This is a genomic window from Aquipseudomonas ullengensis (assembly GCF_014174475.1).
In the GTDB taxonomy this organism is placed as follows: Bacteria; Pseudomonadota; Gammaproteobacteria; order Pseudomonadales; family Pseudomonadaceae; genus Aquipseudomonas; species Aquipseudomonas ullengensis.
The window spans coordinates 57,385-288,070 of sequence record NZ_JACJUD010000006.1; the positions used below are offsets into that span (position 1 = coordinate 57,385).

Annotated in this window: 196 protein-coding genes and 2 tRNA genes (2 of these 198 running past the window's edge); 95 read left to right on the forward strand and 103 right to left on the reverse strand. The window is 63.5% G+C overall.

Annotation, left to right across the window (positions count from 1 at the left end):
- From H3H51_RS17125 to H3H51_RS17135, 3 genes are all read left to right on the forward strand, one after another.
- Positions 1–855: the 3' portion of a LysR family transcriptional regulator gene (locus tag H3H51_RS17125; RefSeq protein WP_183090288.1), read on the forward strand. 99 nt of this gene lie to the left of the window's left edge; only the last 855 of its 954 coding nucleotides appear in the window; its start codon lies off the left edge, out of view; it ends in the stop codon at positions 853–855.
- 75 nt (positions 856–930) lie between these two features.
- Positions 931–2,127: an MFS transporter gene (locus H3H51_RS17130; RefSeq protein ID WP_183090289.1), complete on the forward strand. Its 1,197-nt coding sequence runs from the start codon at positions 931–933 to the stop codon at positions 2,125–2,127.
- Positions 2,128–2,317: 190 nt separating this feature from the next.
- The gene (locus tag H3H51_RS17135; protein ID WP_183090290.1) at positions 2,318–3,328 is read left to right on the forward strand and encodes a hypothetical protein; all 1,011 of its coding nucleotides are present in this window, start codon (positions 2,318–2,320) and stop codon (positions 3,326–3,328) included.
- 124 nt (positions 3,329–3,452) lie between these two features.
- Here H3H51_RS17135 and H3H51_RS17140 read toward each other — a convergent pair whose 3' ends face one another.
- Positions 3,453–4,814, reverse strand: a complete 1,362-nt coding sequence (locus tag H3H51_RS17140; protein WP_183090291.1) for a putative bifunctional diguanylate cyclase/phosphodiesterase — start codon at positions 4,812–4,814, stop codon at positions 3,453–3,455.
- A gap of 299 nt (positions 4,815–5,113) precedes the next feature.
- Here H3H51_RS17140 and H3H51_RS21320 point away from each other — a divergent pair, with 299 nt between their 5' ends.
- Entirely contained in the window at positions 5,114–7,756 is a 2,643-nt protein-coding gene (locus tag H3H51_RS21320) for a beta strand repeat-containing protein (protein ID WP_183090292.1), read from the forward strand.
- A gap of 61 nt (positions 7,757–7,817) precedes the next feature.
- Here the strand turns inward: H3H51_RS21320 and H3H51_RS17150 are convergent, their stop codons facing one another.
- Genes H3H51_RS17150 through H3H51_RS17160 form a run of 3 tightly spaced genes read right to left on the reverse strand, consistent with a single transcriptional unit; the run spans position 7,818 to position 11,604 of the window.
- Positions 7,818–8,051, reverse strand: coding sequence for a DUF1145 domain-containing protein (locus H3H51_RS17150; protein WP_183090293.1), 234 nt, complete (start codon positions 8,049–8,051; stop codon positions 7,818–7,820).
- Positions 8,052–8,063: 12 nt separating this feature from the next.
- Positions 8,064–9,779, reverse strand: a complete 1,716-nt coding sequence (locus H3H51_RS17155) for a sulfatase-like hydrolase/transferase (RefSeq protein ID WP_183090294.1) — start codon at positions 9,777–9,779, stop codon at positions 8,064–8,066.
- Positions 9,780–9,816: 37 nt separating this feature from the next.
- Positions 9,817–11,604, reverse strand: a complete 1,788-nt coding sequence (locus H3H51_RS17160; protein WP_183090295.1) for an alkyl/aryl-sulfatase — start codon at positions 11,602–11,604, stop codon at positions 9,817–9,819.
- Positions 11,605–11,702: 98 nt separating this feature from the next.
- On the opposite strand from H3H51_RS17160, the gene H3H51_RS17165 reads away from it, so the two are divergent.
- Positions 11,703–12,629, forward strand: a complete 927-nt coding sequence (locus tag H3H51_RS17165; RefSeq protein ID WP_183090296.1) for a LysR family transcriptional regulator — start codon at positions 11,703–11,705, stop codon at positions 12,627–12,629.
- Between the two features lie 132 nt (positions 12,630–12,761).
- Here H3H51_RS17165 and speB read toward each other — a convergent pair whose 3' ends face one another.
- Complete coding sequence (gene speB / locus H3H51_RS17170; RefSeq protein ID WP_183090297.1) at positions 12,762–13,715, reverse strand: agmatinase; 954 nt, start codon at positions 13,713–13,715, stop codon at positions 12,762–12,764.
- A 10-nt stretch (positions 13,716–13,725) separates the two neighbouring features.
- Positions 13,726–14,799, reverse strand: a complete 1,074-nt coding sequence (locus H3H51_RS17175; protein ID WP_183090298.1) for a polyamine ABC transporter substrate-binding protein — start codon at positions 14,797–14,799, stop codon at positions 13,726–13,728.
- 143 nt (positions 14,800–14,942) lie between these two features.
- Between H3H51_RS17175 and H3H51_RS17180 the strand changes: the two genes are divergently transcribed.
- On the forward strand, positions 14,943–15,842 hold the full coding sequence (locus H3H51_RS17180; protein ID WP_183090299.1) for a LysR family transcriptional regulator: 900 nt from the start codon (positions 14,943–14,945) through the stop codon (positions 15,840–15,842).
- Here the strand turns inward: H3H51_RS17180 and H3H51_RS17185 are convergent.
- On the reverse strand, positions 15,839–16,006 hold the full coding sequence (locus H3H51_RS17185) for a hypothetical protein (protein ID WP_183090300.1): 168 nt from the start codon (positions 16,004–16,006) through the stop codon (positions 15,839–15,841). The two genes, H3H51_RS17180 and H3H51_RS17185, sit on opposite strands and share 4 nt — an antisense overlap.
- Positions 16,007–16,299: 293 nt before the next feature.
- Between H3H51_RS17185 and H3H51_RS17190 the strand changes: the two genes are divergently transcribed.
- Positions 16,300–16,860, forward strand: coding sequence for an NADPH-dependent FMN reductase (locus H3H51_RS17190; RefSeq protein ID WP_183090301.1), 561 nt, complete (start codon positions 16,300–16,302; stop codon positions 16,858–16,860).
- 140 nt (positions 16,861–17,000) lie between these two features.
- Here H3H51_RS17190 and H3H51_RS17195 read toward each other — a convergent pair whose 3' ends face one another.
- The 17 genes from H3H51_RS17195 to H3H51_RS17275 form a co-directional block, all read right to left on the reverse strand.
- Entirely contained in the window at positions 17,001–18,488 is a 1,488-nt protein-coding gene (locus H3H51_RS17195; RefSeq protein WP_183090302.1) for a flagellin N-terminal helical domain-containing protein, read from the reverse strand.
- Positions 18,489–18,622: 134 nt separating this feature from the next.
- Positions 18,623–19,054 carry a type IV pilin protein gene (locus H3H51_RS17200; protein WP_183090303.1) on the reverse strand — a complete coding sequence of 144 codons (432 nt, stop codon included), beginning with the start codon at positions 19,052–19,054 and terminating at the stop codon, positions 18,623–18,625.
- Positions 19,054–22,983, reverse strand: coding sequence for a pilus assembly protein (locus H3H51_RS17205; RefSeq protein ID WP_183090304.1), 3,930 nt, complete (start codon positions 22,981–22,983; stop codon positions 19,054–19,056). Before H3H51_RS17205 ends, H3H51_RS17200 begins: the two co-directional genes overlap by 1 nt.
- A gap of 12 nt (positions 22,984–22,995) precedes the next feature.
- A complete protein-coding gene (locus H3H51_RS17210) occupies positions 22,996–23,562 on the reverse strand; it encodes a pilus assembly PilX family protein (protein WP_183090305.1) in 567 nt (188 codons plus the stop codon).
- A gap of 8 nt (positions 23,563–23,570) precedes the next feature.
- On the reverse strand, positions 23,571–24,284 hold the full coding sequence (locus H3H51_RS17215) for a PilW family protein (protein ID WP_183090306.1): 714 nt from the start codon (positions 24,282–24,284) through the stop codon (positions 23,571–23,573).
- Positions 24,285–24,292: 8 nt separating this feature from the next.
- Positions 24,293–24,850 carry a type IV pilus modification protein PilV gene (gene pilV / locus H3H51_RS17220; RefSeq protein ID WP_235981408.1) on the reverse strand — a complete coding sequence of 186 codons (558 nt, stop codon included), beginning with the start codon at positions 24,848–24,850 and terminating at the stop codon, positions 24,293–24,295.
- The gene (locus tag H3H51_RS17225) at positions 24,841–25,332 is read right to left on the reverse strand and encodes a GspH/FimT family pseudopilin (RefSeq protein ID WP_183090307.1); all 492 of its coding nucleotides are present in this window, start codon (positions 25,330–25,332) and stop codon (positions 24,841–24,843) included. Before H3H51_RS17225 ends, pilV begins: the two co-directional genes overlap by 10 nt.
- Before the next feature lie 239 nt (positions 25,333–25,571).
- Positions 25,572–27,479, reverse strand: coding sequence for a M48 family metallopeptidase (locus H3H51_RS17230; RefSeq protein WP_183090308.1), 1,908 nt, complete (start codon positions 27,477–27,479; stop codon positions 25,572–25,574).
- Positions 27,480–27,503: 24 nt separating this feature from the next.
- The gene (locus tag H3H51_RS17235) at positions 27,504–28,100 is read right to left on the reverse strand and encodes a LemA family protein (protein WP_183090309.1); all 597 of its coding nucleotides are present in this window, start codon (positions 28,098–28,100) and stop codon (positions 27,504–27,506) included.
- Positions 28,101–28,282: 182 nt separating this feature from the next.
- Complete coding sequence (locus tag H3H51_RS17240) at positions 28,283–28,465, reverse strand: hypothetical protein (RefSeq protein WP_183090310.1); 183 nt, start codon at positions 28,463–28,465, stop codon at positions 28,283–28,285.
- A gap of 144 nt (positions 28,466–28,609) precedes the next feature.
- On the reverse strand, positions 28,610–29,023 hold the full coding sequence (locus H3H51_RS17245; RefSeq protein WP_183090311.1) for a group II truncated hemoglobin: 414 nt from the start codon (positions 29,021–29,023) through the stop codon (positions 28,610–28,612).
- A gap of 103 nt (positions 29,024–29,126) precedes the next feature.
- Positions 29,127–31,082, reverse strand: coding sequence for a PhoX family protein (locus H3H51_RS17250; RefSeq protein ID WP_183090312.1), 1,956 nt, complete (start codon positions 31,080–31,082; stop codon positions 29,127–29,129).
- A 120-nt stretch (positions 31,083–31,202) separates the two neighbouring features.
- Complete coding sequence (locus H3H51_RS17255; protein WP_407926515.1) at positions 31,203–31,994, reverse strand: energy transducer TonB; 792 nt, start codon at positions 31,992–31,994, stop codon at positions 31,203–31,205.
- The gene (gene tolR / locus H3H51_RS17260; RefSeq protein WP_183090314.1) at positions 31,991–32,434 is read right to left on the reverse strand and encodes a protein TolR; all 444 of its coding nucleotides are present in this window, start codon (positions 32,432–32,434) and stop codon (positions 31,991–31,993) included. Before tolR ends, H3H51_RS17255 begins: the two co-directional genes overlap by 4 nt.
- A gap of 10 nt (positions 32,435–32,444) precedes the next feature.
- Positions 32,445–33,152 (reverse strand): protein TolQ, encoded by a 708-nt coding sequence (gene tolQ / locus H3H51_RS17265; protein WP_183090315.1) that lies wholly within the window; start codon positions 33,150–33,152, stop codon positions 32,445–32,447.
- A 204-nt stretch (positions 33,153–33,356) separates the two neighbouring features.
- Complete coding sequence (locus H3H51_RS17270; protein ID WP_183090316.1) at positions 33,357–35,276, reverse strand: phytase; 1,920 nt, start codon at positions 35,274–35,276, stop codon at positions 33,357–33,359.
- 124 nt (positions 35,277–35,400) lie between these two features.
- A complete protein-coding gene (locus tag H3H51_RS17275) occupies positions 35,401–37,926 on the reverse strand; it encodes a TonB-dependent receptor (protein WP_183090317.1) in 2,526 nt (841 codons plus the stop codon).
- Between the two features lie 354 nt (positions 37,927–38,280).
- Between H3H51_RS17275 and H3H51_RS17280 the strand changes: the two genes are divergently transcribed.
- The 3 genes from H3H51_RS17280 to H3H51_RS17290 all read left to right on the forward strand — a co-directional run bounded on the left by H3H51_RS17280 (position 38,281) and on the right by H3H51_RS17290 (position 41,104).
- Complete coding sequence (locus H3H51_RS17280) at positions 38,281–39,198, forward strand: GGDEF domain-containing protein (protein ID WP_183090318.1); 918 nt, start codon at positions 38,281–38,283, stop codon at positions 39,196–39,198.
- Between the two features lie 6 nt (positions 39,199–39,204).
- Entirely contained in the window at positions 39,205–40,242 is a 1,038-nt protein-coding gene (locus H3H51_RS17285) for an AraC family transcriptional regulator (protein WP_183090319.1), read from the forward strand.
- Positions 40,243–40,702: 460 nt separating this feature from the next.
- Positions 40,703–41,104, forward strand: a complete 402-nt coding sequence (locus H3H51_RS17290; RefSeq protein ID WP_183090320.1) for a YkgJ family cysteine cluster protein — start codon at positions 40,703–40,705, stop codon at positions 41,102–41,104.
- Positions 41,105–41,146: 42 nt separating this feature from the next.
- On the opposite strand, the gene H3H51_RS17295 is transcribed toward H3H51_RS17290, so the two are convergent.
- The 4 genes from H3H51_RS17295 to thiI form a co-directional block, all read right to left on the reverse strand.
- Positions 41,147–43,081: an autotransporter domain-containing SGNH/GDSL hydrolase family protein gene (locus tag H3H51_RS17295; protein WP_183090321.1), complete on the reverse strand. Its 1,935-nt coding sequence runs from the start codon at positions 43,079–43,081 to the stop codon at positions 41,147–41,149.
- Between the two features lie 164 nt (positions 43,082–43,245).
- Complete coding sequence (locus H3H51_RS17300) at positions 43,246–45,009, reverse strand: phosphoethanolamine transferase CptA (RefSeq protein WP_183090322.1); 1,764 nt, start codon at positions 45,007–45,009, stop codon at positions 43,246–43,248.
- Positions 45,010–45,217: 208 nt separating this feature from the next.
- Positions 45,218–47,029, reverse strand: a complete 1,812-nt coding sequence (gene typA / locus H3H51_RS17305; protein ID WP_183090323.1) for a translational GTPase TypA — start codon at positions 47,027–47,029, stop codon at positions 45,218–45,220.
- Positions 47,030–47,159: 130 nt separating this feature from the next.
- Positions 47,160–48,617: a tRNA uracil 4-sulfurtransferase ThiI gene (gene thiI / locus H3H51_RS17310; protein WP_183090324.1), complete on the reverse strand. Its 1,458-nt coding sequence runs from the start codon at positions 48,615–48,617 to the stop codon at positions 47,160–47,162.
- A gap of 330 nt (positions 48,618–48,947) precedes the next feature.
- Here thiI and glnA point away from each other — a divergent pair, with 330 nt between their 5' ends.
- The 5 genes from glnA to ntrC all read left to right on the forward strand — a co-directional run bounded on the left by glnA (position 48,948) and on the right by ntrC (position 54,412).
- Complete coding sequence (glnA, locus tag H3H51_RS17315; protein ID WP_183090325.1) at positions 48,948–50,354, forward strand: glutamate--ammonia ligase; 1,407 nt, start codon at positions 48,948–48,950, stop codon at positions 50,352–50,354.
- A gap of 134 nt (positions 50,355–50,488) precedes the next feature.
- Positions 50,489–51,055, forward strand: a complete 567-nt coding sequence (locus tag H3H51_RS17320; protein ID WP_183090326.1) for a DUF4124 domain-containing protein — start codon at positions 50,489–50,491, stop codon at positions 51,053–51,055.
- A gap of 19 nt (positions 51,056–51,074) precedes the next feature.
- Complete coding sequence (locus tag H3H51_RS17325; protein WP_183090327.1) at positions 51,075–51,701, forward strand: DUF4124 domain-containing protein; 627 nt, start codon at positions 51,075–51,077, stop codon at positions 51,699–51,701.
- A gap of 198 nt (positions 51,702–51,899) precedes the next feature.
- Positions 51,900–52,976, forward strand: a complete 1,077-nt coding sequence (gene glnL / locus H3H51_RS17330) for a nitrogen regulation protein NR(II) (RefSeq protein ID WP_183090328.1) — start codon at positions 51,900–51,902, stop codon at positions 52,974–52,976.
- 2 nt (positions 52,977–52,978) lie between these two features.
- Entirely contained in the window at positions 52,979–54,412 is a 1,434-nt protein-coding gene (ntrC, locus tag H3H51_RS17335; protein ID WP_183090329.1) for a nitrogen regulation protein NR(I), read from the forward strand.
- A gap of 488 nt (positions 54,413–54,900) precedes the next feature.
- Here the strand turns inward: ntrC and H3H51_RS17340 are convergent, their stop codons facing one another.
- From H3H51_RS17340 to H3H51_RS17420, 17 genes are all read right to left on the reverse strand, one after another.
- Positions 54,901–58,761, reverse strand: a complete 3,861-nt coding sequence (locus H3H51_RS17340; protein ID WP_183090330.1) for a DUF6701 domain-containing protein — start codon at positions 58,759–58,761, stop codon at positions 54,901–54,903.
- Between the two features lie 122 nt (positions 58,762–58,883).
- Positions 58,884–59,330 carry a pilus assembly protein MshP gene (locus H3H51_RS17345; protein WP_183090331.1) on the reverse strand — a complete coding sequence of 149 codons (447 nt, stop codon included), beginning with the start codon at positions 59,328–59,330 and terminating at the stop codon, positions 58,884–58,886.
- Positions 59,311–60,129 carry a prepilin-type N-terminal cleavage/methylation domain-containing protein gene (locus tag H3H51_RS17350; protein ID WP_183090332.1) on the reverse strand — a complete coding sequence of 273 codons (819 nt, stop codon included), beginning with the start codon at positions 60,127–60,129 and terminating at the stop codon, positions 59,311–59,313. The genes H3H51_RS17345 and H3H51_RS17350 overlap by 20 nt, the downstream gene beginning before the upstream one ends.
- Positions 60,130–60,167: 38 nt before the next feature.
- Positions 60,168–60,674, reverse strand: coding sequence for a prepilin-type N-terminal cleavage/methylation domain-containing protein (locus tag H3H51_RS17355; protein ID WP_235981409.1), 507 nt, complete (start codon positions 60,672–60,674; stop codon positions 60,168–60,170).
- A complete protein-coding gene (locus H3H51_RS17360; RefSeq protein WP_183090333.1) occupies positions 60,671–61,126 on the reverse strand; it encodes a prepilin-type N-terminal cleavage/methylation domain-containing protein in 456 nt (151 codons plus the stop codon). Before H3H51_RS17360 ends, H3H51_RS17355 begins: the two co-directional genes overlap by 4 nt.
- Positions 61,127–61,132: 6 nt before the next feature.
- The gene (locus tag H3H51_RS21325; protein WP_183090334.1) at positions 61,133–61,618 is read right to left on the reverse strand and encodes a type II secretion system protein; all 486 of its coding nucleotides are present in this window, start codon (positions 61,616–61,618) and stop codon (positions 61,133–61,135) included.
- Between the two features lie 19 nt (positions 61,619–61,637).
- Positions 61,638–62,177, reverse strand: coding sequence for a prepilin-type N-terminal cleavage/methylation domain-containing protein (locus tag H3H51_RS21330; protein ID WP_183090335.1), 540 nt, complete (start codon positions 62,175–62,177; stop codon positions 61,638–61,640).
- 8 nt (positions 62,178–62,185) lie between these two features.
- Entirely contained in the window at positions 62,186–62,713 is a 528-nt protein-coding gene (locus H3H51_RS17375; protein WP_183090336.1) for a hypothetical protein, read from the reverse strand.
- Positions 62,710–63,945 carry a type II secretion system F family protein gene (locus tag H3H51_RS17380; RefSeq protein WP_183090337.1) on the reverse strand — a complete coding sequence of 412 codons (1,236 nt, stop codon included), beginning with the start codon at positions 63,943–63,945 and terminating at the stop codon, positions 62,710–62,712. Before H3H51_RS17380 ends, H3H51_RS17375 begins: the two co-directional genes overlap by 4 nt.
- Complete coding sequence (locus H3H51_RS17385; protein WP_183090338.1) at positions 63,945–65,669, reverse strand: GspE/PulE family protein; 1,725 nt, start codon at positions 65,667–65,669, stop codon at positions 63,945–63,947. The genes H3H51_RS17380 and H3H51_RS17385 overlap by 1 nt, the downstream gene beginning before the upstream one ends.
- On the reverse strand, positions 65,666–67,024 hold the full coding sequence (locus H3H51_RS17390) for a tetratricopeptide repeat protein (RefSeq protein WP_183090339.1): 1,359 nt from the start codon (positions 67,022–67,024) through the stop codon (positions 65,666–65,668). Before H3H51_RS17390 ends, H3H51_RS17385 begins: the two co-directional genes overlap by 4 nt.
- Positions 67,021–67,953, reverse strand: a complete 933-nt coding sequence (locus tag H3H51_RS17395; protein WP_183090340.1) for an ExeA family protein — start codon at positions 67,951–67,953, stop codon at positions 67,021–67,023. The genes H3H51_RS17390 and H3H51_RS17395 overlap by 4 nt, the downstream gene beginning before the upstream one ends.
- 4 nt (positions 67,954–67,957) lie before the next feature.
- Positions 67,958–69,556: a pilus (MSHA type) biogenesis protein MshL gene (locus tag H3H51_RS17400; protein ID WP_235981411.1), complete on the reverse strand. Its 1,599-nt coding sequence runs from the start codon at positions 69,554–69,556 to the stop codon at positions 67,958–67,960.
- 5 nt (positions 69,557–69,561) lie between these two features.
- A complete protein-coding gene (locus H3H51_RS17405) occupies positions 69,562–69,879 on the reverse strand; it encodes a type II secretion system protein N (protein WP_328803677.1) in 318 nt (105 codons plus the stop codon).
- Entirely contained in the window at positions 69,872–70,576 is a 705-nt protein-coding gene (gene gspM, locus H3H51_RS17410) for a type II secretion system protein GspM (protein WP_183090342.1), read from the reverse strand. The genes H3H51_RS17405 and gspM overlap by 8 nt, the downstream gene beginning before the upstream one ends.
- A complete protein-coding gene (locus tag H3H51_RS17415) occupies positions 70,573–71,178 on the reverse strand; it encodes a PilN domain-containing protein (protein WP_183090343.1) in 606 nt (201 codons plus the stop codon). Before H3H51_RS17415 ends, gspM begins: the two co-directional genes overlap by 4 nt.
- Positions 71,178–72,095, reverse strand: a complete 918-nt coding sequence (locus H3H51_RS17420; protein WP_235981412.1) for a type IV pilus biogenesis protein PilM — start codon at positions 72,093–72,095, stop codon at positions 71,178–71,180. Before H3H51_RS17420 ends, H3H51_RS17415 begins: the two co-directional genes overlap by 1 nt.
- Before the next feature lie 94 nt (positions 72,096–72,189).
- Here H3H51_RS17420 and trmL point away from each other — a divergent pair, with 94 nt between their 5' ends.
- A complete protein-coding gene (gene trmL / locus H3H51_RS17425; protein ID WP_183090344.1) occupies positions 72,190–72,651 on the forward strand; it encodes a tRNA (uridine(34)/cytosine(34)/5-carboxymethylaminomethyluridine(34)-2'-O)-methyltransferase TrmL in 462 nt (153 codons plus the stop codon).
- A gap of 98 nt (positions 72,652–72,749) precedes the next feature.
- Here trmL and secB read toward each other — a convergent pair whose 3' ends face one another.
- The 3 genes from secB to H3H51_RS17440 are packed head-to-tail and all read right to left on the reverse strand — an operon-like array spanning position 72,750 to position 73,925.
- Complete coding sequence (gene secB / locus H3H51_RS17430) at positions 72,750–73,220, reverse strand: protein-export chaperone SecB (RefSeq protein ID WP_183090345.1); 471 nt, start codon at positions 73,218–73,220, stop codon at positions 72,750–72,752.
- A gap of 35 nt (positions 73,221–73,255) precedes the next feature.
- The gene (gene grxC, locus H3H51_RS17435) at positions 73,256–73,510 is read right to left on the reverse strand and encodes a glutaredoxin 3 (protein WP_183090346.1); all 255 of its coding nucleotides are present in this window, start codon (positions 73,508–73,510) and stop codon (positions 73,256–73,258) included.
- Between the two features lies 1 nt (position 73,511).
- Positions 73,512–73,925: a rhodanese-like domain-containing protein gene (locus H3H51_RS17440; RefSeq protein ID WP_183090347.1), complete on the reverse strand. Its 414-nt coding sequence runs from the start codon at positions 73,923–73,925 to the stop codon at positions 73,512–73,514.
- Between the two features lie 143 nt (positions 73,926–74,068).
- On the opposite strand from H3H51_RS17440, the gene gpmI reads away from it, so the two are divergent.
- From gpmI to H3H51_RS17455, 3 genes are all read left to right on the forward strand, one after another.
- Positions 74,069–75,604, forward strand: coding sequence for a 2,3-bisphosphoglycerate-independent phosphoglycerate mutase (gene gpmI, locus H3H51_RS17445; protein WP_183090348.1), 1,536 nt, complete (start codon positions 74,069–74,071; stop codon positions 75,602–75,604).
- Positions 75,605–75,711: 107 nt separating this feature from the next.
- Positions 75,712–76,965, forward strand: a complete 1,254-nt coding sequence (locus tag H3H51_RS17450; RefSeq protein ID WP_183090349.1) for a murein hydrolase activator EnvC family protein — start codon at positions 75,712–75,714, stop codon at positions 76,963–76,965.
- Between the two features lie 31 nt (positions 76,966–76,996).
- Positions 76,997–78,322, forward strand: a complete 1,326-nt coding sequence (locus H3H51_RS17455) for a S41 family peptidase (RefSeq protein ID WP_183090350.1) — start codon at positions 76,997–76,999, stop codon at positions 78,320–78,322.
- Positions 78,323–78,381: 59 nt separating this feature from the next.
- Here H3H51_RS17455 and H3H51_RS17460 read toward each other — a convergent pair whose 3' ends face one another.
- On the reverse strand, positions 78,382–79,140 hold the full coding sequence (locus H3H51_RS17460) for a substrate-binding periplasmic protein (RefSeq protein ID WP_183090526.1): 759 nt from the start codon (positions 79,138–79,140) through the stop codon (positions 78,382–78,384).
- 291 nt (positions 79,141–79,431) lie between these two features.
- Here H3H51_RS17460 and H3H51_RS17465 point away from each other — a divergent pair, with 291 nt between their 5' ends.
- From H3H51_RS17465 to H3H51_RS17475, 3 genes are read left to right on the forward strand one after another with little or no spacing between them, the layout of a single operon-like run.
- Entirely contained in the window at positions 79,432–81,156 is a 1,725-nt protein-coding gene (locus H3H51_RS17465) for a type I secretion system permease/ATPase (protein ID WP_183090351.1), read from the forward strand.
- A gap of 3 nt (positions 81,157–81,159) precedes the next feature.
- Positions 81,160–82,497: an HlyD family type I secretion periplasmic adaptor subunit gene (locus H3H51_RS17470; RefSeq protein ID WP_183090352.1), complete on the forward strand. Its 1,338-nt coding sequence runs from the start codon at positions 81,160–81,162 to the stop codon at positions 82,495–82,497.
- A 2-nt stretch (positions 82,498–82,499) separates the two neighbouring features.
- Positions 82,500–83,825 (forward strand): TolC family outer membrane protein, encoded by a 1,326-nt coding sequence (locus H3H51_RS17475; RefSeq protein WP_235981413.1) that lies wholly within the window; start codon positions 82,500–82,502, stop codon positions 83,823–83,825.
- Positions 83,826–83,891: 66 nt separating this feature from the next.
- Here the strand turns inward: H3H51_RS17475 and H3H51_RS17480 are convergent, their stop codons facing one another.
- The 8 genes from H3H51_RS17480 to hisB all read right to left on the reverse strand — a co-directional run bounded on the left by H3H51_RS17480 (position 83,892) and on the right by hisB (position 105,651).
- Complete coding sequence (locus H3H51_RS17480) at positions 83,892–84,719, reverse strand: hypothetical protein (RefSeq protein WP_183090354.1); 828 nt, start codon at positions 84,717–84,719, stop codon at positions 83,892–83,894.
- Between the two features lie 37 nt (positions 84,720–84,756).
- Entirely contained in the window at positions 84,757–86,598 is a 1,842-nt protein-coding gene (locus H3H51_RS17485; RefSeq protein WP_183090355.1) for an O-linked N-acetylglucosamine transferase, SPINDLY family protein, read from the reverse strand.
- A gap of 86 nt (positions 86,599–86,684) precedes the next feature.
- A complete protein-coding gene (locus tag H3H51_RS17490) occupies positions 86,685–102,248 on the reverse strand; it encodes a hypothetical protein (protein WP_183090356.1) in 15,564 nt (5,187 codons plus the stop codon).
- A gap of 356 nt (positions 102,249–102,604) precedes the next feature.
- Positions 102,605–103,375, reverse strand: coding sequence for an imidazole glycerol phosphate synthase subunit HisF (gene hisF, locus H3H51_RS17495; RefSeq protein ID WP_173211434.1), 771 nt, complete (start codon positions 103,373–103,375; stop codon positions 102,605–102,607).
- A 10-nt stretch (positions 103,376–103,385) separates the two neighbouring features.
- Positions 103,386–104,123 (reverse strand): 1-(5-phosphoribosyl)-5-[(5-phosphoribosylamino)methylideneamino]imidazole-4-carboxamide isomerase, encoded by a 738-nt coding sequence (gene hisA / locus H3H51_RS17500; RefSeq protein WP_183090357.1) that lies wholly within the window; start codon positions 104,121–104,123, stop codon positions 103,386–103,388.
- A gap of 37 nt (positions 104,124–104,160) precedes the next feature.
- Positions 104,161–104,418: a DUF2164 domain-containing protein gene (locus H3H51_RS17505; RefSeq protein ID WP_183090358.1), complete on the reverse strand. Its 258-nt coding sequence runs from the start codon at positions 104,416–104,418 to the stop codon at positions 104,161–104,163.
- Positions 104,419–105,057: an imidazole glycerol phosphate synthase subunit HisH gene (gene hisH, locus H3H51_RS17510; protein WP_183090359.1), complete on the reverse strand. Its 639-nt coding sequence runs from the start codon at positions 105,055–105,057 to the stop codon at positions 104,419–104,421.
- The gene (hisB, locus tag H3H51_RS17515) at positions 105,058–105,651 is read right to left on the reverse strand and encodes an imidazoleglycerol-phosphate dehydratase HisB (RefSeq protein WP_173211426.1); all 594 of its coding nucleotides are present in this window, start codon (positions 105,649–105,651) and stop codon (positions 105,058–105,060) included.
- Positions 105,652–105,973: 322 nt separating this feature from the next.
- Here hisB and H3H51_RS17520 point away from each other — a divergent pair, with 322 nt between their 5' ends.
- The 13 genes from H3H51_RS17520 (at position 105,974) to H3H51_RS17580 (ending at position 121,823) form a co-directional block, all read left to right on the forward strand.
- The gene (locus H3H51_RS17520) at positions 105,974–106,372 is read left to right on the forward strand and encodes an acetyl-CoA sensor PanZ family protein (RefSeq protein ID WP_183090360.1); all 399 of its coding nucleotides are present in this window, start codon (positions 105,974–105,976) and stop codon (positions 106,370–106,372) included.
- A gap of 149 nt (positions 106,373–106,521) precedes the next feature.
- On the forward strand, positions 106,522–108,747 hold the full coding sequence (locus H3H51_RS17525; protein ID WP_183090361.1) for an AsmA family protein: 2,226 nt from the start codon (positions 106,522–106,524) through the stop codon (positions 108,745–108,747).
- On the forward strand, positions 108,744–109,823 hold the full coding sequence (mutY, locus tag H3H51_RS17530) for an A/G-specific adenine glycosylase (protein ID WP_183090362.1): 1,080 nt from the start codon (positions 108,744–108,746) through the stop codon (positions 109,821–109,823). Before H3H51_RS17525 ends, mutY begins: the two co-directional genes overlap by 4 nt.
- Positions 109,820–110,092 carry an oxidative damage protection protein gene (locus H3H51_RS17535; protein WP_183090363.1) on the forward strand — a complete coding sequence of 91 codons (273 nt, stop codon included), beginning with the start codon at positions 109,820–109,822 and terminating at the stop codon, positions 110,090–110,092. The genes mutY and H3H51_RS17535 overlap by 4 nt, the downstream gene beginning before the upstream one ends.
- 127 nt (positions 110,093–110,219) lie before the next feature.
- A tRNA-Phe gene (locus H3H51_RS17540) sits at positions 110,220–110,295 on the forward strand.
- A 178-nt stretch (positions 110,296–110,473) separates the two neighbouring features.
- A complete protein-coding gene (locus tag H3H51_RS17545) occupies positions 110,474–111,685 on the forward strand; it encodes a tyrosine-type recombinase/integrase (protein WP_183090364.1) in 1,212 nt (403 codons plus the stop codon).
- A gap of 6 nt (positions 111,686–111,691) precedes the next feature.
- Positions 111,692–112,312, forward strand: coding sequence for a DUF3631 domain-containing protein (locus H3H51_RS17550; RefSeq protein WP_183090365.1), 621 nt, complete (start codon positions 111,692–111,694; stop codon positions 112,310–112,312).
- Positions 112,313–112,474: 162 nt separating this feature from the next.
- Entirely contained in the window at positions 112,475–112,717 is a 243-nt protein-coding gene (locus tag H3H51_RS17555; protein ID WP_183090366.1) for a helix-turn-helix transcriptional regulator, read from the forward strand.
- Positions 112,718–112,788: 71 nt separating this feature from the next.
- Complete coding sequence (locus H3H51_RS17560; RefSeq protein ID WP_235981414.1) at positions 112,789–114,366, forward strand: AAA family ATPase; 1,578 nt, start codon at positions 112,789–112,791, stop codon at positions 114,364–114,366.
- Positions 114,366–114,704, forward strand: a complete 339-nt coding sequence (locus H3H51_RS17565; RefSeq protein WP_183090367.1) for a hypothetical protein — start codon at positions 114,366–114,368, stop codon at positions 114,702–114,704. The genes H3H51_RS17560 and H3H51_RS17565 overlap by 1 nt, the downstream gene beginning before the upstream one ends.
- 429 nt (positions 114,705–115,133) lie before the next feature.
- Positions 115,134–117,434: a type I restriction-modification system subunit M gene (locus tag H3H51_RS17570; protein ID WP_328803679.1), complete on the forward strand. Its 2,301-nt coding sequence runs from the start codon at positions 115,134–115,136 to the stop codon at positions 117,432–117,434.
- A gap of 1 nt (position 117,435) precedes the next feature.
- Positions 117,436–118,671, forward strand: a complete 1,236-nt coding sequence (locus tag H3H51_RS21120; protein ID WP_220791064.1) for a restriction endonuclease subunit S domain-containing protein — start codon at positions 117,436–117,438, stop codon at positions 118,669–118,671.
- A 17-nt stretch (positions 118,672–118,688) separates the two neighbouring features.
- Positions 118,689–121,823, forward strand: coding sequence for a type I restriction endonuclease subunit R (locus H3H51_RS17580; RefSeq protein ID WP_183090369.1), 3,135 nt, complete (start codon positions 118,689–118,691; stop codon positions 121,821–121,823).
- 244 nt (positions 121,824–122,067) lie between these two features.
- Here H3H51_RS17580 and H3H51_RS17585 read toward each other — a convergent pair whose 3' ends face one another.
- The gene (locus H3H51_RS17585; protein ID WP_183090370.1) at positions 122,068–122,544 is read right to left on the reverse strand and encodes a hypothetical protein; all 477 of its coding nucleotides are present in this window, start codon (positions 122,542–122,544) and stop codon (positions 122,068–122,070) included.
- Between the two features lie 459 nt (positions 122,545–123,003).
- On the opposite strand from H3H51_RS17585, the gene H3H51_RS17590 reads away from it, so the two are divergent.
- From H3H51_RS17590 to H3H51_RS17685, 20 genes are all read left to right on the forward strand, one after another.
- Positions 123,004–124,023 carry a WD40 repeat domain-containing protein gene (locus H3H51_RS17590; protein ID WP_183090371.1) on the forward strand — a complete coding sequence of 340 codons (1,020 nt, stop codon included), beginning with the start codon at positions 123,004–123,006 and terminating at the stop codon, positions 124,021–124,023.
- A 276-nt stretch (positions 124,024–124,299) separates the two neighbouring features.
- Complete coding sequence (locus tag H3H51_RS17595) at positions 124,300–125,073, forward strand: ABC transporter ATP-binding protein (protein WP_183090372.1); 774 nt, start codon at positions 124,300–124,302, stop codon at positions 125,071–125,073.
- A gap of 14 nt (positions 125,074–125,087) precedes the next feature.
- Positions 125,088–125,840 carry an ABC transporter substrate-binding protein gene (locus tag H3H51_RS17600; RefSeq protein WP_183090373.1) on the forward strand — a complete coding sequence of 251 codons (753 nt, stop codon included), beginning with the start codon at positions 125,088–125,090 and terminating at the stop codon, positions 125,838–125,840.
- Between the two features lie 55 nt (positions 125,841–125,895).
- Complete coding sequence (locus H3H51_RS17605; protein WP_183090374.1) at positions 125,896–126,591, forward strand: ABC transporter permease; 696 nt, start codon at positions 125,896–125,898, stop codon at positions 126,589–126,591.
- Entirely contained in the window at positions 126,588–127,343 is a 756-nt protein-coding gene (locus H3H51_RS17610; protein ID WP_183090375.1) for an ABC transporter permease, read from the forward strand. The genes H3H51_RS17605 and H3H51_RS17610 overlap by 4 nt, the downstream gene beginning before the upstream one ends.
- A gap of 48 nt (positions 127,344–127,391) precedes the next feature.
- Positions 127,392–128,597, forward strand: a complete 1,206-nt coding sequence (locus tag H3H51_RS17615) for a methyltransferase (protein WP_183090376.1) — start codon at positions 127,392–127,394, stop codon at positions 128,595–128,597.
- Between the two features lie 292 nt (positions 128,598–128,889).
- A tRNA-Thr gene (locus H3H51_RS17620) sits at positions 128,890–128,965 on the forward strand.
- A gap of 218 nt (positions 128,966–129,183) precedes the next feature.
- Positions 129,184–130,614, forward strand: a complete 1,431-nt coding sequence (locus H3H51_RS17625) for a mannose-1-phosphate guanylyltransferase/mannose-6-phosphate isomerase (protein WP_183090377.1) — start codon at positions 129,184–129,186, stop codon at positions 130,612–130,614.
- An 85-nt stretch (positions 130,615–130,699) separates the two neighbouring features.
- Positions 130,700–131,851 carry a glycosyltransferase family 4 protein gene (locus tag H3H51_RS17630; protein WP_183090378.1) on the forward strand — a complete coding sequence of 384 codons (1,152 nt, stop codon included), beginning with the start codon at positions 130,700–130,702 and terminating at the stop codon, positions 131,849–131,851.
- A 72-nt stretch (positions 131,852–131,923) separates the two neighbouring features.
- Positions 131,924–133,045, forward strand: coding sequence for a GDP-mannose 4,6-dehydratase (gmd, locus tag H3H51_RS17635; RefSeq protein WP_183090379.1), 1,122 nt, complete (start codon positions 131,924–131,926; stop codon positions 133,043–133,045).
- Positions 133,046–133,060: 15 nt separating this feature from the next.
- The gene (fcl, locus tag H3H51_RS17640) at positions 133,061–134,044 is read left to right on the forward strand and encodes a GDP-L-fucose synthase (protein ID WP_183090380.1); all 984 of its coding nucleotides are present in this window, start codon (positions 133,061–133,063) and stop codon (positions 134,042–134,044) included.
- 9 nt (positions 134,045–134,053) lie between these two features.
- Positions 134,054–134,851 carry an ABC transporter permease gene (locus H3H51_RS17645; RefSeq protein ID WP_183090381.1) on the forward strand — a complete coding sequence of 266 codons (798 nt, stop codon included), beginning with the start codon at positions 134,054–134,056 and terminating at the stop codon, positions 134,849–134,851.
- Entirely contained in the window at positions 134,851–136,200 is a 1,350-nt protein-coding gene (locus tag H3H51_RS17650; RefSeq protein WP_183090382.1) for an ABC transporter ATP-binding protein, read from the forward strand. Before H3H51_RS17645 ends, H3H51_RS17650 begins: the two co-directional genes overlap by 1 nt.
- On the forward strand, positions 136,197–137,588 hold the full coding sequence (locus H3H51_RS17655) for a sulfotransferase (RefSeq protein WP_183090383.1): 1,392 nt from the start codon (positions 136,197–136,199) through the stop codon (positions 137,586–137,588). Before H3H51_RS17650 ends, H3H51_RS17655 begins: the two co-directional genes overlap by 4 nt.
- 57 nt (positions 137,589–137,645) lie before the next feature.
- Positions 137,646–138,455, forward strand: coding sequence for a hypothetical protein (locus H3H51_RS17660; protein WP_183090384.1), 810 nt, complete (start codon positions 137,646–137,648; stop codon positions 138,453–138,455).
- A gap of 91 nt (positions 138,456–138,546) precedes the next feature.
- Positions 138,547–140,739, forward strand: a complete 2,193-nt coding sequence (locus tag H3H51_RS17665) for a glycosyltransferase family protein (RefSeq protein ID WP_183090385.1) — start codon at positions 138,547–138,549, stop codon at positions 140,737–140,739.
- A 25-nt stretch (positions 140,740–140,764) separates the two neighbouring features.
- Entirely contained in the window at positions 140,765–142,369 is a 1,605-nt protein-coding gene (locus H3H51_RS17670) for an aldolase catalytic domain-containing protein (RefSeq protein ID WP_183090386.1), read from the forward strand.
- The gene (locus H3H51_RS17675; protein WP_183090387.1) at positions 142,366–143,058 is read left to right on the forward strand and encodes an acylneuraminate cytidylyltransferase family protein; all 693 of its coding nucleotides are present in this window, start codon (positions 142,366–142,368) and stop codon (positions 143,056–143,058) included. The genes H3H51_RS17670 and H3H51_RS17675 overlap by 4 nt, the downstream gene beginning before the upstream one ends.
- On the forward strand, positions 143,055–143,732 hold the full coding sequence (locus H3H51_RS17680; RefSeq protein ID WP_183090388.1) for an HAD family hydrolase: 678 nt from the start codon (positions 143,055–143,057) through the stop codon (positions 143,730–143,732). The genes H3H51_RS17675 and H3H51_RS17680 overlap by 4 nt, the downstream gene beginning before the upstream one ends.
- 45 nt (positions 143,733–143,777) lie before the next feature.
- Entirely contained in the window at positions 143,778–144,560 is a 783-nt protein-coding gene (locus H3H51_RS17685; RefSeq protein ID WP_183090389.1) for a glycosyltransferase family 2 protein, read from the forward strand.
- 135 nt (positions 144,561–144,695) lie between these two features.
- On the opposite strand, the gene H3H51_RS17690 is transcribed toward H3H51_RS17685, so the two are convergent.
- Complete coding sequence (locus H3H51_RS17690; protein ID WP_183090390.1) at positions 144,696–146,051, reverse strand: glycosyltransferase; 1,356 nt, start codon at positions 146,049–146,051, stop codon at positions 144,696–144,698.
- Between the two features lie 683 nt (positions 146,052–146,734).
- Between H3H51_RS17690 and H3H51_RS17695 the strand changes: the two genes are divergently transcribed.
- Positions 146,735–147,418 (forward strand): sulfatase-like hydrolase/transferase, encoded by a 684-nt coding sequence (locus tag H3H51_RS17695; RefSeq protein ID WP_183090391.1) that lies wholly within the window; start codon positions 146,735–146,737, stop codon positions 147,416–147,418.
- A gap of 391 nt (positions 147,419–147,809) precedes the next feature.
- On the opposite strand, the gene H3H51_RS17705 is transcribed toward H3H51_RS17695, so the two are convergent.
- Positions 147,810–148,424, reverse strand: coding sequence for a sulfotransferase family 2 domain-containing protein (locus H3H51_RS17705; protein WP_328803681.1), 615 nt, complete (start codon positions 148,422–148,424; stop codon positions 147,810–147,812).
- A gap of 146 nt (positions 148,425–148,570) precedes the next feature.
- The gene (locus tag H3H51_RS17710; RefSeq protein WP_183090394.1) at positions 148,571–149,662 is read right to left on the reverse strand and encodes a glycosyltransferase family 4 protein; all 1,092 of its coding nucleotides are present in this window, start codon (positions 149,660–149,662) and stop codon (positions 148,571–148,573) included.
- Between the two features lie 120 nt (positions 149,663–149,782).
- On the opposite strand from H3H51_RS17710, the gene rfbB reads away from it, so the two are divergent.
- The 6 genes from rfbB to H3H51_RS17740 are packed head-to-tail and all read left to right on the forward strand — an operon-like array spanning position 149,783 to position 156,342.
- Positions 149,783–150,847 (forward strand): dTDP-glucose 4,6-dehydratase, encoded by a 1,065-nt coding sequence (gene rfbB / locus H3H51_RS17715; RefSeq protein WP_183090395.1) that lies wholly within the window; start codon positions 149,783–149,785, stop codon positions 150,845–150,847.
- Complete coding sequence (rfbA, locus tag H3H51_RS17720; protein ID WP_183090396.1) at positions 150,844–151,716, forward strand: glucose-1-phosphate thymidylyltransferase RfbA; 873 nt, start codon at positions 150,844–150,846, stop codon at positions 151,714–151,716. The genes rfbB and rfbA overlap by 4 nt, the downstream gene beginning before the upstream one ends.
- Positions 151,713–152,258, forward strand: a complete 546-nt coding sequence (rfbC, locus tag H3H51_RS17725) for a dTDP-4-dehydrorhamnose 3,5-epimerase (RefSeq protein ID WP_183090397.1) — start codon at positions 151,713–151,715, stop codon at positions 152,256–152,258. The genes rfbA and rfbC overlap by 4 nt, the downstream gene beginning before the upstream one ends.
- A complete protein-coding gene (gene rfbD / locus H3H51_RS17730) occupies positions 152,255–153,121 on the forward strand; it encodes a dTDP-4-dehydrorhamnose reductase (protein WP_183090398.1) in 867 nt (288 codons plus the stop codon). Before rfbC ends, rfbD begins: the two co-directional genes overlap by 4 nt.
- Before the next feature lie 45 nt (positions 153,122–153,166).
- Positions 153,167–154,975, forward strand: a complete 1,809-nt coding sequence (locus H3H51_RS17735) for a sensor histidine kinase (protein ID WP_183090399.1) — start codon at positions 153,167–153,169, stop codon at positions 154,973–154,975.
- Complete coding sequence (locus tag H3H51_RS17740) at positions 154,972–156,342, forward strand: sigma-54-dependent transcriptional regulator (protein WP_183090400.1); 1,371 nt, start codon at positions 154,972–154,974, stop codon at positions 156,340–156,342. Before H3H51_RS17735 ends, H3H51_RS17740 begins: the two co-directional genes overlap by 4 nt.
- A gap of 9 nt (positions 156,343–156,351) precedes the next feature.
- On the opposite strand, the gene H3H51_RS17745 is transcribed toward H3H51_RS17740, so the two are convergent.
- Positions 156,352–156,729, reverse strand: a complete 378-nt coding sequence (locus tag H3H51_RS17745; RefSeq protein ID WP_183090401.1) for a DUF5064 family protein — start codon at positions 156,727–156,729, stop codon at positions 156,352–156,354.
- A 356-nt stretch (positions 156,730–157,085) separates the two neighbouring features.
- On the opposite strand from H3H51_RS17745, the gene arcD reads away from it, so the two are divergent.
- From arcD to H3H51_RS17770, 5 genes are all read left to right on the forward strand, one after another.
- Positions 157,086–158,513 carry an arginine-ornithine antiporter gene (arcD, locus tag H3H51_RS17750; RefSeq protein WP_183090402.1) on the forward strand — a complete coding sequence of 476 codons (1,428 nt, stop codon included), beginning with the start codon at positions 157,086–157,088 and terminating at the stop codon, positions 158,511–158,513.
- Positions 158,514–158,530: 17 nt separating this feature from the next.
- Positions 158,531–159,781, forward strand: a complete 1,251-nt coding sequence (gene arcA / locus H3H51_RS17755) for an arginine deiminase (RefSeq protein WP_183090403.1) — start codon at positions 158,531–158,533, stop codon at positions 159,779–159,781.
- A 65-nt stretch (positions 159,782–159,846) separates the two neighbouring features.
- Positions 159,847–160,857, forward strand: coding sequence for an ornithine carbamoyltransferase (locus H3H51_RS17760; RefSeq protein WP_183090404.1), 1,011 nt, complete (start codon positions 159,847–159,849; stop codon positions 160,855–160,857).
- Between the two features lie 75 nt (positions 160,858–160,932).
- On the forward strand, positions 160,933–161,859 hold the full coding sequence (arcC, locus tag H3H51_RS17765) for a carbamate kinase (RefSeq protein WP_183090405.1): 927 nt from the start codon (positions 160,933–160,935) through the stop codon (positions 161,857–161,859).
- 258 nt (positions 161,860–162,117) lie between these two features.
- Complete coding sequence (locus H3H51_RS17770) at positions 162,118–164,001, forward strand: beta-ketoacyl synthase (protein ID WP_183090406.1); 1,884 nt, start codon at positions 162,118–162,120, stop codon at positions 163,999–164,001.
- Positions 164,002–164,038: 37 nt separating this feature from the next.
- Here the strand turns inward: H3H51_RS17770 and cysQ are convergent, their stop codons facing one another.
- Together cysQ and nudE are read right to left on the reverse strand one after the other, a co-directional pair.
- On the reverse strand, positions 164,039–164,860 hold the full coding sequence (gene cysQ / locus H3H51_RS17775; RefSeq protein ID WP_407926516.1) for a 3'(2'),5'-bisphosphate nucleotidase CysQ: 822 nt from the start codon (positions 164,858–164,860) through the stop codon (positions 164,039–164,041).
- On the reverse strand, positions 164,857–165,423 hold the full coding sequence (nudE, locus tag H3H51_RS17780; protein WP_183090407.1) for an ADP compounds hydrolase NudE: 567 nt from the start codon (positions 165,421–165,423) through the stop codon (positions 164,857–164,859). The genes cysQ and nudE overlap by 4 nt, the downstream gene beginning before the upstream one ends.
- 82 nt (positions 165,424–165,505) lie before the next feature.
- Between nudE and yrfG the strand changes: the two genes are divergently transcribed.
- The 3 genes from yrfG (at position 165,506) to H3H51_RS17795 (ending at position 167,346) form a co-directional block, all read left to right on the forward strand.
- On the forward strand, positions 165,506–166,195 hold the full coding sequence (yrfG, locus tag H3H51_RS17785; RefSeq protein ID WP_183090408.1) for a GMP/IMP nucleotidase: 690 nt from the start codon (positions 165,506–165,508) through the stop codon (positions 166,193–166,195).
- A gap of 151 nt (positions 166,196–166,346) precedes the next feature.
- Positions 166,347–166,823 (forward strand): hypothetical protein, encoded by a 477-nt coding sequence (locus H3H51_RS17790; RefSeq protein WP_183090409.1) that lies wholly within the window; start codon positions 166,347–166,349, stop codon positions 166,821–166,823.
- Between the two features lie 97 nt (positions 166,824–166,920).
- Positions 166,921–167,346: a glycine zipper domain-containing protein gene (locus H3H51_RS17795; RefSeq protein ID WP_183090410.1), complete on the forward strand. Its 426-nt coding sequence runs from the start codon at positions 166,921–166,923 to the stop codon at positions 167,344–167,346.
- 66 nt (positions 167,347–167,412) lie between these two features.
- On the opposite strand, the gene H3H51_RS17800 is transcribed toward H3H51_RS17795, so the two are convergent.
- The 5 genes from H3H51_RS17800 to H3H51_RS17820 form a co-directional block, all read right to left on the reverse strand.
- Positions 167,413–168,732, reverse strand: coding sequence for a DUF1329 domain-containing protein (locus tag H3H51_RS17800; RefSeq protein ID WP_220791074.1), 1,320 nt, complete (start codon positions 168,730–168,732; stop codon positions 167,413–167,415).
- A 172-nt stretch (positions 168,733–168,904) separates the two neighbouring features.
- On the reverse strand, positions 168,905–169,624 hold the full coding sequence (trmB, locus tag H3H51_RS17805) for a tRNA (guanosine(46)-N7)-methyltransferase TrmB (RefSeq protein WP_183090412.1): 720 nt from the start codon (positions 169,622–169,624) through the stop codon (positions 168,905–168,907).
- A 26-nt stretch (positions 169,625–169,650) separates the two neighbouring features.
- Positions 169,651–170,442 carry a thiazole synthase gene (locus tag H3H51_RS17810; protein WP_183090413.1) on the reverse strand — a complete coding sequence of 264 codons (792 nt, stop codon included), beginning with the start codon at positions 170,440–170,442 and terminating at the stop codon, positions 169,651–169,653.
- Positions 170,443–170,461: 19 nt separating this feature from the next.
- Positions 170,462–170,662 carry a sulfur carrier protein ThiS gene (gene thiS / locus H3H51_RS17815; protein ID WP_183090414.1) on the reverse strand — a complete coding sequence of 67 codons (201 nt, stop codon included), beginning with the start codon at positions 170,660–170,662 and terminating at the stop codon, positions 170,462–170,464.
- A 108-nt stretch (positions 170,663–170,770) separates the two neighbouring features.
- Positions 170,771–171,142: a DUF423 domain-containing protein gene (locus H3H51_RS17820; RefSeq protein WP_183090415.1), complete on the reverse strand. Its 372-nt coding sequence runs from the start codon at positions 171,140–171,142 to the stop codon at positions 170,771–170,773.
- A 69-nt stretch (positions 171,143–171,211) separates the two neighbouring features.
- Here H3H51_RS17820 and mtgA point away from each other — a divergent pair, with 69 nt between their 5' ends.
- Positions 171,212–171,943 (forward strand): monofunctional biosynthetic peptidoglycan transglycosylase, encoded by a 732-nt coding sequence (gene mtgA, locus H3H51_RS17825; protein WP_183090530.1) that lies wholly within the window; start codon positions 171,212–171,214, stop codon positions 171,941–171,943.
- Here mtgA and H3H51_RS17830 read toward each other — a convergent pair.
- The 5 genes from H3H51_RS17830 to ftsY all read right to left on the reverse strand — a co-directional run bounded on the left by H3H51_RS17830 (position 171,940) and on the right by ftsY (position 176,734).
- Complete coding sequence (locus H3H51_RS17830; RefSeq protein WP_183090416.1) at positions 171,940–172,557, reverse strand: hypothetical protein; 618 nt, start codon at positions 172,555–172,557, stop codon at positions 171,940–171,942. The genes mtgA and H3H51_RS17830 overlap by 4 nt on opposite strands.
- Positions 172,558–172,617: 60 nt before the next feature.
- Positions 172,618–173,472, reverse strand: a complete 855-nt coding sequence (rpoH, locus tag H3H51_RS17835; RefSeq protein WP_183090417.1) for an RNA polymerase sigma factor RpoH — start codon at positions 173,470–173,472, stop codon at positions 172,618–172,620.
- Between the two features lie 159 nt (positions 173,473–173,631).
- Positions 173,632–174,642: a permease-like cell division protein FtsX gene (gene ftsX, locus H3H51_RS17840; protein WP_183090418.1), complete on the reverse strand. Its 1,011-nt coding sequence runs from the start codon at positions 174,640–174,642 to the stop codon at positions 173,632–173,634.
- Complete coding sequence (gene ftsE / locus H3H51_RS17845) at positions 174,642–175,310, reverse strand: cell division ATP-binding protein FtsE (RefSeq protein ID WP_183090419.1); 669 nt, start codon at positions 175,308–175,310, stop codon at positions 174,642–174,644. The genes ftsX and ftsE overlap by 1 nt, the downstream gene beginning before the upstream one ends.
- Positions 175,307–176,734, reverse strand: a complete 1,428-nt coding sequence (ftsY, locus tag H3H51_RS17850) for a signal recognition particle-docking protein FtsY (protein ID WP_183090420.1) — start codon at positions 176,732–176,734, stop codon at positions 175,307–175,309. Before ftsY ends, ftsE begins: the two co-directional genes overlap by 4 nt.
- A gap of 139 nt (positions 176,735–176,873) precedes the next feature.
- On the opposite strand from ftsY, the gene H3H51_RS17855 reads away from it, so the two are divergent.
- The 4 genes from H3H51_RS17855 (at position 176,874) to H3H51_RS17870 (ending at position 181,560) form a co-directional block, all read left to right on the forward strand.
- Positions 176,874–178,241, forward strand: coding sequence for a M16 family metallopeptidase (locus H3H51_RS17855; protein WP_183090421.1), 1,368 nt, complete (start codon positions 176,874–176,876; stop codon positions 178,239–178,241).
- A complete protein-coding gene (locus H3H51_RS17860; RefSeq protein ID WP_183090422.1) occupies positions 178,238–179,716 on the forward strand; it encodes a M16 family metallopeptidase in 1,479 nt (492 codons plus the stop codon). The genes H3H51_RS17855 and H3H51_RS17860 overlap by 4 nt, the downstream gene beginning before the upstream one ends.
- Positions 179,716–180,318 carry a 16S rRNA (guanine(966)-N(2))-methyltransferase RsmD gene (rsmD, locus tag H3H51_RS17865; protein ID WP_183090423.1) on the forward strand — a complete coding sequence of 201 codons (603 nt, stop codon included), beginning with the start codon at positions 179,716–179,718 and terminating at the stop codon, positions 180,316–180,318. Before H3H51_RS17860 ends, rsmD begins: the two co-directional genes overlap by 1 nt.
- 261 nt (positions 180,319–180,579) lie before the next feature.
- Positions 180,580–181,560 carry a hydrolase gene (locus H3H51_RS17870; protein ID WP_183090424.1) on the forward strand — a complete coding sequence of 327 codons (981 nt, stop codon included), beginning with the start codon at positions 180,580–180,582 and terminating at the stop codon, positions 181,558–181,560.
- Positions 181,561–181,648: 88 nt separating this feature from the next.
- Here H3H51_RS17870 and H3H51_RS17875 read toward each other — a convergent pair whose 3' ends face one another.
- On the reverse strand, positions 181,649–182,314 hold the full coding sequence (locus tag H3H51_RS17875; RefSeq protein WP_183090425.1) for a TetR/AcrR family transcriptional regulator: 666 nt from the start codon (positions 182,312–182,314) through the stop codon (positions 181,649–181,651).
- Positions 182,315–182,455: 141 nt separating this feature from the next.
- On the opposite strand from H3H51_RS17875, the gene H3H51_RS17880 reads away from it, so the two are divergent.
- The 6 genes from H3H51_RS17880 (at position 182,456) to ggt (ending at position 188,961) form a co-directional block, all read left to right on the forward strand.
- Positions 182,456–183,886 (forward strand): coniferyl aldehyde dehydrogenase, encoded by a 1,431-nt coding sequence (locus tag H3H51_RS17880; RefSeq protein WP_183090426.1) that lies wholly within the window; start codon positions 182,456–182,458, stop codon positions 183,884–183,886.
- 164 nt (positions 183,887–184,050) lie between these two features.
- Positions 184,051–184,602: a twin-arginine translocation pathway signal protein gene (locus H3H51_RS17885; protein WP_183090427.1), complete on the forward strand. Its 552-nt coding sequence runs from the start codon at positions 184,051–184,053 to the stop codon at positions 184,600–184,602.
- A 13-nt stretch (positions 184,603–184,615) separates the two neighbouring features.
- Positions 184,616–186,208: a GMC family oxidoreductase gene (locus H3H51_RS17890; RefSeq protein WP_183090428.1), complete on the forward strand. Its 1,593-nt coding sequence runs from the start codon at positions 184,616–184,618 to the stop codon at positions 186,206–186,208.
- A gap of 134 nt (positions 186,209–186,342) precedes the next feature.
- Positions 186,343–186,822 (forward strand): pantetheine-phosphate adenylyltransferase, encoded by a 480-nt coding sequence (gene coaD, locus H3H51_RS17895; protein ID WP_183090429.1) that lies wholly within the window; start codon positions 186,343–186,345, stop codon positions 186,820–186,822.
- Between the two features lie 119 nt (positions 186,823–186,941).
- Positions 186,942–187,193: a YfhL family 4Fe-4S dicluster ferredoxin gene (locus H3H51_RS17900; protein ID WP_183090430.1), complete on the forward strand. Its 252-nt coding sequence runs from the start codon at positions 186,942–186,944 to the stop codon at positions 187,191–187,193.
- A 94-nt stretch (positions 187,194–187,287) separates the two neighbouring features.
- A complete protein-coding gene (ggt, locus tag H3H51_RS17905) occupies positions 187,288–188,961 on the forward strand; it encodes a gamma-glutamyltransferase (RefSeq protein ID WP_183090431.1) in 1,674 nt (557 codons plus the stop codon).
- 61 nt (positions 188,962–189,022) lie between these two features.
- On the opposite strand, the gene H3H51_RS17910 is transcribed toward ggt, so the two are convergent.
- The 4 genes from H3H51_RS17910 to H3H51_RS17925 form a co-directional block, all read right to left on the reverse strand.
- Positions 189,023–189,361: a multidrug transporter gene (locus H3H51_RS17910; protein ID WP_183090432.1), complete on the reverse strand. Its 339-nt coding sequence runs from the start codon at positions 189,359–189,361 to the stop codon at positions 189,023–189,025.
- An 83-nt stretch (positions 189,362–189,444) separates the two neighbouring features.
- Positions 189,445–190,023, reverse strand: coding sequence for a lysophospholipid acyltransferase family protein (locus H3H51_RS17915; protein WP_183090433.1), 579 nt, complete (start codon positions 190,021–190,023; stop codon positions 189,445–189,447).
- 64 nt (positions 190,024–190,087) lie between these two features.
- Entirely contained in the window at positions 190,088–190,900 is an 813-nt protein-coding gene (gene mutM / locus H3H51_RS17920; RefSeq protein ID WP_183090434.1) for a bifunctional DNA-formamidopyrimidine glycosylase/DNA-(apurinic or apyrimidinic site) lyase, read from the reverse strand.
- Between the two features lie 89 nt (positions 190,901–190,989).
- Positions 190,990–191,856, reverse strand: coding sequence for an HDOD domain-containing protein (locus tag H3H51_RS17925; protein ID WP_183090435.1), 867 nt, complete (start codon positions 191,854–191,856; stop codon positions 190,990–190,992).
- A 265-nt stretch (positions 191,857–192,121) separates the two neighbouring features.
- Between H3H51_RS17925 and H3H51_RS17930 the strand changes: the two genes are divergently transcribed.
- Positions 192,122–193,318 carry a class I SAM-dependent rRNA methyltransferase gene (locus tag H3H51_RS17930; protein ID WP_183090436.1) on the forward strand — a complete coding sequence of 399 codons (1,197 nt, stop codon included), beginning with the start codon at positions 192,122–192,124 and terminating at the stop codon, positions 193,316–193,318.
- Positions 193,319–193,369: 51 nt separating this feature from the next.
- Here the strand turns inward: H3H51_RS17930 and H3H51_RS17935 are convergent, their stop codons facing one another.
- Complete coding sequence (locus H3H51_RS17935; protein ID WP_183090437.1) at positions 193,370–194,209, reverse strand: poly(ethylene terephthalate) hydrolase family protein; 840 nt, start codon at positions 194,207–194,209, stop codon at positions 193,370–193,372.
- A gap of 452 nt (positions 194,210–194,661) precedes the next feature.
- On the opposite strand from H3H51_RS17935, the gene ilvD reads away from it, so the two are divergent.
- Positions 194,662–196,509: a dihydroxy-acid dehydratase gene (gene ilvD / locus H3H51_RS17940; protein WP_183090438.1), complete on the forward strand. Its 1,848-nt coding sequence runs from the start codon at positions 194,662–194,664 to the stop codon at positions 196,507–196,509.
- Positions 196,510–196,668: 159 nt separating this feature from the next.
- A complete protein-coding gene (locus H3H51_RS17945) occupies positions 196,669–197,124 on the forward strand; it encodes a metallophosphoesterase family protein (RefSeq protein ID WP_183090439.1) in 456 nt (151 codons plus the stop codon).
- Here H3H51_RS17945 and H3H51_RS17950 read toward each other — a convergent pair whose 3' ends face one another.
- From H3H51_RS17950 to H3H51_RS17960, 3 genes are all read right to left on the reverse strand, one after another.
- The gene (locus H3H51_RS17950) at positions 197,125–197,772 is read right to left on the reverse strand and encodes a YitT family protein (protein WP_183090440.1); all 648 of its coding nucleotides are present in this window, start codon (positions 197,770–197,772) and stop codon (positions 197,125–197,127) included.
- A gap of 96 nt (positions 197,773–197,868) precedes the next feature.
- On the reverse strand, positions 197,869–198,381 hold the full coding sequence (locus H3H51_RS17955) for a dihydrofolate reductase (protein ID WP_183090441.1): 513 nt from the start codon (positions 198,379–198,381) through the stop codon (positions 197,869–197,871).
- Between the two features lie 45 nt (positions 198,382–198,426).
- Positions 198,427–199,611 carry a GGDEF domain-containing protein gene (locus H3H51_RS17960; protein WP_183090442.1) on the reverse strand — a complete coding sequence of 395 codons (1,185 nt, stop codon included), beginning with the start codon at positions 199,609–199,611 and terminating at the stop codon, positions 198,427–198,429.
- A gap of 142 nt (positions 199,612–199,753) precedes the next feature.
- Here H3H51_RS17960 and H3H51_RS17965 point away from each other — a divergent pair, with 142 nt between their 5' ends.
- Positions 199,754–201,133 carry a DUF2868 domain-containing protein gene (locus tag H3H51_RS17965; RefSeq protein WP_183090531.1) on the forward strand — a complete coding sequence of 460 codons (1,380 nt, stop codon included), beginning with the start codon at positions 199,754–199,756 and terminating at the stop codon, positions 201,131–201,133.
- Complete coding sequence (locus H3H51_RS17970; protein WP_183090443.1) at positions 201,126–202,499, forward strand: DUF3482 domain-containing protein; 1,374 nt, start codon at positions 201,126–201,128, stop codon at positions 202,497–202,499. The genes H3H51_RS17965 and H3H51_RS17970 overlap by 8 nt, the downstream gene beginning before the upstream one ends.
- A gap of 42 nt (positions 202,500–202,541) precedes the next feature.
- On the opposite strand, the gene H3H51_RS17975 is transcribed toward H3H51_RS17970, so the two are convergent.
- Positions 202,542–203,423 (reverse strand): DMT family transporter, encoded by an 882-nt coding sequence (locus H3H51_RS17975; RefSeq protein WP_183090444.1) that lies wholly within the window; start codon positions 203,421–203,423, stop codon positions 202,542–202,544.
- 94 nt (positions 203,424–203,517) lie between these two features.
- Between H3H51_RS17975 and H3H51_RS17980 the strand changes: the two genes are divergently transcribed.
- A complete protein-coding gene (locus H3H51_RS17980) occupies positions 203,518–204,429 on the forward strand; it encodes a LysR family transcriptional regulator (protein WP_183090445.1) in 912 nt (303 codons plus the stop codon).
- Here the strand turns inward: H3H51_RS17980 and H3H51_RS17985 are convergent.
- From H3H51_RS17985 to H3H51_RS18030, 10 genes are all read right to left on the reverse strand, one after another.
- The gene (locus H3H51_RS17985; protein WP_183090532.1) at positions 204,426–204,995 is read right to left on the reverse strand and encodes an HD domain-containing protein; all 570 of its coding nucleotides are present in this window, start codon (positions 204,993–204,995) and stop codon (positions 204,426–204,428) included. The genes H3H51_RS17980 and H3H51_RS17985 overlap by 4 nt on opposite strands.
- Positions 204,992–206,152, reverse strand: coding sequence for a TIGR03364 family FAD-dependent oxidoreductase (locus H3H51_RS17990; RefSeq protein WP_183090446.1), 1,161 nt, complete (start codon positions 206,150–206,152; stop codon positions 204,992–204,994). Before H3H51_RS17990 ends, H3H51_RS17985 begins: the two co-directional genes overlap by 4 nt.
- Before the next feature lie 139 nt (positions 206,153–206,291).
- Positions 206,292–207,311, reverse strand: coding sequence for a putative 2-aminoethylphosphonate ABC transporter substrate-binding protein (locus H3H51_RS17995; RefSeq protein WP_183090447.1), 1,020 nt, complete (start codon positions 207,309–207,311; stop codon positions 206,292–206,294).
- A 73-nt stretch (positions 207,312–207,384) separates the two neighbouring features.
- A complete protein-coding gene (phnX, locus tag H3H51_RS18000) occupies positions 207,385–208,212 on the reverse strand; it encodes a phosphonoacetaldehyde hydrolase (protein WP_183090448.1) in 828 nt (275 codons plus the stop codon).
- Between the two features lie 18 nt (positions 208,213–208,230).
- On the reverse strand, positions 208,231–209,943 hold the full coding sequence (locus H3H51_RS18005) for a putative 2-aminoethylphosphonate ABC transporter permease subunit (RefSeq protein ID WP_183090449.1): 1,713 nt from the start codon (positions 209,941–209,943) through the stop codon (positions 208,231–208,233).
- A 1-nt stretch (position 209,944) separates the two neighbouring features.
- Positions 209,945–210,997, reverse strand: coding sequence for a putative 2-aminoethylphosphonate ABC transporter ATP-binding protein (locus H3H51_RS18010; RefSeq protein ID WP_235981415.1), 1,053 nt, complete (start codon positions 210,995–210,997; stop codon positions 209,945–209,947).
- A 231-nt stretch (positions 210,998–211,228) separates the two neighbouring features.
- Positions 211,229–212,086: a LysR family transcriptional regulator gene (locus H3H51_RS18015; protein ID WP_183090450.1), complete on the reverse strand. Its 858-nt coding sequence runs from the start codon at positions 212,084–212,086 to the stop codon at positions 211,229–211,231.
- A 4-nt stretch (positions 212,087–212,090) separates the two neighbouring features.
- Complete coding sequence (locus H3H51_RS18020; RefSeq protein WP_183090451.1) at positions 212,091–212,885, reverse strand: thymidylate synthase; 795 nt, start codon at positions 212,883–212,885, stop codon at positions 212,091–212,093.
- The gene (gene lgt / locus H3H51_RS18025; protein WP_183090452.1) at positions 212,882–213,682 is read right to left on the reverse strand and encodes a prolipoprotein diacylglyceryl transferase; all 801 of its coding nucleotides are present in this window, start codon (positions 213,680–213,682) and stop codon (positions 212,882–212,884) included. Before lgt ends, H3H51_RS18020 begins: the two co-directional genes overlap by 4 nt.
- 9 nt (positions 213,683–213,691) lie before the next feature.
- Positions 213,692–214,474 (reverse strand): sulfite exporter TauE/SafE family protein, encoded by a 783-nt coding sequence (locus tag H3H51_RS18030; protein WP_183090453.1) that lies wholly within the window; start codon positions 214,472–214,474, stop codon positions 213,692–213,694.
- Between the two features lie 107 nt (positions 214,475–214,581).
- Here H3H51_RS18030 and H3H51_RS18035 point away from each other — a divergent pair, with 107 nt between their 5' ends.
- Positions 214,582–215,340: an NRDE family protein gene (locus H3H51_RS18035; protein ID WP_183090454.1), complete on the forward strand. Its 759-nt coding sequence runs from the start codon at positions 214,582–214,584 to the stop codon at positions 215,338–215,340.
- Here H3H51_RS18035 and H3H51_RS18040 read toward each other — a convergent pair.
- Positions 215,330–216,829, reverse strand: a complete 1,500-nt coding sequence (locus tag H3H51_RS18040) for a methyl-accepting chemotaxis protein (RefSeq protein WP_183090455.1) — start codon at positions 216,827–216,829, stop codon at positions 215,330–215,332. The two genes, H3H51_RS18035 and H3H51_RS18040, sit on opposite strands and share 11 nt — an antisense overlap.
- Positions 216,830–216,946: 117 nt before the next feature.
- On the reverse strand, positions 216,947–217,555 hold the full coding sequence (locus H3H51_RS18045; protein WP_183090456.1) for a DUF6436 domain-containing protein: 609 nt from the start codon (positions 217,553–217,555) through the stop codon (positions 216,947–216,949).
- A gap of 75 nt (positions 217,556–217,630) precedes the next feature.
- On the opposite strand from H3H51_RS18045, the gene H3H51_RS18050 reads away from it, so the two are divergent.
- A complete protein-coding gene (locus H3H51_RS18050) occupies positions 217,631–218,575 on the forward strand; it encodes a phospholipase BipL (RefSeq protein ID WP_183090534.1) in 945 nt (314 codons plus the stop codon).
- A gap of 93 nt (positions 218,576–218,668) precedes the next feature.
- Here H3H51_RS18050 and H3H51_RS18055 read toward each other — a convergent pair whose 3' ends face one another.
- The gene (locus tag H3H51_RS18055; protein WP_183090457.1) at positions 218,669–219,400 is read right to left on the reverse strand and encodes a hypothetical protein; all 732 of its coding nucleotides are present in this window, start codon (positions 219,398–219,400) and stop codon (positions 218,669–218,671) included.
- Positions 219,401–219,470: 70 nt separating this feature from the next.
- On the opposite strand from H3H51_RS18055, the gene H3H51_RS18060 reads away from it, so the two are divergent.
- The 3 genes from H3H51_RS18060 (at position 219,471) to H3H51_RS18070 (ending at position 221,170) form a co-directional block, all read left to right on the forward strand.
- A complete protein-coding gene (locus H3H51_RS18060) occupies positions 219,471–220,088 on the forward strand; it encodes a 2OG-Fe(II) oxygenase (RefSeq protein ID WP_407926518.1) in 618 nt (205 codons plus the stop codon).
- A gap of 86 nt (positions 220,089–220,174) precedes the next feature.
- On the forward strand, positions 220,175–220,669 hold the full coding sequence (locus H3H51_RS18065) for a DUF523 domain-containing protein (protein WP_183090459.1): 495 nt from the start codon (positions 220,175–220,177) through the stop codon (positions 220,667–220,669).
- A 138-nt stretch (positions 220,670–220,807) separates the two neighbouring features.
- Positions 220,808–221,170, forward strand: a complete 363-nt coding sequence (locus tag H3H51_RS18070; RefSeq protein WP_235981425.1) for a DUF4399 domain-containing protein — start codon at positions 220,808–220,810, stop codon at positions 221,168–221,170.
- Positions 221,171–221,392: 222 nt separating this feature from the next.
- Here H3H51_RS18070 and serA read toward each other — a convergent pair whose 3' ends face one another.
- The gene (serA, locus tag H3H51_RS18075) at positions 221,393–222,622 is read right to left on the reverse strand and encodes a phosphoglycerate dehydrogenase (RefSeq protein ID WP_183090461.1); all 1,230 of its coding nucleotides are present in this window, start codon (positions 222,620–222,622) and stop codon (positions 221,393–221,395) included.
- Between the two features lie 187 nt (positions 222,623–222,809).
- Between serA and H3H51_RS18080 the strand changes: the two genes are divergently transcribed.
- From H3H51_RS18080 to H3H51_RS18090, 3 genes are all read left to right on the forward strand, one after another.
- Positions 222,810–224,204, forward strand: a complete 1,395-nt coding sequence (locus H3H51_RS18080) for an FAD-binding oxidoreductase (protein WP_183090462.1) — start codon at positions 222,810–222,812, stop codon at positions 224,202–224,204.
- A gap of 318 nt (positions 224,205–224,522) precedes the next feature.
- Entirely contained in the window at positions 224,523–225,188 is a 666-nt protein-coding gene (locus H3H51_RS18085; RefSeq protein WP_183090463.1) for a fumarylacetoacetate hydrolase family protein, read from the forward strand.
- A gap of 119 nt (positions 225,189–225,307) precedes the next feature.
- Positions 225,308–226,243: an SdiA-regulated domain-containing protein gene (locus tag H3H51_RS18090; protein WP_183090464.1), complete on the forward strand. Its 936-nt coding sequence runs from the start codon at positions 225,308–225,310 to the stop codon at positions 226,241–226,243.
- 186 nt (positions 226,244–226,429) lie between these two features.
- Here the strand turns inward: H3H51_RS18090 and H3H51_RS18095 are convergent, their stop codons facing one another.
- The 5 genes from H3H51_RS18095 to H3H51_RS18115 form a co-directional block, all read right to left on the reverse strand.
- Positions 226,430–227,467: a histone deacetylase family protein gene (locus tag H3H51_RS18095; RefSeq protein ID WP_183090465.1), complete on the reverse strand. Its 1,038-nt coding sequence runs from the start codon at positions 227,465–227,467 to the stop codon at positions 226,430–226,432.
- Between the two features lie 84 nt (positions 227,468–227,551).
- A complete protein-coding gene (locus H3H51_RS18100; protein ID WP_183090466.1) occupies positions 227,552–228,595 on the reverse strand; it encodes an ABC transporter substrate-binding protein in 1,044 nt (347 codons plus the stop codon).
- A gap of 29 nt (positions 228,596–228,624) precedes the next feature.
- Positions 228,625–229,413, reverse strand: a complete 789-nt coding sequence (locus H3H51_RS18105) for an ABC transporter permease (protein WP_183090467.1) — start codon at positions 229,411–229,413, stop codon at positions 228,625–228,627.
- Entirely contained in the window at positions 229,410–230,321 is a 912-nt protein-coding gene (locus H3H51_RS18110) for an ABC transporter permease (protein ID WP_183090468.1), read from the reverse strand. The genes H3H51_RS18105 and H3H51_RS18110 overlap by 4 nt, the downstream gene beginning before the upstream one ends.
- Positions 230,318–230,686 carry the end of an ABC transporter ATP-binding protein gene (locus tag H3H51_RS18115; protein WP_183090469.1) on the reverse strand. It continues 681 nt past the right edge of the window, so only the last 369 of its 1,050 coding nucleotides appear in the window; its start codon lies off the right edge, out of view; it ends in the stop codon at positions 230,318–230,320. The genes H3H51_RS18110 and H3H51_RS18115 overlap by 4 nt, the downstream gene beginning before the upstream one ends.

Consider the following 230,686-nt stretch of genomic DNA (forward strand, 5'->3'; position numbering starts at 1 on the left):
TCAGCGGTGAGCAAAGGCATCGCGAGGCTGGAAGCACGCCTGGGCATACGCCTCTTTGAACGCACTACGCGCAGGCTGGCGTTGACGGATGCGGGCACGGCTTTCTACCGAACCTGCACGCGGGTGCTCACCGATCTGGAGGAGTCGGAGCTGGCGCTGCATGCAGAGTTCTTCGAGCCTCGCGGGCGGATTCGTATCGACCTGCCGGCCTCCTACGGGCGCATGCACGTGTTGCCGGTGATTCTGCAACTGGCCAAACAACATCCGCTGCTCATGCCGCATATCTCCTTTACCGATAGCTTTGTCGACCCGGCCGACCAGGGCATCGACATCCTTGTGCGCATCGGCGGCTCGGATATCTGGCCGGCTACCCTGGGCCACCGTTACCTGGGCGCCGAACGGCTGATCTACTGCGCCGCTCCCGAGTACCTGTCCAGGCGCGGTACGCCGGCAAGCGAAGCCGCGCTTGAGCAGCACGACTGCGTGCTCTACGGCCATAGCGACGGCCAGGTCAGCCCCTGGTATCGCGAAGGCCCTGAGGCTGGCGACAAGAAGCGGCGAATCATGCCGGCACGGATCGCGGTCGGCGATGGCGAGGGGGAAGTGCTGGCCGTCCTGGCGGGTTACGGCATTGCACAACTACCCACCTGGCTGGTGCAGGGCCATCTGGATAGCGGGGCACTGGTCGAAGTCCTGCCGCAGCTGGCTACCGATGGGCTGCCGATGAACCTGGTCTGGTTGAAGAAACGCGAGGCGTTGCCCAAGGTCAGCACCTTGCTGGAAGCGCTAGCGGCCTGCCTGATTCCTGCCGGCCACAGATTGCCTGAGCGCAAACAAGTGAATTCAGATCAGTAATAGCCAGAAAAAACGCCATCAATAGGAATTTATAGAACCAATACCATAGCGCCCTCCTTACTGAAGAGCGGCGTCATGAGTGCTATCGAATCCCCCCGTCCACTGGTTTGTACTGCGACCGGCTCGGCGTTGAGCATCACCATCCTAGCCATTTCGGCCTTTCTGATCGTGACCACGGAATTCCTGATTATCGGTCTGCTGCCGGCCGTGGCCCGCGACCTTGGCATTTCGATTGCCGCAGCCGGTCAGTTGGTCACGCTGTTCGCCTTCACCGTCATGCTCTTTGGCCCACCCTTGACCGCCGCCCTCGCCCACCTGGACAGGAAGCAGCTGTTTATCGCGATCCTGCTGGTCTTCGCCTTCGCCAACGGCCTGGCGGCACTCTCGTCGAACCTCTGGGTTCTGGCCATCGCGCGCTTTATCCCCGCGCTGATGCTGCCGGTTTTCTGGGGCACCGCCAGTGAAACGGCAGCGCAACTGGCCGGCCCGGCAAAATCAGGCCAAGCCATTGCCAGGGTCTACCTGGGTATCACCGCCGCGCTCCTGCTGGGTATTCCCCTTGGCACACTGGCTGCCAACGGCATCGGCTGGCGGGGAGCCTTCTGGTTGCTGGCGGGTCTGTCACTGGTGATGGCGATGGCCATGGCGCTGTACATGCCGAAAGTCGCGCGCAGCGCACGGGTCGACTTCCTCAAGCAAGCACGCATCTTCAAAGAGCCGCTGTTCCTGGCCAACGTCGCGCTGTCGATCATCATCTTCAGCGCCATGTTCGTGGCCTACACCTACCTGGCAGATATGCTGGAACGAGTGGCCAGCGTGCCCCCAGCGCAGGTGGGCTGGTGGATGATGGGCTTCGGCGCCATCGGCCTGATTGGCAACTGGATCGGCGGCAAAGCCGTGGATCGCTCGCCCCTCAAGGCCACGGCCTTGTTCCTGGTGCTGCTGGCGCTGGGTGTGGCGACCGTCACGCCGCTGGCGAGCGCCGGCCTGTTCGTCTGCATCGCACTGGCGCTCTGGGGGATCGCCAACACGGCGCTGTATCCGATCTGCCAGGTACGGGTCATGAACTCGGTGAGCCATTCCCAGGCCCTGGCGGGAACGACCAACGTATCTGCCGCTAACGCCGGGATAGGTATCGGGGCAATTGTCGGCGGCTTGACTATCCAGACGGCGGGCATCGCCAGCGTCGGTTATGTAGCAGCGGCCGTGGCAGGACTTGCGCTGCTGATGATTCCGCTGGTTAACCGTCTGGCAGCTATAGGCCGAGAATAAAGCGCTAAGAGCCTGAGGGCCGAAACTGGCACATGCGAATAATGGGGCACGGCTCCGAATAGCCCTTGGCGCGAGACAACTCATGCGCCCGGCAGGTACTAGCTCCGATGCTCACGCTACCCTAGACTCCAGTCGAACCTGGCCTTGTAGCCAGACGCAAGGATGCCTCAGGCACTCACAAGGAATGGGTATGCAAGCACTCAGCAAAACCGCCGCGTTACTGTTCACTCTTGTCTCGCCATTCTGTGTGCAGGCCGCCAGTACGGTTAAGTCGTGCAGCGCCGTGAACAAGCCCGGCTACGTCATTACCAAGGTCATCAGCAGCTCCAGTGCCTGCAGCGGCAACAGCCAATACACCTTTACCTTGCTCGCCGGCGAGAGCCGGCTGGATACCTGCGTGTTAGCCACCCCTGCTGGATGGGTCAACAACAAGCAGAGCAGCTATAACGGAACAGGCAACTGCGGTACGTCTAGCGGTACGCCCAAGCAGATCTGGCAGATCACCAACACACGCGACCAGATCAAGCTGAACTCCTGCACCCGCACGCTCCCAACCGGCTGGGTTGTGACCCGGGTGACCAACTACTCAGGGAATGGCGACTGCGGGCAAGCCAGCGGCGCTCCGCGGCAGATTTTCGAAGCGCAGAGCACGGCCGGCCAGAAGCAGATGAATGCGTGTGTCGGCTCGGTGCTACCCGCTGGCTGGCAAGTCGGCTCCACGTCCAGCAACTCCATCTGCGGCAGTAGCTCAGGCAGCCTGTGGAAGATACTCAACACAAACTCGCTGACCAAGACCGCGCTACACCGCTATTACAGCCAGAAGACCGGCGACAACCTGTACACCGTCAAGCGCGATGACACCAGCCTGGCCAAATACGGCTACAGCTATGACGCGATCATCGCCTACGTGCCCAGTACCAACCTGTTTGGCACCAGCGCCTTCCATCGCTACTTCAAGGCTGCGACCTCGGACAGCCTCTACACCACTACCCGTGACGATGCAGCCAACACCGCATCCGGTTATGCCTACAGCAGCATCGCCGCCTACCTGTACACCGCCAAGGTGACCGGCTCGGTACCGCTGCATCGCTACTGGAACCCGACCAACAAGCACCACCTGTATACGACCCAGTACTTCACCAACGGGGCCTATGGCTTCCAGTACGAGAAGATCGAAGGCTATCTCTACAGCAAGCCCTGATACCTCCGATCAGCCCCACAGTGCTGGCGGGCCTTGGCCGGCTACGCCAGCACTGGCGCAACAGACGCGCTCCTCTTCTCCAGGCAGCTAGCGCACCCGCCTTGCGGGCACACCCCGTTGCCACTCAGCCATGCTGGCGCGCCACAAATGCCGCGAACTCTTGCAGCGGCAGGGGCTTGCTAAACAGATACCCCTGGAATTGCACACAGCCGTTACTGGCGAGGAAGCGCTGCTGCGCCTCGGTCTCCACGCCCTCGGCAATCACCGTCATGCCCATGCTTTGCCCCAGCCCGATGACGGTACGCACGATGGTTTCACTGCTGGCATCGGTCAGGACGTCGCTGATGAACGAGCGATCGATTTTCAGCGTGTTCAAGGGCAGGCGCTTGAGGTGGCTCAGGGAGGAAAACCCCGTGCCGAAGTCATCGAGGGAAAAGCGCACACCGTGATCGGCCAGCGCCACCATCTTGCGCACCAGGTCTTCCATGTCCTGCACGATCAGGGTTTCGGTCAGCTCCAGTTCGAGCCGATGCGCTTCGATGCCATGTACCGCGATAAGGTCCAGCATGTCCGGCACGAAGGCGGCCTGGCGAAACTGGTTCTGACTGATGTTCACGGCAAGGCCGATGTCGCGGTACAGCGGGTCATCTTTCCAGATGCGCAACTGCGTACAGGCCTGCTCCAGCACCCATTTGCCGATCGGAATGATCAGCCCGGTCTTCTCGGCATGGCCGATGAACTCGATGGGAGGCACCAGCCCCCGTTGCGGATGCTGCCAGCGGATCAACACCTCGGCGCCGATCACTCTCCCGGCGCTGTTCAGCTGGGGCTGGTAATGCAGGACGAACTGTTCGTCGCGCAGCGCCGCCAGCAGGTCGCGATCGAGCACCGAGCGCTCGGCGGCGTCGCTCTGCAGGATGTGCAGCAGCATGAACAGCAGCAACATTGCAGCCCCACCCTGCACCCAGGAGCCAACCACCCGCACCTCATCCGGCAAGCCGTAACCGCTGACCGGGCTCCACGCTGAAGCGGCCAGGCCGGTAAACAGCGCGAAGCAGAGCAGGGAAACGCCGTAGCGCAGCCACAGGGGCTCGTCACGGAACGCCATCAAGGCCGCCACGGCAAGCGGCAACAGGTACAGGTGAGTGGCCCGTGGCGCCGCCGCCGTGTGCGGGTCCAGCAACAGGGTCATGCCGACAACCACCACGATCATCACGCCAAACAGCAGCAGATTGGCGCGCCGCACCTGGTTGCGCCGGGTCAGGACAAACACACCGAGCCCGCACAGGATCAGTACGACGTCCGACAGGACGATGCCCCAGGCGCCGCGCAGCATGAAGAAACAGCCCCAGATCGTACCCAGGAGCACCAGCACCAGGCTGGCTAGCAAGCGCATACGGCGCTCGCGACGCTGGCCGATCAGTGCAAGGTCGGGCGCATGCCAGAGTTTTAGAACTTGTTTGTAGAAGGCTGAAGGGGTGTTCATTAAAAGTCCCTGAGTGGCCTGTTCATTTGCAAATAACGATCATTGGATGCGGCTGACAGCATCTTTTTCTGTTGCCATTCAGTGCTAGCAAGGCATTCCAGTTCGGCGGCTATTGCCCGTCACCGACACCCAATCAGCGAGCCCAGCCCTGTACACAACCTAGTGCCTCATCAGCGAAATGCATGGTTCCGACGTGAAAACCCAGCAGCATGATACATAGTGGCACTTTGACGCCAAAAAAATATCCCTGTAGATTCCTGTCCCGCTCATCAGAATTTTTGCCACATAAGGAATGTGCTATGGCTGCTGTCATCTACGGCGAAACCCGCATCAACACCACCACTACGGGCTACCAGAACGAACCCTCGATCACGGCCCTGGCGGACGGTGGCTATCTTGCGGTCTGGAGCGACCAGAGTAGCGACAGCACCGACTACATCTTCACGCAGCGCTACAACGCCAGCGGCGTCAAAGTCGGCGGAGAAACCCAAGTCAACGCCAGCACTACCGGCGAGCAGGAAGACCCCGTGGTCACCGCGCTGACCGGGGGCGGTTACGTCATCGCCTGGAAAGTGGAAAGCGGCGAGGGCAACACAGACATTCGCGCTCAGCGCTTCGATGCCAATGGCACCAAGGCTGGCAGTGAATATCGGGTCAACACCTACACCACTGGCGAGCAAGACAGCCCGGAACTCACAGCCCTGAAAGACGGTGGCTACGTGGTTTCATGGGCGTCTTACGGCCAGGATGGCAGCGACTGGGGCGCCTATCTGCAGCGCTACGATGCCAGCGGCGTCAAGGTCGGCAGCGAAACCCGCATCAACACCACGACGACCGGGGAACAGGACGGGCCGACGGTCACCGGCCTTGCCGACGGCGGCTACCTGGCCACCTGGGAAGGCAGTGGTACAGGTGACAGCTACGGCATCTTTGCCCAGCGCTTCAACGCCGCCGGGGCCAAGGTTGGCGGCGAGGTACGCATCAATACCACTACGACCGGAGCGCAACAGGATCCGGTGGTAACCACGCTGACCAGTGGCGGCTATGTCGTGGCCTGGCAATCCTCCACCGAAGAATTGTCGGATGATGAGGACACTGAAAGCCCCAGCGAAATCTACGCCCAACTCTATAACGCCAGCGGCGTGAAGGTCGGCAGCCAGACACTGGTCAACACCACCACGGCAGGCTCCCAGGAAGAACCACGGGTCGTCGCGCTGGCAGATGGCGGCTACCTGGTGGCGTGGGATGGCAACGGCAGCGGCGATGCCAGTGGTGTTTTCATTCAGCGCTACAGTGCCAGCGGCGCCAAGGTCGGCAGTGAAACCCGCATCAACACCACCACCGCAAGCAACCAGGAATTCGCCAGCATCACCGCCCTGGCGGACGGTGGCTACGTGATCACCTGGGAGTCCTACAGCGCCAACGGCCTGGATAGCGACGTTTACCTGCAGCGCTTCGATGCCAAAGGCAACAAGGTGTCCGGTCTCAACGGCGATGCAGCAGACAACACACTTGCCTGGACCGGCAGTGGCAGCGTGATCATCAATGCCGGCGCCGGTAACGATGTACTCACCGGCGCCGCAGCCAACGATCACCTCAACGGTGCGGCCGGCAATGACACGCTCAACGGTGGCGCCGGCGCAGACCGGATGATCGGCGGCGATGGCTCCGACACCTACTACGTCGACAACAGCGGCGACAAAGTCAGCGAGACCAATGCCACCGCCGCTACCGGCGGCACCGACCTGGTCAACAGCTACCTGGCGGCCTACACCCTCGGCAGCAACCTGGAAAACCTGCGCCTGATGGCTGCGGGCAACGCCAACGGCACGGGCAACACCCTCAACAACGTGCTCTACGCCGGAGCCGGCAACAACATTCTGAACGGTGCAGCCGGTAGCGACACCGTCTCCTATGCCTTCGCCACCAGCGCCATCAAGGCCAGCCTGGCCATCACGGCCGCACAGGCCACTGGCGGATCAGGTAGCGACACCCTGCTCAATTTCGAGCACCTGACCGGCAGCAAATACAACGACACGCTGACAGGCAACACCGCAGCCAACACCCTGAGCGGCGGCGCCGGCAATGACACGCTCAATGGTGGCGCGGGTGCCGACAAGCTGATCGGCGGCGACGGCTCCGACATTTACTACATCGACAACAGCGGCGATGTCGTCAGCGAAACCAACGCCACCGTCGCGACCGGTGGTACAGACACCGTCTACAGCTCTCTCAGCGCCCACACCCTGGGCGCCAATATCGAAAACCTGCGTGTCCTGTCCACCGGCACGGCGAGCGCAACCGGCAACAGCCTCAACAACGTGCTGTATGCCGGCACAGGCAACAACGTCCTCAACGGCGCGACCGGTAGCGATACCGCTTCCTACGCCTTCGCCACCAGCGCGGTAAAAGTCAGCCTGGCCAGCACAGTGGCCCAGGCTACTGGCGGATCAGGCAGCGACACCCTGCTCAATTTCGAGCACCTGACCGGTAGCCAATACAACGACACGCTGACAGGCAACACCGCAGCCAACACCCTGAGCGGCGGGGCCGGCAATGACACCCTGAACGGCGGGGCTGGTAACGACCTGCTGATCGGTGGCGCCGGGGTCGACAAGATGTACGGCGGCACAGGTGCCGACCGTTTCGACTTCAACGCCTTGAGCGAAATGGGCGTTGGAGCCTTGCGTGATGTACTGGCCGACTTCAAGTCCAGCGAGAGCGACAAGATTGACCTCTCGACCCTGGATGCTAATGCACTCACCAGCACCAACGATGCATTCAGCTTCATCGGCACCAAGGCCTTCAGCGGTGACGCGACCGGGCAACTGCGCTTCTCCAACGGCGTTCTGTACGGCAGCACGGATGCCGACGTCACCGCCGAATTCGAAATCTCGCTGCTCGGCGTAGCCTCTCTCAGCAGCACCAACTTCATCGTCTAACCCGCAATGGGCACATGAAAAAGCCGCGCATCAGCGCGGCTTTTTCGTTTCCGGGTTCAGCTCACTTGGCCATGCCGCGCACGTGCAACACACCGAACAGCAGCACCTGCAGACGGTCCTTCCAGGGCTCGGCCTGGCGTTGCAGGCGGCCGTGCAGCAGGGCGATCTCCAGCACATGGACGGCCAGGATCAGCAGTGCGCCCCAGGTCAGGTAGGGGCCGGCAAAGGGCTGCAGCAGGTTGACCAGGGCCAGCAGCCAGAACAGCAGCATGGCGCCTTTGGCGATTTTCAGCATGGGTAACTCCAGTCAGTGATAAAGAAACGCCGGCCCCGAATGCTCGCGGCCGTCATCGATGCCGATCTCCTGGGCCACCAGGTTGCTCAGGCGGCTGTTCAGGCCTTCGATCAGGGCACGCTGGCTCTGTGGGTCGGCGGCCAGGTTGTGCAACTCATCCGGATCGCTCTGCGTGTCATACAGCTCCAGGTCGTTGCGCGCCAGTAGCATGTCGAAACCCGTCGGCGTGTGGTGGTCGGCCGGGGCGAAATAACGAGCGAACTTGTAGCGGCCATCGTGGATGCCACGGAACAGCGCACGGTTGTCCAGCGAGGGGCCGAGCTGCCCGCGCGCCATCGACTCCTGAATGATCGCCCATGGCGTGACGGTGTCGTGGTCACGGATCACCGCCTCGGTGAATTCCGGATCGAGGTACATCATCACGCCGTAGTCGAACAGGTGCCCGCGCTCGTCCCGCGCCGAACGCTTGGCGGCGCCGCCAAGGCTGGCGACCAGGCTCACGCCGGCCAGCTGCGGATAGCGCTCGGCCTGCGCGGTGCTGTCCAGCCCGGCCAGCTCCAGCAGCGTCGGCACGATGTCGACGGTGGAGCCGAGCGCCTCACTGCTGAAGCCCTGCTGGATGTCCGGATGGCGGACGATGAAGTTGACCCGGGTGTTCTCCTTGTACATGTGCGGGCCTTTTTGCCGCAGCGTGTGGGCGCCGGCCATCTCGCCGTGGTCGGCGGTGAGGACGACGATGGTGTCGTCGGCCAGGCCGCTGCTTTCCAGCGCCAGCAGCACCTGCTCGATGGACTGGTCGACGTCGCGCACACAGTTCAGGTAGTAGCTCTGCAGCCCCTTCCAGGCTTGCTCGTCCGTGGGGTCGAGGTGGCCGTAGACGCGGTTGCACAGCTCCACATCGGCACGTTGGGCCCAGGGCTTCTTCGTCAGGTCTTCGGCATAGAAGCTGTGCGGCAGCGGCAGGTCCCAGTGCTTTTCGTACAGGCCGGTGCTCGGCCCCGGCGAGATCGGCCCAAGGTAGTTGCGCCGCAGCCGCGACTGCTCCTGCTTGACCCCAGAGCTGTAGAACATGATGTCGTGCGGGTTGACGAAATTGACCGCGAGCAACCACGGCGTCTCGTCGCTGTGGTGTTGCTGCAGCCAGGCCACGCTGTCGCTGGCGGTGACCTTGTCGTAGATGAAACCGGTCATCAGCGAGCCGTGCGGGTCGCCATTGAGGTTGTAGTCGGCAAAGCCGTAGGGCAGCAACGCGTCGCTGGTCGGCTCGACCAGGCCGTAGGTGAGGTTGCTCGACTGCTCGATATGCGACAGGTGCCACTTGCCCTTGTAGGCCGTGTGATAGCCCTGCTCGCGCAGCATGCTGCCGAGCGTGGGCAGCGCCGGCGACAGCTCGCGAAACGGCGGCAGGCCGAGGTTGGCGGTCATCAGGGTTTGCTGCGTGTGCTGGCCGGTGAACAGCACCGAGCGCGACGGCGAGCAGGGCGTGGTGTTGACGTGGAAGTTGCCCAGGCTGGCCGCACGCTGCAGCAGGCGCTCATGCCCGGGTAGCGGTACGGCGCTGGGCAGGTCGCGGTAGGCGCGCTGCTGGTCGGTGACGATCAGCAGGATGTTCGGCTTGCGCCCGGCCGGGCGTACCGGCGCAGGAGCGGCCTGCGTAGCAAGGAGCGGAGCGGCGACACCGGCGGCGCCCAGCGCCGCGGCTTTCTTCAGCAAGTCACGGCGTTGCATGGGCGGTTCTCCAGGCGTTCGTGGGCGAGGCCGGTGCTCAGCGTACGGTCAGGGCAATCGGCGCATCTTCGAAATCGAAGCAGCCGAGGAAGGTCTTGATGTCCAGCAGGCTGCCGTCGACTTTCACATCGCCCAGCAACGCGCCCTTGAGCAGGCTGTTCTCGCCGCTGATGACGGTGTCCAGGTAGATCTTGTCGAAGGTCAGCTTGAGCGAGGTGCCGGCCGGGATGCCCTGGTGCAACTGGACCACGCCGCGGCGCACTTCCAGGGCCCACTCCTCGCCGATGTCAGGGAAGACGAAGCCGAGGGTCAGGTTCACATCGGCGCTCTTCTCGGGGTCGATGCGGGTCACCCAGTTCTGCAGGAATACCTTCACCGGCAGGTTTTTCAACATGTCCGGCGAGAGGAAGGCCTCACGTATGCCCTTGGTCATTTGCAGGGCGGCATCGCCATCGAGCTTGCCTTCCAGCTCCATGGCGCTCATCAGGTACCAGTTGCGCCAGTTGATGTTCATGCTGGCGTAGCCGAGCTTGCGGAAGCTGCGCGCTTTGATCTCGCGGGCCAGCTTGTCATCGTTGTCCAGGCTGATGGCGTAACTGGCCAGTTCGGCAGCCCACTGGTAATCGCCCTTGAGGTAAGCCTCGCCAGCGGCCAGCAGGACCTTGTCGTGGCCGCCCATCATCTCGATCAGGCGCTTGGCTTTTTCCTGCGGCGCAATCGGGTCGAGCGCCACCGGGTCACCCTGGAACCAGCCCAGGTAGCCCTGGTAGATCTGCCGCACGCTGTGTTTCACCGTGCCGTAGTACTCGCGCAGATAGGGGGTGTAACCGGCCAGGTGCGGTGGCAACTTGACCTTCTCCACCAGTTCGTCGGGCGTCAGGCCCTTGTTCATCCAGCGCACAGTCTGGTCGTGGATATAGGCGATGCCGTCGCGGGTCATGCGCAGCACTTCTTCGACCTTGTCCTTGCCGCTCACCGGCTGGCCGTGCAGCGGCACCATGTGGTCGGCCTGGAAGGCGCGCAGCTTGTCGAGGCTGTTGACCCACAGTACCGGGTCACGGAACTTGGTGCCGCGCAGGGTATGGATGTTCGGCAGGGTCGGCCCCTGATCCACCTCGGCGCTGATCAGCACGCGGTTGTTCGGCAAGAACAGGACGATCTCGTCCGGCGCCTCGCTGGGCGCGTGGAGGAACTGCACCGGCAAACCCGCGATGGTGGTGTCGAGCTTGTCCTTGAAGGTGATGGTCGGTGCGATGAAGGTGGAGCCCTCGACCTTGGCCAGCGGACCGATGCCGCCGTTCATGCCCTCGTTATCGCTCGCCGGCAGGGCCGCGCCGAAGGTGTAGGCCGAGCGCAGGCCGAGGATCGGGCCGACCAGGGCACCCTGGGTCACCACGTTGTCCAGCAGGGTTTCCTGAGCGTAAATCTGCACCTCACCGCGCTTCACCTGCTCCTCGCTGACGAAGGCCTTGACCCCATTGATATGGTCCGGATGGAAGTGGGTGTAGACGATGGCCTTGACCGGCTTGTCGGAGATCTTGCGGAACTCCGCCATGATCTTGCGCGACTCGCTGACCGACTCGCCGGTGTCGACGATGATCAGCCCCTCGGGGGCCTCGATCATCGCCACGTTGCCCAACTGCCAGCCCACGGCGGAATAGACGTTGTCGGCCACCTTGTACAGCTTCTGCGTGAAGTGCTTGGTGTGTTCGGCCAGCTCGGCGTTGATGCTGGGCTCGATGCGCTCTTCCGGCAGTTCGGCCAGGGCGCCGAACGGCAGGGAGGCGGCCAACAGCAGGCCGCTGAATCGACTGAATCGGGACATGGGGACTTGGCTCATTGTGGTTGTTCTGCTTGGCAGACTGGCAAAGGTCAGCCAATAATTCCAATGCATTCCAAACCTTAAAGTGATGCAGGATACGCATGAACGATCTGCGCCAGCTCCGCCACTTCGTCGCCCTCGCCGAGCATAGTCATTTCGCCCGCGCCGCCGAGGCGGTACACCTCAGCCAGCCAGCCCTGAGCCGCAGCATCCAGGCCCTGGAGAGCAGCCTCGGCTGCAACCTGGTCGATCGCCATAGCCGCGGTTTCAGCCTCACCGCACACGGCCAACTGGTGCTGGAGCATGCCCGCCGCCTGCTTGCCGGCAGCCGGGCGCTGAGCAACGCGGTAAGCCAACTGGGCAACCTGGCCAGCGGCGAGCTGCATCTGGGCGCCGGCCCCTACCCCGCCGCACGCCTGGTGCCGCAGGCCATGGGCCGCTTCGCCGAACGCTTCCCGCGGGTGCGCATGCAGTTGCTGATCGACAACTGGCAGCAACTCCGCACACGCCTGCTGGATGACGAGATAGAGCTGTTCGTCGCCGATACTCGCGAACTGGCCGCCGACCCGCGGCTGCGGGTCGAACCCTTGCAGGAGCACCCCGGCGTGCTGTTCTGCCACCCGCTACATCCGCTGCTGCAACGCAGTGCCTTGAGCATGCAGGACCTGCTGGAATACCCGCTGGCCGGCACCCAGCTGCCGGATGCGGTGGCCGACGCCCTGCGCCAGACGGCCGGCGTGAACGAGTTTCTGAGCATCCAGTGCGACAACTTCATGGTGCTCAAGGAGCTGGTCTCCAGCAGCCGGGTGCTGAGCATGGCGCCTTGGGACGTGATCGCCCATGACGTGCAGGCCGGGCGCCTGGCTCTGCTGCGACTGAGCGGGCTGCCGGGCATGGCCACCTCGGCCTACGGCATTGTCAGCCGCGCCGGGCACAGCCTGTCGCCGGCGGCCGAACAATGGCAGCAGATCGTCCGCCAGCAGGACCGCGACAGCGTGATCCCGACGCTCACCTTGCCGCGTGGATAACAACCCGGGGATCGCGGGCGTCACCCGCCCTGCCACGCGTGTAGGAGCGAGCTCTGCTCGCGAACCCACCAGCGCAAACGCTTCGCGAGCAGAGCTCGCTCCTACATCGCGCGCCGGTCACCGCGCTAGGCCTTACAGCTTGTGCCGCGCCGCATACAAACAAACCATCTCCATCGCCAGGGTGGCGCCTGCCAGGGCGGTGACTTCGGCGTTGTCGTAGGGCGGCGCCACTTCCACCACGTCCATGCCAACCAGGTTGATGCCACGCAGGCCGCGCAGAATTTCCAACGCCTGGTGGCTACTGAGGCCGCCGCACACCGGGGTACCGGTGCCGGGGGCAAACGCCGGGTCGAGGCAATCGATGTCGAAGGTCAGGTACACCGGGTTATCACCGACGCGGGCGCGGATGCGCTCGGCGATCTGCTCCGGTGTATGCCGGTGCACTTCGCGTGCATCCAGCACCTGGAAGCCCATCACGTCATCGTTGGTGGTGCGCAGGCCGACCTGCACCGAACGAGCCGGGTCGACCAGGCCGTCCTTGGCCGCGTGGTAGAACATGGTGCCGTGGTCGATGCGCGCACCCTCCTCGTCCGGCCAGGTGTCGCTGTGGGCGTCGAAGTGGATCAACGACAGCGGGCCATGTTTCTTCGCATGAGCCTTGAGCAGCGGGTAACTGATGAAGTGGTCGCCACCCAGGGTGAGCATCGCGCAACCGGCGGCGAGGATCTTGTCGGCATGGGCCTCGATCATCGCCGGCGTGTCCTGCGGCGTGCCGTGGTCGAAATAGCAGTCGCCATAGTCGATGCAGGCCAGCAGATCGAACGGATCGAACTCCCAGGGGAAGTGCCGGGCCCAGGCGGACTGGATCGAGGCGGCACGGATCGCCCGCGGGCCGAAGCGGCTGCCCGGCCGGTTGGTGGTGGCGGTGTCGAACGGTACGCCGCTGATCACCAGGTCCACGCCACGCAGGTCACGGGTATAACGGCGGCGCATGAAGCTGGTGATGCCGGCGTAGGTCGGTTCGGCGGCGGTGCCGTACAGGCTGGCACGGGTGATGGCCTGGTCGTTGTCGAAGGCTTGGTCCATGGTCCTTTCCTCAGTATTGGGTGCGGAAGCTGGTCCACAGGCGGGTGCGCTGGCGCTGGGTGGCGAGCGGCAGGATCTGCTCGGTAAACAGCTTGGCGCGCACGGCCTGCGGCGGGTAGATATCCGGATCACCGCTCACCGCGGCGTCGAGCAACGGGGTGGCGGCGCGGTTGGCGTTGGCGAAGAACAGGCTGTTGGTCAGCTCGGCAATCGCCTGCGGCTGAAGCATGTAGTCGATGAACTCGCGTGCCTGCACCGGGTGCGGGGCATCGACGGGAATGGCCAGGGTGTCGAACCACAGCAGCGTGCCTTCCCTGGGAATCCGATAGACCACCTCGAACGCCTGCTTGGTCTCGGCGGCCCTTGCGGCAGCCATGCCGGCGTCTCCGGTGTAGGTCAGCGCCAGGCAGATCTCACCCTTGGCCAGGTCGTCGATCTGCCGGCTCTGGCCGATGTAGCGCAGGTTGGGTTGCAGCTGGTCGAGCAGCGTCTTCACCGCCGCCAGGTCATCCGGGTTGCTGCCGTAAGGCGCCTTGCCCAGGTAGTTGAGGGCAACGGCCAGCACCTCTTGCGGCGAGTCGAGCACGGCGATGCCACAGTCCTTCAGCTTGCTCGCGTACTCGGGCTTGAACAGCAGATCGAGGCTGTCCAGTGGCACACCCGGCAGGCGCTTTTCCACTGCCTGGCGGTTGATGCCCAGGCCGACCGTGCCCCAGGTGTACGGCACGCCGTACTGGTTGCCCGGGTCGACGCTGGCCAGCTTGGCCAGCAGCTCGGGGTCGAGGTTGCCGGCGTTGGCCAGCGTCCCGACCGGCTGCAATGCCTTGGCCTGTACCGCACGGGCCAGCACGCTGGACGAGGGGAACACCACGTCGTAACCGCTGCCGCCGGTGAGCAGCTTGCTCTCCAGTACCTCGGCACTGTCGAAGGTGTCGTACTTGATCTTGATACCGCTCTCGGCCTGGAACTTCTGCAGGGCCTGCGGCGCCACATAGTCGGCCCAGTTGTAGAGGTTCAGCACGTTCTCCTGCGCCTGCAGCGGCAAGGTGAAGGCGAGCAAAAACAGGCTTGCGACAAGACGCATGGTGGAGCTCCTCCGGCAGTCATCGGTTGGCCGTCCCTCTCTGCTGGAGGTTCTGGATAACGGCATCCTGCGCCGGGCATTGCTTCGGATAAATACGAAGTGATCTACTCTGGCATCTACAAGAATCAATGTATGGAGCCCACATGCTCAGCCAGGTCCGCGACCTCGATCTGCAACTGCTGCGCCTCTTCGTGGTGGTCGTGGAAAGTGGCGGTTTCAGCGCCGCCCAGGGTGAACTGGGGATCGGCCAGTCGACCATCAGCACGCAGATGGCCAAGCTGGAAACCCGCCTGGGGTTTCGCCTGTGCGAGCGCGGCAAGGCCGGCTTCCGCCTGACGCCCAAGGGCGAGCAGGTACTGGCGGCCACACGCAAGCTGTTTGGCGCCATCGAGCTGTTCAAGGGCGAAGCCCAAGGCATGGCCGACAAGCTGCTCGGCGAGCTCAGCATCGGCCTCTCCGAGGCGCTCGATGCCAGCGTGTTGCAACGCGTTGCCACGGCCATCGGGCGTTTTCGTCAGCGCAACCAGGCGGTGCAGATCGAACTGATCAGCGCCACCCCCGCCGAGCTGGAGCGGCGCCTGCTGCAGGATCAACTGCACCTGGCGATCGGCTATTTCTCCGGCAGCCAGAGCGCACTGGATTACCAGCCGCTGTTCAGCGAAGAGCAGCGGCTGTACTGCGCCCTGGGCCACCCGCTGTTCGCCAAGCCGCAGATCAGCAGCGCCGATCTCGACAGCTGCGACCGCGTGCTGCACCCCTACCGCTTCATCACCGCCGACGAGCCCTGGCAGGCCGGCACCAGCAGTGCGCGTTGCGAGCAGGTCGAGGGCAGCCTGGCGTTCATCCTCTCTGGCGCGCACATCGGCTACCTGCCCGAACACATCGCCGCGCCCTGGGAAGCAGGCGGCCAATTGCGTGCCCTGCTACCGAACGAGCAGAACTTCAGCGTGCAGTTTCGTTTGAGCAACCACCGTGGCCGCCAACCCAGCGAAGCCCAGCAGGCCCTGCGCGAGGACCTGCTGGCAGCCTTCGCCGATAGCTAGCCCGGCGTTCGCTGGCGCAGCTGGTCAGACAGGCCATCGAGGCGTTGCAGGGTGAGCAGGATTTCCTCGTGGATCAGCTGGCGCTCGGGTAGCGCGCTGGCACTCAGCGGCTCCTCGGCTTCCAGCTGATAACGCGGGTCGAAGAACAGATCGAACGTATCCATGGCGATTTCCTCACAGTTAACGGGGCGGCATACGGCCGCTGGCGCGTTGGGGCAGTGATGGCACAGCACAGGAGTTGTTCTTGTTGCGTCAGCCTGACGTGCGCAGGTGACGTTTTGTTGAAGCGTCGGCCTTGCACCGACGCCTGGTCAATTTCTGCGCAATAGCGCCCGGGGTCAAGCACCAGCGCCGCCACCTGACGCCCGGCAAGCAGCCCGATGGCTGCCGTCTATAGTGTCTATTCCGCTCTTTCCAGCCATCCGGCAGTCCATACACTTCAGTTTGAGGAGTCATCATGAGCAAGGTTCACACCGTTGCCGTACTCGTCGGCAGCCTGCGCAAGGCGTCGATCAACCGCAAACTCGCCCTGGCCCTGGCCGAACTCGCGCCGCCCTCGCTGAAACTGCAGATCGTCGAGATCGGCGAGCTGCCGCTGTACAACGAAGACATCGACGTCAGCCCGGCGCCCGCGCCTTATGTGACCTTCCGTGAGCAGGTGAAAGCCGCCGATGCGCTGCTGTTCGTTACCCCGGAATACAACCGCTCGGTACCGGCACCGCTGAAGAACGCCATCGATGTGGGCTCGCGGCCCTACGGCCAGAGCGCCTTCAGCGGCAAACCCGGTGCCGTACTCAGCGCATCGCCCGGCGCGGTTGGCGGCTTCGGCGCCAACCACCACCTGCGCCAGTCGCTGGTGTTCCTCGATGTGCCGGTACTGCAGCAGCCGGAGGCCTACCTGGGCGGCGCCGGCAGCTTCTTCGACGACAACGGCAAGCTGAACGATGGCGTACGCGGTTTTCTGCAGAAATTCATCGACGCCTATGCCGCCTGGGTCGAACTGAACGCCAAGGGTTAAGAACCTATTTACGGTCTTTTGAGCTAGAGCCAGGCAAGGCGAGATTTGGCGAGGGCGCGGAGTTTACGAGCTGTAAATGAGCAGCCCGAGCCAAATCTCAACGCCGCATGGCCGACGATCAAGAGGTCGTAGATAGGTTCTCAGATCGACTGCAGCAGGGTCAGGATCAGCTGCGGCTGCTGATTGGCCTGCGCCAGCATGGCGGTCTGCGCCTGCTGCAGGATCTGGTTCCTGACCAGCTCGGACATCTCGCTCGCGTAGTCCGTATCGCGGATACGGCTGCGCGCCGCCGAGAGGTTTTCCGACATGTTCATCAGGTTGGCGATGGTGAAATCCAGGCGGTTCTGCACCGCGCCCATCTCCGCCCGGGCACTGTCGATCATCTCCAGGGCGCCATCGATCACGCCGAGGGCGGTCTGCGCGCCGATATCACTGCGCAGGTCGACCTCGCTGATGCGCTGCAGACTGCTGAAGTTATTGCTCACGCTGCCATCGATGGTCGCCGCGCTGGCCTGAACGCTGAACGACTCGCCGCTGCTCAAACGAACCACGCCAATCGCACGCAAGGCCGAGGTATCGGTCAGCGTCGCCACGGCGGCGGTCAGCGCCTCTTCGCCGGTGTAGTCGAGGCTCTGCGCCTGGGCAGTGCCGGCCTGCTCGGACTGGAAGGCGTCCAGGACGATATCGTCGCCGGCCTCGCTGGTCAGCAGCAACTGGCCGTCCTTGATGCTCGCGGTGATACCGGTGGTGATGCTCTGATCGTTGATCGCCTCGACCAGCGAGCCAAGGTCACCATCCTCGATGCTGGCGTGGATCTGCACCGCCTTGCTGTTGGCCCCGTAGAGGTCGAAGGTATAGGTATCGTCCTCGCTGAAGCTCAGTTGCAGCAACGTCCTGGCATCGGCCGTTACCCCCGTCGTGTCCTGGCGCAAATTGATCGCGCGGGCCACCGACTTGGCTGAACCTTCAACGGCAAAGGTCGAGGCCTTGCGACCGCTCACGGTGAGGTCGCCACTGACCAGGTTGGCCGGAATCGCGCCGGTCTGTTGCAACAGCCCGCCCAGTTGATCGTTCGATGCACTGCCAGCCGTGCCGCTGACCAGGTCGCGGGTATTGCTGCCCAAGGCCGCCGAGCCGTAGTTGCCCAATCCGATACCAATGGCCTCGAAGGCATTGGCGCCCACCTGGAAGGCACTGGAGCCGAAACTGCCATTGAGCAACTTGCGCCCGCCAAAGGTGGTGGTTTCGGCAATCCGGCTCAGCTCCTGCTGCAACTGCGCCACTTCCTCGTTGATCGCGCTGCGCTCGCTCGCGCCATTCGAACCGTTGGCCGACTGCAGGGCCAGCTCACGCATGCGTTGGAGAATACTGGTCGACTGCTGCAGCGCGCCTTCGGCGGTTTGCGCCAGGGAGATGCCGTCGTTGGCGTTGCGGATGGCCACGCCGAAACCGCTGATCTGGCTACTCAGGCGATTGGATATCTGCAGCCCGGCGGCATCGTCCTTGGCACTGTTGATGCGGAAGCCGGTGGACAGCCGCTGCATGGAAACCGCCAGCGCACGCGACGTCTCATTCATGGCGCGCTGAATGCTCATGGAGGAAACGTTGGTGTTGAGGGTAAGCGCCATGCCGACAGTCCTGTTGGCGACCCCGGCTACCTTGCTGGAGTCGGACAGACGAGTTTTCGGCTGTCAGCAGGTCATCGGCAGCGACTGGCACTCCTTTAACAACACAGTATCGAGCCTGACCGGCGGCGCACGCTTTACCAGCAGGTGTTCGCCGACTCGCTGCCCGTCACGCCGCGCTCACCGGCGCCGTTGAGGGTGAAGTCGAGGCATTCGCTGTCGGCGGCCTGCGTGCCCTGAACGGTTGCCGTCAGCACATAGCCGGCATCCTCGTCACCACCTTCAGCCAGGGACAGCTGGTAGTAGGCGTTATCACTGGCGCCATTGTTGCGCAGGCCGAGATTGCTCATCTCGCCATCCGACGTCACATAGCTGTTGTTCTGCGCGTAGTAGCGCTCTTCACGCGCCGCCGTTTCGTTCAGCAGGGCAATGGCATCGGCGCGGTGGGCCTTGAGCACGTACTTCTGGTAGCTGGGCAGCGCAATCGACACGAGGATGCCAAGGATGATCACGGTGACCATCATCTCGATCAGGGTAAACGCTGCCTGTTGTCTGTTACGCACCGCCATCACTCCTTGGTCTGAATCGCGCGCCAGCTCTGCCGGCCTGATGAGCTGGCACTGCCGGAAAGGGTTTCGCAGGTGTCCGAACCGCACACCACGATGTTGCCGTCGGCGTCGCGGGTCACCGTGAAGCCGCCGGTCAGGCCGTCCATCTCGGTGCCGGATACCGTGGCATCGCTGTAGCTGTCTTCTTCGTCGATGACGCCGTCGTTGTTCAGGTCCAGCGTCTCGAAACTGGTGCCACCGCCGGTATAGGGGTCGAGAGTCAGCAGCCAGGTGGTAACACCGTCGGCGCAAGGGTCTTCGTTGGGCGTCAGGGTGCTGACGATCAGCAGGTCGTCGGACACATAGGGGTTGTTGACCACCATCTCGCCGGCCAGGGTGCTGCCGACCTTGAGGTCGAGGTACCAGCCGTATGTGTTGATGCTGCCGTCGTCGTTCAGCCAGTCGACTTCGTTGTCCGTCATGGTGCGGATGTTGGCGGTGACCGCGGTGCCACTGTTGTCGAAGGTGGCGGCGGTTTCCTCGGCCACGCTCTGCCCCACCAGCTTGCTACGGCTCAGTGTCGGCGTGCTGCTGGCGGTGCTGGCGGCCGTCGCGGCGCTGTCCCAGATGCCGTAGACACTCATGGCCACGGCGGTATTGGGGTCGGCGTCGGCGCTTTCCAGGTATTTACCGGTACCGAAGATGACGATGTAGCCGCTGCCGGTCGGGTGCTTGGCCAGGTAGGGGCGCGAGGTGATCGGCTGCGTCGTGCCGCTGGAACTGACCGCCGAGTACAGCGGCTTGCCGCCGAAGGAAACCGCATAGGCCGACGAACTCGCACCGAGCAGGTCGAAGCGCCAGAGGTTGCCGTGCAGGTCGCCGGCGTACACGTAGTCACCGATCTGGTCACTGTCCACATCTGCGACATAGGGGCTGGCCAGGCCGTTGACCGCGACCGAGCTGTCGCTGGTAGTGAAGGCCTTGATCAGGCTGCCATCGGCCACGTCGATCAGGTACAGCACCGCCTTGTCGTTGTCGCTGTTGTAGCCGTTGCCGGCCACCACCGCCCAGTCACCATTGCTCAGGCGGGTTACCGCCGGCTTGGCGTAGGTGTAACCCAGCTCGCTATAGGCCGAGTCGTCGGAGCTGATTTCCCAGAGCAGGGAAATATTGTCCGGGTCGGTGACGTCCAGGGCGAACAGACTGCGGCCGCCGCCACGCAGGCTGCCGATCAGCACGCTGTGCCAGGCGCCGCCGAAGTACACATCGGCCTCGGTCGGTGAGCCATCGACGTAGTACTGGTGCGCGCTGCCGGTGTAATCCTCGTCGCTGAGCTTGTACAGGTTGCCGATCACTTCGCTGGGGATGAAGGCGAACTGCTCTGTGCCGTCTTCATCGAAGGCATGCAGCATGCCGTCGTTGGCGCCGACATAGATGCGCGTATCACGGCCGGCATGGGCGCTCTTGAAGTGGGTGTAGGAGTTGGAGTCACTGGCGCTCTGCCCTTCCGCGGCGTTCATCCGCGAGGCAAGGCGGCTGGGTTTGCGCACGATGGCCGGGGTCGAGTCGATGATGTCGCCGAGCACATGGGCGCGGCTGCGCAGCAGCGTGCCTTCGTTGCTGCGATCGCCCCGGATGAAGTCCACCCGCTGGCTGCCCAGGCTGTCGGTGACGGCCGCCAGGGTCTTGTTCAGCGTGGCCTTCTGCGCGGTACTGAGGTTGCTCCAGGTGAAATCTTGCAGCGTGCCGGTGCTGCTGGCCATCTTCACCACCCGCGAGCTGTAGGCGCTGTTGCCGCTGGCGTAGAGCGTGTCGAGGATGTCCTGGGCGCTCCAGACTTCCGCCTTGGTGCCGGCCACGGTGTTCTGCTGGTACTTCAGCAGGTCGCCGCTCCAGTCCTCGCTGGAGAACTTCGGGGTGTAGGTGTAGGTGTTGTAGGTGTTGCTGCCATCGCTATCGAGCAGCGGCGAGGTCACCGCCGGGCTGGCGGCGGCGCTGGTCTGCTCGGAGATGCGGCTGACGATCTGCTTCAACGCCTCCACCAGGTCACCCGGCGAATCCACGCTGAAGAACTCGCCACGTGCGTTGATCGCCGCGTGCCACATGTCATAGACGTTGTTGTCGCTGTTCGCCGCCGCGGCCGGCCAGCTCTTGGTGCCGGCCGCCAGGGCGGCATAATCACCGGAATAGGTGTCGCCGCCCCAGGCTGGATCGGTCAGCGCCGTACTCAGGCCCAGGCCGACCAGGTAGCTGACCATGTGCTGCCAGGTGGCCGGGTCGTTCTTCGGGTTCCAGTACTGGGTGGTGGCGTTGGTGCTGGTCTCTTCGGTGTAGGTCGGCACCTCGTCGTCCACGCTCTTCTGCGCATCGGTTGCCCAGTATTTGAACGTCAGGTCAGCCAGGGTATTGCCGGTGCTGTCCTTGTAGGGCGCAAGCGGGCTGTAGCCCTGCCCATCGGGCAGGGTCTGGATGGCATTGTCGTATTCACCGTGGGTGCCGGCGGTAGTCCAGATACCGTCGGTGAGGGTGATGCTGTAGCTGGCGCGGCAGGAATAGATCGGTTTCTCGGTGCTGCCTGGCGAGTAGGCATACGGGCCGTTCGCGCCCGTCAGGCTGAGCGTGGCGCCAACCCGGTCGACGGCCTCGATCAGTGGCGTGCCCTGGTTGAAGTAGATATCCCCCAGCCACTGGAAGAACGAGGCGCGGTGGGCACCGGAGAAGTTGCGCAGGCGGTTGTCGTAGTAGCCGCTGCTGCTGTTGACCAGGCCGCGGCAGTAGAAGCTGGTGAGGTAGGAGCCGCTGCTGATGCAGGTATCGCTGGTACCCAGGGCCTGCCAGCTGAGGCGGGTACTGTCCGACAGCGTCGAGAAGGCCAGGTTGGCCGCCGACTGGGTGGCCAGCTGGCGGTTGCGGTAGAAGCTGTACCAGTTGGCGAAGTTCTGCCGCTCGTCCGCGCCATTGGTGCCCGAGCTGGCGGACACGGTGACCAGCTTGTAGCAGTCATCATCGTCGACCGTGCCATCGCAGCCCGTGAGCTTGCTGTTATAGACGTAGTAGTAGGCCGGCACCGCACTGGTGGTCTTGTCGGTGGTGGTGACGGTCGTGGTGGTGGTCGGCGTGACGGTGGTGGTGACCTTGACGGTGTATTTGTTGCCGCTCTTGGTGCAGGCGATGCTCGAGTAGCTCGTCACCGTGGTGACATAGCTGCTGGTGGTGATGGTCGAGCCAGTGCTGGCGCTGGTGCTGGTCGTGGTGGTGGTCGAACCTTTCGAGCTGGTGCTGCTGATCGACGACGGGCAACTGCTGGCGCTGGAGCTATAGGTCACGCCCGTGGTGCTGGTACTCGACCCGGTACTGCTGGTGGTACTGGAAGTCGCTGCAAAATCCGCCGTGGGGTTGGCCGCCAGGTAGTAGACCTTGCCGGTGGTGCCGTAGGTGGTCGAGGTGGTGTAGCTGGTCATCGCCGTTGAGGCGTAGCTGGTGTCGTAGTTCCAGCTCACGCGGTAGGCCGAGCTGAGGTCGAAGCTGCCCTTGCTGGTGATGAAGCCGTTGACATAGGCCGAGGTAAAACTGGTGGTCAGCGGCGTGTAGCTGGTCTTGCCGCTGCTGTAGGTGACGTTGTACGGCGCCTCGTAGGTGACCGCCGGGTTGTAGTACAGCGGGTTGAACGCCGAGGACTTGACGCGGCGGCTGATACGCACCTGATCGGCCGTATAGCCGTGGTAGGTGGCCGGCGACAGCGGGCTCATCGAGTCGGGGGCGAAGGCCCAGCGCATGCTCTGCGAGTTGTCTATGGTCACCAGGATGTTTGGCGCCACGCCTTCGGTGAGGAACAGCGGCAGCTGGCTCAACGACAGGCTCGCCCCCTCCGCCTGCCCGGCCGCCGCGAACAGGCAGCAGCCGGCCAACACGCCCGCCAGGCTCTTGCTGAAGAATTCAGTACTGCTCATCTCACCTGCTCCTCAGAAGCGCCGAATGGTCACGCTTTGCAACACCGGGGTCATGCGCTCGCCGCCGGCCTTTCCGGCACTGGTCGCCACGTAATAGTGCGGGCCCACGCCGTAGGCCGACTCCTCGACATTGGTCACCTCGTTGCCCGGGTCGAAGCCGTAGTACGCCAGGTTCCAGCGCGGCGCCGCCGCAAAGCTGGAGCTCTCGTCGGTACCGCTGTAGTCGATGGCGTAGCTGGCGCTGTCCCACCACTGGCCGAGGGCGCCGCTGGCATAGGCGAAGAAGCTGGCGCCCAGTTCCTGATTGAGGATGCACAGGCTGCCGTGCACGGCGACGCTGGCGCTGCAGGTGGCGGCGCCTTCGTCCAGTTCGCTGTAGGCGGCCAGGCGCCGCTCGGCTTCGCGCAAGCCGGACTCGGCCGCATTGCTGGCCAGTTTCTGTTCCGCCACGCTGCCGCTGATGCGCGCCTGCAGGGTGGCACCGCGCATGCTGGTGGTGGCCAGGAGCGTCAGCACCAGCAGCATGACCAGAGCGATGATCAGGACGACGCCACGTTGGCGATGGGCAGGAGCAGGCATGGGCGTTCTCATTGCATCAGGTTGCGCAGCGTCACGCTGCCTTGGGAGATCTGGAAGGTCTGGGTGCTATCGGTCGCCAGGTCCTGCCCGCTGAGGCTGTTCCAGCGCTCCAGCACGTCGCTGGCCACCCCGCCGCGCGGGCTTTTGCCATTGCTCAGCAGCAGGGCGAAGCGCACCGACTGGCTCTCGTCTGCACTACCGGGAATAGCGCTGATGGCAAAGCCGGCAACATCGTCGACCAGCACCGCCGAGGTGCTGCCAATCGCGCAACTCAGTTGCTCGCTGTCGCTGTCGTAACCCAAGTTCAACAGCACATCGGCGCTGCTACTCACTTCACCGCCCTGGCAGTCCAGTTCGTTGCCCGCGGCGTCTGCCCCGGTCTGGTAGCGGATGCACACACCGCTGCCCGCCGAGTTGGCCTTGATCGTCTCGCCCGCGGCAAAGGCCGGGCAACCGTCGCTCCCGCCGATAGCGGGAAAACTGTTGGCCAGGCTGACCCAGGGTTCGGCGCGATAGCCGGTACGGGCCAGCAACTGCTCGAGGATCAGCGAAGCGAAGCGGCTCTTGTCCAGGTTGCTGGCCTGCCCCTGCTGGAACAGGTAAACGCCCGAGTTATCCAGGTAGCACTGGGTAATCCCGATGATGAGGAAACAGCTGATGGTCAGCGCCACCATCATCTCGATCAACGACAAACCGGCCTGGGCCACGGCGGATCTGAACATGGCAGGCCTCACAGTTCGCTACGCAGGCGGTAGATGCAGACATTGTCAGGGCACTCGCCGGCCTTGTCGGACCAGGCAATCTGGATCATCACCACCGAGCTGCTGGCGGTGGTGCAGTGTTCCGGCAGGCTGCTGGGGCAGACGGTGAAGCTGGCCTTGAGCAGGGTGTCGCTGACCGGCAACAGGTTGCGCACATCCTGCTGCCAGCAATCCATGTCGGCGCTGGCCACCGCACTGCCACCGGTACTGCGGCTGCGCGACAGGCACGCAGAGAGCGTGCTGGAACCAGTCGCGAAGGAGGCTCCCGGGGCCTTGTAGTACGTGGACGCGACGCTGAACAGATTGTCGGTCAGCGCCCCCTCCGGGTTGCTGCGCATCAGCTCAAGCAGGTTGTCGGCCAGCAGGATGGCCTGGTTGTGGTTCACCGCACTCTGCGTGTACTGGATGCTGCGCCCCTGCAGGGCGAACATGCCCAGCACCCCGACACAGGTCACCAGCAGACTGACCATCACCTCGACCAGGCTGAAACCCAAAGCGCCACGCGGCATGGCTGCGTTCATTCGCATGAGACACGCTCCGGCGCAGAAATCTGCCCGCTGCGGGCAACGCTGATGACCTTGCCCGATACCGTCGTATCGCCGTCGTAGCACAGGGTGATGGTGGTGGCGCTGCTGCTGGAGCCGTTGGCGTAGAAATCCAGCGCACTGATGGCGGCACCGACGGCGCTGGCCGTGATCTCGGGCTTATCGAGGCTCTCGTAATGGCGCAGGGTGGTTGCGCTGCCGTCACGGTTCGCCTGTACATCCAGAGTCCCGGTCCAGGCCGTGCTGCCGGTCGCGGTGATGGATACGCGCTGACCACGCGTGACTGCTTCGCCACGGGCGTACTGCAGCAGGCCGTAGAGCTCATCGCTGGCAGTGGTGACGCTCTGGTTGCGGATCATGCTGGTAACGCTTGGAATGGCGATGCTGATGGCGATCACCAACAGGACCAGCACGACCATCATCTCGATCAGGGTAAAACCGCGAACGCCTCTGTATCCCGTCACACCGCACCTTCAACCGCCACCGCAAAAGTTGGCGATTTATATACGCAGCTATACGGGGCTCTCCAGCACTATCGGGTAAGCGCCCGGACACAGCTCTCGGGGCTATTTTTCACAATCAATACAAAGCTCAGGTATTGATTCGAGGCGCATACAAAAGCCCTGGAATATGTCCGCAAGCCGCACACGCGGGCCTCTCTCGTCGGGTTTATCGCCGCTGGTCGCCGACCAGTGGCCGCCATTCAATCCGGCGAATTTGCCAACAGCGGCGGCATCGGGCAGTCCAGGGTCTCGGCAACGGCGCGCAGCAGTTCGGCTTCGGCCGGGTGGATGCTCCCGTCGTGGGTGATGCAGCGGGCCATGGCCTTGAGCAGGCGGGGTTTCTGCAGCGGCTGTAGCTGGTTGAGGCGATCCAGCGCGGCGCTCAGGGTCTTGAGATCGGCCTGCGCGGGACTGCGCAGAGTCAGTTGATCGAACGGCAGCTCGGCGGTGGCGGCAGCAAAGGCCTCGGCGGCCTGCTGGGACTCCACATGGCCGGCATGGGCCAGGGCGGAGAGCAGCACGGCCGCCTCGTCAGCGAGTTCCAGCAGGTGCTGTTTGCCACCTGGCAGACGCGGCCCTTCGACGTGCCGTTCGACGATGCGCAGCAGGGTCCACTCCAGCAACTCGACGCGGTTGTCGGCCTTGATCAGGCGGATCAGCAGGCCCTTCATGCTGGCGAACTCGGCCTTGCCCAGTTGCTTGAGCGCCGGCAGCGCCAGCTCCAGCAGCGGCAGGCGCTGGCCGGGATCGAGGCTGAGCAGCTCAGCGCGCAACCCAGTGATCACGCCCAGCAGTGCCGGGTCCAGCTCCGGGCGCAACAGGCCGAGCTGGCGCGCCTGTAGCTCGGCGTCGTGGCCCAGCAGCAGGCCATAAACCAGCGCCTGGGCACCGATACTGGTGTGCGCGGCGCTCTTCAGCGCTGCTGGCAGGCTGCGCAAGGTGTCACGCGCCTGGCGCAGGTGCGCCATTTGCGGATCGCCGACGGCAGCAATCGCCTGCTCGGCGTCGCCCAGAGCGAAGTGTGCGGCAGCGCCTGCCTCCGGTGTACTGCGGCCACTCGGCTCCTGGCTGTCGAACAGTGCGGCGACGCTGACCTGCGGATAAAGCCCGTCCCAACCGGGCTCGATACGGCGAATGCGTTCTTCCAGCGGCGGGTGCGTGGCCATCATCCCGGCCACGGCGCGGCTGACTCCGGGGCCAAAGTACAGATGGCTGAATTCGGCCGCGTGGCTGGCCTGCAATTGCGAGCCCAGGCTGTGCCCGCCGATCTTCTTCAACGCACCGGCGATGCTGTCCGGGTTGCGGGTGAACTGCACCGCAGAGGCATCGGCGAGAAACTCTCGCTGGCGGCTCACCGCCGCCTTGATCAGCCCACCGAAGAAGGTGCCGGCATAGCCCACCACCAGCAACACCAGGCCGATCAGGATGGTCACGCTGACGCTGCCACCATCGCGGCTCGAGCGCGAACTGCTGCGCCCGCTGCCGCTATTGCGCAGTAGCACTTCGCCGATCAGGCCAAGCAGCAAAATGCCGTGGAGCACCGAAACCAGGCGAATGTTGAGGCGCATGTCGCCGTTGAAGATGTGGCTGAACTCGTGGGCGATCACGCCCTGCAACTCGTCGCGCGACAGGGTGGCGATGGCCCCGCGGGCGATACCGATCACCGCGTCCTGCGGCGTCAGCCCGGCGGCGAAAGCGTTAATCGACAGGTCGTCGAGCAGATACACCGGCGGCACGGGCGTACCCGAGGCGATGGCCATTTCCTCGACCACGTTGAGCAGGCGCCGCTCCTCCAGGCCCTGTGCATCGAGGTTGATCAGCCGCCCGCCAAGGCGCTCGGCCACTACCTTGCCGCCCCGGCTGAGCTGCGCACTCTTGAACAGACCGCCCAGGATCACCACGCCCACCACCGCCAGCGCCACATAGAGCACCAGTCGTCCCTGCGTGTAGCGGGGGTCGACAAGGGTGTGCACCACGCCGGAGTAGTTGAGCACCACAATCAGCGCCACACAGGTGATGGTGATCAGGCTGGCCACGGCCAGCGCCAGGAGCAGCACCAGGCGCCCGGTGTTGCGCTGGGCGCGGTCCTGTTGTTCGAAGAAATTCATCGCGCGATCCGTGCGTGCCGGCGGTTAGAACGAAACCTTGGGCGCGGCCTGTATCTGCGCACTGTCCTCGAACTCCAGCAGGCTGGCGTCCTGGGCATGGCCGAAGGTGTTGGCCAGCACCACCGGCGGGAAGCTCTGCTTGTAGGTGTTGTAGGCCATCGCCGCGTCGTTGAAGGCCTGACGGGCAAAGGCCACCTTGTTCTCGGTGCTGGAAAGCTCCTCGCTGAGCTGTTGCATGTTCTGCGAGGCCTTGAGGTCCGGGTAGGCTTCCATGGTCACGTTGAGGCGCCCCATGGCCGAGGCCAGCACGCCTTCGGCACCGGCCAGCTGGGCCATGCTCTGCGCATCGCCCGGCTGCGCGGCGGCGGCCTTGAGGCCGGCAGCGGCACCATTGCGCGCGGCAATTACCGCTTCCAGGGTGTCACGCTCGTGGGCCATGTAGGCCTTGGCGGTTTCCACCAGGTTGGGGATCAGGTCATAGCGGCGCTTGAGCTGCACTTCGATCTGCGCGAAGGCGTTCTGGAAGCGATTACGCAGCGCCACCAGCTTGTTGTAGATGCCGATGACGTAGAAAACCGCGAGCGCCAGGACGGCGAGAATGACCAGGGTGGAAATTGCCATGACGATGTCCTTGTCCATGTGGTGTGGGAGCTCGATGGTAGCGGAAATTCCGCCCGCCGGCGCCGCTCCGCAGGCAAAGAAAAGCCCGCCAAAGGGCGGGCAAAAGGAGCAACACACACTGGGAATAAACGGGCAGCCTGGGCTGCCAAATGCGCCCATGGGGGCGCGGAGCATAGGGTGAGTCAGCGTCTGCCGAACTGCCGTTGCCGCACGGTCTTGTGGGCGACGGCGCTGGCGCGCGAGGTGAACGGACCGGCACAGGGCTCGCCGTCTGCCAGCACATACCAGCAGGCCAGATGACCACTGGCGCGCAACGGCGCGGGAACTGCACTTCCAACCAGGGACATGATGTCGATCTGCGGCATACGGCACCTCCTGAACTCGTGTGACCACTCTATGCCCGCGCGTGTTCCAGCAAAAATCAGTCGGCTCGATAGTGCCTATGCCGCGAGGCGATAGCGCGCAGCACGGGTCACCCTGGGCCGGCGACCGCAGAGACAGGGCGCGACTCAGCCGTGCCGCGCGGCGCTGGCCTGGACGATGCGCAGGGCCGGCACGCGCAGCTGGGCCAACAGGTAGTCGGCAAATGCGGGCGGGTAATCCTGCCGGGCGATGGCCTGGGCCATGCAGGCCAGCCAGGCTTCGGCCTGGGCCTCGCCGATCGGCCACTGGGCATGGAAGCTGGGAATAGCGATGGAGCCGTATTTCTCGCTGAACAGCCGGGGCCCGCCAAGCCAACCGCTGAGGAAGCAGGCCAGCTTGTCGCGGGCGGCGTCCAGGCTTTGCGGGTGCATGGCGCGCACATCGCTGGCCTGGGGCAGCTCGTCCATCAAGCGATAGAAGTCGTCGACCAGACGGCGCAGGCCGTCGATGCCGCCGGCCGCCTGGTACGAGGCATCACCGACGCCGTACTGCTCGTTCATGCTCAGCCCCTCGTGGAAAGACCGGCATTCTAACGCCGCGCGCAGGGCTAGGCGCAGCCCGTAGGCCGGTGTAACCCGCGCGACCGACCTACTCAGTACCCTCTTAGCTGCCGATCACCCCGCCATCCAACTTGGTGATCAGCACCGTGGTCGAGCGCGGGCGACTCTTGCCGTCGCTGCCCGGGAAGCTGATGCCGGGGTGCTGGATATTCGCCCACATCGCCTTGCCGTCCGGGCTCCAGGCCAGGCCGGTGATCTCGCAGCCACGCGGGCCGACCATGAAGCGGCGTACCTCACGCGTACGCGGGTCGGCGCAGAGCAGCTGGTTGCAGCCCATGCTCTGCATCGCCGGCTCTATGTCGTCGTAGTCGGTCTGGATCCACAGGCGGCCGTGGGCGTCGAAGGCCAAGCCGTCCGGCGAGGAGAACAGGTCGCCGTTGATGGTGCCGGTGAGGTTGACCGCTACCGCCTTGCCGTCCTGGCCCTTGGCGCCCTGCGGCTCACCGGCGAGGAGGAACAACTCCCAGGTGAAGGTGGTGGCGGTCGGGTCGGCATTCTTCTCGTTAAAGCGCAGGATCTGCCCATGCAGGTTCTGCGGGCGCGGGTTGGCCTTGTCCAGCGGCTGCTTGGCGCCGCGCCCGTCGTTGTTGGTCAGGGTCACGTAGACCTCGCGGGTGCTCGGGTGCACGGCGGCCCACTCGGGACGGTCCATCGGCGTGGCACCGACGCGGTCGGCAGCGGCGCGGGCATTGAGCAGCACCTCTTCCTGGCTGGCGAAACCGCTGGCCACATCCAGGCCGTTTTGCCCGTGCACCAGGGCCAGCCACTGGCCGGAACCGTCGGCGTCGAAGCGCGCCACGTACAGCGTGCCGCTGTCGAGCAGGTCGCGGCTGGCCTTGGGGTTGCCGGCGTCGAAGCGCCCTGCCGGGACGAACTTGTAAACGTACTCGCCCTTGGCATCGTCGCCGGAGTAGAAGGCCATGCGCCCGTCCGTGCCCAGGCTGAGCGCTGCGCACTCGCGGCTGAAGCGACCGAAGGCGGTGCGCTTGATCGGCTGCGCCTGTGGGTCGAACGGGTCGATCTCGACTACCCAGCCGAAACGATGTGGCTCCTGCACATGGCCGCCGTGGAGCTGGTCGGCATAGGGCGTGGCGTCGAAGCGCGGGTCGGCGGTTTCCCACGCGTAGTTCTTGCTGGTGCCTTCCTGCGCCAGGCCGTAGCGCTTGTGCGAGATCCGCGCCGCGAAGTCGGCCTTGTCGCGGTTGATGAAATAGTTGGGCCAGTTCTCCTCACAGGTGAGGAAGGTGCCCCAGGGCGTAACGCCGGTGGCGCAGTTATTGAGGGTGCCGAACACCTCCAGGCCCGAGGGGTCGCTGGCGGTCTTCATCAGCTCGTGGCCGGCCAAGGGCCCGGCGATGCGCATGCCGGTGAGCATGCTGATGCGGCGGTTGTAGGGCGAATCCATCACGCGCTGCCACTGGCCATCGGCGCCCTGTTTCACCTCGATCACCGATACGCCGTGGGCGGCCTGCTCCTTGCGCACCTCGGCCAGCGGGCGCGGCTTGGTCTGGTCGATCTTGCCGGACGGGTGCAGCGGCGGGTTGATGTACTCGTGGTTCATCACCAGCAGGCCGCGGTCGCTCTCGCCGGGGAAGGCGAAGAAATCCATGCCGTCATGGTTGTCGCCGGCCTGCTTGAGCTGCGCCTGCCAATCGTCGCTGGCGTCCGGGTTCCAGGCCGGCGCACCGGCTTCCACCGGGTCGCCCCAGGAGAAGAACGGCACGGCGCGGTAGCCCTCGGCGACCAGCACGCGGTCGAATTGCGGGTCGATCTGCACCGGCACGCCCTTGAAGTTAAGCAAGGGGCTGGCGCTGGCCTTGCTGCAAGCGCTGACGCCGCCGGCGAAGAAGCCGAGCGCGGCGAGGGTCAGGCCGCCCTTGAGCACGTTGCGCCGGGCCGGGTTGACCAGGGTGTCCAGGGCCGGGTTGGCGCTAGGGTTGATGGCGATGTCGTCGTGGGCTTCCAGGCTGTCGTGGAAGCGGCTGTGGTCGTGGCTCATCACGGGGTCTCGCTAAGTGTTTAAGTCTGCGCTGCTCTTGTAGGAGCCAGCTTGCTGGCGATCACGGGCCTAGTGACGCGGATCGCCAGCAAGCTGGCTCCTACAGGGAACGGGGCGGGGTTATTCGATGCGGTAGTGGAAGGTGTTCTTCACCCCGTCCACGGCCACGGCCTGGCCATCGACCACTCGCGGCTGGTAGCGGAAGGTCTTGGCGGCGGCCAGCGACGGACGGACGAACAGCGGGTGGCAGTCGCCGACCACCTGCGGGCTCTCCACCCGGCCTTGCGGGTTGACCCGATAGCTCACCGTGCAGTCGCCTTCGATGCCCTTGTCGAGGGCGCGCTCGGGGTAGTCCGGTGCGTCCTTGGCGATAGGCAGGTACTGGCGGCTGGCGGCGGCTGCAGCCTCGGCCTGGCGTGCGCGCTCGGCGGCCTGGGCTTGCGCCTGCTGTTCGGCCAGGCGTTGTTGCTGGACGGCCTCGGCCTCGCGGCGTTGCTGATCCAGGCGCTGTTGTTCGAGGCGTTGCTGCTCCTGGCGCTGCTGCTCGCGCTGGTCTTCCTCGACGCGTTTGCGCGCCAGCGCCGCCTGTTCCAGCTTCTGCTGCTGAATACGCGGATCGGGCTTGGGCGCTTCCTGCTGCTTCACTGTCTCGACTGGCGGCGCCGGCGGCACGATCACCTCGGGCTGCGGCGGCGCAGGCGGGGCCGGTGGCGCCAGGGTGATCAGCCGTGTGGTCAGGGTCAGCACCTGCGGCGCTGGCGGCTCGCGGGTTTGCCAGTGGGTCAGCAGCAGCGCCAGCACCAGGGCGTGCAGGCCCACCGCCAGGCCGGCGGCAGCGAAGTTGCGCAGGCGCTCGGCAGAGGGCAGTGACAGGGCGAATGGAACAGGACTGTGCATCAGCGCGCTGCTCACTGCGGCGCCTCGGTGATCAACCCGAGGTTGCTCACCCCGCCCTGCTGCAGCGCGGCCATGCCGGCGACCACGGTGGCGTAGTCGGCGTCACGGTCGGCACGGATATACACCTGGGTGTCGCCACGGGCGGCGATCACCGCGCCGACCTTGGCGCTCATCTCGTCCAGGTTCAGCGCGCTGTCGGTCTGCTGCTCGGTGTTCAGCTCGCCACCGAGGTTCCAGTAGTAGCTGCCATCGGCCTTCACCGAGAGGGTGAGAATCTGCTGCTGGGTATCAGTGGGCAGCGCCTCGGCGGCGACCTTGGGCAGTTCGATCTTCACCCCCTGGGTGAGCATCGGCGCGGTGACCATGAAGATCACCAGCAGCACCAGCATCACGTCGATATAGGGCACCACGTTCATCTCGGCCTTGGGGCCGTGCTTGCATTGCGGCTTGCGCATGGGGCTCTCCTCAGGCGGCCTGAGCGAGGCTCGACGGCGCTTGCAGCTTGCGGTGCAGGCGGGTCTGCAGCTCGTTGCCGAAGGCGTAGAAGCGCGTGCTGAGGCTGGCCACGCGGGCGGCGAAGCGGTTGTAGGCGATCACCGCGGGAATCGCCGCGAACAGGCCGATGGCGGTGGCGATCAGCGCTTCGGCGATGCCCGGAGCGACGGTGGACAGGGTCGCCTGCTGCACCTGGGACAGGCCGATGAAGGAATTCATGATCCCCCACACGGTGCCGAACAGGCCGATATAGGGGCTGACCGAACCGACCGTGGCGAGGAACGGCAGGCCTTTCTCCAGACGTTCTTCCTGCTCGGAGATGGCCACCAGCAGGCTGCGCTCGACACCGTCGATCACCGCCTCGGGCGCCACGCCATGCTGGCGGTGCAGATGGGCGAACTCCTGATAGCCGGCGCGGAAGATCTGTTCCAGGGCAGCATCCGCATCGGCCTGCTCGGCGCCTTCGCGGTACAGCTGGGCGAGGTCGCCCTGCTGGCGGAAGCGCTTCTGGAAGTCCTTGAGCAAGCGTTCGCTGCGCCCCAGCAGCAGGCTGCGCTGGACGATCAGGTACCAGCTGGCGAGCGAGGCGCCGAGCAGGATCAGCATGACCAGCTTGACCAGCAGGCTGGCGTCGCTGACCAGGCTCCAGACGGTCATCTGTTCGAGGGTGGCGTGCATGGTGGAACTCCTGTGTTTCGTACCGCCCGCGAAGGAGCGGCTGGGTTGGTGCTATTCGATTACGTCGCGGTTACCGGCTGATGACAGCGGGATGCTTGCTACCAACTGCGCTCACCGTTACCCCCGTCATTCCCGCGAAAGCGGGAATCCAGGAGGCACCCCACTGGGTTCCCGCCTGCGCGGGAACGACAGCAGGGCTGTGCATCAGTCCAATTTCAGCGCCTGGGCCACTTCGCTCCAGGGCACGAACTTGAAGTTCTGCGTGCTCTCGGGCATGCGCTTGCGGCCGTCCTGGACCACCAGCATGCCGGCACTCCAGGGCCCGCCGAGGTTGGCCGAGGTGACTTCGAGACCGTCGGTTTCCGAGCTGCCGTCGATGCCCAGGGCGCCGTTGAGGCCGACGCGGAAGGCGCCCTTGAGCGCGTAGGGCGGCTCGGCATCGAGCACCACGTAGCTGTCGTTGCCCTGGCTGGAAATCACCAGGTAGTCGCGCTCGCCGGACTGGTAGAAACCCAAGCCCTCGACATCGGCCTTGAGCACCTCACCGACTCTGAGCACGCTGTGCAGCTCGGTCGGGCCGTCGGCGCGGGCGTCCACCGCCCACACGCCGACATCCTCCTCGCCGAGGAACAGGCGCTGGCGCTGGTCGTCGGCAACGCAGCCTTCCGGCTGGCTGGGCACCTGGAAGCGCCGTACCAGTTCACCCTCGATCTGACCGGTCGAAGCGTTCAGGCGGTACTGCAGGAAGCTGCCGTCCTTGCCGTTGGCGAAGGCATACAACTCGCCGGACGGCGCCTGGAACAGGCAGATGCCGTAGATTTCCTTGAGCGGCGTGCGCACCTCGCCGGCCTCGCGCACCTCACCGCTGGCGCGGTCGATGGCGAACAGACTGATGCTGTTGTGATCGCGGTTGCTGGCCACGGCCAGGTCGACGCGCTCATCCCCCAGGGCGAAGTTGGCGCGCAGGTCGACGTTGTTCAGGCGGCCGACCGGCAGGTCCTGCAGCAACTTGCCGTCCAGGTCATAGATCAGCAGGCCCTGTTTCTTGTTGGTGCCGAGCACCCGTGACAGCGCCGGCTGCGCCGGGTTGACCCAGATCGCCGGGTCGTCGGCGGCATCGCCCTGGCGGCCGACCGGCTCGCTCTGGCGCAGCGGCGCGATATTCGCCAGCACCGGCGGCAAGGCCTGCGGCTGGGCCTGCCAGTTCAGCGCGCCCTGGTAGAAACGCCCGGCGCCGTCGTCCTGCACCAGCACATCGAGGCCGCTACCATTGCTGCGCACAGCCAGGCGCTCGGGTTCCTCCAGCCCTTCCAGCGGCAGGCTGGCCACGGTTTTCCAGGCATCGCCCTGTTGCTGGTAGAGGTGCAGTTCGCCAGCCGCATGATCCAGCGCCAGCAGGCCGCCCGGCACGCTGGCCATCGCGCCGGCAGCGCGCTTGAGGCCGCCGTAGGGCTGCACGATGTCCACCGGGCGGCGCGCCGCGTCGGCTTCCGGGTGCGCCGGGTAGGCCCACAGACCGACGCTTTCCTCGTTGACGAACAGCAGCCCGGCGCCGTCGTCGGCCTGGCAGTACTCGGCCTCAGGCGGCAGCGGCAGGCCGCGCACGCGACGGGCTTCGGCATTCAACTGCGCGCCGGCACCGACCAGCCACTGCTCGCCGTGGCCGTCCTCGCCGATCAGGAACAGGTAGAGGTTGGCCGCTTCGTCGCGATACAGGCACAGCCCGGCCTGGGCGTAGTCGCGCACCGGCAGTTGCAGCGGGCGGCTCCACTGGCGCGTGGTCGGGTCGAGGCTGACCAGCACCGCTTGTTGGGTGGCGTTGTCGAGACTGGCAACCAGCAGGTTGCCCGCGCCCACGCGGCTGTCCAGGCCGCTGAAAGAGCCCGGCAGGCGCGCCAGCTCCTGGCCTTCAGCATCGAGCAGCAGCAGGCCGCGGCGCTCGCTGGCGGCGATGCGCAGATCGGCATCGCCACTCAGCGCAGCCGGGACAAAACGCAGGTCCTCGGCCTTGATCTTGGCCGAGGCGCCCCAGGGGCTCAGCGCCAGCTTCGGCGCGGCGGGTTCCTGGCAGCCGGCCAACAGCAGGGCGGCGAGCAGCAGGGAACGGGAAAACAATGGATTCATTGCAGAGGTAATCCTTGTCGAACGCCCGGCGAGTAGCACGCACACGGGCTGGAAACGGTTGGCGGGGGCGGAGCCAAGCCCCCTCACCCCGGCCCTCTCCCCAGAGGGGAGAGGGCGGTAGAGGTCAGAAGTGGGTGAAGGTCAGACCGAGCTTGTAGGTCGGGCCGTACTCTTCGTACTGAGCGTTGTACGAGCGGTTGCCGGCGTAGACGTAGTAGCTCTCGTCGGTGAGGTTCTGCGCCTCGAACTTGAGCTGCAGTTCCTTGGTCAGGAAGTAGCCGGCGCTGAAATCGACGAACACCTGGTCGTCGACATGCAGGTCGTGCTGCTTGTCGTCGATGCTCGCCACTTCGTAGAGGTAGTCGGACTTGTAGTTGGCCGACAGGCGCAGGCTGAGCTTGTCGTTCTCCCAGCCGAGCATCAGGTTGCCGACGGTGTCGGACTGGAACGGCAGGTCGATGTCGCGCTCGAGGGTGCTGCCGCTGTCGGCGTCATAGCCACTGATGCTGGCGTCGGAGCGGCTGAAGGTGGCGTTGGCGCCCAGCAGCAGGCCGTTCCACGGTGCCGCCAGCCAGTCGAACTTCTGCGAGTAGGCCAGTTCCAGGCCCCACAGCTTGGCGTTGTCGCCGTTGGCGAAGGTGTTGGCTTCGGAGAAGTCGATCCAGTCGCCAGTGCCGGCCAGGTCGGCGTTGTAGACGAAGTTCTCGATGTCCTTGTAGAACACGAAGGCGGAGACCACGCCGGCGCGGCCCAGGTAGTGCTCGATGCCGAGGTCGAAGTTGCGCGACTCCAGCGGGTCGAGCGTCGGGTTGCCGAAGCTGGCTTCGTCGCCGTCGATGACGAAGCCCGGCGCCAGCTGGCCGAAGGTCGGGCGCACCACGCTGTTGGTGATGGCGGCGCGCAGCTGGGTGTTCTTGTCCAGCTGGTAGCGGGCATGCAGGCCGGGCAGCCAGTGGTGGTAGTCGCTCTTCGCCTCGATGGCTTCGTAGTCGCCATCGCGGATGCCGGTGCCCTTGGCCTCGAACTCGGTGCCCTCGTAGCGCATGCCGGCGATGATGCGCAGGTCGTCGATGTCGAGGGTGTGCATCAGGTAGGCGGCGTTGATGTCTTCGCTCATGTCGAAGTCATTCACCCGCGACTCTTCCTCGTTGTAGAACTCGCTGCGGTCGAGGCCGCCAATCAGGCCCTCGATGCTGCTCGCCGACAGGCCGGGGCCGAAGCGATCCAGGCTGTAGTCGACCTGGCCCTTGGTGAACTGGTCCATGCTCAGCTGTTCGTCGGTCAGGCCATAGTCGCCGAGGTCTTCGTAGGTCCAGATGTCGGTGTCGTTATCCTTGTCGCGGCGGCTCAGCTTGCCGCCGAACTTGACCTGCGCGGCGTGGCCGGCCAGGTCGTAGTCGCGGGCCAGGTCGAGCTTGATGTTCTTCTCGGTGTCGGTGGTGTCTTCCTCGGCCCACTCCACCTCGTCGAGGCTGAAGTTGCTCGGGTTGTAGAAGTCGTCACCGATGTTCAGGCGCGGCTTCTTGGTATCGCCGAAACCGGCGTCGGCGAAGTCGTCGTTGCCTTCGAAGGTGGCCCCGGCGATATGCCCGGGCGTGTCCTGGCTGGATTCGCTGTAGCCGGCCTGGGCATTAAGGGTCCACTGGCCCATCAGGCGCTCGCCACCAAGGACGTAGGACTGCACTTCCTGGGTTTCCTCGCGGTCCTTCAGCTCGCGCCAGCCCTCGGCATCGCCGCTCTCGCCGGGCTGCTGCGCATCGGCGAACTCGACGCCGGCGGCGTTGCGCGTCTCGGTGTCCTTGAAGCGGCTGTAGAGGGTGCGTAGGTAGTAGCTGCTGTAGTCGTCGGCCTGGTAGTCGAAGTTCAGGCCCAGGCCGCTGCGCTCGCGGGTGATGTCGTAGTCGCGCTGTTCCAGTCTTTCCAGCCGGGCACCGTCCTCGAAATCCCAGGCGCCGCCGGTTTCCGCGTTGTCCGAGCCGAAGTCGCGTTCCTGCCAGCTCATGGCCGCAGCCACGCCAAAGTTGTCGGTGCCGTCACCGAGGCTGAAGCGGTCGCTCACCGCGCCGGAGAATTTCGGGCTGGTCTGCTCGGTGTTGTCGTCGTAGCTGGCCTCGGTGCTGCCGGTATAGAACAGGCCCTTGTGGTCGAAGGCCGACAGGCTTTCCACCTCGATGGTGCCGCCGAGGGAGTTGGCGTCCATGTCCGGGGTCAGGGTCTTGACCACGGTCAGCGACTGCACCAGCTCGGCCGGCAGCACGTCGAGGGCCACCGCGCGGCGATCACTCTCCGGCGAAGGCACCAGGGTGCCGTTGATGGTCACGGCGTTGAGGTCCGGGCCGAGGCCGCGCACGCTGACGAAGCGGCCTTCGCCCTGGTCGCGCTCGACCGATACGCCCGGCAGGCGCTGCAGTGCCTCGGCGGCGTTCTGGTCCGGCAGTTGAGCCACGCCGTCGGCATGCACCACGCTTTCCACGCTGTCGGAGCGACGCTGTTCTTTCAGCGCCTGATCCAGGCTGGCGGCCTGGCCGACCACGCTGACGTGCTCGGTGGCATTCTCTTCGGCGGCCCACAGCGGCGTGATGGCAATGGCCAGCGCCAGGGCGCTGATATGAAAGCCCGCACGGCGGGCGGTGAGGTGGCGTTTGTGCATGCTGATCTCCCCAAGACAAGCGATCTGGCCGGACCAGTGCCCGGCGACTTGGGGCGCAAGCTAGGAGTGCGGCATGACGGTTACATGACAGGCGCCGCGCCCAGGCCCGATTTGCCGGGCTTTCGCGGGGATATGGGCTGGCTTTGGGCTGAATTGACCCAGCCAAGGAATCGATCTGTAGGGCGGGTGTAACCCGCGATCCACGCCCAACGCGGGTTTCACCCGCCCTGCCCATGGCCAACGCAAAATAATCAGCAAACGGCATGAGCCGATTCGACCTCCCCCACTGCAACCATTCCGTCATATCCCTCTGTTCTGCTGGCCCGGTTCACTGTTCGCGGAGCCTCCACGGCCATGCCCTCGCTGCTCAAGCTGCACCGCCTGAAACTCGCCGCCCTGCTGCTGGCGGCCAACCTCGGCCTGCTCCTGCACCTCGCCGCCGGCGACCTCAAGCCACTGGCCGACTGGGTCTGGCTGGACATCCTCGGCGAAGGCGGCTCGGCCCTGCTGTGCCTGCTCTGGCTCGGCCTGGTGCTGAAAAGCCGACCCGCCGGGCGGGTGACCAACCTGCTGGCCCTGGGCCTGGGCTGCGTGTTCTTTTCCTGGTGGGTGGACTGGCTCGACGAGTTCATCAAGCTGCCGGATGCCATCGGCTGGGATCACTGGCTGGAGTCCGGGCCGATGCCGGTCGGTTTGATCCTGCTGACCCTCGGCATCTACCACTGGCACCGCGAGCAACTGGCGATCAGCGCGCAGATGGAAAAGCGCGAGCGGCTGTTCCGCGAGCACCGCCTGTTCGACCAGGTCACGCCGCTGAACACCGCCGGCTACCTGCGCCTGCAACTGGAGCAAAGCCTGGCCGAGGCACGCGATGAGCAGCAGGCGCTGTCGCTGGTGATCCTCGACCTCGACGACTTCAGCAGCCTCAACCGCCTGCACGGCCATGCCGAAGGCGACCGCGTGCTGCAGGCGTTGACCCAGCTGCTGCTGCTCAACCTGCGCCGCCAGGACCTGCTCTGCCGCCTGGCCGGCGACCGTTTCGTGGTGCTGCTGCCGAACACCGGCGAACGCCAGGCCCGGCAACTGGCCGAGGAACTGCGCCTGGCCGTGAGCCACCTGGCCCACAAGGCCCAGGCCCACGGCGAGCGCCTGCAACTGCAGGCCAGCGTGGCCAGCGTGATGGCCCTCGGCGAGGATGCCGACAGCCTGTTGCGCCGCCTCAACCTGGCCCTGGCGCGGGCCAAGCAACCGCCCTACGCGCACAGCGCCTGAGCCGCCATGACGGTGAAGAACGCCTGGTACGAGAACGACAGCCGCTTCATTCCCGGCCACTGGCAGCCGGCGGTGCTGCTCGACCTGGCGTTGTCGCGCGGGCTCGACAGCCATCGCCTGCTGCGCGGCAGCGGGTTGTTCCACGAAGACATCCTGGCCGGCCAGGCGAAGCTCAGCCCGCAGCAATTCCTCTGCCTGATCGACAACAGCCAGCGCCTGCTGGCGGCCGATGACAGCAGCTTCCTGTTCGGCCAGCGCCTGCTGCCCGGCCACTACGGCGCCGCCAGCCATGCCCTGCAACAGGCCGGCAACCTGCAGCAGGCGCTGGATATCCTGCGCCAGCAGCGCGCTCTGCTCAGCCCATTGCTCAGCCCACGGGTGCTGCTCGACGAGCAGCAGGTGCATATCTACTGGCTGGACAGTTGTGGCGCTTGTGAACAGCAGCGCTTCCTGCTGGAAGCGGGGATGACCGCCCTGGTCGGCATGAGCCGCTGGCTCTCCGGCGAGCGCCTGCCGTGGCGCTGCAGCTTCAGCCACGCGCAGCCGCGCTATGTCGAACAATATTGGGTACACTTGGGCGAGAACGTGCAGTTCGGTGCGCCGCTGGACGTCATCAGCCTGCCGCGCGAATACCTGCACAAGCCCTGGCCCGGCGCCTCTCTGACCGCCGGCAAGGTGGTGCAGCAACACAGCCGCGCCCAGCTCGACGAACTGGGCTTCGACGCCAGTCTGCTCGACCGCCTGTACAGCCACCTGCTCGGCAACATCCGCCAGGCACCGCAGTTGGACAGCGTGGCCGCCGCCTTCGGCATGAGCGCCTCGACCCTCAAGCGCAAACTGCAGAAACACGGCACGCACTTTCAGGAACAGCTCGACCTGGCGCGCAAACACGTGGCGATTTATCTGTATCAGGTACAGGGCTACAGCAATGACGAGGTGGCGGCGTATCTGCAATTCCACGACGCCACCAACTTCCGTCGCTCGTTCAAGCGTTGGACCGGGCTGGCGCCCAGTGCGTTGCGGCGTCTGTGGCAAGCAAGCTAGCAGGCCGTTGAAAAACTACCTGCGTTGCCGATGCGTCGTTAAAAACAGGCTCAGAAAGCTCATTTACAACTCGTAAACTCCGCTTCTTCGCCTGCTTTTGCCTAGCCTCGGCTGCCTCGCCAACATTTTTCAACGCCCTGCTAACCGCGCAAAAACAAACCCCGGAAAAGAAAAAACCCCGCTAGTGCGGGGTCTTGCAGACTGGTTCCTGACGTCCTTGGTCGGCTCGCCGTCCTGGCGGGCAATCCTCCGCGTCCTTGTTGTTTGCTGTGCGCTTCCTGCGCTTCGTCCATGGGGTGGCAGATTAAACAGCTGTTCGACATGCCGATAGCCGCCAACGGCTGGACAACATGTAAGCCATTGCTTACATCGCCGCCGAGCAGGAAAAGCTTCAAAAAATCGCCTACACCGTTATCATCGCGCGCCGAACCCCCGCGCCCTGGCGCACCGAGTAAAGACGATGAAACCCCAACTGATCGCCGCCGCGGAAATCGACCGCATCGAAACCTGGAGCAAGTACAACAGGGACAATTGCACCAGCTGCATGTCCACCTGCTGCACCATGCCGGTGGAAGTGCGCATAGTCGATCTGATCCGCATCGGCCTGGTCGACGAGTTCGAGCGCGGCGAGCCGCCGAAGAACATCGCCAAGCGCCTGCAGAAGGACGGGATGATCGAGCGCTTCAACGCCAAGTCGGGGATCTTCACCCTGACCCGCATGAGCAACAACGATTGCATGTACCTGGATCGCAAGACGCGCCTGTGCACCATCTACGAAAAACGCCCGGACACCTGCCGCAACCACCCGCGCATCGGCCCGCGTCCCGGCTACTGTGCCTGGCGGCCAAAAGCCAAGGCCTGAGTTAGTGCGGGCGCTCAGCCCGCACCTCCCCTGACGCAGCCCTTACCAGTCCATCACCACGCTGACGCCCAGGCTGTTCTGACGATCATCCGCTGCGCGTCGGTGATCGTAGCCAAGCTGCAGCGCCAACCCCGGCGCCAGGCGTTGGCGCAGCCCCAGGCTGGCACGCGTCTGGTAGCGCTCCGGCTCGACGCTGTTGAGCTCGAAGTCGACCCCGGACACGCTGTTCAACGCCATGCCCAGCTCGGCCTGGTCATCCTCGAACTCACGCTCGCGGGCAATCTCGCCAAACAGCTCGGCGTCGTCCGCCAACTGGTAGCGAGCCTGCAGGCCAAGCCCCAAACGCTGCGACTCGCGGCGCTGATCGTCGTAGGACAATGCGGTGGAACTGGCCCCGTCCTCTCGATAACCGTCCACATCGATGCGCGCGTAGTCGGCACTGACGAAGGGCGAAAGACGCAGGCGCGGGTCGCCGACTGCCAGCTCCACCCCCAGGCGCCCATCGACGGCCAGCAGCCAGCCATCGGTCTCGCCCTGTTCAGTGCGCGTGGTCTGCCCCAGGGCAAAGCGCCGCTGCAGATCGTGGTAGTCCAGGTAACCCAGACGAGCACTCAGATCGCCCCACAGCAGGCCGTCGTGGTACTGGGCGAAGACACCGCCCAAGTAGCTGCGCAGGTCGTAGTCGGAATCGCGTGCGCCCAACTCCAGCTCCTGTTGCTGCAGGTCCAGGGTCATGCCGATGCGCCAGTCCTGCGCAGCCCGGTAGCTCGCCCCCAGACTCAGGCCCTGGCCACTGCCATCGCCGCTGGCAGGGCTTTGCGCGCCATCGTAGTCACTCTGCCGCCCCGCGCCGGTGACGAAGCTGCGCCACTGCTCGAGCGGCTGCCAGGCGCCCCAGTCGGCACGCAGTTGCTGGCGCAAGCCGTCACGGGCGCCGTCCAGCGCCGATTCGGCGGCCTGCGGCAGCAACCCGATCTCCCAGGGTGCGCCCAGGATCGACAGGCCCTGGTCGGCCAGGATCTGCTGCATGGTGGTGGACGGGTGGACGATATCGGCATACAGCAGGCGCGTCGGATCGGGCGTGCTGCCGGTGATGCCGTACACCGAATCGATAGACGCGCAGCCGGAGAAGCAGCTGCCCAGCAGGTTGCGCGTCGGGTCGAAGCCGAACGCGGCCGGGTCGGCCAGCACCTCGCGGTACAGCAGCGGCACGTTGAGCGGGATGACCTCTGCATGGATGTTGCCCAGGCGTGTCACCAGCTCGGCATTGAACGCATCGGCCAGCTCCTGCTGCGCCGGGTTGAACACCCCGCCATACACCGGGCTGGGCACATCCACCAGCAACGGCACCATGAAGTAGCGGCCACCGGCGGCCTGCAGCACTTCGACACTGGCGGCCAAGCGCCCCGCTGCCGCTTGCGCGCCGGCGGCATCGGGCACCAGGCCCTGGAGGAAGTCGTTGCCGCCACCATTGACGTAGAACAGCGTGTCCCGGTCGATACCCAGGCCGTTCTCGCGCAGGTACACCAGATAGCCGTCACGCTGGCGCATCAGCGGCGCGGCATAGGTCAGCCCCGCGCGCACCTGCGAACCACCGGTGCCGGTGAGCGGGTCGTACACATTGGTGATGGAGTCGTAGACCTGTTCGGTGCGATAGCCGCCAACCGCCCAGTTGTTGCCGTCGGGCAAGCCATTGGCCGCGCGCGCAAGGTTGGTCGAGGCCACCTGCGGCGCCAGGCCGAGACCCTGGTTGATCAGCATCGGCGAGGTGTAGCCGTAGGCTTCACCAACCCCGTAGGTCGGCCCGACACGGTTGGTATGGCGCACCGGATTGTTCGGCGCGCCCGCCTCGGGGCGCTGGCCGGCATCGCTCAGGCTGTCGCCGAATACCACCATGCCGCTGTAGGCAATGGCGTCGGTGGAAGCGGTGCCAGCCAATAGGCAGGCAAGCGCCAGCGGAGTCAGTACTCGCTTCATGGTCCTAGGGTCCCTTGTTCTTGTTGTGATGGGCGGCGAGGGACTTTAGGGATCATCAAGGCGGAGCGCACGATCGCTCCCTGCAAATTACCTATTTGGATTGAATGGCGGGCGAAGGATTAATCCGCCAGATTACAGCTCGCTCCTCGGTACGAGAGCGAGGCTCAAAGCGACAACGTGCTGCGCTGGCGTGGTGCCTGCTGGGCAATCTCGCTGCCCGCCGGCTTGGGCTTGATCAGGCTGAAGTCGATCAGGCTCTTGGGCTGCTGCGGGTTGCCGATCAGCAGCGGACGCGCCTTGAACGCGGCACTGACCAGGCTCTTGCTCGGGTCGAGCTCGTCGAAGCTCAGCCCGGCCAGGTCCGCCCAGGTGTGGATCAGGTTGGAGCTGCTGTAGGGCCGCCCCAACTGCGCGTCGAAGCTGCGCGGCTGTGCGGCCTGCCACTTCGGCGAGTTCCACACGATGAATGGGATGGTGTACATCGGGCTGGTCGGCGCGCCCTCGTTGCGCCCCAGCACCTGCGGCCTGGGCGCGTCGAACACCGCCTCGCCGTGGTCCGACAGGTACAGCAGGAAACCATTGGGGTCGGTGGCGGCGAAGCGCTTGATCAGGCTCGACACCACGAAGTCGTTGTACAGCACCGCATTGTCGTAGCTGTTGTAGGTCGGCAACTGGTCGTCGGTGACCGAGGCCGGCGCGCCCTGGTGATCGGTGAAACGCTCGAACTCTTGCGGGTAGCGGTACTGGTAGCTCATGTGGGTGCCGAGCAAGTGCACCACGATGAACTTGCGCGGCGCGTCATCGGCCAACACCTTGGCGAACGGGTCGAGCACGTCGCCGTCGTACTGGCGGGCGTTCTGCGCGCGGTTGTTGTTCAGGTAGAACTGTTCGTCCGCCTGCTGGGAGAAGGTCGCCAGCATGGTGTTGCGCTTGGTCATGGTCTGCTGGTTGGTGATCCAGTAGGTCTTGTAGCCGGCCTGCTTCATCACGTTGAGCAGCGATGGCGTGGTCAGGTAGGCGTCCGGGTGCTCCTGGTCGGCGAAGGTCAGCACCTGCTGCAGCGCCTCGATGGTGTAGGGCCGCGGCGTGACCACGTTGTCGAACACCTGCAGCTGGTCGCGCAGCTGGTCCAGCTCGGGCGTGGTCTGCCGCGGGTAGCCATACAGGCTCATGCGCTGGCGGTTGGTCGACTCGCCGATGACCAGTACCAGCGTCGCCGGTTGCTCGCCATGGGCATCCTTGAGATTGCGCAGCGGCGGGATCTTCGCGTTGCCCGCCAGCAGCGCCTGCATGCTGTCCAGCTGCTGGCGGTACTGGCGATAACCCACCACCAGCTGCCAGGGCGTGGCCGGCTCGAGGCGCTGTTCGAAGCCCTCCAGGCCGGCCTGGAAGGTGTCGTTCTTGCTGAACTGGCGCACTGCCGGGTAACCGATTGTGCACGCCAGCAGCAACAGGCTGGCGAACACCGCAACCGGGCGCGGCAGGTACACCGGACGCACCTGGCGCCACAGCAGCCAGGCGCCCAGGCCGTAGGCAAAGAACGCAGGCAGCATCCACCAGGCGAAATACTGCGCGAGGTACTCGCTGCCTTCCGCCACGTTCGACTCGAACAGGATGAAGATGACGCTCTGCGAGAACTCCTGCCCGTAGATCAGGAAGTAGCCGAAGCTCGACAGCGAACACAGCCACAGCAGCCCGCCAAGCACCGCCGCCAGGCGCCGTGTGTACGCCGGCAACAGCAGCAGCGGAATCAGCCACACGCCGCTGAGGATGAAGGCCTGACGAAAACCGCTGAACCCCGCCGTGCCCGTCAGCTGGATCAGCAGCTGGGTCACCCCGGAGAAGTACCAGAAGAACAGAAACATCCAGCCGAGCCCGGCCCAGTCGATGCCCTTGCGCGTTGGCGCTACATTTTTCGCGATGCCCATGGCGACCCCGATACCCCTGAAAAAAGCCGGGGCACGCCCCGAGACGCCAGGAACTATGAGCGCGGGCCGGTGAAAAGTTTGTCAACGGAGTCAGCTTCTTCTCGCCGCTGGTCGGCACCTGCGGCCACTCCGAAAGCGCCAAAGGCAGAAACGAAAACGCCCCCGCAGGCTAGGCCGGCGGGGGCGTTGGATGCAGCTCAGCTAGAAGTTACTTCTTGCTGTGGCGCTTGCGGTCGGTTTCGCTGAGGAACTTCTTGCGCAGGCGGATCGACTTCGGCGTGACTTCAACCAGCTCGTCGTCATCGATGAATTCCAGAGCCTGCTCAAGGGTGAACTTGATCGGCGGAACCAGTGCGATGGTTTCGTCTTTACCGGAAGCACGCATGTTGTCGAGCTTCTTGCCCTTGGTGGGGTTGATCACCAGGTCGTTGTCACGGCTGTTGATGCCGGCCAGCTGGCCTTCGTAGACTTCCTGGCCCGGCTCGAGGAACAGCTTGCCGCGGTCCTGCAGGGTTTCCAGCGAGTAGGTCAGCGCCTTGCCGGTCGCCATGGAAACCAGCACGCCGTTCTGGCGGTGGCCGACTTCACCGGACTTGATCGGGCCATAGTGGCTGAAGGTCGAAGTCAGGATGCCGCTACCCGAGGTCATGGTCAGGAAGGCGTTACGGAAGCCGATCAGGCCACGTGCCGGGATGGTGTATTCCAGGCGGATACGACCCTTGCCATCCGGAACCATGTTGGTCAGATCGCCTTTACGCAGGCCCATCTGCTCCATCAGGGCGCCCTGGTGGATTTCCTCGATGTCGACGATGACGTTTTCGTACGGCTCTTGCTTCTCGCCGTTAACTTCCTTGATCACCACTTCCGGACGGCCAACAGCCATCTCGAAGCCTTCGCGGCGCATGGTTTCGATCAGTACCGAGAGGTGCAGCTCACCACGGCCGGAGACCTTGAACTTGTCGGCGCTGTCGCCTTCCTGCACGCGCAGGGCAACGTTGTGCAGCAGCTCTTTTTCCAGACGCTCTTTGATGTTGCGGCTGGTAACGAACTTGCCTTCTTTACCGCAGAACGGCGAGTCGTTGACCTGGAAGGTCATGGAAACGGTCGGCTCGTCCACGGACAGCGGCGGCAGGGCTTCGACGTTGTTCATGTCGCACAGGGTGTCGGAGATGTACAGCTCGTCCATGCCGCTGACGCAAACGATGTCGCCAGCCTGGGCTTCGGCGACTTCGACGCGGTGCAGGCCGGAGTGCCCCATGATCTTCAGGATACGGCCCTGACGCTTCTTGCCGTCGGCGCCGATGGCCACTACCGGGGTGTTGGTCTTGACCTTGCCGCGAGCGATACGGCCGATGCCGATTACGCCGAGGAAGCTGTTGTAGTCCAGCTGCGAGATTTGCATCTGGAACGGGCCGTCGACGTCGACTTTCGGCGCCGGAACGTGGTCAACCACGGCCTGGAACAGAGCGTCCATGTGGTCGTCCATGTTCTCGTGGTCCAGACCGGCAATCCCGTTCAGGGCGCTGGCGTAGACGATCGGGAAGTCCAGTTGCTCTTCGGTGGCGCCGAGGTTGTCGAACAGGTCGAAGATCTGGTCGATAACCCAATCCGGACGCGCGCCCGGACGGTCAATCTTGTTCACCACCACGATCGGACGCAGGCCGGCCTTGAACGCCTTCTGGGTCACGAAACGGGTTTGCGGCATCGGGCCGTCTTGGGCGTCGACCACCAGCAGAACGGAGTCAACCATCGACATCACGCGCTCTACTTCACCGCCGAAGTCGGCGTGACCGGGGGTGTCAACGATGTTGATGTCGTAGCCGTTCCATTTCAGGGCGGTGTTTTTCGCCAGAATGGTAATGCCGCGCTCTTTTTCCTGGTCGTTGGAGTCCATTACACGCTCGGATTCCAGCTCTTTGCGGTCGAGGGTGCCGGACAGGCGCAGCAGTTTGTCTACCAGGGTGGTTTTGCCATGGTCGACGTGGGCGATGATGGCGATGTTGCGTAGATTTTCGATCACGGAGGTCGTCTCGATTGATGATTCAGAAGTCGTTGGCGGCGCAGTTTACGCAGCCTGGATGAATAGCGGGTGAATACAGTGCTGGTCGGGAGGGCGATGACGGATGCTGCCGCCCAGCAGGCCCGCGCGTTTAATGCGGGCGATAGACGCGAACATTGGCATGCCCCTCGCTCAGTAGATGGTGGGCATGCAGGCGACTCATCACGCCCTTGTCGCAATACAGCAGGTACTGGCGCGTTTCATCCAGGCCCTTGAAGCGATTGTTCAGCGCATAGAACGGCAGAGTCTGGACCTCGACGCCCGGCAGTGCCAGCGGCTCGTCTTCAGCGGCATCCGGGTGACGGATATCGAGGACGATCTGCCCAGGCAGCGCTTCGCGCACTTCCTCGACTTGCAGATCCTGACCCAGCTCGTCGATCACCCGATCGACGGTAATCCGCGTGGCGCGCTCCAGGGCGCGCTCGAGGATGGCCATGTCGAAGTGGGTTTCTTCGTGCTCGATGCGTCCCGGCTTGGCTCGAGTGGTCGGGTTGACCGAGATCACGCCGCAGTACTCGGGCATGTTCTTGGCGTACTCGGCGGTGCCGATGGCCGTGGCCGTGTCGATGATGTCCTGCTTGTGCGCGGCGATCAGCGGGCGCAGCACCAGCATGTCGGTCGCCGAGTCGATCACCGAAAGGTTCGGCAGGGTCTGGCTCGACACCTGGGAAATCGCTTCGCCAGTGACCAGTGCATCGATGCGCAAGTCCTCGGCGATGCGGCTCGCGGCGCGCAGCATCATGCGCTTGAGCACCACGCCCATCTGGCTGTTGTCGACCTTGCCGAGGATTTCGCCGAGCACTTCCTCGAACGGCACGCTGATAAACAGTACGCGGTGCGAGCTGCCGAACTTCTGCCACAGGTGGTGCGCCACTTCCATCACGCCCAACTCATGGGCACGGCCGCCGAGGTTGAAGAAGCAGAAGTGGGTGAGCAGGCCGCGACGCATCATCTGGTAGGCCGCGACGGTGGAGTCGAAGCCGCCGCTCATCAGCACCAGGGTCTGCTCGATCGAGCCCAGCGGATAGCCGCCAAGGCCTTCGTGCTGGGCGTGGATGATCAGCAGGCGCTCGTAGCGCACCTCGAAGCGGACTTCGGCCTCGGGTTGCTTGAGGTCGATGCCGGCGGCGCCGCACTCGATACGCAGGCGGCTGCCGACGTGGCTGGCCAGCTCCATCGAGGAGAAGTCATGGGTGTTGCCCGCGCGCTTGCAGCGCACGGCGAAAATCTTGCCGGGCAGTTGGGCGCCGAAATGCGCGCGGCATTTCTCGAAAGTGTCATCGAAATCGACATAGGGATATTCGTGCACTTCGAGAAAGTGGGCGATGCCCGGGATGCTGCGCAGGCGCTCGAACATCTGCGCCTGGACCTTCGGCTCGCGCACCTGGCTGATCAGGTCGAGGTTGTCCCACTCGCCCTGCACCACCAGCTCGGGGTCCAGGTCACGCAGCACCGTGCGGATGTTCTTCGCCAGCTGGCGGATGAACTGCTTGCGCACCGGCCGGCTCTTGATGGTGATTTCCGCGAAGGGTTTGACGATGAGTTTCATGGGACAGCGCGTACGCCAGGCAGCCGAAAAAGAAGGGCGCGGATTATAGCGGAAATTGCTCAGGAATTAACCAAAAACAATAATGCATCCCCGCAAAGACCCAAAACGGTGCGTAACGATAATTTAAAGATCCAAAATGGTGCGTGCCACTGATCAAATAATCGCCACAGCCCGCGCAAAGCCTGACTTTCCGGCTTTGCTCCCATCCTGGGGCACTGGCACGCAATTTGCTCCCTTGTGAGGCAGGTTGCCCTGACGGACTATCCGGCCGGGCTTCACCGACTATTTTAAGGGCTCAACATTCCGAGCCTTATCCACCTGGAGGACAGCATGTCGAAGTCGATTCAACTGATCAAAGAACACGACGTGAAGTGGGTAGACCTGCGCTTCACTGACACCAAGGGTAAGCAACACCACGTGACCATGCCGGCCCGTGACGCCCTGGACGACGAATTCTTCGAAGTCGGCAAAATGTTCGACGGCTCCTCGATCCATGGCTGGAAAGGCATCGAAGCCTCCGACATGATCCTGCTGCCGGTCGACGACACCGCCGTTCTGGACCCGTTCACCGAAGAGCCGACCCTGATTCTGGTCTGCGACATCATCGAGCCGAGCACCATGCAAGGCTACGATCGCGACCCGCGCTCCATCGCCAAGCGCGCCGAGGAATACCTGAAGACCACCGGTATCGGTGACACCGTATTCGTAGGCCCGGAGCCTGAGTTCTTCATCTTCGACGAAGTGAAGTTCAAGTCTGACATCTCCGGCTCCATGTTCAAGATCTACTCCGAACAAGGCTCCTGGAACACCGACGCCGACATCGAAGGCGGCAACAAGGGCCACCGTCCAGCCGTCAAAGGTGGCTACTTCCCGGTTCCGCCGTGCGACCACGACCACGAAATCCGTACTGCCATGTGTAATGCCATGGAAGAAATGGGCCTGGTCATCGAAGTTCACCACCACGAAGTGGCGACTGCCGGCCAGAACGAAATCGGTGTGAAGTTCAACACCCTGGTCAACAAGGCTGACGAAGTTCAGACCCTGAAGTACTGCGTGCACAACGTGGCTGACGCCTACGGCAAAACCGCTACCTTCATGCCGAAGCCGCTGTACGGCGACAACGGTTCGGGTATGCATGTGCACCTGTCGATCGGCAAAGATGGCAAGAACACCTTCGCTGGCGAAGGCTATGCCGGCCTGTCCGACACCGCCCTGTTCTTCATCGGCGGCATCATCAAACACGGTAAGGCCCTGAACGGCTTCACCAACCCGTCGACCAACTCCTACAAGCGTCTGGTCCCGGGCTTCGAAGCGCCGGTCATGCTGGCCTACTCGGCTCGCAACCGTTCCGCCTCGATCCGTATCCCGTACGTTTCCAGCCCGAAAGCCCGCCGCATCGAAGCGCGCTTCCCGGATCCGGCTGCCAACCCGTACCTGGCCTTCGCAGCTCTGCTGATGGCTGGTCTGGACGGTATCCAGAACAAGATCCACCCCGGCGACGCTGCCGACAAGAACCTGTACGACCTGCCGCCGGAAGAAGCTGCCAACATCCCGCAAGTGTGCGGCAGCCTGAAAGAAGCGCTGGAAGAACTGGATAAAGGTCGCGCGTTCCTGACCAAGGGCGGCGTTTTCTCCGACGACTTCATCGATGCCTACATCGAGCTGAAATCCGAAGAAGAAATCAAAGTTCGCACCTTCGTACACCCGCTGGAATACGACCTGTACTACAGCGTCTAAGTCCGTCGCGTGATGAAAGAGGCCTCCTTCGGGAGGCCTTTTTTTTTGCGCCGGCACACGTCGCAACAGCCGCGCCCTTGCCAGTAGCAGCGGCAGATGCAAGGCTTAGCCAGGATCACACAGGAGTCCCACGGATGCGCCTGATTACCGCCTGCCTGCTATGCACCCTGGCCCTGCCGGCCGCCGCGCAGATCTACAAATACACCGACGCCAACGGCAACACGGTGTTCACCAACCAGGCACCGGAAGGCCAGGACGCCGAAACCGTAAACCTGCCGCCAACCAATACCGTGGAAGCCCAACAGCCCACACGCCCGGTCGAAACCAGCAAGCCCGCGCAAGCGCAAAGCGCCTACACCGTGCTGCAACTGACCGACCTCCCCAGCGATGAAGCCCTGCGCGCTAACAACGGCACTTTCAGCGTCGGCGTCAAACTCGAGCCCAAGCTCAAGCCTGGCCACCTCCTGCGTCTGATCCTCGACGGCCAACCCTACGGCCAGCCGAGCAACGTGCCGCGCCTGCAACTGGTAAACATCGATCGTGGCGAGCACAGCCTGGCGGTGGAAGTCCTCAGCGGCCAGCAGCAGATTCAGCAAAGCGCTAGCGTCACCTTCACCGTACAGCGCATCAGCACCAACAGCCCGGCACGCCCAAAACCTACCCCTGCGCCAACTCCGCGCCCAAAACCTACGCCCAATTAAGCTCCCTGACAGGAACCCCATGCGCCAACTGTTCTTCTGCCTGCTTATCTGCCTGCTGCCCCTGCACGCCCATGCCGGCGTCTACACCTACATCGACGCCGACGGCAACCGCGTGTACACCGACCAACCGCGCTCCGATGACGCCGAGCAGATCCAACTCGCGCCCTCCAACAACATGAGCGGTGGCACGCAGATTCAGCCGCCCACCGTGCCGCTGACCATGGAAGAACCCAAGCCGCCGGCCTACCAGTTGCTGCGCATCCTGATCCCCGAGCCGGATGTCACCATCCGCGAGATCACCGGCAACATGATCGTCACCCTCACCAGCGAGCCCAGCCTGCTGCCGGGACACAGCTATCGCCTGCTACTGGACGGCCAGATCGTCGGCACGCCCGGCCGCAGCCCGGTGTTCCCTCTGGAGAACATCGACCGCGGCACCCACCAACTTTCGGCAGAGATCATCGACGCAAGCGGACGCATCCTCGAACGCACACCCAGCCAGCCGTTTCACATGAAGCGCATCTCGCTGGCCGAGAAACGCCGCGCCCATCCCTGCAAGAAAGCCGACTACGGCGTACGCCCAGAATGCCCAATCGAAGACAAACCGAAAGAGCCGAGAGACATCCCGCTGATCCCCTTCATCTGATCGCCACAGACACGCGCACCAATATGACGCACTGATCTGCACCGATTTCTATACTCTCCCTGTTTTGGTTCACTCGAAAACCCGCCAGCTGCGCTGAAACGCAGCCTGAATCACAGCGGCGGCACCGCGCACGCGTCTTTTCGGGGCTTTGGTTTGCTTCTTGCATTTTCCAGCCCATTGCCGGGACTCGTAACAGCCATGATCAATGACGCGCTGCACCGCTTACTGCTCGACAACCTGACCACCGCAACCATCCTGCTGAATGCAGAGTTGCGTCTGGAGTACATGAACCCCGCCGCAGAAATGCTCCTGGCCGTCAGCGGCCAGCGCAGCCACGGCCAGTTCATCAGCGAGCTGTTCACCGAATCGCCGGAAGCGCTCAGCTCCCTGCGCCAGGCGGTCGACCACGCGCACCCGTTCACCAAGCGCGAGGCCATGCTCACCTCGCTATCCGGCCAGACCCTCACCGTGGACTATGCGGTAACGCCGATCCTCAGCCGTGGCCAGACCCTGCTGCTGCTGGAAGTGCACCCGCGTGACCGCCTGCTGCGCATCACCAAGGAAGAGGCGCAGCTGTCCAAGCAGGAAACCACCAAACTGCTGGTGCGCGGCCTGGCCCACGAGATCAAGAACCCGCTCGGCGGCATTCGCGGTGCCGCCCAGTTGCTGGCCCGCGAGCTGCCGGAAGAAAGCCTCAAGGATTACACCAACGTGATCATCGAGGAGGCCGACCGCCTGCGTAACCTGGTCGACCGCATGCTCGGCTCCAACAAGCTGCCATCGCTGGCCATGACCAACGTGCATGAAGTACTGGAACGGGTCAGCAGCCTGATCGAGGCCGAATGCCAGGGCAGCATCACCCTGGTGCGCGACTACGACCCGAGCATCCCCGATGTGCTGATCGATCGCGAACAGATGATCCAGGCCGTGCTCAATATCGTGCGCAACGCCATGCAGGCCCTCGCCGGGCAGAGTGACCTGCGCCTGGGCCGCATCAGCCTGCGCACCCGCACCCTGCGCCAGTTCACCATCGGCCACGTGCGCCACCGCCTGGTGGTGAAAGTGGAAATCATCGACAACGGCCCGGGCATTCCCCCCGAGCTGCAGGAAACCATCTTCTACCCCATGGTCAGTGGCCGTCCCGATGGCACCGGCCTGGGCCTGGCCATTACCCAGAACATCATCAGTCAGCACCAGGGCCTGATCGAGTGCGAGAGCCACCCCGGCCATACCGTGTTCTCGATCTTCCTGCCCCTGGAACAAGGAGCTTCTTAGTCATGAGCCGCAGTGAAACCGTCTGGATTGTCGACGACGACCGCTCGATCCGCTGGGTCCTGGAAAAAGCCCTGCAACAGGAAGGCATGACCACCCAGAGCTTCGACAGCGCCGATGGCGTGCTGACCCGGCTGACCCGCCAGCAGCCCGACGTGATCATTTCCGACATCCGCATGCCCGGCTCCAGCGGCCTCGAACTGCTGGCGCGCATCCGCGACCTGCACCCGCGCCTGCCGGTGATCATCATGACCGCGCATTCCGACCTGGACAGCGCCGTGGCCTCGTATCAGGGCGGCGCCTTCGAGTACCTGCCCAAGCCGTTCGATGTCGACGAAGCCGTGTCCCTGGTCAAGCGCGCCAACCAGCACGCCCAGGAGCAGCAAGGCCTGGCCGTACCGGTCGAGCAGGCACGCACCCCGGAAATCATCGGCGAAGCGCCGGCCATGCAGGAAGTCTTCCGCGCCATCGGCCGCCTCTCGCACTCCAACATCACCGTGCTGATCAACGGCGAGTCGGGCACCGGTAAAGAACTGGTGGCCCACGCCCTGCACCGCCACAGCCCACGCGCGGCATCGCCGTTCATCGCGCTGAACATGGCGGCGATCCCCAAGGACCTGATGGAATCCGAGCTGTTCGGCCACGAAAAAGGCGCCTTCACCGGCGCGGCCAACCAGCGGCGCGGGCGCTTCGAACAGGCCGACGGCGGCACCCTGTTCCTCGACGAGATCGGCGACATGCCGGCCGACACCCAGACGCGCCTGCTGCGCGTGCTGGCCGACGGCGAGTTCTACCGCGTGGGCGGCCACACCCCGGTGAAAGTAGACGTGCGCATCATCGCCGCGACCCACCAGAACCTGGAAAGCCTGGTGCAGGCCGGTAAGTTCCGCGAAGACCTGTTCCACCGCCTCAACGTGATCCGCATCCACATCCCGCGCATGTCCGATCGCCGCGAGGATATTCCGACCCTGGCCCGCCACTTCCTCGCACGCGCCGCGCAAGAGCTGGCCGTCGAGCCCAAGCTGCTGAAAAGCGAGACCGAGGATTACCTCAAGCACCTGCCATGGCCGGGCAACGTGCGCCAGCTGGAGAACACCTGCCGCTGGATCACGGTGATGGCCTCCGGGCGCGAAGTGCATGTCGACGACCTGCCGCCGGAGCTGCTCACCCAGCCCCAGGAAAGCCAGCCGGCGACCAACTGGGAACAGGCCCTGCGCCAATGGGCCGACCAGTCCCTGGCACGCGGCCAGTCCAGCCTGCTGGATACCGCCGTGCCGGCGTTCGAGCGCATCATGATCGAGACCGCCCTCAAGCACACCGCCGGCCGCCGCCGCGATGCCGCCGTGCTGCTGGGCTGGGGTCGCAACACCCTGACCCGCAAGATCAAGGAACTCGGTATGAAGATCGACGGTGCCGATGACGACGACGGCGACGAATAAGCCGCAGCGCCACGCACCATGAGAACGGGCCCGACAGGGCCCGTTTTCGTTTGCGGCATACGGCTGCGTAGGGCGGGTGAAACCCGCGTTGGGCTTTGATCGTGCTCCGCGCATACGCAGGCGCTCTGCGCCTGCAGGGCGCGGAGCGTCCCAGCCGGGGTTACCACGCGGAGCGTGGGAACCATCTAGCGTCCTGCACTCGCCTCGCGGGTTTCACCCGCCCTACCATGCTCCAGCGCAATGCACCCGCATCGTGCCGGTGCACAGCAGCGGTTCAGCCATCGCCCACGCCGGTAGCCAAAAGCGCTGCAGGCAATCGCTGAAACCCAGCATTCACAAGGCCTGCAGCCACCGTAATAAAACTGGCACACAGTCTGCATAGACTAAAGCAATCCCAGTTTTGGGGACCTTGGTACAGGCAGGCCGGGGAATCCCCTCTTTTACAAGCCCAACAAAAAGGCCACCTTCTCAGGTGGCCTTTTTGCTTTCTAGCGGTACACCTCGCGGCGGTAGATCAGCGGTGTGGCGCCGCGATAGATACCGAAGCTGGCCAACCCCCGCGCCTCGCTGCGGGTAATGCCATCCCAGGCGAAATACAGCCAGCTTGGCATCAGCGAATAGCGGGCCTGCACCGAGCCATCGTTGCCACTGCCGGGGGAGCTGAGTAGCAGACTGCCTATACCCACCGAGGGAGCTGTCGAGGTCGGCGTGGTTTCGCCAACTGCCAGATTGCCGGTATAGCCATCGAGCGCCGGAACGCCCAGGACTGCCGAGGTGGTGCAGGTATCCAGCCCCTCGGCCTGGAAGCTGCCACCTGCGATGTTCTGCCAGCTCTCCAGGCTTACAGGCAGAGCCAGGCTCTGTAGCTCCGAACCGTGGGCATTGCCGATGCGCAGGCGGCCCAGGCGGACTTCGCTGCCCAGGTTGTTGGCCGCATCGACCGTGAAGTCGTAGCTGAAATCCTGGCAACCGCCCCCCGTGCCATAACAGACCTCCTGGAGCTGATCCACTTCGCGCAGGCTGGCGGCGAGAAAGGTCTGGCGAACCTGGGCCGCGAACGGATAGTCGTCGCTGCTGGGCAGTAGCGCTGGCTGGTAGAGCAGTTGCTCGCCCGTCCAACGGTAGGTACGAGTGCCATCGCCATTATCCGCCCCGACGACTTGCCGAAGCGCTTCCACACCCGCCTGCTCAAGTTGCGTGGCCAGGCGCGCATCGCGGGCGGGGCTACCGGTATTCGAGCTGTAGGTGCCCACGCCCGGGGCGGCGAGTTTCCAGAAGGCGCCCCGGTCGTAGTTCTTGGTGACACCGTCGGAACGGTTCTTGGCCGTGACCGTCAGGGTCGGCTGGCGATCATTGGCATAGCCCATCGGCTGGCCCTGGTAGCTGAAGGCGCTGCCACAGCTGGGCGTCAGGCTGGCATTGCCCTCGACGCTCAGATAGGCGGGGATGAAGCGGCCGACCAGATCGCTGCTGCCGCCGCTGACCGTCTCTCCATCCAGATAGCCCTGACTGGGCGGGGTGGCTGTGACGGTGAACACACCAACCTCGGAAACCGAGGGGGTCGAGAGCGTCGTATTGCCGAGTGCGTGGTTGTAGTTGAGCGGCGTCACCACACCATTGTCGCCACCGCTCGGCACTACCACCGCACTGGTCAGGCTGATGCCATCGTGGCGGAAGTTGGGCGTGGTGATATTGCCGCTGCACAGCTGCGCCGCGGTCAGCGCCTCGCCATCGGCCTGCCAGCCCACCGCACGGATGCTCAGCGGGAAGCTGTCGCCGGCACGTATGCCACCGGGGAACACGGCGCAGCTGGCGTCATTGCAGTTGCTGAGATCCCCCGTAATGGCGGCAGGCCTCTGCAGGCACAGGCCATAGGGCTTGCTGACGAACAGGTCATCGGTATCGCTGTTGTCCAGCACCAGCCCCTCGTCACCACTGCCCGCGCCGCCCACATAGCGGGCGCTCAGCTTCATCTCCCCGGCATCGTCGTAGCGCACGGTCAGCGGCGCGGTGCCGGTGGCGTCGAAGTTGAGGTTCAGACTCACAGGTGTGCCGCGCACATTGCTGCCGTTGACCACCACCGGCTGGGTGCCGCTACTCGGATTGCTATAGGCCGAGGTGAAGCTGACGCTGCGCGTGACATTGGCGAAGGCCGGCACGCACTGCAGAGCGTTGTCTGCCTTGCGCACCGCGCTGAGTGTGGCCGCCGTCGGCTTGGCCGCCAGCATGTTCGGCACCTGCAGCAACAGGCCGCTGTTGGCGTAGCTGATCTGGCAGCCGCTGGTGGAGCACACCGGCACGCTCAGCGGCTTGGTCGCCGGCACCGAGGACTGTACCCCCAGGCTGACCGTGCCGGCCGTGGGTCTACCCAGGCGGGCCTGGGCCGTACCACCGCTGAAGGTGATGGTGCTGCCGCTGACACTGGCCGGGGCAATAGCAGACCAATAGCTCGAAGGATTCAGCGTGACGCTTACCGGGTCGGTATACAGGCTGCTGCAACTGCTGTTGAGGCAAGCGCGGATAGTGACCGGCTGCGGGTTGCAGGTCAGCGCCGTGCCCGAATAGCTGAACTCGAAATGGTCGATCTGCGCGCCAATCGGGTTGATCCGCGTGGCACACACCTGCAGGTCGTCCAGCTCGTGGATATTGTTGGAGCCCCCTGTCGAGCCCGTCAGAGACAGGAAGAAGTCGCTGGGCAAGCTTGCCTGGCCGGTGATGGTACGAATATCGAAGGAAGGGACCAGCGTGGCGAAACCCGAGCCGCTGTTGCGCTCGACCATGACCATGGTTCTGCCACTGACCCGGCTGTCCAGGGTGATCCGGTAGGTATGCCCGGGACCGGCCGTGCTGCCGGAAATATCGATGCCGGGGTTCAGGTTGGCTGCCGTTCCGGCGGCGTAGCGATAGCCTGTGGTGCCGCTGCCGGAGCCACGCACCGATACCGAGTCCTGGCGCAGCCCGGGCCCGCCGACGCGGGTTTCGGTGGGGTTGGCGAAGTTGCCGTATTCATCCAGGGCGATGCCCGCCCAGCCACCGGAAAAGCCACTGGTGCCGTTGAGCTGCGCATAGCCCAGCGAGCCGCCATAGCCGCCGGGCTGCGGCGTGACCGAGGCATCGGAGAAGATCACCGCCACGCCATCGGCGCCATTGCCGTTGTAGGCGTAGTACTTGAACTGCACCTGCACGAAGTTACCGGTCGCCGGCAGCAATCGCTGCAGCGTCGCGCCGGTCGCCACGTTGCCGGTGTTGTCGGTCAGGCGCAGGCGGTTGCCGACCGTTCTCGGCACACCGAAACTGCCATTACGGCTGGTCACCGCCCAGTTGTCGGAGCCCAGGCTGGTGCGATCGAAGTTGTCGGTGAAACAGGCGGTGACGGGCGTGTTGTCGCACAGGGTGGTCGGGCTGGTCACGCTAGGCGTACAGGTGCCGTAGACCTTGCTGCTGCCGGTACCGGTGATGGTGCTCCAACTCGCCGCCGTGACATTGCCGTAGACGGTGCTGCTGCTGAAGGTGATGTTGTTGTTATTGCTGATGGTACCGGTGATCGTGCTGTTGTTGATCTCCAGCTCGTTGGTCGAGCTGATATTGCCGGTGACATAGGCGCCGCTGATGGTGATCTTGCAGCAATTGCCGCTGATATCAGCATTGATGGTGCCGCCGGTGAAGGACGATGTGCCATTGGTGGCCGTGATGGTGCCGCTGAAATTGCTGTTGCTGGCCGTAATGCCGTTGGTCGCGGTGACCGCACCGATCACATTGGTATTGGTGAAAGACGCATTGCCATTGGTACTGGCCGTGCCGGACAGGGTGCCACCCGTGACGCTCAGGCCGTTGGTGAAACTCACATTGCCGCCGACATTGGTACTGGTCAGGCTGCCGGTGCCGGTGCCCGTGACGTTGCCCGACACGCTGGAGCTGGTCAGCGTGACGCTGCCGCTGGCCGTTTCGAGCGAGCCGTTGATGGTGACGTTGGTCAGGGTAATCGCCGCGCTGCCATTTTTGACCGAGCCGTTGATGGTGGTCGCGGCATGCGGCGCGATGGTCGCGATCGGGTTATAGGCGGCCTGCAGGATGATCGGGTTGCTGGCCGTGCCGATGGTGTTGCCGCGCAGGGCGAAGCCGCCGTTGGCGGTCAGGGTCAGCGCGCTGCTGCTGGTCAAGGTGTCGCCGCTGGCGAAGCTGATCTGACCGCTGCAGGTATTGGTCGCCTGGTTCCAGTTGCCCGCCCCTCCCAGGCAAGGCGCAAAGGATGCGCTCGGTAGCGTATAGGCGGCGCCTTGCGCCTGAATTGCCAGAAGCAGCAACGCACAGGCCACTAGGAACCGTTGGAGCACGGTATTCAGGGTCATGGTCGACGCTCCACCACCGTAATCAGTTGCCGGTAGGCATAGTCGGGGCGCGTTGCTGGCACACCGCTCCGGACTGTCGAGTTAATGGGTAAACGGCTCATGACCTTCATTTCTCTCATTCACTACTGCTTGCAGCTAACTTCAGCGACTGCTTCAAGTTTGCGGTGGGCGTAGTCGAGGTCGCCCACGTTGCCACTCTGCGCCGTGGCGCTAATTGTGTAGAAGTAGTGCGTAACAGTGTCTTCCTCTTCAATCAGCTGGCTGGCAGACGGCTTCAGCTCGGGAATGGCCACCGTGAAACCATCAAGCACAAAGCTGGTGACAACAGCAGTTGTTGGCGCGGCCTCGCCACATGTGAAGGGGCGCGTGATAGTGAATAGACCCCACTCCAGCCCAGCGCTTGCCGCCTGATAGGCCCGCGCCTGCTGGATCGCCAGACTGTTGGTGCTGTTCTGGGTGACGGCCAAACGCGCCATGGCGGCGATCACCGCCGCGATGATGATGATCACGAACATCGCCGCGACCAGACCAAAGCCGCGCTGCCTCGATTCAGGGTGCATTGTCGACATGGACCTGTTGCAGCAGGGTGATGGGTTCATCGTTCTGGCTCAGAGTCAGACGCAACGTGACCAAGCCGCTACGAGTGTTGGTACCTGGGGCGTAGGTGAAAGTACAGCCGCTAACAGAGTCAACCACCAGAGACTCGACTGGGCTGGACCCATCGAGATTTGCCGATATGCCACGCCAGAGTTTGCCGGTGCCATTGCCCTCCGCATCCATACCAGCGCCGGCGCAACGGTAGCCCACTACGTCACTGGCCAGATAGAAACGGTGCTGGGGTGAGGCGTATTTGAAGCGGAAGCCCTGCAGACTGGCGCTGAGCGAACCCGCCGCCCAGGTAAAGACTTTCGGCGAGATCACCGACGGCGCGGCAGCCGCGTTCAGTTCGCTGATATCCGTGTTGTAGATGATCAGCCAGTGGGCAGTGTTGGAGGATGCCGGAGTGATCGGGCTGAGGATTTCAATGCTGCAGTCACCCACAGACTGGGTGCATTGCGGTGGGTCCAGGCGCGGGCCCACGCCGTCCGGCTGGTTGGCGCGATAACGCCCCGCCGCGGCAATCGACAGCATCTGTATTTGGCTAGAGCCAACCGTCAACGAGTTGGGCACCGCCAGGTGCACATCGCGCGCCATGCGGTTGAGTGCCACGCTGGCTTTATCCACCAGCTCGGCACGCCGGCTCTGATCGACAAAACTTTGCAAGGGGTTCGACATCACGGCACTGACCATCACCGCGACCAGCCCGGCCAAGGCAATTACCATCACCAGCTCAACTAGGGTGAAACCCGCCTGGCGGAGTTCGTGCATAACTGCCGATTCAGTACTGGCTGAACGGGCGCAGGTCATCAATAGCTCGTCCGATAGCCGGTAAGCACCAGGAGTTGCCCGGCCGGATCAGTCACGCTGACAAGAATCCGCATCGCCGCCACGCCATTCAGCGTCTGCGAGCTGACACCGACCAGAACCTGATAGGCCTCCAGGCCTGCCAATGCCGTACTTGAGATGGCACTGCGCGGGGCAAAGGGCTGGGTGCCGTCATAATAAAGTCCGTTGTAGTCGCACACATCATCAAAATTGCCACGCCCACTACCGTTATTGTCGGTAGCACAAGGTGTATTGAGCGGGAATGCCTGCAGGCTGATCTCTTCCATATAGGCCTCTGCAATGGCCAGACTCTGCTGGCGCAGCATCGGGTCGGCCGAGCGCCCACTGATGGCGGCCATGGCCGAGAACATGGCGGCCGCGGCGATGCCGATGATGACGATGGTGATAACCAGCTCGACCAGGGTCATGCCGCGTTGGGCGAAGCCAGCGTCAGGGCGGCCCCGCGAAATTGTGCTCACCGGACTCATGGCGTGGCCTCGATGAAACCGGTGCCAAGGTGCACGGTGAAGGAAAAGGCGTTACCGGCAAAACTGACGGTATTGGCACCTGTTGCGGTACCCAGCCAATCGAAGATGACGTTCAAGCCAGGATTGCCGACGTCGACTTCCTGCAGATTGCCCTGCGCGAAATCGCCACCCGATGGGTTGGCGACGGGGCTATCTTGGGCCATTCCGCCGCAGGGCGCTGCATAGCTCAGGGAGTAACCTGCGTCATTGACTATGGCCCGAATCGGGCAGCCGCTGGCCACCGCCAGCTTCTGCCCATAGCGCACAGCCGCCAGACTTTCTTCGTAGAACAGACGCTCGTCGAACACCTTTCTATCAAAGAAACGCGGCCCCACCACGGCGGCGAGGATGCCGATGATCATCATCACCATCACCAGCTCGACCAGGGTGAAGCCGCGCCCAGCTCGCCTCATACGTGATCAGCAACCGCTGTTGGTAATTGTGACAACCGGCGCTGCGGTGATAGGGGCAGTATTGTCGGCAGCCGCAGTAGCTGCCCTATAGGTCACCTGGCAGGTCGCGCTAAGTTTGCCTGTCAGTTGGTAGGTAACAGTGCTACCACCTGCCGCTGCACCGCCGGTTGCGGTGTAGTCACTAGTATCAACAATGCCCACAGCTGCGCTTATCCCGCCAGTTGCGAGAGCCTGCGGATAGCCGTTAACCATAACCACGTTAGCTCCATCTAAGTTCACCGCAGTGCCCAGCGTGACCCCTGCAGCCAGTTGTGACGAACGCGCAATGGCTGACGCAGACTTCAAGGAACCAGCCAAACCACTCAGAGAAGCCTTTTTGGCATCACTGCTCAGATCAGCAAACTTCGGCAACGCAAACGCCGCCAAAATACCGAGGATCACAATAACCATGATCAGCTCGATCAAGGTGAAACCGCTTTGTTGCTTTTTCATCGCTTTACTCCAGACGGACTCAAATGAAGGTGTAATTCACGTCGCCAGTATTGGCGTCGTAGATGATCGTGTCGTTCCTACCATCTAGTTGGTAGGTGAAGGTACAAACTGTTCCGCTGGCCGTGGTGACATAGTCGGTGCCCGCTGCACCAACGCCCACGGACGGTGCCGAACCTTGCAGGATGCTACTGAATACCTGATTGCAGGTCGCGGGGGTCATGGCCACGGTGGCAGCTGGTGCGCCAGCGAGGCCGGTACCGATGGGCCAGCCATTGGCGTTCACGTCGACAGTGCCATCACCGAAACCTCCTACGTCGATCTGGCAGGTATTGCTGGAGACGCAGTTATTGCTATTGGTGCCGCCATTGCGGTTCAACTCATATTGCGACCGCACCAGCACGACGGCCGCAGCCAAGCCACCCGTAACGCCGTTGACCGCGGCTTCGTGGGCATCCTTGGCCGAGTTGATGAAACGCGGCAGCGCCACCGCGGCCAGAATGCCGAGGATGACGATCACCACCACCAGTTCGATCAGGGTAAAGCCTTTGCTGTTCTTCATTGTGTCCCTCAGTGACTTAACAGCCCCGACGCAGACAGCTCCGCCAGGGGTACCACAGCAAGTTCCAGAGCAAACGCGGCGTCTGCTGATTGTGACGCAGTCGACATTCCATCAGGAACCGCCAACAACCGCCAGGCCCGCATTTGCTCCTCTTCCCTCGCCCATCCAGCGGCAAACCGCGCCCGGTACACCACCCAGTTCCGCGCGGGCAGCCAGTACCAGCAGCCGGATTGCGGCTCATCGCCTGCGGCCAGTTCGCCGCAGTAGCTGTCCTGCTGCCAGCGCAGCAGGACAAACGGATTCTTCTTGCGCCAGGTGGCGTCCAGCACCTGGTCCTGCGCCAACTGTTCCGCCGCCAGGCTGCTCAGGCTGGTGGCCAGGTGTTCACGAGTGGCCTCCATCGCCCGCCGCTCGCTGACCGCCAGCATCTTCCAGCCCAGCGCCAGGACGATGCCCAGCCCCATCAACACCGTCATAACCCAACCCAGCCAGCGCGCCTGGCGCACGGTGCGGTCGATCTGGTAATCCGGCGTCACGCGCCGCCCTTGGCCACCGAGGCCAGGTCCCACATGGGCAGGAACACGCCCAGCGCGAGCACCAGCACCATGATGCCCATGGCCACGATCAGGATCGGCTCGATGGCATCGGCCAACTGCTTGAGGTCGTAGTCGACTTCCTGTTCATAGAAATCGGCCACTTCGATAAACAGGTCATCCAGCGCGCCGGTCTCCTCGCCCACCGCCATCATCTGCAGCACCAGCGGGGTGAACAGGCCGCTGGACGAGGCCGTGCTGGTCAGCGCTTCGCCGCGCTCCACGCCTTCGCGCATGCCGAGGATGGCCTGGCCGATATACAGGTTGCCAACGCTGGCGCTGTTGATCGACAGGGTCTGCAGCAGCGGCACGCCGGCCTTGTACATCATGGCGAAGGTACGGGTGAAACGGGCCAGGGCGATACGCTCGAACACGCCGCCGACAATGGGCAGGCGCAGCTTGATCTCATCCCACTTCAACGCGCCGGCAGCGGTCTGCTGCCAGCGGATGAAGGCATAGATGCCGCCGGCCACCAGCAACGCCATCAGCCACCAGTAGTCCTGGAAGAACTGCGAGGTGCCGATGAGGATGCGCGTCGGCAACGGCAGCTGCGCATGGAACTGCTCGAAGACCTTGGAGAACGCGGGAATGACCAGCATGTTGATCACCACCAGCGCGACCGCCATGGCCAGCATGACGAACATCGGATAGCGGGTGGCCTGCTTGATCCGCTTGCGCGTCTCGCGCTCCATTTCCAGGTAGCCGGAGAGCTGGCGGAACGCCTGGTCGAGCTGGCCGGTGTTCTCGCCGACGCTGATCATGCTGATGAACAGGGTGCCGAACACCTTGGGATGCGCGTGCAGGGCCACGGCCATGCTCATGCCGCCTTCGAGGTCGCTGCGCACCGCCTGTAGCACTTCGCGGAAATATTCGTTGCGGTGCGACTCACCGAGGCCGCCGATGGCGCGGATGATCGGCACGCCGGCCTTGCTCAGGCTGTACATCTGCCGGCAGAAGATGATCAGTTCTTCGAGGTCGACACGCTTGCGCTTCAGCCGCTCGCTGAGGGCGGCGAGCACATCATCGCCCGCCTGCTCGGTCTGCTCCTCGATGGTCAACGGGGTGATGCGCTGGCTCAGCAGCTCGCTGGCGACGTTGTCGCTGCTGGTGCCCTGCACGACCCCGGCAACCTTGGCGCCCTGGGCGTCACGGCCGGTGTAGCGGAATTGCGACATCAGACCAACGCCTCATCGGTGAGGGTGGCGCAGACCTTCAGCACCTCCTCGACACTGGTCACCCCGCTCAGGGCGTAGTCCAGCGCACAAGCTGCCAGCGGGCGGTAGCTCGGGTTGGCCTTGGCGGCTTCGGCGAAGCCTTGCGGGTCGCTGCGGCGCAGGGCGGCGATCATCGACTCGTCCATTTCCAGCAGTTCGTAAACGCCCAGGCGCCCCGAATAGCCGCTGTTGTGGCACTGGTGGCAGCCGGTGCCGCGCTTGAACTGGCGGCCGGTCAGCGGCGCGCCGTGGAGGTTTTCCAGCCAGGCCAGCTGCTGCGGCTCGGGCGAGTGCTCTTCCATGCAGTTCTCGCACACCCGGCGCACCAGGCGCTGGGCCAGCACGGCGTTGAGCGAGGTGGCGACCAGGAACGGCTCGGCGCCCATGTCGATCAGGCGCATGGCCGAGGTCAGGGCGTCGTTGGTGTGCAGGGTCGACAGCACCAGGTGACCGGTGAGCGCCGCGCGCAAGCCGATCTCGGCGGTTTCCTGGTCGCGCATCTCGCCGATCAGCACGATGTCCGGGTCCTGGCGCAGGGCGGCGCGCAGCACGCGGGCGAAGCTCAGGTCGATCTTGGCGTTGACCTGCACCTGATTGACCCGTGGCAGGCGGTATTCCACCGGGTCTTCCACGGTGATGATCTTCTTCTCCGGGCTGTTCAGCTCGCTGAGGCCAGCGTACAGGGTGGTGGTCTTGCCCGAACCGGTGGGACCGGTGACCAGCACCAGGCCGAACGGACGTTGCAGCAGGCGGCGGAAACGCACCAGCATGTCCGCCGGCATGCCACTGGCATCGAGGCTGGACACCCCGCCGGTCTGGTCGAGCAGACGCATCACCACCGACTCGCCGAACTGCACCGGCATGGTCGAGACGCGCACGTCGATGTTGCGGTTCTTCACCCGGATGTTGAAACGGCCGTCCTGCGGCAAACGCTTCTCCGAGATATCCAGGCCGGACATGATCTTCAGGCGCATGACCAGCGCCGAGGCGATGCGCTGTTCCTTCATCACCTGTTCGTTGAGCACGCCGTCGATACGCTGGCGGATGCGCACCACGCCCTCGTCGGGCTCGATGTGGATGTCCGAGGCCTTCATCTGCACCGCGTCCTCGAACAGCGTCTGCAGCAGGCGCACCACCGGTGCGTCGGTGTTGTTGTCGGCACCGAGCTTGGACAGGTCGAAGTCGCTGTCCTGCAACTCGCCTTCCAGCTCGCCGGCGATCGAGGCGATCTCGCTGGTGCGCCGGTAAACCAGGTCGAGGGTGGCCAGCAGCTCGGCCTCGCGCACCACCGAGGGCAGCACGCGGGTCTTGAGGATGCGCTCCATCTCGTCGAGGGCGAACAGGTCGAGCGGGTCGGACATGCCGACGCGGATGCCACCGGCCTCGCGCGACAGGACCATGGCACGGAAGCGCCGGGCCATGGCCTCGGGCAGCAGTTGCACCACTTGCTGGTCGAACTTGAAGTGCTTGAGTTCGAGGAACGGAATCTTCAGCTGCTCGGACAGCGCCGTGAGCAGCTTCACCTCGCCAACGAAGCCGAGGTCGACCACCGTGCGGCCGAGCTTGGAGCCGGTGCGCTTCTGCTCCTGCAGCGCCAGTTGCAGCTGCGCCTCGCTGATCAGCCCTGCCTGGATCAGCAGGTCACCGAGGCGCACCTTGCGCTGGCGTACGTCGTCCTGGGTCATCCGCGACCTCCCAGCGCCGAGGCGCGTTCACTGGCAAAGCGTCGGGCGCTTTCGTCCAGCCCCAGCCCTTGCAGGGCCAGGCGATAATGACGGCCGGCCTCGGCCGGTTGATCGAGCTGTTCCAGGGCGATGGCCAGGCCCAGCTGCCAGGTCGCCTGGCTGGGGCGCAGGGCGATCAGCTGCCGGTACAGGGCGGCGCTTTCCTGCCATTGCCCGGTCTGCTGGTAGCTGGCCGCCAGCAGGGCATGGTAAGTCGGCTCCTGCAGCAGGCTCGGGGCGTTCTGTTCGAGGGTGGCGACGGCGCCCTTGGTGTCGCCGGCCTGCAACTGGGTGCGGGCCAGCAGCAGGCGCAGTTCGCTGTCGTGCGGCATTTGCGCCAGCTGCGCCGGCAACCAGCCGAGCAAGCGCTGCTGCTGGCCGCCGGCCAGGTAGGCGCGCGCCAGCCAGCGCAGCACCTCGGGGTCACGCCCGCGGGTCTTGTGCAAGGTTTCCAGTTCACGGATGGCGCGTGGGTAGTCGCCATCCTGCAGCGCCTGGCGAGCCACGCTCAGGGCATCGGGCTGATAGGGCGCGATCTTCACTTCGGGCGGCCCGCTGGGGCGAGCCGGCGGCTGCGGCGCCACGACCTTGGCCGGGGCGCTGGCCGGCGCGAGCGGCGCACTGGCCCAGCTCGGCAACGGGGCTTCGGCCTCGGGCTCGATGGCGGGTGTAGCGGACGGCAACTGCTCCAGTTCCACCGGCGCTTCGGCAACCGGGGTGGGCGCCAGCGGCACTTCGATCCACAGCAACCAGCGATCACCCGCCGGCTCCAGGCGATCACGCACCTCCAGGTTGTCGCCCATGCCGACCAGCAACACCTGGACATCGCTGCCCTGCGCGTCGACTCGCCACGACAGGCTGCTGCCAGGATGCTGTACCCGCCCGGACTGCGCCTGCCCCGCCAGTTGCACGCCCGGCAGACGCAGGCTCACCGCGCCGCTTTCCTCGATGCGCTGGTAGGGCACCGAGCGGTCGAGGAGCAGTTGCAGCACCAGGCTGTGGCCGTTGTTCTGCGGCAACACTTCCAGCAGGCGCGGCGCAACAACCGCCGGCACCACGGCCGCCTCCTCGCGTTTGGGGAAGTTGCCGCCCCAGGGAATCTGGCCGTTGACCACGCGCCCGATCATCAACCCCACCAGAAAGCCGAGCAGCACCACGGCGCCCAGCCAGACCAGGCCACGGCGCAGGCGTTCGCTGCGTTCGCGACGGGCCGCGCCGGCTTCGTCCACCGGCTGCAGGCCTTCCAGGGCGAGCCGTTCGGCCGGGGCCGCGCGGCGCTCTTCGAGGTCGCGCAGCATGTCGTTGACCAGGCTCATGGCAGCAACTCCCGCCAGTTCGCCAGCCACGGCCACGCGCCGACTACCGCCACCAGCGACAGGCTGACCGCGGCCAGGCTCCAGCCGAGCCAGGCCTGGCTGCGGCGCAGGAACGGCTGGGCGCCTTCGGTATCCAGCTGCGCCCGGCGCACCTGGCGGGCCGTGACCTGCCGGGTGCCTTCGCCATAGGCGACCATCAGCGCCTTGTGCGCGAGGATGTTGATCAGCCGTGGAATGCCGCCACTGCCACGCACCAGGCCGCGCACGGCAGCGCCGCCGAACAGTGGCTCGCCCCGGTAGCCGGCCACGGCCAGGCGCTCACTGAGGTAGCGGGTGGTGTCTTTCACATCCAGCGGGCGCAGACGGTAGGAAAAGGTGATGCGCTGGCGCAACTGGCGGAACTCGGTGCGCTCCAGGGTCGCGTCCAGCTCCGGCTGGCCGAACAGCACCACCTGCAGCAGCTTGGCCTGCTCGGTTTCCAGGTTGGTCAGCAGACGCAGCGCCTCGAGGGTGGCGGTCGGCAGGGCCTGGGCCTCGTCGATCAGCACCACGGTGCTTTTGCCGGCAGCGGCCAGCTCGATCAGGCGCCGGTGCAGTACATCCAGCAGGGCCTGGGAATCCAGCTCATCGATGGCCTCGATGTGCAGCTCACGGGCCAACGCCTGGCGCAGACCGATCGGGCTCATGCCCGGGTTGGGCAGGTAGGCCAGCTGGTAGCGCTGGTCATCCAGCTGATTGAGCAGGGCGCGGCACAGCAGGGTCTTGCCGGTGCCCACTTCGCCGGTGACCTTGATGAAGCCCTCGCCCTCCCCCAGCGCCACGCGCAGCAGGTTGAGGCACGCCTGATAGGGCGCCAGCTGCACCAGGAAGCCGGTATTGGGGGTCAGCGCGAACGGCTTCTCGCGCAGGCCGAAGAAGGCTTCGTACATCGCCTTATCTCAGTTCCTTGAAGGTGTCTGCGCTCTTGCGCAGCTCATCCAGCCAGACGTCGTCGTTGACCACCTGCGGACGCATGAGGATCACCAGTTCGCTCTTTTTCAGGCTCTTGCGCTGCTGTTTGAACAGCGCGCCCACGAACGGCAGGCTGCTGGCCCATGGCACTTCGGCGTCGGTGTTGTCGCTGTCGTTCTGCAGCAGACCGCCGATCACCACCACCTGGCCGCTGCGGGCGCGCACGATGGAGTCGGACTGGCGCGACGTGGACAGCGCCAGGGGCAGGTTGAACACGTTGTCCTCGCCCAGCACGATGGTCTTGTTCTGATCGACAACGCGGCTGACGGTCGGCCGCACGTGCAGGGTGACCACATCGTTCTGGTCGATCTGCGGGGTGACGTCGAGCGAGATGCCGGAGAAGAACGGCGTCAGGGTCAGGTCCTGGGTCGGCTGGGTCACACCGGCCACCGTGCTGGTGCTGCTGTTGGACGACACTTCGGTGACGAAGAACTCATCGGTGCCGACCTTGATCACCGCCTTCTGGTTGTTCAGCGTGGAAATCCGCGGGCTGGACAGCACGCGGACTTCGCCCTGGGTCTGCAGCAACTGGATCAGCCCAGTGAAATCGCCCAGGCTCAGCGCGGTGCTGAACACCCCGCCGATGTCGGTCGGGCCGCTCAGGGTATCGCCATTGATGCCCGCCGAGACATCGTCGCCCAGCTGGCTCCAGGTGATACCCGCCTGGAACTCGTCACTCAGTTGCACTTCGAGAATCTTGGTTTCCAGGATCACCTGGCGCTGCAGGTTGCGCTGCGCCTGTTCGAGGAAGCGCGCGACGTTCTCCTGGTCGGCACTGTTGGCGCGCACCACCAGCAGGCTGGCCTGCGGGTTGACCACCACGCTGTTGCCCTGCTCGCCGCCGACGATGATTTTCACCACGCCTTCCACTTCCTTCCAGAAGTCGACATTGCTGGAGGTCACCACCTTGCTCGCATTGAGCGTGGTCACGGTGCTGTCGTTGCTGCTGTTACTGCTGCCGTTGCTGCTACTGCTATCGCTATTGCTGCTGGTGCTTTCCACCTGGCCCGAGCTGACCCGGGTGTCGGACTCGCCGACCCGCTGCAGGTTGAGGTAGTTGAGGTCGTAGCTGCGGGTAATCACCTTGTTCGGCAGGATCTGGTAGCCGTAGCTGGTGCGCCGGTAGTCATAGCCATAGCTGTCGCGCACCGCGGCCAGCACTTCTTCCAGGGTGACCCGGCGCAGGCTGAAGGTGATGTTGCCGGTGACTTCCGGGTGCACCACCAGGTTCTGCCCGGCGCCATCCATCAGGCTGAGGAAGAAATCGCGGGCCGGCATGTCGTTGGCCGATACGTCGAAGCGCGGGCCACCGCTGTAGCTGGCCGAGGTCGACAGGGGCGGAATCAACGCGGCCTGCACCGAAGGCGGCGGCACGACCTTGGCCTGGGCCTGCTGGATGCTTTCATCGAGCAACTTGCCGCTCTGTTCGTAGAGCTGCTTGTCGCCGTCGATGAAGGTCTGGCAGGCGCTCAGCAGGCAGGCCAGGCTCAGCAGGCCGAGGCTCGGTAGGCGTTTGGTCATGGGCATCATCGACTCGGTTTCATTACGGGTTCGGCCAGGCGCAACAGCTCACGCTGGCCCTGGCGCTCAATCAGAACGGAGCTCGGGTAGATCGCCACCAGGCGCGCGCCGGCAATCTCCTCGCCGGTACGCAGGCGCTGGCCGCTGATCACCGCACGGCTGCCATAGGCGCCGTGGAAGATCGCCTGCAACTGCAACGCAGCTGGCGCATCGGCCGTGGTCGCCGGGCGCAGGTTGACGGGCGGCTGGGTCGGATCGATCGGCTGCGCCAGCACACCGGCGCTGCCCAGCAGCAGGCCGAGAACAACAGTGACTCTAAACACCCACCCACCCCGCCTTGCTGCTCAAGGTATACAGCTTCAGGCTGATCTGCGCGCGCGCCGGACCAGCCTTGCCAACCTGGTAGTCGAGGCTTTCCCAGTTCAGTTTCCAGCCGCCACCTTCCGGCCCGACCGGGGCCTGCTGAACCTTCTGCACGGTTTGCAGGTAGCCCAGCAGGTCGAAAAAACCACCTTCCAGCGTGAGCACCAGGCCATGCCGATAGAGGCTGACCGGTACGACCGCGAGCTTGTCGGCTGGCGCCTTGTCCGCAGCACTGGCCGACTCCAGCTGCACAGGCTCGCTGAAGCTTTGCAGCCCCACCAGGTGCAGGTTCGGCTGGCTCTGCAACAGCGTCTGCAGGACGTCTTTCATCTTCTCCGGAGTGACCATCTCGGCGGTTTCCCGCTCGATCTGCTGCACCAACTCGTCGCGACTGGCCGAAGCGGCCAGCAGGGCGCTGCGATAGGACAGATTGGGGTCGGCAGCCAGCTTGCCTTGCAGATCGGCCAGCCCCGCCTCAGCCTCCAGGCGCCGGCCTTCCGCCAGTTTAATCGCCGCGCTCTGGCTAGCCAGGCGGGTGCTCAGCGGGTCGCCCACCAGCAACAGATAAAGGGCACCCAACAGCGCCAGGCCGACGCCGAAGGTCAGCCACTGCTCGCGAGGAACCATGCCCTGCCAACGTTGCAGCAATTTGTTCATGGGGTTTTCTCCTTGTCGTCGGCACGCGAGGACAGGTCGAAGTGCAGCAGCTGGTCGTCGCCACGCTGCACGTCGAAACGGGCAAATTCACGGCCCTTGAACACCGGGCTCCGGCCAAGGCGTTCGAGGTAGCGGGGCAGGTCTTCCTGCTGCTGGCTGAAACCCTGCAGGCGCATCTGGCTACCACCTTCGCTCAGCGCGATGCCGCTCAGCCACAGGCCGCCTTGCGGGTGCTGCTCGGCCAGCGCCAGCAACGGGGCCACGAAGCCACTGCGCTGCTGGCCGGCGAGCACGCCGAGGTAGTTGATCAAGCGTTGCAGCTCGCGGTTCTGCGCCTCACGCCCTGCCAGCTCACCGGGTAAGCGGGCATCCAGGGTCGGCTCGACGTAGCTGGCCTGGACGGCCGCGAGGCGGGTTTCCTGTTCCTGGGCACCCAGCTCGGCCTGTTGCAGACGCTGGTTGGCGCCGCGCAGCTGCCAGCCCTGCCAGGCGCCGTGCAGCAGGCAAGCCAGCAGCAGTACCGCGAGCAAGCCAAGCATCTGCGTGCGCTGCGGGCCGCTGCGGCTGGGCCGGACGACTTGATAGAGGTTGAGGTTCTGCATCAGCGAACCTCCTGACGCAGGGCGGCGCCGACTGCAGCCATGCAGTAGGCCTGCTCCTGCTCATCCAGCTCGGCGGCGGCCTGGCCGGGGAACAGCTCGCGCAAGTCGAGCGCCTGCAGCTTCACCGCCAGGCCTGCGGACAACGCCTGCATGGTTGCAGCGCCATTGCGCTTGGCCGGCAGCAGCAACAGGCGATTGATGTAGCCCTTGCCCAATTGGCTCTCGAAGTAATCGAGCGAGCGCTGGATCTCCAGGGTCACGGTGGCGAAGTCGTCGCCGGCGTGCTCCAAGCCCTGTTCGATTCGGCGCGCCATGTACAGGTCTGCTCCGTTCTGCACACAGATCAGGCCCTCGCTGGAGCGCAGGCGCAGCACGGCGATGTTCATGCCTTCGGCACCGGCTTGCAGGCCGAGGTTGCGGAAGGCCATTTCGGTGACATCGATGCTCTGCGGCTTCAGCCCCGCATGGGTGAGCATGTCCAGCCAGCCCTGCATGTGCCCCTTGCCCAGCACGGCGCAGTAGGCCATGCGCGAGCGGCCACGGTAGGCGTCTTCGGGAAGGGTGAAGGCATCGACCACGACCTGATCGATCGGCTCGGGAATCAGGTCCTTGACCCGCCAGCGCAGCGCGTCGCGCAGCTCTTCGGCGGGCACGTCGGGGCTGTCGAGCAGGAGCATCTGATAAGTAGCGGGGTGCAATACCAGGTTGACCGGTACACCGGCCAGGCCCAGTTCAGCGACCAGGCGCTTGAGCAGGGCTGGCTGTTCGGCGGGCGCCGCCTGGCGGAACAGGCAGTCGAGCAGCCGCGGAGCTTCCCCGGGGTTGCGCTGCACACGCGCCAGGGCGATGCCTTCAGGGCCTGTCTCGATACCCAGCAGGCCGTCCGCTCTAGTTGTTTTTTTTGCGAACCACAGCAACTGCACATCCCCTCTGGTGTTCAGCACCCACAACAAACGCCGAGTGGCAGCACGCTGTAGAATGCTACCACCTGCCCTGCTCCGAGCCTGATCAATGTTCCATGTCGTTCTGTTCCAGCCCGAGATTCCCCCGAACACCGGCAACATCATCCGCCTGTGTGCCAATACCGGTTGTCAGCTGCATCTGATCGAGCCACTGGGCTTCGATCTGGACGACAAACGCCTACGCCGTGCGGGGCTGGATTACCACGAATACGCGACATTAAAACGCCACCATTCACTGGCGGACTGTATCACGGAAACCGCTTGCGACAGGATATTGGCATTTACCACAAAAGCTAGCCACAGCTATGCGCAGATGGAATTCAAGCGCGGCGACTTGTTGTTGTTCGGCCCCGAAAGCCGCGGCCTGCCCGCCGATATTCTGGCGCAGATTCCCGACCCGCATCGCCTACGCATGCCCATGCGCCCGGAGTGTCGCAGCCTGAACCTGTCCAACGCCGTGGCGGTGGTGGTCTACGAGGCGTGGCGCCAGAACGGCTTTGCCATGGAGTAGCCACGGCGCTGCTCGCATTCGCGAGCAGAGCTCGCTCCTACAGAAAACCAGGCAGAAAAAAAGCGCCCCGCGGGGCGCTTTTTTCATGGCTGCAAGCATCAGGCTTCGGCGGGCGCCTGCTGACGCTGCAGTTCCTGGGCGTACAGCGCGTCGAAGTTCACCGGAGCCAGCATCAGCGCCGGGAACGAGCCACGGGTGACCAGGTTGTCCAGCGCCTCACGGGCGTACGGGAACAGGATGTTCGGGCAGAAGGCGCCCAGGGTGTGGCTCATGGACGCGGCGTCCAGGCCCTTGATCAGGAAGATACCGGCCTGCTGCACTTCGGCGATGAAGGCGATTTCTTCGCCATTCTTCACGGTCACCGAGAGGGTCAGCACCACTTCGCTGAAGTCACCTTCCAGCGCGCGCTGGCGGGTGTTGAGGTCCAGGGCGACGCTCGGCGCCCACTCCTGGCGGAAGATTTCCGGGCTTTTCGGCGCTTCGAAGGACAGGTCCTTGACGTAGATGCGTTGCAGGGAGAACTGCGGGCCCTGATCGTTCTGGCCGGCGGTGTTGGCTTGTTCAGTCATGACAGAGTCTTCTTATTGACGGGTTACGAAAGGGTTCAGGCGCGCAGCAAGGCATCGAGCTTGCCGGCGCGCTCCAGGGCATACAGGTCGTCGCAGCCACCGACATGGGTGCTGCCGATCCAGATCTGCGGCACCGAGGTGCGCCCGGCCTTGCGGGTCATCTCGGCACGCGCGGCCGGCTGGCCGTCCACACTGATCTCGGTAAAGGCCACGCCCTTGCCGCTCAGCAGTTGCTTGGCGCGCACGCAGTACGGGCACCAGGCGCTGGAATACACGACGACCTCAGGCATGTCACTTGACCACGGGCAGGTTGTCACCACGCCAGGTGGCGATGCCGCCGCCCAGTTTGGCGGCGGTGAAGCCGGCCTTTTTCAGTTCGCTGGCAGCGCTGCCGGCGTGCTGGCCGATGGCGTCGACCACGATGATGGTCTTGGCCTTGTGCTTCTCCAGCTCAGCCATGCGGCCGGCCAGTTTCTCGTAAGGAATGTTCAGCGCATCGACGATATGGCCGGTGGCGAAGTCCTTGTTGTTACGCACATCCAGGACGACGCCCTGGTCGCTGTTGACCAGCGCCGTCAGCTCGCGAGTGGACAGGCTCTTGCCACCCTTGCGCAGCTCGGTCACCAGCAGCAACGCCAGAAGCAGGGCGAAGCATCCGGTCAATACATAGTGGTTAGTGGCAAATTCAATCAGGTGGGCCAACATCGCGGGGTTCCAGAGCGGTAAAATGCCGGCCAGTATACACAGCCCCACAGGTCGGCCAAGCCCCGCCCGGCGGTGACGCCGCAGGCTGTTGGCCTTACCATATGCGACCTTTTTCGACCCTCCTGTACAGCGAGCCAGCCTTTATGAGCGCCACGCCCAAACCCCTGGTCCTGATCATCCTCGACGGCTTCGGTCATAGCGACAGCCCCGAGTACAACGCCATCTATGCCGCCAACACCCCGGTTTACGATCACCTGCGCGCCACCCAGCCGCACGGTTTGATCTCCGGCAGCGGCATGGACGTAGGCCTGCCGGACGGGCAGATGGGCAACTCCGAAGTCGGCCACATGAACCTTGGCGCCGGCCGCGTGGTGTACCAGGACTTCACCCGGGTGACCAAGGCGATCCGCGACGGCGAGTTCTTCGACAATGCCGTCATCAACCAGGCTGTCGATAAGGCCGTCGGCGCCGGCAAGGCCGTGCACATCCTCGGCCTGCTCTCCGATGGCGGCGTGCACAGCCACCAGGACCACCTGGCCGCCATGGCCGAACTGGCCGCCCAGCGCGGCGCCGAGAAGATCTACCTGCACGCCTTCCTTGATGGCCGTGACACCCCGCCGAAAAGCGCGCAGTCGTCGATCGAACTGCTCGACGCCACCTTCGCCAAGCTCGGCAAGGGCCGCATCGCCAGCCTGGTCGGCCGCTACTTCGCCATGGACCGCGACAACCGCTGGGACCGTGTCGAACAGGCCTACAACCTGATCGTCGACGGCAACGGCCAGTTCAACGCCGCCAGCGCCGTCGAAGGCCTGGCCGCTGCCTACGAGCGCGGCGAGAGCGACGAGTTCGTCAAGGCCACTACCATCGGCGAAGCGGTACGCGTCGAAGACGGCGACGCCGTGGTGTTCATGAACTTCCGCGCCGACCGCGCCCGCGAGCTGACCCGCGCCTTCGTCGAGGCCGAGTTCAAGGACTTCGCCCGCAGCCGCGCCCCGCAACTGGCCGGCTTCGTCATGCTGACCCAGTACGCAGCGAGCATCCCGGCGCCCAGCGCGTTCAAGCCGGCACCGCTGACCAACGTGCTCGGCGAATACCTGGCCAACAACGGCAAGACCCAGCTGCGCATCGCCGAAACCGAGAAATACGCCCACGTCACCTTCTTCTTCTCTGGCGGCCGCGAAGAGCCGTTCGCCGGCGAGGAGCGCATCCTCATCCCGTCGCCCAACGTCGCCACCTACGACCTGCAGCCACAGATGAGCGCGCCGGAAGTCACCGACAAGATCGTCGATGCCATCGAGAACCAGCGCTACGACGTGATCGTCGTCAACTACGCCAACGGCGACATGGTCGGCCACACCGGCGTGTTCTCCGCCGCCGTGGCCGCTGTGGAATGCCTGGACACCTGCGTCGGGCGTATCGTCGCGGCGCTGGACAAGGTCGGTGGCGAAGCCCTGATCACCGCCGACCACGGCAACGTCGAGCAGATGGAAGACGAGTGCACCGGCCAGGCGCACACCGCGCACACCTGCGAGCCCGTGCCGTTCATCTATGTTGGCAAACGCGCTGTCAGCCTGCGTGATGGTGGCGTGCTGGCCGACGTGGCGCCGACCCTGCTGACCCTGATGGGCCTGCCGCAGCCGGAAGAAATGACCGGCACCAGCATCATCAGCCTGCAATAAGCAGCGCTGCAGCACGAAACGCCTGCCGGCTCTCGTCGGCGGGCGTTTTTTTTGCGCGGCGCCACGGGCATACTAGGGCCACCCTCCGTACAGGTGCTGTACAGCCCATGCTTCGTGCCCTCGCCCTCATTCTTCTGACCGCCCTGTTCGCTCCCGCTTATGCCGACGAAAAGGCTGACGCCCAGCAGCAGCTGGACGCCGCGCGCGCCGACATCGGCGAACTGAAGAAGCTGCTCGAACAGCTGCAGAAAGAAAAATCCGGCGTGCAGAAAGACCTCAAGCGTACCGAAACCGAGATGGGCAGCCTGGAAAAACAGGTCAAAGGCCTGCAGCAGGAGATGAAGCAGAGCGAGCAGGAGCTGCAGCGGCTCGATCAGGAGAAAAAAAAACTCCAGCAATCGCGCCTTGAACAGCAGCGACTGATCGGCATCCAGGCCCGCGCGGCCTACCAGGGCGGGCAACAAGAGCCGCTGCGCCTGCTGCTCAACCAGCAGCAGCCGGAAAAATTCTCGCGCACCCTCACCTACTACGACTACCTGGGCAAGGCACGCCTGGAACAGCTGGCGACCTTCAACGAAACCCTGCGCCAGCTGGCCAACGTCGAGAACGACATCACCACCCAGCAGAACCAGCTGCAGGAACAGAAAAGCGCCCTCGACGGCCGCCGCGAACAGCTCGCCAGCGTGCGCAAGGAGCGCCAACTGGCCCTGGCCAAGCTGAACAAGGAATTCACCGCCCGCGACCAGAAGCTCAAGGCCCGCCAGCAGGAACAGGCCGAGCTGACCCAGGTGCTCAAGACCATCGAGGAAACCCTCGCCCGCCAGGCCCGCGAAGCCGCAGAAGCCCGCCGCTTGGCCGCCCTGCAGCAGCAACAGCAGCCGATCCGCAACCCGAATGGCAGCAAACCATTGCCGCTTGGCCCTTCAGTCTCCAGCGATGGCGCTACCTACGGCGGGCCTTTCGCCCAGGCCAAGGGCAAGCTGCCGTGGCCAGTGAACGGTCGCTTGGTGGCCCGCTACGGCTCCCCGCGCAGCGGCGATGACCGCGCCAAGTGGGACGGCGTACTGATCGGCGCCAGCGCTGGCAGCCAGGTGCATGCCGTACATGGCGGGCGCGTGGTGTTTGCCGACTGGTTGCGCGGGGCCGGGCTTCTGGTCATTCTCGACCACGGCAATGGTTACCTGAGCCTCTACGGCCACAACCAGAGCCTGCTGAAAGACGCGGGTGACATCGTCAAAGCCGGCGAAGCGATCGCTACAGTCGGCACCAGCGGCGGGCAAGACACCCCGGCGCTGTATTTCGCCATCCGCCAGCAGGGCCGCGCGAGCGACCCTGCCCAGTGGTGCCGCGCGCAAGGATAAGCGCGAATTTCTCAATTCCGGGAGCCTGTACATGCCGTATTTCCGCCGCCTCACCCCCCTCGCCCTGGCCCTTGGCCTGCTGACGGGCAGCCCTGCCCTGCTGGCTGCCGAGCAGGCGGCCACGCCCGCTGCGGCGCCGGCGGAAACCGGCAAGGCGCCGCTACCGCTGGACGAGCTGCGCACCTTCGCCGAGGTGATGGACCGCATCAAGGCGGCCTACGTCGAGCCGGTGGATGACAAGACCCTGCTGGAAAATGCCATCAAGGGCATGCTCAGCAACCTCGATCCGCACTCGGCCTACCTGGAGCCCGAGGCGTTCGCCGAGCTGCAGGAAAGCACCAGCGGCGAGTTCGGCGGCCTGGGTATCGAAGTGGGCATGGAAGACGGCTTCCTCAAGGTGGTGTCGCCAATCGACGACACCCCTGCCTCGCGCGCCGGCATCCAGCCCGGTGACCTGATCATCAAGCTCGACGGCCAGCCAACCAAGGGCCTGTCGCTGATGGAAGCCGTGGACAAGATGCGCGGCAAGACCGGCAGCAAGCTGCAACTGACCCTGATCCGCGAAGGCGGCAAGCCATTCGACGTGGAACTGACCCGCGCGGTGATCAAGGTCAAGAGCGTCAAGGCGCAGGTGCTCGAAGACGGCTACGGCCTGGTGCGCATCACCCAGTTCCAGGTCAACACCGGCGAGGAAGTCGGCAAGGCCCTGGCCAAGCTGAAGAAGGACAATGGCGGCAAGAAACTGCGCGGCCTGGTGCTCGACCTGCGCAACAACCCCGGCGGCGTGCTGCAGGCGGCGGTGGAAGTGACTGACCATTTCCTCACCAAAGGCCTGATCGTCTACACCGAAGGGCGCATCGCCAACTCCGAACTGCGCTTCAACGCCGACCCGGCCGACGCCAGCGAAGGCGTGCCGCTGGTGGTGCTGATCAACGGCGGCAGTGCCTCGGCCTCGGAAATCGTCGCCGGCGCCCTGCAGGACCACAAGCGTGGCGTGCTGATGGGCACCGACAGCTTCGGCAAAGGCTCGGTGCAGACCGTGCTGCCGCTGAACAACGACCGCGCCCTGAAACTCACCACGGCCCTGTACTTCACCCCCAAGGGCCGCTCGATCCAGGCCCAGGGCATCGTCCCGGACATCGAAGTAGCCCGCGCCAAGGTCACCCGCGAACAGGACGGCGACGTGCTGCTCAAGGAAGCCGACCTGGCCGGTCACCTGGGCAATGGCAACGGCGGCGCCGACCGTCCGAGCAAGGGCCAGAAAGCCAAGAGCGAGCCGCGCCCGCAGGACGACGACTTCCAGCTGAGCCAGGCACTGAGCCTGCTGAAGGGCCTGAGCGTGACCCGCGGCGACTGAGGGTTTTATCAGGCGCACAAAAAACCCGGGCTAGCCCGGGTTTTTTATTGCCACCGCGCTTATTGCACGTAGGCGTTCAGCACTTTGTCGATGTAACCCTCGGCGCGCATCTTGTCCAACGCGTCCTGCAGGCGGGTTACCACCTCATCCGGGGTTTCCGGGTTGAGGGCGAGGAACAGCTGGGCCGTGTCGAAACGCAGCACGGTCTTCAGGCCAGTGATGCCTTCCTGCTTGGCCAGGTAGCGGCCAGCCGGGTCGCCGGTAGCCCACAGGTCGATCTGGCCGTTCTGCAGCTTGCTGGCGTTCTCCTGGTCGCGGAATACCGCGTCCGGCTCCAGGCCCTGTTTGGCCAGGTGCTCGGCAATCGCATCGCCCTTGTAGGCACCAACGCGATACTGCTTGGCCTCTTCCAGGCTGTTGAGGGTGATCGAGCTGTCGGCCTTGGCCAGCATGACCCAGTCATCTGGACCGATCGGCCCAACCCATTTGAACAGCTTCTCGCGCTCCGGCAGGCGGGCGGTGACGAACACGCCGTAGTTCGGGTTATCCAGCGCCAGCTTGTAGATGCGCTCCCAGGGGAAACGCAGGGTCATGTTGTACTTGATGCCGGCGCGCTTGAACATTTCGCCCACGACCTCGACGGCGATCCCGTTGAGGTTCTCCTCGCGAGCGTAGTTCTTGCCGTTGGTCGCCATGTTGTACGGCGGGAAGTTCTCGGTCATCAGCACGACCGTGTAATCCTCGGACACCTGCGCCCGAGCCAGGCCGCTGCACAGCAGCCCGATACTCAACAACAGCAACATCACACGCTTCGACAACATATCCATTTCCTTGCTCGCCAGAAGGTCGAAAGTATAGCGTAACCGGGTCCACGCCCAGCCAGGCGCCAGCGCCCGGGATTGCGACGTGAATCACTCTGGGCAGAGGCTTCTCGCGCCTGTTATAGGTTGCCACAGCGTGGCCGATAACAGGAGCAAAGCAGCCCCCGAAACTGCGCCGCCTGCAGGCCGACCGCCGGTCCGCAGGCGCACGATGGACTGCGACAATCATGCCAAGCCGAGCCGATAGTGGCATCATGCCGCGACTCGCAGAGAGACCAGCATTTACCCATGCGCCTACGCCTTGACCCCACACGCGACATCGACGCGGCCCTGCTGCGCTACCGCAGCCTGTTCTGGGTGATCGCCCTGTTCAGCGGCGTGATCAACCTGCTGACCATCGTGCCCGCGATCTACATGATGCAGGTGTTCGACCGGGTCATGGCCAGCCGCAACGAAACCACCCTGCTGCTGCTGACCCTGCTGGCCCTCGGCCTGTTTCTGCTCAGCTCGCTGGTGGAGTGGATTCGCGGCCAGGTGATGATCAAGATGAGCGTCGGCATCGACCTCGACCTCGGCGAGCGCCTGTTCGGCGTGGCCTTCCAGAAGAGCCTCAAGGAGCACAACGCCAACCCGGCGCAGGTGCTCGGCGATCTCAACGTGCTGCGCCAGTTCCTCACCGGCTCCTCGCTGATTTCCCTGCTCGACCTGCCGTGGATGCCGATCTTCCTCATCGTCACCGGCATGCTGCACCCCTGGCTGGGCCTGTTCACCCTGCTCGGCGCGCTGATCCTGTTCGGCCTGGCGATGTGGAACGAGCACGCCACCCGCAAGGGCCTGGACGAGGCCAACCAGATTTCCGTGATGTCGGCCAAGTACGTCAACAGCACCCTGCAGAACGCCGAAGTGATCCAGGCCATGGGCATGCTCGGCAACCTGCAACGGCGCTGGGCCGCCATGCAGCAGCGGCTGATCGGCGCGCAGACCTCGGCCAGCGACAAGGCCGCGCGGATTTCCACCATCACCCGCCTGGTGCGCACCGCCTGGCAATCGCTGGCGATGGGTCTGGCAATGCTGCTGATCCTCGATGGCAAGATCTCCGGCGGGGTGATGATGGCGGCAGGCTTCCTGATCAGCAAAGCCATGCTCCCGGCCGAACAGGCGATCAGTTCGTGGAAGCAGCTCGACAGCGCCAAGGCCAGCTACAAGCGCCTGTGCCAACTGCTCGACGAGTTCCCCAAGCAGGTCCAGCGCATGAGCCTGCCGGCGCCGACCGGGGCGATTCGCATCGAGCGCCTGGTGGTCAACCCGCCGGGCAGCAAGCGGCCGTCGGTGAACGGCATCGACTTCGCCCTGAATAAAGGTGACGTGCTGGCGATAATCGGCCCCAGCGCGTCTGGCAAGTCTTCCCTGGCCCGCGCCATGGTCGGGGTCTGGGTGCCCAGCTACGGCTCGGTACGCCTGGATGGCGCCGAGGTCGGCCAGTGGTCCAGCGAAGACCTGGGCCAGCACATCGGCTATCTGCCCCAGGACATCGAACTGTTCGACGGCACAGTGGCCGAGAACATCTCGCGCTTCGGCGAAACCGACTCCACCCAGGTGATCGAGGCCGCGACCCTGGCCGGTATCCACCAGATGGTGCTGCGCTTTCCGCAAGGCTACGACACCCCGCTGGGCCCTGGCGGCCTTGGCCTGTCCGGTGGGCAGAAACAGCGTATCGCCCTGGCCCGGGCGCTGTATGGCAAGCCGGCGCTGATTGTCCTCGACGAGCCTAACTCGAACCTCGACGATGCCGGTGAAAGCGCCCTGGTCACCGCCATCGGCGCCCTGCGCGACAGCGGCTCCACCGTGGTGCTGGTGACCCACCGGCCGAACGTGCTGGCCGTGGTCGACAAACTGCTGGTGCTGCAGGATGGCACGCAGAAACTGTTCGGCCCGCGTGACCAGGTGCTGCAGGCCCTGTTGCCCGCCGCGCCGCCCGCGAATGCCGCCGCGCCCAACGCCCAGACGAGCTGACCCATGTCCCTTGCCCAGCTGAAAAGCCCCGCGCAACCCTCGCCGGCCGAACTGCGCGATGCCGCGAAAACCGCCCGCCTCGGCCTGTGGGTGATCGCCATCGGCCTCGGTGGTTTCATTCTCTGGGCCGCCTTCGCGCCGCTGGCTCAGGGCGTGGCTGGCCAGGGCACGGTGGTGGTCGCTGGCGAACGCAAGACCGTGCAGGCCCTGGCCGGCGGCGCGGTGAATGAAATCCTGGTGCGCGAAGGCGACCATGTGAAGGCTGGGGAACTGCTCATCCAGCTCAACACCGTGCAGGCCCAGGCGCAGCTGGAAGTGGCCCTCGGCCAATGGTTCAGCTCGCGCAGCGTCGAGGCGCGGCTAAGCGCCGAGCGCCATGGCCTGGAAAGCATTCTCTGGCCCGAAGACCTGCTGGAGCGCAGCGAAGACCCACGGGCCAAGCGCAATATGGAACTGCAGGGCAACCTGTTCGAGACCCGCAGGGCCGAACTGACCAGCCGCCAGCAGATCATGCAGAACCAGGCGGCGTCGTTGCAGGAGCAGCTGCAGGCCTATATCCAGATCAAGAGCCACCTGGAAACCCAGCTGGACTACCAGCGCAAAGAACTCACCGGCCTGCGCGAACTGGCCGCCGAAGGCTATGTGCCGCGCAACCGCCTGTTCGAGGCCGAGCGCAACTCGGCGCAGCTCAGTGCGCAACTGGCGTCCGGCGTCTCCGATATCGGCAAGACCCGCCAGGCGATCACCGAGAGCAAGCTGCAGTACCTGCAGTTGCAGCAGAATTTCCGCATCGAGGCCGAATCGCAGCTGGCGACCACCTCTGCCGAAGCCTCCAGCCTGGCCGAGCGGATCAAGGCGCTCGAATTCGAAGTCAGCAACGCCGCCATCCGCTCGCCGGTGGAGGGCCAGGTGATTGGCCTGACGGTGCATACCGTGGGCGGCGTAATTCCTGCGGCCCAGCGCCTGATGGACATCGTGCCGTTCGGCTCAGCGTGGATCATCAAGGCCAAGTTCGAACCAGTGGTGGCCGACCGGCTGAAGAACGGCCTGCCGGTCAACTTGCGCTTCTCCGCGCTGAACAGCGCCACCCTGCCTGTCGTCGAAGGCAAGGTGTTGACCGTGTCGGGCGACCAGTTGCTCGACGAACAGACCCGCCTGCCTTACTTCGCCGTCGAGGTGGAAGTCAGCCCCGAAGCCGTCGCCCGCTTGCAGGCGCATGGCCTGGTAGTGAAGCCGGGGATGCAGGCCGAGGTGATGGTGCAGACCGGCCAGCGCACCTTCCTCAACTACCTGATGCGCCCGCTGGAGCAGCGTATCCGCGGCGCGCTCAAGGAAGAATGAGCATGCGCACCTGGATCGCCCTGCTGGCCACCCTGGCCCTGCAGCCAGCCCTGGCGGCAGAACCGAGCGCGCTGTCGTTGCTCGACGCCTACGACAATGCGCTGTACAGCGACCCGAGCTTCCAAACGGCGACGTTCGATTACCAGGCCACCCAGCAGGAGAAGGACATCGGCTTGGCCGGCCTGCTGCCCCAGGTCAGTGCCGGCGGCCGCTACGGCAGCACCCAGCAGCTGAACGGCCAGGACCTCGACAGCGGCACCCAGAACCAGCGCTACACCACCAGCGGCCTCACGCTGAGCGCCCGCCAGGTTCTCTACAACAAGGCCAAGGCCGCCTACTACGCGCAGTCCAAGGCACGCAGCAAGGTCGGTGAGTCGCTCTACGACGATGCCTTCCAGGAGCTGTTCCCGCGGGTGGTCGAAGCCTATTTCGAAGTCGCCCGCCAGGAAAACGAGCTGAGCCTGAGCCTGCAGCAGAAAATCGCCATCGAAGGCCTGGTCAAACAGACCCGCCGCCTGTTTGAAGTGGGCGACGGCACCATTACCGACACCGAAGAAGCGCAGGCTCGCCTGGACCTGGTCACCGCTCAGGAAATCGAGGCCCGTGCTCGCCTGCAGGCCGCCAAGCATGCGCTAGCCGGACGCACCGGCGTGCCGGTGGAGGCGATCATGGCCATGCACGAGACCCTGCCGCAAAGCCCGCCGCTGCTGGCCGAGCAGGACCTGCCCTTCTGGCAACAACAGGCGCGTGAAGCCGCGCCGCGCCTGGACGCACGCCGTGGCTCGGTGACCGTGGCCGAGGCCGAGCTGAAAAGCCAACGGGCCGGGCACTACCCGCAACTGGCGCTGGTCGGCGAGCTGAACAACAGCGACCAGGACAACCTGGCCACTGATTACCGCCACCAGTCGTCCTACTACGTCGGCGTGTCGCTGGATGTCCCGCTGTATTCCGGCGGCGGGGTCAACGCCTCGGTGCGCAAGTCGCAATACGCGCTGTCCAGCGCCCAGGCCCAGTTTGACGACGAGGCGCGGCAGATTTCCGAGGACATCGAGCGCGGTTATCTCGGCGTGGTCAGCGGCTTTGCCCGCAGCAAGGCGCTGCTGACGGCCGTGCACTCCAACGAGCGCGCCCTGCGCTCCGCCGAGAAGGGCTATCAGGCCGGCGAGCGTTCCACCGTGGATATCCTCAACGCCCAGCAGACCCTGTTCATGGCCCGCCGCGATCTGCTCAACAGCAAACTGCTGATGCTGCAAAGCCTGGTCAGCCTGCATGCACGCAGCGGCCTGATGCACCGCGGTATCCTGCAGCAGGTGCAAGAGCTGTTCTGAGCAGTTGGGGGGTTACGTAGGGCGAGGCGACCACGCGGGTTTCACCCGCCCTACTTCCAGAAGCCCTCAGATACCTGGCACGTAACTGCTCTCGCCGGACTTGACCAGCAGGTTGAGCTGGCCGGTGTGCGGGCTCAGCCAGTCGCCGCCGGCAGGCGTCAGGCTGCGCAGCTGGCGCAACAGGTAGTAGCTGCCAAGGCGCTCTGCGCAGAAGGCCCAGACCCTGGCCTGGCCGTCCGCGCGCTGGGTCGGGTGCAGCTCGATGCAACGCCGCACCACCGCCTCGATCGCGCTGATATGACGAATCCAGAACTCCGCCGGCAGCACGCCCAGCTCGATGCCGCCGGGGAAGAAGATCTTCTCGTCGAAGAACGGGCAGACCTCCTGTTTGTCCAGTAGACCGAGTTCCACTGCCGCGGCGGCGAAGCGCAGGAAATCCTCGACGTGGTGGACGTCCTTGTACTGGTACAGATAGCCGTGGTTAACCCCGTTGAGGCTGAATTGCCCCGGTTTACCGATCAGGAAATCCGAGCCCTGCGGCAGCATCTGCGCGGCCAGTTGCACAGGATCGATCTGCTCGGCCGAGAGCACGTCCATCACCTGGTAGTTGTCGGCCTGGGTGCCGATGCGCTCGCGGGTCATGAACTTGCGGTACTGGCAGATGCCGACGTGGCGAATCTCGGGGCGCTGCAGCAACAGGTTCTTCAGCGCGAAGGCGCCGGCAGTGGCCCCCAGTACCGGGTGATAGGGCTCCCACTCCGGAGCCAGATCACGCAGGTTGAGTCGCCCTGGCGCCTGCGCCTCGCCCATGTAGATCGGCGTGACGTACTCCGGGAAGTCCATCTCCAGCGGCACATGGGTCAGGCAGGCGTAGAACAGGTTTTCGGCAGACATCAACGGTGTTCCTGGCAGTAAACGTGAAGAGTGCAACTCAATCGCGTGGCGAATGGCTATTGTGCGCCGCCAGCAGGCCATCCTCGAAGCTGCGCACGAAACGCGGCATATCGAACAGCAGCGAGCTTTCCCGGCCTTGCTGCAGGCGCTGGCGCAAGCCACGCAGCTGCTCGCGCTCGGTCGCCAGCGCGATGGCGCGTTGCTCGAAGTCCGACTGCGATTCGGTAATCAGCTCGGGCAAATCCAGTGCGGTGAGCAAGCTGCCAGCCATGCGCGAGGCGAAGGTGCGCCCCGAGCGGGTCAGCACCGGCAGGCCCATCCACAACGCATCGTTGGCGGTGGTGCCGCCATTGAAGGGATAGGCATCGAGGAACAGGTCGGCCACCGTATACCGCGCCAGGTACAGCTCGGGCGCCACGCGCGGGGCGAAGATCAGCCGCTCGGCCGCCACGCCATGCCGCTCGGCACAGGCGATCAGGTTGGCTTGCGACCACTGATTGTCGGCCAGCAGCCAGAACAGGCTGTCGGGCACCGCCGCGAGGATGCGCATCCAGCTGGAAAACACTTCCTCGTTGAACTTGTAGTTGTTGTTGAAGCAGCAGAACACGAAGCGGTCATCCGGCAGGCCGCACTCGGCGCGGCTCGGCAGCGGCGCCACCGGGCGCTGGCGATCACTGCACTGGAACACCGGCAGGTACAGCGGGCGCTCGCTGTAGAACGGCTTCTCCGCGTCCGGAATCAGGTAGCGGTCGGCGATCACGTAGTCGACGCAGGGCAGCCCGGTCGGGCCGGGGAAGCCCAGATAGGTAAGCTGCAGCGGCGCCGGGCGGTAGGCCAGGATGTTCGCCCGTGCACCGGAGGTCAGACCCTGCAGGTCGACCAGGATGTCGATCTCGTGCTGGCGGATCAGTTGCGCCGCGCTGGCATCGTCCAGGCCGCCGATGGGCACGAAGTAATCCATCGCCGCCTTGACCCGCGCCCTCAACGCCGAGCCATCTTCGCGGCTCCAGCAGAAGCCGTAGACCTCGAAACGCTCGCGGTCGAGCAGCTCGAACAGCTCCACGGTCAGCAGCGACACCGCGTGCAGGCAGAAGTCCGAGGAGAGAAAGGCGATGCGCACTTTCGGGTGGGCGTAACCCTGCTTCGGCGCCAGCTCGGCCACGCGCTGGTTGATCCGCTCGCTGACGAAACGCAGCGCGGTGGCCAGCTGCAGACCCGGATCATCGCTGGCCGAGAGCATTGCCAGCGGCGACGTGGCCTTGAGCATGTCACCGACGGAGAGCCCCGGCATGGGCGTAAGCACCGGCCATTCGCATTGCTTCTGGCGCAGGTGCACCCAGTGCTGGATCACCTTGGGCTGGGCCGGATCGGCCTGCAGGCTGGCCTGCAGTTTTTCCTCGGCAGAGTGCAGCTGGCGGATCTCCTCCATCAGGCGGCCCATGCTGTTGAGCACCATGATGTACAGATCCGGATTCAGCTCCGGCCCTACCAACGGGTGATCGAGCATCGACTGCCAGATCACCAGAGCATTTTCCGCGCGGCCCTGGCGCTCGATCACCGCGCCGAGGTTGAACCAGGCCTGGGCGAAGTCCGGCTTGCGCTGGATCGCCGCCCGGTAAGCCTGCTCGGCCGCCGGCAGCTGCTCGAGCTGCGACAGGGTCACCCCGAGGTTGAACTGCACGATGTAGTCGGCGCTGGACGTGCAATGCCCCAGCCACGTCTGGTACAGCTGCGCCACGTCCGCCGGCCGGCGTGCCTGGCCGAGGCGCTCGGCCACGCCAATCAGTTGCATGGGTTCGAGGGCGGCCTGCTCGGCAAACTGCAGGGCAGTCTGCAGCACAACGTCCAGGTTCAGGCTTTCAAGCGGATTTTCAGGCATGCAGGCGCCTTATCGAAAAAGGGATGACGGCAGATGCAACTGTCCCGGCGCCGCTTGCGCGACGCCGGGACAGTCTTCCAGCTTCCTTAGGAGAAGAAGCTGGTGTGCACGTTGCTCGCCACCAGGAGCTGGATATCCCCGTCGTTGTACACGTCGTAGGAAGTGCCGTCGACCTGGACACTGCCTGCGGCATGCCAGTCGCCTGCCGGATCGTTGATCTGCACGCTGTCGCTGGCGTCACCGTTGACGATCAACTGCACCGGCTGCGAGGCCCCTATACCGGTTTCGACCAGACCGGTCTGACCGAAGTGGCTGACGCTCGCGGCATCCAGTTTCAGCGTGTTGGCATGGCCATCGCCGGCGCCGAGGTCGATGCGGCTCAGGCTGTGCTCGTTCACCGTTTGCGGATTCAGCGCCGTCAGGTCGATGGTCTGCTCGCCACTGCCGCCATTGCGGAACCAGGCATCGACGATGCTGTGTACCGCGCCGTCGGTGGTCTCGTAGCTACCACTCAGGCCGATCCAGTTGCCGTTGTTCAGCTCACTGGTCTGCGCGGCGTTCAGGCCGATGCTGGCGATCCCCAGGGACGACAGGCTGTACAGCTCGCCGCTCTGGCTGACGCCATCCTGATTGGCATCCATCCACACCCGCAGGGAGGAGAAGGTGCTGTCGTTGGCGTCGATGCGGCCGTCACCGTTGCTGTCCAGCTCGGCCAGGGCGGCAAAGCCGTCCTGCGCCTTGCTGCCATCAGCCAGAGTGGTGGCGTTGCCGAACAGCTCGCTGCCGTCGTTGATGCTGCCATCACCGTTGCGGTCGAGCGCCAGCAGGCCATCGCCATCGCCGACCCAGCCGGTGCTATCGAGATCGCCGTCACCGTCGATATCGAAGCGGGTGTTGGCTGCCCAGTGCAGGGTCTGCGCGCCATCGCCATTGAGGTCGAGGACCAGCGGCGAGGTGCTCAGTACCGACATCTGCTCGGTGCTCATGGCCGCCAGCTGCGACGCGGTGAACGCGTCCGCCTGGGTCATGTTCAGCGCCGTCAGTTGGTCGGTGGTCAGTGCGGCGATGTCCGAGACATCGATCGCCACCAGCTGGGCGGTGCTCAGATGGCCGAAACCACCCGCATCAATGGCACCGATCTGCGCCGAGGTCAGCGCGACGATGTCGGCCGTCTCGATCGCTGCGACCTGGTCACTGGTCAACGCCGCGATCTGTGCCACGGTCAGCGCTTTGATCTGCGAGGTGGTCAGGGCGACGATCTGTGCGGTGGTCAGCGCAGCGATCTGGTCATTGGTCAGCGAAGCCAGGTCGGTGTTCTGCATCGCCTGAATCTGCGCGGTGCTCAGCGCAACCAGGTCAGCCGTTTCCAGCGCCGCCACCTGCTCGGTGGTCAGGCCGTAGATCTGCGCCGCGGTCAGGGCATGCACCTGAGCGGTGGTCAGCGCCTGGATCTGATCGGTGGTCAACGCCGCCAGGTCGGAGATCTGCATCGCCTGGATCTGCGCGGTACTGAGTACCACCAGGTCCTCGGTTTGCAGGGCCGGGATCTGCGCCGTGGTCAGGGCAACGATCTGCGCGGTGGTCAGCGCGGCAACCTGAGCCGTGGTCAACGCCGCGATCTGAGCGTTCGACAGCGCCGCCAGATCCGAGCCTTGGATAGCCTTGATCTGACCGGCCGTCAGCACCGCCAGGTCCTGGACCTGCATGGCGAAGAACTGCTCGCTGGTCAGCGCGACGATCTGCGCGGTGGTCAGTGCCTGCACCTGATCGGTGGTCAGCGCGACGATCTGGTCGGTGGTCAGCGAGGCCACATCGACGCCCTGCATGGAGGCAACCTGCTCAGTGGTCAGCGCCTGCAGCTGATCGGTGCTGAGACTGGCCACCTGCTCGGTGGTCAGCTTGACCACTTGCTCGGTAGTCAGCGCCGCAATCTGCGACACGCTCAGGGCGCGCACTTGCGCAGTACTGAGCAGAGCCAGGTCAGTGGCATCGACTGCCGCGATCTGTGCGGCACTCAGGGCCTGCAGGTCTGCAGTTTCCATCGCTTCAACCTGGGCACTGGTGAGTGCCTTGATCTGGTCGGTGGTCAGCGCCTGGAACTGCACGCTGCTCAGCAATTGCACCTGCTGGGTGGTCAAGGCCGCGATATCGCGGGTTTCCATGGCCTCCAGCTGGACGGCGGTGAGCCCTGCTACCTGATCGCTGGTCAGTGCCGCTACCTGGGCAGTGGTCAGGCCAACGATGGCGGCAGTGGAGATTGCGGCGAGATCGGCCACTTCCAGTCTGACCAGTTGCGCGGTGCTCAGCGCAGCCAGTTGTGCCGAGCTCAGGGCATGAGTCTGCTCGGTGGTCAGGGCCACAACCTGGGCACTGGTCAGCGCGGCAATATCGGCGGTTTCCAATACCGCGACCTGGGCAGCACTGAGTTCGGCGAAGTCCGCCGCCTGCAGGGCCGCCACTTGATCGCTGGTCAGCGCAACGATCTGTGCCGTGGTCAGGGCTTTTACCTGATCACTGCCCAGCGCAACGATCTGCGCGGTCGTCAGCGCCGCCAGATCGGTGCTGGTCAGTGCCACAACCTGCGAGGTCAACAGCGCCGCCACTTGAGCGGTGGTCAGGGCTGCGGTCTGTTCGACGGTGAGCCCTTGCAGGGCTGCGGTGGACAGCGCCACCAGGTCGGCGATTTCCAGTTGGACCAGCTGCACCGTACTCAGCGCGGCCAGTTGCGCCGAATTCAGGGTATTCGCCTGTTCGGTGGTCAGCGCAACGATCTGCGCCGTGGTCAATTGCGCCACGTCGCGGGTCTGCAGGGCGGCGATCTGTACCGAGCTCAGCTCGGCAATATCGGCTGCATCCAGCGCCGGGATCTGGTCGGTGGTCAGCGCAACGATCTGCGCGGTGGTCAGCGCCTTGACCTGGTCACTGGTCAGTGCCTTGATCTGGGCCGTGGTCAGTGCCGCGATATCGCGGGTTTCCATGGCCTGGATTTGCGCAGTGGTCAGCACCGCCAGATCGGCGGTTTCCAGCGCCTGCACTTGGGCGGTGGTCAGTGCCACTACCTGAGCAGTGGTCAGCGAGCTGACCTGTTCGGTGGTCAACGCAACGATCTGCGCGGTGGTCAGCCCTGTCAGGTCGGCCGTTTCGATGGCACGAATCTGCGTCGAGCTGAGTACCGCCAGGTCGGCGATTTCCATCTGCGTCAGCTGAGCCTTGGTCAAGGCCTGGATCTGCTCTGCGGTCAGCGCCTGCACCTGAGCGGTGGTCAGCGCAATGAACTGCGCACCGGTCAGTGCCGCCACATCCGCCGCCTCGAGACCCGCAACCTGGGCGGTGGTCAGGGCCTGGATATCGGCGGTTTCCAGCGCAGCAACCTGGGCCTGGGTCAGCGCCTGGATCTGGTCGACGCTCAGTGCACGCACCTGGGCGGTGGTCAACGCCACCACCTGAGCGGTACTCAGTGCCGCAACCTGAGCCAATTGCAGGCCAGCCAGTTGCACCGAGCTCAGCACTGCCAGGTCGGCAGTCTCCAGGGCACGAATCTGCGCAGTGGTCAGCGAACCAATCTGATCCTGAGTGATTGCCGCGACCTGAGCGGTGGTCAGTTGCGGGATCACGCTGGTGGACAGGGCCGCCAGATCCTCACCTTCCAGGGCAGCGATTTGCGCCGTGGTCAGGTTGATTACCTGGGTAGCGGTCAGCGCGCCAACTTGAGCGGTAGACAGCAACTGGATCTGATCGACCGTGAGGGCGGCGATATCGGCCGTTTCCATCAGGACGATCTGGTTGGTGGTCAGTGCCGCAATCTGCTCGAACACCAGCGCCTTCACTTGCGCGGTGGTCAGGGCCACCAACTGCGCCCCACTCAGCGCCTGGATGTTGCTGGTACCCAGCGCAGCAATTTGCGCGGCCGACAGGCTGGCGAATTGCGTGGTGCTCAGTGCGCCAGTCTGCAGGGTGGTCAGGGCTGCAACCTGTTCTTCGGTCAGCGCCGCGATATCGGCAGTAGCCATGACCTCGATCTGCGCGGTAGTGAGCTTGCTCACCTGGGAGATGGAGAGCTCGGCAAAGCGATCCGGAGTCAAGGCGACGATCTGATCGGTAGTCAGGGCCACCACTTGCGCCGTGGTCAGGGCACCAATCTGGTCGAGGGTCAGCGCCGCCACATCGGCAGTGCTCAGGGCCTTGATCTGTGCAGTGCTCAGCGCAGCAACCTGGGTGTTGGTCAGCGCGACGATCTGCGCCGTGGTCAGCACCCCGATTTGTTCGTTGGTCAGGGCGCGCAGGTCTTCGGTCTCGATGGACGCCACCTGATCGGCGCTCAGCGCAGCCAGGTCGGCAGTTTCCATCACGCGGATCTGCGCCGTGGTCAGTGCAGCCACCTGCTCGGCAGTCAGGGCACGGGCCTGGGCGGTAGTCAGCGCCTGGATTTGTGCGCCGGTCAGAGCGGCCGTCTGCTCAGTACTCAGGCCGGCGATACGGCTCGGACTAAGCGCCGCCAGATCGGCGGTTTCCAGAACGCGGATCTGCGCCGTGGTCAGAGTCGCCAACTGCAGAGCCGTCAGGGAAGATGCTTGCGCAGTGGTCAGAGCAACCAGCTGGGCATTGCTCAGCACGGCTACATCCTGGTTTTCCAGCGAAGCGATCTGCGCGGTGGTCATGCCGGCGATTTGCGCGGTGGTCAGTGCTTGCACCTGCGCGGTGGTCAGCGCCTGCACCTGGGCCGTGGTGAAAGCCGCCACGTCCTCGGTCTGCATGATGTGGATCTGCCGGGTGGTCAGCGCCGCGACTTGCGCGGTGGTCAGGCCCGGTACGCTGTCGGTGGTCATCGAGTTGATGAACTCGAGCTCCGCCGCATCCAGCGCTTCCGGATCCAGTGCTGCCAGTTGCTCATTGCTCAGTGCCGAGAGTTGCGCACTGCTCAGGGCAGCGGCTTGATCGGTGCTGAGGACAGCCAGTTGCTCCGGTGTCATCGCAGCAATATCAGCTACTTCCAGAGCGGCAATCTGCGAAGAGGTCAGCGCAGCGATCTGTGCTGGCGTCAGGCTGGCGGCCTGAGCCGTGGTCAGACCGACGATGGCAGCGGTGGACAGCGCAGCGAAATCGACAGCCTGCAGGCTGGTGATCTGGTCGACACTCAAGGCCGCTACTTGCGCACCGGTCAGCGCCGCTGCCTGGGCGGTAGTCAGCGCCACCAGTTGCACATCGGACAGGGTCGCCACATCAACCGTTTGCAGGGCCGCCACTTGCGCGGAAGTCAGCGCGGCGATCTGGCCGACCGACAGCTGTTCGATCTGCGCAGTGGTCAACGCGACGATCTGCGCGGTGGTCAGGGCGGCGACCTGGGCAGTGCCCAGCGCAGCAACCTGATCGACGCTAAGGGCAGCGATGTCAGCGGTTTCCAGGGCGCGGATCTGCGCCGTGGTCAGTGCGGCCAGATCCGCCACGTCCATCGCGGCGACCTGAGCGGTGCTCAGTGCAACGATCTGTGCGGTGGTCAGGGCAGCGGCCTGGACGCCGGTCAGGGCGGCGACCTGCTCGGTGCTCAGTGCAGTCAGGTCGGCCGTTTCCAGGGCGCGAATCTGCGCCGTGGTCAGGATAGCAAGCTGCTCACCGGTCAGGGCATGCACTTGGGCCGAGCTGAGTGCAACGATCTGTGCCGTGCTCAGGGCCACCAGATCGGCAGTGCTCAACGCACTTACCTGCACGGTGGTCAGCGCCGCAACCTGATCGGTCGACAGTGCTGCCGCCTGGGCAGTGGTCAGCGCACCGATCTGCTGTTGGCTCAGGGCCACCAGATCGGCAGTTTCCAGCGCACGAATCTGCGCGGTAGTCAGCGCAGCCAGATCGACAGTCTGCAGGGCTGCAACCTGAGCCGAGCTCAGGCTGAAGACCTGCGCCGTGCTCAGGGCTGCGACCTGGTCACTGGTCAGGGCGACGATCTGCGCAGTGCTCAGGGCCTGGATACTGGCAGTGGCCAGGGCACGCACCTGCGCGGTACTCAGCTCAGCAACCTGCTCAATGGTCAGCGCACGCACCTGGGCCGTGCTCAGCACTTGCAGCTGGGCATTGGTCAGAGCCGCCAGATCAGCAACTTCCAGCGCGGCAACTTGCGCGGAGGTCAGCGCCATGACTTGTGCCGTGCTCAGCTTGCCGACCTGGACAGAGCTCAGTGCAGCGATTTGCTCGACGGTCATGGCTGCCAGATCGGCAGTCTCCAGGACCGCCAATTGGCTGGTGGTCAGCGCGGCGACATCCACCGTTTCCAGCGCCGAAACCTGTGCGGTGGTCAGGGCCACGATCTGTGCCGTCGTCAGCGCCTGGATCTGTGCCGTAGTCAGCGCGGACAGTTGGTCACTGGTCAGCGCCGCGAAGTCCACGGTTTCCAGCGCACGGACCTGAGTCGTGCTCAAGGCAGCAATCTGGGTCTGGGTCAGTGCCCGCACCTGAACGCTGGTCAGCGCTGCCACTTGGGCCACGCTCAGCGCCTGTACATCGGCGACTTCCAACGCCGCAACCTGATCGGTGGTCAGCTTGGCCAGCTGTGCAGTGGTCAAGGCCGCGACTTGGGCCGAGGTCAGCGCTATTACCTGGTCGATAGTCAGTGCAGCCAGATCTGCCGTTTCCATCGCGGCGATCTGCGCGGTGGTCAGTGCCGCAACCTGGGCATCGCTCAATGCGCCAATCTGGCTGACGGTCAGGCTCGGGATGACTTGTGTGCCAATCGCAGCCAGGTCAGCCGCTTCCAGCGCAGCGATCTGGTCCACGGTCAGGCTGGCCAGTTGTGCCGAGGTCAGTGCGGCCGCCTGTGCGGTGGTCAGGGCGACGATTTGCGCTGCGGTAAGCGCCGCCACATCGGCGGTTTGCAGAGCCTGTACTTGCACGGTGGTCAGAGCAGCCACCTGCTCGGTAGTCAGCGACTCGACCTGGGCAGTCGTCAGCGCGACGACCTGCGCGGTGGTCAGTGCCTGCACCTGAGCGGCGGTCAGCTTGTTCAGCTGGGAGCCACTCAAAGCTGCCAAGTCGACGGTTTCAATGGCCTTGATCTGCGTGGCAGTCAGCACTTGCAGCTGGACGCTGCTCAGCGCCGCCAGTTGCGCCGAACTCAGGGCAACGATCTGCGCCGTGTTCAACACCACCAGGTCTGCGGTTTCCATTACCGCAACCTGGCTAGGCGCCAGGGCGGCGATTTGTGCAGTGGTCAGCGCGGCAACCTGGGCCGTGGTGAAGGCAACCACCTGGCTGCTGGTGAGAGCCGTCAGGTCAGCGGCATCCAGGGCACGAATTTGTGCGGTGGTCAGCGCCTGCAGATCAATGGTGCTCAGGGCCGCCAGTTGATCGCTGGTCAGGGCCACGATTTGCGCAGTGGTCAGAGCAGCCGTCTGCGCAGTGGTCAACGCCGCGATCTGGCCAGCCTGCAGGGCGGCGATATCGGCGGTTTCCAGCTTGCTGATCTGGCTGGCGCTCAAGGCTGCGACATCCACTGTTTCCAGTGCGGCCACCTGGGCCGTGGTCAGAGCCTGCAGTTGGGCACTGGTCAGCGCAGCCACCTGGGCGGTGGTCAGCGCCTCGATCTGGTCTGTACGCAGTGCGGCCAGGTCGACGGTCTCCAGCGCAACGATCTGCGCCGTGGTCAGCGCCTGCAGGTCGTCCAGCGCCAGGGCCTGAACCTGTGCAGTGGTCAACGCCACCAGTTGTGCCGTGCTCAGCGCCTGGATTTGCGCGGTAGTCAGAGCAGCCAGCTGCTCGGCGCTGAGTACCGCCACATCGGCAGTTTCGATGGCGCGAACTTGCGCCGCGGACAGCGCGGCGATCTGGGCGACGCCCAGGGCCTGGATCTGCGCGGAGGTCAGCGCAACGATCTGATCGGTACTCAAGGCACGCAGGTCGGCGGTTTCCAGAGCGGCTATCTGGCTGGCGGTGAGCTTGCTGACCTGGGCGGTGGTCAAGGCAAGCACCTGAGCGGTACTCAGGGCCGCAATCTGCTCCTCGGTCAGGGCCGCCAGATCGGCGGTTTCCAGGGCGCGCATCTGTGCACTGTTCAATGCAGCCAGATCAGCCAGTTCCAGTGCCGCTACTTGGGCCGTGGTCAGGGCAACAATCTGCTCGGTGGTCAGCACTGCAACCTGGCCACTGGTCAGGCTGGAGATTTGCTCGGCGCTCAATGCCGCGAGGTCAGCGGTTTCCAGGGCGCGAACTTGAGCCGTGGTCAGCGCCGGGACCTGCTCCAGAGTCAGGGCACGCATCTGCGCGGTGGTGAAGGCAACAATCTGCGCAGTGGTCAGGTTAACCAGGTCAGCCGTCTGCAACGAGGCGATCTGGCTGGTCGGCAGGCTGGCGATCTGCGCAGTGGTCAGGGCCGTCGGCTGCGAGCCACTCAATGCCACAACCTGTTCCTGGCTCAAGGCGGCCAGGTCGGCGGTTTCCAGTGCCGCGATCTGCGCACTGCTCAAGGATACGATCTGGCTGGTCGTCAACGCCTGGATCTGCGCGGTGGTCAGCGCGACGATCTGCGCGGTGGTCAATGCGCGTACATCGGCAGTTTCCAGAGCCGCGACCTGGTTCTGGGTCAGGCTGGCGACCTGCGCAGTGCTCAGGGCGACAATCTGTCCAGTGGTCAGAGATTGCACCTGGCCGGTAGTCAGCGCCGCCAGGTCAGCTGTTTCGAGTGCACGGACCTGTACCGTTGCAAGGGACTGCACCTGGCCATTGGTCAATGCAGCGACTTGCTGGCTGGTCAGCGCGACAACTTGCGCGGTGCTCAGCGCCGCCAGCTGGACGGTGCTCAGACCGGCTATCTGCGCGGTGGTGAGAGCCGCCAGATCGGCGGTTTCCAGGGCCTGCAACTGGGCGGTAGTCAGACCTGCCAGGTCAGCCACTTCAATGGCTGCTACCTGCGCTGTGGTCAAGGCCACCACTTGGGCCGCGCTCAGAGCACCAATCTGGTCCTGGGTCAGCGCGGCGATCTGATCGCTTTGCAGTACCGCCAGGTCTTCGGTAGCCAGGGCACGAACCTGTGCAGTGGTCAGCACTTCAATTTGGTCGGCGATCAGTGCTCGTACCTGAGCGGTGCTCAGTGCAACGATCTGTGCCGTGGTCAGCGCCTCGACCTGGGCGGTCGACAGGGCCGCAATCCGATCAGTGCCGATGGCCGCCAGATCGGCAGTTTCCAGGGCACGAATCTGAGCGGTGCCCAAGGCAGAGACCTGGTCGATGGTCAATACGGCAGCCTGCGCGGTAGTCAGAGCAACCAACTGCGCAGCGCTGAGAGCCGCTACATCATCGGCACTCAAGGCCGCCACTTGGGCAGTGGTCAAGGCAGCAATTTGTACGGTTTTCAGCGCAGCAATCTGCACCGTGCTCAGACTGGCCAGTTGATCGGTGCTGAGTGCTGCCAGATCCTGGGTTTCCAGCGCCGCGACTTGGGCGCCGCCAAGAGCGTCGAGTTGCTCTTCCGTCAGCGCGCGCACTTGCGCGGTGCTCAGGGCGACCACCTGGGCGGTGGTCAAGGCTGCAATCTGTGCGGTGCCCAGGCTGGCAAGCTGCGCCGTACCCAGGGCCGCGACATCGTCAGTTTCCAGTGCACGAATCTGGCTGGTGCTCAAGGCTTCCAGCTGGCCGACCGTCAACGCGCCAACCTGGGCGGTGGTCAACGCTGCAATGCGGGTGTTGCCCAGAGCGGCAATGTCCACTGCATCCAGGGCTACTACCTGAGCGGTAGTCAGCGCCGCGATCTGCGCCGTAGTCAGCGCCGCAACCTGGGTCGAAGACAACACGGCAACCTTCGCCGTACTCAGGGCAGGCAGGCTCGTGACATTCAGGGCAGCGACCTGAGACACGGTCAACGCGCTCACCTGATCCAGTACCAGCCCGGCCACTTGCGCCGAGGACAGCGCAGCGATAGCGGCAGTAGAGAGCTTGGCGAGATCAGCCGTCTCCATGGCGGCCAACTGGGCCGGGCTCAGGGCTGTGACCTGAGCAGCCGTCAACCCGCGGACTTGAGATTGGGTCAGGGCAACAATCTGATCGGTGCTCAGGGCAGCGATATCAGCGGTATTGAGAGCGGCAATCTGATCAGAGGTCAGCGCAGCAATTTGCGCGGTGTTCAGGGCGGCTACTTGTGCGGTGGTCAGCCCAGCGATCGTTGCCGAAGCCAGGACGGCCAAATCGATTGCTTCGAATGCGGCGATTTGGGCAGTGCTGAAGACCGCCATTTGCACGCTGGTCAACGCCGGCATCTGGTTTTCAGTCAGCGCCTGGATTTGTGCGGTGGTCAGCGCCTGGATTTGCGTGGTGGTGAAACCAGCAATGGTGGCACTGGCCAGGGCGGCAAGATCCTGAACTTCCAACGCCTGGATCTGCGCGGTGGTCAGGGCAGCCAGTTGCGCCGAACGCAGGGCAACAACCTGTTCTTCGGTCAGAGCGGCAACCTGGGCCGTCGTCAGTGCGCGAATGTCGGCAGTTTCCAGCGCCGCCAACTGGGCGGAGCTCAGGTTGGCGATTTGATCGACCGTCAGGGCACGCACCTGGTCACTGGTCAGCGCCACGATCTGCGCAGTGCCGAGCAGGGCAACATCCTCGATATCCAGCGCCACGATCTGATCGGTACTCATGCTGGCCAACTGGGCAGTGCCCAGCGCCGCCACTTGCGAGCCGGTCAGCGCCTGAACCTGTTCAGTGGTCAATGCCACAACCTGCGTGGTGCTCAGGCTGCGAATCAGTGCCGTGGAAAGCAACTGCAGATCGGAGGTTTCAATCGCCGCCACTTGCACGCTGCTCAGGGCAGCCAGTTGGCCGGAACCGAACGCCGCCATCTGTTCATTGGTCAACGCAACGATCTGCGCGGTACCCAATGCGCCGATATCCTGGCTATCCAGCGCAGCAACCTGCGCGGTCGTCAGTACAGCAATCTGGTCAGTAGTCAGTGCAGCAACCTGGGCACTGCTCAGGGCCTTGATACTGGCGCTGGACAGACCGATCAAGTCGTCTACTTCCACGGCAGCCACTTGGGCTGTGGTCAGCGCGGCGATCTGGTCGGTACTCAACGCCGCAACCTGAGCAGCAGTCAACACCTGAATCTGCTCGGCACTCAGCGCCCGTAGATCAGCGGTTTCCAGAGCGCGAACCTGCGCTGTAGTCAGCACGGCTATCTGGTCGGTATTCAGGGCTGCTACCTGCGCAGAACCCAACGCAGCGACTTGCGTGGTACTCAGGGCACGCAGTTGTGCACTGTCCAGGGCGAGCAGTTGCTCCTGATCCAGCACCGCCACATCGGCAGTATCCAGCGCGCGGATCTGGGCAGTGGTCAGCACTGCAACCTGGTCACTGGTCAGCGCTGCAACCTGAGCGGTACTCAGCGTCTGGATCGCGGCGGAAGACAGCAAGCGCAAATCGGCAGTATCGATCGCCGCAACCTGGTCAGCGCTCAGCAGACCGATCTGCTGCGTGCTCAAGGCGAGAATTTGGGCGCTGGTCAGCGCAGTAATCTGCTCGGAGGTCAGCGCCTGCAGCTGTGTAGAAAGCAGCGAGGCAATGCTTGCCGTGGACAGTACCGCCAGATCAGCCGTTTCCAGGGCAGCCAACTGCGCCACGGTAAGCGCACGGGTCTGCACCGTCGTCAGAGCGGCTACTTGCAGAGTGCTCAGGGCAGCTACTTGATCGTCGCCCAAGGCCCGGATCTGGGCAGTCGTCAGTGCCTTGATACTGGCTACCTTGAGCCCGGCAATATCGGCAGGATCAAGACCTGCAACCTGGGCAGTCGTCAGGCTGGCAATCTGTGCCGTGGTCAGCGCCGCTACTTGGTCGCTGCCAAACGCAGCGATCTGCTCATTGCTGAGCACGCGAAGGTCAATCGTTTCCAGCGCAGCCAACTGGGTAGTGCTCAACGAGGCCAACTGAGCGGTAGTGAGCTCTGCAACCTGAGTCGAGGTCAGCGCCTGAATGGCGACCGACGACAACTGGGCCAGATCCTGGGTTTGCAGCGCCGCGATCTGCTCCGGAGTCATCCCGGCGATCTGTGCGGTGGTCAAGGCAGCCGCTTGGGCAGTCGTCAGCGCAGCAATCTGGGCGCTGTCGAGCACAGCCAGATCGGTGGTTTGCAGAGCCCGGATCTGTACAGTGGTCAACGCAGCAATCTGCGCGGTACTCAGCGCTGCAACCTGGGTATTGGTCAGGTTGATAATTGCAGCCGTGCCAAGCGCAACCAAATCCTGGGTTTCCAGCGCCGCAATCTGGGTAGTCAGCAGTTTGGATATTTGCGCGGTAGACAGCGCGGCGACCTGAGCAGAGGTCAGTTTGGCAATCTGCGTTGCACTCAACTGACGCAAGTCACTGGTTTCAATCGCGGCGATTTGTGCCGTGGTGAATGCTGCCAATTGAGCGGTGGTCAGCGCGATGAAGTGAGCACTGCTCAACGCCACGATATCTGCGGTTTCAAGTGCACGAATCTGCGCCGTGCTCAAAGCGGCCAACTGAGCCGTGCCCAGCGCCTTGATATCGTCAGTTTCCAGTGCCTTGACCTGGGCGGTGCTCAATACGGAAATCTGTGCACTATCCAGCGAGGCGATCTGCCTGCTGCTCAAGGCAATGATCTGCGCGGTACTCAGCGCGCCAATTTGCGCAGTGGACAGGGCATCCAGCTGCCCCGTCGTCAGGACCGCTACATCCACGGTATCCAGCGCAGCAACCTGGGCAGTCGTCAGCGCCTTCACTTGCGCCGAAGTCAGCCCCTGCACCTGAGAGGTGGTCAATGCCTTGACCTGAGCTGCGGTCAGCGCCTGCACCTGACTCGACGTCAGTACGGCAACCTGGCTAGGGCTGAGTGCTGCGACTTGCGCAACAGACAGGCCACTAATGGCCGCAGGAGTGAGTGCGGCAAGGTCCGCTGCCTCAAGCGCACGAATCTGTGCAGTGGTGAGCGTCACCACCTGGCCACTGGTCAACGCAGCCGCCTGGCTGGTGGTCAGCGCAACCAGCTGAGCCGTGGTCAGGGCCAATATATCGGCAGCTTCAATCGATTGGATCTGTACGGTAGTGAGGGCCGCAACCTGGGCAGCCGTCAGCTTGGAGACCTGAGCAGTGCTTAGGCCCTTGATTACGCTTGCCGAAAGCGCCTGTAGATCCGTGGTTTCGAAAGCACGGATCTGTACGCTAGACATTGCCGCGACCTGCGTGGAGGTCAAAGCAGCGGCATGTGCGGTAGTCCAGGCCTTGATCTGCGCAGTGGTCAACTGCTGGATAGCCGAGGTGCTCAGGGCTCCGACCTGGCGAGCGATCACCTGGTCACTGCTCAGTGGCGAGGTGAGAGCAGCTATCTGGGCCGTCGTCATGGCCACCAGTTGCGGGATGGTCAGGGCTGCGACCTGAGAGGCTTTGAGCACACCCATCTGCGCCAGGGTCAGGGCTTTGATATCGCCGGTCTCGATAGCCTTGACCTGGGCTGCGGTCAGATCATCGATCTGCGTGATAGCGAGGCTGGCAATCTGTGTACTGCTCAAGCCGGCAATGACTGCGGTACTCAGAGCGGCGAGGTCGGCCGTTTCGAGTTTCACAATCTGCGCCGTGGTCAATCCAGCGACCTGCGCAGAAGTCAGGGCTGCAGCCTGTGCGGTGGTCAAAGCCTGGATCTGGGCACTGTTCAGACTCGCCAGTTGGCTAGCCGAAAAACCCTTGACCGCAGCCGTGGTCAGCGCCGCGAGATCAGCCACCTCCAGCCCCGCCAGCTGGCTCGTACCCAGAGCTGCAACCTGCGCCGAAGTCAGGGCGGCAGCCTGGCCCACTGTCAGCGCTTCGATTTGCGCTGCGGTGAAGCCTTTTACATCAGCTACTTCAAGAGCCGCGACTTGCGCCGTACTCAACGCAGTTACCTGAGCAAGCGTCAGGCTGGCGACCTGGGCCGGACTCAGCGCCTTGATAGCCGCTATCGACAGGGACGGCACATCGGTAATGTCGATCGCCTGAATCTGGGCCGTGCTCAGCAGGGCTATTTGCGCCGCAGTAATCGCGCCGACCTGTGCTGCGCTCAGCAAGGTAATGTCAGCGGCGCTCAAGGCCTTGAAGTCGAGCGCCTCAATGGCGGCAATCTGCCCGGTGCTCAATGCCTGCAATTGCGCATTGGTCAGCGCGACCACCTGGGCAGTGGTCAACCCCGACATAGCAGCCGTCGATAGCGCGGCGACGTCCGCCACTTCCATGGCGGCTATCCGCGCCGTAGACAAGGCGCCCAGCTGCACTGCAGTAAGAGCGGCAACTTGCGCAGTGGTAAGCGCAACCACTTGGGCAGCAGTCAACGCACTTACCTGAATGGTCGTCAGCCCCTTGATCGTGGCCGTAGACAGTGCCGACAAGTCAGCCACTTCAATGGCTTGAATTTGCGCCGAACTCAGCGCGGCGATCTGACCAGCCGTCAACGCGCCGATCTGAGCGGAAGTCAGCGCCGTGATACTGCCGGCGCTCAGGGCCGCCACATCGACAGCTTCCATTGCGCGAATCTGCGCAGTGGTCAGTGCGGCCACTTGCCCGCCAGTCAGCGCCTGCACCTGGGCAGTCGTCAGTCCTTTAATCGCGGCGGTACCGATAACGGCGAAGTCCCCCGCCTCGATCGATACAATCCGCGCCGGTGTGATTGCAGTGACCTGGGCAGCCGTCAAGGCACCCACCTGAACCGAGGTCAAGGCGGTCAGTTGCGCTGCCGTCAGCGCCTGCACCTGGGCAGTGCCCATTGCCGCGATGACGGGAGCAGACATAGCCGGGATGTCTGCCACATCAATAGCGGCAACCTGGGCAGTCCCCAGCGCCATGACCTGTGCACTGGTCAGCGCACCGATTTGCGCGGAGCTCATGGCTGCGATTTGGCTGGCCGAAAGCGCCTTGGCATCGGCCGTTGGCAGCAGGGCAATCTGGGCAGTCGTCAGCGCCTGAATCTGGGCATTGCTCAGCGCCTGAACCTGAGCGGTAGTCAAACCGATAATACTGGCTGGCGCCAGAGCAGCAATGTCAGCGACCTCAAGCGCAGCAACCTGAGTGGTGCTCATGGCTGCCAATTGAGTCGCTTTCAGCACCTTTACCTGAGCAGTGGTCAGGGCTTCGACCTGTGCAGCGGTCAACGCGCGCAGCTGCAGAGTGCCCATGTTCTGAATGGCGGCAGTCGTCAGCGATGGAATATCGGCAACTTCGATAGCGGCAATACGGTTGGTGGCCAGCGCATTGATCTGGGCGCTACCGAGCGTGGCAACCTGCGCGCCACTCAGCGCAACGATCTGTGCAGTACCGAGTGCGGCAAAGTCGGCAGCTTCCATCTTCTGCAGTTGCGCAGTGGTCAGTGCGGCCACTTGAGGGGCGGTCAAGCCAGCCGCCTGAGCAGTGGTCAAGGCGACCACCTGAGCGGTGGTCAAAGCAGCAGTCTGCGTGACGTCTAGCGCAGCGACCTGCGCGGGAGTCAGCGCCGCAAAGTCGGCGGCTTCCAGCGCACGCAACTGGGCAGTGTCCAGGGCCTGGACCACGTCAATGGGCAGTACCCGCACCTGCGCGGTAGTGAGAGCGACCACCTGAGCCGTAGTGATGGCTGCGATGTCTTCGGTGGTCAGGGCTGCGATCTGTGCAGTGGTCAGGGCTGCTACCTGAGCCGTAGTTTTGCCGGTAAAGATGCTGCTCATTGTTTTTGTACCTGCACAGAGTAATCGCCCCCGCTTTGCCATTCCGGGCAGCGAGGGCGGAGAAAAGAATCCTGATTAGAGTTAACGGCAAACTTCTTGAAAGCTTGAACAGGCAAGAAAAGCTCGGCGTGTCGACTCAGCAAAGCAGCGCCATGTTTTTGACGACTGCTTTATGCCATCCAGAATAGCACGCTGGCACATAGCCATCGCGCTCGGCAACCGGCAAGCCGACAGACAGCAATCTGTCCGACGACAGGCATAAAGGGTTTTAGTTCAAAACAGCATCGATTGCCCGCAAAGCCTTGTCATCCGGGAGGATGAAGGGGCGCATTGCGCGCCCCTGCGGGGTGTTTCGATTAGCGCACCACGATGCCACGACTGGCCAGGTAGGCCTTGGCTTCCGGCACGGTGTATTCGCCGAAGTGGAAGATGCTGGCCGCCAGCACGGCGTCGGCCTTACCTTCGAGGATGCCAGCCGCCAGGTGCTCGAGATTGCCGACGCCGCCGGAGGCGATTACCGGGATACCTACGCTTTCACTGATGGCACGGGTAACGCCGAGGTCGTAGCCGCTCTTCACGCCGTCCTGATCCATGCTGGTCAGGAGGATTTCGCCGGCGCCGAGATCTTCCATTTTCTTCGCCCAGAGCACGGCATCCAGGCCAGTCGGCTTGCGCCCGCCGTGGGTGAAGATCTCCCAGCGCGGAGTTTCGCCGGGCAACGATACTTTCTTGGCGTCAATGGCGACGACGATGCACTGCGAGCCGAAACGCGCGGCCGCCTCGCCAACAAATTCGGGGGTGAATACCGCCGCCGTGTTGATCGACACTTTATCGGCGCCAGCATTCAGCAGGTTGCGAATGTCCTGCACGGTGCGCACACCGCCGCCGACGGTCAGCGGGATGAACACCTGACTGGCCATGCGCTCCACCGTGTGCAGGGTGGTATCGCGGCCGTCGACGCTGGCGGTGATGTCGAGGAAGGTGATCTCGTCGGCACCCTGCTCATCGTAGCGACGGGCGATTTCCACCGGGTCGCCGGCATCGCGGATGTTCTCGAACTGCACGCCCTTGACCACGCGACCGTTGTCGACGTCGAGGCAGGGGATGATGCGTTTGGCCAGCGCCATGTCGAAATCCTCAGCCTTTATAGGCGTCGCAGAAGGCTTGGGCCTCGGCGACATCCAGGGTGCCTTCGTAGATCGCGCGGCCGGTGATGGCGCCGATGATGCCCGGCGAGCGAGCCAGCAGCAGCTTCTCGATATCACCGAGGTTGTGGATGCCGCCGGAGGCGATCACCGGGATCTTGCTGGCGGCGGCCAGGGCCGCAGTGGCCTCGACGTTGCAGCCCTGCATCATGCCGTCTTTGGCGATATCGGTATAAACGATGGCGGACACACCATCGGCCTCGAAGCGCTTGGCCAGGTCAGTGGCCTGCACGGTGGAGACCTCGGCCCAGCCGTCGGTGGCGACGAAACCGTCTTTGGCATCCAGGCCGACGATGACCTTGCCCGGGAAGGCTTTGCAGGCATCGGTGACGAACTGCGGATCTTTCACCGCCTTGGTGCCGATGATCACGTAGCTGACGCCGGCCTTGACGTAGGCCTCGATGGTTTCCAGCGAGCGGATGCCGCCGCCGATCTGGATCGGCAGATTCGGGTAGCGCTTGGCGATGGCGGTCACCACTTCGCCGTTGACCGGCTGGCCTTCGAAGGCGCCATTGAGGTCGACCAGGTGCAGACGGCGGCAGCCACCCTCGACCCACTTGGCGGCCATGCTCACCGGGTCATCGGAGAACACCGTGGAGTCTTCCATGCGGCCCTGGCGCAGACGCACGCAGGCGCCGTCCTTGAGATCGATAGCGGGGATAATCAGCATCGGTTGAACCTGCTCAAGTCGTGAATTCGGTGAAGGGTCAGCTCTTCTCGAGCGCCCACAGGTCGCTCTCCAGGCTGGCAAAACGGTCGGACAGCACCGCCTGCACATCGGAGATCGCCTTGTTGTAGTAATGCGGAGCAATGTCGCGGCTGATCAGGTCGAGCACTTCCTGCACTTCGAACGAGCCCAGCTCGAGCTCGAAGCGGTCCTCGAGGAAACGCCCCAGCGCCTTCAATGCCGCCTGTTGCTGGGGCCCTTCGAGCTCCAGCAGTGGAACTTTCTTGCCCCGGCTCATTCAGGCGCGACCATCCCAGCCGACGAAGTTCTGCAGCAGCTGCAGGCCATGGGTATGACTCTTCTCCGGGTGGAACTGCACGGCGAACTTCGAGCCTTCGGCCAATGCCGCAGCGAAATCCTTGCCGTAGTGCCCGCCACCGACCACCTGGGCTGGGTTGCCGGCTTCGATGTAGTAGCTGTGCACGAAGTAGAAGCGTGCCTGGTCAGGAATCTCGTGCCACAGCGGGTGCTCGACCACCTGCGCCACCTGGTTCCAGCCCATGTGCGGCACTTTCAGGTGCGCGCCGTCTTCATGCAGGTTTTTGCCGAAGAAGCGCACCTGGCCGGGGAACAGGCCGATGCAATCGACCCCGTCGTTTTCCTCGCTGCGCTCCAGCAGGGCCTGCATGCCGACGCAGATACCAAGGAACGGCCGATCCTGGCTGACCTCGCGCACCAGGCTGTCGAAGCCCAGGCGCTTGATCTCGGCCATGCAGTCGCGAATCGCGCCAACACCGGGGAACACCACGCGGTCGGCTTCGCGAATCACCGCGGCATCGCTGGTCACCAGCACCTTGCCGGCGCCCACGTGCTCAAGGGCCTTGGCCACCGAGTGCAGGTTGCCCATGCCGTAGTCGATTACTGCAACCGTCTGCATTTATAGGCAGCCCTTGGTCGACGGCATCTGCCCAGCCATGCGCGGGTCCAGCTCGACAGCCATGCGCAGGGCGCGGCCGAAGGCCTTGAACACCGTTTCGATCTGGTGGTGGGTGTTGGTGCCGCGCAGGTTGTCGATGTGCAGGCTGACCAGGGCGTGGTTGACGAAGCCCTGGAAGAACTCCTGGAACAGGTCCACGTCGAAGCCACCGACCACCGCGCGGGTGAACGGCACGTGCATCTGCAGGCCCGGGCGACCGGAGAAGTCGATCACCACGCGCGACAGCGCTTCGTCCAGCGGCACATAGGAATGGCCGTAGCGGGTCATGCCCTTCTTGTCGCCGATGGCCTTGGTGAAGGCCTGACCGAGGGTGATACCGACGTCTTCCACGGTGTGGTGGTCGTCGATATGCAGGTCGCCCTTGCACTGGATGTCCAGGTCGATCAGCCCGTGGCGGGCGATCTGATCGAGCATGTGCTCGAGGAACGGCACGCCAATATCGAACTTGGCCTTGCCCGTACCATCCAGGTTGATCGAGACCTTGATCTGGGTCTCCAGGGTGTTGCGCTCGACGGATGCCGTACGTTCGGCCATCACCAGCTCCCGAAAATGCTTGCGGAAAAGGCGGGCATTATAGGCGGGGCGCGGCTTGGACGGCTACCCAAAGGCGGCTGTGCGTCGGCCATGCCGCGTTAGCAATGGCCGCGGGCTGCTCATTTACAACGCGTGAACTCCGCACCCTCGGCCATTCGACTCGCTGGCGCTCACCCGTAGGGCCAGCCTGCGGCTGTTCTCCCGCTGGTCGTTTTCCCTTGCCTGGCTCTAGCTCGCGCGCCTTTGAACAGGCTCTGCGGCAGGACTATCGGCGCGATTGAGCTGACTTTACACTGCGCCACCTGCCTGCGAGGAAGCCGCGATGCCCGTGCTTGTCGAGATCGTCACCCGCCCATCGGCTCAGGATCACACCGACCTGACCAAGGTCTACGCCGATGCGCCGGACTGGCTGCTCGCCCCCTATGCCAGCGCGGACGCACTGATTGCCCGCGGAATCGGCGAGACCCGACTGATCGCCGGCCGCTTCAACGACCGCCTGCTGGGCGCCGCCCTGCTGAGCCGCGACGAAGACTGCTGGCGCCTGTCGCACCTGTGCGTGCGCAAGGTCACGCGCAAGCGCGGCGTGGCCCGGCGCATCCTCGACGAGGCCCAGCGCATGGCCCGCGAAGCCGGCAAACCGCTGCACCTGGCAGCGCCCCGCGGCCATCTGGAAAGCCAGGCCCTGGCAGCCCGCACTGGCTTGCCGCTGGATAATCTGTAGCCTAGGCCGCAGACAAACCCCGCAGCCCCACCGGGGAACCGCAGCCCGTCACGCCCCTCCAACCTCTGGCGGGCAATAGCCCAGACGCATCCGGGCCGACGTTATACTCGCGCGCTCGACACCAGAACCCACCACACAAGGACTCGTTCATGAAATCTATCGGCAAAATCCTGGGCCTGACCTTCCTCGGACTGCTGCTGATCGTGATCGGCCTGGGCTTCGCCCTCACCCACCTGTTCGATCCCAACGACTATAAGGACGAGATCCAGCAACTGGCGCGCGACAAGGCCAACCTGGAGCTCAAGCTCAATGGCGACATCGGCTGGAGCCTGTTCCCCTGGCTCGGCTTGGAACTGACCGACGCCACCCTGGCCAGCGCCGCCACGCCGGACAAGCCCTTCGCCGACCTGCGCCTGCTGGGCTTCTCGGTGCGCGTGCTGCCACTGCTGCGCAAAGAAGTGCAGATGAGCGATATCCGCATCGACGGCCTCAACCTGACCCTGCAACGCGACGACAAGGGCCATGGCAACTGGGAGCAGATCGGCAAACCGGCCAAAACCAGCGATGCCGCCGCGACCAGCCCGGCGGACACCGCCAGCGCCGAACCCACCGCGCAAGCACCCGCCGAGCGCAGCGACACCCCGCTCAAGCTGGACATCGACAGCCTCACAGTGAGCAACTCGCGCATCGACTACCACGATGCCCGAAGCGGCAAGCAGTTCGGCGCCGAAGGCATCGAGCTGACCACCGGCGCCATCCGCGAAGGCGCGAGCATTCCCCTCAAACTCACCGCCTACCTCGCCGCCAACCAGCCACTGCTGCGCGCCAAGACCAACCTGCAGACCCAGCTGCGCTTCGACCGTGCACTCAAACGCTACCAGCTCGAAGACCTCAAGTTGTCCGGTGAAGTCTCCGGCGAACCGCTCAAGGGCAAGACCCTGACCTTCGCCACGGAAGGCCAGCTGCTGCTCGACCAGGCTGCACAGATCGCCGAATGGACCGGCCTGAAACTCTCCGCCAACCAGCTGCGCGCCCTCGGCGAGCTGAAACTGCGCAACCTGGACCAGGCCGCACAACTGGAAGGCAATCTGTCCGTTGCCCAGGTCAACCTGCGCGAATTTCTCACCGGCGTCGGCGTCGAACTGCCCCCCATGCGCGATGCGACCAGCCTCGGCCAGTTCGAGCTGTCCAGCCGCCTGGCCGGCTCGCCCAACAGCCTGGCCTTCAACGACCTGGCGCTGAAACTCGATGGCAGCAGCCTCAGCGGCTCGCTGGCCATCAGCGACTTCGCCAAACAGGCCCTGCGCGTGCAACTCAAGGGCGACACGTTCAACGTCGACCGCTACCTGCCGCCGCAGGACAAGGACGCCAGCGCCGGCGTCGCCCGCAAGAACGAGGTCAAGCAGGCCGTGGCCGCCGCCGGCAAGAACGGCAACAGCGAGCTGCCCAGCACACCGAGCCAGCAGGCCTGGAGCGACAAGCCCATGCTGCCACTGGAGCAGCTGCGCAAACTCGACGTGCAGGCCGACCTCAGTTTCGGCCAGCTGACCCTGAGCAAACTGCCAATCGAGAGCGCCAAGCTCCAGGCCACCGGCAAGGATGGCGTGCTCAACCTGCAGGAATTGCGCGGCGACCTGTATGGCGGCGAGTTCAGCGCCAAGGCCCAACTCGACGCGCGCCCAGCCATCCCGCTGCTCACCGCGCAGAAACGCATCAGCCGCATTCCCGTCGAGAAACTGCTCGAAGCCCAGGGCGAGAAACCGCCCGTCAAAGGCCTGCTCGATCTCAACGCCGACATCCGCACACAGGGCAACAGCCAAAAGGCCTGGATCGACGCACTCAACGGCAAGGCCGACTTCAGCCTGAGCGACGGCGCACTGCTCGACGCCAACCTGGAGCAGCAGCTGTGCCAGGGCATCGCCACCCTCAACCGCAAGTCCCTCAGCAGCGAGCCGCGCGGCAAGGACACGCCCTTTGAGGAACTGCACGGCAGCCTGACCTTCCACAATGGCGTAGCCAGCAACCCCGACCTCAAGGCCCGCCTCCCCGGCCTGGCGGTCAGCGGCGACGGCGACGTCGACCTGCGCGTGCTGGGCATGGACTACCGCGTCGGCATCACCCTCGAAGGCGACCAGCGCGCCATGCCGGACCCGGCCTGCCAGGTCAACCAGCGCTACGTCGACATCGAGTGGCCACTGCGCTGCCGCGGCCCGCTGGAGCTGGGCGCCAAGGCCTGCCGCCTGGACAAGGACGGCATGACCAAGGTCGCCTCCAAGCTGGCCGGTTCCAAGCTCGAAGAAAAGATCGAAGAGAAACTCGGCGACAAGGTCAGCCCGGAACTCAAGGAAGCACTCAAGGGCCTGTTCAAGCGATGACCCCCGCGCAATTCAATGGCGCCGTGCTGGCCTGGTATGACCAGCACGGGCGCAAGGACCTGCCCTGGCAGCAGGACATCAACCCGTACCGGGTGTGGGTCTCGGAAATCATGCTGCAGCAAACCCAGGTCAGCACTGTGCTGGGTTACTTCGACCGCTTCATGCACGCCCTGCCGACGGTCAAGGACTTGGCCGAAGCGCCGGAAGACGAAGTGCTGCACCTGTGGACCGGCCTCGGCTACTACACCCGCGCGCGCAACCTGCAGAAGACCGCGCAGATCGTCATGCGCGAGCACGGCGGCGAATTCCCCCGCGATGTCGAGCAACTCACCGAACTGCCCGGCATCGGCCGCTCCACTGCCGGCGCCATCGCCAGCCTGAGCATGGGCCTGCGTGCACCGATCCTCGACGGCAACGTCAAGCGCGTGCTCGCTCGCTACGTCGCCCAGGAAGGCTATCCGGGCGAACCGAAGGTGGCCAAACAACTGTGGGCGGTGGCCGAGCGCTACCTACCCAGCGAGCGGGTCAACCACTACACCCAGGCGATGATGGACCTGGGCGCCACGCTGTGTACCCGCAGCAAGCCAAGCTGCCTGATCTGTCCGCTGCAGAGCGGTTGCCAGGCGCACCTGCTGGGCCTGGAGATCCGCTACCCGATCGCCAAGCCACGCAAGGCGCTGCCGCAGAAGCGCACGCTAATGCCGATCCTGGCCAATCGTGACGGCGCCATCCTGCTCTACCGCCGCCCGTCGAGCGGCCTCTGGGGCGGACTGTGGAGCCTGCCCGAGCTGGACGACCTCGCCGCCCTCGCCCCACTGGCCAGCCAGCACGCCCTGCAGCTAGGCGCTCGTCACGAACTGGACGGGCTGACCCATACTTTCAGCCACTTCCAGCTGGCCATCGAACCTTGGCTGGTCCACGTGGAGCAGGCCGCGCCTGGCGTGGCCGAGGGCGACTGGCTCTGGTATAACCTCGCCACCCCACCGCGCCTGGGCCTGGCCGCCCCGGTGAAGAAACTCCTCAAGCGAGCCGAACAGGCGCTGAATACCGAATCGATTACTGGAGAGCAGCCATGAGCCGCACCGTCCACTGCCGCAAGCACAAACAAGACCTCCCCGGCCTCGACCGCCCGCCCTACCCGGGCGCCAAAGGCGAAGACATCTTCAACAACGTCTCCAAACAGGCCTGGGACGAGTGGCAGGCGCACCAGACCATGCTGATCAACGAACGCCGCCTGAACATGATGAATGTCGAGGACCGCAAGTTCCTCCAGGCCGAGATGGACAAGTTCCTCTCCGGCGAGGAATACGCCCAGGCCGAAGGCTACGTGCCACCAAGCGCCTGAGCCCTCGAACAGGTCCGCAGCAAACCCTGCGCGCCCACGTAAAAATCGTAAGCGCCCGTTTGTACTGAAATTTTTTCTTTCCCTTGCTTGACACTGCAAAGCCAAATCCGTTTAATAGCGCCCCGTTGCCCAGGTAGCTCAGTCGGTAGAGCAGGGGATTGAAAATCCCCGTGTCGGCGGTTCGATTCCGTCCCTGGGCACCACCTTTCGTTTTCAGGTGGTGTCTAAATCACCCGAAAGCCTTAAAGAACCGGCCCTTGAGCCGGTTTTTTATTGTCTATGCTTCCCAAGATGTCCCGCATAAGCCCTAACAAATGGGGGCTTATGTGGGGGCCTCTTTGGTTCGGTCTCAAAAAGGCCCCCAATGCGGAAGCAAACGACATGTCCCTGACCGACAGCGCCATCAAGGCAGCCAAGCCCCAAGAAAAGCCCTACAAGCTGACCGATGCCCACGGGCTTTACCTGCTGGTTAATCCAAACGGCTCCAAGCTTTGGAAGCTCAAATACAGAGTAGCGGGCAAAGAAAAGAAGCTGGCCCTTGGCGCCTACCCCATCATCGGCCTACAGCAAGCTCGCCAGCGCCGTGAAGAGGCGCGCCAACTAGTGGCCAATGGGCAAGACCCTAGCGCTGCACGACGAGCCGCAAAACACGCACAGAAGGCCACAGAGCTCACGTTCGAGACATTGGCTCGCGAGTGGTACGCCTACAATGCACCTCGCTGGAAAAAGACCACCGCTTACAAGGCCAATCTCTACCTAAAGAACGATATTTTTCCCGGCATCGGCAGCTGGCCCGCTACCACAGTCAACCGCCCCGCACTGGTGGAGCTGGTACGTAAGGTGGAGGCGCGCGGCGCACTGAACGCCGCTGAGAAAATTCGCCAATGGCTCAGACAGATATTTGATTTTGGGATGGCGCGGGGCGTCGTAGAGAGCAATCCCGCCATCGGCCTGAACGTAGTAGCAGCCCCAGCTAAGGCCGTGAGGCACCACCCACACGTTACGTTTGCCGAACTGCCAGAGCTGCTGGCCAAGCTAGACAGCGCCAAGCTGCACGCCTTCACCCGTGCCGCTGTCCGCCTGCTGATCCTTACAGCTGTTCGCCCCGGCGAACTGCGCGCCGCCCCCTGGAGCGAGTTCGATCTTGATGCCGCCACCTGGACGATACCCAAGGAGCGCATGAAGGCCCGCCGCCCGCATGTGGTGCCCTTACCCCGCCAGGCCGTTGCCATTTTGCGCCAGCTCCACGAAGTGACCGGGCGCTATGCCTTGCTCTTCCCCGGCCAGCAGAATCCCGACCGCCCGATGAGCGAGAACACCATCAACAAGGCGCTTCGCCTGATGGGCTACGAAGACCGCCAGACCGGTCATGGTTTCCGTCACCTGTTGAGCACCGAACTGAACGGTCGCAGCTGCTACAACCGCGACTGGATCGAACGCCAGCTAGCCCACGGTGACACCGACGAAATCCGTGACACATACAACCACGCAACCTACCTGGAGCAGCGCCGAGGAATGATGCAGGAATGGGCCGACTCAATAGACACCCTGTGCGCTGGCGCTAACGTAGTGAACATCAAACGCAAGGCGTAACTTTCAATGGCACAGAAACGGCGGAAGCTGGGTAAGAACAATCAAGGCGGGCGGCATACACCGACCGCCCAGGATTTACTTAACCGACCCGCCTTTATGGGCGCACTTGAGGTCGAGAAGAGAGTTTCAGCCGGAGAAAGCTACTACGAAGCCCGCGAAGAAATTGCCCAAAATCTCAAAATCAGCACACGCACCCTTGAACGCAACAAGCTAGCAGGGCAAGCCTTTAGCGCAATGGGTCAGCCGATGGCATCCTGGCAGACCATTGCCCATGCTTTGCCAGGGGAAACAAATCCGTTGTGGCATTCACAGGCTTACGGGAAAACATCAGCAATTGCCCCCCGCCCTGTTAGCCCTTCCACAGTGACCGGCACTGATATTCAGCTCCTGAAACATCTCAAAGAGATTTTCGACGAGACGGGCGCACTCAAGATGCCCAGCGCTGATCTTGTTGCTGCACTGCTCGCCAAGGCAAATTCCCCTTGGAACACCTGCGGCAAATCCAGCAAACCCATGACCGGCAAGCTACTGGCGAACAAACTGACGAAGTTCAGAATCAGACCAAGATATAGCAGCTACTGCCGCGCCCACTTTCATGCTGCATTTAATCGCCATCTCTCTCAATGAAGCATCACAACTCGGATATTTGACCGACACTACCTGCCTGTAAACCCCGAGCTAGAGCGCGCGACAATAGCTAATAGCAACGCTTAATTCCTGTCGTGGTCACTCGACATCTAACCGTTTCCAATGAATGCCATGTCAACACAGCCCTAGGAGGCGACTGTCATGGCCTACGCGACCAAGCTGAACCACCCTGAAATTGCCCACGAGGCGCCGCAGCAGTTCATCAAGCTGTCGGCAGTCAAAGAGCTCACCACGCTTTCCACTTCCGAGATTTACCGCCGTATAGCCACCGGTAACTTCCCCAAGCAAGTAATGCTAGGCCCTAAGTCGTCTGTTTGGGTCATGTTGGAAATATTCGAGTGGCAGCGTGCCCAAATTGAAGCTCGGGAGGGGCAGAAAAAATGAGCCTCCATACACGAAAAAGCCCGGGGACACCCGGGCTCAATCGAAACAGCACTGACGACCTTAATCCTAGCATGAACGACCCGCTCGGAATCGTGCTGAGCCGCCTTGGGAGCTGGCGCCAATCCGGCGAGCGCTACACCGCGAAATGCCCTGCACACGATGACCAACAGCCCTCGCTGAGCTTGTCGCTCGGTAATGACGGGCGCGCACTGATTCATTGTCACGCAGGCTGCCAGACCAATGACGTGCTCGCGGCGATAGGGCTAGAGACACGCGATTTATTCGCCTCTGCCCTGGATGACAAACAGCGCCGGCAATACCACCGCAAAACCTTAGAGAAGGAGCATCTTTTCGAGCGAATGGTCATCGAGGGCGCGTGCGCCGCATCGTCTTGTGACGAAGAGCTGAGTGAAGAAGATTCTTCGCGGTACGCATTGGCGCAGGAGCGAATTATTAGTCTCAACCGGCAGCTCGCGGAACTGGATAAAAAGGAGCACCCCAACATGCCCCCTGTGTCGTCGCTATGGCGTGCTGAGCTGATCTCTGCCGCTTCTATTGTGCCGATACCGATCCTTTGGCTGTGGCCAAGCTGGATTGCTCGAGGGAAATTGACAGTACTGGCCGGTGCGGGCGGCAGCGGGAAATCCACTTTGGCTATCACTTTTGCTGCAATCGTCACGCGCGGCGGACGCTGGCCAGATGACACCTCTTGCAACGCTCCCGGTAATGTCCTGATCTGGTCATCCGAGGACGACCCGGCAGACACTTTGATCCCGCGCCTGAAAGCTGCAGGAGCCGATCTTGAGCGTGTGCGCATTATCAAGGGCCGCTTCAACGATTTGGGCGGACACGAGGCTTTCGACCCTGCTACCGATATCGATCTGCTGTATCAGGAGATGGACTCGACTGGTGGCGCTGCTCTGCTGGTGATTGATCCAGTGGTCTGCGCTGTAAAAGGGGACATGCACCGTGCTAATGACGTTCGGCGATCTCTGCAACCCTTGGTGGATTTCGCCGAGGCTCATCAGTGTGCCGTGCTGGGCATCAGTCACTTCAGCAAGAACACTACTGGATCGCTGCCGGCTGACCGAGTGCTCGGAAGCCAAGCCTTTAGCGCTTTCGCACGCACCGTGCTGGTAGCAGCCAAGCCGGAAGACTCGGATGGCCGCATCCTGGCACGCGCCAAGTCCAACATTAGTGATGACCAAGGAGGCATTAGCTATCAGATCGAACTCTGCACCATCGATGCAGGAATAGAAGCTGTCCGTGTGGTGTGGGGCGAGCACATCGAAGGTAGTGCGCGGGAAATCCTGGCCAGTGTTGAGGGATTTGCAGGCGAGGAGCCTAGCGCTCAGAAAGACGCTGAGCAGTTCCTTGTCAGCCTGCTTTCTGCTGGCCCGGTTCCTGTGGAACAAATTAAGGCTTATGCCAAGAGCGCAGGACATGCTTGGAGAACTGTCGAGCGGGCCAAGAAAAAACTTGGAGCCGAGGCGTACAAGCAGGGCAAAGGTTCATGGTTTTGGCGACTCGGAATAGAAGAACGCCAAACAACCCCGAAGGCCGCCACAAAAAATAGTGACGGTCTTCAGGCAGGAATGACGGCCTTCGGGTCTAACACTTTCGATGAGTCGGACTCGGAGGCCTTCTGATGACTGCCCTCGACTACCTCACCGCTCAAGGATTTTCTGCTTGCCTTGCAGGGGAGCGGTTGATGGTTTCACCTGCCAGCCAACTGACCGAGGACGTGCGCGAATACATCAAGACCCACCGGCTAGAGCTAATTTTGGATTTGGCAGCAAATGATCCACCGCCTCTGGCTTGGGTATGGCTGGAAAATGTAGCTAGTCTGCTTGGATGCTCAGCGGACTACCTGCTGACACAAGGTTCCATAGATCGGTACGACATGAGCGAGCTATATGAGGTTTCACCACACTTGGCAGCTGACCTGGTTGCCAGCGATCCTCAATGGCAAAAGCCGCATCAGTAGCCGAAGAAAACCCAAGCCGCGCCAATGGACTATGCCCCTGGGCATATCCACCACAGCGCCGCCACTGCAGCACCCGAGTGGATTGCAGCCCGTGATGGATTCCATGCCCATGCTTTAGGGCATTGCCCGAACTGCTATCCACCAGCCGAGTGCTATTGCCCAGTCGGCACAGAATTACGGGCTAGATACATGGGCGAACAGCCAATGAGATAGGCATGGCAGCCTATGTCCATCGGTAGTTGGCGACAGGCAACTAACGGCCAAAAGAAAACTATTCCGCAGTGATTTAGCAGGCCTCAATTGAGGCTTGGAGGTGTCTACGGAATCTGGGGCTATTCACACTTCAGGTCCAACCTGGGCTACTTCATCGCCCACAAGCACCTGTTCTCGACATGGCTGGATCAAACCAGTGACTTTGATGTCGCTGACGTGCGTGAAGCCCTGTCGGCCTTCAGCCGCCTGATACATCCTAACCACAAGCGCCTGTTCGAGGGCATCTTCAAGACCCTAGAAACCGGTCTGAGCAAGCTGGGCGACACGGCTGCGAAACAGACCAAGTCGATTAGCGAGCTCCTCCAGCTGATCAAAGACATCCCCATGGATGGCAAGCAGAGCTACGACGTGCTCGGCTTCATCTACGAATACCTCATTGGCATGTTCGCCGCCAATGCAGGCAAGAAGGCGGGCGAGTTTTACACTCCGCACGAGGTGTCAGTGCTGATGTCTGAGGTCATCGCGCACCACCTGAAAGACCGCGAGACCATCCAGATCTACGACTCCACTAGTGGCTCGGGCTCTCTGTTGCTCAACATCGGGCAGGCCATCGCCAAGCACATGGACGACAACGACAGCATCAAGTACTACGCTCAAGAGCTGAAGGAGAACACCTACAACCTCACGCGCATGAACCTGGTCATGCGCGGCATCCTCCCGGGCAACATCGTCACGCGTAATGCCGACACGCTGGAAGACGACTGGCCGTATTTCGACGAACAAGACCCGGTCAACAGTTACAACCCGCTGTACTTGGATGCGGTGGTGTCGAACCCGCCTTACTCGCAGAAATGGGACCCGCAGCACAAGGACGCTGACCCGCGCTACGCCCGCTTTGGCGTGGCCCCCAAGTCCAAGGCCGACTACGCCTTCCTACTGCACGACCTGTACCACCTGAAGCCCAACGGCATCATGGCCATCGTCCTGCCACATGGCGTTCTGTTCCGGGGCGGTGAAGAAGGCGTCATCCGCAAGCAGCTGATCGAGAACGACCACCTCGAAACCATCATCGGCTTGCCGTCCAACATCTTCTTCGGCACCGGTATCCCGACCGTAATCCTCATGCTCAGGCAAAAGCGCGAAGGCAGCGATGTGCTGTTCGTGGACGCCTCCAAGGGCTTCGCCAAAGAGGGCAAGAACAACAAGCTCCGCGCTTGCGACATCAAGAAGATCACCGATGTCGTGATCGCCCGCGCCACCATGCCCGGCTTCAGCCGCCTGGTGCCCAAGACCGAGCTGCAAGGCGAAGCCAACGATTACAACCTCAACATTCCGCGGTACGTGGACTCGTCTGAACCTCCCGAGAGTTGGGACCTGTATGCCTCGATGTTCGGCGGCATCCCGCTGAGCGAACTGGATGCGCTGGCTGACTACTGGAAGGCCTTCCCCAACCTGCGCGCAGCCTTGTTCACCTTGGACGGCACGCCTTACGCCCAGCCGAAAGCGGGTGACTTGGCTGAGGCCGTGCGCCAGCACCCTGAGGTGGCGAAGTTCAATGATGCCTTCGCCCGCGCGTTCGACGGCTTCAAGCCCTGGCTGCACAGCGAGCTGATCGGCAAGATGCTCACGCTACAGGTCCCTCGCCAGGCGGCGCTGATCTGTGAAGAGCTGTTTGCCCGATTGGCCAAGGTCGGCGCGGTGCCCCTCATCGATAAGTACCAGGCTTATCAGGTCCTCGATGACCACTGGCAGCCCATCGCTGTGGATTTTGAAATCCTGCAGACCGAGGGCGTTGATGCAACGCGCGTGGTCGACCCGAACTATGTCGTCAAGAAGAAGGACGGCAAGGACGTGGAAGTACAGGAAGGCTGGAAAGGCCGCATCTTGCCCTTTGACCTGGTGCAGTTAGCTCACCACAGGAAGGAGCTGGACGCCCTCCGTAAGAAGGAGGACGAACTGGCTGATGTGGTCACTCAGCTGAACGAACTGCTCGACAGTTTCAGCGAAGAAGACAAGGCCAAAGACACGTTCAACGAAGCCGGCGACAAGTTCGTCGCGGCAGCCGTGGCTAAGGAAGCCAAGGAGTTGGCGGCTGAGGCTAAAGTCGCGGGAGCCTTTGGCTCCGACCCTTACGAGGCCAAGATCATCCAAGCAGCCAAAGTGCTGGCCAACGAGAAGTCGCTGAAAGCTGCCATCAAGAAGGACGCCGCTGCGCTGCACCTGAAGACCAAAGCCACCATTGAGGCGCTGAGCGACGAGCAGGTACACGCCCTGCTCGAACGCAAGTGGCTCGCACCTCTGGTGGACGAGCTGCATCGCTTACCTGACCTGGTGACATCCAGCCTCATCGCTAAGCTGCAAGCTTTGGTTGAGAAATACCGGATCACCTATGCCGACAACGCCCGGCAAATCCAGCAAGCCGAGAAAGCTCTGGTGAGCATGCTCGGAGAAATGGATGGAGGCGAATTTGACCTCAAGGCCATTGAGGAACTGAAGACTTTGCTGGCAGGGGACTGATATGACCGGTCAGACCGCAGGCAGCGTGCCGAGGATTCGTTTCAAGGGGTTTGATGCAGCGTGGGAGCCGAAGAAGCTGGGGCAGATATACACGGAACGAAACGAACGCGGCAATGATTCCCTGCCGATCTTGTCAGTCTCCATTCACAGCGGGATCTCCAATGGCGAACTGAGTACCGAGACTCTCGGAAAGAAGGTGCGCAGAAGCGAAGACAAGTCGCTGTACAAGCACGTTCACTCGGGTGATCTCGTATTGAACATGATGCGCGCGTGGCAGGGGGCCCTTGGCGTCGCACAAATTGAGGGGATGGTCAGCCCTGCCTATCTCACGGCAGCCCCAGATGACACTGTCTACCCGTTGTTCATGGACTGCGGTTTGAGGCGCCCTCAAGTTGTGGCCCAAATGAACAAGCTGTCTTATGGCGTCACGGACTTCAGAAAACGGCTGTACTGGGATTCATTTGTTCGCGTTAAATTCGATGCCCCTTCTGTTTCAGAGCAACAGAGAATCACCTCATACTTCTCGGAACTCAGCTCACTGATTTCTTTACACCAGTGTAAGTATCACAAGCTCGTGGCACTAAAGAAGGCAATGCTCCAGAGGATGTTTCCGCGTGCTGATGCTGCGATACCGGAACTGCGCTTCAAGGGATTCTCAGACGATTGGGTGATTGAGCGTTTGGGCCAAATCGGAAGAACGCAGTCAGGGATTGGTTTTCCTGAGGCTGAACAGGGCGGTAAGGTCGGCACTCCATTCTTCAAAATTTCAGACATGAGCCTCCTCGGAAACGAGAATGAGATGCTCGTCGCCAACAACTATGTCAGTGACGTTCAGTTGCGTCGAAGGAGATGGGTACCAATAGGCGATGTTCCTGCCGTGATATTTGCCAAGGTTGGGGCTGCGCTCATGCTAAATCGCAAGAGAATGGTTAGGGCTCCCTTTCTGATCGATAACAATGCAATGGCATACATCTTTGATTCCACTTGGGATGAAGATTTTGGCAAGGCATTGTTCGATACGATTTATCTTCCAAAATACGCTCAGGTCGGCGCGCTTCCTTCGTACAACGGGTCCGACATTGAGGGCATAACCGTTCATAGGCCGAAATACAAGCAGGAACAGGAGAAGATTGGTGCCTATTTCAAGCAGCTGGATGCCCTGGTTTCCAAACATGCGACCCAGCTCCAGAAACTCAAGCAGATCGAATCCGCTTTTATGGAAGAAATGTTCGCCTGATTTTGTGGCCATCACTCATGACTAACTTTGCCAAAGAGTCCGACTTCGAAGCGGCTGTCATCCGCGAGCTGCGTCAGCGCGGCTGGGGTGAGCTGGAGGTCATCAAGTGCCCCAGCGAGGCGGACCTGCTGGCGAACTGGAAGCAGATCCTCTTCGAGAACAACCGCGCTAAGGACCGACTCAACGAGGTGCAGCTAACCGACAGCGAGATGCAGCAGGTGATGGAGCAGATCGTCGCCCTGCGCACGCCGCTGAAGCTCAACGGTTTCATCAACGGCAAGACTGTGGCCATCACACGGGACAACCCGGCCGACACGTTGCACTTCGGCAAAGAGGTGAGCCTGAAGGTCTATGATCGGCACGAGATTGCCGCCGGGCAAAGCCGCTACCAGATCGCTCAGCAGCCGCGCTACGCCCGCGCCTCTGAACTGCAGCATGACCGTCGAGGGGATCTGCTGCTGCTCATCAACGGCATGCCGGTGATCCACATCGAGCTCAAGAAGAGCGGTGTGCCGGTCAGCCAGGCCTATAACCAGACCCAGAAATACGCACGTGAGGGCGTGTTCACCGGGCTGTTCTCGCTGGTGCAGATCTTTGTGGCTATGGAGCCCCAAGAGGCGCTGTACTTTGCCAACCCCGGGCCGGACGGCAAGTTCAACAAGGACTACGCCTTCCACTGGGCTGACTTCAACAGCGAGCCCATCAACGACTGGAAGAGCTTCACCTCCAGCCTGCTGTCTATCCCGATGGCGCACCAGTTGATTGGCTTCTACACCGTGGCCGACGAGGCCGACGGTGTGCTGAAGGTGATGCGCAGCTACCAGTACTACGCCGCACACGCCATTTCGGACAAGGTGGCCCAAACCGACTGGAAGAACCCGAACCGCCTGGGCGGCTACATCTGGCACACCACAGGCTCGGGCAAGACCATGACAAGCTTCAAGTCGGCCCAGCTCATCGCCAACTCCAGGGACGCTGACAAAGTGGTGTTCCTGCTGGACCGGGTCGAACTGGGCACGCAGACGCTGAAGGCCTACCGAGACTTTGCCGGTGACAGCAACCAGGTGCAGGCCACCGAGAACACCGGCGTGCTCGTCAAGACGCTGAAGAGTACCGCGCCCGCAGACACCCTGATCGTCACGTCCATCCAGAAGATGAGCCGGATCACGGGCGACGCCGATGGCTTGAAGGCACACGACCTGGAGACCATGCGCGGCAAGCGCATCGTGTTCATCGTGGATGAGTGCCACCGCTCCACCTTCGGCGACATGCTGGCCAACATCAAGGCGAGCTTCTCGGGCGCTGTGTTCTTTGGCTTCAGCGGCACGCCCATCCACAAGGAGAACGTTCGCAAGGACAACACCACGACGGATGTCTTTGGGGACGAACTGCACCGCTACAGCATTGCCGACGGCATCCGCGACAAGAACGTTCTTGGCTTCGATCCCTACCAAGTCCTGACCTACCGCGACCGCGACCTGCGGCAGGCGGTAGCGCTGGACAGGGCCAAGGCGGCGACCGTGGCCGAGGCGCTGGCGGACGCAGCCAAGAAGAAGGTCTTCAACCGGTACATGAAAGACGTGCCGATGGCAGGCTACCGTGATGCGGCTGGCGAGTACCAGCGCGGCATTGAAGACTACCTGCCGAACGCCCAGTATGAGCGCGACGAGCACCACCGCGCGGTGCTGAAGGACATCGCCGACAACTGGGAGGTACTGAGCCAGGCCGGCAAGTTCCACGCCATCTTTGCCACCAGCAGCATCACCGAGGCGATCACCTACTACCGCCTCATGAAGGCGCAGTGCCCCACGCTGAAGATCACGGCGCTGTTCGATCCGCACATCAGCGACGAAGACGGCGGTAGTACCGATTCAGCCTTCAAGGCAGCCGGGCTGGAAGAGATCATCAAGGACTACAACGCCGCCTATGGGCAGAAGTTCGACATGGGAACCCATGCGAACTTCAAGAAGGACCTGGCCACACGTCTGGCCCACAAGGCACCCTACATCCGGGTAGAGGCCGAGCCGGAGAAGCGGCTGGATTTGCTGATCGTGGTGAACCAGATGCTGACCGGCTTCGACTCGAAGTGGGTCAACACGCTGTACTGCGACAAGCTGCTGGATTACGAGAACATCATCCAGGCGTTCTCACGCACCAACCGGCTATTCGGGCCGGACAAGCCATTTGGCACGATCCGCTACTACCGCAAGCCGCACACGATGAAGCGCAACGTGGATGCGGCGGTGAAGCTGTACTCTGGCGACAAGCCCATCGGCCTCTTTGCCGACCAGCTGCCCCGTAACCTAGAGCGCTTGAACGACTGCTTCACCGAGATCAGCGCTATCTTCAGCGCGGCGGGCATCACCGACTTTGCCAAGTTGCCAGACGACTTGGCGGCGCGGGCGGTCTTCGCGAAACAGTTCAACCGGTTCAGCGCCATCCTGGAGGCAGCCAAGATTCAGGGTTTCACTTGGGACCAGTCGGTCTACGAGTTCGATACCGAACCCAAGCAGTCGATTGCGGTGGTCATCACGAAGCTGCAGTACCTGACGCTGCTGCAGCGCTACAAGGAATTGGGGGCGGGCGGCGGCGGTGCCGGCGAGACCATCCCGTTCGACATCGACAGCCACATCACCGAAATCGACACCGGCAAGATCGACGCCGACTACATGAACTCGCGCTTTGCCAAGTACCTCAAGGAATTGCAGAGCGGAGATGGGCCATCCAAAGAGGTGACCTTGGCCGAACTGCATCGGTCGTTCACTTCGCTCTCGCAGGAGGACCAGAAGTTAGCCGAGATCTTCTTGCACGACATCCAGCGCGGCGATGTGCAGATTGATCCCGCTCGGACCTTCCGCGACTATCTGACGGATTACAAGACGGCCGCAAAAGATAAAGAAGTAGCGGCTATCGTTTTAGCTTTGGGGGTGCATGCAGCGAAGCTGATTGCTTTGATGAGCACTCATCTCACGGAAGCCAATCTCAATGACTACGGTCGGTTTGATGATCTTAGGGGCACAGTAGATCAAGAAAAAGCAAAGGCATATTTTGACGATCTTGAGGGTGTTTCACTCCCAATTTTCAAGGTCAAAATCAAGGCTGCCAAGCTTCTGAGCGACTTTCTCCTACGGGGTGTTGTTGAAGGTAGTTAGTAGGTTCAGAGCAAAAACCAACAAAGATACAGGGCCTGAAATTTTCCCTCTGCCATTGACCTAAGCCCGTGGTTGAGCGGCAGTTAACCAATGTATTGCGATCAGATTTCGCGCATTGACGAACAGCAGCTTTGGTCGATTTGTTCGTATAGGCCGTCTGGCGAGTTACGGAGCGGAGCAGCCGTTCGAATGTCTGCACCGCTTCTGGCCGAAAGCCGCCTATCAGGGGCACCATAGCCCCCTCCTACACTGTTCGGCCGCTCAACAAATTGTCGTCTTCTTGCTTGGCTGCTGAACTAAGCCGGCTCGCGTCACGGGCTCGGCTAGCCATATTTGAAGGAGTATCAGGGATCGCGTGAATTTTGAGGACACGCAGCAGCTGCAGTTGCAGCATCTGTAGAGATCGCACTACACCTAATCGCGGATTTTTGACCAGCTTTCCGCCAGCCGCGCCCTGCATGTAACCCTCAACCTCAAGAAGCCGACTCTGCTCGCGGATTTGGGTTTCCATTTGCACGACCTTGAAGAGGTTCAGGAGATCCAAGCATCGCCAATCATCCGGGACGCGGGCTTGCGTATAGATTGCCCACAGCGTCTTTTCTTCGTCGCTAGCAAAGGCACAGCCGGTCGGCAGCGCGATGCTCTCTTGCATCATGGCAAGCAAGGCGGCTTTGCGCTGTGGAGTATCGGAGCGGTCGCGGCGCGTTGCGTGTCGGGCCATGATGGCGAACTCCCTTGCCTTGAGAGAATGCAGATGAATCCGCATCAGTCGCCATTTATTTTAGCCGAATAACAGAACTCGACAGTTTAGTTATAGATTGTGGAAAACGATTCGCGCCGCTTCAAAGGGAATGAACAGAAGTTCTATCCCCTCCCCCCCCTGCTTAAAAAATGAGGTCGGGGCATTTGCCTAAGGAGTGAAAGAGGTTCGTCCGCAATCAGATTGCTGCTGGCATTTGTCGGGACTGCTAGGGCAAAATCATCGCACCGGACTGAAGAACTTTTCATTTTGGGGGCTTATTTGGGGGCCTCTGCAAAGAGAAAACCCAAAGAAACCTCTCAAAGACGGGCTTTTGGTGAGATGGTTCGATTCCGTCCCTGGCACCAAAAATACCGAACAAAAGGCTCACAGCGATGTGGGCCTTTTTTCTATGCGCCAAAAATACGCAAGGAAGCGTTGATGCCCCTCTCCCGCCGCGCGCTATTGCTATCGCTCCTGACCCTTATCGTCCTCTGCGGCGGCGCACTGCTTTGGCGCTTCGTCCTGTTCCCGCCGATCCACCCCGAATTTGCCCAGACTCTGTTCAAGCAGCGCTTTGCCGGCGAAGATCGCGCCATGTCGATGCGCTTTCACCAGGCCAGCAAGCGCTTGCTGATTGGCATGGAGTCCGGTGCGGTGCATATCTGGGATGCCACCCAGCGCGAACCCCACCGCAGCCTGCAAGCTCATCAGTACCGCGTCGAACACCTGCAGTTCAGTCACGACGGCGACAGCTTTTTCAGCAACTCGGGCTTCGAGGACGTTACTCGCCTATGGGAGAGCGACAGCGGCAAGCTGCTGGCAACCATCGCCAATGCACGCGGCCCCGCCGCCCAGGGCCCGGAAGAGGACCTTTACCTGCTCGGCAGCGACGACGGCTTCCTGCTGTACAGCCTGGAACAACGCCGCGTACTGACAGGCAGAGAGTCCAGCGGCAGCACCACAGCCCTGGCAGCCAGCCCGGATACCGGCATGGTCGCCGTCGGCACCGCGTCCGGCAGCATCCAGCTGTGGCAGTTTTCCAAGAGAGAGGATCTGATCCCGCTGCACCTGCTCGGCGAGATCAAGCCCTACGAGCCGGGCACCTGGATCCTCGCCCTCGGCTTCAGCCAAGACGGTCAGCACCTGATCAGCGCCAACCGCAAAGGCGTGGTGACCGAATGGAACGTCCCGGACCTGAGCAAGCACCGCGACCTCCCCAGCACCCTGAAATGGGCGCACCAGGCCACCTTCGCCGACGGCATGCCCTGGCTGAGCCTGGCCGGCACCCTGGACCCACGCGGGACCAAGGAACCCAAGGTCGAACTGATCAACCTGGAAAAAGGCGAAGCACTGCGCTTCAAGGCACGCAGCAACTATTCAGTCGCCGAAATGATAGAGCCCCTGTCGATGGGCTTCATTGCCCATGGCCGCCGCATCACTGGGGCGACGCTCGACTGAGCGGTACTGCTTCACCCACCACACCCGCTCCAGTACACTGCGCGCCCGCAGAAACCAGTTCCTGCCCACGCCGCAATATCCGCAGAAAAACCGCCAAATTCGGCGATTTTTTGTTTGAGCGCGACAAGCAACTGCATCCATGCGACACCTGCCAGCCTGCGCGCACTACTGCCCGAGCGGGCAGCTTGGCGTGGCCGCGAGCGCTATGCTAGGTTGGCGCCACGCCAGGATGGCGGACTGCAGCCGGAGCGCATCCGAACCCAATGAGGACCCCCCATGGCCGAGGCAACGCCTGCGCTGGAAATCCGTAACCTGCACAAACGCTACGGCGACCTTGAAGTGCTCAAGGGCATTTCCCTGACCGCGCGCGACGGCGACGTGATCTCCATCCTCGGCTCGTCCGGTTCGGGCAAATCGACCTTCCTGCGCTGCATCAACCTGCTGGAAAACCCGCACCAGGGGCAAATCCTCGTCGCCGGCGAAGAACTCAAGCTCAAGGCCGCGAAGAATGGCGACCTGGTCGCCAGCGACAACAAGCAGATCAATCGCCTGCGCAGCGAGATCGGCTTCGTCTTCCAAAATTTCAACCTGTGGCCGCACATGAGCGTGCTCGACAACATCATCGAGGCGCCGCGCCGCGTGCTGGGCCAGAGCAAGGCCGAGGCCACGGAGATTGCCGAAGCGCTGCTGGCCAAAGTCGGCATCGGCGACAAGCGCCACGCCTATCCCAACCAGCTTTCCGGTGGCCAGCAGCAACGCGCGGCCATCGCTCGCACCCTGGCCATGCAGCCGAAAGTGATCCTGTTCGATGAGCCAACTTCGGCGCTCGACCCGGAAATGGTACAGGAAGTGCTTAATGTCATTCGCGCGCTCGCCGATGAGGGTCGCACCATGCTGTTGGTGACCCACGAAATGAATTTCGCCCGGCAAGTCTCCAGCGAAGTGGTTTTCCTCCACCAGGGGCTGGTCGAGGAGCAAGGATCGCCAGAGCAGGTGTTTGACAACCCGCTATCGGCGCGCTGTAAACAATTCATGTCCAGCAATCGCTAACGGAGCAATAACGCATGCACAACTATAAGAAGATCCTGCTGGCCGCTGTCGCCACTCTGGCATTCGGGACCAGCGCAGTCGCTGCAGACAAACTGAAGATCGGTACCGAAGGCGCCTACCCGCCCTTCAACCTGATCGACGCCAGTGGCAAAGTCGGTGGCTTCGACGTGGAAGTGGCCCAGGCCCTGTGCGCCAAGATGGGCGCCGAGTGCGAAGTGGTCACCTCCGACTGGGACGGCATCATCCCGGCTCTGAACGCGAAGAAGTTCGACTTCCTCGCCGCCTCCATGTCGATCACCGAAGAGCGTAAGCAGGCCGTCGATTTCACCGACGCCTACTACACCAACAAGCTGCAGTTCATCGCGCCGAAAAGCTCTGACTTCAAGGCCGAAAAAGCCAGCCTGAAAGGCAAGGTGATTGGTGCCCAGCGCGCCACCATCGCCGGCACCTGGCTGGAAGACAACATGGCCGACACCGTCGAGATCAAACTCTACGACACCCAGGAAAACGCCTACCTCGACCTGGCTTCCGGCCGCCTCGATGGCGTACTGGCGGACAAGTTCGTCAACTGGGAATGGCTGAAGAGCGACGCCGGCAAGGACTTCGAGTTCAAAGGCGAGCCGGTCTTCGACAACGACAAGATCGCCATTGCCGTGCGCAAGGGTGACCCACTGCGCGAGAAGCTGAACACTGCCCTGAAGGCCATCGTCGCGGACGGTACCTACAAGCAGATCAACGACAAGTACTTCCCGTTCAGCATCTATTGATGCCGCCTGACCGCCGCCCCACCGGGCGGCGGTCGTCCCTCGCAGTAGCTCTCAGATGATTTTCGACCTTCACGGATTCGGCCCGGCCCTGTTCGCCGGCGCGCTGATGACCATCCAGTTGGCGCTTTGCGCGCTGGCCCTGGGCCTCGTGCTCGGCCTGCTCGGCGCCTTGGCCAAGACTTCGTCGCACAAGCCCCTGCAATGGCTTGGCGGCAGCTATTCGACCATCGTCCGCGGCGTACCCGAACTGCTCTGGGTACTGCTGATCTATTTCGGCACGGTCAGCCTGATGCGCAGCATCGGCGAGTTTTTCGGCAAACCCGACCTCGAACTGAACGCCTTCGCCGCCGGCACCATAGCCCTCGGCCTGTGCTTCGGCTCCTACGCCACGGAAGTGTTCCGCGGCGCCATCCTGGCCATCCCCAAGGGCCATCGCGAAGCCGGCATGGCCCTCGGCCTGTCCAAATCGCGCGTGCTCTGGCGCCTGATCCTGCCGCAGATGTGGCGCATCGCCCTGCCCGGCCTGGGCAACCTGTTCATGATCCTGATGAAGGACACCGCCCTGGTCTCGGTCATCGGCCTGGAAGAAATCATGCGCCGCGCGCAGATCGCCGTGACCGCCAGCAAGGAACCTTTCACCTTCTTCATGGCCGCCGCCTGCATTTACCTCGGCCTGACCGTTCTCGCCATGATCGGCATGCATTTCCTTGAGAAGCGCGCCAGCCGCGGCTTCGTCCGGAGCAGCTCATGAACTGGGAAGTCATCATCAAATACCTGCCCAAGCTGCTCGAAGGTGCCTGGCTGACCCTCGAACTGGTGAGCATTGCGGTGATCGCCGGCTTGATCCTCGCCCTGCCCATGGGCATCGCCCGCGCCTCGCGCCACTGGTACGTGCGCGCCATGCCTTATGGCTACATTTTCTTCTTCCGCGGCACGCCGCTGCTGGTGCAGCTGTTCCTGCTCTATTACGGGCTGTCGCAGTTCGACTCCGTCCGTAGCAGTGCACTGTGGACCGGCACGCTGCTCAGCCACACCTTCGCCCTGGGCGACTGGAGCTGGGATTTCAGCCTGCGCATCAAGGGGCTGCGTGATCCGTTCGTCTGCGCCGTGGTCACCATGACCCTGCACACCGCCGCCTACATCGCCGAGATCATCCGTGGCGCCATCCAGGCCGTACCACCCGGCGAGATCGAGGCAGCCCGCGCACTGGGCATGTCGCGCGCCCAGGCAATGACCTACATCATCCTGCCGCGCGCCGCACGCATCGGCCTGCCGGCCTACAGCAACGAAGTGATCCTGATGCTCAAGGCCAGCGCCCTGGCCAGCACCGTGACCTTGCTCGAGCTGACCGGCATGTCGCGCACGATCATCGCCCGCACCTACCTGCCGGTGGAGATCTTCTTCGCAGCTGGGATGTTCTACCTGGTCATCGCCTTCGTTCTGGTGCGCGGCTTCCGCCTGCTGGAGCGCAAGCTGCGCGTCGACGCCTGCCAGGGCCGCTAACCGGCCTCTCCCACGCGGGGAGAACGCTGGAGCGGCGCACCTACCACGATGATCCTCACCGGCCCCGACCTGCTGACCCGCTTCCTGGCCCTGGACGACTTCCTTGTCGCCCACCAGGCGCTGTGGCGCCCGACACCCTTCACCCAACTGCGCCTGGCCTGGGAACAGGATCACCCCGAACTGGCGCAGTGGTTGCGCGCACGCAGCCTGGAGCAGGCCGAAAGCAGCCACAACCAGCCCCACCTGCTGGATGCGCCAGCCCCCTTCCCTCAGCTGGCCGCCACCGCGCAGGCCCTGAGTGAGCTAGGCGAGCTTCCAGCGCACGCCCTCGGCCCGCTCTCCCATCGCCTGAACGTCGACGTACCCGGACGCAAATGGCAGCAGATCGAAGCCTTCGCCAGTCGCCTGCAATTTCGCCACGCGCCCACCCACTGGCTCGACTGGTGCGCCGGTAAAGGCCACCTCGGCCGCCTGCTCGCCCGCGACGGAAGCCCACTCACCTGCCTGGAATATGACCCGCTGCTGGTCGAGGCCGGACAACAGCTCAGCGATCGCCTGCAGCTCACCGCCCGGCATCTGCAGCAGGACGTACTGGCCGCCAATGCGCCTGAGCGACTGACCGCCGAGCACACGCCAATCGCCCTGCATGCCTGCGGCGAGCTGCATGTGCGCCTGCTGCAACTCGCCAGCGCTAAGGGCTGCCGGCAACTGGCTGTCGCCCCCTGCTGCTACAACCGCATCACTGGCACGCAGTACCAGCCACTCTCGGAAGCGGCTGCGAAATCGACGCTGCACCTGTCCCTGGACGACCTGCGCCTGCCGCTGCGTGAAACCGTCACCGCAGGGCAACGGCAACGCCTGCAGCGCGATCAGTCCATGGCGCGGCGCCTGGCATTCGACCTACTGCAACGTGAACAACGCGGCAGCGACGACTACTTGCCAACCCCTTCCCTGCCAGTCAGCTGGCTGGCCAAGGACTTCGCCAGCTACTGCCGAGAATTAGCCGCACTCAAGGACGTGCCGCTACCTGCCACCATCGACTGGAACAGCCTGGAAGCTGCCGGCTGGCGGCGCCTGGCCGAAGTGCGCAACCTGGAACTGCTGCGCAACCTGTTCCGCCGCCCCCTGGAGCTGTGGCTGCTGCTCGACCGCGCGCTCTACCTCGAAGCCCAGGGCTACCAGGTACACCTTGGCACCTTCTGCGCCCATCACCTCACCCCACGCAACCTGCTGCTCTTGGCCGAGCGGCCTTGAGCAGAGAATCCACAGAAGCTGTGGATAACTCTGTGAACAGTTTATGGAGAAAGCGCCCCAGAGCGCGCCACACCAGCCTTTACGCCGGTTGTTGGCTTTTTGATCAGTAAAAAATATCTAACAAAAACAGTCAGTTGAAAACAACCGCGAGCCAACGCACAAAATCCGTGCAGGCCCGCACCAAGCGCCTTCGCATTGTGCATAAGCAAATCGCCACTGATACCCAGAGCCCGTTTCTTCTACTCCGCAAAGGGTTTACTCCGGCTCGCCAATGGCTATAATGGCGGCCCTTGCCGGTATAGCTCAGCTGGTAGAGCAACTGACTTGTAATCAGTAGGTCCCGGGTTCGACTCCTGGTGCCGGCACCACAACATAAAAAGCCCACTTAACGGTGGGCTTTTTGCATATACGTAGCGCTTCTGTTCAATCGATCAGGAATACGCTTAAATTGTGTCCCGCATCACACAATGCACCAACATGCGCAGCCAGGACGCACTCCGTCGCAGCGATTAACTGAACGCACTATTTTCAAGCGATAATTCTGCGTTAGTGATCACGCCACCAAGCGAGCCGTTAAGGACGATAGATGTTGTATCCAGTAATTATCTGCGGCGGAGCTGGTAGTCGCCTGTGGCCAGCCTCGCGAGAGAAACACCCAAAGCCATTTCTACCGTTGCCTGATGGTCAATGCCTGCTACAGAAAACCCTCCTCAGAGCCATACGTCTCCAGGGCGTCAAAGACGTCCTGACCGTCACCAATCAGGAGTTGTTCTTCACTACGGAAGACATCTACCAAGAAGTAAAGAAGCCGAAAGACTGCGAGCTGAACTATATTCTTGAGCCTTTCGGCCGCAATACCGCTGCCGCGATCGCCAGCGCAGCGCTGCACCTGCTGCGCCGCCACGGGCCCGAAGCGATCATGCTAGTGCTGCCCGCCGACCACTTGATTCAAGACGAAGGGGCTTTCGCAGAGGCCACTCGCCAGGCCTGCCTGCTTGCCCAGGAAGGCCTACTGGTAACCTTCGGCATCAAGCCAACCCATGCAGAAACGGGTTTTGGTTATATCGAAGCCGATACCAGCCGAAACACTGAGCATGGCCTGCGAGTCAAGCGTTTCGTAGAAAAGCCGGACCATGCCACTGCGCAAAGCTATTGTGCCGCCGGCAATTTCTACTGGAACTCGGGAATGTTCTGCTTCCAGGCTGGGGCACTCATTAGCGAGATGAGAGCCCACGCCCCAGAAATACTGGATGCGGTAGAGGTCACTCTCGACGCCTCGCCAGCGCGGGACAACGAAAAGCTCCTCAGGCTCGATGCGACCAGCTTCAAGAAGGTGCCTGACACCTCCATCGACTACGCCTTGATGGAGCGCTCCCATCGTGTCGCTACTGTCCCCTGCACTATTGGCTGGAGTGATATCGGCTCCTGGTCCGCCATGTGCGAGCTAGTCGAGGCCGACCAGGATGGCAACCGCCTCACAGGCGATACGGTCTCCCACTCGGCATTCAACAATTTCGTGCATAGCCCTGACCGCCTGACAGCACTGGTCGGCGTACAAGACCTAATCGTGGTCGATACGCCTGATGCTCTGCTAATTACCCACAAAGAGCATGCCCAGGATGTCAAACACATCGCGGGCATGCTCAAACAGAGCGGACACGAAGCCTACCTGACGCACCGAACCGTGCATCGCCCATGGGGCACTTACACCACCGTGGAGGAAGGGGAGCGCTTCAAGATCAAGCGCATTGTCGTCAAACCAGGCGCCTCGCTCTCCCTGCAAATGCACCATCACCGCAGCGAACACTGGATTGTTGTCAGTGGAGTGGCGCTGGTCATCAACGGGGATAGCGAGCTGATGCTAAACAGCAATGAGTCAACCTTCATTCCGGCGGGGCACCAACACCGCCTCGCCAATCCCGGCGTTATTGACTTGGTCCTGATCGAGGTTCAGAGCGGCGATTATCTCGGTGAAGATGACATCGTTCGCTTCGACGACAAGTATGGTCGTGCATAACCTTCCCCTAGTCACTCGCAACGAAATCGCCAGCTAGAGTATTTGCTCCAGCCAGCCTCAAGCGCTGAAACAAGACACGCCCTAAATGAAGGTATTGCATTTCTACAAGACCTATTACCCCGACTCAGTTGGCGGCGTAGAGCAGGTCATCTTCCAGATCGCCAACGGTGTCGCCGACCTCGGTGTCAGCACCGACGTCCTTTCGCTGAGTTCGGATGCAACACAGCAGCCCGTCAACCTGGGCAGCCATACCGCCTACAAGGCCAAGCTGGATCTGCAGGTCGCATCCACCGGATTCTCCCTTTCGGTGTTTCGCAAATTTAGCGCCCTGGCCAAGCAAGCCGACATCATTCACTACCACTTCCCCTGGCCTTTCATGGACATGGTGCACCTGGCCAGCCGCCTGAATAAGCCCAGCCTAGTCACCTACCACTCCGATATCGTTCGCCAGGCCTTTCTACTTCAGCTTTACCGCCCGCTGATGAATAGTTTTCTGAAGAGCGTCGACTCCATTGTCGCAACCTCGCCGAACTATCTGCACAGCAGCCCGGTGCTTCAGCAGTTCCGGGACAAGACACAGGTCATTCCGATAGGCCTGGACAAGCCTGCTTACCCGAAGCCTTCGCAGAATACGCACGACCATTGGCAGCAGCGCTTCGGTGAGCGCTTCTTCCTCTTTGTTGGAGTTCTGCGCTACTACAAAGGCCTGCACATATTGCTGGAAGCAATGAAGGGTGCGCCCTACAAGCTCGTCGTTATCGGCGCAGGGCCTGTCGAACATGAACTCAAGGCCCAGGCCACGCGCGATGGCCTGGAAAATGTCTTCTTTGTTGGCGCGGTCTCCGACGAAGACAAGGTTGCCCTCCTGAACCTCTGCTACGCCGTCACCTTCCCCTCCAATCTGCGCTCGGAGGCGTTCGGCATCTCCTTGCTGGAGGGCGCCATGTATGGCAAGCCCATGATCTCCAGCGAGATCGGCACAGGAACCAGCTACATCAACATCAATAACCAGACAGGGCTGGTTGTACCGCCCAGCGACCCACTCGCATTCCGACAAGCCATGGATCACCTGTGGGCGCACCCCGAACTAGCACAACAGATGGGCCGCGAAGCAGAAAACAGGTACTGGGAGCATTTCACGGCCAAACGGATGGCAGAAAACTACAACGACCTTTACAGACAGTTGCTCGAGCAGCGCAACCAAAACAGCAGCAGAGATCCAGCCCTAATGTCCTGAGCCCTGGTCTCCCACTCACACCAAAATTTTCAGTTATTTGACAGCCATGCAGTGGCCCGAGAAGGAAAGAAAATGACCCGTAAAGTTGCACTCATCACAGGCATTACCGGACAAGACGGCGCCTACCTAGCACGCTTCCTGCTGGAGAAGGACTACATCGTCCATGGCATCAAGCGCCGCGCGTCCTCCTTCAACACCGATCGAATTGATGACCTTTATCAAGACCCGCACACAAAGAACCGCAACTTGGTGCTGCACTACGGCGACCTGAGCGATACCAGCAATCTGGTTCGCATCATTCAGGAGTGCCAGCCGGATGAAATCTACAACCTCGGCGCCCAGAGCCATGTAGCAGTTTCCTTCGAGTCTCCCGAGTACACCGCAGACGTGGACGCCCTCGGCGCCTTGCGCATTCTCGAAGCCATCCGCATCCTCGGCCTGGAAAAGAAGACTCGCTTCTACCAAGCCTCGACTTCGGAGCTGTACGGCCTGGTACAGGAGATTCCGCAGAAGGAGACCACTCCCTTCTACCCGCGCTCGCCCTATGCAGTAGCCAAACAGTTCGCCTTCTGGATGACAGTCAACTACCGAGAGGCCTATGGCATCTATGGTTGCAACGGCATCCTGTTCAACCACGAATCGCCGCTGCGCGGTGAAACCTTCGTGACCCGCAAGATCACCCGCGGCCTGACCCGCATCGCCGTCGGCCTGCAGGATTGCCTGTACATGGGCAACATGAATGCCCTGCGCGACTGGGGTCACGCCCGTGACTACGTCGAAATGCAGTGGCTCATGCTGCAGCAGGAAACGCCGACCGATTATGTGATCGCTACCGGTCGCCAGTACTCGGTTCGCCAATTCATCGAAAACTCGGCGAAAGAACTCGGCGTCACCATCGAATGGCGCGGCGAGGCCGAGGAAGAAGTCTGCGCAGTCGTAAGCGTGGAGAATGCAGCGGTCACCGGCATGAAAGCTGGCGACATCATCGTACGTGTCGACCCACGCTACTACCGCCCCACCGAAGTGGAAACCCTGCTCGGCGACCCCTCCAAGGCCAAGCACGATCTGGGCTGGGAGCCGAAGATCAGCTTCGAGGAACTGGTAGCCGAGATGATTCGCGAAGACCTCAAGCTGGCCCAGCGCGACGCCCTGGTGGAAAAGAGCGGCTACAAGATCATGTCCTACCACGAATAAGGGGAGTTTACAGATATGCAAAAGCTGCCCCTAAACACCCGCATCTACGTGGCCGGTCATCGCGGTATGGTCGGTTCCGCCATTGTCCGGCGGCTCCAGGCTGAAGGTTACCAGCACGTAGTGACGCGCACCCATGCCGAACTGGACCTGACTTCGCAAACCGCAGTCCAGGCGTTCTTCCACGACAACCCTGTGGACTATGTCGTGCTGGCGGCCGCCAAGGTTGGCGGCATACATGCCAACAACGAGTATCCGGCCGACTTCATCTACGAAAACCTGATGATCGAGTGCAACGTCATCCACCAGGCGTTTGCAGCGGGAGTGAAGAATCTGCTGTTCCTCGGCAGTTCCTGCATCTACCCGAAACTGGCCAGCCAGCCCATGCAGGAAAGCGCCCTGCTGACTGGCGTGCTGGAGAGCACTAACGAGCCCTATGCGGTCGCCAAGATCGCCGGGATCAAACTGTGCGAGTCGTACAACCGGCAGCATGGCACCGACTACCGCTCGGTGATGCCCACCAACCTCTACGGCCCGTATGACAACTACCACCCGGAAAACAGCCACGTCATTCCGGCGCTGATTCGCCGCTTTCACGAAGCCAAGCAGACCAGCGCGGAAGAAGTAGTGATCTGGGGCTCCGGCACGCCCAAGCGCGAGTTCTTGCATGTCGACGACATGGCCGCCGCCTGCCTGCACGTCATGAATATTGACGCAGAGACCTACCAAGCCAACACCCAGCCCATGCTGTCGCATATCAATGTCGGCACCGGGACTGACGTCACCATTCGCGAGCTGGCAGAGTTGCTGGCAGAAGTCGTGGGCTATCAAGGGAAGATCGCCTTCGACAGCAGCAAGCCCGATGGCACACCGCGCAAGCTGATGGATGTTGAGCGTCTTGCCGCACTGGGCTGGCAAGCCCGGATAGATCTCAAGGCAGGGCTGCAGTCCGCTTACGACTGGTATGCCGAACACCTGGACCGCGAAGCGATCCGACTCTGAGGCGACCCAATGCTTTTTGGCTTCCTGCGGGACACCGTCCGGCTTAAGGGCATCATCCTTGAGCTGGCCAAGCGCGACTATCAGCAGATCAACCAGGGCTCCTACCTGGGGTTCATCTGGAACTACCTGCAACCATTGCTGTTCATCTGCGTGCTTTATGCCGTCTTTACCCTAGGCCTGCGTCAGGGCTCGGCACAGGACGGGATGCCATTCGGCCTTTACCTGCTGAGCGGGATGATTTGCTGGCTGTATTTCGCCGGCAACCTCAGCTCCATCACCGGAGTGATTCGCTCCTATTCATTTCTTGTGAAAAAGGTCGACTTCCGCCTGAGTGTCCTGCCCTTCGTCAAGCTGCTCAGCTCCCTGCTGCCACATGCACTACTCCTAGCACTGCTGTTGCTGGCAGCGAGCCTGAATGGTTTGCCGATCGGACTCCACACCCTGCAACTGCTGTACTACTACCTGTGCATGGCCTCCCTGCTCGTCGGGATCGGCTGGCTCACCTCCTCGGCCAGCTTGTTCGTTCCAGACATACGCAACCTGGTCGGCCTGGTGACCCAGTTCGGGCTGTGGCTGACCCCGATTTTCTGGAGCACCAGCCAGGTACCCCAGGGCTATAAGTGGCTCGTCAGCCTCAACCCCGTCAGTTACCTGGTAACCGGCTACCGCGACAGCCTGAGCGGCAGCCACTACTTCTGGGAACGCCCCCAGGAAAGTCTGCTGTTCTGGGCAATCAACCTCGTCTTGCTGGCAACCGGCACCATAGTCTACCGCCGGCTCAAGCCGCACTTCGCGGAGGTAGTGTGATGCAAACACCAGCTATCTCCCTTAAGGGCGTATCCAAGTTTTACAAGCTCTACAAAGCCAGCAAGGACCGGCTCAAGGAAGCCCTGCATCCATTCGGCAAAAAGTACCACGACGACTATTACGCCATTCGCGACCTAAACCTCGAAGTCAAGCACGGGGAGATTCTCGGCATTGTCGGCCGCAATGGCTGCGGCAAGTCGACCCTGCTCAAGCTGATTTCGCGAGTGCTGCAACCGAGTGCGGGCGAGATTCGCGTCAACGGCAAGATCACCGCACTGCTGGAGCTCGGCGCTGGCTTCAACCCCGAATTCACCGGCCGGGACAATATTCGCTTCTACTCGACGATTCTGGGGTTGTCCGCCAAGGAAATCGAACAGATGACACCTGCAGTCATTGAATTCGCAGAGCTTGGCCAGTTCATCGACCAGCCCGTGAAGACCTACTCTAGCGGCATGAAATCACGGCTGGGCTTCGCCGTTGCCGTACATGTCGAGCCGGACATCCTCATTCTCGATGAAGTGCTGGCTGTTGGTGATGCAGTTTTCAAGCGCAAATGCTTTGCCAAGATGGAAGAATTCTTCAAGGCCGGCAAAACGGTGCTGTTCGTCTCCCATGATGCCAATGCAGTGAACAAGCTATGCACCCGCGCGGTACTGCTGCACGGCGGTAATATCATTCTCGACGGCAAGCCGGGCGACGTAACCCGCTACTACGAAAAGCTGGCCCATGCCAAGCAGCAAAGTCAGGCTACCGTGCTGGTGGAAATCGCCAAGTTCCAGCAGCAGCCTTCTTCCTTTCCCGTGCCCAATAGCGAAAAATACGAAGCGCCATCGGTCAAACAAGCGACGCCCGGCGCCGCGTCTCCTTACTACATACCAGAACTGATCTCTAAATCTGCGCTTGCCTACACTTCGGATCGCGCCGAAATCTTCGATCCTCATATCACTACGCCCTCAGGAAAGCGGGTCAATGTTCTGCTAAGCGGCGAACCCTACATCTACAGCTATCAAGTACATTTCTTGAAAGAGGCCAGAAAGGTCTCCTTCGGAATGCAGATTAAAGACATACACGGCATGAGAATCACCGGGGCATCTCTTTCTCATGATTCCTCTAGGCTGATCGAGTATGTGCAAGCGGGCACAGCCCTGAAGATTTCCTGGCACTTCGATTGCGACCTGCTCGATGGCCACTTCTTCACCAATGCAGGGGTCAGTGAAAACCTCGATGGCTCCCCTGTATTTCTTGCCCGTGCTGTAGATGCCATAGCGTTCAAAGTAATGCCACCCAAGAACAGCCTCACGCGGGGCATCGTCGATTTGGGACAAACGCTTGAGGTTGAAGGCCTGTGAACAAGCCGATGCAGGACAAACAGCTTATTTTCATGATCTCGCTGCCACGCAGCGGCTCAACATTGCTGCAGAAAATTCTCGGCGGTCATGACGATATCTATACGAGTTCCGAGCCCTGGCTGATGCTACATCCCCTGTATGCCCTCAAGGACGAGGGTATACAGGCTCGCTACGGTGCCCGCCTCGCAGCACAGGGATTGCAGGATTTCATCTCGGACCTCCCAGGAAAGGGTGAGGACTTTTACTATGCGCAGCTACGCGACTGCTACCTGTCACTCTACGCCCCCTATTTGCAGGGCAGCGGTAAATCGCGCTTTCTGGACAAAACACCACGCTATTACGAGGTCTTCGACGAACTGCAGAAAACCTTTCCACAGGCCAAGTTCATCATTCTTTATCGCAATCCCCTGGCCGTGCTGGCATCGATACTTAACACCTGGGTAAAGGACGATCTTGGGAAGCTCAAGGAATACAGGGGCGACCTTTATCAAGGTATTGAATTCCTGCAGCGCGACTTTTCTGCATATAACAACATCCACATCGTCCGGTATGAAGAGCTTCTGCTGGCCCCTGAATCAACAACGGCATCGCTCTTTGCCTTTTTGCAACTCCCCAACCAGCCGGAATGCATTGACTATGGCAAACGGCCGGCCGAGCGATGGAGGTACGGAGATCCGAGGACCGTCTACGCCAAGAGCCGACCGGATACGCAACACGCAGAAGCTTGGCAGCAAAAACTCGGTATTGCCGAATATAGGAAACTGCTTTCCGACTATTTGCAGATACTGGGGAAAACCGGGTTTGAGCGCATGGGCTACGACTTCGCTCAGGCGGAACAGGCAATCACCAAGAACATGCCTGCGCATTCCGCCACTCACACCGCACCCTCTTTATGTCAACTCTTGCAATCGACTGATGAGATAAATAAAAGCTTGGATGAGGCGAACAAGTGCCTGCACAACGAAAACCAAAGCTTGCAAGAAGCAAACAAAAGCCTGGATGAAGCGAACAAGCGCCTGCACGACGAAAACCAAAACCTGCATGAAGCAAACAAAAGCCTGGATGAAGCGAACAAGCGCCTGCACGACGAAAACCAAAACCTGCATGAAGCAAACAAAAGTCTGCATGAAAAAGAGGTAATTATGCAGGGTGAACTAGCCAAGTGCAGACATAACCAGAAGGAGCACTCCGAGCGCATCAAAGTTCTCGAAAAAGAACTCGCGGGTATCTTTCAATCGACGGAAAGCCTGAAGGAACATAGGGCTCTCCTGCAGCCCCGACGAAAGCTGATGGCCTACAAAAGATTACTGAACACCATCAACTCCGCCCGCGAGAACCATGTCTCGCAACCGGCCACGAACCAGGGCAGCATGCCCATCGACCAATAAGCAGAGTGCTCAGCAGAGAATGCAGATCAGTATTAGCAATCGAGAAAAGGAATTTGTATGTTGATGGTAGCCAGTGTGCTTCCGGCAGATGCCAGCACTACGCTTGCCCAAGCCTGCGCGCAACAACCCGAGATAACCTTCTCAGCAGCTACGGTGAACGAGATCCAGCAGTTTCTGGAAGCAGACAGCAGTAATCTCGTGCTGGTATTCATGGAGTTCGCCGCAGAGAACCTGGCCCGCGTCATCCATGAAGGTACCAAGGCGCTGACCACGCAAGCTGAAAGCTGGCGACGGAATGCTGAAGCCCTGCTTGACCTGCACAAGCTAACCCCTGCACGCCTCTATCTATTGAGCTTTCAATCAGCCCGACATGCCCCAGAGCTACTTCACAGCTTTGACCTGGCGCTTTCCCTACCCGGCCTGTCAGCAAGAGACTGCTTGCCCAGCCTGCTGGCCAGTCACTGGCTGAGCAATCAGGAAGCACTGATATCACTGGATCAGCAACTGCGTGACTGCAGTCCGAGCTTCAGCGAGGCGCATCTGTCATCAGAGTCCGCACTGGCTGCCGCACAATTCAGTGCAGATCAGAGTGTACAGCTTGCACGCTACAGAGAAGAAAACAGCCTACTACTAAGACAACTGCATCTGGCGCAGGAGCAGCTGGCAAGCCACCCTAGGCAGGCTGAAAACCGCACTGCTGATAACCGTACTATCGTCCCCCCGAAAGCATCGCCATCAATGCTACGAACCCTGCTGCAGAGATACCGGGTCAGTCGGCACCGAGCCAAATTCAAGACGATAGAACGAATCGTCCGTCCGCTACTTTCAAGGGCATACCACCTCACCAAGCGCTTACTGCAGAAATGACGAAGCATGCCCTAGCCAACCTACAAGAGATCATCAGCAACAGCATGCTTAGCAAACATGCTGTTGAAGACTTCCGCATTCGAGGCGCACAGTGTCCAAGCTAGTTGTTATCGGTAACGGCCCTTCCCTAAAGGGCTTCGACTTTTCCAGGCTCAAGGGTGTCGACACCCTTGGCATGAATGCCGCCTACCGCTATTGGGATCAGATCGACTGGTATCCAACCATTTACACTTGCATGGATGACAAGGTCACCCAAACCCACCATCGGCACATCAAGCGGCTGATCGACGAGGGTCGAATCAAGCACTTCTTCCTGACCCGCTTCATGCTGGACTTTTATCCGGAGCTGAAAGACGACGCCAGAATCTTCTTCCTGGAGCAGCTCAACGAGCGCCACAAGTACCAGGCGACAAAATACGGGCTTAACTTCATCGGCAGCCCCTACTTCAAGACCAGCGCACCCGCAAAAATCACTACCGGTTCCTGCGCTGTACGCTTCGGCTGCTTCCTCGGCTACACCTCCGTCTCCATCATTGGCGTCGACTTGGAGTACCAGGAGATCAGCACTGGAGTATCGCGCCGCGAAGGCATCGGCCTGGAGATCACCGAGAAGATCACCAACAACCCCAACTATTTCTTCGACGGCTATCAGCAGGCTGGGGACAGCTTCAATATCCCCAACCCACCCCACCTAGGCGACCTGCACTTCGATGTATTCAAGATTCTAGCGGACGACCGGCGGTCTTGTTTCTGGCCGGTGAGCCTTTACAACTCCAACCGCAAATCCAAGCTGTTCCAGAAAGAGGTGTTCGAATACAAGGAGCTGGATGACTTCCTGGAGCAGCCGGCCGACTCGCAGGCTGTACACCCAGCCGCCGAAAACTGTATCGCAAATATCCGCATACTGGTGCTAGACCTCACCCATATCAGCCACCTGTCCGCTACGGGGCAGATCAAGGGTTTGTTCTTCAGGGATGCCATCCCGACTAATGTGGCGCAGATATGCGTCAGTTTTGATATGCGCGGAATATCGGGGGCGGTAGGCCTGGACCGTATCACAACCAACGACTTCACCGCCTTCGCCTCCCAGGCTGAGATCATCGCCTTTGCGCGGAACTTTGCGCCCGATGTCATTTACTACCGCCCCATCGACTCGGTGCTGCTTCATGAAACCGCCTGTGCGCTGAAGGAGAAACTGAATGTCCCGGTCGTCTCCCATCTGATGGATGACTGGGTGCTTAGGCACAAGAACGATGGCATCGGAAAATTCCGTCAGTGGGAAGAGCGGATGCTGGACATCGTCGGCATGTCGAGCAAGCTGCTGGCCATCTCGCAAAAAATGGCCGATGCCTACGGCGTGCGCTATGGCGGCGAATGGCAGGTGCTGGCCAATGGGATTGACCTGAACACCTTCCCGCTCCCCGAGAAGACAAGCCGCGCCAAAAAGAACATCCGCTACATGGGTGGCGCCGCCGAAAACATGAATTATCACGCCATCGTGCAGTTCGCGAGAGCGATAGAGAACGACAAGCGCCTGGCCAGCCTGTTCACCTTGGAAATCTACACTATGCCCTGGTACATGAAGAACCTTGGCGAGGCACTGGATGGCTTCGAGACCTGTAGGATTTTCGAGCTGGTCGACGAGGACAGGTACGCTGAAACCCTAAAGACCGCCGATGCCCTGCTGATCGCCTATAACTTCGACAGCGCCACCGAGCAATATGTGTCTTTATCGATGGCCAACAAGATGCCGGAGTGCCTGGCCTCAGGTGTACCGGTTATCGCTTACGGCCCGAGCACAATCGCCACCATCGAATTGCTGGAAAAATACGGCCTGGCTCATGTGGTCAATCAGGAAGATGCTACTCACCTCGAAAAGGTGCTAACCGTCCTGGCATCCAATTCCCCCGTCACGCAGACCATCGCACGGCGCGCTAGAAGCTTTGCCGGCCACTTCCTGAGTGCCGAAGCCGTGGTCGCGAAATTCAACCAGACGCTGGTAGCAGCCACGGCGGCCTCGGCAGAGCCTATGGATAGCGAGAATTCATTGACTCGCGACACTCTCGATGTGGAAGAGCACCTGACGGACCAGGATCTGACTCTGCAGTACGCTAACGAGTGCCTGGCCAACGGCCTGTACGTCCGGGCCATCGCCATTTACTTTAAAATCTTGCCCCGGCTCGAGTTCATGCGCGCCAGCGTTGAATTCAATATCAGCCTCGCCTTCCGGCGCCTGGGGTATGAACATATTAATCCCGGTGTAGTCAGAAGCCGCTTTCTGTAACCGACCGAGCGAACAGGTGATGTAAATGATAATTCTGGATTGCACGCTTCGAGACGGCGGTTACTACAACAACTGGAACTTCTCCAGCGAGCTCATCAGCGCCTACCTTGAGGCGATCAGCGCGGCCAATGTAGACGTCGTTGAGCTCGGCCTGCGCAGCCTGGAGAACACCGGTTTCAAAGGGGCTTGCGCCTACACCGATGACGAGTTCATTCGCTCGCTCGCGGTACCCGCAGCCCTGAAAGTCGGCGTCATGGTCAACGCCTCCGAGTTGCTAGCCGCCCCGGCCGTGGAAGATGCGCTGACCGCCCTGTTTCCCTGCGATGCCTCGCAGTCGCCGGTAGACCTGGTGCGTGTCGCCTGCCATGTGCACGAGTTCGAGCGCGCCTTGCCGGCAGTGCACTGGCTGAAAGAACACGGCTTCATGGTCGGTTTCAATCTGATGCAAGTGGCAGACCGCACCGAGGAGGAGGTCAAGGCACTGGCCAGGGCCGCTACCACCTACCCGCTGGATGCGCTGTATTTCGCGGACAGCATGGGCAGCATGAACCCCGCACAAACCGCCAGGATTGTCGGCTGGCTGCGCAGCGAATGGAAAGGCGCACTGGGCATCCACACCCACGACAACCTGGGCCTGGCCCTGTCGAACACATTGCGCGCCATTGAGGAAGGCGTTACCTGGGTGGACGCTACCGTCACCGGCATGGGCCGTGGCCCTGGCAATGCCCGCACGGAAGAGCTGGCCATCGAGATCGCCGAGCTGCGTGGCCAGAAGGTCAACATGGTTCCACTGCTGACGGCCGTGCGTAAATACTTCCGCCCCATGCAGAAGGAGTTCGGCTGGGGAACCAACCCCTACTACTACCTGGCGGGCAAGTATTCCATCCACCCTACCTATGTCCAGGAAATGCTCAGCGACACGCGTTTCAGTGAAGAAGACATCATTGCCGCGATTAATCATCTGAAAGTCGAGGGGGGCAAAAAGTACCGCGCCAGTACGCTGGATGCCGCCCGCCACTTCTACCAGGGTGAACCGATAGGCAACTGGAACGCAACGCAGGCATTCTCTGGACGCGAGGTATTGCTGCTGGGCACGGGCCCCGGCGTCGCCAATCACCGGGCCGCCCTGGAGAAGTTCATTCTCAAGCACAAGCCAGTCGTCGTTGCCCTGAATACGCAGAACGCTATCCGCGCCGACCTGATCGACTACCGGATCGCCAGCCACCCGGTTCGCTTGCTGGCGGACTGCGAAGTGCATGCGCGCATGCCGCAGCCACTGATCACACCGTTTTCGATGCTTTCCGAAGATGTGCGATCCGCATTGGGTGGCAAGGATGTCCTGGACTTCGGCCTGAACATCAAAAAAGAGATTTTTGAATTTCTCGACACTCTCTGCACCATCCCCAGCCCCCTGGTCATGGCCTATGCATTCGCCACGCTGACCAGCGGCAGCGCAAAGCAGATCTATCTGGCTGGTTTTGACGGCTATCCCGGCGAAGACTCGCGAAATACCGAGATGAATGACATCGTCAAACTCTACCTTGCCCATGCGGCCGCCTTGCCGCTGACAGCCATCACACCCACCCGGTATGACATGAAATCCCTGAGTGTTTATGGGTTGGTATCATGAATAGTCCTGTCTCCTGCTTCCTGCCGTGCCGCGCAGGCAGCGAGCGTGTCCCCAAGAAGAACATCAAACCTTTCGCCGGTATCCCGCACGGCCTGATCGAGCTGAAACTTCGTCAGCTCCTGGGCTGCGCGGCAATCGATGAAGTGGTTCTATCGACCAACGACGAAGAAATACTGGATTACGCCTACTCCCTGGGCGAATCGCGCATCCGCATTCACCAGCGCGACAGTGCACTGGCATCCAGCCAGACCAGCACCGACGAGCTGGTCGCCCATGCCCTCGCCCTGATCCCGCAAGGCCATATTCTCTGGACGCACGTCACCTCGCCCTTCATCAACGCTGCGGTCTATCAGACCCTGATCGACAGTTACTTCAACTGCCTTGAGCAGGGTTATGACTCGTTGATGACCACTACGGAGTTGCATGGGTTTCTTTGGCAGGATGGCAAGCCACTGAACTATGACCGCACGCTTGAAAAGTGGCCCCGCACCCAGACGCTGAAATCGATCCATGAGGTCAATAGCGGTGCCTTCATCGCCTCGACCGACATTTATCGAGCGCTGGATGACCGCATTGGCGACAAGCCCTATCTGTACAGCACCAGCAAGCTGATAGGCCATGATATCGACTGGCCGGAAGACTTCCTGACAGCCGAGGCGCTGACGGAAAAAGGGCTGGTCTCGCTATGACGCCGAACCCTGCAAGTTACTCGACGCTGGTGTTCGACTGCGACGGCGTGGTGCTCGACTCCAACAAGGTCAAGACTCGCGCCTTTTACAATGCGGCGCTGCCCTATGGCGAGGCAGCCGCTCAGGCACTGGTTGACTACCACGTGGCCAACGGCGGTATTTCTCGTTACCGCAAATTCGAATACTTCCTCGAAACACTGGTCACCCAGCATTCCGCGGGTATTTTCGGACCGGATCTGCAGGCCTTACTGGATGCCTATGGCACATCCGTGCGCCACGGCTTGCTCAACTGCGCCGTGGCCGCCGGGCTGGCGGAGCTGCGCGCAGCAACTGCGGATGCCCGCTGGCTGATCGTTTCCGGTGGCGACCAGGCCGAACTGCGCGAGGTCTTTGCGCAGCGTGGGCTGGCAAAGATGTTCGATGGCGGCATCTTTGGCAGCCCCGACAGCAAGGATGAAATCCTCTCCACCCAGTTGGCCAATGGCAATATTCGTCCCAGGGCACTGTTCATCGGCGATAGCCGTTATGACCACGTCGCCTCGGCCGGAGCGGGCCTGGACTTTCTGTTCGTCAGCCAGTGGACGGAGTTTCCCGGCTGGCAGGGCTATTGCCAGGACAACGCGCTGAGTTGCATTCAAGCCATTCAGAACCTGCTGCCCGGCCGCGACCATTGATCGCCTATGGTTCCCGGGCAATGCAGGCATGAAGAATTAAATTCGATGAGCGTTTCCCTCAGCGTCATCATGATCGTCAAGAACGACAGGCTGCGTTTCCGGCGAGCACTGTCCAGCGTACTGGCGCAGAAAACCGCGGAGCTGGAGATCATCGTCATCGATGGCGGCTCGACCGACAGCACCCGGGAAGAGATCGCCGCCCATAAGGACCAGCTCCACTATTGGGAATCGGGCCTCGACAAGGGCATCGCCGATGCCTTCAACCGGGGCATAGCGCAGGCACGTGGCGAGTTCATCGCCACCCTCAACAGCGACGACACCTGGGAGCCCGACACCTTGCGCCTGGTGCAGGAGGCGCAACAGCAGAACCCACAGGCTTCGGTGCTGTGCGGCGCGGTACGTTATCTGGATCCCGACAGTGGCTACAGCTACGTGCGCTACCCTAACCCGGCGGCACTCAAGTTCAGAATGTGGGTCTTCCACCCCTCCCTGTTCGTCTCTCGCGCCGCCTATGCTCGCGTCGGCGGCTATGAGCCGCAGTACTCGCACGCCATGGATTCTGAGTGGTGCCATCGGGCGCTGGCCCGTGGTGAGAAGTTTGAGGTAATACCCGCCGTGCTGGCGAATATGTCACTTGGTGGCCTGAGCGATCGCGATTTCGTGATCAGCCTGCGGCAATACCGCGACTCAGTCATGCGCAATGGCTTGTGTGGCCCCGTGGAGGCATGGACCTACTACCTGCTCTTCCTAGGACTGAAAAAGGCCATGCTGGCACCGCTAATGCAGCCTGTGAAAAAACTTCGAGACAGGCTAATTCGCCATTCGTGACAGATGCATATGCCGTGAAATAGATCAATAGGCAATAGGCAATAGGCAATAGGCAATAGGCAATAGGCAATAGGCAATAGGCAATAGGCAATAGCTTATAGATCAGTCATTAAATGTGCAGCTGAAAAGCACCATCTATCCTTTAAACTTTTCCCACAAGTTCCGCAATCGACTCAGCAACGTAATGCGTTGACTAGTTTGCTCTATAGCCACGGATGGTATTGGCAACATAAGACCAGCCCATGCAATTACGTTTTTGACGAGGGCCTTCCAAGAATGCATGCGCAGATAGTCGCTACGCACCCTAGAGAGACCGGGCAGAAAGTCACCATAGTGCTGAGCCACATCTCGCACAGCCTCAGCCAGAGAGACCGGATCTGGATTAGCGCATACCCCAATATTACCAGCCTCAACAATATCTGAAAGCCAAGTATTCTTGAGCACAACCACAGGTTTGCCTAGAAGAAACGCATCGACAAGAATACCCGATGTTCGGCGGCGGAATGCTTCTGATAGATAGGGAATGACGACAATATCTGCAGTACGGATCATGTCGATGAACTCATCATCTGATAAATCATCATCCAAGATTTCGACCTTACTCCCTGCTTCTGCAAGCAAGTGCTGCAGAGAATCCTCTAGCTCCTTGCCCGACACATGGTCAATGCGTGCGCGCAGACTAAGCCTGAGGTCGGGGGAATCAACCAGCAATTCACAAGCGCTTGCAGCAAGGAGAAAACCCTTTTCCTTGCGCGCTCCCCCTGGAAAAACCACCCGAAGCGGTTTGCCCGGCTGTGCTTCCGGCAATTTGGCGAGTTCCACCACGGCCTTGTCGTCGAAAGTGGTGCTGGGATGGGGCAATACCGGCAAATTAACCGACCAATCCCTGAGAAACTCATCAGTAATCTGCTGGGTTGAATGCGTGAGGAAAACCTGGCTAGAGCGCTCCAGGCGCTTTACCACTGGATACCACAGAGATTTATAATCCGGATCGTTCTGTTCGAAGCTGTATGACCAAAACAGATTGAGTACAGCCCTGAACCGCGGCCGCGTTATCAATAGATGCTCGATCGCTTCTGCAACATCGACACTACCGACATACATGAAAATGCAAATTTTACCCTTAGGGTAGCGCACCTCAAGCTTGGAGAAGGCCTCGGAAAGCTCTGAGGAAAACTGAATCACATTGGCGTTATTCGTGCTTGGCCACTTTCTACCCACGGTCCAACTGTGAACCGAAAAAACTGGTAGAACCAATTCAGCGATATCTGGAAAAAATTTTGGATCAAGTTCCTTGCGACAGATCAGTGCGAATCCGATACCCAGGTCATGACAACCTTCTGCAACGCGCTTGTCGTAGGCCAAAAAGTGTCCCCAGTCGCCCTTAGCATCAGGATCGATAATGGCAAACACTGAAACATCCGACTCCGATCGCTCTGAACTGTCGGCCTCACGCATAGGTCGCGCAGGATTCATTGAGGGTGTAATCATCTAGACCGCCTTCGCCGCATCTTCGAGATGCTGTCAGCACCCCCTCTAAATCGCGGCATTGGGCAGCATTCTAATCGTCGTAATTAACGGGAGTCAAAACCATGACCCAAGCCGCAGCCATCCGTGCGATGCACTGCACTGCACTGCACTGCACTGCACACCATGGAGAACATGAATCCGGCACGAAAGCCAGGACTGCCGGCTAGCTCCGCAGCGAATAGAACGGCGCGCTAGGCATCCACATCCACGACAACTTACCCCCACCCAACACGTCACGTGCTTTGAGAGAGCGTTATCTGGGTAGAGCCACGTGACCGATGGACTTCCGCGTCGGTGACACCCGCACTGAAGAACCGGCCATTGAAGCAGCAGAAGCGCGGGGACAACCTTAGCTCAGGCATTGATGAACCGAACATACTCGCAAATAATAATACTCCAGATATCATCGAATTATTTCTATCCGATAATGCACTACCACAACACACGAAAACTGAAACACACACCTAATACTTAAGCACTCCTGAGCCCTGCAAAACAACTGACTAATAAATTCCATGAGACACATACCAAGCATCATCGCTGGATTAATTTTCGCACTCATCAGCACAACGCCCATAGCATAAGAGCGACCAAACATCCTCTTCCTCTTTGCTGATGACCATGCCTATGACGCTACCGGCTTGATGAGTGAAGGTTACGTACAAACACCAACCATCGACAAAATCTCAGTCGCATTTAATGCGCCACACGACCCTCGCCAGCCCCCTCAGAAATATCTCGTTCTCTATCCGCTGGAGTCGGCCCCACTACCGTCGAGCTTCATGCCCTCCTACCCGCACACCAAGCAGATGGGCATCTGGGACATTCGCGCTGAAACGCTGGCACCGCGGCCACGCACGGAGTTCGCGATAAAAGTACACCGCCGCGAATATTATGCATTAATCAGTCATATGGACGCGCAGATTTCTCGCATTCTCGGGGAATTAAAGAATCAAGGAATGAGCGATAACACGGTGATTATCTACACCGCAGATAACGGTTTAAGCATTGGCAATAACAGCTTCATGGCCAAGCAGAGCATGTACGACCACAGCCTGGCCTCCCCACTCATAATTTCCGGCCCGAAAATACCCAAAGGCATACAAAGCAATCAACGAATTTATATTCAGGACATCATGCCCACCACTCTTGAGATCTCCGACCTGGTAAAGTCAGACTTCGCGGATGTTGACTTTGATAGCCTGCTACCACTCAACCAGCATGCAACACAGAAGCACTCAAGCCCGATTTACGGGGCCTACATGGACTTCATGTCGCTGCGTTATAAAAGGCAAATGGAAGCTTATTTATTACCCAAAATCCAGTAGGTATCACCTATTCAATCTGGAAAGCGATCCGAATGAACTATCCGATTTGGCGCATGACCCTGCGAATAAAGCCCTTATACAGGAGCTATTCAGCACACTGAGCAGTCTGCAGAGTGAACTGGGCGATCCGTATGTGCCGCCCCCAATGGCCATGCCTGCAAGATAAAAGTGCAAATGCGATTTGCAGCAACCTGCACACTCTAGCAAGCCTCAGCTTAACCTTCTGCGATGGTTCTGTGCTTGCGTCGCCGCAAGCACAGGCCCGTCACTAGTCAGATAGCTAACCGAGCCTGGCGCGTTCAGACCCGGCCACTCCGCAGCATGAGCCACCCATCGCCGCCCACAATTATTGTGGGCGCGGCCACCCGAAAATAGTCATGCCTGCAAAAAACTATGAATAGGTATAACCAAAAAGCTCTATCTCGGCCTTCAGCTTTTCCATAACAACCGCAGCCGACTCACTGTCGTAATACTTCGAATAATCTTCACGGTTCGACTTGTTTCTGTGAGGCAGACTGGTGCGCGGCAGTCGCAGCAAATTACAGACCTGATCAAAATCAGCCTGGATGTTTTCGTAGCGCACCACGCATGACATTTTTGCAACTGCGGCCTGCAGTTCATCACCGTCAACAGCCAGATAGTGCGCAAGGGGCTTGACCTCCGGGGAGTTTATGAACTGTAGGAAAGCCTCTCGACTCCATACGACCTGGCCGCGGTGCGGGGAAAAATAATGAGAGACAACGCGTTCCCAGGGATTTCTTACGCAGCAGAACTTGAACAGCCCATCGCACATTTCTGAACCATACTCCCGACGATACTCTTCATAAGTCGAGTGCTTGTGCGTATTGTATTTCTGCGAGCGAACTTCAAAGCGCTCAACGCCATCCTGATGCGGGGAAAGACAAACCACTTCATCATCAGAATACTGGGAGATTATATTCTGAATCGAATTCCCACCCGTTTTGGGAATATGGATGAACAAAAAATTATGCTTTAAAGACAACACAATACAACCCTCATAAATTATAACCGCAATCTGCTTAGCTTCAGCCGCTGAAAGAGCTTCGAACGCCTACCTCAGACTCACGATAAGTACGAATTGTACCGATGCTTCACCCAAGCATCGAACAGGCTCTATCAAACCATTTACAGCTAGTCCGGCCTGAGCACCTCAAGCGTGCTCTGAACCGCCAGTTTCCAATCATAGCGGGCGAGCTGCTCGGTAATCTGCGCAACACAGTCGGCATAAGACTTCTGATCAGTCAGCAGCCGTTCGATACCGGCGCGGATGCTCTCGACCTGCAACGGATCTACCAGACAGCCCCCGCCTCCAGCCACCTCCGGCATGGAACTGCAGTTGGCGGTGACGACCGGCACGCCGAACTGGAAGGCTTCGAGGATCGGCAGGCCGAAGCCTTCATAGAGTGAGGGCATCAGCAGTAACCGGGCTTTCGAGTAGATATAGCCTAGCTCCGCTCCTGAAACCGCCCCAAGCGCCACAACATCCGTGCGGATGCCCAGCTGATCGACCAGTTGTTCGATATCGACCATCCAGCCATGCCCGCCAGCCAGCACCAGTGGGTAAGCAGAGCGCAGCTCTGGCGCAAGTTGCGCATACGCCTCAAGCAGACGCTGGATGTTCTTGCGCGGCTCGGGTGTGCCGACAAACAGCAGGTACTGCTGCGGCAACGCCCGCTCACAAGCGCCTGCCTCGAGGCGGGTGACGCCACAGGGTATGACGTGAACCTTGGTCTGGGTTGCGGGGAAATAGCGCGCAAGGTCGCTGCGACTGGACGCGGAGATGGTGATGATCCGTGCAGCCTTGCGCAGCGAATGCGGCATCTGCAGGCGCTCGGACCAGTACTGCAATGGCTTCATCGTCTCGGGGAAGCGCTTCCAGGTCAGGTCGTGGATCGTCACGACGGCACGCACAGACGACGGCATGAACAGCGGCAGGTGATGCCGCGGCGACCAGAACACGTCGAGGCCATCGCGCTTGAGCTGGCGCGGCAAAGCAACCTGATACCACATATGCTCGGCCAGGCTGCCGGACTGCCCGGACAAGCGCAGGGTGACATTGGGCCTGTTGGCGAACGGAGCTTCGAATACCTGATCGCAGTAGAGAAACCAGTGCACATCCTGCGCCTCGGTCAAGAGGCTCAGTAACTCGCGGGTATAACGGCCTATCCCCGACAGCGGCCTGCTAAGCGGCCTGCAATCGACACCCACTTTCAACATCTGCATATCGCCTGTGCTGGGAAGGGCAAGAGTAGCCGCCTCAATGGCCAGCAGATCCCTTGCAAAGCGCAATTACACCCGACAAGCTAGCCGCCTTCAATTTCAATCTGATACAGCAGGCATTGCATGCGCATTCTGGTCACCGGAGGAGCAGGTTTCATAGGCTCGGCACTTGTCCGTCATATTCTGCGGCAAACCGAGCACAGTGTGCTCAACCTCGACAAGCTCACCTATGCCGGTAACCTCGAGTCGCTCGCCTCTGTCGAAAACAACTCGCGCCACCAGTTCGTCCAGGCCGATATCGGCGACCGCGAAACCGTCAGCCGCGTGCTCGCCGAGTTCCAGCCAGACGCCATCATGCACCTGGCGGCCGAGTCCCACGTCGATCGCTCCATCGACGGCCCTGGCGAGTTCATCCAGACCAATATCGTCGGCACCTACAACCTGCTGGAAGCCACTCGCACCTATTGGTCGGGCCTGCCGGAAGCGCGCAAGCACGCCTTCCGCTTCCACCATATTTCCACCGACGAGGTGTATGGCGACCTGCACGGCGTGGACGATCTGTTCACCGAAACCACGCCCTACGCCCCCAGCTCGCCCTACTCGGCCAGCAAGGCAGCCTCCGACCATCTGGTGCGTGCCTGGCAGCGCACTTATGGCCTGCCGGTATTGCTGACCAACTGCTCGAACAACTACGGGCCGTTCCACTTCCCGGAAAAACTGATCCCGCTGGTGATTCTCAACGCCCTGGATGGCAAGCCGCTGCCAGTCTACGGCGACGGCTTGCAGGTCCGCGATTGGCTATTCGTCGAAGATCATGCGCGCGCCCTGCTCAAGGTGGTGAGCGAAGGCCAGGTCGGCGAGACCTACAACATCGGCGGCCATAACGAGCAGAAGAACATCGACGTGGTGCGCGCCATCTGCGCCCTGCTGGAAGAGCTAGCGCCGCACAAACCGGCTGGCCTGGCCCGCTATGAAGACCTGATCACCTTCGTCAAGGATCGCCCCGGTCACGACCAGCGCTATGCCATCGACGCAGGCAAGATCGAGCGCGAGCTCGGCTGGGTGCCGCAGGAAACCTTCGCCAGTGGCCTGCGCAAGACCGTGCAGTGGTACCTGGACAACCTCGAATGGTGCCGCCATGTACAGGACGGCAGCTATCAACGTGAACGCCTTGGAGCCTCAGCATGAAAGGAATCATCCTCGCCGGCGGGTCCGGCACCCGCTTGCACCCCATTACCCTGGGTGTGTCCAAGCAACTGCTGCCGATCTACGACAAGCCGATGATCTATTACCCGATCTCGGTGCTGATGCTGGCCGGCATCCGCGACATCCTGATCATTTCCACCCCGCACGACCTGCCGCAGTTCGAGAAGATGCTCGGCGATGGCAGCCAGTTCGGTGTGCGCTTCAGCTACGCCGAGCAACCCTCGCCGGACGGCCTGGCGCAGGCGTTCCTGATCGGTGAGGAGTTCATTGGCAAGGATCCGGTGTGTCTGATCCTTGGCGACAACATCTTCCACGGCCAGCACTTCAGCGAAATGCTCCTGCGCGCCGCAGCGGAGCCCAGCGGGGCTTCCGTATTCGGCTACTGGGTCAGCGACCCGGAGCGTTTTGGCGTGGTCGAGTTCGATGCTCAGGGCACCGCCATCTCCATCGAGGAAAAGCCCAAGCAGCCCAAATCCAGCTACGCAGTGACCGGCCTGTATTTCTACGACAACGACGTCATCGAGATCGCCAAGGCGGTCAAGCCGTCGCCACGCGGCGAACTGGAGATCACCGACGTCAACATTGCCTACCTGGAGCGCGGCGACCTGCGCGTCGAACGCTTTGGTCGCGGCTTCGCCTGGCTCGACACCGGCACTCACGACAGCCTGCTGGAGGCCTCGCAGTACGTGCAGACCATCGAGCACCGCCAGGGCCTGAAAGTCGCCTGCCTGGAAGAAATCGCCTTCCAGCATGGCTGGATCGACCGCGAGCAGTTGCTCAGCCAGGCCAAGGCCTTCGGCAAGACCGGTTATGGCCAATACCTCTACCAGCTTGCCGGAGAGCATGCATGAATGTGACCCAGACCCTACTCCCAGAGGTGCTGGTTATCGAGCCACGCGTATTCGGCGACGAGCGTGGCTTCTTCTACGAAAGTTTCAACGCCAAGGCATTTGCCGAAGCCACCGGCCTGCAGCGCGAGTTCGTCCAGGACAACCACTCGCGTTCGCAGCGCGGCGTATTGCGCGGCCTGCATTACCAGATCGAGCAGGCGCAAGGGAAACTGGTGCGCGTCATCGCGGGTGAAGTGCTGGATGTGGCGGTGGATATCCGTCGTGGCTCGGCCAACTTCGGCAAATGGGCCGCGGTGCGCTTATCCGCAGAAAACAGACGGCAGATCTGGGTTCCCGAAGGGTTCGCCCACGGTTTCGTGGTGCTCAGCGAGAGCGCCGAAGTGCTCTACAAGACCACCGACTACTATGCCCCCGCCCACGAGCGTTCGATTCGCTGGGATGACCCGAGCCTGGCCATCGACTGGCAATTCGACGGCACGCCGCAACTGTCGGCCAAGGATCTGGCCGGCAAGAGCCTGCAGGACGCCGAGCTGTTTCCATGAAAGTCCTGATCACCGGCCGCCAAGGCCAAGTCTCCCGCGAGCTGCAGCTGAGCCTGCCGAATGCCGAGCTGCTGGTGCTCGGCCAGGAACAGCTGAACCTCGCCGACAGTGATGCAATTCGCCGGCAGGTGCGCGCGCTGCGCCCGGACCTGATCATCAACGCCGCGGCCCACACCGCCGTGGATCAGGCCGAGAGCGAGCCTGAAGCAGCCTTCGCCATCAATTCTGTGGCCCCCGGCGTGCTAGCCGAGGAAGCAGCGACGCTGGCAGTGCCACTGATCCACTACTCCACCGACTACGTGTTCGATGGCAGCAAGGACGGCCTCTACAGCGAAGACGACGCCACCGGCCCGCTGGGTGTCTACGGACGCAGCAAACTGGCCGGCGAGGACGCCATCCGCGCGGTCGGCGGCCAGCACCTGATCCTGCGCACCAGCTGGATCTACTCGCTGCACGGCAAGAACTTCCTGCTGACCATGCAGCGCCTGCTGCAGGAGCGCGAGGAGCTGCGCGTGGTCGGCGACCAGGTCGGCGCGCCCACCTGGGCCGGCAGCATCGCCCAGGCTACTGCCGAACTGGTCCAGCATTGGCAGAATGGTCAAGCCGGTGCCTGGGGCACCTATCACCTCACCGGCCTGGGCGAGACCTCCTGGTTCGGTTTCGCCAGCGCCATCGCCGAGCAACTACGCCTGCAGGGCAAGCCCTGCGCGCGCCTGGAGCCGATTCCGTCGAGCGCCTATCCAACCCCCGCACAGCGCCCGCTCAATTCGCGCCTGGACTGCTCGCGCCTGCAGCGTGAATGGAACATCCGCCTGCCGAACTGGCACGACGCGCTGCTGGAATGCCTGAGCAACCCGCGCTGAATCGCTGCGGTGCATAATGCGCCTGTCCTCCAGGCGCATTGCTGCATGACCCCGACCCCGACACCCCACCGCCCCCGCTGGCGTAGCCTCGCCCTGCTGGCCCTGTTGCTGGCGCCCTTGCTGTGGCCGCTGCAGCAGTTGGCCGAGCGTTACTACCGCGATGAACTGATCGAACAGAATCGCCAGACCCTCGACCTGTATGTCGCCAACCTGCTCGGCACGCTGCGCCGCTTCGAGGTGCTGCCGGCGATTCTCGGGGATCTACCGGACTTGCGCGGCGCCCTCCTGCAACCACAGGACGCGCCAGCCCTGGCCAAAGCCAACCAGCTGCTCAGCCGCGTACGCGAGCAGACCGGCGCCGATGTGATCTACCTGATGGACGCCCGCGGCATCACCCGCGCCGCGTCCAATCACGACCAGGCCGACAGTTTCATCGGCCGCGACTTCACCTTTCGCCCCTACTACCGCGCCGCCAGCGAAGGCCGCCTTGGGCGCTTCTTCGGCCAAGGCACCACCTCGGGCAAGCGCGGTTATTACTTCGCCGCTGGCATCCGTGACGAGCAGCAGCGCCTGGGCGTTCTGGTGCTCAAAGTCGACCTCGACTACACCGAGCGCCTGTGGGGCAAGACGCCGGAACAGCTACTGGTAACCGATGCCAACGGGGTGATCATCCTCACCTCCAACCCCGACTGGCGCTTTCGTGCCACACGCCCGCTGAGCCGCCAGGAGCTGGCGCGCATCGCGGCCGAGCAGCCCTATCCGACCCTCAATCCACAGCCCCTGACCCTCGACGACAGCCAATGGCTGATGCAGAGCCGCGAGCTCGAGGAAACCGGCTGGACGGTGAACATCCTCGCCCCGCGCAACCAGCTCGAACGCCCGGTGCAGACCGTCGTGGCCATCGGCGGTGCCAGCCTGCTGGCGCTGCTCCTGCTGCTCGGCCTGCTGCTGCAGCGGCGCCGTCATTACATCGAGCGCATCGCCCTGGATGCCCGCGCCAAGCGTGAACTGGAGATCCGCGTGCTGGAGCGCACCCGCGATCTGGAGACCCTCAACAACCGCCTCAAGGACGAAGTGCTGGAGCGCGAGCAGGCTCAACAGGATCTGCTGCGTACCCAGGATGACCTGGTCCAGGCCAGCAAGCTCACTGCCCTGGGCACCATGAGCGCGAGCATCAGCCACGAACTCAACCAGCCGCTGGCAGCGATCCGCAGCTACGCCGACAACGCCGGCGTGCTGCTCGACCATCAGCGCCATGACGACGTACGCGGCAACCTGCGGCAGATCAGCGAGCTCACGGCGCGCATGGCCTCGATCATCGCCCACCTTCGCGCCTTCGCTCGACGCGATCGGCATGCCCCCGAGAGCGTGGCCCTGCAACCGGCGCTGGACGATGCCCTGGCGCTGTTGGCCAAGCGCCGCCGCGCGCTGGATGTGGAGCTGATCCGCGACCTGCCGGCTGCCACGCTATGGGTACAGGCCGGCGAAACCCGGCTGCGCCAGGTGCTCGGTAACGTGCTGGCCAATGCCCTCGATGCGCTGAGCGAGCGAGCACCGCCGCGCCGCCTGTGGCTGAGTAGCGAAACCAGCGCAACGGGCGTCAACCTGATCCTGCGCGACAATGGTCCCGGCTTCAGCCCGCAGGCGCTGCAACATGCGCGCGAGCCCTTCTTCACCACCAAGACCAGCACCCAGGGCCTCGGCCTGGGCCTGGCCATTTGCGAGACGCTGATGCGTGCCCTCGGTGGCGAGCTGCTGCTGGCCAACCACCCCGACGGCGGCGCGCTGATCACCCTGCAGCTGCGCCACACCGAACCCGGCACCAACCTGCAACCGCCCGAGGAGTTCTCATGAGCCGCATCGACAGCCGCACCCAGGTCCTGCTGATCGACGACGATCCGCACCTGCGCCAGGCGCTGGCGCAGACGCTCGACCTCGCCGGCCTGCGGGTGGAAACCCTGGCCGATGCCCAGGGCGTGGCGCAACGCATCGAGGCGGACTGGCCCGGCGTGGTAGTCAGCGACATTCGCATGCCGGGTATCGATGGCCTCGAGTTGCTGCGCCAGCTGCACGAGCAGGACGACGGCCTGCCCGTGCTGCTGATCACCGGCCACGGCGACGTGCCGCTGGCGGTCCAGGCGATGCGCGCCGGCGCCTATGACTTCCTGGAAAAACCCTTCGCCAGCGATGCGCTGCTCGACAGCGTGCACCGCGCCCTGAAACTGCGTCGCCTAGTGCTGGACAACCGCAACCTGCGCCTGGCCCTGGCCGACCGCAACCAGCTTGAGGCCCGCCTGATCGGCCAGTGCGCGCCGATGCAGCGCCTGCGCGAGCAGGTCGGTGCGCTAGCGGCGATCCATACCGATGTGCTGATCCACGGCGAAACCGGCGCCGGCAAAGAAGTGGTGGCGCGCGCCCTGCACGAATTGTCGGCACGCAAGAAGGGCCCCTTCGTGGCAATCAACGCCGGCGCCCTGGCCGAGTCGGTGGTGGAAAGCGAGCTGTTCGGCCACGAGCCCGGCGCGTTCACCGGCGCGCAGAAACGGCGCATCGGCAAGTTCGAGTTCGCCAATGGCGGCACCCTGTTCCTCGACGAAATCGAGAGCATGAGCCCGGATGTGCAGGTCAAGCTGCTGCGCCTGCTACAAGAGCGAGTGGTCGAGCGCCTCGGCGGCAATCAGCTGATCCCCCTGGATATCCGCGTGATCGCCGCGACCAAGGAAGACCTGCGCGTGGCCGCCGACCAGGGGCGCTTCCGCGCCGACCTGTACTACCGGCTGAATGTCGCGCCGCTGCGCATTCCACCGCTGCGTGAGCGCGGCGCAGACATCCTGCTGCTGTTCCAACAGCATGCCGAAGCCGCCGCCCAGCGCCACGGCCTGCCGGCGCGCAGCCTGCAACCAGGGCAGCGCGCGCAGCTGTTGAGCCATGCCTGGCCGGGTAATGTGCGCGAATTGCAGAACGCCGCCGAGCGCTTCGCCATGGGCCTGGAACTGGGCCTCGACCTGCCAGGCGAGACGTTGCCCGGCACGCTCGGCGGCGGCAGCCTGGGCGAGCAGGTGGATGCCTATGAGCGGGCGCTGATTGCCCGCGAAATGGGCAATGGCCACGGCTCGCTGCGTAGCCTCGCCGAAGCCCTCGGCCTGCCGCGCAAGACCCTGCACGACAAACTGCGCAAACATGGCCTGGAGCCCTCCGGCGCAGGCGACGAGCAGGACTGAGGCGCGGACTCAGTGCAGTTGCAGTTCGCCGCGATCGAGCAGAAAACGCTCCAGGTCTACTGACTCGCCAGGGCTGGCGCGCAGCTGCTGACGCAGGTCGTCGAACAGGCGGTCGTAATCCTCATGGAACGCGAACAGCACCGGATGCACTGGAGTGATACCGCGTCGCCGCAAACAGCGCCCGGCCGCCTGTAGAAAATTGAACGCCACATCGCGACGCAGGCTGAATTTATCGTGCAGCGCGCGACCGGCTACCTCGCCCTCCAACTGAAAATCCACATGACAGCCACGTTCGTCGCGGCATACCTGATAGTCCAGGTTCAGGTGGTAGCCCGGCTCGCCCGCAAGGGGCGGGCGCTGCACTGCAACGTGTCCAGGGCGGAACATAAGTACCTCCGTAGTCGATATTCACAATCGACTTAGATTTATTGGAAATATCCAATCCATATTTATTGCCATCAAGAAATCAGGCACTTGGCCAGCGCTTTCGACTGTCTCACTCCTGAAACTTGCATGCGCTAGAACCTCAACTAACTTTTGTTCACGCCCATTCATAAAAAGGCACCGGGCTTCTCTATCTAGAGCCTTGCAGAGCAGTGTTTGGGCGCTCCCGAGGCATTAAAAGCAGTACAGGGACAGTAATACCGAGCAATGGACAGCGCGCTATTGACCCACATCAATATCCCCCTCTCCGATAGCGAGCCCAATTGCTCTCAACTTCTCTCCGCTATTGGAGGTATTCGATGTCTGATTCGGCAAACAAACTTCGCCTAGGGGCGCTTATTGCCCTGGTCGTCGGTTCGATGGTCGGTGGCGGGATCTTCTCGCTACCGCAGAATATGGCGGCCAGTGCTGGCGCCGGGGCGGTATTGATCGGCTGGGCCATCACCGCCGTGGGCATGCTGACCCTGGCCTTCGTGTTCCAGACCCTGGCCAACCGCAAGCCGGAACTCGACTCAGGCGTCTACGCCTACGCCAAGGCCGGCTTCGGCGACTACATGGGTTTCTCCTCGGCCTGGGGCTACTGGATCAGCGCCTGGCTGGGCAACGTCAGCTACTTCGTCCTGCTGTTTTCCACCCTCGGCTATTTCTTCCCGATCTTCGGTGAAGGCAACACGGTGATCGCCGTGGTCTGCGCCTCGATGGTGCTGTGGGGCGTGCACTTCCTGGTGCTGCGCGGGATCAAGGAGGCGGCGTTCATCAACCAGGTCACCACCGTGGCAAAGATGGTGCCGCTGGTGCTGTTCATCGTCATCGCCGCCATCGCCTTCAAGATGGATGTGTTCACCGCTGACATCTGGGGCGAAGGCAATACCGACCTGGGCAGCGTGATGAACCAGGTGCGCAACATGATGCTGGTCACCGTCTGGGTGTTCATCGGTATCGAAGGCGCCAGCGTCTACTCGGCCCGCGCCGAGAAGCGCAGCGATGTGGGCAAGGCCACGGTAATCGGCTTCGTCGGCGTGCTGTTGCTGCTGGTACTGGTCAACGTGCTGTCGCTGGGGATCATGCATCAGGCCGAACTGGCCGGGCTGAAGAACCCGTCCATGGCCTACGTGCTGGAGCACGTGGTCGGGCGCTGGGGCGCCATCCTGATCGCCATCGGCCTGATCGTCTCGCTGGCCGGCGCGTTGCTGTCCTGGACCCTGCTGTGCGCGGAGATTCTCTTCGCCGCCGCCAAGGACCACACCATGCCGGACTTCCTGAAGAAGGAAAACGCCAACCAGGTGCCGGCCAACGCGCTGTGGCTGACCAACGGGCTGATCCAGCTGTTCCTCGTCGTCACCCTGTTCAGCAACTCCACCTACCTCAGCCTGCTGTACCTGGCCACCTCGATGATCCTGGTGCCCTACCTGTGGTCCGCCGCCTATGCCGTGTTGCTAGCGGTGCGTGGCGAGACCTACGAGCAGGCCTCCGGCGAGCGCAACAAGGACCTGCTGATCAGCATCGTCGCCCTGGTCTACGCCATCTGGTTGATCTATGCCGGCGGCGTGCAGTACCTGCTGCTTTCCGCCCTGCTTTACGCCCCTGGCGCCATTCTGTTCGCCAAGGCCAAGCGGGAAATGAATCAACCCATCTTTACCACGGTTGAGAAGCTCATCTTCGCTGCCGTCGTGATCGGCGCGCTCGTCGCCGGCTACGGCCTCTACAGCGGCTTCCTCACCCTATAACGACACAGGAGGTTCACATGTCCAAGGTAAAACTCGGCGTCCACTCGGAAGCGGGCAAACTGCACAAGGTCATGGTCTGCTCTCCGGGCCTCGCCCACCTGCGCCTGACCCCGAACAACTGCGACGATCTGTTGTTCGACGACGTCATCTGGGTCAGCCAAGCCAAGCGCGATCACTTCGACTTCATGACCAAGATGCGCGAACGCGGCATCGACGTAGTGGAGATGCACAACCTGCTGGAACAGACTGTCAGCAATAAAGAAGCGCTGGCCTGGATCCTCGACCGCAAGCTCACCCCCAACAGCGTCGGCCTGGGCCTGCAGAGCGAAATTCGCTCCTTCATCGAAGGCCTTGAGCCGCGCAAGATTGCCGAGTTCCTGATCGGCGGTGTATCCGGCGCCGATCTGGCCAAGCACAAGGACTCGGATGTAACGAAGATGTTCAACGCCTACCTCGGCGAGTCCAGCTTCATCTTCCCGCCGCTGCCCAACACCCAGTTCACCCGCGATACCACCTGCTGGATCTACGGCGGCGTCACCCTCAACCCGATGTATTGGCCGGCGCGCCGCCAGGAAACCCTGCTGGCCAGCGCCATCTACAAATTCCATCAGGACTTCGTCAACGCCGACTTCCAGATCTGGTACGGCGACCCCGATGTCGACCACGGTGCCGCCACCCTGGAAGGTGGCGACGTGATGCCGATCGGTAACGGTACCGTGCTGATCGGCATGGGCGAGCGCACCTCGCACCAGGCCATCGGCCAGGTCGCCCAGGCGCTGTTCAAGGCCGGCGCCGCCGAACGCGTGGTGGTCGCCGGGCTCGGCAAGTCCCGCGCGGCGATGCACCTGGACACCATATTCAGCTTCTGCGACCGCGACCTGGTCACGGTCTTCCCGGAAGTCGCCTACCAGATCGTGCCGTTCGTGATTCGCCCGGACGAGAGCAAGCCAGGCGGCATCGATGTACGCCGCGAGGACAAATCCTTCCTCGACGTGGTCGCCGAGTCCCTCAATCTGAAAAAACTGCGCGTGGTGGAAACCGGCGGCGACAGCTTCGAGGCCGAACGCGAACAGTGGGACGACGGCAACAACGTGGTCTGCCTGGAACCGGGCGTGGTGGTCGGCTATGACCGCAACACCTACACCAACACCCTGCTGCGCAAGGCCGGGGTCGAAGTCATCACCATCAGCGCCAGCGAACTGGGCCGCGGCCGTGGCGGCGGCCACTGCATGACCTGCCCGATCATCCGCGACCCGATCGACTACTGATCAAGCCACCCCGGCGGCCACTCGCCGCCGGGCGCGGTTTCCCATACCCACAAGGAGAAAGAACCATGGCTTTCAACATGCACAACCGCAACCTGCTCAGCCTGATGCACCACAGCACCCGCGAGCTGCGCTATTTGCTGGACCTGTCCCGCGACCTCAAGCGCGCCAAGTACACCGGTACCGAGCAACCGCACCTGCTGCGCAAGAACATCGCGCTGATCTTCGAGAAGACCTCCACCCGCACCCGCTGCGCCTTCGAAGTCGCCGCCTATGACCAGGGCGCCAACGTCACCTACATCGACCCGGGCTCCTCGCAGATCGGCCACAAGGAGAGCATGAAGGACACCGCCCGCGTACTCGGCCGCATGTACGACGCCATCGAGTACCGCGGCTTCAAGCAGGAGATCGTCGAAGAACTCGCGAAATACGCCGGGGTGCCGGTGTTCAACGGCCTGACCGACGAATACCACCCGACCCAGATGATTGCCGACGTGCTGACCATGCGCGAGCACAGCGACAAGCCGCTGCATGACATCAGCTACGCCTACCTGGGCGACGCGCGCAACAACATGGGCAACTCGCTGCTGCTGATCGGTGCCAAGCTCGGCATGGACGTACGCATCGCCGCACCCAAATCGTTGTGGCCTGAAGACAGCTTCGTTGCGCAGTGCAAACAATTCGCCGAAGAAAGCGGCGCACGCATCACACTCACCGAAGATGCCAAGGCCGCAGTCAAGGGCGTCGACTTCGTTCATACCGATGTCTGGGTGTCCATGGGCGAGCCAGTCGAGGCCTGGGGCGACCGCATCAAGCAACTGATGCCCTATCAGGTCAACGCCGAATTGATGAAGTCGGTTGGCAATCCACGGGTCAAGTTCATGCACTGCCTGCCCGCCTTCCACAACAGCGATACCAAGGTCGGCAAGCAGATCGCCGAGCAGTATCCGCACCTGAAGAACGGCATCGAAGTGACCGACGACGTGTTCGAGTCGCCCTGGTGCATCGCCTTTGAGCAGGCGGAAAACCGCATGCACACCATCAAGGCGATTCTGGTCTCAACTCTGGCCGACGTCTGACGCCCGCGCCGTAGGGCGGGTGCAACCCGCGGGTTCCACCCGCCCTACGGCCAGCCCCTTTCGAGGAGAATCACTATGCGACTAGTCATCGCCCTGGGCGGCAACGCCCTGCTGCGGCGTGGCCAAGCCATGACCGCGGAAAACCAGCGCGTCAACGTGCGCGTCGCCTGCGAGCAGATCGCCAAGGTGGCGCCCGGCAACGAACTGGTGATCGCCCACGGTAACGGCCCGCAGGTCGGCCTGCTGGCTCTGCAAGGCAACGCCTACGACGCCGCCAACCCCTACCCGCTGGACGTGCTCGGTGCCGAAACCGAAGGCATGATCGGCTACATGATCGAACAGGAACTGGGCAACCTGCTGCCGTTCGAGGTGCCCTTCGCCACCATCCTCACCCAGGTCGAAGTGGATAGCGCCGACCCGGCCTTCAAGACACCGACCAAGCCGATCGGTCCGGTCTACAGCAAGGAAGACGCCGAGCGCCTGGCCGCCGAGAAAGGCTGGAGCATCGCCCCCGATGGCGACAAGTTCCGCCGCGTGGTGGCCAGCCCACGGCCGCAACGGATCTTCGAAATCCGCCCGGTGAAATGGCTGCTGGAAAAAGGCTCGGTGGTGATCTGCGCCGGCGGCGGCGGCATCCCGACCATGTACGAGAACGGCAAGCTGCATGGTGTGGAGGCGGTGATCGACAAGGACCTGTGCTCCGCCCTGCTCGCCGAGCAGCTGTCCAGCGACCTGCTGGTGATCGCCACCGATGTCGACGCCACTTACATCGACTGGGGCAAGCCGACGCAGAAAGCCATCGCCGAAGCCCACCCGGATGAACTGGAGCGTCTCGGCTTCGCCGCCGGTTCCATGGGGCCGAAAGTCCAGGCCGCCTGCGAGTTCGCCCGCAACACCGGCAAGGTCGCGGTGATCGGCTCCCTGGCCGATATCGAAGCCATCGTCAAAGGCACCGCTGGCACCCGCGTCAGCACCAGCGCTACAACTACCCAGTACCGCTGACCCCTCCCGCGGCAGTCCACCTGCCGCGCCTCCTCGCACAACCCGCCGCGCCAGTCATCGACTGGCGCGGCGGTGCGCGACCTTTCGGCAGTAACGTGACTTGCCAGTCAGCCCCTGCGTCAACCCGGTATCCCGATTCGTTTGAGTCGCCACCCGGCATATGCCGTCTGGCCGGGAGCGCTGTTGTCGCCGTGCACCTGCCCGCCACTCTGCGCCCACCCGGCCCTGCGTGAAGATTGATTGTAGGAGTTCCGAGTGATGTCTCGACTACCCGTCATTGTCGGCTTCGGCGGTTACAACGCCGCGGGCAGAAGTTCATTCCACCACGGCTTCCGACGCATCGTGCAGGAGTCCCTGGATGCGCAGAGCCGACAGGAAACCCTGGCCGGCCTGGCGGTGATGATGAAGCTGATCCAGGTGGTCGACGGCCAGTTCCTCAGCCTCGACGGCAACCCGCTGAGCCTGGCGCAGATCGAAGCCGAACAGGGCGCAGCGATTCTCGACGGCACCCTGGTACGGCGCATCGATAAGCGCCACCTGGATGTCGATGCCGCCCACTGGCAGAAGAACCTGGCGGTGAGCAGCGCGCAGTTCACCACCCTGCGCAAGCACCTCCCCGAACCGCTGCCGGCGAGCTGGACGGTGGAAACCCTGGACGAATTGCAGGTACGGGTCACCCTGAGCGACAGCTGCGAGTTCAAGGTCGACAGCTACCGCGCCCTGCCGGTGAAATCCGCCGGCCAGCTGCCCAGCGGCTTCGAGCCGGGTGAGCTGTACAACTCGCGCTTCCACCCGCGCGGCCTGCAGATGGCCGTGGTCGGCGCCACCGACGCGCTGCGTTCCATCGGCCTGCCGTGGCAAATCATTCTCGACCAGGTGCAGCCAGACGAAGTGGCCGTGTTCGCCGGCAGCATCATGAGCCAGCTCGACGAGAACGGCTTCGGCGGCATGATGCAGTCGCGCCTCAAGGGCGGCCGCGTCACCGCCAAGCAATGCCCGCTGGGCCTCAACACCATGCCGGCCGACTTCATCAACGCCTATGTGCTGGGCAGCGTCGGCACCACCGGCAGCGTCACCGGTGCCTGCGCCACCTTCCTCTACAACCTGCAGAAGGCCATCGAGCAGATCACCAGCGGCAAGTCGCGGGTGGTGCTGGTGGGCAACAGCGAGGCACCGATCACCCAGGAAATCATCGACGGCTACGGCGCCATGGGCGCCCTGGCCACCGAGGAGGGTCTGCGCAAGATCGAGGGCCGCGATGAGGTCGACTTCCGCCGCGCCAGCCGGCCATTTGGCGACAACTGCGGCTTCACCCTTTCCGAATCCACGCAGTTCGTGGTGCTGATGGACGACGAGCTGGCGCTGCAACTGGGTGCCGACATTCACGGCGCGGTGCCTGACGTGTTCATCAATGCCGACGGCTTCAAGAAATCGATCTCCGCGCCCGGCCCTGGTAACTATCTGACCCTGGCCAAGGCCGTGGCCAGCGCTGCGCAACTGCTCGGCCTCGACGCCGTGCGCCAGCACAGCTTCGTCCACGCCCACGGCTCCAGCACTCCCGCCAACCGGGTGACCGAGTCGGAACTGCTGGATCGCGTCGCCGCCGCCTTCGCCATCGAGCAATGGCCGGTCACTGCAGCCAAGGCCTTCCTCGGCCACTCGCTGGCCACCGCCAGCGGCGATCAGGTTATCGCCGCCCTGGGCACCTTCCGCCACAGCCTGCTGCCGGGCCTGAAGACCATCGACCGGGTGGCCGATGACGTCCATCGTCAACACCTCAGCCTGGCCACCCACGACCGCGAGGTCGAAGGCATGCAGGTGTGCTTCATCAACTCCAAGGGCTTTGGCGGCAATAACGCCACCGGCGTGATCCTCGCCCCCCAGGTGACCGAACGTATGTTGCGCAAGCGTCATGGCGAAGCAGCCTACGCGGCCTGGCAGGCCAAGCGTGAAACCACCCGCGCGACGGCCAAACAGTACGACCAGCAGGCCCTGCGCGGCCAGTTCGACATCCTCTACAACTTCGGCCATGACCTGATCGACGACCAGCAGCTGCAATTCAGCGCCGATGGCATCCAGGTGCCGGGGTTCGCCCAACCGTTGCGCTACAAGAAGGATGAGCGCTACAGCGACATGCTGTAGACCGCCTTCCCACACCGAGCGTGGGAAGGCTACTGGCTCAGTCGAGGGCGCGAGCCAGCTGGATCAGCTCGGCGCGCCACTCGGCGGCCTGCGGCAGGCAGAGGAAGGACGGATTGAGAAAGGACTCGCGGGCCTCATAGGTCAGCGCCTCGCCCTTGAGATCAAGCACCTCGCCGCCGGCGCCTTCCAGCACGCCCTGGGCGGCTGCGGTGTCCCACTGCGAGGTGGGCGCCAAGCGCGGGTAGCAGTCGGCGTTGCCTTCGGCGAGTAGGCAGAACTTCAACGAGCTGCCGACGCTGGCCAGTTGCAGGTCACCGAAACGCTCGGAAAGCCCTTCCAGCAGACGCTCCTGGGCCGGGCTGGAGTGGCGCTTGCTGGCCACCACGGTAAAGGCTTCGGCCGGTGCAATACGCACGGCAATGTCCTCGGCGGCACCATCCCGCTCCATGCGCTGGGCGCCGAGGCCACGGCCACCGTAGTAGCAACGGCCGTTGGCCGGAATGCCGACCACACCGAACACCACTTCGCCGCGCTCGATCAACGCCACGTTGACGGTGAACTCTTCGCTGCCGGAGATGAACTCCTTGGTCCCGTCCAGCGGGTCGACCAGCCACCAGCGCTGCCAGTCGGCACGCTCGCCAAAGGCGATGTCGGCGTCTTCCTCGGACAGCACCGGAATCTCCGGCGCCAGGGCCAGCAGGCCGGCGGCAAGAATTTCATGGGCCGCCAGGTCGGCAGCCGTCACCGGGGAGGCGTCGGCCTTCTGAATCACCGCCACGTCATTGCGCCAGTGCGGCAGGGTCGCCTGACCGGCGCGCTGGACCAGGGCGATCACCGCCGGCAGAAAGGGATGGCTCACAGGTTGAATTCTCCACGCTGGCTCAACAGGTCGCGCACCAGGTACAACGCAGCCAGTGCACGGCCTTCGGTAAATTGCGGGTGCTGCACCAGGGCGCTGAGTTCGCGCAGGTTGACCTTGTCCACCCGCAGCGGCTCGGGCTCGTCGCCCGGCAGGCTTTCCTCATAGAGGTCGCGGGCCAGCACCACCTGGATCTTCTGGCTCATATAGCCGGGCGACAGGCTCAGCTCGGCGATCCGCTCCAGCTGGCGCGCGCCAAAACCGGCCTCTTCCTTGAGCTCGCGATTGGCGGCCTCGAGCACATCCTCGCCGGGCTCAACCAGGCCCTTGGGCAGCGACAGCTGATAGTCGTCGGTACCGCCGCAATACTCTTCGAGCAGCACCGCATGCTCGCTGTCGAGCATCGCCACGATCATCACCGCGCCGTAGCCAGAGCCCTTGCCGACCAGCCGTTCATAGGTACGTTCGACGCCATTGGAGAAGCGCAGCTGCAGTTCTTCGACGCGGAACAGGCGGCTGCTGGCGACTATCTCGCGGGCCAGCACCTGGGGTTTCTCACGCATCATTCGCTCCTTGATTCGAACGGGTATCATACCCCGCTACCCGCGCGGGATTCCTCCTCTCCGTCTGTTTCCGGACTTTGCCATGCCTCTGCTGCCCTGGACCGATATCGACACCGTGCTGCTCGACATGGACGGCACCCTGCTCGACCTGCACTTCGACAACCACTTCTGGCTGGAGCACCTGCCGCAGCGCTATGCCGAGCTGCATGGGGTGAGCCGTGAGGCGGCCGATGCCGAGCTGCTGCCGCTGTTTCGCGAACATGCCGGCACCCTGCCCTGGTACTGCACCGATTTCTGGAGCCGCGAGCTGAACCTCCCGGTGCGCGAGCTCAAGCGTGAGGTGGCGCACCTGATCGCCCTGCGCCCGGACGCCGACACCTTTCTCGCCGCCCTGCGCGCCGCGGGCAAGCGCGTGGTGCTGATCACCAACGCGCACCGCGACTCGCTGTCGCTGAAACTGGAGAGGGTCGAACTGGCGCCCTGGTTCGATCGGCTGATCAGCTCCCACGACTACGGCGTGCCCAAGGAAGACCAGCAGTTCTGGGATGCCCTGCAGCAGGACTTCCCCTTCGATCCGGCGCGCTGCCTGTTTATCGACGACAGCCTGCCGATCCTGCGCAGCGCCCGCCGCTTTGGCGTCGCCCACCTGCTCGGTATCCGCCAGCCGGACAGCCGCCAGGCGCACAAGGACACCGAGGAATTCGCCGCCGTGGACGACTACCGCCAGCTCAGCGACGCCCTCGCGCACAGCCTGCAAAAGGCTCGGGGATAAGTCTGGCTGACCCTGGCAAAGCCCCGTAGTTCGTCGCCTGCAGCAATATTTTCGCAACCCGTGAAGCCTCTCGCAGGGCCGCTTCGTCGTGCTTGCCTGGCGCGCTGACGCTGGCAGGATCGGCGCCGTGTACCTCCAGAGATCTGTAGTCATGAAGTTTTCCTCGCTGTTTCTACTCTCCCTCAGCCTGGCCAGCGCTGGTGCCTTTGCCGGCAACACTCAGGCTGGCGTCGGTGGCGCCCTCGGCGGTGTGCTGGGCTCGGTGGTGGGCCAGCAGATTGGCGGCGACACCGGCGCGGCGATTGGCGCCGGCGTCGGCGGTGCAGCCGGTGCGGGCGTCGGTGCCGACAAGCACAGTCGTACCGAAGCGGCGATTGGCGGCGGCCTCGGCGCCGCGGGCGGCAACGTCATCGGGCAGAAGGTCGGCGGCAATACCGGTGGCCTGATCGGCGCAGCACTCGGCGGTGGAGCCGGCGGTGCTCTGGGCAACAACTATGGCGACGGCAACCGTGATGACGACGACCATGATCACCGCGGTCGCCGCGGCGATTACCGCCATGACAACGGCCACCATTATGGCGAACGCAAGCACCACCACGGCCGTAAGCACAAACGCTGGCATGACTGAGTAGCCTGCTACCCTGGCCGCAAAACGACGCCGCGGCGCTTGCCTCGCCCGCTCATCTGGGCCACCCTGCGCGCGCATTTTTCCTGAGGTATTTGCCATGCACCGCTCCCTGCCCCTTCTCGCCTTCAGCAGCCTGCTGCTGGCCCAGCCGCTGTATGCCGGCGACACCACGCAAACCGCCATCGGCGGCGCATTGGGCGGCGCCCTCGGCACCGTGGTCGGTCAGCAGGTCGGTGGTTCTACCGGTGCGGCCATCGGCGCCGGCGTGGGTGGGGCGGCGGGCAGCGCAGTCAGCGCGAAGAAAGGCAGCAAGACCGAGGCCGCCGTCGGTGGTGGCCTGGGTGCTGCCGGCGGCGCCGTGCTCGGCAACCAGGTCGGCGGCTCCACCGGCGCAGCGATTGGCGGCGCACTCGGCGGTGCCGCTGGTGGCGCGCTGGGCAGCAACTACGCCGACGATGATGACAACCACGGCCATAGCAGCAAGAAAGCCAAGAAGCACAAGCATCGCCACGACAACGATTGATCGGCAGAAACGAAAAAGCCCGCGAATGCGGGCTTTTTCTTGGGCGGGAGAAAGACCGGCTGGCGGTCAGATCCCTTCGCGGCGCAAGGCGGCGGCAGTGAAGTCCGTCTTGTTCAGCTTGACGTTGAAGTCGTACATAGGCTCGTTGTTGTCCAGGCCGTCGACGTAGTAGCGGTCACCCTTGAAGTCGTAGATGGTTTCCAGGGTGCTGCCGAACATCGGCACGTCGTAGTAGCTGATCGGATGGGCTTCCTGCAGGCCGACCATGGCTCCGCTCTTGTCGTACAGGTCGACGGCGAGGATCTGCCAGCTGTCTTCGTCGATGTAGAAACGACGGGTGGCGTACGGGTGGCTGAAGCCCTTGCGCAGGTGCGCTTCTACGACCCAGACGCGGTGCAGCTCATAGCGCAGCAGGTCGGGGTTGACGCTCTTCTTCTGCAGAATCGTCTCGTAGGGGGTGCCTTTCTGGTGCACGGCGTAGCTGTTGTACGGCATGAGCATTTCCTGCTTGCCGACCAGCGTCCACTCGTAGCGATCCGGCGCGCCGTTGTACGCGTCGACCACGTCGGCGGTGGCCATGCCGTTGGTGTCCGGCTGCATGGCGTCATAGGCCAGCATCGGCAGACGACGCACGCGACGCTCGCCACGGCTGAAGCGCCACGCCTTGCGGATGGCCAGAACCTGGTCGAGGGTTTCCTGCACCACCAGCGACGAACCGGCCAGCTTGCTCGGCGCGGTCACGGCGTACTTGTAGAAGAACAGGGTGTTGTCCAGATCAGCCGGGGTCACGCCTTCGCGACCGTAGATGAAGAGGATTTCACGGTCGCGCTTGAGCAGCGTGTAGTCGCCGTTGGCGAGCACGGCAGCCTGGTTGGTGACCATGCGCACCTGATCGCCACGGTAACGGGCGATGTGGTTCCAGATCGCTTCCTGGCCGCTCTGCGGGATCGGGAAAGGAATGCCGGCGGCAGTGCCTTCGATACCGTTACCGCCGGAAATCAGCCCGGCGTTGGTGGCGTTGTAGCGGGTGGCGTCATAGATGCGCTGCGGGGCGGCCGCACTGCGGCGGGTGGGGAACACGCGCAGGTAGTAGCCCGGGTGTTTCTCCAGCAGCTTCTGGTAGCCCGGCGCCAGGACGGCCTTGTATTGCGCGGCATTGCTGGCATCCACGCGGTACAGCTGGGTGTCGCCGGCATACGGGTCGGGATGGTGCATCCCCGGCTGATAACCGGCCGGCGGCGTGCTCAGGCCTCCCTCCCAGGACGGAATGGTGCCGGCGGCATTGCCCGCGCGCTCACCGCCCAACGGCATCAGGTCTTGCCCCAGGCGTGCGGCCTGGACAGCGTCGACCCGTGCATGGGCTGGCAGCGCAGCGGCCACCAACATCAGAACTGCAATAGATCTCAACACAGCGTTCTCCTCGCGGGTTGTTACGCGCCGCCATTCTTATTCGTACGACCAGTGTAGGCCGCATCTGCATAGTGCTGTCGGGGGTGAGGAAGCCATCCTGGCGCCGGGTTGTCCCGGTCGGTTTTACCCTGTTCCACAGGGGCTTGAATCAGTCGATGCGCTGGAACTTGAGGTCCCATACACCGTGACCGAGGCGTTCGCCACGGCGTTCGAACTTGGTAATCGGGCGCTCGCTGGGGCGCTCGACATAGGTACTGTCAGCGGACAGGTTATGGTAACCGGGCGCCGCGCTGAGCACTTCCAACATATATTCCGCGTATGGCTGCCAATCGGTGGCCATGTGCAGCACACCACCGACCTTGAGCTTGCTGCGTACCAGCTCGGCAAAGCTCAGCTGGACGATACGCCGCTTGTGGTGACGCGCCTTGTGCCATGGATCGGGGAAGAACAGCAACAGGCGGTCGAGGCTGGCATCGGCCACACAGTCGCGCAGCACTTCCAGAGCATCGCAACTGTACACGCGGATGTTGCTGAGGTTCTGCGTGAGCGCACCATTGAGCAGGGCACCAACGCCGGGCTTGTGCACTTCCACGCCGATGAAGTCGTGCTCAGGCGCGGCAGCGGCCATCTCCAGGGTCGCGTGGCCCATGCCGAAGCCGATCTCGAAGGTGCGCGGCGCGCTGCGCCCGAACACCTGGTCGAAATCGCGCAGGCCGTCTTCCAGCTGCAGGCCGAACTGCGGCCAGCCCTGGTCCAGACCGCGCTGCTGGCCTTCGGTCATGCGCCCGGAGCGCATGACGAAACTCTTGATAGCGCGGTGCGGGCGCTCGGCAGCGCCGTCTTCGACCGGCTCGACTACTTCACTCATGGGGCTCTCTTAGCCTGTTTAGGGGCTTACTTGATCAGACCATCCAGCGGCGACGACGCGCTGGCATAGAGTTTCTTCGGCATGCGCCCGGCCAGGTAGGCCATGCGCCCGGCGATGATCGCGTGCTTCATCGCCTCGCCCATCAGGATCGGGTTCTGCGCATGGGCGATGGCGCTGTTCATCAGCACCGCCTCGCAGCCCAGCTCCATGGCGATGGTGGCATCGGAAGCCGTGCCCACACCGGCATCCACCAGCACTGGCACCGTCGCTTCTTCGAGGATGATGCGCAGGTTGTACGGGTTGCAGATGCCCAGGCCGGTGCCGATCAGGCCTGCCAGCGGCATCACCGCGATGCAGCCCATGGCGGCCAGCTCGCGGGCGATGATCGGGTCATCGCTGGTGTAGACCATCACGTCGAAGCCTTCCTTGACCAGCACTTCGGCGGCCTTGAGGGTCTCGATCACGTTGGGGAACAGAGTCTTCTGGTCGGCCAACACTTCCAGCTTGACCAGCTTGTGGCCGTCGAGCAGCTCACGGGCCAGGCGGCAGGTACGCACCGCTTCGACGGCGTCGTAGCAACCGGCGGTGTTGGGCAGGATGGTGTACTTGTCCGGCGAGATCACGTCGAGCAGGTTCGGCTCGCCCGGGTTCTGCCCGATGTTGGTCCGGCGCACCGCCACGGTGACGATCTCGGCACCCGAGGCCTCGATGGCCAGGCGGGTTTCCTCGAGATCCTTGTACTTGCCGGTACCGACCAGCAGACGCGACGCGTAGGTGCGCCCGGCCAGGGTGAAGGGTTTGTCGATGATGGCGCTCATGGCAACTCCTCTCGGGCGACTAGCCGCCGCCGATGGCGTGGACGACTTCCAGCTGGTCACCGTCGCGCAGGACCGTGGTGGCGTGCTGGCTGCGCGGCACGATGTCCAGATTGAGTTCGACCGCGACCCGCTTGCCAACCGCATCCAGGCGCACGAGCAGGTCGGCGACGGTGGCGCCGTCTGCGAGCTCGAAGGAATCGCCGTTCAGTTGGATGTGCATGGCTGGGCAGTCAGAACATGAAAGGGTCGGCATTCTAGCCCGATCATCGGCAGCGACCAAGGTAAAAGGACGCCATTCGTCCCCGCCCCAGCGCGCCCCTGATCCCGCTCAAGCCTGGCGCCAGGCCGCCAGCCCCAGGCAGGCCCAGCCGGCGAGAAAGGCCAGGCCGCCGAACGGGGTGATGATGCCCAGCTTGCCGACACCACTGAGCACCAGCGCATACAGGCTGCCGGAGAACAGCAGGATACCGAGGGCAAACAGGCTGCCGGCTGCCGTCAGCAGTCGCCCCGGCAGGTAATGCAGCAGTAGCGCCACGCCGAACAGCGCCAGGGCATGGATCAGTTGGTAATGCACCCCGGTCTGGAACACGGCCAGGTGCTCGGCGCTCAGCCGGGCCTTGAGGCCGTGAGCGGCGAATGCCCCCAGCGCGACCCCGGTGAAACCGGCAAACGCCGCCAATAACAGAAACACCCGCAACATGATTCACTCCCGGACAGACCCAATGCGGTGGCTATAATGGCCCGCCCATCCTTCTCGGCCAAGCCATCCATGCTGCGTGACCTGTTTCGCCGCTTGTCCAAACTGCTGCTCTGGTTCGCCGCTGGCTCGGCGCTGCTGGTGCTCGCCCTGCGCTGGATCGACCCGCCCGGTACCGCGCTGATGGTCGAGCGCAAGGTCGAGTCGTGGGTCGATGGCGAGCCAATTGACCTGCAGCGCAGCTGGCGCCCCTGGAAAGAGCTGCCGGACAACCTGAAGATCGCGGTGATCGCCGCCGAAGACCAGAAGTTTGCCGAGCACCATGGCTTCGACCTCGACGCCATCCAGAAGGCCCTGGTGCACAACGAACGGGGCGGCAGCCTGCGCGGCGCCAGCACCCTCAGTCAGCAGGTGGCGAAGAACCTGTTCCTCTGGTCCGGCCGCAGCTGGCCGCGCAAGGCGCTGGAGGCCTGGTTCACCGGGCTGATCGAACTGTTCTGGTCGAAGCAGCGGATTCTCGAGGTGTATCTCAACAGCGTGGAATGGGGCGACGGCGTGTTCGGCGCGGAAGCCGCGGCGCGCCATCACTTCGGCGTCGGCGCGCCCTACCTGTCACGCCAGCAGGCCAGCCTGCTGGCCGCCGTGCTGCCCAACCCGCGCGCCTGGAGCCCCCGCCGGCCGGGGCCGCATGTCAGTCGCCGAGCCAGCTGGATCACCCGCCAGGCGTACCAGCTTGGCGGCAGCCACTACCTCGAGCAGCTCAAACCGTGGCGGCCCGACTGGCTGCAGTCACCCAGCCGTTAATGCAGCAGCAAGCTGCGCGGCACCGCGCGCAGTAGCTGCAAACGTCCCTCGCGCAGGTGGGCGGTCAGCCCCTGCTGTGGATACACCCAGGCTTCGCCCTCCTGCATCTGCAGGCGCAGACGCGCTTCGCCGAGGCTGGCGACCAGGCGCGCGGAGTCCAGCGCCGCTTGCGGGCGTAAATCCAGCGCGGTGATCTGATGTCGCGACAGCGGCTCCTGCAGCGCCGCTGCCAACGGTTGCTCGGCATCACGCTGGCCCAGACCGGTAGCCTTGGCCAGGCTGTCGCGCTCGCGCGCACTCAGCTGCAACTCGGCCTGCAACTGCCAGGGCTCATCCGCGCTCATCAGCTCGCCGCGGTACAGCAGGCGCAGGCCATCCAGCTGCGGCTGCACCCATAGCTCACCCTCCGGCAGGTGCTCGCGCAGCTGTTGCAAGGTCAGCTGCCCATCGGCCAACGGCTGCAACACCGGCACCTGCCATTCGCCCAGCCAGGCAATCGGCTCCGCCGGGCGCTGCAGCAGGTGGTTCAGCCCATAGGCCAGCAGGCAGGCAAGCAGCGCGACACCGGTAAACAGCAGCGCGGGCGGACGACGCCGCAGGGCTGGCAGGGGCATGACAAATTCTCCAGGCAGAAAAAAGCCGCACCTGGGTGCGGCTTTTCGGGGGATTACAGCTTAAGCCTGAATCGAGCCTTTCAGCTTATTCATGGCGTTCTTCTCCAACTGGCGAATACGCTCGGCGGAGACGTTGTACTTGGCGGCCAGCTCATGCAGGGTGGCTTTCTCCTCGGCCAGCCAGCGCTGGTAGAGGATGTCGCGACTGCGCTCGTCGAGGCCTTCCAGCGCTTCGTGCAGGCCAGCGTTGGAGCTGTCGCTCCAGTCGGCATCTTCGAGCTGGCGGGCCGGGTCGTAGCGGTGGTCTTCCAGGTAATGCGCAGGCGACTGGAAGGCGCTGTCGTCATCATCGTCGGCAGCCGGATCGAAGGCCATGTCGTGACCCGACAGGCGGCTTTCCATCTCGCGCACTTCACGTGGCTCGACGCCCAGGCTTTCAGCCACGGCGTGCACTTCCTCGTTGTTCAACCACGCCAGGCGTTTCTTCTGGCTGCGCAGGTTGAAGAACAGCTTGCGCTGGGCCTTGGTGGTGGCGACTTTGACGATGCGCCAGTTGCGCAGGATGAATTCGTGGATCTCGGCCTTGACCCAGTGCACCGCGAAGGACACCAGACGCACGCCCATTTCCGGGTTGAAGCGTTTGACCGCCTTCATCAGGCCGACGTTGCCTTCCTGAATCAGGTCAGCCTGGGCCAGGCCGTAGCCGGCGTAGCTACGGGCGATGTGCACGACGAAGCGCAGGTGGGCCAGCACCATTTGCCGGGCGGCCTCAAGGTCTTGCTCGTAGTAGAGACTTTCGGCCAGCTCGCGCTCCTGCTCGGGCGACAACAGCGGAATGCTGTTCACCGCATGCACGTAAGCCTCCAGGTTGGCGCCTGGGACTAGAGCATGGACAGGTTGCAGAGAAGTGGTCATGAAAAACCTCCAAAATTACACAGCGGGTGCAGTCTAGCACTGCCTCTTCTGAGCCGGGAAGTGCTGGAAAAGTTCCCTTACAGAAGCCCGGATAACCATTCGAATCAAGGTGTTGCCGTATACCTGAGAGGGCGAAAGAACGCCCTCGGTCAGACGGCATCAGCGTGGCGCGAGCTCGCTCAAATGGCGTGCCACGGCCAGCCAGGCGCCAATATAGCCGAGCAGTACCGCACCTAACAGCAGTGATAGACCATCGGCAGTGGGCACGCCGAGCAGGGTGAAATCGCTGCCATACAACCCGGCCAGGCGCACCACGGCGCCGTTCAGCCAGTCCAGGCCGAACGCCAGCAGGCCCCAGGCCAGCAACCCGGCGCCAACCCCATAGAGGGTACCCATATAGAGGAAGGGCCGACGCACATAGCCGTCGGTGCCGCCGACCAGCTTGATCACCTCGATCTCGCTGCGCCGGTTCTCGATATGCAGGCGGATGGTGTTACCGATCACCAGTAACAGGGCCAGCACCAGCAGCAGGGTCAGGCCGAAGACGAAGCGATCGCCCAGGTTGAGGATCGCCGACAGCCGCTCGACCCACTGCAGGTCCAGCTGCGCCTGCTGCACACCGGGCATTTCCGAGAGGTTCTGGCGCAGGGCTTCCAGGGTCGGCCGGTCGACTTCGCGCGGGGTCACCACCACCACACCGGGCAGCGGGTTATCCGGCAGCTCGCGCAGGGCTTCGCCGATGCCGGACTGCTGCTCGAACTCGGCCAGGGCCTGTTCGCGGCTGATCCACTCGGCCGAGGCCACGTCGGCCATGCCGGCGACTTCGTCACGCAACTGCTGGCCGGCGGCCTCGCTGGTGTCGATCTGCAGGTACAGGGAAATCTGCGCGGCGCGCTGCCAGGAGCCGCCGAGGCGCTCGACGTTGTCCAGCAGCAGCGACAGGCCCATGGGCAGCGACAGCGCCACGGCCATCACCAGGCAGGTAAAGAAGCTGCCAATCGGTTGCTTGACCAGGCGATGCAGGCTGTCCACCAGGCTGGCGCGGTGACTTTCCAGCCAGGCGTGCAGCAGGGTGGTGAAATCCGGGCCTTCCTTGATCGGCTTGTCGGCCTTGGGCTGGACCGCGCCAACCCGTTCGGCGGCCTTGAGGTTGCGTTGCGAGTCGCTCATCAGTTGGCCTCCCCGTCGCCGATCAGACGGCCGCGCTGCAGGGTCAGCATGCGGTGGCGCATGCGCGCGATCAGGGCCAGGTCGTGACTGGCGATCAGCACCGTGGTGCCGAGGCGATTGATGTCTTCGAAGATGCCCATGATTTCAGCGGCCAGGCGCGGGTCGAGGTTACCGGTGGGTTCGTCCGCCAGCAGCAGCGCCGGGCGATGCACCACGGCGCGGGCGATACCGACGCGCTGCTGTTGGCCAGTGGACAGGTCGGCCGGCAGTTGGTCGACCTTGTCGGCGAGGCTGACGCGCTCCAGGGCCGAACGCACGCGCTTGTCGATCTCGGCTTTGGACAAGCCGAGGATCTGCAGCGGCAGGGCGACGTTGTCGAACACCGAGCGGTCGAAGAGCAACTGGTGGTTCTGGAACACCACGCCGATCTGTCGACGCAGGAAAGGAATCTGCGCGGTGGTGATCTGCGACAGATCCTGGTTGGCCAGCATCAGCTTGCCCGTGGTCGGGCGCTCCATCGCCAGCAGCAGGCGCAACAGGGTGCTCTTGCCCGCGCCGGAGTGACCGGTGACGAACAGGAATTCGCCACGGCGCACGCGGAAACTCAGTTCATGCAACCCGACATGGCCATTGGGATACCGCTTGCCGACCTGCTCGAATCGAATCATGCGCGCTCCCTTTCCGCGAACAATGCCTGGACGAAATCCTGCGCGACGAAGGTGCGCAGGTCGTCGATGCCTTCACCGACACCGATGTAGCGAATCGGCAAGCCGAACTGCTTGGCCAGGGCGAAGATCACCCCGCCCTTGGCGGTGCCGTCCAGCTTGGTCAGCGCCAGCCCGGTGAGGGCCACCGCCTGGTTGAACTGCTTGGTCTGGTTGATTGCGTTCTGCCCGGTGCCCGCGTCGAGCACCAGCAGCACTTCGTGCGGCGCGGTGTCGTCGAGCTTGCCGATCACCCGGCGAACCTTCTTCAACTCTTCCATCAGGTTGTCTTTGGTGTGCAGACGCCCGGCGGTATCGGCGATCAGCACATCGACACCACGGGCCTTGGCCGCCTGCACCGCATCGAAGATCACCGAGGCGGAATCGGCACCGGTGTGCTGGGCGATCACCGCGATGTTGTTGCGCTCACCCCACACCTGCAACTGCTCGACAGCGGCGGCACGGAAGGTGTCGCCGGCGGCGAGCATGACCTTCTTGCCATCCTGCTGCAGCTTCTTGGCCAGCTTGCCGATGGTGGTGGTCTTGCCGACGCCGTTCACGCCGACCACCAGGATCACATAGGGCTGCTTCTCGGCCGGGATCACCAGCGGCTGCTCGACCGGTTTGAGCAGGCCGGTCAGTTCTTCCTGCAGCGCGCTGTACAGCGCGCCGCTGTCGGCCAGTTCCTTGCGCGCCACGCGCTTGGTCAGGTTGCCGATGATCGCAGTGGTGGCCTCGACGCCGACGTCTGCGGTGAGCAGGCGGGTTTCCAGGTCATCGAGCAGGTCATCGTCGATGGCCTTCTTGCCGAGAAACAGGCTGGCCATGCCTTCACCGAGGCTGGCGCTGGTCTTCGACAGGCCCTGCTTGAGGCGGGCGAACCAGCCACCCTGGTTGTCGCCCGGCTTGTTCTGCTCGGCCGGTGCAGCGATCGCTGGCGGCAACTCTTCGACCACCGCGACAACCGGTGCTTCGACGACTACTGGCTGCACCTCGTGGGTGACTTCAGCGCCGGCGTTGATGGCAAAGCGCGAGGTCGCGGGCTTGTGCTCCGGCTCGGCCACCACCGGCGCCGCCACTACAGGCTCGAGGACTGGTACAGCAACAGGCGGTTCGGGCGCCACTTCAACAGAGGCAACAGGTTCAGCGATAACCGCCGGGGCCTCAGGAACAACAACCGGCTCAGCAACCGCGGTCTCAGCGACCGGCGCTGCGGCAACCGGGGCGTCAGACGCGGGAGCGGCAGCGACGGGCTGTTCCGCGGCAGCATCCGTCGACTCTTGCGGTTTTTTGCGCAGCCAGCCGAACAGGGATTTCTTCTCCCCGGCCTCGGCCGGAGGCTTGCCAGCCGGAGCTGGCGACTTCTTGTCGTCGTTGGAACCAAACATGGGTCTTGGGTATCTCAGGGGGGCTGCGCAGCAGGGCCATTCCGGCCGTTGCGCCGCCCCGGAAAAGGATGGGGTATCCTAGCACCTCTTCGCTCGCCGGCGGTACGACCGCCCGGGCTGTCCGACAGGTCCCGAATCGATGAATCGACTAGCCCGCCGCTGCGCCGGCCTGCTGCTCTCCACCTTGTGCGTGCCTCTGGCTGCCTCGGCCGCCATCTCCCAACCAACCCATGAATTCACCCTCGACAACGGCCTCAAGGTCGTCGTCCGCGAGGACCATCGCGCGCCCGTGGTGGTCTCCCAGCTCTGGTACAAAGTCGGCTCCAGCTACGAGACGCCTGGCCAGACCGGCCTGTCCCACGCCCTCGAGCACATGATGTTCAAGGGCAGCCGCAAACTCGGCCCCGGCGAGGCTTCGCGCATCCTGCGCGACCTCGGCGCCGAGGAAAACGCCTTCACCAGCGACGACTACACCGCCTACTACCAGGTGCTGTCGCGTGATCGCCTGGCCGTCGCCTTCGAACTGGAAGCCGACCGCCTGGCCAGCCTCAAGCTGCCGGCCGACGAGTTCGCCCGCGAGATCGAGGTGATCAAGGAAGAACGCCGCCTGCGCACCGACGACAAGCCCACCTCCCTGGCCTACGAACGCTTCAAGGCGATGGCCTACCCGGCCAGCGGCTACCACACGCCCACCATCGGCTGGATGTCCGACCTCGACCACATGCAGGTCGAAGAGCTGCGCCACTGGTACCAGTCCTGGTACGTGCCGAACAACGCCACCCTGGTGGTGGTCGGCGACGTCAGCCCGAACGAAGTGAAAACCCTGGCCCAGCGCTATTTCGGCGCCATCCCGCGCCGCGACGTGCCGCCAGCGAAGATTCCCTTCGAGCTGGCCGAACCCGGCGAGCGGCGCACCGTCCAGCATGTGCAGACGCAACTGCCGAGCCTGCTGATGGGCTTCAACGTGCCCGGCCTGGCCACCGCCAAGGACCCGCGTGACGTGCATGCCCTGCGTCTGATCTCCGCCCTGCTCGACGGCGGCTACAGCGCCCGCCTGCCGACCCGCCTGGAGCGCGGCGAGGAACTGGTGGCCGGCGCGTCCGCCAGCTACGACGCCTTCGCCCGCGGCGACAGCCTGTTCGTGCTCTCCGCCACGCCCAACGTGCAGACCGGCAAGACCCTGGAGCAGGTGGAAGCCGGCATCTGGCGCCTGCTCGACGAGCTCAAGCACACCCCACCCAGCACCGAGGAACTGCAGCGCGTGCGCGCCCAGGTCATCGCCGGCCTGGTCTACGAGCGCGACTCGATCACCAGCCAGGCCACCACCATCGGCCAGCTGGAAACCGTGGGCCTGTCTTGGAAACTGATGGACCAGGACCTCGCCGACCTGGAAGCCGTCACCCCCGCCGACATCCAGCGCGCCGCACAGACCTACTTCAGCCGTTCGCGCCTGTCCGTCGCCCACATCCTGCCCAAGCAAGCCGCCCCTGAAGGAGCCCAGCCATGAGTGAACGCAACGGCCTGCGTTACACCCTGCTCGGCCTTGGCCTGATCCTGCTGATCGGCCTGCTGACGTTTATTGCCAGCCGCACCGCCCAGGCGCCCGAAGCGGCCGCCGCGCCCAGCGAGCACCTGGAATCGCTGGCCGCCCTGGAAGGCAAGGCACCGAGCCGGCGCACCCTGGACATCCAGACCTGGCAGACCGCCGAAGGCGCCAAGGTGTTGTTCGTCGCCGCCCCCGAGCTGCCGATGTTCGACCTGCGCCTGACCTTTGCCGCCGGCAGCAGCCAGGACGACGGCGTGCCCGGCCTCGCCGCCCTGACCAACGCCATGCTCAACGAGGGCGTACCCGGCAAGGACGTCAGCGCCATTGCCGAAGGCTTCGAAGGCCTCGGTGCCGACTTCGGCAACGGCGCCTACCGCGACATGGCCGTCGCCAGCCTGCGCAGCCTGAGCGACAAGGCCCAGCGCGAGCCGGCGCTGAAACTGTTCGAACAGGTGCTCGGCCAGCCAACCTTCCCCGAAGACTCCCTGGCGCGGATCAAGAACCAGCTGCTGGCTGGCTTCGAATACCAGAAGCAGAACCCCGGCAAGCTCGCCGGCCTGCAGCTGTTCGAGCGCCTGTACGGCACGCATCCCTATGCCCACCCGAGCGAGGGCAACGAGCAGACCATCCCGCCGATCAGCGTCGCCCAGCTGCGCGCCTTCCACCAGAAGGCCTATGCCGCCGGCAACGCGGTCATTGCCCTGGTCGGCGACCTCTCGCGGGCCGAGGCCGAGGCCATGGCCGCCGAGGTGTCCGCCGCCCTGCCCAAAGGCCCGGCGCTGGCCAAGATCGCCCAGCCACAGGAGCCCAAAGCCGGCCCCAGCCATATCGAGTTCCCGTCCAAGCAGACCCACCTGTTGCTGGCCCAGCTCGGCATCGATCGCCGTGACCCGGATTACGCCGCGCTGACCCTGGGCAACCAGATCCTCGGCGGCGGTGGCTTCGGCACGCGCCTGATGGAAGAAGTGCGCGAGAAGCGCGGCCTGACCTACGGCGTGTACTCCGGCTTCAGCGCCATGCAGGCACGCGGCCCGTTCATGATCAGCCTGCAGACCCGCGCCGAACTCAGCGACGGCACCCTCAAGCTGGTACAGGACCTCCTGCACGACTACCTGGCCAGCGGCCCGACCGAGCAGGAACTGGACAACGCCAAGCGCGAGCTGGCTGGCAGCTTCCCGCTGTCCACCGCGAGCAACGCCGATATCGTCGGCCAGCTCGGCGCCATGGGCTTCTATGACCTGCCGCTGAGCTACCTGGAAGACTTCGTCGCCCAGGTCCAGGCGCTCGACGTGGCTCAGGTCAAGGCCGCCATGGCCAAGCACCTGAACCCGGATGCCCTGGTCATCGTCACCGCCGGCCCGACTGTCGCGCAGAAAGAACTACCACCCCCTACCGATAAACCCGCCGAGCAACCCACCGGCGTCCCGGAGCATTAATGCGCAAGCCCCCAGGCAACAAACCAGCAGACCACGGCGGCAGCGGCCAGCTGCGCATCATTGGCGGCGAATGGCGCAGTCGCCAGTTCAGCTTCCCGATGGCCCACGGCCTGCGCCCGACGCCGAACCGGGTGCGCGAAACGCTGTTCAACTGGCTGGCGCCCTATGTCGAGGGCGCCCATGTACTGGATTGCTTCACCGGTAGCGGCGCGCTGTACCTGGAAGCCCTGTCACGCGGCGCCAGCAGCGCCCTGGCGCTGGACAGCAACAGCAGCGCGGTCGCCAGCCTGCGGCAGATCCTTACCACGCTGAAGTGCAGCAACGGCCAGGTCCTGCAGACCAACGCCCTGCTGCACCTGGAAAACCAGCCGGCCACGCCCTACGACCTGGTTTTCCTCGACCCGCCGTTCGGCCAGGACCTGCTGACACCGGCCTGCAGCCTGCTGGAAGAAAAAGGCTGGCTGGCCAAGGACGCCTGGGTCTACACCGAAAGCGAGGCCGCCCCTTCGACCCTGGCCATGCCCGGCAACTGGCGCCTGCACCGCGAGCAGAAGGCCGGGCAGGTGCATTACGCGCTGTGGGAACGCACCGCCAACAGCTAAACCCTGTAGGAGCCAGCTTGCTGGCGATCAATGTAGCGATCACGGATCGCCAGCAAGCGGGCTCCTACAAAAGCCCGCCGCCCATCGACGCCAGCAACCCTAGGGTGGATGACGCCCTTTTCATCCACCAAGACGCCGCGCGGTGGACCGATAAAGCGCGCCCCACCCTACATGGGCCGCTCATTCGTCCGGCCAATGGTGCTTCTTTTTTGCTCGCCGAGGCTCTAGCCTGGGCCTTCTCCCGTAGCGACGCGAACCCCCATGACAGCCGAATTCGCACCCGCCTGGTGGCTGCGCAATCCTCACCTGCAAACCCTCTGGGGCTCGCTGTGCCGCCGCGCGCCGCAGTTAGAGCGCCAGCGCGAACGGCTGTGGCTGGAAGATGGCGACTTTCTCGACCTCGACTGGCACGGCCCGCATGAAGCCGAGGCGCCGCTGGTGTTGGTGCTGCACGGGCTGACCGGCTCCTCCAGCTCGCACTATGTGCTCGGCCTGCAACAGCAATTGGCCGCGCGCGGCTGGGCCAGCGTGGCGCTGAACTGGCGTGGCTGCTCCGGCGAACCCAACCTGTTGCCGCGTGGCTACCACTCGGGAGTCAGCGAGGATGTGGCGCGGGTGATCGAACACCTGCAGGCCCAGCGGCCACTGGCGCCGCTGTATGCGGTGGGGTATTCGCTGGGCGGCAACGTGCTGCTCAAGTACCTGGGCGAAAGTGGCGAGGCCTCCGGACTGCAGGGCGCGGTGGCGGTGTCGGTGCCGTTTCGCCTGGACCACTGCGCCGAACGCATCGACCGTGGCTTCTCCAAGGTCTACCAGGCGCACTTCATGCGCGCCCTGGTCGCCTATGTGCGTGACAAGCAGCAGCGCTTTGTCCACGAAGGCCACCACGAACGCCTGGCGGCACTGGAAGCCCTGGGCCCACTGGAGGGCATGCGCACCTTCTGGGATTTCGACGGCCGCTTTACCGCGCCGCTGCATGGCTACACCGATGCCGACGACTACTACCGGCGTGCCTCCAGCCGCTACTTCCTCGGGCAGATCCGCAGCCGCACGCTGATCATCCAGTCCAGCGACGATCCCTTCGTCTTTCCCCACAGCGTGCCCCAGGCCCACGAGCTGTCGAGCAGCACGCAACTGGAACTGCATGCGCGCGGCGGTCATGTCGGTTTTATCGGCGGTTCGCCACGGCAGCCGGCGTACTACCTGGAGCAGCGCATCCCGGCCTGGCTGGGTGCGAGGTAGCGCCAACCCATAGCGCGGGTTGCACCCGCCCTACGTCCGCAGGTTGTGGCTGAGCACAGCGCAGCCCGAGGTGAATCGCTCGCAGCGCTCAGCCTTCCAGCACTCGCTCCAGCGGCACATGCAGGCGTTTGAGCAAGGCCTCCACCGCCGGTCGCGCCGCTGCCGAAACATACCCGCCCTCCAGTGCCAGCACCTGGTAGATGCCACGGCGCATCAGCTCCTCGCTGAGGTCGCCGGGATTGCTGCGGATCGAGCAGAGGAAGCGCACCCAGGACGTGAGGATGATCCAGCTATTGAAGGTCAGCGCCTCGACCTGCTCGACGTTCATGTCGAGGATGCCGCTCTCGACGAAGCCCAGGTAGACGTCGGTGGCATTCTCCAGGCAGCGCCGGGCAAAGCCGCGGTAGGCGCTGGCCAGCTCTGGATCGGTTTCCAGCAGGTGCTCCAGGTCGCGGTGCAGGAAGCGGTAGTGCCACATCGCCGCGAGCAGCGCTTCCAGGTAGAAGGTCTTGTCGTCCACCGTCAGCGCGCGGCCATCCGGGCGGCGCAGAAACACATCGACGCGACTTTCGTACTGGGCGAACAGCTCGGCGATGATCATCTGCTTGTTGCGGAAGTGGTAGTACAGGTTGCCCGGCGAAATCCCCAGGTGAGCGGCGATGTGGTTGGTGGTCACGCTGCGCTCGCCCTGAGCATTGAACAGCTCCAGGCTGGCTTCGATGATGCGCTCGCGGGTCTTGTTCTTCGGGGCCATGGTTCGGCTCGATGGGCAAAGTGGCAAAAGTACGGGAAAGCGCCGCGTCTGACGACCGGTTGCGCGCTGATTTGACAGTTTAGAGCAATTACTCTAACAATCGCACTCTCTGTCATCCACCGTCTCCAGGGAGACACCACCATGGTCGCCGATATCGCTTTCCTGCAGCAGAGCCAGCAACAGATCAACCAGTTGGAGCCTCTGCTGGCCGCCCAGCGCGCCGCCTTTCGCAGCAACCCCATGCCGTCGGCCGAGCAGCGCCGCGCCTGGCTCAAGGCCCTGCGCGAGCTGATCCTCAGTGAGAAGCAAGCACTGATCGACGCGGTATCCAGCGACTTCAGCAACCGTTCGGCGGATGAAACCCTGCTGGCCGAGATCATGCCGAGCCTGCACGGCATCGATTACGCCAGCAAACGCATTGGCAAGTGGATGAAACCCTCCAAGCGCGCCGTCGGCGCCGCCTTCCAGCCCGCCAGTGCCAAGGTGGTCTACCAGCCACTGGGCGTGGTCGGCGTGATCGTGCCGTGGAACTACCCGCTGTACCTGGCCTTCGGCCCGCTGATCGGTGCCCTCGCGGCCGGCAACCGGGTAATAATCAAGATGAGCGAGTCGACCCCGGTCACCTCGCAACTGGTCAAGGACCTGCTGGCCAAAGTCTTCCCTGCCGACCTGGTCAGCGTGGTGCTGGGCGAGGCCGATGTCGGCCAGGCGTTCTCCCACCTGCCGTTCGATCACCTGGTGTTCACCGGCGCCACCAGCATCGGTCGCCACGTGATGCGCGCCGCCGCCGACAACCTGGTGCCGGTAACTCTGGAGCTGGGCGGCAAGTCGCCCGCCATCGTCAGCGCCGATGTGCCGCTGGCCGACGCCGCCGAGCGCATCGCCTTCGGCAAGACCATGAACGCCGGGCAGACCTGCGTGGCCCCGGACTACGTACTGGTGCCGCAGGACCGCGTGGAAGGCTTCATCGACGCCTACCGTGGCGTGGTGCAGCGCTTCTTCCCGCAAGTGGCGAACAACCCGGACTACACCGCGATCATCAACGAGCGCCAACTCACTCGCCTCAAGGGCTATATCAGCGACGCCGAAAGCAAGGGCGCGCAAGTCCTGCCGATGCTTGGTGAAGGCCAGGGTCGGCGCATGACCCACAGCCTGGTGCTCAACGTCAGCGACGACATGAAGCTGATGCAGGACGAGATCTTCGGCCCGCTGCTGCCGATCGTGCCGTACCAGCGCATCGAAGACGCCTTCAACTACATCAACGACCGTCCGCGGCCGCTGGCGCTGTACTACTTCGGCTACGACAAGGCCGAGCAACAGCGCGTGCTGCACGAAACCCACTCCGGCGGCGTGTGCCTCAACGACACCCTGCTGCACGTGGCCCAGGACGACATGCCATTCGGTGGCGTCGGCCCGTCCGGCATGGGCCATTACCACGGCCACGAAGGCTTCCTGACCTTCAGCAAGGCCAAGGGCGTGTTCATCAAGCAGCGCTTCAACGCCGCCAAGTTCATCTACCCTCCCTATGGCACCGGTATCCAGAAGCTGATCCACAAACTATTCGTTCGCTAAGAGTCACCTCTCGGATCTTTTGAGCTAGAGCCAGGCAAGGCGAAATTGGGCGAGGACGCGGAGTTTACGAGTGTAAATGAGCAGTCCGAGCCCTATTTCAACGCAGCATGGCTGACGATCAAAAGATCCGAGGCAGATTCCAAGCCTGTGAGGCCATAACAATAATGAGTGACACCTCCCTCGCATCGCCGCAGCTGTCACGCCGCAGCCTGCTCAAGGTCGGCCTGTTCGGCACGGCCGTCCTCGCCACCGCCGGCGTTACCGCCAGTCTCAGCGGCTGTTCCAGTGCCACGCCCGCTAGCGGTTATGCCGTGCTGCGCCTGAGCGACCTGCCCTTCCTGCGCGCGCTGATCCCGGTGGTGCTGGAAGGCGCCGTGCCTGCGGACGCCATGGCCGCCACCATCGAAGCCACGCTCAAGGGCATGGACCGCAGCCTGCACGCGGTCTCGCCGGAGCTGCTCAAGCTGACCCAGCAACTGTTCGACGTACTCGGCATGGCGGTCACCCGTGGCCCGCTGACCGGCATCTGGGGCGCCTGGGACAACGCCAGTCGGGAGGACGTCCTGCACTTCCTCGAGCGCTGGCAGAACAGCTCGCTGAACCTGCTGCGCATGGGCCACACCTCACTGCTGCAGATGGTGCAGATGGCCTGGTACGCCCAGCCCGCGTCCTGGGGCCATTGCGGCTATCCGGGGCCGCCTCAGTACGCCCTATAACAAGAGAATCGACATGCCCGTACCTGATGTTTTCCGTGAAGGCCTGGCCCGCGGCTGGACCACCTACGACGGCTCGCGCCTGGACAAAGACCTGCTGCTGGAGGCCGACGTAGCCATCATCGGCAGCGGCGCGGGCGGCGGCACCACCGCTGAAATCCTCAGCGCCGCCGGCCTGCGCGTGCTGCTGATCGAAGAAGGGCCGCTGAAGACCAGCAGCGACTTCAAGATGCAGGAGGCCGACGCCTACCCCGCGCTGTACCAGGAAGGCATCGGCCGCATGAGCAAGGACGGCGCCATCACCATCATGCAGGGCCGCGCCGTGGGCGGCACCACGCTGGTCAACTGGACCTCCAGCTTCCGCACCCCGGAGCCGACCCTGCAACACTGGGCCGAGGCGCACAACGTCAAGGGCCACAGCCCGGCGGAAATGGCGCCCTGGTTCGAGAAGATGGAGCAACGCCTGGGTGTCGCCCCGTGGGCCATGCCGCCAAACGCCAACAACGACGTGATCAAGGCCGGCTGCGAGAAACTCGGCTACGCCTGGCACGTGATCCCGCGCAACGTGCGTGGCTGCTGGAACCTCGGTTACTGCGGCATGGGCTGCCCGACCAACGCCAAGCAGTCGATGCTGGTCACCACCATCCCCGCCACCCTGGACAAGGGCGGCAGCCTGCTTTACCTGGCCCGCGCCGAGCGCCTGCTGCTCGATGGCGAGCGCGTGGTCGGCCTGGAATGCGTCGGCATGGACGAACGCTGCGTGGCCCCCAATGGTCGGCGGATCATGGTCAAGGCCCGTCATTACGTGCTTTCGGGCGGGGGCATCAACACCCCTGCCCTGCTGCTGCGCTCGAAGACCCCGGACCCGCACCAGCGCGTGGGCAAACGCACCTTCCTGCACGTGGTGAACTTCTCCGCAGCGCAGTTCGACAAGGTCATCAACCCCTTCTACGGCGCGCCGCAGTCGATCTACTCCGACCACTTCCAGTGGACCGAAGGCGCCACCGGGCACATGTCCTACAAGCTCGAAGTGCCGCCCCTGCAGCCAGCACTGACGTCCACCCTGCTCGGCCAGTTCGGCGTCGAGAACGCCCTGCGCATGGAGCAGCTGCCGCACACCAACGTGATGCTGGCGCTGCTGCGCGACGGCTTCCACCCGGACAGCGCCGCGGGCACGGTGGAGCTGCGTAGCGACGGCACCCCGGTGCTCGATTACCAAATGACCGACTACACCTGGGACGGCATTCGCCGGGCCTTCCACAGCATGGCCGAGATCCAGTTCGCCGCCGGCGCCAAGGCCGTGCTGCCCGTGCATGCCGACGCCGGCTACGTGAAGACCCTGGACGAAGCCAAGGCGCTGATCGACCGCCTGAGCCTGGAGCTGTACCGCACCCGCCTGGGCAGCGCCCACGTGATGGGCGGCTGCGCCATGGGCGAAGACCCGACGCAGGCCGTCACCGACAGCCTGGGCCGTCACCACCAGCTGGAGAACCTGTCGATCCACGACGGCTCGCTGTTCCCCACCAGCATCGGCGCCAACCCGCAGCTGTCGGTCTACGGCCTCACCGCCAAGCTGGCCAGCCTGCTGGCCGAGCGCCTCAAGGCCTGATCCAGAGCATGCCCGGCGCCTGCCGGGCACGCTCTGCGCCCTTCTGACCCGCACCCCGCGCTCCCGACGGCTTGGCCCTTGGGAGTCGCTGCGCTACCATCCGCGACTCTAACCGCTCCGAACAGGACGAACCGATGAATCGAGTGTTGTATCCGGGCACCTTCGACCCCATCACCAAGGGCCATGGCGACCTGGTAGAACGTGCATCGCGCGTGTTCGATCAAGTGGTCATTGCCGTCGCCGCCAGCCCCAAGAAAAACCCGCTGTTCCCCCTGGAACAACGCGTCGAGCTGGCCCGCGAAGTCACCAAGCATCTGCCGAACGTCGAAGTCGTGGGGTTCTCCACCCTGCTCGCGCACTTCGTCAAGGAACAGAACGCCAATGTGCTGCTGCGCGGCCTGCGCGCGGTTTCCGACTTCGAGTACGAGTTCCAGCTGGCCAACATGAACCGCCAGCTGGCGCCGGATGTGGAGAGCATGTTCCTCACCCCGTCGGAGAAGTACTCCTTCATCTCCTCGACCCTGGTCCGCGAAATTGCCGCGCTCGGCGGCGACATCACCAAGTTCGTGCACCCGGTGGTGGCCGAGGCATTGTCGGCCCGCTTCAAGAACTAACACCTGCGGTGGAGCGGCCGCAGGTCGCTCCGTGCATGGCGCCTGCGGCGCCAATCCGGCACAATTCCCCTCTCGATTGCTGAAAGTGTCGTGGTCGTGACCACGGCAGGAGTTGTTCCATGTCCCTGAAGATCACCGACGACTGCATCAACTGCGACGTCTGCGAGCCCGAGTGCCCCAACGCTGCGATTTCCCAGGGCGAAGAGATCTACGTCATCGACCCCAACCTGTGCACCGAATGCGTCGGTCACTACGACGAGCCGCAATGCCAGCAGGTCTGCCCGGTGGACTGCATCCCGCTCGACGAGGCCCGCGTCGAGAGCAAGGATGAACTGATGCAGAAGTACCTGATCCTCACCGGTAAAGCCTGATCGGGCGACGGCGCACGGCCATGCCGGGCGGAACTCCGCTACGCTGATGTTCCTCCCCGGCCTTCGCGCAAAACGCTGATCGACGAGCCATCGCATGCTCAAGAACGCCTTTCTCTGCTGCCTGCTCCTGCTGACCTGGACACTCGACGTCCAGGCCGCGACCCGCCCCGAGCACGCCGCCGTCGCCACCGCCCACCCTGCTGCCACCGTCGCCGGCCTGGAAACCCTGGCGCTGGGCGGCAATGCCTTCGATGCGGCAGTGGCCATCAGCGCCGCACTGGCGGTTGCCGAACCCTATGGCTCCGGTCTCGGCGGTGGCGGCTTCTTCCTGCTGCGGCAAAACGGCGAGCTGCCCACCTACCGCTTTCTCGATGCCCGCGAGCGCGCGCCGCTGGCTGCCAGCGCCGACCTCTACCGACGCAACGGCCAGGTACAGCGCGAGCTGTCGCTGAATGGCCCGCTGGCCGCCGCCATCCCGGGACTGCCAGCAGCCTTGGTGGTACTGGCCGAGCGCTACGGCAAACTGCCGTTGCTCGACTCCCTCGCCCCGGCCATTCGCCTGGCGCGCGACGGCGTGGGGGTCGACCGGGTGTACCGCGAGCGCCTGCAGTGGCGCCTGGAAGCCCTGCTCAAGGACCCCACCAGCGCCGCCATCTTTCTCGACCAGGGCAAGATTCCCGCCGAGTTCGGCCTGCTGCGCCAACCCGAGCTGGCACGCACTCTGGAACGCCTGGGCCGTGATGGGCACGCCGGTTTCTATGGTGGCGAAACGGCGAAACGGCTGCTGGCCGGCGTCAGCGCCGCCGGCGGCATCTGGAGCCAGCGCGACCTGGCGCAGTACCGGGTTGTCGAACGCCAGCCCCTGCGCTTCGCCCTCGCCGAAGGTCGCGAGCTGATCAGCGCCCCGCCACCCTCCGCCGGCGGCGTGGCCCTGGCACAGAGCCTGGCAATGCTGCAGCAGCTGCCATGGCAGAAAGCCGGCGAGCTGCAGCGCAGCCACTATGTGATCGAGGTGTTGCGCCGCGCCTACCGCGACCGCAGCCTGCTCGGCGACCCGGACAGCGTGCGCAATCCCCTCGCCCAGCTGCTCGCACCCAGTTATTTGCAAGGCCTGGCCAAGGGCATCGAGCTGCAGAACGCTACGCCCAGCGCCCAGCTACCCGCGGCGCCAAGCTGGCGTGAGGGCGACCACACCACCCACTTCACCGTCCTCGACCGCGACGGCAACGCAGTGGCCGCTACCCTGTCGATCAACCTGCCGTTTGGCGCCGCCTTCACCGTGCCCGGTACCGGCGTGCTGCTGAACAACGAGATGGACGACTTCGCCGCAGACCCGCAGGGCAGCAATGTCTACGGCCTGACTGGCAGCCCGGCCAACGCCATCGCCGGTGGCAAGCGCCCGCTGTCGAGCATGAGCCCGACCTTCATCGAAAGCGCCGACGACTTCGCCAGCTTCGGCACCCCCGGCGGCAGTCGCATTCCCAGCATGGTGCTGTTGGCCACCCTCGACTACCTGGACGGCAAGCCCGTGGCTCAATGGCCGGCCACGCCGCGCTATCACCACCAGTACCTGCCGGATGTAGTCGAGTACGAGCCCGGCGCATTTTCGCCCAGCCAGATCGGTGCCCTGGAGATGCGCGGCTACCGCCTACAGCCGGTCGAACGGCGCTATGGCAACCAGCAGGTGCTGCTCTGGCACAAGCAATCCGGCCTTGTGGAGGCCGCCAGCGACCCCCGCGGCATTGGCCAGGCGCAGCTCTGGAAGTAACGAATTGTAGAATGCAAAAAGCCGGTCAATCGACCGGCTTTTCTTATTGCGAGAGGAAGGATCAGTCCTTCTTGTAACCGCTCTCGGTGCAACCCAGGCAGCGCACGAAAGCGGACATGCCCGGCTCGACCACCAGTGCCTGACCGGCTTCCTTGACGTTACCGCCCAGGGCGGTGAACGGCAGGCTGATCAGGAACAGACCGGCGCCAATCACGGTGCCGGCGATCAGCAGCGGACGAGCGATGATCAGGTCACCGGCCATCGCGTAGCCTTTCGGCGCTTCGAGCGTATAGGTCGGGTCACCACTGGTGTTCTGTTGAACCACTTCCGCCTGCGCCGGCAGTGCCAGCAGGCCAGTGGTCAGAGCCAACACCGCGGCGGTAGTGCGAAAAAGATTCATGGCGCGATCCTTCATTATGTAGTTATGGCAGAGCGATGCAGCTAACTATAACAGCGCCTGCGCAATTGTCAGCGTGAACGCCGTCAATCGCCGTGGAATGCGTACTCCGGCTTTTTCGGCTCATAGGGCCTGAAGAACGCCAATAACGCATTGAGATCCGCCTGCGCATCGCCGCTGGGCATGAAGGGCTGACCGATCACCACGCGCCGATTGCGATAGTCCAGGGCGCCCGGAACGATGGGCACGCCTGCGCCGCAGGCAATATGGTAGAAGCCCATGCGCCAGCGCTCCACCTTCTTGCGTGTACCTTCCGGCGACAGCACCAGGATGAACTCGCGGTTGTCGTGAAAGCTCTGGATTGCCTGATCCACCACGTTCAGACGCAAGTGGCGCTGGATCGGAATGCCACCCCAGGCGCGCATCAGACCGCCAAAGGGCCAGCTGAAGATGCTGTGTTTGCCGAACCAGCGCGCGTTCAGGCGCAACACGAACTTCAGCGCGATAAACAGGACGAAGTCCCAGTTCGAGGTGTGATGGGCGCCGATGGCGACGAACTTGTCGAGCTTCGGTAGCGCGCCTTCGATGCGCCAGCCCATCAGTTTCAGTGCAGTGCGCCCCAGCCATTCGGCGAACGGATTGGGCGGCAGGTAGTTGCCGTGCATCGTTGTTCCTACTGCTTGTTCTTATTCTGTTGTTCTTATTCTGGGTATTACGACGTGGGGCCGCTCAGCGCTGGCACTTCGGGCAATAGACACTGGCCCTCTGCCCCAGCTTGACCTCACGCAAGGTGCTGCCACAGCTTTTGCAAAACTGCCCGCCCCGACCGTAGACGAACAGCTCCTGCTGGAAATAGCCCGGCTGGCCGTCGCCACCGACGAAGTCGCGCAGGGTGGTTCCGCCACGCTCGATGGCATGGGCGAGGATGCGTTTGATCTCCAGCGCCAGCGCGGCATAACGCGCACGCGAAACCGTACCGGCCTCGCGGCGTGGGTCGATGCCGGCGGCGAACAGCGCTTCGGAGGCGTAGATGTTGCCCACGCCCACGACCACTGCGTTATCCATGATGAACGGTTTGATCGCCATCGAGCGGCCGCGCGACAGCTGATACAGGCGCTCGCCATCGAACAGCTCGGTCAGCGGCTCAGGGCCGAGCCGGATCAGCAGCTCATGGTTGAGCGGGTCATTGCTCCACAGCAGCGCGCCGAAGCGTCGCGGGTCGGTGTAGCGCAGCGCCAGGCCCGACTCCAGCTCGATATCGACATGCTCGTGCTTGGCCACCTCGGTGCCGATCGGCACCAGGCGCAGGCTACCGGACATGCCCAGGTGGCCGATCAGGGTGCCGCTCTCGGCTTTGATCAGCAGGTACTTGGCGCGCCGTTCGACACACTCGATACGCTGCCCGGACAGGCGCACATCGAGGTCTTCCGGGATCGGCCAGCGCAGCCGGCGCTCGCGCACCAGCACACGGCTGACACGCTGACCGACGAGGTAAGGGGCGATACCACGGCAGGTGGTTTCGACTTCGGGTAATTCAGGCATTCACGCACTCGCGGGGTACAACTGAGCGGAATCCAACCCTAACAGGAAAGGCGTGGGGTCGGGAGACCTCAGATCCTGTTCAAAGGCTCTCAGCCGGCGCCCAGGTCGTGGATGCTCTCCTTGAGAGTCTGGAAGTCGTACTCGGTCAGGCCGACGTACTCCAGCACCTGCTGCTGGATGCTCTCCCACTCATGGTCTTCATCCTGGTTGCCCAGCACCCGGTAGCTGCCGCAGATGTGCTCGGCCATCTTAAGGATCGCCATCAGCGTCTTCAGCTGGGCATCGCGACCGGTGTCGTCCTCGAAGAACGACAGCGCGTTGTGGTGGTTGGCGATCGCCTCGCACAGGTGCAGCGGCAGGTTCCACGACTTGGCGGTGAAGTAGCCGACCACCGCATGGTTGGTGTTGAGCAGGCGGTTCTCGGTGTCCACCACGCGGCGCTCGCTGCTGGCGTTGTAGTACGCCTCTTCCAGCACCGTCATGTAGTTGGGGAAGCGCTTGAGCATCAGCGGGATGCCGCAGTTGTGGAACAGGCCGAGGGTGTAGGCCTCGTCCGGCGCCTGGTAGCCGATGCGCTTGGCCAGGGTCAGGCAAGTCATGGCCACGTCCTGGGCGGTGTCCCAGAAGCGGTTGAGGGTAACGATGGTCTCATCGCTCATCTCGCCCTTGATCGACTGCGCGTTGATCAGGTTGATCACCGAGTTGCAGCCGAGCAGGTTGACCGCCTGCTGGATCGAGGCGATGCGGTTGGCCAGGCCGAAGAAGGGCGAGTTGACGATCTTCAGCAGCGCGCCGGACAGCCCCGGATCCTGGCTGATCAGCCGGGCGATGGTCTTCAGGTCCGGATTGGGCAGGAACTGCTCCATCTGCAGGTCGACCATGATCTGCGGCTGCGGCGGTACGCTGATGCCCTGCAGCACCTGCTGGATCTGTTCGGCGGAAAGTTCGTGGGCCATGACAACGGCATCTGGAGTGAGAAATTGGCCACAGTTTAGCCAATCATTTCCCGTCTCCGCAGCCAACTTTTGCAAACGCTGCGTTGCGCATCTGCCGGTAATCCGGGCAAACCCGCGGCGCCCGTCGCTTTGCCTGCCTGAAACCAGTCGACCGGCGGTTGCTACGCGGCGGATCAGTACTCATTGGGCAGACAAATCGACGCACAGCAGCGAGCCCCCGGACTCTGCGGCTATAATTCCGCTCTTTTTCGCGGAGTCCCCCCTGATGTCCTTGCCCAGCTTGCGCCTTAAAGCCAACGCCGATCGTCGCCTGCGCGCCGGCCATCTGTGGGTCTACAGCAACGAAATCGACGTCGCCGCCACGCCGCTGAACGGCTTTGCCGCCGGCGACCAGGCGATCCTCGAAGCCGCTGGCGGCAAGCCGCTGGGCATCGTCGCGATGAGCCCGAACAACCTGATCTGCGCCCGCCTGCTGTCGCGCGACGTCAAGCACGTGCTGGACAAGTCGCTGCTGGTGCACCGCCTCAACGTCTGCCTGTCGCTGCGCGAGCGCCTGTTCGACAAGCCGTTCTACCGCCTGGTCTACGGCGACTCCGACCTGCTGCCGGGCCTGGTGGTCGACCGCTTCGGCGATCACCTGGTGGTGCAACTGGCCTCCGCCGCCATGGAACGCAACAAGGACGCGCTGATCGAAGCCCTGGTGCAGGTGCTCAAGCCGCGCGGCATCCTGTTCAAAAACGACTCCGCCGCGCGCGATGCCGAAGGCCTCGAGCGCTACGTCGACACCGCCTTCGGCGTGGTGCCGGAGTGGGTCGATCTGGAAGAGAACGGCGTTAAGTTCCAGGCCCCAGTGCTGGAAGGCCAGAAAACCGGCTGGTTCTACGACCACCGCATGAACCGCGCGCGCCTGGCGCCTTACGTCCAGGGTAAGCGCGTACTCGATCTGTTCAGCTACATCGGCGGTTGGGGCGTGCAGGCTGCGGCGTTCGGCGCCAGCGAAGTGTTCTGCGTCGATGCTTCCGGCTTCGCCCTCGACGGCGTCGAGCGCAACGCCACCCTCAACGGTTGCGCCGAGAAGGTCACCTGCGTGGAAGGCGACGTGTTCGCCGCCCTCAAGGAGCTGAAGTCCGCCGAGGAACGCTTCGACGTGATCGTTGCCGACCCGCCCGCGTTCATCAAGCGCAAGAAGGACATCAAGAACGGCGAGGCCGCCTACCGTCGCCTCAACGAGACCGCCATGCGCCTGCTCAACAAGGACGGCATCCTGGTCAGCGCCTCGTGCTCCATGCACCTGGAAGAGGACAACCTGCAGAACATCCTGCTCACCAGTGCCCGCCACCTGGACCGCAACATCCAGCTGCTCGAACGCGGCGCCCAGGGCCCGGATCATCCGGTGCACCCGGCCATCGCCGAAACCCGCTACATCAAGAGCCTGACCGTACGCTTGCTGCCCAACAGCTGAGCAAGAAAAAGCCCCGTCCGCGCCAGCGAACGGGGCTCGTCTACCTCGCCATCAGAAGCCCTTGCGCTTTACCGTCCACAGCGTGCTGACGCACAGGCTGCACAACGTGCCAGTGAAGGTGTTCTTGGCCGTCTGGTCGTTCATCAGCTGGTAGCGGAACCAGGCAGTGGCCGGCCCGCGATACGCCCCACCATTACCCACCGGCTCGAAGTGCGAGACGGTGCGGCGCTCGCCCCAGAACACCGGCACGTTGGCCCGGGTATAGACCGGCTGGGCGTTGAGGTAAGGGAACGCGATGGTGTCGCCGCCGCCGGACATCAGGAACATCGGCCCCTTCTGCTTGCTCTGCGAACTGGTGTTGTGGCCGAGCCCGAGGGTGTAGGGCTGGATCGGCGCCGTGGTGCGCACACGGTCGTCCTGGCCGGCCATGATCGAACCGCCACCGCCCTGGGAATGCCCCGAGGTGCCGACGCGGCCGGCATTCAGCTTACCGACATAGGTGCTGTAGGCGCGGCCGTTTTCCTGCACCAAGTAGCTCAGGCAGGCGAGCATTTCCTGGCCAGTACCGGCATCGGAGGTTTCTGCGGCCGCCACCACAAAACCGTGGCTGGCCCAATGCGTCAGCAATGCCGCATAGGTATCCGGCGTGGCGCCCGTGCCGTTGCCCCACAGGATGATCGGGTGGCGCACGCCATTCTGGCCGAGGTTACTGGGCCGGTAGATGCGGCAGCTGGGGCCCTCGCTCTGGTTGGTGGTGGCGTACGGGCCGGTGTTGTCGAAACTGGAAACAGCCGGGAACGCCGTGCCAGGCGTATCAGGCAGAGCGGCCATGGCCGAAACGGACACAAAGGTAAGGGCGGCCGCCAGGCCAGCGAGTTTGAAATCGAACATCGGAAGGATTCCTCATTATTGTTGTCATGACATTCCAGTCGTCACGGCCCTCCCGACACACCACACCGGACTAGGCTGCACTGCTCACGCTGACGATTGCTGCGCTCGCAAGAGGCGGAGCACGCCGCAGAAGCTACGTGACCACCCGGTCACACCAGCAATCGCCCGAAGGGTCAAAGCCGACCGGCGGTAGCCCCACCAAAGCACGACCCGGGGACTGAAAGCCGGCATACCACCTGGCCGCGAGCCTTCCCCATACCGCGCCGAGCGGCGTAGAATCGGGCCATTCCTCGCCACCATCCTCAGGCGGGCCAGTGAGCCCTGACTGCAGCCGCGCACACCCTGCGCCGCGTCGGTCCGGCCGAACGCACGGTGATCTCCGTATGCCGCCGGCACGAAAACACTCACGACAACTTACATAACCGCTACCTGATCAAGCCGCAGGAACCGTCATGCCTGACTATCGCTCGAAGACTTCCACCCACGGTCGCAACATGGCCGGCGCCCGCGCCCTGTGGCGCGCCACCGGGATGAAGGACGAAGACTTCAAAAAGCCGATCATCGCCATCGCCAACTCCTTCACCCAGTTCGTGCCCGGCCACGTGCACCTGAAGGACCTCGGCCAACTGGTCGCCCGCGAAATCGAAAAAGCCGGCGGCGTGGCTAAAGAGTTCAACACCATCGCCGTGGACGACGGCATCGCCATGGGCCACGACGGCATGCTCTATTCGCTGCCGAGCCGCGAGATCATCGCCGACTCCGTGGAATACATGGTCAACGCCCACTGCGCCGACGCCATCGTCTGTATCTCCAACTGCGACAAGATCACCCCCGGCATGCTGATGGCCGCCCTGCGCCTGAACATCCCGGTGATCTTCGTTTCCGGCGGCCCGATGGAAGCCGGCAAGACCAAGCTGGCCAGCCACGGCCTGGACCTGGTCGACGCCATGGTGATCGCCGCCGACTCCAGCGCCTCCGACGAGAAGGTTGCCGAGTACGAGCGCAGCGCCTGCCCAACCTGCGGCTCGTGCTCCGGCATGTTCACCGCCAACTCGATGAACTGCCTGACCGAAGCCCTGGGCCTGGCCCTGCCGGGCAACGGTTCGACCCTGGCCACCCACAGCGACCGCGAGCAGCTGTTCCTGCAGGCCGGGCGCACCATCGTCGAGCTGTGCAAGCGCTACTACGGCGAGAACGACAGCTCGGTGCTGCCGCGTAACATCGCCAACTTCAAGGCGTTCGAGAACGCCATGATGCTGGACATCGCCATGGGCGGTTCGACCAACACCATCCTCCACCTGCTGGCCGCCGCCCAGGAAGCCGAGATCGATTTCGACCTGCGCGATATCGACCGCCTTTCCCGTCTGGTGCCGCAGCTGTGCAAAGTGGCGCCGAACATCCAGAAGTACCACATGGAAGATGTGCACCGCGCTGGCGGCATCTTCAGCATCCTCGGTTCGCTGGCCCGTGGCGGCCTGCTGCACACCGACCTGCCGACCGTGCACAGCAAGTCCATGGCCGAGGCGATCGCCAAGTGGGACATCACCCAGACCGACGATGAGGCCGTGCACCACTTCTTCAAGGCCGGCCCGGCGGGCATCCCGACCCAGACCGCGTTCAGCCAGTCGACCCGCTGGGAAACCCTCGATGACGACCGTGAGAACGGCTGCATCCGCAGTTTCGAGCACGCCTACTCCAAAGAAGGCGGCCTGGCCGTGCTGTACGGCAACATCGCCCTGGACGGCTGCGTGGTGAAAACCGCCGGCGTCGATGAGTCCATCCATGTGTTCGAAGGTAACGCCAAGATCTTCGAAAGCCAGGACAGCGCCGTGCGCGGCATCCTCGCCGACGAAGTGAAAGAAGGCGACATCGTCATCATTCGCTACGAAGGCCCGAAAGGCGGCCCGGGCATGCAGGAAATGCTCTACCCGACCTCGTACCTGAAATCCAAAGGCCTGGGCAAAGCCTGCGCCCTGCTCACCGACGGCCGCTTCTCTGGCGGCACTTCGGGCCTGTCCATCGGCCACGCCTCGCCGGAAGCGGCAGCGGGCGGCGCCATTGGCCTGGTGCGCGATGGCGACAAAGTGCTGATCGACATCCCCAACCGCAGCATCAACCTGCTGGTCAACGACGAGGAAATCGCCCATCGCCGCCACGAGCAGGACAAGAAGGGCTGGAAGCCGGTGGAAAGCCGTCCACGCAAAGTGACCACGGCGTTGAAAGCCTACGCCCTGCTCGCCACCAGCGCCGACAAGGGCGCAGTGCGCGACAAGGCGATGCTGGACAAACTGATGCCGTAAGCGGCAGCCAGCACCCCGAAAAAGCCCGGCAACTGCCGGGCTTTTTCTTTGCTACACCCTGTAGGAGCCAGGGGGACGCCTAGTCCTTGCTGGCGATCCGTGCCCGGTACAAAGCGATCGCCAGCAAGCTGGCTCCTACAAGAGCACGCAGGAACAGCTATGAAGATCGGCCTGATCTCCGACACCCACGGCCTGCTGCGCCCCGAGGCGCTGGCGGCGTTGCATGACAGCACACAGGTGATCCATGCCGGCGATATCGGCAAGCCGGAGATTCTCGATGCCTTGCGTGAACTGGCGCCGCTCACCGTGGTGCGTGGTAATAATGACCAGGACGATGCCTGGGCCAGCACTATTCCCACCAGCGCCGTACTGCGCGTGGGCGGCGTGGGTATCTATGTCACCCACGAGCTGGCCGATGTGCCCGAGCAACTGCCTGCCGGTATCGACGTGGTGGTCACCGGGCACTCGCACAAGCCGCTGCAGCAGGTCCGCCACGGCGTGCTGTTCATCAACCCCGGCAGTGCCGGGCCACGGCGCTTCAAGCTGCCGATCAGCGTCGGCCTGCTGCATCTCGACGCGGGAGTCATGCGCGGCGAGCTGATCGAGCTGGCCTGATCAGCTCACGCCCATGTAGCGCCCGGCGCGGTGGTTGACCGCCAGCACCATGTTCAGCGCCACTGCACCGAGGACCGACAGGGCGACCTTGTCCGGTGCCACGACGAAGATCGAGGCCAGCACGATGCTCGCATCCACGCCCATCTGCACCGCACCGGCGCGCACGCCGAAGCGCTCCTGCAGGTACAGCGCGAGGATGTTCACCCCACCCAGGCTGGCACGGTGGCGGAACAGCATGAGCAGCCCCAGGCCCATGGCGAAACCGCCGAAGATGGCGGCGTAGAAGGCGTTCAGCTCGGCGAACACCACCCAGCGCGGGGTCAGCTCGGCGAGCAACGACACCAGGCCGACGGCGCAGGCGGTACGCAGGGTGAACGGCCAGCCCATGCGCCAGATCGCCAGCGCGTAGAACGGCAGGTTGAGCAGGAAGAACACCAGGCCGAACGGCCAGCCGGTGAGGTACTTGGTGAGAAAGGCCAGGCCCACCGTGCCGCCGGTGAGCAACCCGGCATGACTGTAAAAGGCGATGCCCAGGGCGACCATGGCGGTGCCGAACAGCAACGCCAGGGCGTCCTCCCAGAGCGGATGGCGGACGAATATCTCGGCGACCGTTTCCACTTCTGCGGCGTCGGGAATGTGTTCACTCATGCTCGATAACCTCTGCGCCCATCTGGCAGGCAATAGCATAGGGCGCCGCCGGGTTTGACGGCGGCGCAGCAGGAAACTGGAAGGGGCTGAAACCGACTAGCGACGCAGCCAGGTCTCGAAGCAATGGGCCGGAGCCGACTCCACGGCGGGCTGCGGTTCACGTGCCGTGCACTGCCACAGCGCCTCGTCGAACGACGGGAACCAGGCATCGCCTTGCGGCTGCAGCGCCACGCGGGTCAGGTACAGACGCTCGGCCTGCGCCAGGCCCTGCTCGTACAGCTGCGCACCGCCAATCAGCATCAGCTCGTCGACACCCTGCTCGCGCGCCCACTGATCGGCACGGGCGATGGCGGCGTCCAGCGAAGGGAAGACTTCCGCGCCCTCCAGCACCAGGCCGGCCTGGCGGCTGACCACCAGGTTGAGCCGGCCCGGCAGCGGGCGGCCCAGCGAATCCCAGGTCTTGCGGCCCATGATGATCGGCTTGCCGAGCGTCAGCGCCTTGAAGTGCTTGAGGTCCGCCGGCAGGTGCCAGGGCAGTTGGTTGTCGCGGCCGATCACGCGATTTTCGGCGAGGGCGGCGATCAGGCAGAGGGGTAAGGTCGTATTCATGGGCGCGAGGATACCGGCTCGACGTGGATCAATGAAGGGTGACACTCACGGCTGCCGGTTGGCCCCGCGCTTGCTCACCACGCGATTGCGCCCCTGCTCCTTGGCCAGGTACAGCGCCACGTCGGCCAGGCGCAGGCCATCTTCCAGGCTCTGGTGCGTCTGCGGCACCAGCCACGCCAGGCCGATGCTCAGGGTCACCACCGGCGCCACGTCGGACTGCGTATGGACCAGGCCCAGGGCTTCGATCTCGCAGCGCAGCGTTTCGAGGATCGGCAGGATGTCGGCCTCGGCCAGGCCATACCAGAGGCCGACGAACTCTTCGCCGCCATAGCGCGCGGTGCTGTCCAGCGGGCGCCGCGCATAGCGGCCGATCACCTCGGCCACGGCGCGCAACGCGGCGTCGCCGGCGGCATGGCCATAGTGGTCGTTGTAACGCTTGAAGTAGTCGACATCCATCATCACCAGGGCGATGGGCTGTTCCTCGCGCTGGGCCTGGCGCCAGCTGCGCTCGGCACGCTCGCTGAAGGCGCGGCGGTTGAGCAGGCCGGTGAGGAAGTCCTTTTCCGCCAGGTCCTGCAGCAGCCCCTGGGCGAGGAAATTCTGTCGCGTGGCGTACTCGAGGAAGTAGCAGCCGAAGCAGCCGATCAGGTTGGCACTGCCGAGAAACACCGCGTTGTACAGCAGCACCTCGCCGGGCAGGCCGCTAAGCACCTCCACCAGCAGGTAGGCGAAGAAGGTCAGCCAGCCGCACAGCGCCGCCGTGACGAAGCGCAGGCCGGTGAGGAAATAGAAGAACACCGTGATCAGGATGATGCCCTCGTAGGGCAACGGAAACTCATGCTGGCGTGCCACCCAGATGATGCCCGCCACCCCCAGGCCCTCGGCGAGCGACGTGGCCCCGCCGATCAGCTGCAGGTGTGGGCGCAGCGCCCGGTTGTAGGTCGCCAGCCAGCAGAACAGCAGCATCGGGCTCATCAGGCCGAGGCGAATGGCCAGGGTCTGGTTGCGCACCGCCTCGGGCAGGCTGAGGGCATCCAGCACGACGAACAGCAGCATCAGCAACAGCGCCACCAGCAGCGCCCAGCGCATGCGCACCAGCACCACGGCAATGTGATAGCGGTTGAAGGTGTCCTCCATCTCGCCCGAAAAACTGAGCAGACGGAAACCTTCACGGTACTGCTGCAGGTAGGGGGAGTCCTGGTTGACCCAGTTCAGGTTGGGCAGCTTCATGCAGCGCGCTCTTCTCGTTTTTCTTGCATCAGCCTAGTTTGCCTGAGCCACCGACCACAACCCCGGATTGCCCCATCACGGGGCGCAGCGGTTATGCTTCAGGCTCGACCCGCGAACGGAATGCCGCGTGACAGACAGCTCGATGCCCTCACTCAAGCGCCTGCAGCGTCTCTGGCTGTGCGAGACCATCCGCCTGCGCGAGGACCATGCCGGCCCGCTGGAGGATGGCGAAGCCAACCGCCTGGCCCGTCAGCAGGGCGGCGACCTGGCCGGCCGTATCGAAGCCCGCGCCCTGCTGCTGGCGGCCCGTGACGGCCAGCAGCAAGCACAGCAGCACTGGCTGCAGGGCGCGCGCCTGGCCCTCGGCCTGCTGCTGTTGCTGGCGCTGTTCAGCGGCGCAGGCCTGGCCATCACGGCGCTGGGCGACGGCAGCCGACCGGTCAATGTGTTCTGGGCCCTGGGCAGTTTGCTCGGCCTGCACCTGCTGATGCTCGGCGGCTGGCTGCTCGGCCTGCTGCTGGCGGGCGATTACAACACCGCCCTTGGCCGCCTGTGGCTGTGGCTCAGCGAAAAACTGGCGCGCGATGCCAGTGCCGCCCAGCTCGGCCCCGCGCTGGTGTTGCTGCTGCAGCGTCGGCGCCTCAATCGCTGGCTGCTCGGCCTGCTGGTACACGGTTTATGGCTGCTGATCCTGCTCAGCGCCGGTTTGATGCTGCTGCTCCTGCTGAGCACCCGGCGCTACGGCTTCGTCTGGGAAACCACCCTGCTCGGCAGCGACACCTTTATCGCCATCACCCACCTGCTCGGCGCCCTGCCCAGCCTGCTCGGCTTTCCGCTGCCCGATGCCGAGACCATCCGCGCCAGCGGCGACAGCGCCCTGGCCGTCGAGAGCGCCCGGCATGCCTGGGCCGGCTGGCTGCTGGGCGTGCTGCTGGTGTTCGGCCTGCTGCCGCGCGCGCTGCTCTGGCTGCTCTGCCTGTGGCGCTGGCAGCACGGCCAGGCCCGCTTGCGCCTGGACCTCACACTGCCCGGCTACCACCTGCTCGCCGAGCGCCTGCAACCACCCAGCGAGCGCCTCGGCGTGCTCGACGCAGCACCGGCCAGCCTGGTCGAAGCACAAGGCGGCAGCACCGACCTGGCCAGCAGTGGCGCCGTGCTGGTGGCCATCGAACTGGACCCGCAACGCCCCTGGCCACCGGCGCTGGGCAAAGCCATCGCCAATGCCGGCGTGCTGGATAGCCGCGAGCAGCGCCAGCAACTGCTCGACCAGCTCGGCCGCTTTCCGCCGGCACGCCTGGCCATCGCCGTCGACCCGCGCCGCTCGCCGGATCGCGGCACCCTGGCCCTGCTCGGCGAGCTGGCGCGCACGGCCAGCGCCACGCGCATCTGGCTGCTGCCGCCACCCACGGGTGAAGCACTGGACAGCCAGCGCCTGAGCGACTGGCACACCGCCCTGCAACGCCTAGAGCTGGCATTCGCCGACAGCGCGCCGCTGGCCTGGCTGGAGAGCGGACATGACTAAACCGCTGAAGCTGGCCGTGGTTGGCCACACCAATGTCGGCAAGACCTCGCTACTGCGCACCCTGACCCGCGACACCGGCTTCGGCGAGGTCTCGCATCGGCCCAGCACCACTCGCCATGTCGAAGGCGCGCGCCTGTCGGTGGACGGCAAAGCGCTGCTGGAGCTGTACGACACCCCTGGACTGGAAGACGCCATCGCCCTGCTCGACTACCTCGAACGCCTGGACCGGCCGGGCGAACGCCTCGACGGGCCGGCCCGCCTGGCACGCTTTCTCGATACCGCCGAGGCACGCCAGCGCTTCGAGCAGGAGGCCAAGGTGCTGCGCCAACTGCTGGCCTCGGATGCCGGCCTGTACGTGATCGATGCCCGTGAGCCGGTGCTGGCCAAATACCGCGACGAGCTGACGGTGCTCGCCGGCGCCGGCAAGCCGCTGCTGCCGGTGCTCAATTTCAGCGGCCAGCCGCACCAGCGCGAAAGCGAGTGGCGCGAGGCCCTTGCCCGCCTGGGCCTGCATGCGCTGGTACGCTTCGATACCGTGGCGCCGCCGCTGGATGGCGAGCGGCGCCTGTACGAAAGCCTGGCCCTGCTGCTGGAAAACGCGCGCCCACAACTGCAGCGGCTGATTCTCGACCACGAAACACAAACCGCCACGCGCCAGGCCGCCGGCGCCCGGCTGATCGCCGAGCTGCTGATCGATTGCGCCGCCTGCCGGCGCAGCGTGGCGACCCAGGCCAGCCTCGAACACGGCGAAATCCGCGCCCTGCACCAGGCCATTCGCCAACGCGAACAGCGCTGCGTGGAAGCCCTGCTGCGCCTGTACGCCTTCCGCCAGGACGATGCCCACGCCGGCGAGCTGCCACTGCTCGACGGGCGCTGGGGCGATGACCTGTTCAACCCGGAAACCCTCAAGCAGCTGGGCGTCAGCGTCGGTGGCGGGATCGCCGCGGGCGCAGCGGCCGGTGCCGGTGTCGACCTGCTGGTCGGCGGCATCACCCTGGGCGCCGCCGCGCTGCTCGGCGCCCTGGCAGGTGGCGGCCTGCAGACTGCGCGCAACTATGGCGGCCGCCTGCTTAGCAAGCTCAAGGGCCAGCGCGAGCTGACCGTCGACGACAACGTGCTGCGCCTGCTCGCCCTGCGCCAGCGTCAGTTGCTCGCCGCCCTCAACGCGCGTGGCCATGCCGCGACCACGGCGATCCAGCTCGACACGCCACAGGACAAGGGCTGGCGCGACGCCAAGTTGCCCGAAGCGCTGCGCAAGGCGCGTGCGCACCCCGAGTGGTCATCCCTGAGTCCCGGCGCACGCCTGGAGCAGGCCGAACGCCAGGCCCAGGTCACGCACCTGGCGGCCGACCTGCTGCAGCCGTAGGGCGGGTGAAACCCGCGGGTTGCACCCGCCCTACGAAGCTCGCTAGCGCCGCGCCAGGCTGGTCCACAGCGTTGCCGTGACGATCAGCAGGCCACCGAGCCAGGCCTGCACGCTCAGTTGCTCGCTCAGCCAGAGCACCGCGAACAGCGCGCCGAACAGTGGCTCGCTGCCCATCAGCAGGCTGACGCGGGTCGGGCTGCTACGCCCCAGCGCCCAGTTCTGCACGAAGAAGGCGAACAGGGTGGCGAACAGCACCAGGTACAGGCTGCCGATCCAGAACGCCGGTTCGCGCGGCAGCGCCGGCAAGCCACCCGGTAGCAACAGCGTGCCGAGCAGCAGGCAGCCGAAACCGATCACCCCGGTCTGCACCGCCGTCAGGGCCAGCGCCGGCACTCCGCTATCGGCAGTCCAGCGCCGCGTCAGGCACACCAGCAGGGCCCGCAGCAGCGCGGCCAGCAGCATCAGGCCATCGCCCAGGTTGAACTGCAGCTCCACGCCGCCACTGAGCAGCCAGGTACCCAGCAGCGACAGACCGACCGCCGGCAGCAGGCGCGAGTCCGGGCGCCGGCCGAGCAGCAGCCATTCGACGAAGGGGGTGATCACCACGCACAGGCTGATCAGGAAGGCTGCGTTGCTGGCGCTGGTGAGCAGCACGCCGTAGGTCTCGCAGAGGAAGATCGCCAGCATCACCGCACCCAGCGGCAGGCCCGGTGCCCAGGCCTTGCGCCCCTCGCCGCGCAGTTGCGGCAGGAGGATGAGGAAGGTCAGGCAGAAGCGCACAGCGAGAAAACCCAGTACCGGGTAGAACGCCAGCGCCAGCTTGGCCACACCGTAACTGGTGCCCCAGACCAGCGCCACGAGTAGCAACAGCACATCGCTGAACTGCAGCAGGCGGGTATGGGCGGGACGGATCAGGGTCGACATGGCGATGGTCTCGGTGGCGATAACGTCAGGCCGAGATTGTCCATTGCGGCACCAGAAAGGATAATCCAGTCACTTCGCACAAGACTTGTTCACCATGAGCACAAATACCCCCAGCAACCTGTTGCCCCTGATGGCCAGCTTTGTGCGCGTGGTGGAGTGCGGCAGCTTCTCCGCCGCCGCGCGCCAGCAGGGCAGCACAGCCTCGGCGGTGAGCCGACAGATCGCCCAGTTGGAACAGGCCCTCGGCCTGCGCCTGCTGGAGCGCACCACCCGCCGCCTGCGCCTGAGCGAGGCCGGCAGCGAGGTGTTCGAGCGCTGCCGCGAGATGCTCGGCGCGGCGCAGGCAGCCATGGCGGTGGGCGAGCGACTGATGAGCCACCCGCGCGGGCAAGTGCGCCTGAGCGTGCCCAAGGCGTTCGGCAAGCACCTGATCGCGCCGCTGATGGCGGACTTTCTACAGCGCTATCCGGAAGTGGATGTCAGCCTCAACCTCAGCGACCGCAGCCCGGACCTGATTGGCGAACAGTTCGACCTGATCGTCTGCATCACCGACCAGCCGCCACCGGGCCTGGCCGGGCGGCCGCTGTGCAGCGTGCAGCAATTGCTCTGCGCCAGCCCCGCGTACCTGCAGCGCCACGGCACCCCGCAACACCCGCAGGAGCTGGTGCGGCATGCCTGCCTGTATCTGGACGAGAGCAGTGATGATCACCGCTGGCACTTCAGCAATGGCCGCGAACAGTGCGTGGTGGCCGTGCAGGGCCGCTTCGCCAGCAACCACAGCGAGGTGCGCCTGAATGGCGCGCTGAACGACCTGGGCATCGCCTGCCTGCCACACTTCACCGCAGCGGCGGCGCTGGCCAGCGGCGAGCTGCACCAGGTGCTGTCCGCCTGGCGCTACACCGGCTCCTACCAAGGCACCGCGTGGATCCTCTACCACCCGACCCGCCACCTGCCGCCGAAGCTGCGGGTGCTGATCGATCATCTGGCCGCCGGCCTGGCTGCTTAGACCGCTGCACTCAGCCGCACACGCACGGCCAGCGCCTGCCACGGCGCCAGGTCGGCCAGCGGGCGGCCTGGCACCTTGGCGGCCTCGTCCCAGCGGCGCAGGCGCAGGCTATCGGCGAACAGGGGGTCGGCCTCGAACAGCGCCGCTTCCTCGCCCGTCATCGGCCCGCCCTGCCAGTCCAGGGTCTGCCGGCTGGCCAGGCTCAACCCGCTCAGGTACGCGGCATCGCGCCAGCACAGGTAACGCTTGGCCTGTACGTGCCGCGCGACCAGCCCGGCCAGGCGTTCGGAAAACCCCAGCTCCCGCAGCCAGTGGGCACCAACTCGCTCGTGGCCCTGACGCCCCAGACCGGCCATGCTGTTGGCGGCAGTCAGCGGCGTGCAGAAGTGGCCGACGTCGTGGCAGAAGGCAGCCAGCACCAGCTCATCGTCGGCGCCGTCGGCCTGGGCCAGTTCAGCGGCCTGGACCATGTGCTCGAGCTGGCTGATGTCCTCGCCGATGTAGCTCGCTCCCGCCTGCTGGCGGCACAGGCTGAACAGCTCGCTCACCGCCTGCTCGGCGGTCATGCCGCCAATGCATTCGGCCATATACCTTCACCCAGCAAGGCGGCGATGGTGCGTTCGCCCAGGCCCAGGCCAACGCTCATGCCCAGGCCGGTATGCATCAGCACAGCGGTCACCCCATCGGCGGCGCGGGTCACGCTGAACGGCCCCGGCCCACGGGAGCCGTACACGCCTTGCCAGCGTTCGACCACCTCGACCTTCATGCCCAGGGTGTGTTCGGCCAGGTCGAGCATGATGCGGTCGGTGCTTTCGGCATTGAACGGCGAGGCATCGCTGCCGTAGTCGTGGGAGTCGCCGATGATCAGGTCGCCGTAGGGTGTTGGGCTGATCAGCAGGTGGATGCCGAGGCTTTCCAGCTCCGGCTGCTCGCGACGGACTTGCGCGCGAATGGCCTCGGCTTCCGGCAGGTCGGAGAAAGCACCGTAGTGGGTACAACTGAGGCCGGTGAGCAGCGCGTGCTGCAGCGCCAGCGGCTGGCTCGGGCGGGCACGGAGCATTTGCAGGCGGCACACCTGCGGTTGCAGGCGGGCCATCTGATCGGCCAACAGCGTTTGGTAGTCGTGGCCCGAGCACACCACGATGTGCCGCGCAGTAAAACGCCCGGCACTGGTCAGGGCGCTGCCGGATTCGACATCGCGCACCAGGGTGGAGAAGTGAAACTCCACGCCATGTTCGCGGGCCAGGTAGTCGACGATCTGCGGCAGCGCTTCACGCGAGTACAGCTGCTGGTCATCGAGGCCGTGCAGGGCCGCGCGGTGGTGGCTGAAGCGGCCGTCATACAGCGCATTCAAAGCATCGCCACGCAGCAGTTCGGTGCGGTAGCCGAGCTCTTCGCCACGGCCATCGACGAAGGCTTGCAGCAGCGCTTCCTCGGCTTCGGTGCGGGCGAACAGCAGCGAGCCCTGCTGATGCAGGCTAATGCCCGCCGCCTGCCCCAAATCTGCCCACAGGCCACGCGCCTGGCGCGCCAGGTTGAGCATCGCGCCCGGCGCCTGGCCGCCGACCAGGGCCTGGCCGAAGTTGCGGATGGAGGCGCCCAGCGGCGTGTGGCTGCGCTCGAATACCTTGACCTTGAGGCCGCGTTTGGCGCCCGCCCAGGCGTGGGCGAGGCCGAGAATACCGGCGCCGACGATCAGCAGGTCGCAATCGTGCTGAGACATAGATGAGTCCTAAAGTTGGCTGAGAGATAACGCCGTCGTAGGGTGGATGTCGCGCAGCACATCCACCGACACGCGGTGGAAAACGCTGCGCGGTTTTCCACGGGGTGGCCATCCACCCTACGAACGCTGCTAGGCGGGGTTACTGCGGCAGCGGCTCGGACTTGCCGTCATAGCGCTTGCGCCACTCGGAGAGGATCTTGTCGCGGTTCTCCGAGGCCCAGTTGAAGTCGTTCTTGATCAGGCGCTGCTCGTAGTCGGCCGGCAGTTCCTGGAAGCGTTCGGCGATGCCGGGCTGGGCCAGGACGGCGAAGTTGGCCTTGTACAGGTCCATGGCTTCACGGCTGGCGGAGAAGTCGGCGAGCTTCTTGGCGGCGTCCAGGTGCTCGGTGCCCTTGATGATACCGGTGGCTTCGATTTCCCAGCCCAGGCCTTCCTTGGGCAGCACGATGTCCAGCGGTGCGCCTTTGCGCTTGAGCTGCACGGCTGGGTACTCGAAGGAGATACCGATCGGGAACTCACCGGCCGCAGCCAGCTTGCACGGCTTGGAGCCGGAATGGGTGTACTGGCCGATGTTGGCGTGCAGCTTGTCCATATAGGCCCAGCCTTGCGCTTCGCCAAAGGTTTGCAGCCAGGCGCTGACGTCGAGGTAGCCGGTGCCGGACGAAGCCGGGTTAGGCATGACGATCTTGTCCTTGTACACCGGGCTGGTCAGGTCTTCCCATTTGGTCGGCTTGGGCAGGCCCTGCTTCTCCGCTTCCACGGTGTTGAAGCAGATGGTCGCGGCCCACACGTCCATGCCGACCCAGGCTGGCGGGTTGGCGGCGTCGCGGTAGTTGGCGCCGATCTTGTCGAGGTTGGCCGGGGCGTAGCTTTCCAGCATGCCCTGCTGCTTGAGGATGGCCAGGCTGGAACCGGCCAGCCCCCAGACCACATCAGCCTGCGGGCGATCTTTCTCGGCCAGCAGTTTGGCGGTGACGATGCCCGTGGAGTCGCGCACCCACTTGATCTCGATGTCCGGGTTCTGCTTCTCGAAGGCTTCCTTGTAGGCCTTGAGTTGTTCCACTTCGAGGGCGGTGTACACGGTCAGTTCGGTGGCAGCCTGGGCCTGGAATGCGCAGGCAGCGAGCAGGCCGGCGGCCAGAGCGGTGCGTTTGAACATGGTGGAGCTCCTGATGGTTAGCGTTGGCGTTGGTTGTCTGTTTTTGTAGGAGCGAACTCCTACGGAAAAGGCTTCAGCTGGCTTGCGGGCTATCGCCACGGGCCAGACGTGCGTTGATGGCATCGATCACAGCGGGCAGATCGGCGATGGTGTCGATCAGGTAATGCGGGCGGCTCGGCGCAAACAGGGCATCGATACGCTGGCGTTCGGCGTCCAGCTGCTCGGCGCCGAGCGCCTGGAACTGCTCCCAGCTCAACCCCAGGAAATTGCCGGAGAAGCGCAGTGCCACGGTCCACATGCCCGCGCTGCGCCCTTCGAGAATGCCGGGCTCGGTGTCGTCGACTTTCACGCAGGCGGCGACGTCATCCAGGCCCAGGGCAATGACGTTGGCCAGCGCCTGCGCCGGACTTGGGCGGCCCTTGGGCACTTCGTCGGTGGCGACCACGTGATCGGGCAGGTAGCCCTTGGCAGCGGCCAGCTCGACCACCTTGTCCATCACCTGTTTCGGGTAGCCGGAGCAGGTGCCGATCTTCAGCCCGCGCTGGCGCAGCTCAGCGATGCAGTCGAGGGCGCCGGGAATCAGTGCCGAATGCTCACCGACCTTGGCGATCTGCAGGGGCATGAAGCGCTCGTAGATGGCAGTGACATCCGCATCACTGGGCAAACGCTCGAAGCGCCGCTGAAAGCGCGCGGCCACGGCCGGTTGGTCGCACAGGGTGCGGATGTGATCCCACTTGCCCATGCCCATGGGGCCACGGGCCTCTTCCAGGCTGATCTCGACATCGAAGCTGGCGAAGGCCTCGACAAAGATGCGGGTCGGCGCGAAGGAGCCGAAGTCGACTACGGTGCCGGCCCAGTCGAGGATCGCGGCTTGCAGGTGGCTAGGGGTTTGGTAGCGCATGGCAGTCTCCAGAAGAAATCAGTGGCCAGGGGCTGGCGTGCGCCAGGCCTGGGAGCGGCGCAGCAGGCCGCGCGAGAGGCCGGCGAGCAGCAGCGACACGCCAGCGGAAGTAAGCAGGATCAGGGTCGACATGGCCGCGGCGCCGCCGACGTTGCCGGCGTCGTCCATGTTCAGCACGGCCACGGCGGCGAGCACGCTGTCCGGGCTGTAGAGGAAGATCGCCGCCGACACCGTGGTCATCGCCGAGACGAACAGGTAGCGGATGATGTCGAGCAGCGCCGGCAGGCAGATCGGCAAGGTCACGCGGCAGAAGTGGCGCAACAGCGGCACTTTCAGCGACAGCGCGGCGGCTTCGAATTCGCTGTCGAGCTGGCGCAGCGCAGTGCTGGCGGTCATCTGCGCGGTGGTCAGAAAATGCGCGATGGTGCACACCACCAGCAGGGTCAGGCTGCCGTACAGGCCGCTCAGCGGGTTGCCCGGCAGGTTGAAAAAGAACACGTAGCCCAGGCCCAGCACCAAACCCGGCACCGCCATCGGCACGAAACTGAGCAGGCGCAGGGCCTGGGTCAGCGGGCTCTGCCGGGTTTTCTCCATCAGGTAGGCGCCGGTGAAGATCAGCAGGCTGCCGAACAGCGCACTGCACACCGCCAATAGCAGGCTATTGCGATAGGCCAACCAGCCGCCGGGCAAATCCGAGAAGGCGTAGTGCTGCAGCGACAGCGACAGGTCGTAGGGCCAGAACTTCACCAGCGACGAGTAGATCGCCATGCCAAACACGCCGAGCAGCGTGCTGCAGATCAGCAAGGTCACCAGCAAAAATGCCAGGTCGCGGCGCCGTGACGGCTGCGGGTGATAAACCTGAGCGCGGCCGCTTATGGCATCGCGCTGGCGGCGACGCAGCCACAGGTCGACCGCGAAGCTGAGCAGCGCCGGCAGCAGCAGGACCATGCCGATCAACGCGCCGCGACCGAACTGCTGCTGGCCGACCACCGCCTTGTAAGCCTCCAGCGCCAGCACCTGATAGTCACCGCCCACCACCACCGGCACGCCGAAATCGGTGATGCACAGGGTGAACACCAAGCAGAAGGCGGCAAACACGCCCTGCCGGCTGCCCGGCCAGGTGATGCTGCGAAACGCCCGCCAGGGCGATGCACCCATGCTTGAGGCGGCGTCGAACAGCCGCGCATCGGCCAGCGCCAGGGCAGACAGCAGCACCATCAGCGCATGGGGGAAGGTGTAGATGGCCTGGCCGAGGACGATGCCCCAGAAACCGTAGATGTTGTCCGGTACCAGGCCGCGCAGCACGCCCTGGTTGCCGAACAGGTAGATCAGGGCGATGCCCGGCAGCATCGACGGCGCCAGCAGCGGCAGCAGGGAAATACTGCGCCACAGCGGTTTGCCAGGTATGCAGGTGCGCTGCAGGGCGTAGGCGAAGGCATAGGCCAGCGGCACCACGATGCAGGCCACGGTCAGCGACACGCTCAGGCTATTGCCCACTAGCCAGCGGAAATTGGCGCTGCCGAACAGCTCGGTCGCCGCCAGCAGGCCACCGCCCTGCCCGTCTTCGCCACTGAAGCCACGCCAGAGCATGGCCAGCAGCGGCAGCAGCACCGCGAGGGTCAGCAACACCAGCAGCAGCCACTGGCCGCCGAGCACGAACAGGCGGTCGGCCAGGTCGGCGGGCGCGGCGCGGCGCAACGGTGCGGGCTTGAGGGTTAGTACGCGTTGCATATCAGGCGAACACCTGCAGGCTGCGCGGCGGCAGCGCCACCCAGATCTCCGCCCCGGCCAGCTTCGGCATGGCCTGCGGCTCCAGCTCGGCGAGCAGACTGTGGCCCGGCAGCGCGTCCAGTTCGAAGCTCAGCCGGCAGCGATTGCCGAGAAAGGTGATCTCGCGCATCTGCGCGCTGAACAGGTTTTCCTCATGCACCGGCGGATTGATCACCACCGCTTCCGGGCGGCAGAACAGCCGGCCGCGCTCGCGGGTATCGCTGGCGTGCAGGCGCAGGCTGAGTTCGCCAACGCGCACATGGCCATGCTCGCCACGCTCGAACGGCAGCCAGTTGCCCTGGCCGACGAACTCGGCCACGAACGGCGTGGCCGGCGCGCGGTAGATCTCCTGCGGGCTGGCGAACTGCTCGACGCGGCCGTGGTTGATCACCGCGATGCGGTCGGCCATCAGCATGGCCTCATCCTGGTTGTGGGTGACCATCAGGGTGGTGATGCCCAGGCGCTTCTGCAGCTGGCGCAGCTCGCCGCACAGGTGCTCGCGCACACGCGCATCGAGGGCCGACATCGGCTCGTCGAGCAACAGCAGCGAGGGCGCCGGGGCCAGGGCGCGGGCCAGGGCCACACGCTGCTGCTGGCCGCCGGAGAGCTGGCCGGGGTATTTCTTCTCGCTACCCACCAGGCCAACCAGTTCGAGCATCTCGGCGACCCGCGCACGGATGGTCTCGCGGTTGTTGCCGGCCAGGCCGTAGCCGATGTTCTGCTCCACCGTCAGGTTGGGGAACAACGCGTAGGACTGGAATAGGATGCCGTAGTCACGCGCCTGCGGCGGCAGCTCGGAGACATCCCGCGAACCGATAACGATGGTCCCGCGATCCTGGCGCTCCAGCCCGGCGATGCAGCGCAGCAGCGTGGTCTTGCCGCAACCGGAGGGGCCCAGCAGGCACACCAGCTCACCGGCAGCGATATCCAGCGACACCCCGTCCAGCGCCTTGAATGCGCCGAAACCCTTGTGGATATCGCGTACCTGCATGTTCACGGAAAGCGGCATAGTCATGACGGAACCTCATTGAGCGATCAGCTCGGACGAGGGTCATGCTAAACAGCGAGTGCTAAGGCTTTGTGGCAGTTGGGCAAAAGCTGCCGATAGTGCTATCGGTGGATTTGTGTAGCGACGCCCTCTCCCCTTGGGTGAGGGCTGGGGTGAGGGGAAATGCAGAGTCGCTCGGAGCATCCCTCACCCCTGGCCCCTCTCCCGGAGGGAGAGGGGAAAGAGCGCTTCGCGCTCCTACAGCTGATTGCGCGCCAGCTCGAGGAAGGCTGCCGGCAACCGCGCCTGGCGGCGCTCCTTGAGGCAGTAGAGGTACTCGGCGATCAGCGGCGCGCCTTCCAGCTCGACCACCTTGAGCTGCGGGTTATCCGGTACTTCGTGGCGGGCGATGATGCTGATGCCGATATTGCGCAGCACCGCCTCGCGGATCGACTCGCGGCTGCCGATTTCCAGCAGCGGGCCGAGGGCGACTCCAGCCTCGCGCAGCAGGGTTTCACTGAGCACACGGGTGGTCGAGCCGCTCTCGCGCATCAGCAGGCAGTGCCCAGCGAGGGCGCTCAACGGCACGCGGTCATGGGCGGCCAGCGGATGCTCGCGATGCACCGCCAGCACCAGCGGATCGTGGCCCAAGACCAGCCGAGTCAGGCGCGCATCCTCGACCAGTTGCGAGGAGGCGGCGAGGTCGACGCGGTATTCCTCCAGCGCCTCGATCACCTGCTGCGAGTTGCCGATCTCCAGGGTCACCTCGCACTGCGGGAACTGCGCCCGGAAGCCCCTGACCAGGTCGAGCACGTAATAGGGCGCGGTGGCCCCGATGCGCAACGCGCCCTGCACCTGGCCGCTGTTGCGCAGGAAGAACTCGATGTCGGCTTCCTGCTGCAGCAGCTTCTGCACCATGGGCAACAGCCGCGCGCCCTCGTCGCTGAGCGTCAGACGACGGCCGCCGCGGTAGAACAGCTCGACACCGTACTGGCCTTCGAGGCTGCGAATCTGTGTGGTGACCGTGGGCTGGCTGAGGCCAAGCTTCTTCGCCGCCTGGGTGATGCTGCCCAGGCGGGCGACCATGTGGAAGGATTTCAGCTCGGCGGAGAGCACCGAATCAGACCGCCACCGGCGCGCTGATATGCGGATGGGCCTGGTAGCCGACCAGTTCGAAGTCTTCGAATTTGAAGCCGAGCAGGTCCTTGACCTCCGGGTTGAGCTTCATCACCGGCAGCGGCAGCGGCTCACGGGTCAGTTGCAGGTCGGTCTGTTCCAGGTGGTTGGCGTACAGGTGGCAGTCGCCGCCGGTCCAGATGAACTCGCCCGGTTGCAGGCCGCAGACCTGGGCCACCATCAGGGTCAGCAGGGCATAGCTGGCGATGTTGAACGGCACGCCGAGGAAGATATCGGCCGAGCGCTGGTACAGCTGGCAGCTCAGCTTGCCGTCGGCGACGTAGAACTGGAACAACGCGTGGCACGGCGGCAGGGCCATCTGCTCGACCAGCGCCGGGTTCCAGGCGGAGACGATCAGGCGACGCGAATCCGGGTTCTTCTTGATCATCTCGACCAGCTTGCTGATCTGGTCGATCGACTCACCGTTCGGCGCCGGCCAGCTGCGCCACTGGTAGCCGTACACCGGGCCGAGGTCGCCGTTCTCGTCGGCCCATTCGTCCCAGATGCGTACGCCGTTTTCCTTCAGGTACTTGATGTTGGTGTCGCCCTGGAGGAACCACAGCAGCTCGTGGATGATCGACTTCAGGTGGCACTTCTTGGTGGTCACCAGCGGGAAGCCGTCGGCCAGGTCGAAGCGCATCTGGTGGGCGAAGACGCTGTAGGTGCCGGTGCCGGTGCGGTCGCTCTTGAAGGTGCCGGTCTCGCGGACCAGGCGCATCAGGTCGAGGTACTGTTTCATTGCGCGGCTCCTTGGGCAGTTTCACGGCGGTAAGCCCAGATCATAAGCCCCAGGCCGCCGAGAATCATCGGCACGCAGAGCAGCTGGCCCATGGTCAGCCAGCCGAAGGCCAGGTAGCCAAGTTGCGCATCCGGCACGCGGACGAACTCGACGATAAAGCGGAAGATGCCATAGCAAATCGCGAACAGGCCGGACACCGCCATGGTCGGGCGCGGCTTGCGCGAGAACGCCCAGAGGATGACGAACAGTGCCACGCCTTCGAGGGCGAACTGGTACAGCTGCGACGGGTGACGCGGCAGCGGCCCGCCGTTGGGGAAGACCATCGCCCAGGGCACGTCCGTGACCTTGCCCCACAGCTCCGAGTTGATGAAGTTGCCGATGCGCCCGGCGCCCAGGCCGATCGGCACCAGCGGCGCGATGAAGTCCATCAGCTCGAAGAAGCTCTTGTTGTTGCGCTTGCCAAACCACAGGGTGGCGAGGATCACGCCGATCAGCCCGCCGTGGAACGACATGCCGCCCTTCCATATCTGCAGCACGCGCAGCGGCTCGGCGATGTAGCTGTGCAGGTCGTAGAACAGCACGTAGCCGAGGCGGCCACCGAGGATCACGCCCATGGCCACCCAAAACACCAGGTCGGAGAGTTTCTCCTGGCTCCAGGTCGGGTCGAAGGCCTTCAGCCGGCGGGTCGCCAGCAGCCAGGCGCCACCAATGCCGACCAGGTACATCAGGCCGTACCAGTGGATCTGCAGAAAGCCCAGGTCGAGGGCTACCGGGTTGATCTGGGGATAAGCCAGCATCACGACTCCTTAGATGAGGAAGCTCACGCCCACGCAAAGCAGCAGCAGGGCGAACAGACGTTTCAACACATGGGCCGGCAGACGGTGCGCGAGGCGCGCGCCGAAGCGGGCAAAAAACATACTGGTGATGGCAATACCGACCATCGCCGGCAGGTACACGAAGCCCAGGCTCCACGGCGGCAGATGCGCCTCGTGCCAGCCGAGCAGCATGAAACTCAGGGCGCTGGCCGCCGCAATCGGCAGGCCGCAGGCCGAGGATGTAGCCACCGCTTGCTGCATCGGCACGCTGCGCCAGGTGAGGAACGGCACGGTCAGCGAACCGCCGCCAATACCGAAGATCGCCGAGGCCCAACCGATCACCACGCCGGCCAGGGTCAGCCCGGGCTTGCCTGGGACACCGCGACTGGCCTTGGGTTTCAAACCCAGGCCCATCTGCACGGCGATGACGATGGCGAACACGCCGATGATCTTCTGCAGCAGCGGGCCCTGGATCGACGCGGCGGTGAGCGCACCCAATCCGGCGCCGAGGAGAATGCCGACGGCCATCCAGGCGAAGATTGGCCAGCGCACCGCACCCTTGCGCTGGTGTTCCAGCACTGAGTTGATCGAGGTGAAGATGATGGTGGCCAGCGACGTACCGACCGCCAGGTGGGTGAGGATCGACTGGTCAAAACCCTGGGCGGTGAAGCTGAATACCAGCACCGGCACGATGATGATGCCGCCACCTACGCCGAACAGCCCGGCCAGCACGCCGGCCGCCGCGCCCAGCACCAGATAGAGCAGAAATTCCATCCACACCCCCGCAAACGAAGCCGGCATGGTAACGGATGGCGCCCCCGGCCTCCACTTGCGGCGACGGATGCAGTAGGCTCGACGGACCCTACACAGGATGTGTCTCCATGTGTCTGATCGTCTTCGCCTGGCGCCCCGGCCATCCGCAGCCACTGGTGCTGGCCGCCAACCGTGACGAGTTCTACCACCGCCCCAGCCAGGCCCTGGCCGAATGGCCCGACGCACCCGGACTGTACGCCGGGCGCGACCTGCAGGCCGGTGGCACCTGGCTCGGAGTGAATGCCGCCGGGCGCTTCGCCGCCCTGACCAATATCCGCGACCCACGCCAGGCCCAAGGCCCGCGCTCGCGTGGCGAGCTGGTGGTGGATTTTCTGCGCGGTGAGCTGAGCGCGGAGGATTACCTGGGCCAGGTCTGTGAGCGACTGGAGCAGTACAGCGGCTTCAACCTGCTGCTCGGCGACCGCGAGACGCTGTACTGCTTCAACTCCGATAGCAGCCAGCCGCGCCAGCTGGAGGCCGGCCTCTACGGCCTGTCGAATGCCGACCTGGACACGCCCTGGCCCAAGCTGCTGCGCGCCACCGCCGCACTGGCCGGCACCCTCGATGACCCGCAACCAGACAACCTGCTGGAACTGCTGCGCGACCGCAGCCAGCCGCCCCGCGTGCTGCTGCCAGACACCGGCATTGGCCTGGATTGGGAGCTGCTGCTGTCGAGCATCTTCATCGTCGGCCCCGGCTACGGCACCTGCGCCAGCAGTGCGCTGCTGCTGGGCGCCGACGGCCAAGTGGAACTGATCGAACGCAGCTACGGCACGGATGGCCAGGCCACTGGAGAAGTCGCCGTCCGGCTGCTGGCTAACCGCTGACGGCGAAGCGCGCGCTGAGCCGGCCCAAGCGCCCGGCCAGTTCGCGCAGGCGCAGGCTGTCGCCATCCAGCACGCCGGCATCCTCGGCATTCTGCTCCGCCACCTGCTGCACGCCGCTCAGGTGCTCGCTGACCTCCGCACTGCTGCTCGCCTGCTCGTTGGTTGCCGCGGCAATCAGCCCGCTCATCTGGCTCACCGCCTCGATCTCCCCGACGATCGCCAGCAGCAGCTCGCCGGCCCGGCGGCTGTCCTCGACGCAGCGCACCACGCCCTGCTGGCTGTCCTGCATGGCGCTGGCGGCCTGGCGACTGCTGTGTTGCAGGCGGGCGATGATGTCCTGAATTTCCGCCGTGGAGGCGGCGGTCTTCTGCGCGAGGTTGCGCACCTCGTCGGCGACCACGGCAAAGCCCCGGCCCTGATCACCAGCGCGAGCCGCCTCGATGGCAGCGTTGAGAGCCAGCAGGTTGGTCTGCTCGGCAATCGCACGGATCACCTCCAGCACCCGGCCGATCTGCTGCGCCTGCTCGGCCAGCGACTGCACTTCGCGGTCGGTGCCGTCGATGCGTTCGGCCAGGCGGTTGATCTCGGCAGCGCTCTGGGCCACCGCCGCGCGCCCCTCGGCCGCCTTCTCGGTAGCTGCCTGGGTGGCATGGGCGGCCTGCTGGGCATGACCGGCTACCTCGTCGATGGCCACACTCATTTCCTGCATCGCACCCGCCATGTAGGAAATCTCGCCGAGCTGCTTGCCGGAGCCCTCGCGCAGCTGGCGGGTGGCCCGTGCCAGGCTCTCGCCGGTCGCGGCCAGGCCCTGGGTATCACCCACCACCTCGCCGACCATCTCCTCCAGCTGGGCCAGAAAGCGGTTGAAACGCTGCGTCACCGCGCCGCTGTCCTGGCTCCGCAGGCGCAGGTCAATGCGCGCCTCCTCGGCTGTCAGAGCAGTAATCACCTGCATCAGCGCCTCGCCCTCACGCGCCTCGGCATAGGCCTGGCGCGCCAGGTAGATGAGGATGGCGCTCTCTAGCACCACGTAGAAGGCGTGCAGGAAGATGATCGGCCAGCTGCCGTGTGGCACCACGTGCACACCCACGCCCTGTTGCTGCAGGGCGAAGAAGGCCAGGTGGTGCACGGCGATCACCGCCGCCGCCACCACGATCGGCAACCAGTCGCGGTAATAGACCAGGAAGGCCAGCAGCACGAAGATGCCGAAGTGCATTTCCAGCACCCCGCCACTTTGATTGATATGCAGCGCCGACATGACCATGAAGGCCGCGGCCATGCAGCAACGCATCAGCCGCCGCCCCGGCACCAGGGCATTCAACGCGCTCAGCGCCAGGACCGTGACGCCGCCGACCAGCAGCGCCTGGCCCCAGGTGCCATGCCAGGCGGCCAGCCCCAGGGAGTAGAGAAACATCAACCAGAGGACGCCGAGCATGATGCGGTCGGCTTTGCGGTAATGCGCGTCGAGACTGAATGCGTGACTGCTCATGGGAAACATCCGGCAGCGCTCGTCCTGAGCCGTGAGTGAGCCATATCTTATACACAAGCAAAATCCTGTACAGGATTTGATTAGCGCAGACTCACCTCAGTCTAGATCCCGCAAGGGTCAGTCGCCGCTCCACGGGCAGAAGCAGCCGACCGCCAGGTTGCTGTCCGCGCGCACCGCTCGGCCGGCGGCCAGGGCTTCGAGGATCGGCTCGATGAAGCTGTTGCTGGAGGTGCACAGGGCGCCTTCGCTGTAGGGACCGAAGTAGGCCAGGCGGCCCTGTTGGTCCCAGATCGCCACCGCCGGACTGGCCGGCAAACCGTCGCTGCCGGGCAGGCTGGCCAGCGGCTTGAGTGCCTGCAGGTTGTCCGGCAAGCGGCCGTGGCTGCCGGCCTTCTGCACCGCATAGAACTCGACGCCGCGTGGTGCAAAGGTGTTCAGCAGTTCGCCGAGGTGCTGCTGGTTGCCGACATTGCACGGGCAGGCCGGGTCCCAGAAATGCACCACGCGGATCGGCCCCGGCCCGGCCAGCTCCGCCGGCAAGCGCAGCTCGGTACCACTGAACAGCGTGGTCTGGTCGGCGAACGGGCGGATATAGCGCACCTCGAACCACCAGAAGGCGGCCAGCATTGCGCCCAGCCAGAGGATGGCGAGCAGGCAGGCGAGCAGGGTCTTGCGGCGCGAAGCAGGCATGGCAGGCAGTCGGGTTGCGGGTGCATAGCTTGCCATGCCAGCCCGCGCAGCTGAATATCGGCAACATTGTCGCCCTTGCGAGCCCGCCCGATGACTGCCATGCCAAGCCTGATGCCAGAGCCCTTCCAGCCCGACAGCCTGCGCGCCGCGCTGCGACCACTGGCCGCAGACAACCTGCCGCCCAGCGCCGAGCAACTGGCCTACCAGCGCTATTACGGCCTCGACCTGGCCGCCCGGCATCCGGGGTTGCGCAGCCGCCTGGGCTGCTTCGAACAGGACGGCGTGCGCATCGCCAGCCAGCTGTGGCAGCCGGCCGAGCCCAAGGCCACGCTGATCCTGCTGCACGGTTATTACGACCACATGGGCCTGTACCGCCATGTGATCGACTGGGCCCTGGGCGAGAACCTCGCCGTGCTCGCCTGCGACTTGCCGGGCCACGGCCTGTCTGCCGGGCCACGGGCCAGCATCGATGACTTCGCCACCTACCAGCGCACCTTACTCGGCCTGTTCGACGAGGCCAGCAGCCTGGACCTGCCACAACCCTGGCACCTGTGCGGGCAGAGCACCGGTGGCGCGATCCTGATCGACTTCCTGCTGACCGGCACGCCCCGCCCGGAGCCCGGTACGGTGATCCTCCTGGCGCCGCTGGTGCGCCCGCGCGCCTGGGGCCTGTCCAAGCTCAGCTACCACCTGCTCAGCCCGTTCAAGGCGGAAATCCCGCGGCGCTTCTCGGCCAATTCGGGCGATGGGGACTTTCTCGACTTCGTTCAGCACCGCGATCCGCTGCAACCGCGCAGCCTGCCAACCGCCTGGGTTGGCGCCCTGGCCAAGTGGATTCCGCGCATCGAGGCCGCCAAACGCAGCCCGCTACGGCCGCTGATCGTGCAGGGCGATGCCGATATGACGGTGGATTGGCAGCACAACCTGAAGGTGCTGCAGGCCAAGTTCGACCAGCCGGAAGTCCTGCATCTGCCAGGCGCCAAGCATCATCTGGCCAACGAGAGCGAGGCGATCCGCAGTCGCTACTTCGCCTTTCTCAGCGAACGGCTCAAGTAGTCGAGTGCTGTAGGAGCCCGCTTGCTGGCGATCCGACTGCCCGGGAAAAGCATCGCCAGCAAGCTGGCTCCTACACAAAGCACAACGCAGCGCTTATTGCGCCACTGCCAACCCGGCACGCAGCGATGCCAGAGCGGCCTGGTAGTAGGCCTTGCCGTCGGCGGACTCGGCGAAGGTGGTGAACTCTTCCAGCTCCGGATCGGACAGCTCGCGGTAGACATGCAGCAGGGTGTTGTCGATGTCTGCGTCGATTTCCTTCATCAGCCGCTCACGCTGGCCCTGCACCAGCGCTTGGGCCTGCTCGCCGCCGAACAGGCCGGGGACCATCTGGCTGAGGCTGTCGGCTGCCACACCGGCCAGGGCCAGGCTGACTTCGGCACCGGCTTCCTTGGCGGGCAGGGTCTGGGCCAGATGGCGGATCTGCAGGCGGCGAGTGGCGCTGGCCTCGACCCGCGGCAAGCCATTGGCGTGTTGCAGCAATTGCGCGCGGCTGGTGGCTAGGGTTTCGGCCGCGGCCACCTTGCGCCCCAGGGGCGACTCGAAGAACTGCAGGGCCGGCGCCGGATTGGCCAGCTGCGTGCTCAGCGCCGCCTGGCTGCGCTGCTGCATGGCCTGCGGCTCGAAGCGGCGGTTGCTGTTGTCCACCAGTGCCTGGTACACCGCCGGCGGCAGCGTCTTGCTGTAGCGCTGCTGGGCGCTGTTCAGAGCCTCGCTGAAATGCGTGAGCTGCTGCGGCCACCCGGCGGCCTGGAACAGGCGCTGGTAGTCATCGGCAACGGCAGTGAAGCTGCACAGCAGCATGAAACAAGCTAGAACGACGCGCATGGGGAACTCCTGTCTGGCGCGGCTATTGTCGGGGTGCCCGGCAACCTTGTCGAGGCGCGGCGCTGGTAGAATCCGCCCCATGCACACGCACAACTACCGGCACCTGCTGCCGCAGATCATCGACGACCTGGCCACCCAGGGCTGGTCGCAGCAGGACAACTTCCTGCCTGAGCCTCTGACCCATGAACTGGCGCAAGAGTGCCGTGCGCGCGCCGACAGCGGCGCCCTGACGCCGGCCGGAGTCGGCCGCAGCCAGGCCGTGGCGGTGCGCGAAGGCATCCGCGGCGACCGTATCCAGTGGCTCGAAGCCGGGCAGAGCAGCGCCTGCGACCAGTACCTGGCGGCCATGGACGAGCTGCGCCAGGCCCTCAACCAGGCGCTGTACCTGGGCCTGGAGGACTACGAAAGCCACTTCGCCCTGTATCCACCTGGCGCCTTCTACAAGAAGCACCTGGACCGCTTTCGCGACGACGACCACCGCTGCGTGTCCGCGGTGTACTACCTCAACAGCGACTGGCACAGCGAGCACGGTGGCGCCCTGCGCCTCTACCCGCACGACGCCGCGGAACGGGATGTGTTGCCACATGCCTGCAGCCTGGTGCTGTTCATGTCCGCCGAACTGCCCCATGAAGTGCTGCCGGCGACCCGCGAGCGCCTGTCACTGGCCGGCTGGTTTCGTCGCCGTTAAGGCATTCTCGTAGGGCGGGTGCAACCAGCTGCGGGGCCACGCGGGTTGCACCCGCCCTACGCAAAGCGCATGGAAAAGGAGAGGTTGTGGAAAAACTACTGGTTAGCCGCTGCCTGCTTGGCCACAAGGTGCGCTACGACGGCGGCGCCCACGGCCCGTACGATCTGCTGCAGCACTGGCAGGATGAGGGCCGCATCGTCGCCCTGTGCCCGGAAGTTGCCGGCGGCCTGCCGACGCCACGCCCGCCAGCGGAAATCCCCGGCGGCCAGGGCAGCAACGTGCTCGATGGCAACCAGCCGGTGCTGACCGATCTCGGCGAGGACGTCACCGCAGCCTTTGTCGCCGGCGCCGAAATCGCCTTGCGCCTGGTCCGGCAGCATGGCCTGCGGGTCGCCGTGCTCAAGGCGCGCAGCCCTTCCTGCGGCAACAGCCACAACTACGACGGCAGCTTCAGCGGCAACCTGGTCGAAGGTGAGGGGGTTACCGCCGCCCTGCTGCGCCGTAACGGCGTACAGGTGTTCAACGAACAGCAATTGAGCGAAGCGGCTGCCGAACTGGCGCGCCTGGAGCAAGGCAACTGATCGGCCCGCACTACGGAACCCGACGCGTCACCTAAGGTCAGTGCTGGACATCTTCGAAAGGAACATCCCATGACTGCTTTCCGCCCTCTCGCCCTCGCCACCCTGTTCTGTATCACCCCGCTCGCCGCCCTGGCGGAAATGCCACGCACGGCAGCCCCGGACGGCGCCGAGGTGTACTTCATCGAGCCGGCGGACGGCGCCACGGTCAGCCAGACCTTCACCGTCAAATTCGGCCTCAAGGGCATGGGCGTGGCGCCCGCTGGCGTCGACATGCCCGCCACCGGCCACCATCACCTGCTGGTGGATGGCAGCGTGCTGCCGGCCATGGATGCGCCGCTGCCAATGACCGATCAGATTCGCCACTTCGGCAAGGGCCAGACCGAAACCGAAGTGACCCTGCAACCCGGCAAGCACACCTTGCAGCTACTGGTTGGCGACAAGAACCACGTGCCGCTGGACCCGCCGGTGATCTCCAAGAAGATCGAGATCACGGTGAAGTAAAGCGCGATGGCTCGCACCGTGTGCCTGAGCTGATGTTTGCTACGCAATCCGTAGGGTGGAAAACCGCGAAGCGTTTTCCACCGATGGTGGCTCACCCCGAGCGATGAGCTGCCGGGAAACTGCGGTGGACAAGCTTCGCGTTGTCCACCCTACAAAACGCCATGAGCGCCATTGAAACGAAAAAGGGAGGCCGAAGCCTCCCTTTTTCATTGCAGCTGCGCCTTAGAACAGAACGCGGCTGCGGATGGTGCCGGTGACGTGCTGCAGCTTCTCGAGCGCCAGGTCCGAGTACTCGGCGTCGACGTCGATCACCACGTAGCCGACCTTTTCGTTGGTCTGCAGGAACTGGCCGGAGATGTTGATGCCATTGTCGGCGAACACCTTGTTGATCTCGCTCATCACGCCCGGCACGTTCTCGTGGATGTGCAGCAGGCGATGCTTGCCCGGGTGCGCCGGCAGGGCGACTTCCGGGAAGTTGACCGACGAAACCGAGGTGCCGTTGTCGCTGTACTTGACCAGCTTCTCGGCCACTTCCAGGCCGATGTTGGCCTGGGCTTCGGCGGTGGAACCACCGATGTGCGGAGTCAGGATCACGCGATCCAGGCCACGCAGCGGGCTCTCGAACTCTTCGTCGTTGGACTTGGGCTCGACCGGGAACACGTCGATGGCAGCGCCGATCAGGTGCTCGTCCTTGATCGCGTTGGCCAGGTGGTCCAGCTCGACCACGGTGCCACGGGCGGCGTTGATCAGGATGCCGCCCTTCTTCATGGCGCGGATTTCCTTCTCGCCGATCATCCACTGGGTGGACGGCAGCTCAGGCACGTGCAGGGAAACGATATCGGCCATGCCCAGCAGGTCATGCAGGTTGCCGATCTGGGTGGCGTTGCCCAGCGGCAGCTTGGTCACCACGTCGTAGAAGAACACCTGCATGCCCAGGGCTTCGGCGAGTACCGAGAGCTGGGTGCCGATCGAGCCGTAGCCGACGATACCCAGCTTCTTGCCGCGGATTTCGAAGGAGTTGGCCGCCGACTTGATCCAGCCACCACGGTGGCAGGAAGCGTTCTTCTCCGGGATGCCGCGCAGCAGCAGGATGGCCTGGGCCAGCACCAGCTCGGCCACCGAGCGGGTGTTGGAGAACGGCGCGTTGAACACGGCGATGCCGCGCTCGCGGGCTGCATTCAGGTCAACCTGGTTGGTACCGATGCAGAAACAGCCGACAGCGACCAGGCGCTTGGCGCAGTCGAAGACCTCGGCGGTCAGCTGGGTGCGCGAGCGGATGCCGATGAAGTGGGCGTCGGCGATCTTTTCTTTCAGTTCGTCGTCGGACAGCGCGCCTTTGAGGTACTCGATGTTGCTGTAGCCGGCGGCCTTCAGCGTGTCGACGGCATTCTGGTGCACGCCTTCCAGCAGAAGGAACTTGATCTTGCTCTTGTCGAGAGAGGTCTTGCTCATCGGAGTACCTGTTGTCCCACAAATAGTGTCAGGGAAAGCGCCAGCGGCGGTGCTGCGCGCGCCGCACAACCGGCCCGGGGGCACGATTAGCGGGGGGCGTATGCTAGCATACGAGCCCCGCGAAACACCCACCCCTGGCCGATGAAGCGTGCTCAGGGTGACCATGAATTGTTTGAGAGTTCCCCAGATGACCAATCCTGCCCTGATTGAAGTGCTGAAGACCCTGGTCGAGCCCGGCAAGGTGCTCACCGATGCCGACTCCCTCAATGCCTACGGCAAGGACTGGACCAAACATTTCGCCCCTGCGCCCAGCGCCATCGTGTTCCCCAAGACTACCGAACAGGTGCAGGCCATCGTCCGTTGGGCCAATGAGCACAAGATCGCCCTGGTGCCGTCGGGCGGCCGCACCGGCCTCTCCGCCGCCGCCGTCGCCGCCAATGGCGAAGTGGTGGTGGCTTTCGACTACATGAACCAGATCGTCGAATTCAACGAATTCGACCGCACCGTGGTCTGCCAGCCGGGCGTGGTGACCAAGCAGCTGCAGCTGTTCGCCGAAGACAAGGGCCTGTACTACCCGGTGGACTTCGCTTCCGCTGGTTCCAGCCAACTTGGCGGCAATATCGGCACCAATGCCGGCGGGATCAAGGTCATTCGCTACGGAATGACCCGCAACTGGGTGGCCGGCCTGAAGGTCGTCACCGGCACCGGCGAACTGCTGGAGCTGAACCGCGACCTGATCAAGAACGCCACCGGCTATGACATGCGCCAGCTGTTCATCGGCGCCGAAGGCACCCTGGGCTTCGTGGTCGAAGCCACCATGCGCCTGGAACGCGCGCCGAAGAACCTCACTGCGATGGTCCTCGGCACCCCGGACTTCGACTCGATCATGCCGGTGCTGCACGCCTTCCAGAACAAGCTCGACCTGACCGCCTTCGAATTCTTCTCCGACAAGGCCCTGGCCAAGATCATGGCCCGTGGCGACGTGCCGCCGGCGTTCGACACCGACTGCCCGTTCTATGCCCTGCTGGAATTCGAGGCCACCACCGAGGAAGTCGCCGAACAGGCCCTGGCCACCTTCGAGCATTGCGTCGAGCAGGGCTGGGTAGTGGACGGCGTGATGAGCCAGAGCGAGCAGCAGCTGCAGAACCTGTGGAAGCTGCGCGAGTACATCTCCGAGACCATCAGCCACTGGACGCCGTACAAGAACGACATCTCGGTCACCGTCGGCAAAGTACCGGCCTTCCTCCACGATATCGACCGTATCGTCGGGGAAAACTACCCGGACTTCGAAGTGATCTGGTTCGGCCACATCGGCGACGGCAACCTGCACCTGAACATCCTCAAGCCCGACGCGCTGAGCAAGGACGAGTTCTTCGCCAAGTGCGCCATCGTCAACAAGTGGGTGTTCGAGACCGTGCAGAAGTACAACGGCTCGATCAGCGCCGAGCACGGCGTGGGCATGACCAAACGCGACTACCTGAGCTACAGCCGCTCGGAAGCGGAAATCGCCTACATGAAGGCCATTAAGGCGGTGTTCGACCCGAACGGGATCATGAACCCGGGCAAGATCTTCCCAGTCTGAGAATTGGTCACGGATCTTTTGATCGTCGGCCATGCCGCGTTGAAATCGGGCTCGGACTGCTCATTTACACCTCGTAAACTCCGCGTCCTCGCCCAATTTACTCGCTGGCGCTCACCCTTCGGGCCAGCCTACGGCTGTTACTCCCGTTGGTCGTTGCGCCGTGCCTGGCTCTAGCTCAAAAGATCCTAGGGCCTCTGAGCTCGGCGGCATTGGGGTTCACACCCATAGGGCCGCCGCCGAGGACTTGCTACTGTTAGCCCCGCACCGCCCGGCCCACCCACGCCGGGCGCTATCCCGATCTGAACCCAAGGATTCGCCATGAGCTACCAGCACCACTACATCGACGGCACGCCGATCCACTTCCCGCTCGGTAAAGTGGTCTGCGTCGGCCGCAACTACGCCGAGCACGCCGCCGAGCTGAACAACCCGATCCCCAGCGAGCCACTGCTGTTCATCAAGCCGGGTAGCTGCACCGTGCCACTGAACGACAGCTTCGCCATCCCGCTGGATCGCGGCGTGGTGCACTACGAGGCGGAAATCGCCGTGCTGATCGGCAAGCCGCTGTCGAAGAAGCCGTCCATCGAAGAAGTGCGCGACGCCATCTCCGGCTTCGCCCCGGCGCTCGACCTGACCCTGCGCGACGTACAGGCCAAGCTCAAGGAAAAGGGCCTGCCGTGGGAGCTGTCCAAGTCGTTCGACGGCGCCTACGTGCTGGCGCCATTCGTCGCCGGCGATACCTATGCCGACCTGACCGATATCGCCATCCGCCTGACGATCAACGGTGAAGTGCGCCAGGACGGCAACAGCAGCGCCATGCTCAACCCGATCATCGCCCTGATCCAGCACATCGCCGGGCACTTCAGCCTGCAAGCGGGCGACGTGATTTCCACCGGCACCCCGGCCGGTGTAGGACCGTTGGTCAGTGGCGACAGCCTGGAAATTGCTCTGGGCGGCCAGGAAAGCTTCGCCAGTCGAGTGCTGTGATACATTCCCCACTCCCCCTACGGAAGAGGAGGAGTGGGGACATTTCCTTCACTGCCATTTCACAGATATTTCATGTCTATCGAGTAGCCTGTGACGCTCGATAAAATGAGCAGTCATCGATGTTCACCCGTCGCCCCCTTCCACGCCGCAGCTGGCTAACCCTGGCACTGATCGGCGCACTGGCCACCTCCGCCACGGTCGTCAAGCTCCTGCACCTGGATGATCGCACCGAGCTCTGGCTCAGCGAGTACCGCCAGACCCAGGACGAACGCGCCGCCAGCATCTGGCTGCCCGGCTACAAGGCGACCCTGCAGGGCAAGCCGCTGGCCGGCCTGGAAAACGACGAAACCTCCGACCTGGCGTACAACCCGGTTACCGGCACGCTGTTCACCGTCACCGGCAAGAAGCCCCTGCTGGTGGAAATCAGCCGTGACGGCGAGGTGCTGCGACGCATCGAGCTGAAAGGCTTTTCCAACCCGGAAGGGGTGGCCGTGCTGGAAAACGGCAACGTCGCGGTAATCGATGAGCGGCGGCGTAACCTGAGCATCTTCGAGCTGAACCCGCTGACCCGCGAACTCGACCTGGCCGACGGCAAGCCTTTCGACCTGGGCTTCCCGGACGGCGGCAACAAGGGCTTCGAAGGCATCGCCTGGGACCCAAGCCAGCAGCGCCTGCTGCTGGGCAAGGAGCGTAATCCGACTGCCATGTTCAGCCTGGCCAGCAATGGCGACAGCCTGCTGAGTGACACCCTGCTGCCATTGCCCGACTACGCACTGGGCCTGCGCAACCTGTCGGCGCTCACCGTCGACCCGCGCACCGGGCACATTCTGGTGCTGTCGGCGCAGTCCAACCTGCTGCTGGAACTGGATGACCGTGGCCAGCCGCTGAGCTTCATCAGCCTGCTGGGCGGCCTGAACGGCCTGGATAAACGCATCCCGCGCGCCGAAGGCGTGGCCATGGATGAGGCCGGCAACATCTATGTGGTCAGCGAGCCCAACCTGTTCTACGTGTTCCATAAAAGCGCCGTAGCGCCGGTCGTTCCGGAAGAAGGCTGACGCTTGTAGGAGCCAACTGGCTGGCGATCACGCTGCCGGAAGAGCATCGCCAGCAAGCTGGCTCCTACAAAAGCCAATCGCAACCTGCGCCCAAGCGGGTTGCGCTTAGTTACCGCCAGGCAGGCCGTAGGGCGGGTGAAACCCGCGGTTCTGCGGCGCCTGGCGCGGGTTGCACCCGCCCTACAGTCAGACCGCTGTCACGCTGTCAAAGCCCTGCAGCACGTTGATCGCATTGATGCCGATCTCCTCCACCGCATAGCCCCCCTCCATGACGAACAGGGTCTGCAAGCCGAGCTTGCCGATGATCTCGCCCATGCGCAGGTAATCCGGGCTGTCGAGCTTGAACTGCGAGATCGGGTCTTCCTTGAAGGTGTCCACGCCCAGCGAGACGATCAGCACGTCCGGGCCGTAAGCGTCGATCTGCCGGCAAGCAGCCGCCAGGGCCAGACTCCAGGCCGACCAGTCGCTACCAGCGGCCAGCGGGTAGTTGAAGTTGAAGCCCTCACCCACCCCTACGCCCTTCTCGTCGGCATAGCCGAGGAAGAACGGGTACTCGAAGCGCGGGTCACCGTGGATCGAGGTGAACAGCACGTCGGCGCGGTCGAAGAAGATGTCCTGGGTGCCGTTGCCGTGGTGGTAATCCACGTCGAGGATGGCCACCCGGCTGGCGCCCTGGTCGAGGCAGGCCTGGGCGGCGATGGCGGCGTTGTTGAAGTAGCAGTAGCCGCCCATGTAATCCGCAGCGGCATGGTGGCCTGGCGGGCGGCACAGCGAGAACACCCCGCGCGCGCCCTTGGCCAGTTCGGCCTGGCCGGTCATGGCCACGTTCACCGAGCTGCTCACCGCCTGCCAGGTGCCCGCGGTGATCGGCACCCCGGCATCGAAGCTGTAGTAGCCGAAGCGCCCATCGAGGCAGTCCGGAATGGTCTGGCGCAGGCGGCGGTTGGGCCAGGTAAACGGCAGCATGTCGTAGTCACGGCCCATGGCCTGCCATTCGGCCCAAGCACCCTTGAGGAAATGCACGAAGCCTTCGTCATGCACCCGCAGGATCGGCGCCATGCCGAACTCGCGCGGCGCCGCGACAGCACCCAGGTTCACCGCCTTGGCGCGGGCCAGGACCATGTCGGCGCGGCTGGGCTTCTCGAAGCAGGGGGTGAGCTGGCCATCGATCAGTTCAAACTTGCCGTGGTGCAGGTGATGGTCGTCGCTATAAATCGTCAGCATAAAAGGCTCCCCGGACCCAGGCAGAGTCCGTGATAGACAGGGTAAAAGGACAGGCGCGCAGGTGGCGCCTGCCGCTGGCCAGGCTTACTTCTTGAGCTTGGTCCAGACCTTGCTCCGCAGCGACAGGGACTTCGGCGAGCAGAGCTTGAACGGACGCAGGCGGTCGAGCTTGTCGGCCGGGGTGTTGATCGCCGGGTCATCGAACAGCGCCTTCTCCATGAATTTCTCGGAGCCGGCGATGGTGTTGTTGTACTTGGCGAAGTTGGAGGCGGCGGCAATGTTCTCCGGCTGCATCATCCAGTTGATGAACACATGCGCCTCGGCCACGTGGGTGGCGCCTTTGGGGATCACGAAGTTGTCGATGAAGGTGGAGATACCTTCCTTCGGATAGACGTAGGTCAGTGACGCGCGCTGTTCCTTGGCGCGGTGGAAAGCGCCGTTCCACTGCTGGTGCATGCCCACTTCACCGGCGGCCATGCGTTCGATGGTGCCGTCACTGTTGTACATCGCCAGCATGGGTTTCTGCTTGAGCAGCAGCTCCATCACCTTTTTCATGTCCTGCGGGTCTTCGGTGCAGCGGTCGATACCCAGGTAGAAGGCCGCCGGCGGGAACAGGTCGTCCATGGAGTTGAGCGCCACCACCTTGCCCTTCAGCTCGGCTGGCGGCTCGAAGAAGGATTTCCAGCTTTCCTCCAGCTTGCCGCCCGGCACCTGGGCGCTGTCGTAGCTGTAGCCAGTAGTGCCCCACAGGTACGGCACGCTGTAGTCGTGGCCCAGGTCATAGTCGAGTTTCTGGAAGGTCGGCGCGATGTTCGCCAGGTTCGGCAGCTTGCTCTTGTCGAACTTCTGCAGCAGGTCCTCCTGCACCATGATCTGGATGAAGCTGTCCGACGGCACCACCACGTCGTAGTTGCCGCCACCGGCCTTGAGCTTGGCCAGCAGGGTTTCGTTGGAGTCATAGGCGTCGAGGGTGGCCTTGATGCCGGTATCGGCCTCGAACTTCTTCAGCAGCTCCGGTGGGTAGTAGTCCGACCAGTTGGCGAAGTTCAGGCTGCCGGCGGCCTGGGCGGCACCGGACAGGCCCATGGCGAGCACAACGGAAAGCGCGAGCGGGGTACGACGGATCATGGTCAGGCTCCTTGCGATTGTTGTGGGGCTCAGCGCTTACGCTGGCCGAGGTAGTACGACAGAACGACAAACAGAATCGATAGAACGAGGATGATCGAGGAAATCGCGTTGATCTTCGGCGAAATGCCCATGCGGATAGAGCTGAAGATGTAGATCGGCAGGGTGGTCGAACCGGCCCCGGCGACGAAGTAGGTGATGACGAAGTCGTCCATCGAGATGATGAAGGCCAGCATCGCGCCCGAGAGAATCCCCGGCATCAGCAGCGGGAAGCTGATCTTCCAGAACGCCCGCCACGGCGAGGCGTACAGGTCGGCCGCCGCCTCCAGCAGGCGCGGGTCCATACCCTGCAGGCGGGCGCGGATCGGCATGTAGGCGAACGGCGTGCAGAACACGATGTGCGCGATGAGGATGGTGAACAGCGACAGCTTCAAGCCGATAAAGGCGAAGAACATCAGGATCGCCACCGCGCAGACGATGTCCGGCACCAGCAACGGCAAACCGAGAATGCCCTGCAGCAGGCCCTGGCCACGGAAACGCGGGCCGTGCATACCCAACGCCGCCAGGGTCGCCAGGCAGGTGGAAATCAACGTGGCCAGGCTGGCCACGATCAGCGAATTCTTCGCCGCGCGGACGATCTCCGCGTCATTAGCCACCACGCTGTACCACTTCAGACTGAAACCGTCCCACAGGGTCGCCGACTGGCCGCCGTTGAAGCTCAGCACCACCAGCACGATGATCGGGATATAGAGGAAGGCGAAGAACAGCCAGGCCATCGGCCGCACGCCGCGAAAGCGCCACAACGAGCCTTGCAGGTTCATACACGCACCTCGCCCTGTTTGCCCTGGCGCAGGCCGTTGAACAGCAGCGCCAGCAGCACCAGGCTGAACAGGGCAAAGGCCAGCGCCGAACCCAGCGGCCAGTTGTGCGCCGAGCCGAACTGCAGCTGCACCAGGTTGCCGATCATCAGCGACTTACCGCCGCCAAGCAGCTCGGGAATGATGTAGTTGCCCAGCGCCGGGATGAACACCAGGGTGGTGCCGGCCAGGATGCCCGGCAGGGCCAGCGGCAGGATCACCCGCTTGAGCGCCTGGAAACGGTTGGCGCCGAGATCGAAGGCCGCCTCCACCAGGCGCCAGTCGAGCTTCTCCAGGCTGGAGTAGATCGGCAGCACCATGAACGGCAGGAAGGTGTAGAGCAGGCCGATCATTACTGCCCAGTCGCTGTAGAGCAGGCCTACCGAGCCTTCCGGCACGCCGAAGAAACCGAGGAAGCCATCCACCAGGCCGCCGTTGCGCAGCAACAGGATCCAGGCGTAGACGCGCACCAGCAGGTTGGTCCAGAACGGCACGGTGACCAGCAGCATCAGCAGGTTGCGCTTCTTTTCGGTCTGCAGCGCCAGGTACAGCGCCGTGGGAAAGCCGATCAGCAGGCAGCCGGCGGTAGTGCCCAGGGCCAGCCACAGCGAACGCTCGAAGATGCTGAGGTAGTCGGTGTTGAACACCAGGCTGTCGTCGAAGTCACGCTCGTAGAAAAAGCTGACGTAGGCCTCGGTCGAATACTGCCCCCACTTCACGCCGCCGTAGTCGCCGGCCTGGAGGAACGACACCAGCAGCATGATGCACAGCGGGGCGATCAGGAACACGCCGAGCATCAGCATGCCCGGACTGATCAGCCCCAACCGGCGCATGACCTGGCGGCGTGCGGCGAGCACCCGTGGGCTGCTCATTCGACCAGCACCCGAATGGCGTCGACCGGGACCTCGATGCCGACCTTGCTGCCGCGCGCCAGCAGCGCGCGGGCGCCGCAACGGTTCTGCTGGCGCACGCGGAAACCGGACTGGCCGGCGACCTTGAGCAGGTACAGGGTGTCGGTGCCGATATACACCACCTCCTCCACTTCGCCCTGCAGGTTGCCGCTGTCACTCAGGCTGATGCGCTCCGGGCGGATCGCCAGGGTCACCGGGGTGGTTTGGCTGCACGGCACGCTGAGCAACTGGCCGTCGGCCAGGCGCACGCCACCGCTGAAAGGGTCACCGATCAGGAAATTGGTCTCGCCGATAAAGTCGGCCACGGTGCGGTTGGCCGGGTTTTC

Excerpts from the sequence above, each read along its gene's own strand:
- H3H51_RS17925 (WP_183090435.1), bottom strand. The coding sequence starts at position 191,856 with ATGGCCCACGAACTTTCCGCCGAACAGATCCAGCAGGTGCTGCAGGGC.
- H3H51_RS17395 (WP_183090340.1), bottom strand. The coding sequence starts at position 67,953 with ATGTACGAAGCCTTCTTCGGCCTGCGCGAGAAGCCGTTCGCGCTGACC.
- H3H51_RS17165 (WP_183090296.1), top strand. The coding sequence starts at position 11,703 with ATGAACGATCTGCGCCAGCTCCGCCACTTCGTCGCCCTCGCCGAGCAT.
- glnL (WP_183090328.1), top strand. The coding sequence starts at position 51,900 with ATGATCAATGACGCGCTGCACCGCTTACTGCTCGACAACCTGACCACC.
- rfbD (WP_183090398.1), top strand. The coding sequence starts at position 152,255 with ATGAAAGTCCTGATCACCGGCCGCCAAGGCCAAGTCTCCCGCGAGCTG.
- H3H51_RS17955 (WP_183090441.1), bottom strand. The coding sequence starts at position 198,381 with ATGAATACGACCTTACCCCTCTGCCTGATCGCCGCCCTCGCCGAAAAT.
- H3H51_RS17320 (WP_183090326.1), top strand. The coding sequence starts at position 50,489 with ATGCGCCTGATTACCGCCTGCCTGCTATGCACCCTGGCCCTGCCGGCC.
- H3H51_RS17735 (WP_183090399.1), top strand. The coding sequence starts at position 153,167 with ATGACCCCGACCCCGACACCCCACCGCCCCCGCTGGCGTAGCCTCGCC.
- H3H51_RS17270 (WP_183090316.1), bottom strand. The coding sequence starts at position 35,276 with ATGAATCCATTGTTTTCCCGTTCCCTGCTGCTCGCCGCCCTGCTGTTG.
- H3H51_RS17385 (WP_183090338.1), bottom strand. The coding sequence starts at position 65,669 with ATGACCCAGGACGACGTACGCCAGCGCAAGGTGCGCCTCGGTGACCTG.
- H3H51_RS17135 (WP_183090290.1), top strand. The coding sequence starts at position 2,318 with ATGCAAGCACTCAGCAAAACCGCCGCGTTACTGTTCACTCTTGTCTCG.
- H3H51_RS17965 (WP_183090531.1), top strand. The coding sequence starts at position 199,754 with ATGCCCTCACTCAAGCGCCTGCAGCGTCTCTGGCTGTGCGAGACCATC.
- gspM (WP_183090342.1), bottom strand. The coding sequence starts at position 70,576 with ATGAACAAATTGCTGCAACGTTGGCAGGGCATGGTTCCTCGCGAGCAG.
- H3H51_RS17910 (WP_183090432.1), bottom strand. The coding sequence starts at position 189,361 with ATGAATCTTTTTCGCACTACCGCCGCGGTGTTGGCTCTGACCACTGGC.
- ftsX (WP_183090418.1), bottom strand. The coding sequence starts at position 174,642 with ATGAGCGACTCGCAACGCAACCTCAAGGCCGCCGAACGGGTTGGCGCG.
- H3H51_RS17795 (WP_183090410.1), top strand. The coding sequence starts at position 166,921 with ATGCACCGCTCCCTGCCCCTTCTCGCCTTCAGCAGCCTGCTGCTGGCC.
- H3H51_RS17590 (WP_183090371.1), top strand. The coding sequence starts at position 123,004 with ATGCCCCTCTCCCGCCGCGCGCTATTGCTATCGCTCCTGACCCTTATC.
- speB (WP_183090297.1), bottom strand. The coding sequence starts at position 13,715 with ATGGACCAAGCCTTCGACAACGACCAGGCCATCACCCGTGCCAGCCTG.
- H3H51_RS17545 (WP_183090364.1), top strand. The coding sequence starts at position 110,474 with ATGTCCCTGACCGACAGCGCCATCAAGGCAGCCAAGCCCCAAGAAAAG.
- H3H51_RS17355 (WP_235981409.1), bottom strand. The coding sequence starts at position 60,674 with ATGAGTCCGGTGAGCACAATTTCGCGGGGCCGCCCTGACGCTGGCTTC.
- H3H51_RS17300 (WP_183090322.1), bottom strand. The coding sequence starts at position 45,009 with ATGGGCATCGCGAAAAATGTAGCGCCAACGCGCAAGGGCATCGACTGG.
- H3H51_RS17345 (WP_183090331.1), bottom strand. The coding sequence starts at position 59,330 with ATGTCGACAATGCACCCTGAATCGAGGCAGCGCGGCTTTGGTCTGGTC.
- H3H51_RS17880 (WP_183090426.1), top strand. The coding sequence starts at position 182,456 with ATGGTCGCCGATATCGCTTTCCTGCAGCAGAGCCAGCAACAGATCAAC.
- H3H51_RS17820 (WP_183090415.1), bottom strand. The coding sequence starts at position 171,142 with ATGTTGCGGGTGTTTCTGTTATTGGCGGCGTTTGCCGGTTTCACCGGG.
- H3H51_RS17615 (WP_183090376.1), top strand. The coding sequence starts at position 127,392 with ATGATCCTCACCGGCCCCGACCTGCTGACCCGCTTCCTGGCCCTGGAC.
- arcC (WP_183090405.1), top strand. The coding sequence starts at position 160,933 with ATGCGACTAGTCATCGCCCTGGGCGGCAACGCCCTGCTGCGGCGTGGC.
- H3H51_RS17400 (WP_235981411.1), bottom strand. The coding sequence starts at position 69,556 with ATGACCAAACGCCTACCGAGCCTCGGCCTGCTGAGCCTGGCCTGCCTG.
- arcD (WP_183090402.1), top strand. The coding sequence starts at position 157,086 with ATGTCTGATTCGGCAAACAAACTTCGCCTAGGGGCGCTTATTGCCCTG.
- H3H51_RS17830 (WP_183090416.1), bottom strand. The coding sequence starts at position 172,557 with ATGCCCCTGCCAGCCCTGCGGCGTCGTCCGCCCGCGCTGCTGTTTACC.
- H3H51_RS18040 (WP_183090455.1), bottom strand. The coding sequence starts at position 216,829 with ATGAGCAGTCACGCATTCAGTCTCGACGCGCATTACCGCAAAGCCGAC.
- H3H51_RS18110 (WP_183090468.1), bottom strand. The coding sequence starts at position 230,321 with ATGAGCAGCCCACGGGTGCTCGCCGCACGCCGCCAGGTCATGCGCCGG.
- H3H51_RS17230 (WP_183090308.1), bottom strand. The coding sequence starts at position 27,479 with ATGAATTTCTTCGAACAACAGGACCGCGCCCAGCGCAACACCGGGCGC.
- H3H51_RS17175 (WP_183090298.1), bottom strand. The coding sequence starts at position 14,799 with ATGCGTCTTGTCGCAAGCCTGTTTTTGCTCGCCTTCACCTTGCCGCTG.
- H3H51_RS21320 (WP_183090292.1), top strand. The coding sequence starts at position 5,114 with ATGGCTGCTGTCATCTACGGCGAAACCCGCATCAACACCACCACTACG.
- H3H51_RS17325 (WP_183090327.1), top strand. The coding sequence starts at position 51,075 with ATGCGCCAACTGTTCTTCTGCCTGCTTATCTGCCTGCTGCCCCTGCAC.
- H3H51_RS17285 (WP_183090319.1), top strand. The coding sequence starts at position 39,205 with ATGACGGTGAAGAACGCCTGGTACGAGAACGACAGCCGCTTCATTCCC.
- H3H51_RS17650 (WP_183090382.1), top strand. The coding sequence starts at position 134,851 with ATGCAAACACCAGCTATCTCCCTTAAGGGCGTATCCAAGTTTTACAAG.
- H3H51_RS17130 (WP_183090289.1), top strand. The coding sequence starts at position 931 with ATGAGTGCTATCGAATCCCCCCGTCCACTGGTTTGTACTGCGACCGGC.
- H3H51_RS18100 (WP_183090466.1), bottom strand. The coding sequence starts at position 228,595 with ATGATCCGTCGTACCCCGCTCGCGCTTTCCGTTGTGCTCGCCATGGGC.
- ggt (WP_183090431.1), top strand. The coding sequence starts at position 187,288 with ATGCTCAAGAACGCCTTTCTCTGCTGCCTGCTCCTGCTGACCTGGACA.
- H3H51_RS18085 (WP_183090463.1), top strand. The coding sequence starts at position 224,523 with ATGAGCTACCAGCACCACTACATCGACGGCACGCCGATCCACTTCCCG.
- glnA (WP_183090325.1), top strand. The coding sequence starts at position 48,948 with ATGTCGAAGTCGATTCAACTGATCAAAGAACACGACGTGAAGTGGGTA.
- H3H51_RS17140 (WP_183090291.1), bottom strand. The coding sequence starts at position 4,814 with ATGAACACCCCTTCAGCCTTCTACAAACAAGTTCTAAAACTCTGGCAT.
- ntrC (WP_183090329.1), top strand. The coding sequence starts at position 52,979 with ATGAGCCGCAGTGAAACCGTCTGGATTGTCGACGACGACCGCTCGATC.
- serA (WP_183090461.1), bottom strand. The coding sequence starts at position 222,622 with ATGAGCAAGACCTCTCTCGACAAGAGCAAGATCAAGTTCCTTCTGCTG.
- H3H51_RS17600 (WP_183090373.1), top strand. The coding sequence starts at position 125,088 with ATGCACAACTATAAGAAGATCCTGCTGGCCGCTGTCGCCACTCTGGCA.
- rfbA (WP_183090396.1), top strand. The coding sequence starts at position 150,844 with ATGAAAGGAATCATCCTCGCCGGCGGGTCCGGCACCCGCTTGCACCCC.
- nudE (WP_183090407.1), bottom strand. The coding sequence starts at position 165,423 with ATGCGTGAGAAACCCCAGGTGCTGGCCCGCGAGATAGTCGCCAGCAGC.
- H3H51_RS17990 (WP_183090446.1), bottom strand. The coding sequence starts at position 206,152 with ATGTCTCAGCACGATTGCGACCTGCTGATCGTCGGCGCCGGTATTCTC.
- H3H51_RS17520 (WP_183090360.1), top strand. The coding sequence starts at position 105,974 with ATGCCCGTGCTTGTCGAGATCGTCACCCGCCCATCGGCTCAGGATCAC.
- H3H51_RS17790 (WP_183090409.1), top strand. The coding sequence starts at position 166,347 with ATGAAGTTTTCCTCGCTGTTTCTACTCTCCCTCAGCCTGGCCAGCGCT.
- H3H51_RS17565 (WP_183090367.1), top strand. The coding sequence starts at position 114,366 with ATGACTGCCCTCGACTACCTCACCGCTCAAGGATTTTCTGCTTGCCTT.
- H3H51_RS17190 (WP_183090301.1), top strand. The coding sequence starts at position 16,300 with ATGAGCAAGGTTCACACCGTTGCCGTACTCGTCGGCAGCCTGCGCAAG.
- H3H51_RS17710 (WP_183090394.1), bottom strand. The coding sequence starts at position 149,662 with ATGCAGATGTTGAAAGTGGGTGTCGATTGCAGGCCGCTTAGCAGGCCG.
- grxC (WP_183090346.1), bottom strand. The coding sequence starts at position 73,510 with ATGCCTGAGGTCGTCGTGTATTCCAGCGCCTGGTGCCCGTACTGCGTG.
- H3H51_RS18070 (WP_235981425.1), top strand. The coding sequence starts at position 220,808 with ATGCCACGCACGGCAGCCCCGGACGGCGCCGAGGTGTACTTCATCGAG.
- tolR (WP_183090314.1), bottom strand. The coding sequence starts at position 32,434 with ATGCGCAAGCCGCAATGCAAGCACGGCCCCAAGGCCGAGATGAACGTG.
- rpoH (WP_183090417.1), bottom strand. The coding sequence starts at position 173,472 with ATGACCACTTCTCTGCAACCTGTCCATGCTCTAGTCCCAGGCGCCAAC.
- H3H51_RS17970 (WP_183090443.1), top strand. The coding sequence starts at position 201,126 with ATGACTAAACCGCTGAAGCTGGCCGTGGTTGGCCACACCAATGTCGGC.
- H3H51_RS17455 (WP_183090350.1), top strand. The coding sequence starts at position 76,997 with ATGCCGTATTTCCGCCGCCTCACCCCCCTCGCCCTGGCCCTTGGCCTG.
- H3H51_RS18035 (WP_183090454.1), top strand. The coding sequence starts at position 214,582 with ATGTGTCTGATCGTCTTCGCCTGGCGCCCCGGCCATCCGCAGCCACTG.
- H3H51_RS17870 (WP_183090424.1), top strand. The coding sequence starts at position 180,580 with ATGACAGCCGAATTCGCACCCGCCTGGTGGCTGCGCAATCCTCACCTG.
- thiS (WP_183090414.1), bottom strand. The coding sequence starts at position 170,662 with ATGCACATCCAACTGAACGGCGATTCCTTCGAGCTCGCAGACGGCGCC.
- rfbB (WP_183090395.1), top strand. The coding sequence starts at position 149,783 with ATGCGCATTCTGGTCACCGGAGGAGCAGGTTTCATAGGCTCGGCACTT.
- lgt (WP_183090452.1), bottom strand. The coding sequence starts at position 213,682 with ATGCTGGCTTATCCCCAGATCAACCCGGTAGCCCTCGACCTGGGCTTT.
- H3H51_RS17415 (WP_183090343.1), bottom strand. The coding sequence starts at position 71,178 with ATGCAGAACCTCAACCTCTATCAAGTCGTCCGGCCCAGCCGCAGCGGC.
- coaD (WP_183090429.1), top strand. The coding sequence starts at position 186,343 with ATGAATCGAGTGTTGTATCCGGGCACCTTCGACCCCATCACCAAGGGC.
- rsmD (WP_183090423.1), top strand. The coding sequence starts at position 179,716 with ATGCGCAAGCCCCCAGGCAACAAACCAGCAGACCACGGCGGCAGCGGC.
- hisA (WP_183090357.1), bottom strand. The coding sequence starts at position 104,123 with ATGCTGATTATCCCCGCTATCGATCTCAAGGACGGCGCCTGCGTGCGT.
- H3H51_RS18005 (WP_183090449.1), bottom strand. The coding sequence starts at position 209,943 with ATGCAACGCGTACTAACCCTCAAGCCCGCACCGTTGCGCCGCGCCGCG.
- fcl (WP_183090380.1), top strand. The coding sequence starts at position 133,061 with ATGCAAAAGCTGCCCCTAAACACCCGCATCTACGTGGCCGGTCATCGC.
- H3H51_RS17885 (WP_183090427.1), top strand. The coding sequence starts at position 184,051 with ATGAGTGACACCTCCCTCGCATCGCCGCAGCTGTCACGCCGCAGCCTG.
- H3H51_RS21330 (WP_183090335.1), bottom strand. The coding sequence starts at position 62,177 with ATGAAGAACAGCAAAGGCTTTACCCTGATCGAACTGGTGGTGGTGATC.
- H3H51_RS21325 (WP_183090334.1), bottom strand. The coding sequence starts at position 61,618 with ATGAAAAAGCAACAAAGCGGTTTCACCTTGATCGAGCTGATCATGGTT.
- yrfG (WP_183090408.1), top strand. The coding sequence starts at position 165,506 with ATGCCTCTGCTGCCCTGGACCGATATCGACACCGTGCTGCTCGACATG.
- H3H51_RS17360 (WP_183090333.1), bottom strand. The coding sequence starts at position 61,126 with ATGAGGCGAGCTGGGCGCGGCTTCACCCTGGTCGAGCTGGTGATGGTG.
- H3H51_RS17960 (WP_183090442.1), bottom strand. The coding sequence starts at position 199,611 with ATGAAGCTGCCCAACCTGAACTGGGTCAACCAGGACTCCCCCTACCTG.
- H3H51_RS17340 (WP_183090330.1), bottom strand. The coding sequence starts at position 58,761 with ATGACCCTGAATACCGTGCTCCAACGGTTCCTAGTGGCCTGTGCGTTG.
- H3H51_RS17800 (WP_220791074.1), bottom strand. The coding sequence starts at position 168,732 with ATGTTGGTGGCCGCTGCGCTGCCAGCCCATGCACGGGTCGACGCTGTC.
- H3H51_RS17555 (WP_183090366.1), top strand. The coding sequence starts at position 112,475 with ATGGCCTACGCGACCAAGCTGAACCACCCTGAAATTGCCCACGAGGCG.
- H3H51_RS17605 (WP_183090374.1), top strand. The coding sequence starts at position 125,896 with ATGATTTTCGACCTTCACGGATTCGGCCCGGCCCTGTTCGCCGGCGCG.
- H3H51_RS17475 (WP_235981413.1), top strand. The coding sequence starts at position 82,500 with ATGCGCACCTGGATCGCCCTGCTGGCCACCCTGGCCCTGCAGCCAGCC.
- gpmI (WP_183090348.1), top strand. The coding sequence starts at position 74,069 with ATGAGCGCCACGCCCAAACCCCTGGTCCTGATCATCCTCGACGGCTTC.
- gmd (WP_183090379.1), top strand. The coding sequence starts at position 131,924 with ATGACCCGTAAAGTTGCACTCATCACAGGCATTACCGGACAAGACGGC.
- pilV (WP_235981408.1), bottom strand. The coding sequence starts at position 24,850 with ATGCGAATGAACGCAGCCATGCCGCGTGGCGCTTTGGGTTTCAGCCTG.
- H3H51_RS17585 (WP_183090370.1), bottom strand. The coding sequence starts at position 122,544 with ATGGCCCGACACGCAACGCGCCGCGACCGCTCCGATACTCCACAGCGC.
- H3H51_RS17160 (WP_183090295.1), bottom strand. The coding sequence starts at position 11,604 with ATGTCCCGATTCAGTCGATTCAGCGGCCTGCTGTTGGCCGCCTCCCTG.
- ftsE (WP_183090419.1), bottom strand. The coding sequence starts at position 175,310 with ATGATTCGATTCGAGCAGGTCGGCAAGCGGTATCCCAATGGCCATGTC.
- H3H51_RS18095 (WP_183090465.1), bottom strand. The coding sequence starts at position 227,467 with ATGCTGACGATTTATAGCGACGACCATCACCTGCACCACGGCAAGTTT.
- H3H51_RS17890 (WP_183090428.1), top strand. The coding sequence starts at position 184,616 with ATGCCCGTACCTGATGTTTTCCGTGAAGGCCTGGCCCGCGGCTGGACC.
- H3H51_RS17860 (WP_183090422.1), top strand. The coding sequence starts at position 178,238 with ATGAGTGAACGCAACGGCCTGCGTTACACCCTGCTCGGCCTTGGCCTG.
- phnX (WP_183090448.1), bottom strand. The coding sequence starts at position 208,212 with ATGCGCTACCAAACCCCTAGCCACCTGCAAGCCGCGATCCTCGACTGG.
- mutM (WP_183090434.1), bottom strand. The coding sequence starts at position 190,900 with ATGCCTGAATTACCCGAAGTCGAAACCACCTGCCGTGGTATCGCCCCT.
- H3H51_RS17985 (WP_183090532.1), bottom strand. The coding sequence starts at position 204,995 with ATGACCGCCGAGCAGGCGGTGAGCGAGCTGTTCAGCCTGTGCCGCCAG.
- H3H51_RS17535 (WP_183090363.1), top strand. The coding sequence starts at position 109,820 with ATGAGCCGCACCGTCCACTGCCGCAAGCACAAACAAGACCTCCCCGGC.
- rfbC (WP_183090397.1), top strand. The coding sequence starts at position 151,713 with ATGAATGTGACCCAGACCCTACTCCCAGAGGTGCTGGTTATCGAGCCA.
- H3H51_RS21120 (WP_220791064.1), top strand. The coding sequence starts at position 117,436 with ATGACCGGTCAGACCGCAGGCAGCGTGCCGAGGATTCGTTTCAAGGGG.
- H3H51_RS17680 (WP_183090388.1), top strand. The coding sequence starts at position 143,055 with ATGACGCCGAACCCTGCAAGTTACTCGACGCTGGTGTTCGACTGCGAC.
- H3H51_RS17245 (WP_183090311.1), bottom strand. The coding sequence starts at position 29,023 with ATGAACGAGCAGTACGGCGTCGGTGATGCCTCGTACCAGGCGGCCGGC.
- H3H51_RS17915 (WP_183090433.1), bottom strand. The coding sequence starts at position 190,023 with ATGCACGGCAACTACCTGCCGCCCAATCCGTTCGCCGAATGGCTGGGG.
- H3H51_RS17250 (WP_183090312.1), bottom strand. The coding sequence starts at position 31,082 with ATGAGCCACGACCACAGCCGCTTCCACGACAGCCTGGAAGCCCACGAC.
- H3H51_RS17380 (WP_183090337.1), bottom strand. The coding sequence starts at position 63,945 with ATGTCGCAATTCCGCTACACCGGCCGTGACGCCCAGGGCGCCAAGGTT.
- H3H51_RS17595 (WP_183090372.1), top strand. The coding sequence starts at position 124,300 with ATGGCCGAGGCAACGCCTGCGCTGGAAATCCGTAACCTGCACAAACGC.
- H3H51_RS17630 (WP_183090378.1), top strand. The coding sequence starts at position 130,700 with ATGAAGGTATTGCATTTCTACAAGACCTATTACCCCGACTCAGTTGGC.
- H3H51_RS18045 (WP_183090456.1), bottom strand. The coding sequence starts at position 217,555 with ATGGCAAGCTATGCACCCGCAACCCGACTGCCTGCCATGCCTGCTTCG.
- H3H51_RS17930 (WP_183090436.1), top strand. The coding sequence starts at position 192,122 with ATGTCCTTGCCCAGCTTGCGCCTTAAAGCCAACGCCGATCGTCGCCTG.
- H3H51_RS17660 (WP_183090384.1), top strand. The coding sequence starts at position 137,646 with ATGTTGATGGTAGCCAGTGTGCTTCCGGCAGATGCCAGCACTACGCTT.
- ftsY (WP_183090420.1), bottom strand. The coding sequence starts at position 176,734 with ATGTTTGGTTCCAACGACGACAAGAAGTCGCCAGCTCCGGCTGGCAAG.
- arcA (WP_183090403.1), top strand. The coding sequence starts at position 158,531 with ATGTCCAAGGTAAAACTCGGCGTCCACTCGGAAGCGGGCAAACTGCAC.
- H3H51_RS17550 (WP_183090365.1), top strand. The coding sequence starts at position 111,692 with ATGGCACAGAAACGGCGGAAGCTGGGTAAGAACAATCAAGGCGGGCGG.
- H3H51_RS17240 (WP_183090310.1), bottom strand. The coding sequence starts at position 28,465 with ATGCCGCAGATCGACATCATGTCCCTGGTTGGAAGTGCAGTTCCCGCG.
- H3H51_RS17760 (WP_183090404.1), top strand. The coding sequence starts at position 159,847 with ATGGCTTTCAACATGCACAACCGCAACCTGCTCAGCCTGATGCACCAC.
- H3H51_RS17450 (WP_183090349.1), top strand. The coding sequence starts at position 75,712 with ATGCTTCGTGCCCTCGCCCTCATTCTTCTGACCGCCCTGTTCGCTCCC.
- H3H51_RS17200 (WP_183090303.1), bottom strand. The coding sequence starts at position 19,054 with ATGGCGGTGCGTAACAGACAACAGGCAGCGTTTACCCTGATCGAGATG.
- H3H51_RS17580 (WP_183090369.1), top strand. The coding sequence starts at position 118,689 with ATGACTAACTTTGCCAAAGAGTCCGACTTCGAAGCGGCTGTCATCCGC.
- tolQ (WP_183090315.1), bottom strand. The coding sequence starts at position 33,152 with ATGCACGCCACCCTCGAACAGATGACCGTCTGGAGCCTGGTCAGCGAC.
- H3H51_RS17945 (WP_183090439.1), top strand. The coding sequence starts at position 196,669 with ATGAAGATCGGCCTGATCTCCGACACCCACGGCCTGCTGCGCCCCGAG.
- H3H51_RS17155 (WP_183090294.1), bottom strand. The coding sequence starts at position 9,779 with ATGCAACGCCGTGACTTGCTGAAGAAAGCCGCGGCGCTGGGCGCCGCC.
- H3H51_RS17625 (WP_183090377.1), top strand. The coding sequence starts at position 129,184 with ATGTTGTATCCAGTAATTATCTGCGGCGGAGCTGGTAGTCGCCTGTGG.
- H3H51_RS17935 (WP_183090437.1), bottom strand. The coding sequence starts at position 194,209 with ATGTTCGATTTCAAACTCGCTGGCCTGGCGGCCGCCCTTACCTTTGTG.
- H3H51_RS17210 (WP_183090305.1), bottom strand. The coding sequence starts at position 23,562 with ATGCCTGCTCCTGCCCATCGCCAACGTGGCGTCGTCCTGATCATCGCT.
- H3H51_RS17290 (WP_183090320.1), top strand. The coding sequence starts at position 40,703 with ATGAAACCCCAACTGATCGCCGCCGCGGAAATCGACCGCATCGAAACC.
- H3H51_RS17810 (WP_183090413.1), bottom strand. The coding sequence starts at position 170,442 with ATGAGCGCCATCATCGACAAACCCTTCACCCTGGCCGGGCGCACCTAC.
- H3H51_RS17645 (WP_183090381.1), top strand. The coding sequence starts at position 134,054 with ATGCTTTTTGGCTTCCTGCGGGACACCGTCCGGCTTAAGGGCATCATC.
- H3H51_RS17490 (WP_183090356.1), bottom strand. The coding sequence starts at position 102,248 with ATGAGCAGCATCTTTACCGGCAAAACTACGGCTCAGGTAGCAGCCCTG.
- H3H51_RS17390 (WP_183090339.1), bottom strand. The coding sequence starts at position 67,024 with ATGAGCCTGGTCAACGACATGCTGCGCGACCTCGAAGAGCGCCGCGCG.
- H3H51_RS17465 (WP_183090351.1), top strand. The coding sequence starts at position 79,432 with ATGCGCCTACGCCTTGACCCCACACGCGACATCGACGCGGCCCTGCTG.
- H3H51_RS17740 (WP_183090400.1), top strand. The coding sequence starts at position 154,972 with ATGAGCCGCATCGACAGCCGCACCCAGGTCCTGCTGATCGACGACGAT.
- secB (WP_183090345.1), bottom strand. The coding sequence starts at position 73,220 with ATGACTGAACAAGCCAACACCGCCGGCCAGAACGATCAGGGCCCGCAG.
- trmL (WP_183090344.1), top strand. The coding sequence starts at position 72,190 with ATGTTCCATGTCGTTCTGTTCCAGCCCGAGATTCCCCCGAACACCGGC.
- H3H51_RS17275 (WP_183090317.1), bottom strand. The coding sequence starts at position 37,926 with ATGCACAAACGCCACCTCACCGCCCGCCGTGCGGGCTTTCATATCAGC.
- H3H51_RS17610 (WP_183090375.1), top strand. The coding sequence starts at position 126,588 with ATGAACTGGGAAGTCATCATCAAATACCTGCCCAAGCTGCTCGAAGGT.
- H3H51_RS17685 (WP_183090389.1), top strand. The coding sequence starts at position 143,778 with ATGAGCGTTTCCCTCAGCGTCATCATGATCGTCAAGAACGACAGGCTG.
- H3H51_RS18090 (WP_183090464.1), top strand. The coding sequence starts at position 225,308 with ATGTTCACCCGTCGCCCCCTTCCACGCCGCAGCTGGCTAACCCTGGCA.
- H3H51_RS17770 (WP_183090406.1), top strand. The coding sequence starts at position 162,118 with ATGTCTCGACTACCCGTCATTGTCGGCTTCGGCGGTTACAACGCCGCG.
- H3H51_RS17235 (WP_183090309.1), bottom strand. The coding sequence starts at position 28,100 with ATGGCAATTTCCACCCTGGTCATTCTCGCCGTCCTGGCGCTCGCGGTT.
- mutY (WP_183090362.1), top strand. The coding sequence starts at position 108,744 with ATGACCCCCGCGCAATTCAATGGCGCCGTGCTGGCCTGGTATGACCAG.
- H3H51_RS17675 (WP_183090387.1), top strand. The coding sequence starts at position 142,366 with ATGAATAGTCCTGTCTCCTGCTTCCTGCCGTGCCGCGCAGGCAGCGAG.
- H3H51_RS18055 (WP_183090457.1), bottom strand. The coding sequence starts at position 219,400 with ATGCGCGTCGTTCTAGCTTGTTTCATGCTGCTGTGCAGCTTCACTGCC.
- H3H51_RS18050 (WP_183090534.1), top strand. The coding sequence starts at position 217,631 with ATGCCAGAGCCCTTCCAGCCCGACAGCCTGCGCGCCGCGCTGCGACCA.
- H3H51_RS17440 (WP_183090347.1), bottom strand. The coding sequence starts at position 73,925 with ATGTTGGCCCACCTGATTGAATTTGCCACTAACCACTATGTATTGACC.
- H3H51_RS17670 (WP_183090386.1), top strand. The coding sequence starts at position 140,765 with ATGATAATTCTGGATTGCACGCTTCGAGACGGCGGTTACTACAACAAC.
- H3H51_RS17745 (WP_183090401.1), bottom strand. The coding sequence starts at position 156,729 with ATGTTCCGCCCTGGACACGTTGCAGTGCAGCGCCCGCCCCTTGCGGGC.
- ilvD (WP_183090438.1), top strand. The coding sequence starts at position 194,662 with ATGCCTGACTATCGCTCGAAGACTTCCACCCACGGTCGCAACATGGCC.
- H3H51_RS17690 (WP_183090390.1), bottom strand. The coding sequence starts at position 146,051 with ATGATTACACCCTCAATGAATCCTGCGCGACCTATGCGTGAGGCCGAC.
- H3H51_RS17975 (WP_183090444.1), bottom strand. The coding sequence starts at position 203,423 with ATGTCGACCCTGATCCGTCCCGCCCATACCCGCCTGCTGCAGTTCAGC.
- H3H51_RS17950 (WP_183090440.1), bottom strand. The coding sequence starts at position 197,772 with ATGAGTGAACACATTCCCGACGCCGCAGAAGTGGAAACGGTCGCCGAG.
- H3H51_RS18020 (WP_183090451.1), bottom strand. The coding sequence starts at position 212,885 with ATGAAACAGTACCTCGACCTGATGCGCCTGGTCCGCGAGACCGGCACC.
- H3H51_RS17485 (WP_183090355.1), bottom strand. The coding sequence starts at position 86,598 with ATGCCTGAAAATCCGCTTGAAAGCCTGAACCTGGACGTTGTGCTGCAG.
- H3H51_RS17295 (WP_183090321.1), bottom strand. The coding sequence starts at position 43,081 with ATGAAGCGAGTACTGACTCCGCTGGCGCTTGCCTGCCTATTGGCTGGC.
- H3H51_RS17480 (WP_183090354.1), bottom strand. The coding sequence starts at position 84,719 with ATGTCTGCCGAAAACCTGTTCTACGCCTGCCTGACCCATGTGCCGCTG.
- H3H51_RS17875 (WP_183090425.1), bottom strand. The coding sequence starts at position 182,314 with ATGGCCCCGAAGAACAAGACCCGCGAGCGCATCATCGAAGCCAGCCTG.
- hisF (WP_173211434.1), bottom strand. The coding sequence starts at position 103,375 with ATGGCGCTGGCCAAACGCATCATCCCCTGCCTCGACGTCGACAACGGT.
- H3H51_RS17205 (WP_183090304.1), bottom strand. The coding sequence starts at position 22,983 with ATGAGCAGTACTGAATTCTTCAGCAAGAGCCTGGCGGGCGTGTTGGCC.
- H3H51_RS17195 (WP_183090302.1), bottom strand. The coding sequence starts at position 18,488 with ATGGCGCTTACCCTCAACACCAACGTTTCCTCCATGAGCATTCAGCGC.
- H3H51_RS17995 (WP_183090447.1), bottom strand. The coding sequence starts at position 207,311 with ATGTTCAAACGCACCGCTCTGGCCGCCGGCCTGCTCGCTGCCTGCGCA.
- trmB (WP_183090412.1), bottom strand. The coding sequence starts at position 169,624 with ATGAGTGAAGTAGTCGAGCCGGTCGAAGACGGCGCTGCCGAGCGCCCG.
- H3H51_RS17525 (WP_183090361.1), top strand. The coding sequence starts at position 106,522 with ATGAAATCTATCGGCAAAATCCTGGGCCTGACCTTCCTCGGACTGCTG.
- H3H51_RS17150 (WP_183090293.1), bottom strand. The coding sequence starts at position 8,051 with ATGCTGAAAATCGCCAAAGGCGCCATGCTGCTGTTCTGGCTGCTGGCC.
- mtgA (WP_183090530.1), top strand. The coding sequence starts at position 171,212 with ATGCTGCGTGACCTGTTTCGCCGCTTGTCCAAACTGCTGCTCTGGTTC.
- H3H51_RS17470 (WP_183090352.1), top strand. The coding sequence starts at position 81,160 with ATGTCCCTTGCCCAGCTGAAAAGCCCCGCGCAACCCTCGCCGGCCGAA.
- H3H51_RS17855 (WP_183090421.1), top strand. The coding sequence starts at position 176,874 with ATGAATCGACTAGCCCGCCGCTGCGCCGGCCTGCTGCTCTCCACCTTG.
- H3H51_RS18080 (WP_183090462.1), top strand. The coding sequence starts at position 222,810 with ATGACCAATCCTGCCCTGATTGAAGTGCTGAAGACCCTGGTCGAGCCC.
- H3H51_RS17350 (WP_183090332.1), bottom strand. The coding sequence starts at position 60,129 with ATGCACGAACTCCGCCAGGCGGGTTTCACCCTAGTTGAGCTGGTGATG.
- thiI (WP_183090324.1), bottom strand. The coding sequence starts at position 48,617 with ATGAAACTCATCGTCAAACCCTTCGCGGAAATCACCATCAAGAGCCGG.
- H3H51_RS17695 (WP_183090391.1), top strand. The coding sequence starts at position 146,735 with ATGAGTGAAGGTTACGTACAAACACCAACCATCGACAAAATCTCAGTC.
- H3H51_RS17505 (WP_183090358.1), bottom strand. The coding sequence starts at position 104,418 with ATGAGCCGGGGCAAGAAAGTTCCACTGCTGGAGCTCGAAGGGCCCCAG.
- H3H51_RS18010 (WP_235981415.1), bottom strand. The coding sequence starts at position 210,997 with ATGACTATGCCGCTTTCCGTGAACATGCAGGTACGCGATATCCACAAG.
- H3H51_RS17185 (WP_183090300.1), bottom strand. The coding sequence starts at position 16,006 with ATGGATACGTTCGATCTGTTCTTCGACCCGCGTTATCAGCTGGAAGCC.
- H3H51_RS18030 (WP_183090453.1), bottom strand. The coding sequence starts at position 214,474 with ATGGAATTTCTGCTCTATCTGGTGCTGGGCGCGGCGGCCGGCGTGCTG.
- hisB (WP_173211426.1), bottom strand. The coding sequence starts at position 105,651 with ATGGCCGAACGTACGGCATCCGTCGAGCGCAACACCCTGGAGACCCAG.
- H3H51_RS17280 (WP_183090318.1), top strand. The coding sequence starts at position 38,281 with ATGCCCTCGCTGCTCAAGCTGCACCGCCTGAAACTCGCCGCCCTGCTG.
- H3H51_RS17560 (WP_235981414.1), top strand. The coding sequence starts at position 112,789 with ATGAACGACCCGCTCGGAATCGTGCTGAGCCGCCTTGGGAGCTGGCGC.
- H3H51_RS17180 (WP_183090299.1), top strand. The coding sequence starts at position 14,943 with ATGCTCAGCCAGGTCCGCGACCTCGATCTGCAACTGCTGCGCCTCTTC.
- H3H51_RS17900 (WP_183090430.1), top strand. The coding sequence starts at position 186,942 with ATGTCCCTGAAGATCACCGACGACTGCATCAACTGCGACGTCTGCGAG.
- hisH (WP_183090359.1), bottom strand. The coding sequence starts at position 105,057 with ATGCAGACGGTTGCAGTAATCGACTACGGCATGGGCAACCTGCACTCG.
- H3H51_RS17215 (WP_183090306.1), bottom strand. The coding sequence starts at position 24,284 with ATGTTCAGATCCGCCGTGGCCCAGGCCGGTTTGTCGTTGATCGAGATG.
- H3H51_RS18105 (WP_183090467.1), bottom strand. The coding sequence starts at position 229,413 with ATGAACCTGCAAGGCTCGTTGTGGCGCTTTCGCGGCGTGCGGCCGATG.
- H3H51_RS17980 (WP_183090445.1), top strand. The coding sequence starts at position 203,518 with ATGAGCACAAATACCCCCAGCAACCTGTTGCCCCTGATGGCCAGCTTT.